Here is a 230,686-nt window from a genome sequence, read left to right on the forward strand (position 1 = left end):
GCGGGCGCCTCGGCAGCGGGCGCGGCCTCGGCCGGTGCGGCCTCAGCAGCCGGAGCGTCAGCAGCGGGCGCCTCGGCGGCCGGCGCGGCTTCGGCCTCAGCGGCCGGAGCGTCAGCGGCGGGCGCGGCCTCGGCGGTGGGCGCGGCTTCGGCCGCAGCGGCCTCGGCAGCCGGAGCCTCGGCGGCAGGAGCCTCAGCGGCAGGAGCCTCGACGGCCGGGGTCTCGATCGTGTCGGCCTCGGCGGCCGGCTCGCTCGTCGCGGCCTCGGTGGGCGCCTCGTCCGACGCGGCCGGGGCGGGGGCCTCGGAGGCGACCGGCTCGCTCGTCTCCTCGGCGGCGACGGCGGGCGTCTCCACGGTCTCGGCCTCGGGCGCCACGGCGTCGTCCAGCGCCGGAGCGTCGGCGGCGACCGCGGCCTCGGCGGTCGCGTCCTCCACGCTCACGGGCGGGGCCGAATCGCCGTTCCCTTCGGAGGCCGCCACCGGGGCTTCCGGTTCTGGCGTCGTGGCGGTCTCGTTCTTATCCTCGGGAGAGGGCGTCTCGGTCATGGTGTTGGACCTCTGGCTGCTGGCTTGGCGCGCCGCGAATCGCAGGAAGTTGGAAGGGCGCGCGAGGGCGGGGCGTCCGGGCGCGGCAAAGCACCGGGAAGCCGCGTCGCCAGCATAGCGGTCACAAACGCCTGACTCGGCACTCGTTCCCCGCCTGACGACTACTAACGTTCACACCATGCCGCCCGGCAACGGAGACTCCCCCCGCGAGCTGTTCCTGATCGACGGGAACTCGCTCGCATATCGCGCGTTTTTCGCGCTCCCGGAGTCGATCTCGACCTCCGACGGACGCCCCACGAACGCGATCTTCGGATTTGCGTCCATGCTCGTGAAGATCCTCACGGACTACGGGCAGGTGCCCACGGTCGTCGTGTGGGATGCGGGGATGTCGGGGCGCAAGGAGATCAGCCCCGACTACAAGGCCCAGCGCTCCACCCGCCCGGACCTGCTCAAGCTCCAGTGGCCGCACCTGCGCCCGCTCGTGGAGGCCTTCGGCTACAGCAACATCTCCGTCGAGGGCTTCGAGGCCGACGACGTGATCGCCGCCCTCACCGAGCAGGCCAAGGAGCGCGGCGTGCCCGTGATGGTCGTCACCGGCGACCGCGACGCCTACCAGCTCGTGGACGACGGCGTGCGGATCATGTCGACGTCCAGGGGCGTGACCGACACGAAGGTCTACGACCGCGAGGCGGTGATCGAGCGCTACGGCATCCCGCCCGAGCTCGTCCCGGACTTCATCGGCCTCAAGGGCGACTCCTCGGACAACATCCCGGGCGTCCCCGGCATCGGCGACAAGACCGCCGCGGACCTGCTGCAGAAGTTCGGCGACCTCGAGGGCGTGCTCTCGAACATCGACAACATCACGGGCGCCAAGCGCAAGCAGAACCTGACCGAGCACGCCGACAACGCGCGCATGTCCAAGCAGCTGGCGACGATGGTCCGCGACGTCCCGGTCGACATCGACCTCGAGGTCGAGTTCACGCGCGTCCCGGACCGCTCGAACCTGCGCACGGTCTTCCGCGACTGGGAGCTCCGCGACCCGCTGAGAAGACTCGAGGAGGCCCTCGAGGCCGCCGACCTCGAGTCGATCCCGCGCCCCGAGGACGTCGACCGGATCCAGGTCAAGACCGGGCTCGCCCGCCACCCGACCGACATCACGCGCATGAAGGGCGACGAGCTCGTCATCACCCTGCAGGCGCCGGAGGTCCCCGAGGGCGAGCTGATCCCGCGCGAGCCGGTCTGGCGCTTCGCGGCGTACGCGGGCGGCAACATCGCGCTCGCGGGGGAGACGGACGACCCGAGCCTGGTGATCCAGGCCGTGGGCGACCGCCCGGTGGTCACCCACGACGCCAAGCAGCTCGGCGACGTCCCGGCCAACCTCGTCTTCGACACCGCGGTCGCCGGCTACCTGCTCGACCCGGCCCGCCGCGGCTACCCGCTCGACGAGCTCGCCGAGGACCGCGGGATCGGCGCGGACGCGGGCGATGAGCTCGCCACCTACGCCGTGCTCATCCACGAGCTGGCGAAGCAGCAGCGGCCGCAGATCGAGGAACGCGGGCTGACCGAGCTGATGAACACGGTCGAGCTCCCGCTCGTCCACGTGCTGCGCGAGACCGAGAAGGCGGGCATCAAGCTCGACACCGCCGCGCTGGAGAAGGTCGCGACCCGGATCAAGGCCGAGGTCATCGATCTCGAGAAGCAGGTCTGGGAGCTGGCGGGCGAGGAGTTCGTGATCGGCTCGCCGCAGCAGCTCGGGCAGATCCTGTTCGAGAAGCTCAAGCTGTCGCGCAAGCGCCGCGGCAAGACCGGCTACAGCACCGACGCCCGCGTGCTGCAGGCGATCCGCGACGAGCACCCGATCATCCCCACGATCGAGCGCTACCGCGAGTTGTCCAAGCTCGCCCAGACCTACCTCGACGCGCTGCCGAACTGGCTCGGCGACGACGGCCGCCTGCACACGACGTTCGAGCAGACCACCGCCGCGACCGGGCGCCTGTCCAGCATCAACCCGAACCTGCAGAACATCCCGATCCGCACCGAGACCGGTCGCGAGATCCGCGCCTGCTTCATCCCCGAGCCCGGCAATGTCCTGCTCAGCGCCGACTACAGCCAGGTCGAGCTGCGGGTCCTCGCGCACATCGCGAACGAGCAGGTGCTCAAGGACATCTTCGCCCGCGGCGAGGACGTGCACACCGAGACCGCCTCGTTCGTCTTCGAGCTGCCGCCGGAGGAGCTCGACGTCGGCATGCGCTCCAAGGCCAAGATGGTCAACTACGGCATCGTCTACGGCCTCTCCGCGTTCGGCCTCGCCGACCGCCTGCAGATCCCGCAGGACGAGGCGCAGGCGTTCATCGACCGGTACCTGGAGCGCTTCCCGGCGGTCGCGCAGTACATGAAGGACGCGGTCGAGCAGGCCGAGCAGCACGGTTACGTGAGCACGCTCTTCGGCCGTCGCCGCCAGATCCCCGAGATCCGCGCCCGCGACTGGCAGATGCGCAGCTTCGGCCGCAGGCTCGCCGTCAACACGCCGATCCAGGGCACCGCGGCGGACATCATCAAGATCGCGATGGTCAACTGCCACAACGCGCTGGCCGAGGCCGGGCTCAAAACCAGAACGATCCTCCAGATCCACGACGAGCTGCTGTTCGAGGGCCCGCCGGAGGAGATGCTCCAGGCGGAGGAGATCGTGATCCGCGAGATGGTCGGCGCGGCCGACATCGACCCGCCGCTGGTGGTCGACGCCGGCGTCGGCGAGAACTGGCTCAAGGCCAAGTGACGCGCGACACAGCTGTCGTCGCCGCGCTCGCGATCGGCGCCGCGGTCGCCGCTCAGGCGCCCCTGAACTCGCAGCTCGGGCGCTACGTGGGCGGCCTGCCGGCGACGACGATCGCGCTCGGCACGAGCTTCCTCTGCCTGCTGGGCCTCACGGTGATCGCCGGTGAGCTCGCGGGCTTGAAGGACATCGGCAAGCCGCCGCTGCACGTCCTGATCGGCGGCGGGATCGTCGGTGCGCTCTACGTGGGCTCCATCGTCTGGACGGTCCGCGCGCTCGGCGTCACCGGCCTGAGCGTCGTCACGCTGGCCGGCCAGTTCGCGGCGGCGCTCGCGATCGATCACTTCGGCTGGCTCGGGGTAGACAAGTCCCCGATCACGCTCGCGAAGCTCGCGGGCGTCGCGTTGGTGGCCGCGGGGACGTGGCTGATCGTGGCCGACTAACCTCACGCACCTGAAACCGAGGAGGACCGCGAGATGAAGTTGGAGAACGAGTTCACCGTCCCCGCGTCGATCGACCAGGCGTGGGCCATCCTCCTCGACGTCCCCCGCGTCGCGCCCTGCCTGCCCGGAGCCACGGTCGAGCCCGACCGGGGCGAGGAGGGCGAGTACAAGGGCCAGATGAAGATCAAGATCGGCCCGATCACCGCCGCCTACAAGGGCACGGTCAGGATCCAGGAGGCCGACGAGGCCAATCACACGGTGGCCATGCGCGCGCAGGCGAAGGACGCGCGCGGCCAGGGCACCGCGGCGGCGACGATCACCTCGACGATGGAGGAAGTCGCCGACGGGACGAAGATCACCGTCGTCACCGACATGCGCGTGACCGGCCCGGCCGCCCAGTTCGGCCGCGGTGTGATGCAGGACGTCTCGGCCAAGCTGATGACCCGCTTCGCCGACTGCCTCGCCGCGCAGATGCAGGAAAGCCCGGACGTGGAGACGACGGACGCGGCCCCGCCCGCGGCCGAGACCGGCGAGACGCCCGGCGAGGCCTCGGCCACCGTCGAGGCCCCGGCGGCGGCTGCGACCGGCGACGCGCCGGCGCCCGCCGAGAGCACGGCGACCACGCCGGGCGCGTCGTCCGGCGTCTCGTCGGCCGCCGCCACGGAGCCGCCGTCCGCGTCCTCGGGCACCCCGACCACGGAGCCGCCGAAGCCGCGCCCGACCGACGACGTGCTCGATCTCGGCGAGGCGAGCCGCGACGCGGTCCTCAAGCGTCTCGCGCCGATCGCCGCCGGCGTCGTCGCGCTGCTGATCCTGATTCGCATCGTCAAGCGTTGAGCCTGGACGCCGAGCTCCAAGCGGTCCTCGACGGCTGGGCGGCGCTCGACGGCCCGCCCGCCCACGAGGTGCCGGTGGAGCAGGCGCGCGCGGCGCACCTGTCCGAGACCGAGCACCTCGCGGGGGAGGGGCCCGCGGTCGCGCACGTCGCCGACGACGAGGTGGCGGGGGTGAAGGTCCGCGTCTACACGCCCGACCAAGCCCGCGGCACGCTCGCCTACCTGCACGGCGGCGGCTGGGTCCTGGGCAACCTCGAGTCCGTCGACGCCGTCTGCCGGGCCCTGGCGAACGAGAGCCGCGCGCGGGTCGTGAACATCGACTACCGGCTCGCGCCCGAGCACCCGTTCCCCGCGGCGCTGGAAGACGCGATCAACGCCACGCGCGCGGTCGACGCCGACGTCGTCGCCGGCGACAGCGCCGGCGGCAACCTCGCCGCGGTCGTCGCGCGCCGCCTCAAAGCGCGCCTGAAGCTCCAACTGCTGATCTACCCAGTCACGGACGCGGGCCTGAACACGCCGAGCTACCGCGAGCTGGATGAGCGCTACGGGCTGACGGCGGCCGCGATGCGGCGCTTCTGGAACCTCTATCTCGACGGCGCCGACGGCCTCGACCCCGATGCGTCCCCACTGCGCGCGACGGACCTCGGGGGACTCCCGCCCGCGTACATCCTCACGGCGAGCCACGACGTCCTGCGCGACGAGGGCGAGGCGTACGCCCACGCCCTGCGGGAAGCGGGCGTGCCGGTGACCGTCAACCGTGTCGAGGGCGCGATCCACGGCTTCTGGCGCTGGCAGACCAAGGCGATCTCCCGCGCGGCCGTGCGCGAGGCGGGCGCGGCGGTCCGCTCCGCGCTAGGTTGACGCGCCATGGCCTTCTGGCATCCCTTCGCCGACATGGGCGCGGTCTCGCGCGACGAGTTCATCATCGACCGCGGCGAGGGTCCGTGGGTCTTCGACGAGGCGGGCACCCGCTACCTCGACGGCACCGCTTCGCTCTGGTACGCCAACCTCGGCCACGGCCGGACCGAGATCGCGGACGCGGTCGCCGCCCAGATGAAGCGGATCGAGGCGTACCACACGTTCGCCGACGTCTCCAACCGCCAGGCCATCACCCTTTGTGAGCGGCTGGCCGGCCACGCGCCGTTCCCCAACGCCAAGGTCTTCCTGACGTCCGGCGGAGGCGACTCGATCGAGGTCGCCGCCAAGCTCGCGCGGCGCCACTTCGTCAACCAGGGCCAGCCCGAGCGCGTGCACCTGATCAGCCGCACGCAGGGCTACCACGGCACGCACGGCTTCGGGACCTCGCTCGGCGGCATCGAGGCCAACGTGACCAACTGGGGTCCGCTGGTCCCGCAGATCTCCAGCGTGCCGCACGACTCGCTGCCCGCGCTGGAGGAGGAGATCCGCCGCGTCGGCCCGGACAAGGTCGCCGCGTTCTTCTGCGAGCCGGTGATCGGCGCCGGCGGCGTCTTCCCGCCCGCCGACGGCTACATCCAGGGCGCGGCCGACCTCTGCGCCGAGCACGGGATCCTGTTCGTCATCGACGCCGTGATCTGCGGCTTCGGCCGCCTCGGCACGTGGTTCGGCGTCGAGCGCTGGCCCGACGTCAAGCCGGCGATGATCACCTTCGCCAAGGGCGTGACCAGCGGCTACCTGCCGCTCGGCGGGGTCGTGGTCGACGAGGAGATCTCGGCGCCGTACTTCGAGGCGCCCGGCGGCCCGATGTTCCGCCACGGCGCGACCTACGCGGGCCACCCGTCGGTCTGCGCGGCCGCCAACGCGACGCTCGACATCTACGAGAGCGAGGACATCATCCGCCGCGGGCAGGACCTCGAGACGCCGCTCTACGAGGCGCTGAAGCCGCTCGCCGACCATGAGGCGGCAAGCGAGGTCCGCGGCGGGATCGGCTTCCTGGCCGCGGTCGGCGTCAAGGAGCCGAGCGCCGTCGCGACGCTGGCCGCGGGCGCGCGCAAGGCCGGCGTCCTGGTCCGCCCGCTCCTGGGCGGCGTTGCCGTCTCCCCGCCGTTGATCTGCGAGCAGGAGCACATCGACCTCGTCGCCAAGGCGATCGAGGCCGGGTTGGACCATGTAGCGGCTCGGTAATCCCTACCGCAGCGGTCGTGATAAATTAGGCCCACCTAATGAGGGCCACCGAAGAACCGATGGACTTTCCACTGGCCGGTTTCCGCGCTCGTCGCTGGCTCCGGTTCGAACGCGACTTCTACGCGTGGTTGGACACGCCAGAAGGCCGCTTTGCCCGTTGGTGCGCCGCCGAACGGGGTAGCGTCGTGGCACATGCCGACCACACGACACGCTTCCGCGGGCATTCTCGCGGACCAGAACAGCGCCAAGCGTGAGGAGATCGTCGCGCTCCTGACACGCGCGTACTGGATGGAGATGGAGACCGTGATGTCCTATCTCGCCCAGTCCGCCCACCTCGACGGGATCCGTGCCGAGGAGATCGCCGAGGCGCTCGCCGCCGACGTGACCGAGGAGCTCGGCCACGCCAAGGCCTTCGCGAACCGCATCAAGGACCTCTACGGCACCCCGCCCGGCTCGATGGACTTCACCGCCGAGCAGAGCTACCTGCAGCCGCTCGAGGACCCGACCGACGTCGCGACCGTGATCAAGGGCGTGATCGAGGCCGAGGCCGGCGCGATCGAGCACTACACCCGGATCATCGAGGCCTGCGACGGCGTCGACTGGGGCACGCAGGACATGGTGATCGAGATCCTCCGCGACGAGGAGAACCACCTGCGCACGTTCGAGCGCTACCTCTCCGAGTTCGAGTAGTCCTCACGCCGCCTGCGCGCTCGCGGTCCGCGAGCGAGGCGCAAGCCGCTACGCGGCAGCCTCGCTCGACTCGAGGTCGAGCGGTGGCGAGCCCGCAGGGCGAGACAGGGGGACCGGGGGCGCGGGCACGGCGTACTGCGGCGGCGCGATCTCCAGGTAGTGCTGGAACGCCCAGGTGGAGATCTTGCGCCGCGCGAAGATCCGCGTGAGCGTGTCGAGCGGGCGGCCGTGGAGGTGCCTGATCGACTGCTGCGCGGCGTAGATCGCCTCGTACTTCCAGCGGTGCGAGCCGCTGAAGGCGCCGTAGCGCTTCAGCGCGGCGGCGCGATCCTGGCGACCCTCGACGACGGCGCGCAGCTCGCGCCCCAGGGCGATCCCGAAGTAGAACGCCGTGCGGATGCCCTCGGCCGTCAGTGGCAGGCAGTGGCCCGCGCTGTCGCCCGCGAAGAACACGCCGTCCTCGACCGCGGGGCGGATGCGGTGCGGGATCCAGTTGCCCTGGTAGCCGTCCGGCTCCTGCTGGACGTCCTCGACGAGCCGCAGCGTCGGCTGCTTGACGGGGTCGTGCGGGTCGAACGAGCCGACGCCGATCCGCAGCTCGTCGCGCGCGGGGAACGACCAGCCGTAGCCGGCGTCGACGTAGCGCGGGTCGATCCACAGCTCCAGGTCGGAGCCGACTCCGGCGGGGTGGACCTCCAGCCCGCGCGACAGCGGCCCGTCGGGGGGCTGGAAGTTGTCTCCTGGCCCGAGCACCCGCCGCCAGCCGAGTGCATCGACGATCAGCGGGGCGGTGACGGTGCCGCGATCCGTACGCACCTCCAGGCCCGTCCGGTCAATGACCTTCGCCGTCTCGAACTCCGCATCGCCCGCTTGCTCCCAGAGCAGATCGCACAGCTGGCGGTAATCAAAGGTCGAGAACGTAAAGGGGAGCGGCCAGCGGGCGCGCTCCACCTGCGGCGTGTGGACGAGCAGCGAGTCGAACGTCTGCCGGATCGAGGCCTCCAGACCCATGTTCCGGAGCCATTCCGTGGGGGCCGCGCAGGCCGACGTCTGCCGCTCGCCGATCTCGTAGCGATCCAGGACGAGCACGCGAGCGCCGGTCGAGCGCAGCTCGCGCGCGACCGTCAGACCGGCGAACGAGGCGCCGCAGATCAGGACATCCGCGTCGGCGCCGGTCGGAAAGGGTACGCGGGCGGCCCCGCGCTTCGTGGCTCGTACAGGCATTCTCGCTACAGTATCCGGCTGCTAATGGAAGCCACGCTCACTCCCCCTGCCATCCCTGAAGCCCGCGTCGTCGAGGGCTCGGACGGGATGCTCCTGGAAATCGACGGCCAGATCGTCCCGAACTACGACGCCACCATCGTCCCCTTCGAGGAGGGCGACGTCGTCACGGGCAAGGTTGTACGGATCGACAAGGACGAAGTCCTGGTCGACATCGGATACAAGAGCGAAGGGGTCATCCCCAACAACGAGCTCTCGATCCGCAAGTCGGTGGATCCGAATGAGGAGGTGGAGCTCGGCGAGGAGGTCGACGCTCTCGTCCTCACCAAGGAGGATCAGGACGGTCGCCTGATCCTGTCCAAGAAGCGCGCCCGCTTCGAGCGCGCATGGCGCAAGATCGAGGGTGCCGCCGAGTCCGGCGAGCCCGTCAACGGCGCGGTCATCGAGGTCGTCAAGGGCGGCCTGATCGTCGACCTGGGCGTGCGCGGCTTCCTGCCCGCCTCGCTCGTCGACATCCGCCGGGTGCCGAACCTGGACGAGTACCTTGGTCAGACAATCCAGACCAAAGTTATAGAGCTTAATCGGTCGCGCAACAACGTCGTCCTGTCGCGCCGCGCGGTCCTCGAGGAGGAGCGCAAGGAGCAGCGTCAGGCGATCCTGGAGCGCCTGCAGCCGGGCCTCATCATCGAGGGCCAGATCTCGAACATCGTCGACTTCGGCGCGTTCGTGGACCTTGATGGCATCGACGGCCTGATCCACATCTCCGAGCTCTCGTGGTCGCACGTCAACCACCCGAGCGAGGTCCTGTCGATCGGCCAGACCGTCGAGGTCAAGGTCCTGGACATCGACCGCGACCGCCAGCGCATCTCCCTCGGTCTCAAGCAGACCCAGGAGGATCCGTGGCAGCGGGTCGTCGACACCTACCACGTGGGTGACGAGCTCGAGGGCGCGGTGACCAAGGTCGTGGCGTTCGGCGCGTTCGTCGAGATCCTCGAGGGCGTGGAAGGGCTCGTGCACATCTCCGAGCTCGCCCAGCAGCACGTCGAGAACCCGCGCGAGATCGTCCAGCCGGGCGACGAGGTCAAGGTCAAGATCCTCGAGATCGACTCCGAGCGCCGCCGGCTCTCGCTGTCGATCAAGCGGGTCGAGGGCCAGGTCCTCCCGCGCCGCACCGAGGGCCTGACCGGCGACGCCGGCGACCTCGAGGACATGCCGGAGCTCGGCCTGTCCGAGGACGTCTTCGCCGAGGCGCCGGCCGCCGTCGAGGGCGAATCGCCCGCAGCGGACGCCGCCGAGCCGGTCTACGAGTCCGTGGACCCGGACTTCGAGGGCGAGCCGACGTCGATCACGGTCGAGGACACGCCGGTCGAGGCCGCCGAGGTCCCGGAGGCCGTCGAGGAGGCCCTGGAGGCGGAAGCCGCCTCCGAGCCCGAGGCTCCCGCGGCCGAGGACGAGGCTCCCGCCGCCGAAGAAGAGTGACTGCGCCGCCGTTCGTCGGCCTGACGGGCGGCATCGGCGCAGGGAAGTCCGAGGCGCTTGCGGCACTGGAGCGCCTCGGGGCGTCGGTGATCTCCACCGACAAGGTCGTCCACGAGCTCTACGCCGATCCTGACGTGATCGCCGCCGTGGTCGAGCGCTGGGGCGAGCAGGTCGCGCCCGGCGGTGTCGTCGATCGCGCCGCGATCGCCCGCAGCGCGTTCGTCGATGACGACGAGCGCCACTTCCTCGAGCAGCTGCTCTGGCCGCGCGTGGGGGCGCGGGTGGCCGAGTGGCGCGAGCGCGAAGGTGCCAAGACGCCGCGGGCGCTGGTGGTCGAGACCCCGCTGCTGTTCGAGGCCGGCCTGGACGGGATGTACGACGCCACGATCGCGATCGTGGCGCCGGAGGCGATCCGCGCCGAGCGCGCCGGGGCGCGTGGTCATGCCGCGCTCGACGAGCGCACCGCGCGCCAGCTGCCGCAAGCGGAGAAAGCGGCACGTGCCACGTACGCTGTAGAGAACTCCGGCACTTTGCGCGAATTGGAGCAGGAGCTGTCGGGGGTTCTTGCGAAGCTGTCTTCTTGAAGGTCATGAGCGCTCCTGGGGCAACCGCACGCCGGACCGCGGCCCGTTCTCGGGGCAAGTCCCGTGCGCGCCGCATGCAGGTCCTGCGCCGGCGTCTCGCGCTGGGCGCGGGTCTCGCGCTCGTGATCGTCGCGGTGCTGAGCCTCGTCCGCCCGGCCGACCACGCCTTCAAGGAGACCTTCCAGCTCCCGCTGCGCCATGAGGACATCATCCGCCAGCAGGCGGCCCAGAAGGACGTCGACGCGTCGCTGATCGCGGGCGTCATCTACACGGAGTCGCGCTTCCGCGACCAGACGTCGCACGCCGGCGCCAAGGGCCTGATGCAGCTGATGCCCGAGACCGCCGATTACATCGCCCGCAAGTCCGGCGGCACGCGCTTCACCCGCGCCGACCTGGCGACGCCGCAGATCAACATCAGCTACGGCACCTGGTACCTGCGCTACCTGCTCAACAAGTACAAGGGCAACACGATCCTGACGCTCGCGGCCTACAACGCGGGCGAGGGCAAGGTCGACCAGTGGCGGGCGATCGCCGCGGCCAAGGGCGAGAAGTTCCGGGTCGCCAGCCACATCCCCTTCAAGGAGACCCGCGACTACGTGCACCGGGTCCTCAACGCGCGCGCCGGTTACCGCAAGCATTACGCGGCCGAGCTCGGCTTGAAGTAGCACCAGGGGGACATCCCCGCCGCCGCACCCCGATCATCCGACCTGGGCACGGACCTCGGCCGCGGAATAAGCCCACCGGCGGGTGCGTCGTGGGGGGTATCAACACCTCAGCCCCCACATTCGCGCCCGGCTCCACCTTCGCCGGTTACCGCATCGAGGCGGAAGCCGGCCGTGGCGGCATGGGCATTGTCTATAGAGCGACCCAGGTCGCCCTCGGGCGCCCTGTGGCGCTCAAGCTGATCGCCGCCAACTTCGCGGGCGACCGCTCCTTCCGGGAGCGGTTCAAGCGCGAATGGGAGACCGCGGCCTCCATCGATCACCCCAACGTGATCCCGGTCTATGAGGCCGGCGAGGCCGAGGAGCACCTCTTCATCGCCATGCGCTACGTCGAGGGCCTCGACCTGGCCAACCTGCTCGCCCGCGAGCCGGAGCTGGACCCCGACCGTGCCGTGCGGATCATCGCCCAGGTCGCGTCCGCGCTCGACGCGGCCCACCAGCGCGGCCTCGTGCACCGCGACGTCAAGCCCGCCAACGTCCTGATCGGTGCCGAGGAGCACGTCTACCTCACCGACTTCGGCCTGACCAAGCACGCCTCCCAGGACGCGCTGACCAAGACCGGCCTGTTCGTGGGAAGCGTCGACTACGCCGCTCCCGAGCAGATCCGCGGCGAGGCGATGGACGCCCGCACCGACGTCTACTCGCTCGGCTGCGTGCTCTACCAGACGCTCACCAAGCGGATCCCGTACGACAAGCCCGCGGACGTGGCGAAGATGTACGCGCACGTCTCCGAGCCGCCCCCGCTCGTCTCCGAGGCCCGCCTCGACGGCCTGACGGCCTTCGACGGCGTCATCGCCAAGGCGATGGCCAAGGAGCCCGACGACCGCTACCAGACGGCCGGGGAACTCGGCCGCGCCGCCCAAGCCGCGCTCACCGGGGGGTCAGACCCCTCAACAAAGTCGAAGGGCAAAAAGCCCCGCTCAGCGCGAAATCGGATTGTTAAGGGGTCTGACCCCTCTCCGGCGACCGGGAACGCGGAGGTGTCGCGCAAGACGAAGGTCGCGATCGGCATCGCGCTGCCGGCGGTGCTCGTCGCCGGCCTCGCCGCGGCCGGGCTGGCGGCGACCGGTGTGATCGGCGGGGGCGACGACACGCCCGTCGCGAAGGCCATCGCGACCCCGACCGCGACCGCGACGGCCGCGGCGACCACGCCGCCGCCCGAGGCCACCGCGGCCCCGACCGGCCAGCCGAAGGCGGTCGCGACGATCAAGGTGGGCAAGGGCCCGGACGGCGTCGCGGTCAGCGGCGGCCGCGTGTTCGTGGCCAACCAGGAGGCCGGGACGCTCTCGGTCATCGACCCCGGGACCGACAAGGTCATCGGCGACCCGATCGACGCCGGCGCCCGTCCCGACGGCGTCGTGGCCGGCAAGGGCGTCGTCTGGCTCGCAGGAGCGGGCACGGACTCGGTGCGCCGCTTCCAGGCCGCGGGCGAGATCGTCCCCACGGCCAAGGTCCCGGTCGGCGACCGGCCGGAGGCGATCAGCCTCGGCAAGCAGCTCGTCTGGGTGGCCAACGTCAACGACGACACGGTCAACCGGATCGACCGCGCGACCCCGTCGGTGGTCGGCAGCCCGATCGGCGTCGGCTCCAAGCCCTCGGGCATCTTCGTCGGCCGCCGCTCCGTGTGGGTCGCCAACAACGGCGACGACACCGTCACCCGCATCGACCCGTCCACGGCCGAGGTCGTCGGTACCCCGATCGCGGTCGGCAAGGACCCGCGTGGCGTGATCGAGACCGAGAACTTCGCCTGGGTGGCGAACTCCGGCGACGACACCGTCACCCGCCTGGACCGCAAGACCGGGCAGGTCGTCGGCACCACCAAGGTGGGCAAGAACCCGCGCCAGCTGGCCTTCGGCAACGGCTTCGTGTGGGTGACCAACAACGGCGACAACACCGTCACCCGCCTGGACCCGAACACCGGCCGCGTCGTCGGCTCACAGATCGCGGTCGGACAGAAGCCGCTGGGCATCGCGAGCGGCGCCGGCGCCGTCTGGGTGGCCAACCACGGCGACCACACGATCACCCGGATCGGCTTCTGACGATGGACACGACCGGCTTCTTCCAATACCCCGGCGACGCGCTGGTGGCGAGCGAGGACCCGCCCGGGTTCCTCGAGGACCGCAACGACGAGGACTGGAACCTGTTGCTCGAGCACACCGAGACGCGGCTGTTCCGCGCCGGCCAGGCGGTGCTGACCGCGGGGGAGCGCGACCGCGCGCTCTACCTGCTGGTCGACGGCCGCCTGCAGGCGCCGAGCGGGCCGGTCGCCCCCGTGAGCACGTTCGGCGAGGTCGCGTTCCTCGACGGCCGCCCGCGCGCGGTGACGGTCACCGCCACGAGCGACGCCGAGGTGCTGCGCCTCGGCCACGAGGCGTTCCTCGCGCTTTCGGCGAGAAGGCCGGACCTCGGCCGCGCGGTGCTCTCCGACGTGAGCGCGATCCTCGCCGCCCGGTTCCGCAACGCCTCGGACCAGATCGCGGGGTGGACGGGCTGATGGCCGCGATCACCTTTCCCAACTACACGCAGATCCCCTCGCGCCTGAGCCTGACGGCGTGGCGGGCGATCCGCGCGGTCGTGTGGATCGGCGCCCTGATCATCGCGGGACTGCTGATCGCGGTCCCGGACACCGGCCTGCAGGTCTTCTGGAAGGCCGTGATCCCGACGCTGCCGGTGCTCTTCATGGTCGCGCCCGGCGTCTGGCGCAACATCTGCCCGCTCGCGACCTCCAACCAGACGCCGCGGCTGCTCGGCATCACCAAGGGCCTGAACCCGCCCGCCTGGCTGAAGGAGTACGGCTACGTGATCGCCGTCGGCGGGTTCATCGGCTTCGTGATGCTGCGCAAGGTCGGCCTCGACGACTCCGGTCCGCTGACCGCGCTGCTGCTGCTCGGCGCGATGGCCGGCGCCTTCGCGGGCGGCATGGTCCTCAAGGGCAAGAGCGGCTGGTGCTCGACCGTCTGCCCGCTCCTGCCGGTGCAGCGCATCTACGGCCAGACGCCGTTCGCGCTGGTCGGCAACAACCACTGCCAGCCCTGCGTCGGCTGCGCCAAGTCCTGCTACGACTTCAATCCGCGCGCCGCCTACCTGGCCGACCTGAACGACGCCGACGGCTACTGGAGCGGCTACCGCAAGTTCTTCGTCGGCGCGTTCCCAGGCCTGATCCTCGGCTTCTTCGAGACCGCCGAGGGCGACATCCCGGGGATGCTGCTCTACATGGCGGTCAGCACCGCGCTGTTCGCCCTCGCGATCACCTTCGTCAAGGTCTCCACCCACACGATCACCTCCACGTTCGGGGCGATCGCGTTCTCCATCTTCTACTTCGAGGGCGCCGCGTCCTACGAGCCGGCGACCTGGGGCATCCGCGCCGTCGCGCTCGCGCTCGCCGCGGTCTGGCTGGTGCGCACGTGGCGCAAGGAGAAGCCGTTCCTGGCCCAGGCCGCGGCACCGGTCGTCGCGGTCAACAACGCCGCCAGCCGCTCGATCGCCAACAATCGCGCGCTGAAGTCCGGCGCGCCCGAGGTCCACTTCGTCGACGACGACAAGACCGTGCTCGCCAAGGAGGGCCTGAGCCTGCTGGAGATCGCCGAGTCCAACGGGCTGACGATCGAGTCCGGCTGCCGGATGGGCATCTGCGGCGCCGACCCGGTGGCGGTCAAGGACGGCATGGACTGCCTGAGCGGGATCTCCGACGACGAGCGGGCGACGCTCGAGCGGCTCGGCTACGCGCCGAACACCCGCATGGCCTGCTGCGCCCGCGTGCAAGGACCGGTCAGCGTCGCGCTCAAGCCCGACAAGGCCGCGACCCCGAGCATCAGCAAGGTCGCCGGGTTCAGTTACGACAAGAGCGTCGCCAACGTCGTCGTGATCGGCAACGGCATCGCGGGCGTGACCGCGGTGGACCACATCCGCCGCCGCCACCCGGTGACCCAGATCGACCTGATCGCCGAGGAGCCGCACCACCTCTACAACCGCATGGGCATCGCCCGCCTCGTCTACGGCAAGTCCGCGATGCAGGGGCTCTACCTGAACCCGGACGCGTGGTACGGCGAGCGTGAGATCGAGGTCTGGCTCAACACCCGCGCACTCCAGATCGACCGCGCCAACCGCCAGGTGCACCTGGGAACGGGGGAGAAGCTCCCGTACGACAAGCTGATCCTGGCGATGGGCTCGCGCGCGTTCGTCCCGCCGATCGAGGGCTACGGCCTCGCCGGCACCGGCGTCCTGCGCAAGGCCGACGACGCGATCCGCGTGCGCACCTTCGCCCAGCGCCACGCGGCCAAGCGGGCCACGGTCGCGGGCGGCGGCCTGCTCGGCCTCGAGGCCGCCTACGCCCTGCACCAGCTCGGCGTGCGGGCGACCGTGCTCGAGCGCTCCGACCGCCTGCTCAAGCGCCAGCTCGACGCGCGGGCCGCGGAGCTGCTCCAGCGCTACCTGGAGGGCCTCGGGCTGGAGATCATCACCAGCGCCGAGACCAGGGCGGTGTTCGGCCAGGGCCGGCTGGACTCGCTCGAGCTCGTCGACGGCCGCCGCCTGGACACCGAGATCCTGCTCGTCGCCGCGGGCATCCAGCCCAACGCAGAGCTCGCCCGGGCCGCCGGGCTGGCGACCAATCGCGGCGTGCTCGTCAACGCCCGGATGCAGACCGGCGACCCGCACATCCTCGCGGCCGGCGACGTCGCCGAGTTCGAGGGGCAGGTCCCCGGCCTGTGGCCGGTGTCGGTCGCGCAGGCCGAGGTGGCGGCGGACGTCGCCGTCGGTGGCTCAAAGCTCTATGACCCGGTCGTCCCCGTGACGATCCTCAAAGTCGTGGGCATCGAACTCACGTCGATCGGCCGCTTCGAGGCGGCCGGATCGCACGAGGAGGAGATCGCCCTCGAAGACGCCTCCGGGCGTTACCGCAAGCTCGTGGTGGCGGACGGCCGCATCGTGGGCGCGATCCTCCTTGGGTTCTCCAAGGAGGTCGCGGCCGTCCGCACCGCGATCACCCGCGGCTTCGATGTCACTCACGTGCTTCCCACCCTCAGGCAGGGCCGATGGGACGTACTTACGGGCATGAGCGGAGAAATGCCGCTCGCGCCCGCCGTGCCCGCATAAGATCGGCGGATGCCGGGCTTCTTCGACTACCCCACGGAGGAGCCCGAGCCCGAGCACGGTCTGCCCGGCTTCCTCAACGATCGCGGCGAGGAGGACTGGGCGATGCTGCTCGACCACGCCGAGACGTTGCTGTTCCGGCCCGGGGACTCCGTGCTGCGGGCCGGGGAGCGCGACCGCGCGCTGTACCTCTTGGTTGACGGCTGGCTGCGGGCGCCGAGCGGCGTGATCCACCCGATCACGACGCTCGGCGAGGGCGCGTTCCTCGACGGCGGGCCGCGCGCGGTCAGTGTGGAGGCGATGAGCGACGGCGAGGTGATGCGGCTCAGCTACGAATCGTTCGAAGCGCTGTCGGCGCGCAATCCCGCCCTCGCCCGCCACATCCTGCTCGACCTGGGGCGCATCCTGTCCGCCCGCCTGCGGGCGGGTGACGACCACACGCCCGGATGGACGGGCTGAGCTTCCCGAACGCGACGCAGATCCCGTCGCGGCTGCCGCTGCGCTGGTGGCAGCTGATCCGGTTCGGGAGCATCGTCGTCGCGCTCGTCGTGGCGGCGCTGCTGATCTTCGTGCCCGACACCGGCCTCGTGGTGATGTGGAAGGTCGTCATCCCGCTGCTGCCGCTGCTGTTCCTCGTCGCGCCCGGCGTGTGGCGCAACCTGTGCCCGCTGGCGGCGTCCAATCAGACGCCGCGGGCGCTCGGCATCACGCGGGCGAAGACCGCGCCGGGCTGGCTGAAGGAGTACGGCTACGTGATCGCCTTCAGCCTGTTCATCGGCTTCGTGGTCGCGCGCAAGCTCGGCCTCTCCAACAACGGGCCGTTGAGCGCCCTGCTGCTGCTCGGGGCGATGGCGGGCGCATTCACCGGCGGGATGCTCCTGAAGGGCAAGAGCGGCTGGTGCTCGACCGTCTGCCCGCTGCTGCCGGTGCAGCGCATCTACGGGCAGACGCCGCTGCTGATGGTCGCCAACGCGCACTGCCAGCCGTGCGTCGGCTGCGTCAAGAACTGCTACGACTTCAACCCCCGCGCCGCCTACCTCGCCGACCTGCACGAGGGCGACAGCTACTGGAGCGGCTACCGCAAGTACTTCGTCGGCGCGTTCCCGGGGCTGATCGTCGGGTTCTTCGCGACGCCGAACGTCGGCTGGATGGCGGTGGCGGTCGCGATCAGCATCGCGTCCTTCGCGACGCTCGTGACCTTCTGGAAGACCTCCGCGCATCGCCTCACGTCTCTGTACGGCGCGGTCGCGTTCAGCCTCTTCTACTGGTACGCGAGCGAGATCCTGCCCGAGCCGCTCACCTGGCTCGCGCGCGGCTGCGCGATCGCGCTCGCCGGGACCTGGTTCGTCCGCACGCTGCGGATGGAGAAGCCGTTCCTGGAGCGCGCGAGCGGGCCGGTCGCCCCGCCCGCCGGGACGATCGAGGGCGTCGGGGTCCGCACGATCGCCCGCCGCGCGGCCAACGCGCCCGAGGTCACCTTCGTCCCGGACAACAAGCGCGTCGCGCCCAAGCCCGGGCAGACCCTGCTCGAGGTCGCCGAGGCCGCGGGGATGACGATCGAGGCCGGCTGCCGGATGGGCGTCTGCGGCGCCGACCCGGTCGCGATCCGCTCCGGCCTGGAGTGCACGTCGCGGGTCACGGACGACGAGCTGGCGACGCTGAACCGGCTCGGTTACGCGCCCAACACGCGGATGGCGTGCTGCGTGCGCGTGTCCGGCCCGGTCGAGGTCTCGCTGACGCCGGACAAGGCCGAGGCACCGGCGCTCTCCCGCGTCGACGTCAAGTACGACAAGAGCCTGACCAAGGTGGTGGTCATCGGGAACGGCATCGCCGGTGTCACCGCCGCCGAGCAGCTGCGCCGGCGCCACCCAGAGGTCGAGATCGACCTGATCGCCGACGAGCCGCATCACCTCTACAACCGCATGGGCATCTCGCGCCTGGTCTACGGCCGCAGCGCGATGCAGGGGCTCTACCTGAACCCGGACTCGTGGTACGAGGACCGAAACATCACCGCGTGGCTGAACACCCGCGCGCTCGTGATCGACCGCGACGCGCACACCGTCGCGCTGGGCACGGGGGAGACGCTCCCGTACGACCGCGTGATCCTCGCCACCGGTTCGAGCAGCCACGTGCCGTCGATCGAGGGCTTCGGCGTACCGGGGACGGGCGTCCTGCGCTCGGCCGAGGACGCGATCGGGCTGCGCGCGTTCGCCCAGCGCCCGGCGACGCGGGTGGCGGCGATCGCGGGCGGCGGCCTGCTCGGCCTCGAGGCCGCCTACGCGCTGCACAAGATCGGGCTGCGGACCGTCGTGCTCGAGCGCTCCAACCGCCTGCTCAAGCGCCAGCTCGACGCACGCGCGGCGAGGATCCTGCGCGACTACCTCGAAGGGCTCGGGCTGTCGTTCCAGATGGAGGCCGAGACGGAGTCCGTCGAGGCCAACGGTCGCCTGCGGGCGGTGAACCTGAGCGACGGCAGGCGTCTGGAGGCGCACATCCTGCTCGTCGCCGCGGGGATCCGGCCCAACGTGGACCTGGCGCGCGAAGCCGGGCTCGCGATCAAACGCGGCGTGCTGGTCGACGAGCGCATGCGCACCGACGACCCGCAGATCCTCGCCGCGGGCGACGTCGCGGAGTACGCCGGTCAGCTCCCAGGGCTGTGGCCGACGGCCGTGGCGATGGCGGAGGTCGCCGCCGACACCGTCGCGGGCGGCGAGAAGACCTACGCCGGGATCGTCCCGGTGACGATCCTCAAGGTCGTCGGCATCGAGCTGACATCGATCGGGACGTTCGAGCCGACATCGCCCGACGACGTCGTGATCGCGCTCGAGGACGAGTCGGGCACGAAGTACCGCAAGCTGGTGATCTCGGACGGCCGGATCATCGGCGCGATCCTGCTGGGCTTCCAGGCCGAGGTGGCGCCGGTACGCTCGGCCATCACCGCGGGAACCGACGTCAGCACGCACCTCGAGGACCTGCGCAGGGGGCGATGGGGGGTGCTGGCGGGGGAATAGCGCGCTCCGGCCGGGCGTCTTCGGTGGCATGAAGCCGAAGATCCGACTCGTGACTCCGTTCGCGATCGCCGCCGGGGTCGCGGCGTTCGCTCTTCCCGGCACCGCCAGCGCCGCGGTGACGTCCACGTTCGCCAACAACACGCTGACCGTGACCTCCGACGACGCGGGCGACAACATCACCATCGGCGTCGCCGGCGCCAACATCACCGCCCCGGGTACGGCCGGCATCCCGAACGACGGCACGGTCAGCCTCGTCGTCAACGCCGGCGGCGGCAACGACAACATCAACATCTCGGCCCCGAACTTCGCCGGCTCGCCGGTCGTCAACGGCGGCGACGGTGATGACACGATCGTCGGCTCCGCCCGCACGGACACGATCGACGGCGGCAACGGCAACGACCGCATCACCGCCGGCAAGAACACGGTCGCCACCGACCCGGAGACGATCCACGGCGGCGCCGGCAACGACGTCATCATCTGGAACAACGGCGACGGCGATGACATCAACGAGGGCGACGCCGGCGTCGACGAGACGCAGATCCTCGAGGCGGGCACGGCCGACGACGGCAACACGATCACCCAGGAGGGCACGACGACGCGCTTCGAGCGCACGTCGGGCGCGGGTGGCTTCAAGGTCTTCTCCACCAACACGATGGAGAAGCTCTCGCTGCAGTCCTTCTCGGGCAACGACACGGTCGCGACCGGCCCGGGCGTGCCGATCGCGATGAGCATCGACTCCGGCCCCGGCAATGACACCATCTCCACCGGCGACGGCCCGGACCGCATCGTCGGCGACCGCGGCGATGACACCATCAACGCCGGCGGCGGCGAGGACACGATGGTGTGGACCAACGGCGATGGCAATGACATCATGAACGGCGACGCTGGCACCGACATCGTCGAGAACGACCTCGGCAACGCCGACGACGTCTCGACCCTCAAGATGGAGAACGGCCGCGTCCGCTACGACCGCGTCAACGCCCCGTTCAGCCTCAGCATCGGCACGAGCGAGGTCATGCTCCTCAACACGTTCGGCGGCAACGACACGCTGACGACCGCGCCGGACGTCGGGATCTGGCTCGACGTCAACGCCGGAGCCGGGAACGACATCATCCAGGGCGCCGCGGGCAGCGACCGCATCGACGGCGGCGACGGCAACGACGCCATCAACGTCCGCGACGCGCAGGCCGACCTGGTCACGGGCGGACCGGGCACCGACTCGGCGACCGTCGACGCCGGCGACGCCGTCGGGGCGGACGTCGAGAACGTCGACCGTGCGGCCGCTCCGCAGCCCCTTCCGGCCCCGGCCGCCGGCGCGCTCACGCTGCCCAAGACCGCCAAGGTCAGCAAGGGCGTCGCTCAGATCAAGGTCTCGTGCCCGGCCGGCACCGCGGGCTGCGCGGGCTCGATCGCGCTCTTCTCGGCCAAGACGATCAAGGTCGGCGCGCTGCGCGCCAAGCTCGAGCTCGGCCGCGCCTCGTTCAACGTCGCGGCGGGTCAGAGCAAGACCGTCAAGATCAAGCTCGCCCCGGGCACCGCGAAGCTCGCCAAGAAGAAGAAGCTGGCCGTGACGGCGCGCGTCGGTGAGAAGACGTCGAAGCTGACGCTCTCTTTCTGAGTGCCACCATGTAGCGGATGAAGGACCTCGACCGACGTGGCCTGGCGTTTCTCGCGTCAGGCCACGCGGTCGCGGATCTCTGCCAGGGCGCCGTGCCCGCGCTGATCCCGTTCCTGATCTCGGAACGCGGATATTCCTACAGCGCGGTCGGCGCCCTTCTGCTGTTCGTGACCGTCGGCTCGTCGGTCATCCAGCCCGCGTTCGGCGCGTTGAGCGACCGGTTGTCGATGGCGTGGCTGATGCCGGTGGGCGTCGCGCTGGCGGCCATCGGGGTCGGGCTCGCGGGCGTGGCGCCGAGCTTCGCGCTCACGGCGTTGTCGGTCGGCGTCGGCGGCCTCGGCGTCGCCGCGTTCCACCCGGAGGGCGCGCGCTACGCAAACTACGCGAGCGGCTCCCGCCGCGGGACGGGGATGAGCTTCTTCAGCGTCGGCGGCAACGCGGGCTTCGCGCTCGGGCCGATCCTCATCACCCCCGCGGTGCTGGCCTTCGGGCTGTCCGGGACGCTGCTGGTGGCGGTGCTGCCGCTGGCGATCGCCATCGCGTTGGCGCTGGAACTGCCCAAGCTCAAGGCGCGCACCGCGGAGGCCGCCGCGGAGAGCGCGGCCCGGATCAAGAGCGGCGACCGCAGCGAGGACGACGTCGGCGCCTTCGGGATGCTGACGGCGGTGATCTCGGTCCGCTCGGCGATCTACTTCGGGTTGCAGTCCTTCGCGCCGATCTGGTTCATCCACGAGTACGGCATCTCGGAGGCGAGCGCGAACGCGTTCCTCGCGGCGATGCTGGTGTGCGGCGCCTTGGGGACGCTGGTCGGCGGCCAGCTCGTCGATCGGATCGGGCGTCGGCGCGTGCTCGTCGGCTCGATCGTGGCGCAGGTGCCGCTGCTGCTCGGGTTCATCCTCGCGCCGAGCGAGGCCGCGGCCGGCGTGCTGCTGTCCGCGATCGGGTTCGTGACCGTGATGTCGTTCAGCGTCTCGGTCGTGATGGGGCAGGAGTACCTGCCGAGCCGGCTCGGGATCGCGTCGGGCATCACGCTCGGGCTGGCGATCGGCATGGGCGGCATCGCCGCGGCGCTGCTCGGCGTCCTCGCCGACGCCACGAGCCTGGAGACGGTGATGTGGACGATCGTCGCGTTGCCGTGGCTCGGCCTGGTGCTCGCCAAGACGTTGCCGCTGACGCCCGTGGAGGCGCGGACGCTCAGCCGCCCAGTACGCGCTGCGACAGCCAGAACAGACCCATAGCCGCCGCGGCCGACCCCGCGGCGGCGTGGGCGAAGCCGGACCACTCGAAGCGCCGCACCGCCAGCAGCAGCGGGAAGACGACGGCGATGATCATCGCCTGCCCGAGCTCGATGCCCAGGTTGAAACCGATCAGCGCGCTGACGATCGGCGTGCCGTTGGGGAACGTCACCGCGCCCGCGAACCCGAGGCCGTGGAGCAGCCCGAATCCGAAGACCACGAGCAGCCGCCGTCTGGACTCGACGCCGAGCACGTTCTCGACCGCGACGTAGACGATCGAGGCCGCGATCAGCGGCTCGACGATCGCGCCAGGCACGTCGACGATGCCGAGGATCGCCAGCCCCAGCGTGACGCTGTGCGCGACGGTGAAGGCCGTCGCCAGCTCGGCGACCTGGCGCAGCGAGCGCGCCCCGAGGAGCAGGATCACCAGGAACAGCACGTGGTCCCAGCCGAACACGATGTGCTCCACGCCCTTCTCGACGAAGCGCGGGAAGCCCGGGCTGTCCGCGGTCATCGTCGTGTGGTCGGGGTCGAACAGGAACGTGCCCTCCGAGCCGCCGAGCTTGTAGTCGACGACGTTCTCCATCGGCAGGTCGTAGTCGACGCGGAACTGCCCCTGCGCCTTCGGGCACTCCATGTCCAGCCACACGCGCGTGTAGGGCGCCTCGCGATGTGGCAGCGGCTCGGCGCTGCGCATGCTCGACGTGCACGACTCGCCGTCGACCGTGAGCCGCACGGCGCCGGTCATGTACGCCTCGATCTCCGCCTTGCTCTCGCCGGCGACCGCCACCAGCTCCTCGGTCTCCAGGCCCAGCACGTAGTTGACATGGGTCCCGTGCTGGCGCACCTCGGCGAAGCCGGGCTTTGTGACATGGGCCTGCGCGGGCGCGGCGAGCAGGAGGAAGAGGAGGATGACCAGTCGCTTCATGGCGCGGCCACTGAACCAGCTGGCCTCGCCTATGAAGTGAACGAGTCGTTACGTCCTCATCCGATGCTCATGCGAGCGTGAAGCGGCGGACGAGCGCGTCGAGCTCCTCAGCCGTGCGGCTCAGCGCCTGCGCGGAGGCCGCGATCTCCTGCGCCGAGGCGGAGCTCTGCTGCGTCGAGGCTGAGACCTCCTCGGCGTTGGCCGACGACTGCTCGCTGACCGAGGCGACGTCCACGATCTGCTCCTGCATGCGCTCGGCGTCGGAGGCGATGCCGACGGCCGCGTCGCGGATCTCGACCACGCGGGCGTCGAGCGCGTCGACCGTGCCGACGATGTCGTCGAACGCGCGGCGCGTGTCGACGACGCGCTCCGAGCCTTCCCGCGACCGTTCGCGGGCCTGCTCGACGGCGTCGACCGCTGAGCGGGTCCCGGCCTGGATCTGGCGCACCAGCTCCGTGATGTCGCCGGCGGCGGTCTGCGAGCCTTCGGCGAGCTTGCGGACCTCGTCGGCGACGACCGCGAAGCCCTTGCCCTGCTCGCCGGCACGCGCCGCCTCGATCGCGGCGTTGAGCGCCAGGAGGTTCGTCTGCTCCGCGATGTCCGAGATCGTCTTGACGATCGTGTCGATCTCGTCGCTCTTGGCGGCCAGGTCGCCGATCGCGGTGGTGACGGTCGCGGAGGAGTGCTCCACGGCCTCCATCGCTTCGGTCGCGGCGGCGGCGGTGTCGGCGCCGCCGGCGGCGGCCAAGCGTGCGTGGCCGACGGCCTCGGACGCCTCGCGCGCCCGCTCCGCGCTGGCGGTCGCGGCGGCCGCGGTGTGCTCCGCGGCCGACCGGATCGCGTCGACCTGGCGCACCTGGCGCTCGGCGCCGGTGGCGACCTCGGTGATCGCGGCGGCGATCTCGCCGACGGCGCGCCCGGTGTCATCGGAGGTCGCGGCCATCTGCTGCGAGGCGGCGCTCAGCGTGCCGGCGGTTCCCGTGACGTCGCCGAGGATCGAGCGCAGCTCCTGCACCAGGCGCGCGAAGCTGTGGCCGAGCACGTCGGCGTCGGACTTGGGCGTCACCTCGACGGTCAGGTCGCCGGCGGCGACGCGCTCGGCAGTGTCGGCGAGGTCGCGCTGGTAGGCGACGATCGCCTCGAACGACGCCGCCATCCGGCCGACCTCGTCCTTGGAGCGCACGTCGAGCGCGATGTCGGTGTCGCCGAGCGCGAGGCGGTCGGCCGCGGCGGCGACGTCGCGCACCGGCTTGGAGATGCGCTGGGCGATCAGGACGATCGCGGCGACGGTCAGCGCCAGCATAAGCAGCGCGACGAGCAGGAGCTTGGTGCGCAGCGCGTTGGCATCGGCCAGTACCTCGGACATGGGGGCGACCGTCAGGTAGGCCCACTTGCCGGTGGCGACGGGCGCCGTGCTGATCAGGACCTGACGGCCGGTGAACGGGTCGGTGGTCTCGACGTGGGCGCTGCGGCCGGCGCGGACGGCGGCGGCGATCGTGCTCAGGCCGCGGTCGTCGTGCTTCTTCGCCAGGTCCTGCAGGGTCTTGGTGCCGAGGATCTTCTTGTCCGGCCCGGCGACGACGATGCCGGCGTTGGAGACGAGCATCGAGTAGCCGCTGTCGAGGACCTTGCGCTTGGCCACGACCGCGTTCTGCTGGTTGAGCGTGGAGTCGACGGTGGCGGAGCCGAGGAAGCGGCCGGCGTGGTACATCGGGATCGCGTAGCTGGTCCAGATCGTGCCGTCGTAGACGTACGGCTCGACCACGATCGGCTTGCCGGCCCGCTTCGGCCCGTCGTAGTAGGCGTCGTGCTCTGGGTCGGCGACCAGCGGCGAGAAGGACAGCACGCCCTTGTCGTCGCGGGTGAAATACGGGGTGAAGCGGCCGTCCTTCATCGAGCTCAGCTCCTTCGCGCCGCGAAAGCGGGCGTCGGCCCCGTCGAACGCATCGCGAGCGAACGTCGCGCCGAACGAGAGCAGGGACGGGTCGCCCTCGCCGATCTGGCGCAGCGTCGCCAGCACGTCGTCGCGTGAAGAGCCGGGGGTCGTCTCGAGCACCGACGCCAGCGTGCGCGCGGCAGCCATCTTGTGGGCGACCTGCGCGTCGTAGTCGTTCGCGTAGGCAGCGGACGCCTGCGCAAGCTGCTCGTACGCGCCCTTGCGGGCCTGGTCCGTGGCGCTGCGAACGGCGAGCAGAGCCAGCCCGCCCATCGCGAGCACGACGATCGGGGCCAGCAGGAACAGCATCCGGGATTTCAACGAGGTGTTCAGAAGGTGCGGCATTCCCTCTGTGGTCGGCGGTGACCGTGCGGGCTTGACCGCTGTTAACAGCTCGTGACGTCACAAGCCGGTAACGGGCTCATGTCTCTCTCATCAAATACTCGCGGCGGTCATCTAAAACTCTCATCAAGGAGTTCCAACGTTGAACGCAGCAAGGTGGCGCCGCACGCCCGCGGCGCACCGTGCGATGCTGGTCGGCGCCCTCACGACGGCGATGTTCGCCGGCGCGTGGAATGTCGCCCAGAGCCAGAACGAACCGACGCCGGCGTACCCGCAGGCGGACAAGCACAAGCCGTCGACGCTCGCTGACCGCGTCGTCTTGACCTATGAGGGCGACCCCGCGGCCTCGCAGTCGGTCACGTGGCGCACGGATGCGACGGTCAAGACGGCCCAGGCCCAGATCGCCCTCTCGGGCGAGGGTCCCTCGTTCAAGAACGCGTCGAGCACGGTGCTCGCGACGCGCAACGTCAGCCACACGACGAACCTCGGGTACGACTCCGTCTACCACACGGTTCGCTTCACGGGCCTGGCGCCGAAGACGAAGTACCTCTACCGCCTCGGCGATGGAACCAACTGGAGCGAGTGGTACGAGTTCCAGACGGCGTCGGCCAACGCGGAGCCGTTCTCGTTCGTCTACTACGGCGACGCGCAGAACGACATCCAGGAGCACTGGTCACGCGTCGTGCGCCAGTCGTTCAAGGACGCTCCGGACACGAAGCTGTTCGTGCACGCGGGCGACCTGATCGACTCCTCCACGTCGGACTCGCAGTGGGGCGAGTGGTTCAACGCCGGCCGCTGGGTCAACGGCATGGTCCCGTCCTTCGGCACCACCGGCAATCACGAGTACTCGGGCTCGGCGCTCTCGCCGCAGTGGAATCGCGCGTTCGCGTGGCCGGAGAACGGCCCGCAGGGCACCGGCGCGGTCTACGACGCGCTCAAGGGCACCGCGTTCTACACGGACTTCCAAGGCGTCCGGTTCATCTCGATGAACTCCAACACGGCGGCTGTGGCATCGGCGCAGCGCGCGCAGTTCCTCGACGTCCAGACCGCGTGGCTCGAGGACCTGCTCAAGAACAACCCGAACAAGTGGACCGTCGTCACGTTCCACCACCCGATGTTCTCCAACGAGCCGGCGCGCAACAACCCCGAGCAGCGCAACCGCTGGCTGCCGATCCTCGAGAAGTACGGCGTCGACCTCGTGCTCCAGGGCCACGACCACTCCTACGGGCGCGGCAACGTGATCCAGGGCACGACGACGCAGGGCGGCAACGGCACGATGTACGTCGTCTCGGTCTCCGGCCCGAAGATGTACGGCGCCGATGACTCCAACTGGGTCGAGAACGGCGCCCGCGTCGTGCGCCAGTTGACCAACACGCAGCTCTACCAGGTGATCTCGGTCGACGGCAGCCGCCTGACCTACAAGGCCAAGACCGCGACGGGCCGCCTGCACGACCAGTTCACGATCGACAAGCCGGACGGCCAGGCGAAGATCGTCACGGACGACCTCGCCAACGTGCAGCCGGCGGGTGTCGGCGGCTCGGTGGCGGGCACGCTCTCGCTCGACCTGGCGGCCGCTCCGTCGCTCGGCGCGTTCACGCCGGGCGTCGCGAAGGACTACGAGGCGGGCGTCGCGGCGACGGTCACGAGCACGGCGGGCGACGCCACGCTCTCGATCGCCGACACCGCGACGACCGCGCCGGGCAAGCTCGTCAACGGCGCGTTCGCGCTCGCGTCGCCGATCCAGGCGGCCGTGAGTGGGGCGTTCGGCCCGGTCAGCGGCACGCCGCTGGCGCTGCACAGCTACAGCGGCCCGGTCTCCAAGGACCCGCTGACGATCCGCTTCAAGCAGTCGATCGCCGTCCAGGAGCCGCTGCGCACGGGCGCCTACAGCAAGGCGCTCACGCTGACGCTGTCGACGACGGCGCCGTAGTACGCTGGGTTGCGTGACGCAACCCAGCACGGAAGTCGAGCGGGTCCGCACCTTCACCTGGTCGGACCCGCTCGAGACCGCCACGGCCGCGGCCTCGCTGCCCGGCCTCGAGGCGATCCGCAAGATCGCGGCGGGCGAGCTCCCGCCGCCGCCGATCGCCGAACTGCTCGACTTCGAGATCTCGCACGTCGAGGAAGGGCGAGTGATCTTCGCGTTCACGCCCGCGGAGTGGATGTACAACCCGATCGGGTCCGTCCATGGCGGGGTGGCGGCGACGCTGCTCGACTCGTCGCTGGGCTGCGCGATCCACACGACGCTGGCCGCGGGGCAGCGCTACACGACCTCGGACCTGCAGGTCCGCTACGTGCGGGCGCTGAGCGCGGACTCCGGGCGGGTCCTGGCCGACAGCCACGTCGTCCACGCGGGGCGCAAGCTGGCGACCGCCGAGGGTCGTCTATACGCCGAGGACGGCGGCAAGTTGTTCGCACACGCGACGACTTCCTGCTTGATTCTCTAGCGCCTCCGCGAACCGGTTGTGGTCGTGCTGGCAATCAGTGCCAGTGCTTGACCAACAACTGTCCACAGATGCTGCGTGGATCACGGCCTCGCTGACGGACCCGTCGGCGTTCGCCGCCGTGTTCGACCGCCACTGGCCGGCGATCCATCGCTGGTGCGTGAGCCGTGCCGGCCCGGCGGGGGAGGACCTCGCCGCCGAGACCTTCCGGATCGCCTTCGACGAGCGGGCCCGCTTCGACCCCCGCTACGACGACGCCCGGCCGTGGCTCTACGGCATCGCCACCAACCAGTTGCGGCGCCACTTCCGCGAGGCGGGACGGAGCGGTGGGTGGCCGGACGCCTCCGACGCCGACTTCACCGACGACGCGCTCGGCCGCGTCGAGGCCCGCGCGCTCGGCCCCGCGCTCGCAGCCGCCCTGCGCGAGGTTCCGGGCATCGACCGCGATGCCCTGCTCCTGCACGCCTGGGCCGACCTGACCTACACCGAGATCGCGCACGCCACCGGCATCCCGGTCGGCACGGTCCGATCCCGCATCCACCGCGCCCGCACCCGCCTGCGCGCCCACCTTGAACAGGAACCGCCACGATGAACGAGCTCGACTGGCTCAATGACGCCCGGCCTGAGGTCCCTGCGCCGGATGAAGAGACGACGGCGTGGGCGCGAGCCGCGCTGCTCGCCTACGCCGCGGGCGAGACGCGCGACAGCGCGCGGGCCTGGGTCGCGGGCGAAGGCGACGCGCGGGCCGGCGGCGCGACGGATGCTGACGAGGCTTCGCCGGCGGGGCCGGCCCGCTCGCGGGTCACCGCCGCGGCGGGGCCGGCCCGCTCGCGGGTGACCGCCGCGGCCGGGCCGGCCCGCGAGAAGCGGCGCGGCCGCCGCGGGCCTCGCAAGGCGCCCCTCTATGCGCTCGCGGTCGTGGTGTTCGGGATCGCGATCGTCGTCGGCGCCGGAGCGCTGCCGTCCGGGGACGACGGCGCCTCGCCGCGGATCGGCCGGATCGTCGGCGGCCCGGCGCCGGCCGAGGCCGCGTTGGTGAAGTTCGCCCGGCGCATCCAGCAGCAGCCCGCGCCGACCGGGGACGCGACGCTCGTCCAGCGCTCGCACCACTTCCCGGACGGGTCGAAGGACTTCACCGGCGCCGACCTCTACCTCGACGACGGCCGGTACTTCTACGGGATGACGATGGCCGAGCTCAAGGCGGCCAAGGACGACATCGGTGAGGGCGTGCCGAAGCTCGAGCGCGAGGCGGCGAAGGCCGCGATCGGCGTTCCGGTCGCCCAGGCGCGGCGCAAGATGATCGACGCGACGTTCGGACCGAAGGGCGAGCCCGCCCCGGGGACCGGCGTCGACCAGGCCGCCGAGCAGGCGGCACGGCGCAAGAAGCTCGCGGCGAAGCTGACCGGCCCGACGCCGACGCCCGCGCCCAAGAGCATCATCGACAACAACCGCGTCTGGATCGGCAGCATGGACGCGCTGATCGCGGGCGCGGGGAACATCGAGGTGCGGGCCGGGGTGATGCAGCTGATCAGCACGATCGGCGGCGTCAAGGTGACCGACCACGGCGCGACGCTCGACATCCGCAACACCGAGTTCCCCGACGGCTACGCCGAGACGCTGACCGTCGACGCGAAGACCGGCGTCATCCAGAAGATGACCGGCGGCGTGCCCGGCAAGACGCCGGAAGTCGTGGTCGACTACGAGATCACGCGCGTCGACGCCGAGGACGTGCTGCCGGCGCTCAGGTAGGCCGCCGCGGCGGGCGGGGGCGCGAGCGACGCGCGGCCTCGCCCGCATGCGGGTCCGGCGGTGGGGGAGGCTTGGGCTGCGACGCCTCGCGCTCCCTGTCCTCCGACTGCCCGATCGCCAGGAACACCAGCGACACCGCGATCACGCACGCGACCCCGAAGACCGCGAACGCGGTCGCCTTCAGCGCCATCGAGTCGCCCGCGAACACGAGGAACGCGGCGGCGGCGAAGAACAGGACGGAGGTGCCGAGGGCGGCCACGCGCATCGCCTCCACATTACGTGACAATCCCGGCCATGTCTGAGCCGGCCTGGTGGCAGCGGGGTGCCATCTACCAGATCTATCCACGGTCCTTCGCGGACTCCGACGGCGACGGGGTGGGCGATCTCGCGGGGATCACCGCGCGGTTGGACCACCTCGCGTCGCTGCGGGTGGCAGCGATCTGGCTGAGCCCGATCTTCACCTCGCCGATGGCCGACTTCGGCTACGACGTCGCCGACTACTGCGACGTCGACCCGGTCTTCGGCACCCTCCAGGATCTCGACGAGTTGGTGGCGGAGGCGCACGCGCGGGACATCCGGCTGATCCTCGACTGGGTCCCGAACCACAGCTCGGATCAGCACCCCTGGTTCGTCGAGTCGCGCTCGAGCCGGGAGAACGCCAAGCGCGACTGGTACACGTGGCGCGACGCCCCCAACGACTGGGAGTCGGTCTTCAAGGCGTGCGGCCCCGCGTGGACGCTCGACGAGACCACCGGCCAGTACTACCTGCACAGCTTCATGCCGGAGCAGCCCGATCTGAACTGGGAGAACCCGGAGGTCGTGGCCGCGATGCACGACACGATCCGCTTCTGGTTCGCCCGCGGCGTCGACGGCCTGCGTCTGGACGCGATCGCCAAGATCGCCAAGGACCCGCTCCTGCGTGACCAGACAGGGGCGCCGAAGCGCCACGACGAGGACTGGGAGTCGATCCACGGCTTCCTGCGCGGCATCCGCGCCGTCGTCGACGAGTTCGACGACCGGATGATCGTGGGGGAGGTGGCGCTGCAGAACCTCCACCGCGTCGTCGGGTACCTCGAGTCCGGCGACCAACTGCATATGGCGCACAACTTCGTCTTCATCGACCAGGACTGGGGCGCGGAGGCCTACGGCGACTGCATTCAGGACTTCGAGCGGCTGGCGGAGGAGACGGCCTGGCCGGCGTGGTTCCTCGCCAACCACGACAAGTCCCGACCGCGCACCCGCTTCGACCACGACGGCCTCGGCGCCCAGCGCGCCCGCGCGATCCTCGTGATGCTCTACACGCTGCGCGGCACCCCGTTCATCTACCAGGGGGAGGAGCTCGGGCTGCCCGACGCGCGGATCCCGCCCGACCGCGTCGTCGACGTCGACGGCCGCGACCCCGAACGCGCGCCGATCCCCTGGACGCGCGGCGACGGGCACGGCTTCACCACGGGCTCGCCCTGGCTGCCGTTCGTGGACGACGCCGACGAGCTCAGCGCCCAGGCGCAGGGCGAGGACCCGGATTCGACGCTGAGCCTCACCCGAGCGCTCGCCCGCCTGCGCGACGAGACGCCCGCGCTCGTCCTCGGCGACCAGGCGCCGGTCGACGCCGGCGAGGGCGTGCTGGCGTGGACGCGCGGGGGCGAGCTGTTCGTCGCGGTGAACTTCACGGCGGAGCCGAAACCGCTGGACCCCCGCGGCGAGCTCGTCCTCTCGAGCGACCCGGCACGCAAGAGCGCCTCGCCCGAGCTGGGCCCGAGCGAGGCGATCGTCTTGCGGCTGTCCTAGCGGGTGAAGCGCACACGGCGCGTGGCCGTCGCGCGCTGCCCGGACGCGGTCGTCGCCGTCACCGTCAGCGTCGTCCGGGCGCGCGGCAGCCGCGCCACCCGCCGCGCGGCGGCCTTGGTCAGCCGGAGGGTCACCGTCGTCGTCGCGTCGACCGCGGCGTGCCGCCCGCCGGCGATGCGCGTCGCCGTGCGCCCGAGCCCGAGCCGGCGCGCGGTGGCCGCGTCGACCGTGAGGGTGGCCGTCAGCGAGCAGCGCGCCGTGCACTCGGCGCCGACGCGCAGCCCGCGACGCGCCACGCTCGACGCCCGCACGCTCCCCGCCACGCGGGACAGACGCAGCCCGAACGAGCCACTCGCCGGCTGCTCGCCCGTGGGCGGCGCGCCCGGACCGGGCGGCGCGGCGGCGGGCGGCGCCGCGGGGCCCCAGTCGGGGTCGCTGCCGCCCGCGACGACGAGCGGGCGCGCCGCGGCGGCGCACCCCGTGAGATCGGGGAGGTGCGCGACGTGGATGCCGTCGGCCTCCTCCCAGGCCAGGGCGTCGCCGGCCGGAGACCAGGTCGGGTCGCTCACGTCGCCGTTGAAGCCGGTCATGACGCACTGCAGCACGGGCTCCGGCCCTGCCGCGTAGAACCGCAGGTCGTTGTGCTCGCCGACGGCCACGAGCCGGTCGCCGGCCTGGGTGAGCTCGCCATCCGTGAGCAGCGTCTCGACCGCGGGGTCGCCGAACCAGTCGCTGTAGCTGCCGCGCGGCGTGTGGATCCCGACCTGGCTCGTCCGCTGCGCGGCGAAGAAGACGAGCACGCGGCCGTCCGCGGTCCACGAAGGCGTGAGATAGCTGCCGAGCGAGTCGGCGAACACGCCGGGCTCGGAGCCGGTGTCCAGGCCGGAGAACGCCACGACCGGCCGGGTCCGGTCGCTCAACGGGCCGGTGTAGAAGTACTGGTAGGCGACCATCGTGCCGTCCGGCGAGATCTTGGGCGCGAGCGGCCCGATGTAGTACGAGTTGTCGACGCGCACGGTCTCGATCGGCGCGCCGATCCTCGACCCGTCGCGCCCGAAGCGATGCAGCCGGCGTGGCGTGCGGCCGTTCTCCTGCGTCTGGCGAACGGCCAGGATCGTGCCGTCGTCGGCCTGACTCGGCCACGCGTACCCGCCGTCGGCGGTGACGCGCGCCTCGCCGGACCCGTCGGGCGCCGCGAGGTACACGTCCCCGCCCTTGGCGTAGACGAGCGAGCCGCCGGCGGCGGGCGCCGCTGCGCGGGCGGGCGCCGCCGCGGCCTGCGCTCGCGCGCCGCCGCGCCGCGGCGCCCGGAGCGTGAACGCCGCGCGCTCGTCGCCCACCGCCACGACCAGCCGCACCCGCCGGGCCGGCTTTCGCAGCCGCAACGTCACCCGCCGCGCCGCCCCGCCCTTCACCGCGTAGCTCCGGGCCGCGCCGCCCGCGCGCACGGTCGCCGAGCATGCGGCCGGGCACCAGACCGTGGCCTCCGCGGTCTTGCCGTCAGCGGTCAGGCGGGCGCCGGTGACCTCCGGCGTGAGGCGCTCGAGCGTCACCGTTCCCTCCCACCCGAACGGGCAGGCGACGGTGTGGCCGGGGTCCTCGCGCGGACAACGCTCGAAGGCCCGCTGCGCGGGCGAGGCGCTGACGGGGACGGAGATCCGGCGGTCGCCGAACCGTCCCGGAGGGACCGCGAACGCGATGTCGACCGGCGCCTGCCCGAGCGGTGGCACCTCCCGCAGCCCGGCGACCTGCAGCAGGTCGACGGCGATGCTCCAGCGCGTGTACGGGTCCGAGCACTCCATCGTCAGGACCGCGTCGCTCGACGGCCGGAGCACCAGTCCGGAGCCGAGCGAGGCGATCGTGCCGCCGCCGGACGCGTCCGCGCGCTGCGGGGCGCAGCGGCCCGAGGTTCCGTAGAAGTCGGTGTACGTGCTCTCGACCTCCTGTGTCAACGTCGTCTGCGCGACCTGCTCGACGGGTGCCGCGACGCGGCCGTCGCGCAACGACACGTCCGGCATCGCGGCGCGCAGCGCGAAGCGCACGGAGGAGTCGCGCGCGGCGACGTTCTCGGTGCCGTCGTGGTCGGCGTCGTCGGGGTCGAGGTCGGCGCGGACCGTCTCGGCCCACGTGCCGGCGATGTCGCCGGTGACGCGATAGCGGATCGTCTCGGCGGCGCCGGCCGGCGCCGCGGCGGTCAGTGCGGCCAGCATCAAGCCGACCGCGAGGGTCTTCGTGTACATGTGGAGCTCCGGGTCGGAGGGTCTAGAGGCGGTCGCGGCTGAACGCGGCGAGCGCGAGCAGCCCGGCGGCGGTGGCGGCGAGCCACCAGCCGGCGGAGACATCTGTGCGAAGGAGCGGCGGGCCGAGCAGGCCGCGCGCGGCGGCGAACGCCAGCGCGACCCCGGCCACGACGGCGACCGGATCGCCGCCGCGCGCGGCCAACCCGAGTGCCAGCGAGGTCACGGCCGCCAGCTGCAACGTCAGGACGCGCGCGTCGACCCAGGCGGTCGCCGTGAGCGCGAGCAGAGCCAGCCAGAGCGCCGCCAGCGGCACGAGCGCCGCTCCCAGCAGCAGCACTCGGCGCCGGGCGAGCGTCGTCGGCAGCGCGTCGAGCGCCGGTTCCTGCAGCAACGTGACGGCGACGCCGGCCAAGGGGATCGTCGCCGCCTGGAGTGCCAGCGACTCGGCGGGAGCCGACCACAGCGCCGACACCACGCCGACGCCCGCGACCGCAGATCCGGCCAACGCCGCCACCGGCCCACGCGGCACCGCCCGCACGAGCGCGCCGAGCACGACGAGCCGCCGCGGCCCCGCGCCGGGCGCCTCGACGAACCGCACCTGGACGTCGCCACCGGTTGGCCGCGCGGGCGCGCTCACGCCGCCACCAACGTGGTCGTCGCGACGACGGCCAGCGCGGTCGCCGCCAGGCCGGCCCGCGCGGCCCGGCCTCGCGCGAGTGCCGCACCCGCGGCCGTCAGCGCGACCACGGCCAGGGCGAGGAGGTGCCACGCCATCGCGGCCGTGTCGAACCGCGCGATCTCGCCGCACAGGTACCCGCTGCCCGGCTCGCAGGGGACCCAGGTGTTCGGCACCGCGACGATGTCGTTGACGAGCGGGACCGCCCAGCGCAGTGACGTCTCGGGCGCCCATGCCGCCAACGGCACCTCGGCGAACACGATCACGACGACCAGCAGCGCCGCCAGCTGCGCGAACGGGAGCACCCGCCCGAGCAGCACGCCGAACGCGCCCAGCGCCAGCACCAGCAGCGGCCCCTGGGCCAGCTCGACGAACGCCGGCACCCGCCGCGTGCCGTGCTGGCTGACGATCAGCCCGTCGCTCGCCTCGAACAGCAGGTAGGCGAGCGCGACCAACCCCACTGCGAGCGGCACGACCGCGAACAAGGCCAGAAGCTGCGCGCCGGTGCGGACCCGCACGTCCTGGGGGAGCGTGTCGAGCAGCTCATCGGCACCCGCACGCGTGCTGCGCAGCGCCGCCAGGTTCGCGGCCACGAGCGTGCCGAGCGCCAGCGGCAGCACCGCGACGCCCATCAGCAGGAAGCTCTGCGCCTGCCGTCACGCTGCGCGCCCGCGGCGATCGCGAGCACGCTCAGCACGACGCCGGCCAGCACCAGCGGGTGCAGCGCCAGCCGTCGCGCCTCGACGCCGGCCAGCGCGATCAGGCTGCGGCGCGCCACGCGTCCCCCTCCTCGAGCAGCAGCAGATACGCGTCCTCGAGCGTCGGCTCGACCAGCGAGGCGCCCGCCGGCGGCCGGCCGACCTGACGCAGCCGCCCGTCGGCCGTGCGCCACGCCACCACGGCGCCCGGCGAGCGCTCCGCGCCCACCCACACGCGCCCGCGGGCCGGGTCCACCAGTTCCGCCGGCGAGCCGCTTGCCAGCACCGCGCCTTCGGCCAGCACGACGACATGCGGGCACAACGCGGCCACGTCCTCGGTCTGATGCGTCGACACCACGATCGTGCGCGAGCCGCCCAACTCCGAGATCAGCTCGCGGAACCGCAGCCGCTGCTCGGGATCGAGCCCCGCGGTCGGCTCGTCCAACACGAGCAGCTCCGGGTCCCCGAGCAGGGCCTGGGCGAGCGCGAGCCGCCGCCGCATCCCGCCCGACAACGCGCGCGTGCGCCGCTGCGCCACCGACTCCAGCCCGACGAGCGCCAGGACCCGCCGGACCTCGTCGTGCCGCGGCCGCCGGTCCACGTGCTCCTTCAGGATCGCGACGTAGTCGAGGAACTCGAACGCCGTGAAGCGCGGATGGAAGCCCGGCTCCTGCGGCATGTAGCCGAGCCGGCGGCGGATCTCGGCGCGCTCGTCCGCCCGCCCCGGGTCGAGATCGAGCAGCCGCAGCGTCCCCGTGTCGGGCGCCAGCACCGTCGCCAGCACGCGCAGCATCGTCGTCTTGCCCGCGCCGTTCGGGCCCAACAGCCCCGTGATGCCGGCGTCGAGTCGCAGGTCCACGCCGCGCAGCGCGTGGGTGGACCCGAGCCGCTTGGTGATCTGTCTCGCCGTGACCATCACGCGCTCCATCCGTCCAGGCGCGAGCCGCGCCGCACCAACACCACCGTCGCCACCGCCAGCAGCGCCGCGAACGCCAGTTGCGAGCCACCGTCGAAGACCGCCAGCGCGTCGCCCGGACGGGCGGCACCGGCGATCGTCCCGGCCACCCACAGGCCCGCGACTGTCCCGAACGCCGTCAGATGCGACACGTACGTCGCCAGCGCGAGGCTGGACAGCGTCAGGGCGAGCGAGGGCACCAGCCACGCGGACGCCGTCCAGGCCAGGCCCGGCAAGGCCAGTGCGGCGACGGCTGTCACGACGACCGTCGTCGTCACCACGGCCACGGTGCGCAGGAGCAGCACCCGCACGCTCGACGTCGGCGCGGCCAGGCTCAACTCGTGCGTCGGGTCGATCCCGCGCGCGAAGGTCGCCGCGACCCCCGCCACCGGCGCCAACGCGGCCACGCACAGGAACACCACCAGCCCGCGTTCGCCCTGGTAGGAGCCGACCACGGCGACCGCCAGCGCGATCGCCACCGCCCCGAACCACGAGAGCGTGAACGCCGGCGTCACCGCGATCAGCCGCGCGACGTCCGCCCGGACCCCGAGGCGCTCCAACAACGTCTCGGCCAGTCGCGGCCGCGGCGCGTCGAGGCGGTCGACGATCTCGTTCCACGCGGCATCGAGGCGAAGCGGCGACACGAGCGTCCCGACCGTCGCCTGACAGCTCTCGCAGCCGACGACGTGCGCCTCGACCGAGTAGGCGTCGGCGGTGTCGACGTCCCCGCGCGCGTAGGCCGCCAGCAACGCCGGCTCGACATGCCAGCTCATATCGCCAGCTCCTCTCGCAATTGGATGCGCGCACGCAGCATGCGCGTCTTGACCGTCCCGGCCGGGATGCCGAGCAGGCGTCCCGCCTCGCGCGTCGTCAAGCCGTCGAGCACCGTCGCCTGCACGACCGCGCGCAGCTCGGGGGAAAGCCGATCCAGCGCGCGGCCGAGGTCGCCGTGCTGGACGTCGAGCAGGACCTGCTCCTCGGCCGACGGCTCGTCGGCGGGCCGCTCGAAGGACACGAACTCGCGCGCCGGCCGGCGGCGGATCAGGTCGATCAGGCGACGGACGCCGATGCCCCAGATCCAGGCGCCGACCTCGCCGTGGCCGTCGTAGCGGCGCGCCGAGCGCCACACGGCGACGAAGGTGTCCTGGACGGCCTCGTCGACGATGTCGGGGTCACCGCAGCGGCGTGTCAGCCGCAGCGTCAGCCAGGGCGCGTGTCGCTCGTAGAGCGCGCGAAGCGCGGCGCGATCGCCCTCGGCGATCGCGGCCAACAGCGCTTCGTCATGCGCGGCCGTGGGGGTCTTCGTCTTCCTCACATCCGTCCTGTCGCGCCGACCGCGCAGAACGGTTCATATAGCGAAGAGGAAGTTCGAGCGCCCCGCCCGGTGCGGGGCGCTCGGGTTGGGGCTTACTTGGCCGAGAGCGCCCGGCCGGAGTCGGCGTCGAAGAAGTGCAGCTTCGTCGAGTCGATCCAGACCTCGGTCTGCTCGCCGGTCTTGGCGCGGCTCTCCGCGTCGAGGCGGGCGACGACGACGGCCTCGCCCTCGTCACCGCTCTCGGAGATGCCGCCCTGGTCCTCCATCAGCGCGTCCATGTGCGAGCTGCCCGTCATCTGGTCGGCCTTGACGCCGAAGTGGACGTAGAACTCCGCGCCCATCGCCTCGACGAGGTCGAACTTCGCCTGGAACGTCGTCCCGCGAGCGCGAGTCTCGGCCGGCACGCGCGTCGCGTCCTCGAAGTCCTCGGGCCGGATGCCGGCGATCAGCTTCTTGCCCGGCTCCACGCGCCCGATCCGCTCGCGGATCTCCTGCGGCAGCTGCACCGAGACCATCGGCAGCTTCGCCGAGTCGCCGTCGATCGTCGCCGGGAGGAAGTTCATGCCCGGTGAGCCGATGAAGCCGGCCACGAACAGGTTCCTCGGGTTGTTGTAGAGCTCCATCGGCGACGCGACCTGCTGGAGCTCGCCGCTGAGCATGATCGCGACGCGGTCGCCCAGCGTCATGGCCTCGGTCTGATCGTGGGTCACGTAGACCGTGGTGACGTCCAGGCGGTGCTGGATCCGCGCCACCTCCGCGCGCATCTGCACGCGCAGCTTCGCGTCGAGGTTCGACAGCGGCTCGTCCATCAGGAACGCCTTCGGCGAGCGCACGATCGCGCGGCCCATCGCGACGCGCTGGCGCTGGCCGCCGGACAGGTTCGCCGGTTTGCGCTCGAGGTGGTTCTGCAGGTCGAGGATCTCGGCCGCGTCGTTGACCTTGCGGTCGATCTCCTCCTTCGGCGTCTTCGCCAGCTTCAGCGCGAACGCGATGTTGTCTCGCACGGTCATGTGCGGGTACAGCGCGTAGCTCTGGAAGACCATCGCGATGTCGCGGTCGCGAGGGGCCTTCTTGTTGACGACCTCGCCGCCGATCCGCAGCTCGCCGGCGGTGATGTCCTCGAGGCCGGCGATCATGTTCAGCGCGGTCGACTTCCCGCAGCCCGACGGGCCGACGAGGATCATGAACTCGCCGTCGGCGATCTCCAGGTTGAGGTCCTTGACGGCCGTGTAGCCGTCGGAGTACGTCTTGTAGACGCCGTCCAGAACGATGTCTGCCATATCTACCCCTTGACCGCGCCTGACGTGAGGCCGGAGACGATGCGGCGCTGGAAGATCAGCACCATGATGAGGATCGGGATCGTCACGACCACCGCGCCTGCCGCGATGGCCCCGCTCGGATCGGTGAACTGCGACGCGCCGCGGAAGAACGACAGCGCGACCGGTGCCGTACGGGACGCGTCGGTCGCCGTCAGCACGTTGGCGAACAGGAAGTCGTTCCACGCCGAGATGAACACGAGGATGCCCGCGGTGAACACGCCCGGCATCGCCAGCGGCAGGATCACCCGCCGGAACGCCTGCGCACCCGACGCGCCGTCCATCTGCGCCGCCTTCTCGAGGTCCCACGGGATCTCGCGGAAGAACGCGGACAGGATGTAGATCGACAGCGGCAGCGAGAACGACAGGTACGGCAGGATCAGGCCCAGCCACGTGTCATACAGGCCGATGTTGCGCCAGACGTTGAACAGGCCGCCCACGATCGAGATCGCGGGGAACATCGAGATCGCGAGCGCGCCGGCGAGGATCGCCGTCTTGCCCGGGAACTGCAGGCGGGTGATGGCGTAGGCCGCCATCGACGCGAACGTGAGCGCGACGACGGTCGTGATCATCGCGATGCCGATCGAGTTGACGAGCGCGTGGTTGAAGCCCAGGCCGCCCTGGAAGACGGCGCTGTAGTTGTCGGTCGTCCACTTGGTCGGGAAGAACTTCTGATCGCCGATCGTCGTCGGGTCCTTCAGCGACAGCGACACGATCCAGAGCACCGGGATCAGCGCGTAGGCGAGGACCACGACGGTCCCGATCGCCCAGAGGCCCTTCTGCTTGCCAGAGGTTTCCATGATCCGTTACCTCCGTTCAGGGCTCGCGCCCAGGAAGCGGAAGAAGATGAACGCGATCAGCATCACGCAGAAGAAGATGAGGATCGCGACCGTTGAGCCGAGGCCGAGGTTGAGGCGGTTGACGAGCTGGTTGTAGCCCAGGATCGACACCGTCTCGGTGTTGTTCGCGCCGCGGGTGATGATGAAGGCGGCGTCGTAGATCCGGAACGCGTCGAGCGTGCGGAACAGGATCGCGACCATCAGCACCGGCTTGATCAGCGGCAGCGTGATCTTGGTGAACCGCTGCCAGGAGCTCGCGCCGTCCATCTTGGCCGCCTTGTAGAGGTCGTCCGGCACAAGGGCCAGACCTCCCAACAAGAGCAGGGCTATGAAGGGCGTGGTCTTCCAGACCTCCGCGAAGATGATCACGAAGAACGAGCCACCCCGTGTGGTCAACGGCGGCGGGTCGAGGTTGAACAGCGCGACCGCGAAGCCCGTCGCCGGGTCGAACGCGAGCCGCCAGGCGAACGCGGCGACCACCGTGACGGCGCCGTAGGGCACCAGGACGGAGGCGCGGATCGCCGTGCGGGCGAAGATCGCGCGATACATCGCCTGCGCGATCAGCATGCCGAGCACGACCTCGAGCGCGACCGAGATCACGGTGATGAACAGCGTGTTGCCGACGTCGGTCCACCAGGTGCTCGAGGTGAGCACGGTCGAGTAGTTGGAGAGCCCGACGAACTCACCGGCGTCCGGGAAGCGCAGGTCTGCGCGGCGCAGCGAGAGCCAGAACGCGTAGAGGATCGGGAAGCCCGCGACGAGCAGCATCACGGCCACGGCCGGCGCGCACAGCATCCAGGCGAGCTTGCGCTCCTGCTTGGCGCGGTCGGTGAGGCCGCTGTGCGCGGCGGGCGCGGCAGGCGTCGTGGCCTGCGTAGCGGCGACGGCCATCAGTACATCCCTCCGTCGGCGAGGATGTTCAGCCGGTCACGCAACGTGTTGATCGACTTCTGCGGGTTGATGCTCGCCGGCGGGTGCAGCGAGGACTGGATCGCCAGCGTCACGTCCGAGTACGACGGCGTCGCGGGGCGGACCACCGAGTCCTTGAGCTGCTCGCGGAGCAGGTCGGCGAACGGGTACACCTTGCGGACCGCGGGATCGTCATACGTCGCGTTCGTGACCGGCGGGAGACCCTCGTTGATGGCCTCCTGGGCCTGCCACTTGGCGCTGGTCATGCACAGCGCGGCCTTGGTCGCGAGCGCCGGGTTCTTGCCGGTCTTCGGGATGCCGAGGTTGGCACCGCCGATCGAGACGCGGCTCGGCTCGCCCTTGTTGACGCCCGGCCAACGCGCGTAGCCCATGTTCTCGAAGACCTTCTTGGTCTCGGGATTGGACTCGGCGTCGGTGCGCGCCGCAGCGTACACGTACGGCCAGTTCAACAGGAAGGCGCCGTGGCCGGCCTCGAAGGCCAGGCGGGACGGATCCTCCTGCGCGGTCGACAGCGACGGATCGGACCGGCCGGAGGTCGCGACGTCATGAATGATCTGCGCGGCCTTCACCGCGGGCGCACCCAGCGTCGGACGTCCCTCGGCGTTCACGATCGTTCCGCCGGCCGAGGCCACGAGGTTGTTGAACCACACGACGTAGCCTTCGTACTTCTGGCCCTGCTCGAGGATGTTGCCCTGGCCCGCCGGAAGCTTCTTCGCCATCGCGATCATCTCGTCCCACGTCTCGGGCGGGGTGGGGACGAGGTCCTTGCGGTACCAGAGCAGCTGCACGTTGGTGTTCAGCGGCACCGCGTACGTCTTGTTCTTCCACTGCACGGACGCCTTCGGGCCGTCCAGGACGTCCTGGAGCGCGTCCTGCTCCTCAGACCCCGTCAACTGGCGCAGCCATCCGGCCTCCGCGAACTCGGGAGTCCAGATCGTGTCCATGTTGACGATGTCGATGTTCTTGTCGCCGGCCGCGAGGCGGCGGACGATCAACTCACGCGACGCATCGGCGGAGTTGGCGACGGGCGTCTGCTTGATGACGTACGCGCCGTTCGACTGGTCGCTGCACTCCTTAGCGGCCTTCGTGTTCGTCCCCCCGGGATCCAGGGGGCCGAGCAGGTTGAGGGTGACGGGGCCGCCACTCGACCCTCCGCACCCAGCCGCGACTATGGCGCAGGTCGCCGCTAGAGAAGCGGCTCCCACGCCGATGCCCCTACGCCTCATTCTGCTCCTCTCCTCACGACGTCCGGATCTCCCCCTGACGTCTGATCCGACGAGGTTCCGGGACGCATGAGCGACACCACATCGCGGCGCCCGGCCCCTCAAGCGAGCCGAGTATGTCCTGCCGTTGTGTGACTTCTGCAACAAGCATGTCACACCCGTCCGCGTTACTGATCCGCGAACTCGCGGTACCCGCAAGTCGGGCTGGTGAAGCGGTGTGCCACGTGAGAGTGGCGGGTTCGCGTCCCACGAGCCTCCTCGAACTCGACCGCGCGATGAAACCGGTTACATCACGATTGCAACACGGTTCTATGGAGAATGTCAAGCCTTTCGTGCGCGTGCGCTGGTCAACCGGATTAGGCTTGTTGACCGCATGCGCGGACCGACGATCCGGGACGTTGCCCGACATGCGGGCGTGAGTGCCGCGACCGTGTCGCGGGTGCTCAACGACAGCCCGCTGGTGCTCGAGCCGACGCGCGAGCGGGTTCAGGCCGCCGTCGACGAGCTCGGCTACCGGCTCAACTCGACCGCGCGCAACCTCTCGATCGGCCGGGCGATGGCGATCGGCGTCGTCGTGCCCTTCTTCACCGCGCCGTCGGTGATCGAGCGCCTGCGCGGCGTGGTGGAGCGCCTCGGCCGCGGCGAGCGGCGCGAGTACGACCTGATGCTGTTCGACGTCGAGGCGCCGGAGCAGCGCCCGCTCGAGCATCTCGTGGCGCGCGACCGCGTCGCCGGCCTGCTGATCATCTCGCTGTCGGTCTCGGACGCGGAGGTCGCGGCGCTGGCCCGCGACGAGCTGCCGACGGTGCTGGTCGACGCGGCGCATCCGAAGCTCTCGCGCGTCGTGATCGACAACCTCCGCGGGGGCGAGCTCGCGGCCGAGCACCTGCTCGCTCGCGGGCACAGCCGGATCGGGTTCGTCGGAGACCATCCCACGAACGCGTACGGCTTCACGTCGAGCGAGGATCGCCGGCGCGGATTCCGGGGTGCGCTGCTCCGCGCCGGGGTGCCGCCGGACCACCGGCTGGAGCGTGTCGGGCCGCACGGCCGCGTGCACGCCGAGGCGATGGCCGAGGAGCTGTTGTCGCTGCCCGAGCCGCCGACGGCGATCTTCGCGCCGTCCGATCTACAGGCGATCGGTGTGTTGAAGGCCGCCGAGCGGATGGGCATGCGGGTCCCCGAGGAGTTGGCCGTGATCGGGTTCGACGACGTCGACCTGGCGGAGATCGTCGGGCTGACGACGATCCGTCAGCCGTTGCGGGAGGGTGGCGCGCTCGCGGCCGATCTGCTGCTCGCGGCGATCGAGGGCGGCGCTCGCGCGCCGGTCGAGACCCGTCAGACGCTGACCGTGGTCGAGCGCCGGACCACGTGATCGAGGCCGTCCTCTCGGCCGAGGGGTGGCCCTACGCGTCGGCGCCGCCGGTCGAGCCGGGCGACCCCGGCCGCTTCCACGCCCTGTTCGGCCGCGACTCGCTGATCACGTCGTTGCAGCTCCTGCCGGCGCGTCCGGACATCGCCCGGGCAACCCTCAAAGCTCTCGCCGTACGTCAAGGAACACGGTTCGACAGCGAAACGGGCGAGGAGCCCGGCAAGATCGGGCACGAGTTCCGCGACGCGCCGCCGGAGTCGTTCGTGGCTGCCGGATGGCCTTCCGAGGGTCCCTTCGCCTACTACGGGACGGCCGACGCGACCGCGTGGTTCATCCTCGTGGCTGCGGCGCTCGGTGAGACGAATGCTCCCGCTCTGGAGTGGCTCGCCGGGGCGCTGGACGCCGGCGGCGGACTCGTCCGGCACGTTCCCACGGCGGCGCTGGTGCAGCAGGGCTGGCGGGACACGATCGACGCGGCCGGGGACGCGGACGGCGGCGGCTACGTGCGGGCCGACGGCACGAACCCGTCGCCGCCGCTGGCCGACGCCGACACCCAGGCGGTCGTCTACGCCGCGCTTCGCGCCTCCGCGGTCGTCGATCCGGCCTGGGGGCGACGGGCGGACGTGCTGCGGGGGTTGCTCTCCGAACGGTTCGGTCCTTCGGTGATGGCACTGGAGGCGGGGGACGTGGTCGTGCCGGGCGCGGGCTCGCAGCTCGGCTGGCTGCTGTGGGCGGACGCGCTCGAGCCCTCGGTCGCGGCCGCGTGCGCGGAGCGGCTGTGCGAGCCGGACATCCTCACCGACCACGGGCTGCGGACGCTCGCCGCCACCGATCCGAACTTCGGTGCCTCGAGCTATCACCGCGGCGCGGTGTGGCCGTTCGACTCCTGGATCGGCTGGGGCGGGCTTCGCGCGCACGAGCGGGTAGATGAGGCCGAGCGGGTGCGGGCCGGCGTGCCGGCCGCGCTGGACGCGCTCGGTCGCGCCCCGGAGCTCTACGCCGTCGAGCCCTTGGCGCCGATCCCGCTCGCGAATCGGGTACAGGCATGGACGATCGGTGCTCGCTGGGCGCTCGAACACCACTGGGACGGTCGATTGAGGACAGAACCCGACCGCTAAGCCCTCTATCGTTTCTGCTCTATGCCGCCATTCAAGCTTGACGCCGTCTACTCGCCGACCGCCGATCAGCCGAACGCGATCGCGACGCTGGCGCGCGGCATCGAGCGCGGCGACACCGGCCTGACGCTGCTGGGCGCGACGGGCACCGGCAAGACGATGACCATGGCGGCGACGATCGAGGCCGTGCAGCGCCCGGCGCTGATCATGGCCCACAACAAGACGCTGGCGGCGCAGCTCTGCAACGAGTTCCGGACGTACTTCCCGCACAACTCGGTCGAGTACTTCGTCAGCTACTACGACTACTACCAGCCCGAGGCCTACGTCCCGTCCAGGGACCTCTACATCGAGAAGGACTCGGCGATCAACCAGGAGATCGACCGGCTGCGCCACGCCGCGACGGCGTCGCTGTTCGCGCGCCGGGACGTGATCATCGTCGCCTCGGTCTCGTGCATCTTCGGCCTCGGCTCGCCGGAGACCTACAACGCGAACTGCCAGGTCATCGTCAAGAACACCGACATCGACCGCGACGAGCTGCTGCGCAAGCTCGTGTCGCTGCAGTACAACCGCAACGACACGGCGCTCGGGCGCGGCACGTTCCGCGTGCGCGGGGAGACGCTGGAGGTCTTCCCGGCCTACGAGGAGACGGCGTTCCGGGTCCTGCTGTTCGGCGACGAGGTCGAGCGCCTGCAGCACTTCGACCCGCTCACGGGCGAGATCATCCGCGACGACCTGGAGCACGTCGCGATCTGGCCGGCGACGCACTACAACGTCAAGGAAGGCACGATGGAGCGCGCCGTGCTGGAGATCGGCCAGGAGCTCAACGAGCGCACCGCCGAGCTCGAGGCCGAGGGCAAGCTGCTCGAGGCGCACCGCCTGCGCCAGCGCACGCAGTACGACATGGAGATGCTCAAGGAGGTCGGGTTCTGCTCGGGCATCGAGAACTACTCGCGCATCCTCGACGGCCGTGAGCCGGGCTCGCGCCCGTACTGCCTGCTCGACTACTTCCCGAAGGACTTCGTCTGCTTCATCGACGAGTCGCACCAGACCGTCCCGCAGGTCGGCGGCATGTACGAGGGCGACCGTTCGCGCAAGAAGACGCTGGTCGAGTACGGCTTCCGCCTGCCGAGCGCGATGGACAACCGCCCGCAGACGTTCGACGAATGGCTCTCGATCACGCCGCAGATGGTGTTCGTGTCGGCCACGCCCGGCCTGTACGAGAAGGAGCACTCGCAGACGCTCGTCGAGCAGATCGTGCGTCCCACCGGCATCGTGGACCCGGAGATCGACGTCCGCGAGACCAAGAACCAGATCGACGACCTGATGTCCGAGGTCCGGACGGTGGTGGACCGGGGCGAGCGCGTGCTCGTCACCACGTTGACCAAGAAGATGTCCGAGGACCTGACGGACTACCTGCTCGAGATGGGCTTCCGGGTGCGCTACCTGCACTCGGAGATCGACACGCTGGAGCGGATCCAGATCATCCGCCAGCTGCGGCTCGGCGAGTACGACGTGCTGGTCGGCGTGAACCTGCTGCGCGAGGGCCTGGACATCCCCGAGGTGTCGCTGGTCGCGATCCTGGATGCCGACAAGGAGGGCTTCCTCCGCGGCGAGACGTCGCTGATCCAGACGATCGGGCGCGCGGCGCGCAACGTCGGCGGCAAGGTGCTGATGTACGCCGACAAGGAGACCGACGCGATGCGCAAGGCGATCTCCGAGACCGACCGCCGCCGCGCGATCCAGATCGCCTACAACGAGAAGCACGGCATCACGCCGGAGACGATCGTCAAGGGCATCTCCGACATCACGGAGTTCCTGCAGTCGGACTCCAAGGTCCCCACCAAGGGCCGGCGCCGGCGCGAGAAGAAGGTCGACATGACCCCCAACGAGATCGAGCAGACGATGCGCGAGCTCGAGGAGGAGATGCTGGCCGCCGCCGAGGAGCTGCGCTTCGAGTACGCGGCGAAGCTCCGCGACGAGATCCGCGACCTGCGCCGCGAGCTGGACTCGGCGACCGCGCCCGCCGCCGAATAGTCTTTCGCGGGTGTTCCTGACCTCCTTCCGGGTCGCCGACGACGTCGAGAAGGAGGCGCTCCTCGACAAGCTCCTGCCGCTCTTGCCCGCAGGTGTCCACGAGGATGGCTTCGTGCTGTCGATCTTCACCGGCGTCCCTCTGGAGCGGTCGGTGATGGAGGCGGCGTGCGGGGTGGCGCTCACGGGGTGGACCGTCGAGGAGGTGCCGGCCGACTGGCGTGCGCGGCGTGCGCGGCTCGGCTCCGGCGGGGTGATCGTGGGTGGGCGCGTCTCGATCCGCTCGCCGTGGGACCCCTCGCCGCCGGAGGGTGTCATCGACGTCGTGGTCGAGCGGCGCGGCAGCGCGTTCGGCTCAGGCTCGCATCCGACGACGCAGATGTGCGTCGCGCTGCTGCTGGAGCTGGACGCGTGCGGCGGCGCGGCCGATCTCGGCTGTGGCGTCGGGACGCTGGCGATCGCGGCGGCGAAGCTCGGCTGGGGGCCGGTCGTGGGGGTGGACCGGGTGCCCGTGGCGATCGACGTCGCGCGCGAGAACGTCGCGCGCAACGGCGTCGCGGTGGACTGCTGGGTGGCCGATCTGGCTCAGGACGCGGTCCCGCTCGCCCCGCTGCTGCTCGTCAACGCACCGCCTCCGGTGCACGCGCGCGTGGCGGAGTCGATCACGGGCGAGGTCCGGCACGTGATCGTGTCCGGGATCGTCGCCGAGGAGGTCGAGGCGGTGCTCGCGGGCTACCACGCGGCCGGCTTCGAGGCGGCGAACGCGCTCGGGACGGAGGACGAGTGGATCGCACTGCGCTTGAGCTGCTGAACCCGGACCGCGCGGCCGTCGAGGGCGCGGCGCTGGGCCAGCTGGCGTGCGAGCTGCCGGGCGGTGGGCTGCTGATCACCGCGTCGCGGCTGGTCGAGTTCGGCGCGCGGGCGGCGATCCTGTACGCCCCGGGCCTCTTCCGCCTGGACTTCACGCCACGCGAGGAGACGCTCGGGCTCTACCCGAAGGCGTTCGTCGAGGACGCCGAGTGGCGCGCGAACGAGCAGACCTGGGACGGCTACCGCGATCCCGCGGGCCCGGCCCCGATCGAGCTGATGGGGATCTTCGGCTCGATCGGGCTCCAGGCGTGGATCCACGTGCTCTCATTCACGGAACGGGACGCCTTGGCCACGCACTTCGTGGCCAAGGCGGAGATCCGTTCTACGGCGCCGTAGTGCTCAGTGTGAAGGTGAGCGTCTTGGCGTAGCTGCCGGTGCGTAGCGCCTCGTTGGCACCGATGCTCTGCGTGGCGGCGAGCGTCAGCGGGTCGTTGCTGATCGGGGCGGCCCAGCTCTTGAGCGGGGTCGGGTTGCTCGCGCCGCTCACCGGCTTGCCCTCGATCTGCAGCGGCTGCGCGAGGGCGAAGCTGCCGTTGACGAGGCGACCCGTGGCGGTGGCGCTCGGGTCGTGGACCGTGAGTGTGGCATCGCCGGCGGTACTCGTGACGACGCCGGTGAGCGTTGCCGCGTAGTCCTTGGCGAGCCCGGGGGTGAAGGCGCCGAAGCTCGCCGGGTTCAGGCTCAGCGCGAGCGTCGCCGGGACGTTGCCGCTGACCGGCGTGTCCACGCTCGTGGCATCGACCGTCGCCGCCAGGAAGCGATACGAGCCGCTGCCGACCTCGTAGACCGCGTCGCCGTTCGTCGTGCCCTTGTAGGTCACGCCGGGCTGGGTGTTGGCGGGCTTGCCGGACTCGAGTGCCTGCTGTCCGTCGGCGAGCGGGACGTGGACCTCGGCGCGCGTGTTGACCGGCAGGTCGACGTCGATGCTCAGGCGGCCGGCGGCGTCACGGCTCCAGCTCGTCTTCGCCTCGCCGTAGCTGGTCTTGACGGCGCTTCCGGCGCTCCTCAATTCCCCGACGGCGGGGTCGACCAACTGCGTCTTGTAGCCCGGGTCCTTGGGAGCGAGGCCGCCGACGTCGTCGTAGAGCCAGTCGCCGATCGAGCCGAGCCCGTAGTGGTTGAACGAGTTCATCCCGGCGTCCTGGAGCGAGCCGTCCGGGCGGATGCCGTCCCAGCGCTCCCAGATCGTCGTCCCGCCACGGCTGAGCATGTAGCCCCAGCTCGGGTAGGAGTCCTGGGTGAGGATCTTGTAGGCGAGGTCGCCGCGGCCTCCGTCCTGCAGGACATTGAGCAGGAACGGGGTGCCGAGGAAGCCGGTGCTCAGGTGGTTCCCGCGGCCGCTGACATCGAGCGCCAGGCGGTCGAAGGCCTGCTGCTCGAGGTTGTCCGGGACGAGGCCGAACTTGAGCGCGAGCACGTAGCTGGTCTGGCTGCCGGAGCCGACGGTGCCGTCGGCACGCACCCAGCGGTTCACGAACGCGCTCTTGATCTGGCTGTAGAGCGATGCATACGTGGCGGCGTCCTCGTCCTTGCCGAGCGCTTGCGCGGTCTGGCGGACGATGTCGGTGCTGTAGGCGAAGAACGCGGTGCCGATGAAGTCCAGCGGCGTCGAGCCGTCCGGCGCCAGCCAGTCGCCGTAGCCCTGGTTGGGGCGGATGAGGTTGGAGCTGTTGGCCTTCAGGTACGCGATCCACTTCGTCATCGCGTCGTAGTTGGCGGTCAGGATGCGCGGGTCGCCGTAGCGGCGGTAGAGCGCCCACGGCAGCACGGTGCCGGCATCGCCCCAGCCCGCCGTGCCCTCGCCGCAGCAGGTGACGGGGGCGACGTCCGGGAAGGCGCCGTTGGTGTTCTGGGAGTCGCGGAGCGTCTGCAGCCATTGCCCGAGGTAGTTCGAGGCGTCCTCGTTGAACGCTCCGGTCGAGGCGAACGCCTGGATGTCACCCGTCCAGCCGAGGCGCTCGTCGCGCTGGCTGGCATCGCTCGGGACGCCGAGGAAGTTCGAGTGCTGGCCCCAGCGGATCGCGGACTGGATGCTGTTGACCAGGGCGTTGGAGGACGTGAACGTGCCGTAGTCCGGCAAGTCGGAGCTGACGACGCGGCCCTCGAGGCTGTCGACGGTCCCGCCGGTCACCTCCACGTAGCGGAAGCCGTGGTAGGTGAAGCGCGGTTCGTAGGTCTCGGTGCCGCTTCCTCGGAGCGTGTAGGTGTCGGTCTGCTGCGCGGAGCGGAGGTTGGTCGTGTAGAGCGTGCCGTCGCCGTTGAGGAGCTCGCCGAAGCGCAGCCGGAGCTTCGTCCCGGCGGCGCCGTGGGTCGTGATCTTCGCCCAGCCGGCGAAGTTCTGGCCGAGGTCATAGATCGTCGTGCCGGCGTTCGGGTGGGTGACGGCCTTGAGCTGGAGCGTGTCGATCACGCGGATCGGCGGCGCCTGGCTGGGCTCGACCGCCATCGTCTCGTTGCGCTCGACGGCGCTGGGCCATTGCGCATTGAACCCCGGCTGGTCCCAGCCGGGCTTGTCCGCGCGGGCGTCGTAGGTCTCGCCGTCGTAGATGCCGGTGGTCTGCAGGCCGCCGCGGCCGACCTGCCACGTGCCGTCGGTGGCGATGCGGGTGGAGGTGCCGTCCGCGTACGTGATCTTCAGTTGCGCGAGCAGCGCGGGGTTCGTGCCCCACTTCTTCCCGCCCTGCAGGCGGGTGCTGTACCAGCCGTCGCCGAGGATCGCGCCGATCGCGTTGTCGCCCTGCTTGACCAGGCTCGTGACGTCGTAGGTCTGTGACGGCACGCGCTTGGAGTACTCCGTCCAGCCCGGTGCCAGGACGGCGTCGCCGACCTTGGTGCCGTTGATGTGGACCTCGTACATGCCGAGCGCGGAGACGTACAGGCGGGCACTCGCGATCTGCTTCGCGGCGCTGAAGTCCTTGCGCAGGTACGGGCTGGGCTGGGGCGGGAGGGAAACGTTCGAGCCCCACGGGCCGCTGCCGTACGTGGCGAGCTCGCGCGCGGGCGTCCACGCGTTGTCATCGAACGCGGGCTGCTCCCAGCCGGCGGGTCCGGTGGTGCTCGTCTTCCAGGAGTTGTTCGTGTCGAAGGTCGCGCTGTCGGTCTTCAGGCGGGCGATGAAGCCGCCCGGCGTCTGCGCGCCGTTCTGATTGAGGCGGTTCTTGACCTGGACCGCGATCGTGTTCGCGCCCGGCTTGAGCAGGCTCGTGACATCGAGCTGGATCGCCTTCTGCCAGGCGTTCTCGTCGGCGTCGCGGGTGGCCTTGGTGTCGATCACCTGGGTGCCATTGACGAAGATCGCGGCTTCGTCGTCGACCGTGAACAGCAGGCGGGCGTCCTGCGGCGCGTTCGCGAGGGTGAAGGTGGAGCGCAGGTAGCGCGTCAGCGCCGGCATGTTGTTGACGGCGTCGTCGTTCGTGTACCAGATCCACTTGTCGCCGCTGAAGTTCAGCGTGTCGGCGGGTGCGGCGATCCACTTCGCGGTCCAGTCCGCGCGCTGCAGCAGGCCGGTCTCGACGGTCGCGGGCGCGCTATAGGCGGAAGGCTGGCCCGTCTCGTCCCACGCGCGGACCTTCCACGTGTACGCGGTGCCGGAGTCCAGTGCGGGCCCGCCGTAGGGCACGTTCGCCGAGGCGGTCGAGTGCACCTCGCCGCTGTCCCAGATGTCACTCCCGTCCTTGGAGACCACGACCTGGTAGGCGGACTGCTCGCGGCCGCGGCCGTCGCCGTGGAGCGTCCAGGCGAACGAGGGCCGCGCGTCTCCCAGGCCCAGGGGGTTGGTTTCACGGTCCGCGGTGAGACCGGTGACGGTCAGCGGAGCGGCCGCGGCCGTGGACGGCACGACGAGCGCAGCGACCAGCGCCGCGCCGACGAGTGCGCGTGAGAACAATTTCTCTCCTCCCTGCGTGAACTAAACGCTTGGAGCGTACAAAACGACCACAAACGAACGCAAACGACAACCGTCGCCGATGTACCGTCTCTGACATGGACGTGGGGGCGCTTCTCGATTGGTACGCGGGCGTGCGGCGGCCGCTGCCGTGGCGGTTCACGCGCGATCCCTACGCGCTGCTCGTGTCGGAGGTGATGCTCCAGCAGACCCAGGCGCTGCGGGTCGTGCCGTACTACGAGCGCTGGCTCTCGCGGTTCCCGGACGTGGATGCGTTGGCCTGCGCCCCGGTCCGCGACGTGCTCGCGCTGTGGAGTGGGCTCGGCTACAACCGCCGCGCGCTCGCCTTGCAGCGGGCGGCGGGGGTCGTTGCCGAGTCGGGCTGGCCTCCGGATCTGACGACGCTGCCGGGCGTCGGGCCGTACACGGCCGCGGCGGTGTCGTCGTTCGCGTGGGACGTACAGGTCGCCGCGGTGGACACCAACGTGCGGCGCGTGCTCTCGCGCCGCGACGGGGTGGTGCATTCTGATCGCGAGTCGGCGGCGCGCGCCGCTTCGCTGCTGCCGGCCGGGCGGGCGGCGGAGTTCAACCAGGCGATGATGGAGCTCGGCGCGACGGTCTGCCGCCCGCGGACGCCCGTGTGCTCTGACTGTCCCGTCGCGGCCGGGTGCCACGGGCCGCTGCCGGATGCGCCGCGCCGGCGGGCGTCCGTCCGCTTCGAGGACACCGACCGCTGGGCGCGCGGGCGCGTGCTCGCGGCGCTCTTGGAGGGGTCTGAGCCGCCGGTCTCGGGCGCGCGTCTGGAGCGCGCTCTCGTGGGCCTGGAGCGCGACGGTCTCATCGTCCGCTCCCCCGACGGCTCCGCCCAGCTTCCGTGAGCGCCGACGCTCCCTATCCTGAGCGATCGTGGACCGGGACCGCATCGAACGCCGCGACTTCCCCACCGGCCGCCGCGGCTACGACCCGGCGGCGGTGGACGAGCACCTCCGCCGCGTCGCCGACGAGTTCGAGGCGCACGTCCAGGCGCCCGCCCCGTCCCTCGCCGCGAGCACGTCCGAACAGGTCCGCCTGATCCTCGAGGCGGCCGAACGCGGCGCCGCCGACATGCGTGCCGCCGCCGGCGCCGAGGCCTCCGGCCACGTCACCCGCGTGCAGGACGCCGCCGACGGCATGCTCGCAAAGCTCAACGCGCTCGAGGCCGAGCTCAACCGCCTCGTCGGCGCGCTGCGCGAGTCGGGCGAGCGCCTCGTCGCCGGCCTCAACGACCTCCAGGAGCAGGCCACCTCGCTCCCCACCGCCGCCGACACTCCCGCGACGCCCGCACCCGCCGCCGACACGCCGGCCGCGCCCGCCGACGTCGCGCCGCCGCCCGCCGACGTCGCGCCACCGCCCGCCGACGTCGCGCCACCGCCCGCCGACGTCGCGCCGCCGCCCGCCGACGTCGCGCCGGCGCGCGCCACGCCTGCGGCCGACACTCCCGCCGCGCCCGCCGGCGACTCGCCGCCGCCGGCCGACGACCCGCCCGCGCCCGCCGGCGACGCGTCTCTCCACGACTCGCCGCCCCTCTCCGCGCCCGACGCGCCCGACTGGCCCGTCCCGGCGGCCGACACGCTGTTTCCCGAGGAGCCGCAGCCCGAGCCCGAAGACGCGGGCGCGCGCCTCATCGCCCTCAACATGGCCCTCGCCGGCAGTCCACGCAAGGACACGCGCGCGTACCTCGCCGAGCACTTCGACCTCCCCGATCTCGAGGCGCTCCTCGACGACGTCTATGCGCGGGCCGGCGGATGAAGGAGCTCGAGGAGCTCCGCAGGCGCGCGGGTGAGATCGCCGACCTGTCCGGGATCGGCGGCCTGCTCCTGTGGGATCAGAACACGATGATGCCCCCGGGCGGCGCCGACGCGCGGGCGGACCAGTTCGAGGCGCTCGAGCGGATCGTCCACGACCGGATCACCGACCCACGGCTGGGCAAGCTCCTCGACGCCCTGGAGCCGTACGAGGCCGAGGCGGACCCCGAGTCCGACGACGCCGCGCTGATCCGCAACCTCCGGCGCGACCACCGCAAGGCGGTCAACGTCTCAACGGACCTCGCGGCCGAGATCGCGACCGCCAACGCGCACGCGCAGCAGGCCTGGATGGCCGCCCGCGAGAAGGGCGACTTCGCGCTCTTCCAGCCGGCGCTCGAGAAGGTCCTCGAGCTCAGCCACTCCTACATCGCCTGCTTCGACAACGCGGGCTTCGCCCACCCGTACGACGTCCTGCTCGACGACTACGAGCCGAGCCTCACCACCGCGGAACTGCAAACCCTCTTCAGCACGATCCAGCAGGAACTCGTCCCGCTGGTCTCGGCCGCCGCGGCGGCGGGGGAGGACGGGAGGGTCTTCCCGGGCCACTTCGCGCAGAACGACCAGAAGGCGCTGGCGACGGAGCTGCTCGCCGCCGTCGGGTTCGACTCCGAGCACTGGCGGCTGGACCCCTCCGTCCACCCGTTCGCGCGCAGCATGGCCCACACCGACGTCCGCCTCACCACCCGCTGGGAGGAGGACGACCTCGCGATGGCGCTCTACAGCTGCCTGCACGAGTTCGGCCACGGCCTCTACGAGGCGCAGATGGACCCCGCGCACTACCGGACGACGCTCAACGAGGCGACCGGTCTCGGCGTCCACGAGTCGCAGTCGCGCCTCTGGGAGAACCTCGTCGGTCGCTCCCAGCCCTTCTGCGAGTACGCGCTCCCGCTGCTGCGCAAGCATCTCGCCGGCCCGTTCAACGCCATCGAGGTCCCCGAGCTGTACCGCAACGTCAACCAGGTCCGGCTCTCCCTGGTGCGGATCGAGGCGGACGAGACGACGTACAACCTCCACATCGCGCTGCGGTTCGAGCTCGAGCTCGCGCTGATCGAAGGGCGGCTGGCCGTCAAGGACCTGCCCGACGCGTGGAACGAGGCGACCCACCGGCTCCTCGGCCTCGAGACGTCGACCCTCAAGGAGGGCGTCCTGCAGGACATCCACTGGGGCACGGGGATGATCGGCTACTTCCCGACCTACACGATCGGGAACCTGATGGCGGCCCAGCTGTGGCGCGCCCTTGAGACCGACCTCCCGGACATCGACGCGACCATCGCCGCCGGCGACTTCGCCCCGCTCCGCGAGTGGCTGCGCGAGAACATCCACCGCCACGGCCGCAAGTTCACGTCGCGCGAGCTGCTCCAGCGCGTCACGGGGGAGGAGCTCCAGGTGGAGCCCTTTCTGTCGTATCTCGAGACGAAGTTGCTGGACGCCGGGCTGCTTTCTGCGCCCGTACGAGTTCCTCGCTCGTAAGTCATAGGACCGTTCCACCGATAGCTCGCGCACTTCTGTGAAGGCGGGCTACACGAAGCACTCATTCACCCGACGTTTGCCGTAGACTTTCGTCGTGCTGGCTGACATAAGTCGGTTACACGAGGAGAGGAACACATGCGGGGAGACCGGAGGGTGCGTGTGGCGATCGCCGCTGCGCTGTCGGCGGGCGCGCTACTCGCGACCGCGGGCGCTGCGCAGGCACAGCGCCCGGCGAACCTGGGCGAAGGTGCGCCCGTAGGCCAGAGCGGCGTTCAGCTCTACAACTTCAGGGATTACCTGAGCGGAGGAACCGGAGAGATCCTCTGTCCGGCGTCACCGACGCCGCCGACGCCGTACTGCGTACCGACGCTGCCGGCCAACAACGTCAACGCCCGCCTGGAGCGGCTGTTCGCGTTCCTGCAGGCGCAGGGCATCAAGAACGTCGAGCTCTACGGCTATCCGGGCAACCCGTTCCCGAGCGGCTCGAGCCCGCAGGGCAACCGGCAGGGCCTGCTGGACCTGCGCGCGCTCGGCGACAAGTACGGCCTCCGCTTCCCCGCCCGTCACGGCAGCCTCAGCGAGAGCACCTGGGACGGGGAGATCGCGGCCGCGAAGATCCTCGGTCAGGAGATGGTCGGCGAGGGCGGCACCGGTGGTGCCGGCAGCCTCGGCAACCTCTCACAGACGCTGGCGACCGCGGCCCAGCTGAACAAGCTCGGCAAGCGCTCGGTCGAGGCCGGCGTCGGCCCCGCGTACTTCCACAACCACAACAGCGAGTTCTCCACCCGCTTCAACGACTCCAACGGCCAGCTCAAGAGCGCGTGGGAGATCGTGATGGACAACACGGACCCGCGCTACGTCGTGGGGCAGATCGACATCGGCTGGGCCGTGTGCGGTGCCTCGGGTCACGCGACGCCGTCGGATCCGGCGGTCGGCGCGACCTACGTGAACCAGATGATCCAGAAGTTCGGTCGCCGGGTCATCTCGTTCCACGTCAAGGACATGGCCGCGGGCGGCATCAAGCCCGACTGCGGCGACGGCGATCAGCGCACGATCGGCAAGGGCGTCATCAACTTCGCCCCGCTCTTCACGTCCGCCAAGGGCAAGACGAAGTACTACTTCGGCGAGCGCGACCCCGTCGGGCTCGGCGGGGCGACGAACTTCAACCCGTTCACGAACGCCGCCGAGGGCGCGGCGGCGATGAAGGCCGACCCGGCTCCGTCGCTGAAGGCCTTCCCGCAGCTGTTCTCCTCGGTGCCGAAGGGCACGCCCGCGTCGGCGAACCAGCAGCCGGTCAAGATCACGAATGACGGCGACGCGCCGCTCGTGATCGCAGGCGGCGCCAACGCGATCCAGATCGAGGCCGACGCCGCGGACGGCGGGGCCGCCACGGCCGCGGACTTCGCCGTCGTGAGCGAGAACTGCCGCGGCAAGTCGCTCGCCCCCAACGCGAGCTGCACGATCAACGTCGGCTTCAAGCCGACCCGCACCAACTACACGTCCGTGGCCCGGCTCGTCATCGACTCCAACAGCGACGACGCCGTCGAGCGGGTCCTGCTCACCGGCACTCAGACGCCGCCGAAGGTGCTCGTGTTCAGCGGTCCGTCGGACGCGACGATCGACGCCGGCGTCAACGCGATCAAGGACCTCGGCACCGCCAACGACTTCGCGGTCGACACCGGCTCCGACGCATCCGTCTTCACCGCGGCCAACCTCGCGAACTATCGCGCCGTCGTGTTCCTCAACAACGCGGGCGACCGCCTGAACGCGGCGCAGGAGACCGCCCTGCAGGGCTACATCCAGGGCGGCGGCGGGTTCGTCGGCATCGGCTCGGCGGCCGAGGCCGAACCGAGCAACAGCTTCATCACCGGCCTGATCGGCGCCCGCCCGGACGCGGCGAGCCCGACCACCGCCTCCGACCAGGTCGTCGTGTTCGGCGACCGCGTCCATCCCGCCACCAAGGGCCTGCCGCTCGAGTGGACGCGCAACGACATCTACTACCGCTGGACCACCCGCCCCACGGGCACGGTCCACACGCTCGCCCGCCACCGCGCCGTCGGCGCGGCGGCCGGTGACGGCACCACGACGGGCGGCACCGACTGGCCGATCTCCTGGTGCCGCGACTACCAGGGCGGCCGTTCCTTCTACACCGGGATGGGCCGCACCGCGGCCGGCTACGGCCAGGCCGACCTCAAGAAGCACCTGCTGGGCGCGATCCAGTGGGCCGGCGGCCTCGTTCGCGGCGGCTGCAAGGCCACGATCATGTCCAACTACTCGACCGAACGCCTCGTCAGCGCCGCGTCCGGTGACCTGACCGCCAGCGGTGAGTCGCACGGCGTGTCGCTGGCCAACAACGGCTGGGCGATCTACATCGGCCGTGCCGACTGCCGCACGAACGCCGAGCGGGGGAAGATGGTCGGGCTCGCGTCGCAGGCGCAGATCCTGGACTTCGCCAACCGCAACGTCGGCGTCGGCTGCGGCACGATCCACATCCTCGATCCGAAGGCCGTCAACGGCACCGTCAACTCCGGGGTGACGCAGGCGGCGGTGCTGCCCGTCTACGGCGATCGCGGCGGCGGAAACGAGGTCAACGGCAAGATCGAGACGGGCCTGCTCGGCGTCGCCGCGGCGCCGGACTTCGCCACGACGGGGCACATCTACCTGCAGTACGTCCCGACGTTCAACCCGGACAACCCGGTGCATCCCGGCATGGCCGACGGCGACCAGCGCCGGATCACGAAGATGGCCCAGGCGCGCATCTCACGCTTCACGGTCAATCTCAACACCAAGAAGATCGACCTCGACTCCGAGGTCACGATCTTCAACTACGACCTGCAGATCTGGAGCTGCTGCCATCAGGGCGGCGGCATGGCCTTCGACTCCGAGGGCAACCTCTATGTGACGGTCGGCGACGACAACTCGTCGCAGTCGACCAACGGCTACTCGGGCAACTACCAGCCGCAGCGCTGCCCGACGGGCGACCCGACGCAGGCGACCAACACGCACTGCGGAGCCAACAACGTCGCGTTCAACGACGCGCGCAGAACCGCCGGCAACACCAACGATTACAACGGCAAGATGCTGCGCTTCAACCCGATCGACAACCTGGCGGACGGGTCGAAGCCGGCGGTCGGCGTGGGCACCACCTACACGCTGCCGACCGCGAGCTCGCCGAACGGTCCGAACCTGTTCGACGGCACCGAGGGCGGCGGCGGCAAGGCCAAGCCCGAGATCTACGCGATGGGTCTGCGCAATCCGTCGCGGATGACGATCGATCCGGTCACCGACGTGCCGTATGCCGCGTGGGTGGGCCCGGATGCCGGCTCGCCGTCGGCGACGCAGGGTCCGTCGACGTATGAGACCGCCACGCAGCTGCCGACGGCCGGCAACTATGGCTGGCCGTACTGCATGGGCAACAAGCAGGCCTACCGCGATCGCATCGCGGACGGCTCGCTGCGCACGACCAACACCACCGGCTATGTGACCGGCGGTCCGGCGAGCGCGCCCACGAACGGTTGGTATGACTGCAACAACCTCGTCAACGACTCGACCAACAACACCGGTCTGGTCACGCTGCCGCACGTCACGGGCACCGGCAAGGACGCGGGCACGGCGCATTCCAACAACGTCTGGTACAGCCGCGGCAACCCGAACAACAGCAACGGCTGCCCGCAGTTCCCGCGCGAGCAGGGCGCCAACAACGCTCCCAACTACGGCTCGACGTCGCCGACGCAGCTGTGTCCGTACCTGACCGCCTCCGGCGCGACGGTGTTCACGGGCCCGGTCTACCGGTACAAGGAGGGCGCGGACAACTCCGCGCGCTGGCCGAAGTACTGGGACGGCCGCTGGTTCCTGAACGACTTCGGCAACAACAGCGCCAAGCACGCGCTGCTGCTCGATCCGGCGTCCGACCAGGACGGCTCCCAGCCGATCTACGCGGACTCCTTCCGCGGTTCGCTCCCCTGGGGCGCGAACTACATGGACTCCAAGTTCGGTCCGGACGGCGCCCTCTACGTGCAGGTCTACGAGGGCTTCTTCACGACCGGCTCGGGCGCCGGCCTGTACCGCTTCAAGTACACCGGCGGCCCGGACACTCCCGGCCCGGACCTGCAGTGGACCTCGACGGCCACGGCGCGGACGGTCCAGTTCTCGGCCGGCGCCTCAGGCGGCGTCGCCTACGAGTGGGACTTCGGGGACGGTGAGACGGCCGCGGGGACCAACCCGCTGCACGCCTACGCCGCGCCCGGCGCCTACACGGCGAAGCTGACGGTGGTCTATGCCGACGGTGAGCGCGCGACGCAGACGTTGAGCGTCCCGGTCTCCGACGACACGGCCGCCCCGACCACGACGGTCCAGCTCAACGACGCCACGCCGGCCGCCACCTACACGGCCGCCGTGAAGGTCGGCCTGCGGGCCAACGACGGCACCGGCGGCGCCGGCGTCGAGTGGACGGAGTACCGGATCGACGGCGGGTCCTGGACGCGCAAGGACAACACGGCCAACGCCTCCCCGTTCGTGACCGAGTTCACGGTCGGCGACGAGGGCTACCACACGGTCGAGTTCCGCTCCCGCGACAAGGCGGGCAACGTCGAGTCGCCGATCGGGACGGTCACGTTCGCCATCGACCTCCCGGGCGGTGGCAACGGCGGCTGCTCGGCGCAGTCGGATCAGTTCAACGGCTCGGCCCTGGACCCGAAGTGGCAGATCGTCAACCCGCTCGCCGGCAACCCGCCGACCGTGGGCAGCGGGCGTCTGACGATGCCGATGGTGCAGGGCGACCTGTACACGAACACGGGCAACGCGCAGGCGCTGATGCAGGCCGTGCCGAGTGGCTCGTGGGTCGCGACCGCCAAGGTCGCCCACGCGACGATCAACGCCGACGGCCGGGCGGCCGGCCTGGCGCTGATCAACACGCTCAACCCGAACTACCTGCTCAAGACGACGGTCCAGTACAAGACCGACACCGATCCGAACACGGCCGGCAACCAGCCGGGCAAGTGGACGGAGCGCGTGCTGACGGCCAACAACGCGTCGGTCGTCATCCCGCCGGCCACGGTCCCGTGGCCCAACTCCGGGGCGCTCAACACGAGCGGTGAGTTCATCTGGGTGCGCTTCGTCTACGACGACGCGGCCAAGACGATCACGACCTGGTCCTCGACCAACGGCACGACGTTCAACTCGTTCGGCGCGCCGATCTCGGTCACGCAGTACCTGTCCCAGCCGGGCGGTCTGCGGGTCGGCGTGTTCACCAAGCACGACGCGGGCGGCACCGACGACATCGCGCAGTTCGACGCGTTCAACGTGGTCTCGTCCTCGGATCCGCAGATCCCGGGCGACGACTGCGGCGGCGACGGCTCGTGCCCGCAGACGGACGAGTTCACCGGCTCCACGATCGACCCGAAGTGGTCGCTGGTGAACCCGATCACGGGCGCGAACCCGACGGTGGCCAACGGCCGCCTGGTCGTCCCGCTCCGCCAGGCCGACCTGTACGCGGCGACGGGCAACGCCCAGCTGCTGCTGCAGCAGGCCCCCGCGACGGGCTCGTGGACCGCGACCGCGAAGGTCGTGCACTCGGGTCTGACCGCGGATGGCGAGGCGCTCGGGCTCGGGCTGATCAACAGCTTCAGCCCGAACTACTTCGTCAAGGCGACGGTGCAGTACAAGAACGACACCGATCCGAACACCTCCGGCAACCAGCCGGGCAAGTGGGCGGAGCGGGTGCTGACCGCCAACGGGTCGGCGATCACGCTGCCCCCGGCGACCGTGCCGTACCCGAACTCCGGTGCGCTCAGCACCTCCGGGGACTACATCTGGGTTCGGCTCGCCTACGACGACGTGGCCAAGACCCTGAACACGGCGACGTCGACGGACGGGGTCACGTTCACGACGTTCGGCGCGCCGATCTCGACGACGCAGTACCTCAACCAGCCGGGCGGCTATCGCATCGGCGTGTTCGGCAAGCGCGACGGCAACTCGGCGAACAAGAACGTCGAGCTCGAGTCGTTCACGCTCGAGACGGCGGACTGCGGCGGCACCGGCGGTGACACGACGGCGCCGAGCACGACGAACGTGCTCGACCCGACGACGCCCAACGGTGACTCCGGCTGGTACAAGGGCGACGTCAAGGTCACGCTCAACGCGACCGACAACAACGGCGGCTCGGGGGTCGACAAGACCGAGTACCGCACCGCCGGCGCCTCGACCTGGACGGCCTACACGGCCCCGTTCACGGTCAGCACGGCCGGGACGACCACGATCGAGTACCGCTCGACGGACAAGAAGGGCAACGTCGAGTCGACGCGGACGGTGACGTTCAAGATCGACAAGACGGGCCCGGCGACCTCGGCCAAGCTCAACGGCTCCGATCCGAAGGCGACCTACACCGGCGACGTCGCGGTCGACCTCGACGCGACGGACGCGACCTCGGGCGTGAAGGCGACCGAGATCCGCGTCGACGGCGGCGACTGGAAGCCGTACGTGGAGGAGGAGACGATCCTCAACACGGAGGCCGATCTCGCCAAGTGGGCGCAGGCCGGTCCGGGCAAGCTCACCTGGAACGCCGCTGACGGCGGCTTCTTCCGCCCGTCCGGCGGGCTGGGGATGCCGTGGTATCCGGTCAAGGACTACGGCGACTTCGTGATGAAGTTCCAGTGGCGTGACTCGGCCACGGGTACGAACGGGAACGGTGGCGCGTTCGTGCGCTTCCCGAACCCGGCCGAGGCCGTGACGCGGACCGCCGCGAACCGGTTCCCGTGCCAGGTCGGTTCGGCCCAGACCGATCAGGCCTGGGTCGCGATCTACTGCGGTCACGAGATCCAGATCAACGACTACCAGTCCGACGCGCAGAAGACGGGCTCGATCTACAACTTCTCGCCGCTCAACGCCACGCAGGCGAAGGTCCAGCCGCGCGGTACCTGGGTGGATTACGAGATCAAGGTCGTCGGTCAGACCTACACGATCAGCCGCAACGGGGAGGTCCTGCAGACCTTCCAGAACACGCCGGGCAAGACGTCCTCCCGGTCCGGTGACCCGTCGACGACGGATCGCCAGTTCACGCGCGGCTACATCGGCCTCCAGAACCACTCGGATGCCGACGTCATCGACTACAAGAACGTCCGCGTGCTCTCGCTCGACGCCGGCTCGGTCCAGGGCCCGGTGAAGGTGACGGGCAACGGCGCGCACACGGTCGAGTACCGCTCGACGGACGTGGCGGGCAACGTGGAGGCGACCAAGAAGGTCGACTTCACCATCGGCACCGCGGACACCGTCGCGCCGGTGACGACCAGCGCGCTCACCCCGGCCTCGCCGGGTGCGGGCGGGACCTACAACGGTCCGGTCAGCGTCCAGCTGTCGGCCACCGATCCGGCGCAGGCCGGCGGGGGCGGGGGCGCGCCGAAGACGGTCGACGCCAACGCGTTCGCCGACCACTGGGAGCCGAACGCGCTGACCGCGACGGTCGGCGACACCGTGCGCTGGAACTTCCCGACGGCGACGGCGGGCACGGTCCACGACGTGTGGATCATCAAGCCCGGCGAGTCGGCGACCAGCGACGGCACGCGCCTGAGCAACAACGACACGGGCAACATCGTCATCCCGGGCGGCCCGCCGGTGACCTCGGTCGTCGACGCGGCCGGGACGTACACGTTCATGTGCAAGATCCACTCGCACAAGGGCACGGACGGCTGGGAGGGCATGGTCGGCAAGGTCACCGTCACCGCGGGTGGCGGCTCGACCCCGGGCTCGGGCGTGGACTACACCGAGTACCGCGTCAACACGGGCGGGGCGACCGGCGAGTGGGTCCGCAAGGACAACACGAGCTCGGCGAGCCCGTTCGTGACGACCGTCGGCGTGTCCGCGGTCGGTTCGCACGTGGTCGAGTACCGCTCCAAGGACAAGGCCGGCAACACCGAGGCCACCAAGTCGGTGGCGTTCTCGATCCAGGCGCCGGGGGCGGGTGACTCCGAGGACGCCGACGTCAACGCGGACGTGCCGCTGGTGATGTCGCTCGAGTTCACCGGGGCGGCGACCGTCGGCCCGCTGGTCCCGGGCGTCGCGAAGGACTACACCGCGTCGCTGGCGGCGAAGGTGACGTCCAGCTCGCCCACCACGGCGTTGAGCGCGGTGGATCAGAGCACGAACGCTCCGGGCCGCCTGGTCAACGGCACCACGGCGCTCCCGCAGCCGCTGCAGGCCGCCGCCGGTGGGGCGTTCGCGCCGATCGGCGGCACGCCCACTGTCCTGAAGTCCTGGACCGGGCCGCTGGCCAACGACCCCGTGACGGTCGAGTTCAAGCAGCCTGTCGCTGCCACCGACAAGCTGGTCGCGGGTCACTACAGCAAGCGGATCACGTTCACGCTGTCGGCGACCACGCCGTAGCTCGCTGACGCAATTCCCGGTCCCTGCGGGTTTCGCCGCGGGGACCGGGCGTGCGTCTTCGGACGCACGAACACGCGTTCGACTGTTCCGTCCGCGCTGGTCATAGACTGAGAGGCAGACTTATGTCCTCTCGTCAGAACTCCATCGTCGTCTCGGGCGCCCGGGAGCACAACCTCAAGGACGTCACCGTCGAGCTGCCGCGTGACTCGCTCGTCGTCATCACCGGGCTGTCCGGCTCCGGCAAGTCCTCGCTCGCGTTCGACACGATCTACGCCGAGGGTCAGCGCCGCTACGTCGAGTCGCTGAGCGCGTACGCGCGCCAATTCCTGGGGCAGATGGACAAGCCGGATGTGGACTCCATCGAGGGTCTGTCGCCGGCGATCTCGATCGATCAGAAGACGACGTCGCGCAACCCGCGGTCGACGGTCGGCACGGTCACGGAGATCTACGACTACCTGCGTCTGCTGTGGGCGCGGATCGGCAAGCCGCACTGCTTCAACTGCGGGCGGCCGATCGCGGCGCAGTCGGCGGAGCAGATCATCGACCAGATCATGGGCCTGGAGGAAGGCACGCGGTTCATGGTCATGGCGCCGATCGTGCGCGGCCGCAAGGGCGAGTACGGCAAGCAGCTGGCCGAGCTGCGCGGCGAGGGCTTCACGCGCGTCAAGGTGGACGGCGAGCTGCGCCAGCTCGAGGAGGAGATCGTCCTCGACAAGCGCTACAAGCACGACATCTCGGTGGTCGTGGACCGTCTGGTGATGCGGCCGGAGCTGCGCAAGCGCCTGGCGGATTCCGTGGAGACCGCGGTCGCGCTGGCCGACGGCATCCTCGAGGTGGAGACCGTTCCTCGCGACGGTGAGCCGGAGATCTTCACGTACTCCGAGCGCTTCGCCTGCCTGCATTGCGGGATCTCCATGCCCGAGCTCGAGCCGCGCTCGTTCTCGTTCAACGCGCCGCATGGCGCCTGCCCGCGCTGCACCGGGCTGGGCTCGATGATGGAGATCGACCCCGAGCTCGTGGTGCCGGACCCGTCGCTCTCGATCAACGAAGGCGCGATCTTGCCGTGGTCCTCAGGGGCGACGGGCTACTACGAGCAGATCGCGCAGGCGATCGCCGAGCGCTACGAGGTCGACGTCGACTCGGCGTGGGAGGACCTCCCGGCCGAGGTCCAGAACCTCTTCCTGTACGGCACCAACGGCGACAAGCTGTACGTGACGTACCGCAACCGGATGGGTCGCAAGCGGTCGTACATGACGACCTTCGAGGGCATCGTCCCGAACCTCGAGCGCCGCTACAAGGAGACCGACTCCGACTGGTCGCGGGAGAAGATCGAGGAGTACATGTCGATGCGGCCGTGCCCGGAGTGCAACGGCGCGCGCCTGCGGCCGGAGTCGCGGGCGGTCAAGGTGGGCGGCATCCCGATCCACGAGTTCACGGCGTTGAGCGCCAAGCGGGCGATCGAGTGGATGGACGGGCTCGAGCTCTCCAACCAGGACCGCGCGATCGCGCGGCTGATCCTGCGCGAGATCGACGAGCGCCTGCGGTTCCTGGACAACGTGGGCGTCGGGTACCTGTCGATGGAGCGGGCGTCGGCGACGTTGAGCGGCGGCGAGGCGCAGCGGATCCGGCTGGCGACGCAGATCGGGTCGTCGCTGGTGGGCGTGCTCTACATCCTCGACGAGCCGTCGATCGGCCTGCACCATCGCGACAACGAGCGGCTGATCAAGACGCTGGAGCGGCTGCGCGACCTCGGCAACACGGTGTTGGTCGTCGAGCACGACGAGGACACGATGCGCGCCGCCGACTACGTGGTCGACATGGGTCCCGGCGCCGGTGAGCACGGCGGGCATGTCGTCGCGCGGGGCACGGCGGAGGAGATCATGGCCGTCGAGCAGTCGCTGACCGGGCAGTTCCTGGCGGGAACGCGGCGGATCGAGCCGCCCGCGGTGCGGCGCAAGCCCTCGGCGTACGTCGAGATCATCGGGGCGTCGCAGCACAACCTCAAGAACGTCGACGTCAAGATCCCGCTCGGCGTGTTCTGCGCGGTGACGGGCGTGTCGGGCTCGGGCAAGTCGACCCTGGTCAACGAGATCCTCTACAAGGCCGTCGCGAACAAGCTGCACCGCTCGCGGATGCGGCCGGGCGCGCACAAGCGCCTCAAGGGCCTCGAGCACCTGGACAAGATCATCTCGGTCGACCAGTCGCCGATCGGCCGCACGCCGCGGTCGAACCCGGCGACGTACATCGGGCTCTTCGACATCATCCGCGACCTGTACTCCAAGACGCAGGAGGCGCGGGCGCGCGGGTACAAGCCGGGCCGGTTCTCGTTCAACGTCAAGGGCGGTCGCTGCGAGGTCTGCCGCGGCGACGGCCAGATCAAGATCGAGATGCACTTCCTGCCGGACATCTACGTCCCGTGCGAGCAGTGCCACGGCAAGCGGTACAACAAGGAAACGCTGGACATCCGGTTCAAGGGCAAGACGATCGCCGACGTCCTCGACATGCCCGTCGAGGAGGCGCTCGAGTTCTTCGCCCACGTCCCGAAGATCGCCCGCCGCCTCCAGACCCTGCAGGACGTCGGCCTGAACTACATGCGGCTCGGCCAGCCGGCGACGACGCTGTCGGGCGGCGAGGCGCAGCGCATCAAGCTGGCGAGCGAGCTCGCGAAGGTCGCGACCGGCCGCACCCTCTACATCCTCGACGAGCCCACCACGGGCCTGCACTTCGCCGACATCCAGAAGCTGCTGGAGGTCCTCCAGCGCCTGGTCGACCAGGGCAACTCCGTCGTCGTCATCGAGCACAACCTCGACGTGATCAAGACCGCGGACCGCATCATCGACATGGGCCCGGAAGGCGGCGAGGAGGGCGGCACCCTCATGGCCGCCGGCACCCCCGAGGACATCGCGAAGGTCGAAGCGTCCTACACGGGCCGCTACATGAAGGACCTCACGAAGCCCTCGGCCAAGCCAAAGCCGCCGGCCCGCAAACGCGCGCCCCGCAAGGTCGCCGCGGCGGCCTGACCCGGCGCGGCGCCACGCCGCGCCGCGGTCAGTTCGTCGCGACGGCGGGTTCGGCGGCGACGGCGGTCCGGCGGCTCGGGCGCAGGATGACCACGGCGAGCACCAGCGCGGCCAGCACGAGCGCGGAGGCGACCTCGAACGCGACGCCGTAGCCGTCGACGAGGGCGGCGGCGCTGGTCGCGGAGCCGGTGCGGTTCTCGGCGACGGTGGCGAGGATCGCCAGGCCGAGCGCGCCGCCGACCTGCTGGGTCGTGTTCACGAGGCCCGACGCGAGGCCGGAGTCCTCGGGTGCGGCGGAGGACATCGCCAGCGTCATCAGCGCCGGGAAGGTCAGGCCGCCGCCGATGCCGAGCAGCACCATCGCCGGCAGCAGATCGGTGACGTACTGGCCGTCGACCGGCACGCGCGAGAGCAGGAACAGGCCCGCCACGATCGAGGCGAGCGCGGGGATCAGCACGTTGCGCGCCCCGAAGCGTGCGTTCAGCCGCGCCGAGAAGCCCAGCGACAGCACGCCGATCGACAGCGAGATCGGCAGGAAGGCGGCGCCGGTGCGGACGGCGTCGTAGCCGAGCACCCGCTGCAGGTACAGCACGGCGAGGAAGAACACGCCGAGCATCCCCGCGATCATCAGCATCTGCACCAGGTTCGCGCCCGCGACGTTGCGGGAGCGCAGGACGCGGAGCGGGAGCAGCGGGCGGGCGGCGGTCGCCTGGCGCCAGACGAACGCGGCCAGCAGCGCGACGGCGACGACCGCCAGAACCAGCGAGCGTGCGTCGACGATCGTGTAGACGCCGAGCATCAGCGCGCCCGTCACCAACACGGCGCCCGGGACGTCGGCGCCGGCGCGCAGGCCGAGACCCCGCTCCGGAGCGATCCAGCGCGCGCCGAGCACGAACGCCAGCACGCCGATCGGCACGTTGACGAAGAAGATCCAGTGCCACGTGAGGGCCTGCGTCAGGACGCCGCCCGCGAGCAGACCGATCGACGCGCCCGCCGAGGCGACGAACGAGAAGACGCCGATCGCGCGGCCCTGCTCGCCCGGCTCGGGGAACATCGTCACGATCATGCCGAGGATCACGGCGGAGCTCAGCGCGCCGCCGACGCCCTGGATGAACCGCGCGGCGATCAGCATCTCGGGCGAGCCGGAGAGCCCGCACAGCAGAGAAGCGAGGGTGAAGACGGCGAGGCCGGCGAGGAAGATCGTGCGGCGGCCGATCAGGTCGCCGAGCCGGCCGGCGAGCAGCAGCAGACCGCCGAAGGCGATCAGGTAGGCGTTGATGACCCACGCCAGACCTGACGCGGAGAAGCCGAGGTCCGACTGGATCGTCGGCAGGGCCACGTTCACGATCGTCTGGTCGAGGATCACCATCAGCATCCCCGCGCACAGGACGACGAGGGCCAGCCAGCGCGAGTCGCGAGTTGAAACGGTCATACGAGGGACCGTAGCAGATGATCTAGAACTAGACGATCTACTTTCAACCTAAAGGGGTCAGGCCCCTTTAGGTTGCCCGCGGGCGCCTCACGGGCTGCACGCACTGCGGCGGGTGGGCGAGCCGCTCGTCGACGAGGCGCCGGAGCGCCGAGGCGAAGACGTCGCGCTCGGCCTCGGGCAACGAGGCGAGGACGTCGGCGAAGATGCCCTGGACGAGATCGTCGCCGTCGTTCGCGAGCTCGCGCCCGGCGTCGGTCACGGCGATGATCCGCGCGCGCCGGTCGTTCGGGGCGGGGCGCCGCTCGACGAGCCCGCGCTTCTCGAGCTTGTCGACCGTGACGACCATCGTCGTCTTGTCGAGCTGGCAGAGCTCGGCGAGCTGGATCTGCGTGCGATCGGCTTCGAGCGCCTTGATCAGCACGCACTGCTCGCGAGGGGAGAGTCCGAGGTGCTCGAGCCGGGCGGTCAGCTCCGTCTGGAGCGAGTGCGCGGCGGACGAGAAGAGGAACGCGAGATCCGGTGTCCGCTCAACTATCGCCATGACACCGAGCGTAGCAGCGATTGGTCCGCGACGAGATCATCCCGCCGCGGACCAATCGGAGGCGCAACTATCCGCCGAAGCGGCCGCGCAGCGCCTGGACGTTCGCGACGTACTTGGCGGTGTCTTCGAACACGCCGCGCGAGCGCAACGCGCCGAGGCCCTGGTAATAGGCGGCGATCGCCTGCGACTCGTTCCCGCCAGTCTGGTTGAGCAGCGACTTCAGGTACAGGACGCCGGCGGTCACGTTGTCGGTGGCCGAGTACGGGTTGAGCTGGCGGCCGGCGAGGTTCTTCTGCACGTAGTCCCACGTGCCGGGCATGACCTGCATGACGCCGCGGGCGTTGGCCGAGGAGACCATCGCGTTGTTGAAGCCGCTCTCCTGCCAGGCGATCGCGGTCGCCAACGAGGGGGAGACGCCGTGGGCGGCGGCGACGGACTGGACGTCGGACGCGCCGACGCGTGACGCGGTGGGCTCAGGCGCCGCGACCGGGACGACGGTCGCGGTCGGTGCGGGCTGCGAGGCGCGCGCGGGGGCGGGCGCGCCGGTCGGCAGCTTGATCACGGTGCCGGCGATGAGCAGGCCGGCGGGATCGAGGCCGTTCATGGCGGCGATCGCGCCCACGGACACGCGCGCACCCGCGGCGAGGCCCGACAGCGTGTCGCCCACGCGGACCGTGTAGCCGCCCATCGGGGCTGGGGCGGACGAAGCAGGAGCGGCGGCCGGCGCGGCAGAGGTGGCGGGCGCGGCGGCCGATGCGGAGGTGACGAGGCCGGCCTTCTGGAGCGCGGCGTAGCCCTCGACGGTGCTCGGGACCTGGATGGTGCTGCCGAGCACGACCTGCGAGCTCTCGGAAAGGCCGTTGAACGCGGCGACGGTGCGGGTGGTGAGGTTGTTGGCGGACGCGATCGACCACAGCGTCTCGCCTGGCTGCACGACGTGCGGCACGGCGGCGCTTGCAGGAGCGACCAACAGCATGGCGAATGAAACTGCGAGTAGCGGAGTACGACGAAACACGTAGCCTCCCAGCGAAGTGTCTGACTGACCCGCAGGCTGCCCCGACCGCGGCGCGATTGCTAGCGCTGCGCGCGCGGTTACGTGAACGTGCATGGAATCTTCCCTTCGCGACGACCTCAAGCTCTGGGCGCAGAAATGGCGCTGGTATGAGCGCAATTCGCTCCCGCACAACCGGGCCCGGATCCACTACGAATTCGCTCGGCGCCGTGCTTTCGCGCGCTGGCCGCTCCACGGCAACGTCCTCGAGATGTTCGCCGAGGGAAGATTGGAACTCGGCGAACACGTGCTGCTCGAGCCCAATGTGTGGCTGACCGCCGCCGCGCCAGGAAGGATTCGCATCGGCGGCGGCACCTTCCTGAATCTGGGCGTTCAGGTCGCCGCGATGGACCTCGTGGAGATCGGCGAGCACTGCATGTTCGCCAACGGCTCCTTCGTCACGGACGCCAACCACCGCTTCGACGACCTCACGCAGCCGATCACCTGGCAGGGCTTCACGACGAAGGGCCCGACCCGGATCGGCGACAACGTCTGGTGCGGCGCGAACGTCGTCGTCACGAGCGGCGTGACGATCGGCGAGCGCTGCGTGATCGGCGCCAACAGCGTCGTCACCACCGACATCCCGCCGTTCAGCATCGCGGCGGGCGCACCCGCCCGCGTGATCAAGGCGATCAGGCCTTCGTCAGCATGATCTTCAGGGCCAGCACCACGGCGGCCGCGAACACCAGCAGGAAGAACGCCGACAGCGCGCCGTAGGCCACGCACGCCCCGGAGGCGCCTGAGCGCCGCGCCTGCGCCGAGCGGCTCGCGCCCAGCACCACGAACGAGTACGACGCGGTGATCCCCACGCCCGCGACGAGCGACACGGCGATCACCTCGAGGATGTCGCCGATCATGCGGTCACCGGCTCGGGGGCATGGCGCATCCGCCACGCCGCGAACGCGCCCAGCCCGACCAGCAACAGCGCGGCGACCACGATCGGCCCGGCAGAGCCTTCGCCGAACATCCGCACGATCGCGTACGTCAGGGCGCCCACAGCGGCCGAGCAGGGCAGCGTCAGCACCCACGCCACCACGATGTTCCCGGCCACGCCCCAGCGCACCGCCGAGAGCCGCTTCGCCGCGCCCGCGCCCATGATCGCGCCGCTCATCACCTGCGTCGTCGACAGCGGGAACCCGACGTGCGACGCCGAGAGGACCACCGCCGCACCCGCTCCCTGCGCCGCGAACCCCTGCGCCGAATCCATCTTGATGATCTTCGAGCCCATCGTGCGCACGATCCGCCACCCGCCCACATACGTCCCGAGCGCGATCGCGGACGCCGACGAGACGACGACCCAGGTCGGGATGTCCGCGTCGGGGCTCATGTTCCCGTTGGTCACGAGCGCCAGGAAGATGATCCCCATCGTCTTCTGCGCGTCGTTGGTGCCGTGCGACAGCGAGAACAGCGCGGTGGTCGCCAACTGCCCGAGCCGGAATCCGCGCGAGACGACCCCCGGCGACTGGCGGCCGACGATCCGGTAGGCGATCAGGATCGCCGCGCCGGCGGCGACCAGCGCCAGCACGGGAGCGACCAGAGCGGGGATCGCGACCTTCTCCACGAGCCCGTTCCAGTTCACCGCCGAGGCGCCCGCGGAGGCGAGCGTCGCACCCACCATCCCGCCGATCAGCGCGTGCGAGGACGATGACGGCAGCCCGAACCACCACGTGGTCAGGTTCCAGGCGATCGCGCCGATCAGGCCGGCGAAGACCGTCAAGAGCGTCACCGAGGTCGAATCGACGATCCCCTTGGCGATCGTGGCCGCGACGGCGAGCGACAGGAACGCGCCGACGAAGTTCAGGCTCGCCGACATCGCCACGGCGAAGCGGGGGGAGAGCGCGCGCGTGGACACCGCCGTCGCGATCGCGTTGGCGGTGTCGTGGAATCCGTTGGTGAAGTCGAACGCGAGGGCGGTCCCGACGACGATCAGGAGAACGAGGTCGGAATGCACTAGCGGTTCTTGATGATGATGTCCGACACCGTGTTCATCGCCGCCTCGGTGGCGTCGATGGCGTCCTCGAGACGCTCGTAGATGTCCTTCCAGCGGATCACCATCATCGGGTCGATCCCGTGGTTGAACAGCGACGCGACGGCCTCGCGCAGGATGCGGTCGCCCTCGCTCTCGAGCCGGTTGACCTCGACCTGGATCGCGCGGATGTCCTCCAGACGGCGCAGCGCCGGGATCGCGCTGTTGACCTTCTTGACGGCGTCATGGAGGACGTGCGCCATCCGCTGCGACTGATCCGTCGGCGCCTCGATCTGGAACAACCCGAGGAAGTCGGCGATCTCCTCGATGAAGTCGACGATGTCGTCCACCGCGGAGGCGAAGGCGATGATGTCCTCGCGGTCGAACGGCGTGACGAACGTCTGATTGAGCCGCTGGATGATGTCGTGCGTGATGCGGTCGCCCTCTTGCTCGCAGACGACCACATCGCGCAATGCCTCACCGTGGTCGGGCCAGTGCTCGAGCATGTGCTCGAGCAGCCCGGCCGCGCGGACGGCGTTGTTCCCCGCCTCCTCGAAGAGGTCGAAGAATTCCCGTTCCTTGGGCGCGAAGAGATGCGAGAGCCGACTCATCGCGCGCCAGTGTATGTGAAGAAGTTGTTATCGCCTGGCGTGCTGCTCCACCGCCGCGACGCTCCCCACGAAGCGCTCCAGTTCCTCAGGCGCGATTCCGTAGGTGTGCTCGGGCGCCGGGAACTTGCGCGTGCGGACCTCCTCGGCGTAGGCCTCGACGCCGCGCAGCATCTCTTCCTTGACCGCCGCGAAGCGCTTCGCGAACTTCGGCTGGAAGTCGTCGTGGATCGCGAGCAGGTCGTGCAGGACGAGCACCTGTCCGTCCGTGCTCGGCCCGGCGCCGATCCCGATGATCGGGATCTCGAGGTGAGGCATCATCACGTCGGTGACCGCGGCGGGGATCGCCTCGAAGACGATGCTGAAGCAGCCCGCCTCCTGCAGTGCCAGCGCGTCGTCGAAGACCTGCTTCGCGCGCGCCGCGGTGCGGCCCTGCGCGCGGTAGCCGCCGAGCATCGTCGCGGTCTGCGGCGTCAACCCGATGTGACCCATGACCGGCACGCCCGCCCGCACGATCGCCCGCGCGCGGTCCGCTGACGCCCCGCCGCCCTCGAGCTTGACGGCGTCGCACCCGGCCTCCTTGACGAAGCGGTGCGCCGTCTCGATCGCCTGCGAGTCGCTCGCCTCATAGGAGCCGAACGGGAGGTCACCGACGAGCATCGGCGCCTTCAGGCCGCGCCGTACGGCGCGGGTGAGCATCAGCAGTTCCTCGACCGTCACCGGCACGGTGTCCGGGTAGCCGAGCACGTTGTTGGCGGCGCTGTCGCCCACGAGGACGACGTCGACGCCCGCCTGCTCGACGACGAGCGCGCTCGGGTGGTCGTAGGCGGTGATCATCACGATCGGCTCGCCCAAGGCCCGCATCTCCGCGAGCTTGGTGAGGGTCACGCGCTTGCGCTGCTGATCCTTCGGGGGGCTGGACATCTCGCTCCTTTGGATGGTTGACGCCGGCTCAGCCGGTCGCCACCGGGACGGGTTCGAGGACGATGTTGTCGATCAGGCGGACGGGCCCGACCTGCGCGGCGATCGCGACCAGCGTGCGGGCGGAGACCGTGCGCAGAGGGGCGAAGGTGAGGGGGTCGACGATCGCGAGGTATTCGGGCTGAAGGTCGCCGACCTCGGCGAGGGCGGCGTCCCGGATCGCGTCGGTGTCGCGTTCGCCTGCGGCCACGACGGCCGCCGCGGCGTTCAACGCCTTCGACAGCCCGAGTGCCCGGGCGCGATCTTCGGGCGAGAGGCGGACGTTGCGGCTCGAGAGCGCCAGGCCGTCCGGCTCGCGGACGGTGGGGAGGACCTCGATGCGCGCCGGCATGTCGAGATCGCGCACCATCCGCTTGACCACGGCGACCTGCTGCGCGTCCTTCTGGCCGAAGTAGGCGACGTCCGGCCCGACGATGTTGAGCAGCTTGTTGACCACCGTGCAGACCCCGGCGAAGTGCCCAGGCCCTCGCTCGGCGCCTTCATAGACCTCGCTCAGCCCGTTCACCTGCACGGTCGTGGCGAAGCCATCGGGGTAGATCTCGCTCACGGGTGGGGCGAAGAGGACGTCGACGCCCAGGTCAGCCGCCTCGGCGGCATCGTTGGCCTCGGTGCGCGGGTAGGCGGCGAGATCGTGGGTGTCGTTGAACTGCGCCGGGTTGACGAACAGCGAGACGACGACCGAGTCCTGCTCCTCGCGCGCCGCGCGCATCAGCGAGTGATGACCGGCGTGGAAGGCGCCCATCGTCGGCACGAGGCCGACGGAGCGTCCCTCGGCGCGCACGTTGCCGAGCCAGGCGCGCATCTCTGCGACGGTGCGGATCGTCCTCATACCCAGGTCCTTCTACCCGCCACGGCGCGGGTGACCTCGACCAACTCGGTCCAGACCGGGAGGAGCTCCGGGGTCCGCTCGGTGATCGCGGCGCGATGGCGCTCGATCGTGCCCTCGTCGCCACGGGCGATCGGGCCCGTCAGCGCCGCCTCCGGCCCCAGCTCGGCCCATTGGTGGGCGGTCGCGAGCACCAGCGGGGCGAGCTGCCTTCGGCTGATGCCCGCCGTGGCGGCCAGCCGTTCCGCACAGGCCTCGAGGGCGACGAGGAAGTTCGAGGCGATCGCGCCCGCCGCGTGGTAGGCGGCGCGGTCCTCGGCCGCGACGTGGGTGGCGATCATGCCCAGGTGCCCGGCGAGGGCGTTGGCCGTGTTCAGCGCGCGCTCCGTGGTCCCGTCGACCGCCGCGCCCGCGCCGCGCAGCACGTCGGGCGTGCTCCCGGTCGGGACGGACATCAGCGGGTGCAGGGAGAACCCTTCGCGCTCGAACACGTCGAGGCCGGTGGCGCCGCTGCAGTGCCCGACCAGCGGGCCGGCGGGGACGTTGCGGGCGGCCTCGGCGATCGCGCCGTCCGGGACCGTGAGCAGCACGACCTCCGCGGTCGCGGGGATCGGCTCGCCGCGCTTGAGCGCAGGGCCGTCCGAGAGCGCCGCGGCGAGCACCGTGCCGAGACGCCCAGCGCCGACGACGGTGCAGGCAGGCAGGGTGTGGGGGCTCTTCGGGTCCAGTTCTCGCATCGAGATACCGGCTCGCCGATCATCGTATCCCGCAGATTGCGAGAACAGGGGAAGGATCCGCCGTCACCGGCGGTAGTTTGACCACATGTCCAGCGCTTCGGAACGGCGCGAGGAGCTCAAGGCCGTCTGGGAGCAGGCGCGCGGCTGCCAGCGCTGCCCGCAGCTCGCGAGCACGCGCAACACGGTCGTCTTCGGCTCGGGCAACGCCGACGCCGACCTGATGTTCGTGGGCGAGGCGCCGGGAGCGAACGAGGACCGCCAGGGCCTGCCGTTCGTCGGCCAGGCGGGGCGGCTGCTCGACCAGCTGCTCTCCGAGATCGGCCTGACGCGCAAGGACGTGTTCGTCGCGAACGTCCTGAAGTGCCGCCCGCCGGGAAATCGCGACCCGCTGCCGCAGGAGATCGACTCCTGCCAGGACTACCTGTTCCGCCAGCTCGAGCTGATCGAGCCGAAGGTCGTCTGCACGCTCGGGAACTTCGCGACCAAGCTGCTGCGCGAGGACATGACCGGGATCACGCGTCTGCACGGGCGTGACGAGCTGCGCCTCGTCGGCCCACGGGTCGTGCGGCTGTACCCGCTCTTCCATCCCGCCGCCGCGCTCTACACGCCGGCGATGCTGGCGACGCTGCGCGGCGACTTCCAGCGCATCCCGGAGCTGCTCGCCAAGCCCGCGCCCGAGCAGCCGGAGCCCGAGCCGCCCATCATCGAAGCGCCTGAGCCCGAGCCCGAGCTGGTGCTCGTCCCGCCGGACGATCCGGACGTCGAGCAGCTCGGTCTGTTCTAGGTTCTAGCCCTCCATGAAGCCAGAGACCTGGGCCATCGTGGGTGGCCGGCCGGACCGCGTGCCCGGCGCACCCTTGAACACTCCGCTCGTTCCCGCATCGAACTTCGTGCTGGGAACGGAGCGCCTCTACAGCCGCACGGAGGCGACCGACACCTGGGAGGCCTTCGAGGACGTCCTCGGCGGCCTCGAGGGCGGCCACGCCGTGTCGTTCTCCTCCGGCATGGCGGCGTGCAACGCGGTCCTCTCGCAGTTGCCGACCGGCGCGCACCTCGTGATCCCCGACGACTGCTACCAGGGCGTCGCGGGCATCGCCGAGGCGGGCGCCCGCGACCATCAGTGGAAGGTCGAGCGGGTCCCCGCGCCCGACACCGACACGTGGAAGGCGAAGCTGCTCGAGGCCGACATGGTCTGGCTCGAGTCGCCGACGAACCCGCTGCTCGACGTCGCCGACGTGGAGGCGATCTGCGCCGCTCCGCGCCGCGACGGCACGCGGGTGGTCGTGGACAACACGTTCGCCACGCCGCTCCTGCAGCAGCCGCTGAGGCTCGGCGCCGACGTCGTCATCCACGCGGCGACGAAGTTCCTCGGCGGGCACTCCGACCTGCTGATGGGCGCCGCCGTCGCCAAGGACGAGGCGCAGCGCGAGCTCCTGATCACCGCACGCAAGCTCTACGGCGCGACGCCGGGCGTGCTCGAGGCCTTCCTCGCCACCCGCGGCGTCCGCACGCTGCCCGTGCGCCTGAAGACCGCGGTCGCGACGGCGATCGAGCTCGTGCAGCGGCTCGAGGACCACCCGGCCGTCCAGCGCGTCCGCTACCCGGGGTTCGGCGCGGTCGTCAGCTTCGAGCTCGCCGACGCCGAGACCGTCGACCGCACCTGCGCGGCGATCAAGGTCATCTGGAACGCGACGAGCCTCGGCGGCGTCGAGACGACGATGGAGCGCCGCAGCGTCCACCCGGGCCAGGAGCACATCCCGGACGGCCTGATCCGCATGAGCGTGGGCTGCGAGGACGTCGAGGATCTCTGGGCCGACCTCGAGCAGGCCCTGGCCGCCTAAGCCGCTTCGCTCTGCGCGGCGCGGGCCGCGGCGTGCTCGTCGACCGTGATCGCGTAGCGCTCGTGGTCGCGCCACTGGCCGCCGATCAGCAGGTAGCGCGGGGAGAAGCCCTCGAGGCGGAACCCCGCGCCCCGGGCGAGCGCGATCGAGGGGGCGTTTCCGGGCTGGATGTTGGCCTCGATGCGGTGCAGGCCGAGGGCGCCGAAGGCGTGGTCGAGCACCTGGTCGAGCGCCTCGCGCATCAGCCCCTGGCCCGCGAAGCGCTCGTGGGCGTAGTAGCCCAGGTACGCGGACTGGAACGCGCCGCGGACGATCTGGGAGATCGTGAAGATGCCCGCGATCGCGCCAGTCTCGATGTGGATCGCGAGCAGACAGAGGAAGTCCTCGCGGCGCGACCGGCCGTAGAGCTCGTCGAACTGGTCCGCCCGCTCGGGCGGGTAGGTCCAGGGACGGTGCAGGCGGCGGCTCTCGCGCGCCAACGCCAGGAACTCCTGGCGATCGTCGCGGGTGAGGACGCGAAGAGCGATCCGCGCGCCGGGCGGCGGGTCGGGCGGAACCATGTCAGAGGGGCGGACGGCTTCGTCCGGGCGGCGACGGAGGACGGGGCGCTTCATGGCGTGAAGGAGAAATCAAAGCAGCGGATACCCTCGCGCGCCATGACCAGGGCCGTGATCGACGGACGGGCGGCCGTGCGGCCGGAGCTGGGCGGGGTGGAGCGCTGGGCGCGGGAGCTGTGCGCGCGGCTGCCCTACCGGACGCTCGCGCCGCCGCCGGCGCTCTCGCACCGTGCCGGTCACGCCTGGGAGCAGTTCGTGCTGCCGGTCCGCAGCGCGCGGGCGGACGCGCTGCTGTGCCCCGCGAACCTGGCGCCCGTCGCCGCCCGCAACGCGGTCGTCATCCTCCACGACGCCGCGCCGCTGCGTCATCCCGGCTGGTACAGCGGCCTCTACGCGGCCTGGCAGCGCCGGCTGCTCCCGTTGATCGCTCGCCGTGCCAGGACCGTGATCACGGTGTCGCCGTTCTCGCGGAACGAGCTCAAGGAATTGTTGAACGTCGAGGCCGAGGTGGTGTACGGCGGGGTCGACCCGCGGTTCACGCCGGAGGCCGCGACGCAGCGGGCGCGCCCGTATGTGCTGTGCGTCGCCTCGCACACGGCGCGCAAGAACCTGCGCGCGCTCGTGCCGGCGGCTCACGCGCTGCGCCGCGACGGGATCGACCTCGTCATCGCCGGCGGTCACCGCCCGCAGTTCACCGCCGAATCCGGCCTCGACGGCCTGACGCTCCTCGGCCACGTCACCGAGCAGGAGCTCCCGGGCCTCTACGCGGGCGCCGAGGCGTTCGTGCTCCCGTCGCTCTACGAAGGGTTCGGCCTGCCGGTGCTCGAGGCGATGGCGAGCGGCACCCCGGTCATCGCCGCGAACACGACCGCGCTCCCGGACACCGCGGGCGGCGCCGCGCGGCTCTCGGAGCCCGACCCGGGAGCGCTCCGCGAAGCGCTCCTGGACGTCCTGGGCGACTCGGCGCAGCGAGAACGGCTCCGTACCGCGGGCCTGCGGCGCGCCCGCGAGTTCACGTGGGAGCGGACCGCCCGCGAGGTCGACGCGATCGTCAGGAGGTAGCCATCACGCGCCGCAGCGGCGCGGGAAGGTGCAGCGTGTGCAGGCGGGGCTCCGGAGCCGGCTCGGTCTCCGACACCCGCTCCTCCGCCACGACGGCGTGCGCCGCCTGTACTACGCGCGGGTCGAACCGCGTGCCGGCGGCGTTCTCGAGCTCGATCAGCGCCTCGGCGTGCGAGAGCGCCGGGCCGCCCTTGGCGGTCAGGGCGCTCCATGTGTCCGCCACCGCGACGATCCGCGACGTGACGGGCGTGACCGGCCCACGCAGGCCCGCGGGACCGCCGCCGCCGTTCCACCACTCGCCCACGTGCCCGGCCTCCCACGACGCGCGGGAGGGATCGCGGATCGTCTGGCGGGCGTAGGCGATCGGGTCGCCGGCGTCCGCGCGGCGCTCGAACGCGAGCTGCGCGACCCGCGCGAGATGGCGCCGCTCGCTCCGGTCCAGCCCGAGGTGCAGCGCGAGCGCGTGCGAGTAGCGGCGCGTCGCGGTCAGCGGGTCGAGGCGAGCGACCGGCCGCGTGCGCGCGGCATAGGTCAGCAGCGACTGCGGGAGTACCGCGATCACTGCGAACACGGCGAGGGCGGCGACGCCGATCGGGCCGACCAGCAGCACGGTGAACGCGGCCAGGAAGACCATCACCATCGCCGTCGGCATCGTGTCGAAGAACATCCGCGGCAGCTGCGCGACCGGCAGGCCGTGGTGCAGCGGGAGGAACAGGCCCGGGCCGATCGAGAAGTTCACGAAGCACATGACCACCCCGGCGAGCACGAGCCAGGGCAGCGCGTCAGCGTCGAGACCAGCGACGCCTGCGGCGGCGAGCAGCGAGGAGGCGGCGACGGCCTCCCAGCCGTAGCCGGCGACGTTCGCCATGTTGCCCGCGCGGAGGATCTTCTCGCCGCGCACGATCCCCGCGACCGCGATCGGCACGACGTCCACCAGCAGCGCCGGGACCGGGCCGAGCACGGCAAGCGTGATCAGCGCCAGCGGCAAACCGGCATCGAACCTCGCTCCACCGGGCAAAGGAACTTCATTGAAGTCCGCGATCACGGCCAGTGCGATCAGCACGAGCAGCAGCCCAGGGCGGCTCCAGTCCGAGGACGGTGCCAGCCAGACCAGGGCGGGCACGAGCGCAGCCAGGGCGAACCCATGGATCGCCAGGGCGTAGCTACGTCGTGAACAGAGCTTCGACACGGTTCGTGAGCAAGCGTATACACAGCAGAGGCGGGACGCCCATGCCGATGGATGAGTTCAGCGCAGAGTTGTCTGCGGCGCGACACATGGCGCTCACACCTTCCAGTGGCTCATGACACCCCCCTCTGTCGCGATCCCCTGATGCTCGGTAAAACGTCTTGGCGCAAGGTACTCAACGGAGTCCCGTGACTGGTCCGCGCCTGAGTACGCGTGCGGACAACACGGCCGCCACAGCGGCCGGGACCACCCCGCCGAGGGCGCAGGCGGCGCCGAACCACAGCCCGGCCGCGGCCCCGGACTCCTCCGACAGCGCCCCGGCGACCGCCGCTCCGAAGGCGAGACCGCCGTTGTTGGCCGTCACCAGCCATGCGAACGTCCGCGTCCCCGACCCCGCCGGCGTGAGCTGGTTCGCCAGCAGGTAGGCGGTGGCGAACAGCGCGCCCAGCAGCGCGCCCGGCACGAGCAGCGACGCGGCGAGCAGCGCGAGCGAGCCGGTGGCGGTCGCCGTCAGCGCCACGCCGCCCGCCAGCAGCGCCATCAGCACCACGACCCGCCGGGCGGGCGGTCCGCGCCACGCGCGCCGGCCGGCGAGCAGGCTGCCCGCGACGGTCGCGACCGCCATGCCCGCGAGCAGCACGCCCGCCGCGCTGAAGTGGCCGAGCGCGCGGGTCGCCGCCGGCAGCGAGATGTCGATCGCGCCCAGCGCCGCGGCCGTCAGGGCGAGCGCGACGTAGAGCAGCCAGAGCGCCGCCGGCAGCGCGACCCGGCCCGCGGCCCCGGACTCCGTCGCCACATGGTCGGGCACCCACGTCGCCGCGGCGACCGTGCCCACCAGCAGCACCGCCGCCGCGATCGCGAGCCCGGCCTCGGGGGAGAGCAGCCCGGCGCACAGCGCCACGAGCAGCGGGGCGAAGATCACCGCCGCCTCCTCGCCCGCCGAGTCCAGCGCGAACGTCCGCTGCAGCAGATCCCCGCGCCCGTGGAGCGAGCGACCGTAGGCGGCGCGGGTGAACGGGCCCAGCGGCGGGGCGAGGAGCCCGACGAGCCCGCTCAGCGCCGCGAGGACCGCCGCCGGAGCCCTGGCAGCGCTCGCCACCACGAGCGCCCACGACGCGCCCGCGCACGCGAGCGCGAAGACGGTCAGCGCCTTCGGGCCGATGCGGTCCACGATCCGCCCGCGTGCGGGCGCCAGCGCGCTGGCGACCGAGAACGCCGCGATCAGCGCTCCCGCCTTCCCCGCCGAGCCGGCGAGGAAGATCAGCCCGAGCGGGAGCATCAAGAACCCCACGCGCCCCGCGAGCGACGCCGCGAGCAGTCGCCGGAGCGTTCGTTCCGCTAAGACAGCGCGATACCCGTCTCGCCCCCGCACGAGGGCTGCAGCGTATTCGTGTCAGCGGCAGCGTCGTGCGTCGCCTGACTGCTTCGCGCAGCCCTGCAAGCGACGTGCCAAACGCGTGAACGTGCCGAGCGATGGCGCGCTGACGAGGGAATCGCCACGCAGGCGCCGCAGGCCCGAGAAGTCGAAGGCGCTGTCGGTGATTCCCTCGTGGGAGAGCCACGTGTACCAGTACACCCGCCCGATGCGCAGCGACTTGCGCTCGTCGGCGAGCATCGGCAGCCCTTTGTCGAGCCGCGACGCCTGGCCCTGGTCGGTCGTCTCGAAGTCGTGGTGCTGGACGGTCTTGCCCTGCGCGGCGGGCCACGAGAGCTCGGTGACCCAGATCGGCAGCTTGCCGTCCTTGCGGCGCTCCATCAGGCGACGGACGATCTTGACGATCCGGACGACGTTCTTCGGCTGGCCCGTATAGGGATGCAGCGTGACGACGTCGAACGAGCGCCGCGCGCCCGCGTCGTACATGGCGGCCAGCGCCTTCCAGCTCTCGTTGGGCAAGCCCGCGAGGACCGTCTGCGAGCCCGGGTCGGCGGCTTTGAGCGCCTTGTGCGCGCGCTTGAGCATCGCGACGTAGGACGGCGCCCAAGGCGCGACGTTCCAATAGCGCGTCAGGTTCGGCTCGTTCCAGATCTGCCACGAGCGCACAGGTTGGGGAGTGACCTCGGGATGAGTGACCCATAACGACCCATTCGGTCCATATCGCGAGACCAGCGCGTTCAGGAAACGGGCGAAGTCTTCATTGTCGCGCGGCGGAGACCCTGGGTCATAGGGGTTTTTGGCCGCCCAAAGGGGCGTACCTTGCACAACCGGTAGCACGTCGAGACCACGCTGTGCGGCCATCAGGAAGATCTGGTCGGTCGCCGTGAAGTTCAGATCCCCGGGACCCGTAGGTTGCACCTGGTACCAGTACACGGCCGCGCGCACCGACTCCGCGCCGCTGCCGGCCAGCAGATCCCACTCGCTGGGGGCCTGGGCGAACGAGGGGTCGGTCATCGGGCCGTCGACGACGACGCCGAGCCAGCCGCGGGGCACCTCACGGCGCGCGGCATCGGCCGTCGTGGGCAGGACGAGGGCGCAGACCAGCGCGATCAGCACAAGGCGGTGCATTGGTACGTAGGATGCCGCGCCGATGCCCCGCGTTGCGTTGATCCACGATTTTCTGCTCGATCTGCGAGGGGCAGAGCGCGTCTTTGCGGCGATCTGCGACGCGTATCCCGACGCCGACGTGTTCACCGCGGTCTATGACCCGGTCGGCACCGAGGGGCGGTTCGCGGCGCGCGATCCGCAGGCGTCCTTCCTGCAGAAGCTGCGACCGACGTCGCGGACGTTCCGCCCGCTGCTGCCGATGTACCCGCACGCGATCGAGTCGCTGGACCTGCGCGGCTACGACGTCGTCATCTCCTCCTCGTCGGCCTGGGCGCACGGTGTGCTCGTCGATCCGGGCGCGACGCACGTCTGTTACTGCCACAACCCGTTCCGCTACGCGTGGAGCGAGCGCGAGGCGACGCTCGCGGCGCGCAACTTCGTGACCCGCCCGCCGCTGCGGGCGCTGCTGTCGCGCTGGCGCCAGTGGGACTGGATCGCGGCGCAGCGAGTCGATGCCTACATCGCCAACTCGGCGGTCACCCAGGCGCGGATCCGGCGCTACTTCGGGCGCGAGTCGACGATCCTGCATCCCCCGGTGGAGCTCTCGCGGTTCTCTATAGGCCCGGTCGGCGCGCACTACCTGGTGCTGGCGGAGCTGATGGCGCACAAGCGGATCGATGTCGCGATCCGGGCGTTCAACGCGCTCGGGCTGCCGCTGGTGGTCGTGGGGGATGGGCCGGAGTGGCGTTCGTTGCGGCGGCTCGCGGGGCCGACGGTCCGTCTGACCGGCCGGCTGTCCGACAGCGATGTCGCCGACCTGCTGCGTTCTTCGCGCGCATTGATCGTCACCGCCGAGGAGGAGTTCGGGATCGCGGCGGTCGAGTCGCTCGCGTCCGGCCGGCCGGTGATCGGGCTGCGCGCGGGCGGCGTGCTCGAGACCGTGACCGCCGGCCGGACGGGGTGGTTCTACGACGACGCGGACGATCCGGAGTCGCTCGCTTCGGCGGTGCGGGCCTTCGACATCGAGGCAATCCGCGCAAGCGATTGCGTCAGCGACGCGAGACGCTTCGGAGTCGAACCCTTCCAAGAGCAGCTACGCGCCATCGTTGCGGCGGCCAGCGGGCGTTCGCCTCGCGCTACAGAGCGTCCGTTGGGCGGTCTATTACCGCGCAGAACGTCACGCAGGGGCGCCGAATCCATGAAGCTTCGTTAAATCTCGCGCGTCACGGGAACAATTTCCGTAACCCCGTGACATGATTCGGGTTGTCTGTTGTGCGCGGGCCACGCCTGCGCGCGCTCAGTTCGTCGCTTGGGTCACAAGCTTAGCGGCGGCCTGAGGTCTCTCTGGGGGACATCCGGTGAATCGATACGGGTGTCCAACCTTGCAGGACCGCCGCCGGGTACCGGCGAAATCGTCAGGGCCCTCGGCGGGGTGGTTGCAAGATCAACGAGTTATGCCTATAATACCTACTGGATCAGTAGGACTTGAGACTTCGAGCGAAGGACCCCAAAACGAGCACTATCACCGACACCCCACGCCGCCGCACCGAGACCGAGCACGAGGTCGACCCGACTCTCGACTCGCTCCAGCTGCTCCTGCGTGAGGCTGGCCGGTACCCCCTGCTCAAGCCGAGTGAGGAGATCGAACTCGCCAAGCGGATCGAGCGTGGGGACCTGGCAGCCAAGGAACGAATGATCAACTCCAACCTCCGCCTGGTGGTCGCGAACGCGCGCCGCTATCAGGGCCAGGGCCTCGCCCTCGGCGACCTGATCCAGGAGGGGATGCTGGGGCTGATCCGCGCGGTCGAGAAGTTCGACTGGCGCAAGGGCTTCCGCTTCTCCACGTACGCGACCCTCTGGATCCGTCAGGCGATCCAGCGCGGGCTGGAGAACACGAGCCGCACCATCCGCCTTCCCGTGCATGTTGCGCAGCGCTCCCGCAAGGTCGGGCGCATCGAGCGCGAGCTCACGACGAAGCTCGGCCACGAGCCTTCCGACGAGGAGATCGCCTCGGCTGCCGACCTGCCGCTGGAGGACGTCATCGAGATCCGCAAGGCCGACCGCGCTGTGGTCAGCCTCGACAAGCCCGTGGGCGACGACGGCGACACCGCCTTCGGCGACCTGCTGGCGATCGAGACGCCCGCCGTGGACGAGGAAGTCCACGAGGCGCTGAAGTCCGAGACCCTTCTCACCGCCATCGCCGAGCTCCCCGAGCCCGAGCGTGACGTGATCGAGATGCGTTTCGGCGCCGGCGACCGCGAGCCGCAGACCCTGTCGCAGGCTGGTCGCAAGCTCGGTGTCAGCACCGAGCGGGCGCGCCAGATCGAGGAGCGCGCCCTGAAGCGCCTCTCGCAGCGCCCGGAGCTCATCGCTCTGCGCGAAGCCGCCTAGGCCTCAGCCGGATAGCAACACCTTCGAGAGCGCGCCCAATTGGGCGCGCTCTCGGTCGTTGTGGGGGGCTTTCGCCAGTGTCCTGGTCGCGAACGTGAGCAGCTGGGCCGCGTCGTCGCGTCGTCTCGCACCGGTTCCGAGCTGGTTGCCGATCACGTCTCGCCGCTGCCGCGCCAGCAGCTCGAACGGCTCGGTCTGGAGGCTGTGCCGGCCCGTGTGGGTGAGCTCGATGTCGGGGTGGAAGATCGTCTTGATCCCTTGTGCCCGCGCCCTGAGGCAGAGGTCCATGTCCTCGGCGAACAGGTGAATGCTCGGGTCGAAGGGGCCGAGGTGCCTGAGCGTCTGCGTGGGTGCCGCCAGCGCCGCGGCGATCGCCCAGCCGACCGTGCGCGGCGTCGTCGCGGTGTGCGGTGTCGCCCGCGCGGGCGCTCGCGGCGAGATCGCCGGCACGAACGCACCCCATGTGCCCGGCAGTGCATGGACGCTCCGCTGCATGGTTCCGTCCTCGTTGTTGAGGCGAGGGGCGTGCAGCCCGGGCTGCTGCGCTCGTTGGGCGAGGGCGTGTGGCGAGCCGATGATGTCGGGGTTGAGCAGGACGGTGACGGGCTGCGTGACGTGCGTGAGCGCCTCGTTGTTGGCTGCGCCGAACCCGGGGTTGTCGCGCCGCTCGATCACCCGCGCGCCGTGCCGTTGGGCGATTTGCGCCCCGCCGTCGTCGGGCCCGGTGTCGACGACGATCAGCTGGTCGGGCGCGATCGTCGGCAGCAGCCGCTCGAGGTGCGCACGGCTGCGGTGCAGGACTACGACGACGGCATAGCCCGGCATATCGCCTCCTCGAGCCTGCGGGTCGAGGTGCGCACGTCGAAGTGCTCCTCCGCGCGGCGGCGGGCCCGCGCGCCCGCCTGCGGGTCGGCAAGCGCGCGCTCGATCCCGTCGGCTGCCGCGGCCGCGTCGCCGGGCGGGTACAGGCCCTCGGCCAGGATCTCCCTCGGGCCGCCGGCGTTCGGCGCGACGACCGGGCGGCCGGCCGCGAGCGCCTCGACCAGCACCATCCCGTAGGGCTCCTCGTCAGCGCAGTGCAGCAGCACGTGGTGCTCGGCGAGCGCCTGCGGGACGTCGTCGATCGGGCCGGCGATCGTCACGTTCGGGCCGGCTTCGGCCCTCAGTCTCCGCTCCAGCCCACCATCGTCGCCGGGCAGGGTCGTCCCGGCGATCGTCACGTGGGCCTCCGGAAGTCGCTTCGCGATCTCCAGCGCGAGCTCGGGACGCTTCCACGCGACCAGCGCGCCGAGCACGAGCACCTTCGGCGGCCCGTCCGGACGCGGTCGCGGGGTGAAGCGGTCCAGGTCGACGCCCGGATGCAGGACGGTGACGCGCTTCCCGATCTGTCTCGCGATCGCCTGCGAGGCTGCCGCGACCCCGTTCGCGTCCTTCGACGCCGCCTTCACCACCGCGCGGATCGCCCGGCCGGGCAGCAGATCGTGGTGCACGGCGAGCCACGGCCGGCTCTCCAACCGCGCCGCGAGCACCGCTCGCGCACCCCACGCGACCACGAACTCGGGCTTCAGCCGGCGGATGTCCCTCGCCAATGCGGCCACGCCGGCCATGTGCGCAAGACCGACCTTGAGCGGCCGCTCGGCGACGCCCGCATGCGCGATGCCCGCCTCTCGCAGCGCGTCCGCGAGCGGCCCGTCCGGACACGCGACGACGAGCGGCCGCTCGATTCGCGTCACCGCGTCGAGCAACACCCGCTCAGCGCCCCCGAGCAGTCCGGAATACGAGACGAACAACAGGTCCGGGCCGGCCATCGGCGCTCAGGATGGCGATCGCCGAGAAGAAACGCGGTCAGACCCCACCCGCGCATGAAACTCGTGTTTGTGCGGTTTTCTGCCGTTTTCCGCGTGTTTGAACTCGCGCGAGGGGTGCGCGCACGCGCCGTAGCCACGCCGCCCGCCCGGCCGCGCCGCCTGCCCGGCCGCGCCGCCCGCCCGGCCGCGCCGCCCGCCCGGCCGCGCCGCCCGCCCGGCCGCGCCGTCCGCCCGGGCCGCGCCGCGTCCGCCCGGGTCGCACGGTGCCCGCCCGGCCGCACGGCGCCCGCCCGGGCCGCGCCGCGCCCGCCCGGCCGCGCCGCGCCCGTCCGGCGGCGTCGCGCCCGTCCGGCGGCGTCGCGCCCGTCCGGCGGCGTCGCGCCCGTCCGGCGGCGTCGCGCCCGCCCGCACCGCGCCCGCCTCGGCCACACGCCCCGCGCCGCCCCGCGCGGCCCCGCGCCGCCCCGCGCCGCCCCGCGCCGCGCCGGCCTCCGCGCGGCCCGCCCCGGCGTCGTCGTCTCCGGCCCGGACTAGCATCGCGGCCCATGGCTCCCCGCGGCACTCCCGGCCTGCGCGTCAGGACCGCGCGCGGCGGCGCGGTCAACGCGGCGTTCCTGTCCGGGGCGGAGCTGCTGGTCCTCGGGCAGAACCTGCTCGCGACGGCGCTGCTGGGGCCGGGGCTGATCGGTCTGTACGGGATCGTGACCACGACGGCGATGACGATCGTCGCGCTGCGGCGGGTGGGGATCGACGAGGCCTTCGTCCAGACGGAAGCCGACGACGAGGAGGCCGAGTTCCAGCGGGCGCTGACGGTCGAGCTCGCGCTCGGGCTCGCGGGGGCGCTCGCGGTCGCGGCGCTCGCCCCGGTGCTCGCGGCGGCGTATGACGACGACCGGCTGCTCGGCCTCACGCTGGCGGTGACCTACCTGCCGGTGGCGTTCGCGCTCCAGGCGCCGCAGTGGGTCTTCTTCAAGCGCATGGAGTACGTGCGGCTGCGGACGCTGCAGGTGATCGTGCCGCTCGGGACCGTGATCGTCACCGTCCCGCTCCTGCTCGCCGGGGTCGAGGTGTGGGCGCTCGTGATCGGGCCGTTCTGCGGGAACATGGCGGCGATCGCCGCCGCCTGGCGGGCTTCGCCGTACCGCTTCCGGCTGCGCGTGGACCGCGAGGCCGCCCGTCGCTACCTGCGGTTCAGCTGGCCCGTGTTCGTCACCGCCGCGGTCGGGCTGCTGGTCGCGCAGGCGCAGATCGCCGTGTTCGGGCTCGACGACGGCCTGGCGGCCGCGGGTTGGATCACGCTCGCCGCGACCCTGACCCGCTACGCCGACCGCGCCGACCAGATCCTCGCCACCACGATCTACCCCGCGATCGTCCGCGTCCGCGAGCGCGGCGAGGTGCTCGAGGAGCTGTTCGCCAAGGCCAACCGCCTGACGCTGATGTGGGCGTTCCCCTTCGGCGCGGGGCTCGCGCTGTTCGGGGCGGACCTGATCGTGTTCGTCCTCGGCGACGACTGGCGCGGCGCGATCGTCCTGCTCGGCGGGATGGCGATCGCGGTGGCGCTGCAGCAGGTCGGCTACAGCTGGTTCGCGTTCTACCGGGCCCGGGGTGAGTCGTGGCCGCAGGCGGTCGAGTCCGCCGTCTTCGGCATCTCGTTCGCCGTGTTCGCCGTGCCGGGCGCGCTGCTCGGCGGGTCGTGGGGCTTCGTCGCGGGCCGCGTCGGCTGCACCGCGTGCGTGCTCGCCGTGCGCCACGTGTACGTCCGCCGCCTCCTGCCCGGCGTCCGGCTCTGGGCGCTCGCGCTGCGCGCCGCGGTGCCCGTGCTGCTGGCGTCGGCGCCTGTGCTCGCGGTGCGCTTCGCGCTCTGGGGCGGGGAGCGGAGCCTCGCGCAGGCGTTGGGGGAGCTCGCGCTCTGGCTCGGCGGCCTCGCCTTGGCCACGCACCGGCTGGAGAGCGGTCTGCTCGCCGAGCTGCGTGGCTACCTGCGGGCAGGCGCGGCGGCGTGATCTCGACCGCGCCGGCCGAGACGTCGCGCGCCTCGCGGCTGAGCCTCCCGCTCGTCCTCTGGCTCGCGGCCGCGGCGATCTCCGGCTTCACCGCACGCCGCTTCCTGGGCCCACTCGACGAGGGCATCTTGATGCAGGCGGCGACCCGCATGGCCGACGGCCAATGGCCGTGGCGCGACTTCGGCTGGTCCTACGGCCCCGGCGAGCCGCTCGTGGTGATGGCGCTCGGCAAGCTCTTCGGCCCGTCGCTGCTGTGGTGGCGCCTCCTGCGGGTGATCGCCGACGCCACGGCCGCACTGCTCGTCTTCCTGCTCGTCCGCGACCGGCAGGAACGCTGGGCGCTGCCCGCCTGGGCCGCGGCCGCCGTCACCGCTGCCCAGCCGACCAGCGCGAACCCCACGGCGCCCGCGCTGGTCTTCGCCCTCGGCGCCCTGCTCGCCGCCACGCGCGGCCGTCCTGGTTGGGCGGGCGCGTTGGCGGCCGCCGCGGCCTTCTGGCGCCCCGATGTGGGCGCGATCGCGGCCCTGGCCGCGGCGGCGACGCTCTTCGTCGACGGGAGGAGCGACCGAGCGCGGCGCGGCGCGTGGGTGTCGCGCCCGGGCGGGCTCGCATCGCGACGCGCGGCCTCCCGGAGCGCCGCCATCACGCTCGCCGTCGCCGAGCTCGTCCTCCTCGTTCTCTACGCGCCGTTCCTCGGTGTCGCCGGCCCGCACCGCGTGTGGGACGCGCTCGTCGTGCAGGCGACCCGCGACGGCGAGTGGTGGCGGCTGCCGTTCGGGTTCCAGGGCGGCGACGTCAAGGACTTCGTCACGTGGCTGTTGCCGTTCGCGGCCGTGGCCACCATCGCGCTGGCGGCCAAGCGCGCGGTGGGGCTCGCTGTCCTCGGCGCCGGGGCGGTGGTCTACTTCGCCAGCCGCGCGGACCTCGAGCACGCGCAGGGACTGCTGATCGTCGCCGCGGCGGCCGCTCCCTTCGCGAGGCCGCGCGCGGTCGGCGTCGCGATGCTCGCGCTGCTGCTCGCGGTGGGCGTCGCCAACCGCGCCTCCGCGCTGCTGCGGTCGCCGGACCTCGAGGCGTTCCGCGGCGTGTCCGTGCCGCCGCGCGAGGCGGAGTCGCTCCCACGCCTGATCGCCGACGTGCGGCGCCGCGTTGCGCCCGGCGACCCGATCTACGTCGCGCCGCTGCGGTCGGACCTCGTCTCGTTCTCCAACCCGCTCCTGTACTACCTCGTTGGCCGTCCCAACGTGTTGCGTCGCGACGTGCTGCTGCAGGCCAAGCCGGACGAGCAGGCCGCGATCGTCCGCAGGCTGCAGGCGACGCGGCCGAGGGTGATCGTGCGCTGGGTCGCGCCGGAGTCGGCCAAGCCGGAGCCCAACCGCCGCGGGCGGCCGAGCGGCTCGCGAGCGCTCGACCAGTACATCGACGCCACGTACCGCGAGGCCGCGCGCTACGGCGACTACGTCGTGCTGGTGCCGCGATAATGCGCGGCGTGCGCATCGTCCTGATCGTCGCGGCGCTGCTCGCCGGCGCCTGGCTCGTCACGCAGACCCGCGCCGCGCGCGCGGAGAACGACTTGACGAAGATCGCGTTCGAGAACGGGCGCGGGGACAGCGCGGCGCTGCTGTCCGCCGACCGCTGGCTGAACCCCGACCGCCGCGCCGACCTGTTCGAGGGCGTGATCCTCGGCCGGGCGGGCGACTACCGCGGCGCGGTCGCCGCGATCCAGCGGGTCACGACCGCGGAGCCGGAGAACATCGAGGCATGGGGCCTGCTCGCCTCGGCGGCCAAGCGCACCGACCCGCGGCTCGCCGCGCAGGCCGCGGCGACCGCGCGCCGCCTCGCGCCGCCGGTCCGCTAACGCTCGACGGGCTCGCGCGCCGGCTCGACGACCCGGTCGACCAGGTACAGCGGCCGCCGCAGCGTCTGCTCGTGCACGCGGGCCAGATAGCGGCCGAGGATGCCGACCGAGATCAGCTGGACACCCCCGAGGAACAGCAGCGTGATCAGCGTCCAGACGCCGAGGCTCGCCGTGACCCAGCCGAAGATCGTGCACAACAGCAGCACGAACGCGGCAGCGCCGGCGATCGCCGCCGTGCCCATGCCGATGATGGAGGCGACCGCCAGGGGGACGTCGCTGAACGCCGCCATCGCCTCGGCGGCGAGCCGGAAGAGCGAGCGATATGAGGCGCCACGGCCGTTCAAGCGACCCGCGCGCCGGTACTCGACCGGCACCTGCTCGAACCCGACCCACGCGACCATGCCGCGCAGGAAGCGGCGGCGCTCCGGCATTGTGCGCACGACGTCGACGACGCGGCGCGACATCAACCGGAAGTCGCCCGCCTGGCCCTGGTAGGGGACGCGGGCGAGCCGTTCCATCAGCTTGTAGAACGCGGTCGCGAGCAGGCGCTTGTGCCACGGCTCGTCGCGGCCGATCCGCCGGGCGTAGACGACGTCTGCGCCGTCGCGCGCGATGCGCAACATGTCCGGCAGCAGTTCCGGCGGATCCTGGAGGTCCGCGTGGACGAGTGCGACGTAATCGCCACGGGCGTGGTCGATTCCGGCCGACATCGCCACTTCCATGCCGAAATTGCGCGAGAGTTTGACCAGCACGGCGGTGCCGGTCTCCTCGCCGAGGCGCTCGATGATCGATACGGAGTCGTCCGTAGAGCCGTCGTCGACATATACGACCTCATACGTCGTATCGCGTAGCGCGGCGCCGATGCGCCGATGCAGCTCCTTCAGGCCCTCCTGCTCGTTGAGCACGGGCACGACAACTGAGACGTCCACCGGACCGGATCGTATGCTCCGCGGCCCGTGTCAGCCACCGCCACGCTTCGCCGGCGGCCGTCGCTTGCCGCCGCGGCGCTCTACGCGGTGCTCGCACTGCTGTTCGTCGCACCCTCGCTCGTCCCCGGCCGGACGCTCGCGTCAACCGACGTGCTGTGGTCGATCACGCCCTGGACCGCGGACCGCCCGGACGGCGTGCGCGACCTCGGGGCGAACTGGGAGATGGCCGACGCGGTCGCGCAGTTCCAGCCGTTTCTCGCCTACACCCGCGAGCGGCTGCCCGACATCCCGCTCTGGAACCCGTACATCGAAGGCGGGCGGCCGTTCAACGCCAACATGCAGTCGGCGATCTTCTCGCCGTTCTCGTGGCCGGCGTACCTGCTGCCGTTCTGGTGGTCGCTGGGACTGATCGGGGCGCTGAAGCTGTGGGTGCCGGCGTTCGGGACGTTCCTGCTGGCGCGGCGGCTGGGGCAATCGGTCGGCGGCGCGCTGCTGGCAGGCGTCGTCGCCGGGTTCGGGCTCTTTCATGTCGTGTGGCTCGCGTGGCCGCTGTCGAGCGTGTGGGCGTGGCTGCCGTGGGTGCTCCTGTGCACCGACCACGTGGTGCGCGGGCCGACGCGCCGCAACGTCGCCGCGCTGGCGCTCGTCGTCGCGCTCCAGTACTTCGGCGGGCATCCCGAGACGAGCTTCCATGTGCTCGCCGCGGCGTTCCTGTTCGCGCTGCTGCGCGGACCGCGGCGGGTGCTCTGGTTCCTCGGCGGCGTCGCGGCGGGGACGGCGCTGGCGGCGATCGTGCTGGTTCCGTTCATCGAGCGGCTCGCGCACTCGTCCGATCTGGCGAATCGCGCCGGGCGGGAGCACGCGCATACGCCGCTGCGGTTCGGGCTCGCGCTGGCGCTGCCGGACTACTGGGGGCGGCCGACGCAGCTCGAGTCGCAGCCCTTCATCGTCACCCGCGCCTTCTATGCCGGGGCGTTGCCGCTGATGCTGGCGGGGGTCGCGCTGCTGCGTCCGACGCGCGAGCGCGTATGGATCGCGGTCGCGGGCGCGGTCGCGCTGGCGGTCGTCCTCGGCGTCCAGCCGTTCTTCTTCGTGGCCAACCACGTGCCCGGGTTCGCGCAGGCGCACAACACGCGGCTGGCGATCGTCACCCTGCTCTGCATCGCGCTGCTGGCGGGGTGGGGGCTCGACACGACCGCGCCGCGTTTGCGCGCGCTCGTCGTCGCGGTGGCGGTGCTGCCGGTCGTCGCCGGGCTCATACGCGCCGGTGCGTATCCCGCGTATGAGGCGCTGAAGGTCGCGTGGGGCTTCGCCACACCACGCGATATCGACGTCCTTCCGCTCGCTTCAGTGCTCATCTGGATCCCATTTGCCGCACTCGGCGTTGCACTTCTGTGGCAAAGACCGCGCTGGCTCGTGCCGGCCGTGATCGCGGTGACCGCGCTCGACCTGGCGCGGGCGGGGATGGGGCAGAACCCGGCGATCCCCGTATCGCACGCGGTCACGCCGCGCACCGGGGCGATGGCGGCGATCGGCGACGAGCGCTTCGTCGCGGTCGGCGGCTCGAACGCCGGGATCACCCCGCTCACGGCGAACGTGGGGATGCGCTACGGGCTGCGCGACGCACGCGGCTACGACTACCCGACCGACAAGCGCTACGACGACCTGTGGCGGCGCGCGGTCACGAAGCCCGACCCGCTCGGGTTCACCTTGCCGAGCACGATCGCGAACGCGTCGCCCACTGCCTTGCGTGCGCTGGGTTTGCTGGCAGTGTCCCGGGTGATGAGCGATCGCCCGCTGCCGCTCCCCGAGGTCTATTCGGGCCAGGATGCGCGTGTCTACGCGAATCCGGACGCCGCGCCGCGGGCGTTCGTGGTCGGCGAGGAGGCCGTCGGCGATCAACTCGCGACCGTGACCGCGCCGGGCTTCGATCCCCGCCGGACCGCGGCGGTCTCGGCGCCGCTGGGCGTGCGCGGGACCGGCAGCGCGCGGATCGTGCGCGACGAGGACGAGCGCGTCGTCATCCGGGCGAACGCGGACGATCGCGCCCTGCTCGTGCTCGCCGACACCTGGTTCCCGGGGTGGAAGGCGTCGGTCGACGGCCGCGAGGCGCCGGTCGTACGCACGGATCAGCTGCTGCGCGGCGTCGTCATCGGCGCGGGCGCCCACACGGTCGAGTTCAAGTACGCGCCCGCGAGCTGGCGGGTGGGGTGGATCGTGTCGCTCGTGACGGCGCTCGCGTTGCTCGGATTGGCGTGGCGTCGATGACGAACTTCCGCGCGTGCCTGGCGTTCCTGGCGCTGGCGCTGCTGTTCGTCTCGCCCGCGCTCGTGCCGGGCAAGGTGCTCTCGAACTCGGACATGCTCTGGTTCCAGGCGCCGTGGGCGGCGTCGAAGCCGGCGGGGCTCGAGCGCGCGGCGAATCCGGAGCTCGGCGACGCCCCGCAGCAGATGCAGCCGTTCCTGCGCGAGGTCAAGCGCAACCTGCCGGACATCCCGCTCTGGAACCCGTGGATCACGACGGGGCGCCCGCTCCACGCCGATGCGCAGTCCGCGATCTTCTCGCCCTTCAACTGGATCGCGTACGTGATGGACGAGTGGCGGGCGTTGGCGCTGATCGCGGCGCTGAAGCTGTGGGTGGCGGCGTTCGGGATGTTCCTGTTGGCGCGGGCGCTGTCGATGCGCTGGCCGGGAGCGGGCGTCGCGGGCGTGGTCTACGGCTTCTCGCTGTGGATGGTCACGTGGATCTCGTATCCGCACGCGAGCGTCTGGGCGTTCGTGCCGTGGGCGCTGCTGGCGGCCGAGGGCGTGCTGCGGCGACCCGACCCGCGGCGAACGGCGCTGCTCGCCCTGGTCATCGGGTTGCAGTTCCTGTGCGGGCATCCGGAGTCGAGCTTCCACCTGATCGTGGCGGTGCTCGTCTGGTGCGCGCTGCGGCTGCGGGGGAGCCCGTCGTGGCGGCGCGCCGCGCTCGGCGTCCTGGGTGGCCTGGTGTGGGGCGCGGCGCTCGCGGCGCTGGTGTTGTTCCCGGTCGCCGAGCTGGTCCTGCGCTCCGCGGATCTCTCGCAGCGCGCCGGCGAGGCGAAGGGGATCAAGACGCCGCTGAAGTTCGCCCTCGGCGTGATGGTCCCGTTCTACTGGGGCAAGCCGACCCAGACGCCGATCGACTTCTTCCTACTGGCACGCGCGTTCTACGGCGGCGCGCTGCCGCTGATGCTGGCGATCGTCGCCCTCCGCACTCCGACGCGCGAACGCGTGGCGACGGCCGTCGTCGGCGCCGTCTCCATGTGCGTCGTCCTGGGGATTCCGCCGGTGTTCTGGGTCGTTTCGCGCCTGCCCGTGTTCTCCAGCGGCCACAACACGCGCCTTGCGGTGCTGTATCTGCTGTGTCTGGCGCTGTTGGCGGGGTGGGGGCTGGACGATCTCGTGCGTCGCGGCGTGAATCGACGCGTGTTGGCGATCGCGGGCGCCGTAGCGGTCGCACCGGTCCTCTACACGGTCGTGCGTAGCCGCTCGTCGTGGGACCTCGTCGGAGATTCGCTGGCGGTCGTCTTCGGGTTCGATCGCGCGCCGGGGCTCGCCGATCCGACGGTGGGCGGGATCGTGCGCGGCGCCGCGACGCTCCAGTGGGTCGTGGTCGCGGGGGTGTCGGTCGCCGTGCTGGCGTTCCTGCGTGGGCGTGCGTTGGCGATCGGCGCGCTGGTGCTCGTCGCCGCCGACCTCGCGTGGGTCGGCGTCGGCTACAACCCGGCGATCGATCGCGCGGTCGCCGTCCAGCCCGCGACGGGAGCGATCCGCGAGTTGCAGCGCGCCGCTCCGGAGCGCTTCGTGACCGTCGGGGATCTGGCGCAGAACGCGATCCCGATGGACTACAAGATCCCTGAGGCCCGCGGCTACGACCTGCCGGTCGAGGAGCGCTTCGACAAGCTCTGGAGGGCGAAACTCTCCCCGGAGTTCCCGTCTCAGGTGGGTCCGCTGCCGGCGTTCATCCCGCTCACGCTGCCGAAGCTCGACGAGGAGCGGCTGCGGATCCTGTCGTTCCTGGGCGTCAGCCGGGTCCTGCAGTCGCCCACGGAGCCGAAGCTGGACGTCGAGGGCCTGCGGCTCGTGTACGACCGCCCGGATGCGCGGATCTACGCCAACGACGCCGCGCTGCCGCGAGCGTTCGTCGTGGGCGCGCAGCGGCGTGTCGACGATGCCTACCGCGAGGTCACGTCCGAGGCGTTCGACGCGGGCTCGGCCGCCCTGGTCGAATCCGGCCGGTCGGAGGGGAGCCCAGGCCTCGCCGGCCCCGCGCAGATCCTGCACACGGCGAACGACCGCCAGGTCGTCGAGATCCGCACCACCCGCCCGGGCATCCTCGTGGTCACCGACTCCTGGGCGCCGGGCTGGCACGCGGTCATGGGCGGGGAGGAGCTGAAGGTCGATCGCGTCGACTACCTCTACCGCGGCGTCCGGGTCCCCGCGGGCACCCACATCGTCGAGTTCACCTACCGGCCGCTGAGCTGGCGGATCGGCTGGATCGTCTCGCTCGCGGCGTTCGCCGCGCTGCTCGTCGTCCTGCTCCTGTGGCGGCCGGTCGAGGAGCGCGAGGAGTGACGCGGCGGGGCGGCGCCGCGCGGGGCGGGGCGGGCGTGGAGGCCGGCGGCGCGGCGGGCGCGATGGGCGGCGGCGGTGCGGCGGGCGCGATGGGCGGCGGCGGTGCGGCGGGCGCGATGGGCGGCGGCGGTGCGGTGGGCGCGGCCGGCGAAGACGCCGCCCGCGGCGCGGCCGGCGGCGGCGTGGAGGCCGGGCGACGGCGCGAGCTCGACGGCGTGCGCGCGATCGCGGCGCTGCTCGTGCTCGTCTTTCACGCCGTCGGGTTCTGGGCACGGGGGTCGGGGGAGGACGCGTGGGCGCGGCCGTGGGTGGGGCGGCTCGACGTCGGCGTCGCGGTCTTCTTCCTGCTGTCCGGCTACCTGCTCTACGGGGTGTTCCTGCGCGGGCGGATACGCGTCGGTGCGTATGCGATACGCAGATTCGCGCGGATCGTGCCGGCGTATTGGGTCGCGCTGACGGTCGCGGCGATCGTGCTGCCGCTGCACGAGGTGTGGCGGGATCTCCCGCTCTTCTACGGGTTTGCGCAGGTCTACGGGAAGTCGACGGCGGGTGAGGGGCTCGGCCAGGCGTGGACGCTGTGCGTCGAGGTGCTGTTCTACGCGTTCCTTCCGCTGTGGGCGCTGGTGCTCGTCAAATCGCGCGCGTTGTGGCCGTTGGTGGCTCTTTTTTGCGCGAGCATTGCGTACAAAGTGCTGATTCTCAGCACTTTCGACGGGCCTGTGGGTCCGCTCGAGCCGGCGCTGATCGCGCTGCCGGCGTTCCTGGACTGGTTCGCGCTCGGCATGGGGGTGGCGCTGCTCGAGGCACGCGGCGTGCGGTTCTCCAAGCCGTGGGCGTGGGCGCTCGCCGCGACCACGCTCTACGTCATCTCGTGTATCTCGCTCTGGAACGAGCGACTCGACGCGTATTCGCACTCACAGTGGCTGATCCGTCACGGCTCGTACGCGGCGATCGCGCTCTGCGTGCTGGCCGCGGGCGTGGCGGGCGCGCCCGCCCTGCGGTGGCGGCCGCTGGTGTGGCTCGGCGAGATCTCCTACGGCCTCTACCTCTACCACCTGCTCGTGCTCGCGCTGCTCTCGCGGTGGGGGCTGATCGCGTGGGAGCGCTACGTCCACCCATACGTCCTCTGGACCGCGTTCGCCCTCGCCGGGTCGGTGCTGTGCGCCGCGCTCAGCTGGCGTCTGGTCGAGCGTCCGGCGTGGCGAGCCGCGCGGCGAGTGTCAGCGCCACGAGCGTCAGCGCCGGCATCTCCCAGTCCCAGTCCAGCCCTGCGTGAATCGCGAACACCGCCAGCGCCCCGATAGCCCCGGCCGCCTCCGGTGACCGCCGCGCCATCGACACGATCCCGGCGATGAACGCGACGAGCGCGAGCAGTCCCACGAGCCCGAGCTCGGCGGCGGTCTCGATGTAGAGCGAGTGGGCGTCGCGAACGGTCTCGTCGATCGTCCGCTCGCGCAGCCACACCGTCCGGAACGACCCCGACCCGCCGCCCTGCAGCGGCGAGTCCGCGAACTCGTTCACGGCGACCCGCCAGTACTCGTACCGATTGGACTGCGCCGACACGAGCCGCGACGGATCGGCCCCCTGCGCCGGCCCCGACCCGGTCCGTTCGACCCGCGTGACCGCGATCCCGGTCACGGCGAGCGCGAGCACGAGCGCGCCGACCGCCGCCCGGCGCAGTGGGGGGAGAAGGGGAGCGGCGTCGGCCGGCGAGGGGGCGGGAGGCGTGGGCGCGGCGTCGGCCGGCGAGGGGGCGCGAGGCGTGGGCGCGGCGTCGGCCGGCGAGGGGGCGCGAGGCGTGGGCGCGGCGTCGGCCGGCGAGGGGGCGGGAGGCGTGGGCGCGGCGTCGGCCGGCGAGGGGGCGCGAGGCGTGGGCGCGGCGTCGGCCGGCGAGGGGGCGGGAGGTGTGGGCGCGGCGTCGGCCGGCGAGGGGGCGGGAGGTGTGGGCGCGGCCTCGCCCGGCGAGGGGGCGGGACCAGTGGGCGCGGCGTCGCGCGACGGTCCCGGGGTGGCAGGCGGCGCGAGCCACCACGCCGCCGCGGCCAGCACCGCCAGCGCGGCGATCATCACCGCGCCCTGCGTCGCGCTCCCGCCCGGCGCCTCGACGGCTGAGAGCGGGATGGTCGCGAGGGCGGCGAGGATCGCCGCGCCTCCCGCGACCGCCGCGCGGCGGAGTTGCCCGACCGTCGGCGTGAGGGCCACCAGCACGGCGAGGCCGGCGGCCGTCGCGCCGAGCGCACCGCGCGAGAACGTCAGGTAGCACGCGAGGCCGAGGATCGGTGAGGTGGCGAGTGCGGCGCGGGACGGGACCCACGCGGCGAGCACGAGGCCCATGCCCGTCAGTGCGCCCATCGCGTTCCAGTACGTCAGCGGCCAGGCGAGGCGGTCGTCGGCGGACGGGAGCGCGTCGAGCGAGAAGACGCCCGGAAGCAGCCGCTCGGACAGGCCGTAGAGCGCGGCGGCGACGATTCCCGCGAGCAGGACCGGCTCGACGAGCCGGCGCACCTCGGGCGGCTGCAAGACCGCCACGGCGGCGATGAACGCGAACAGGTAGAGCAGCAGGCGCTGGAAGTCGTCCGACGCGCCGCCGGCGATCGGGGCCCAGAGGATCGACAGGCCCGTCCAGGCGGTCAACGCGGCGAGCCCGCCGGCCGCGAGCCATGCCGACCGCGGGACCGGCCGTTCGTCACGCACGGCGACGACGACCACGAGCGCGCACGCGACGACCCCCGCCACCAGCCGCGGGACGTCGAAGTACCCGCCCTTGGCGAACGCGAGGACGGCCGGGCCGAGCAGCACCGGCGCCGCGAGAACGAGGTCGAACCGGCGCATGAAGTCCGCCACCGTACCCGGCCGGGTGGGCGGACCGACGCCGCCGAGCGCGAGGAGAGTCGGTTTCGTCTCGGAATCCGCAACGCAGCCGACACCTGAGGTGCTGGGCGCCGCTCGGCCGTATCCTCGCCGCCTTGCCGTCGCGCGCCAGAGATCGAGCACTGCCCGCGGCGCTGGGCGTGCTCGCGTTCGTCATCGCGCTCGCGCAGCGGCCCGGGTGGGCGTCGTCGGACACGAAGATCGACCTGCACGTCGATCCCGCGGGGTTCTTGGCGGACGTGGCGAGCGCGTGGTCGTCGACCGGGGACCTCGGGCACGTGCAGGGCGGGCAGTACGGGGGCTACCTGTTCCCGATGGGGCCGTTCTTCGCCGCGCTGCACGGGCTCGGGGTGAGCGCGTGGTTGACGCAGCGGCTGTGGCTCGGGGCGATCCTCGCGCTCGCCGCGTGGGGGGCCGTGCGCCTGATGGACGAGCTCACCGGCCGGCCGCGCGGCATCGCGCACGCGACTGCGGGCTTCCTCATCCTGCTCAACCCGTACGTGGTCGTGTTCAGCGCCCGCACGACGGTCACGCTGCTCGGGTACGCGGCGCTGCCGTGGCTCCTCGTCGCGGTCAAGCGCGGGATCAGAGCCAACCCGACCTGGTGGGCGGCCGCGTTCGCGCTGATCGTGACCGCGTCAGGCGGCGGGGTGAACGCGGCGGTGACGGCGTGGATGCTCGTCGGACCGCTGCTGTTGGCCCTCTACGAGCGCTGGATCGGCGCGACGACCACGAACGCGATCGTGAGGTTCGCGTGGCGCACGGCGCTGCTCACCGCGCTGGTCTCGGCGTGGTGGGTGGTGCCGCTGCTCGTCCAGTCCCGATTCGGGGTGGACTTCCTGCGCTTCACCGAGCAGCCGGGGACGATCTGGAGCACGACGAGCCTGCCGGAGTCGCTGCGGCTGATGGGCTACTGGATCTCGTACCTGGGCGTGGGGTACGGCGGGACGCTGCGGCCGTACTTCGGCGACGGCGGGGTGATGCTGTTCTCGCTGCCGGTCGTCATCGCCGGGCTGCTCGTCCCGGCGCTCGCGCTGACCGGCTTCGCATGGACGCGCAAGCACCCGTACGCGCCGTTCGCCCTCTTGCTCGTGCTGACAGGGCTGCTGATCATGGCGGCCGGTTTCCCGGAGGGGACGCCGCTGCGCAAGGCGTCGAACTTCACGTACAACCACTTCGTTCCGGTGCAGTTCCTGCGCACGACGTACAAGGCAGGACCGCTGGTGGTGATGGGCGTCGCCGTCCTCGGCGGCCTAGCGGCGCAACGCATCCCGAGGCGCGCGCTGCTCGCCGCGGCGCTCGTCCTGCCCCTCGTCGCGAGTTGGCCGCTGATCCGCGGCCGGGGCGTCGACGACCAGCTCCTGTGGAAGGAGATCCCCGCGGCCTGGCGCGACGCCGTGGCGCAGCTCGACGCCGACGGCGGCGGACGCGCCGTCGTCCTGCCCGGCCAGCTCTACGCCTACTACGACTGGGGCGGCACGATCGACCCGATCCTCCCGGTCCTGACCGACGAGCCGGTCGCGACCCGCAACGCGGTCGGGTACGCCGACCTGCGGGCGACGGACCTGCTGTGGACCGTCGACGCGCTCGTCCAGCAGCGGCGGGCGCTGCCGGGGCAACTCGACCCGCTGCTCGACCTGCTCGGCGCCCGCACCGTCCTGCAGGGCGCCGACGAGGACCGGACCCGCAGCGGCGCGACCCCGCCCGCGGAGGCCGCGGACGTCCTCACGCAGCTCGGCGCGCCGACAAAGACGTATGGTGCCGACGAACCGCGGCCGCGCGCCGCGGGCACGCTCGGCGACCCCGTCGACCTTCCCGAGGTCCGCGCCTGGGAACGACCCACCGCTCCCGGCCTGGTCCGGGTCGAGGCTCCCGAGCCTTCGACGGTCATCGACGGCTCGGCCGAAGGGCTCGCCAACGCCGACACCCCGCTGCAGGACGTCGCCTACGCCGCGGACCTCACCGCGCAGCAGCTCCGCGGAGCCGGCCAGGTCGTGATCACCGACTCGAATCGTCGCCGCGTGCTCGTCCCGTCCCGGCTGGTCCAGAACGCAGGCCGGGTGCTCGCGGCGGACGAGGAGCCGTCCGTCGACGCCGCCGTGCTCGACCCGTTCGGCATCGGCCCCGACGCGCAGACCGTCGCCGTCTACGGCGGCGGGATCAGAGGCGTCAGCGCGCCGTCCTCCCCCGGCTATCCGCAGTTCCCGGAGAACCGGCCGTTCGCGGCGCTCGACGGCGACCCCGCCACGCACTGGCAGGCGGACCGCGCACTGACGCCCGACCGCCACGTCCTCACGGTCACCTTCGATCACCCCCGCGACGTCCCGTACGTCGACCTCGAGCCCTACGACGACTCGCGGGTGCGGGTCACGGCGGTGGAGATCGCGGGCCGGCGATACGCGGTGCGCGAGGGGGAGAACCGACTGCGCGTCGATCTCCACGACGTCGGCGCCTTGAGTGTCCGGATCGTGGTCGAGCAGGACCCCGGCCCGACCATCACGGCCGGCATCCGCGAGCTGCGCATCCCGGGCATCCACGCGACCGAGGCGCTGCGCCCGCCGGTCATCGCCGAACGCGCGCTGCGCGGTACGGACATCCCGCTCAGCTACGTCTTCCAGCGCACCACGGGCGACGACCCGTTCCGCAGGGATCCCTGGCACGGCGCGTCGAGCAGCGCCCTCGTGCGCGACCGCGCCGACGGCGAACGCGGGCTCGAGCGGGTCTTCTCGCCCCCGACCGCGCGCACCTGGAGGCTCGACGGCTGGGCGACCGTCGCGCCCGACGCGCCCGACTCCGCGATCGACGCGCTGGTCGGCTTGGACGAGCGGTTCGAGTCCTCCGCGCGGTTCCAGGGCCGCCCGGAGTTCCGCGCCTCGAGCGCGTTCGACGGCACGCCCCGCCCGTGGATCGGGTCCTGGCAGGACGGCCGGAGCGTGTGGATCGAGTGGGAGCAGTCGAAGCCGGCGAGCGAGTTCAGGCTCGACGCTGTGCCGGGCGTCCGGCGGCCGACGCGGGTGCGGGTGGGCGAGGCGACGGTCGACGTCGCCGACGGCGCCGTGCGGCTGCCGGCGCCGGTCTCCGGCCGCGTCCGGCTCGAGATCCTCCGCTCCGCGTTCCCGCCGGGGACACCAGGACAACAGCGGCAGCGTCGCGCGGTCGGGATCGCCGAGATCCACGGCGGCCCGACCGTCAGCGTGCCGCGCGCCGGGACGTTGCCCCACGGCTGCGAGCTCACGGTCACGATCGGTGGCCGGAGGGTCGGCTTGCGGGTGGAGGGCAGCGTCGAGGACCTCGACGCGGGCCGCCCGCTGCGGGCCACGGGCTGCGGCGCGGTCGATCTGCCGGCGGGGGAGACACGGCTGTCCGCGCGGGCCGGGACGTTCACGCCGTACGTGCTGCGGTTGCGCTCGGGAACCGCCACACCGGCGGCCGCGCCCGGCCGGGTCGTGTCCGCCGGAACCGCGACCCGCGGCGGCCGCAAGGACGTCCGCCTCGCCCTGGCCGGTCCGGCCCGGCTCGTCCTCGCGGAGAGCTTCACGCGTGGCCGCCGCGCGAGCTGCGACGGCCACGACCTCGGCGAGCCCGAGGTGGGCGACGCGTTCGGCACCGCCTGGCGCGTCCCTGCGACGTGCCGGAACGTGACGATCACGTTCGCGCCGAACCGGCTGGTGACCGTGGGCTACGGGGTGTCCGCGCTGGTGGCGGCGTTCCTGCTCGTGGTGCTCCTGGCCGGGCGGCGCCGAGTGACGCGGGCCGGCGACGGCGCGGCGGCGCGACCGAACGAGGTGAGCCGGTTTCGTCAGGGCACGCCAGACGAAACCGGCTCACCCGGAATGTCGGTGCGCAGGGCGGCGCTGGTGTCCGTGGTCGTGGGGCTCGGGTTGGGGTTCGTGTTCGCGGCGCGGGCCGTCCCGCTGTTCGCGCTCGGCACGTTCTTCGTCCTGTATCGCGGCGTCACCGCGGAGCAGCTCGCGCTCGCCGGCGGGGCGGTGCTGGCGGTCGCCGTTCCCGTCCTCACGCTGATCATCCGGCCCGAGGATCGGGGCGGCTACAACCCGGAGTACGCGATCGACCGGATCGCGGTCCACTGGGTGACGGTGGCGGGGATCGCGCTGTTCGTGCTCGCGCTCAGTAGGGCCACGGGGCGTCCGGCGCGAGGCCGAGCCGCTCCGCCCACCGACGACGCCCCGCCACGACCAGCACCTTGATCGCCACGTTGCGCGCGAACCACGGCAGCTCGCGCACGTGCGCCATGAGCTGGTGGCGCGCGGGCTCGCGCCGGTACTCGGCCAAGCTGCCGGTCCGCCCGACGTAGCGCCACTCGCCCGACAGGCACACGGCGAACAGGGCGAGCGTCACGCCGATCGAGGAGAACGCGTCATGGACGAGCATCGTCCCGCCCGGCACGACCCGCCCGCCCCACTGCACGAGGTCCGCGCGCGCAGGGCCGAAGCGGTGCGCCCCGTCGACGTACAGCAACGAGATCGGGCCGACCACATCCTCCAGCGCGTCCGCGGAGAACTTGCGCACGTGCCGCACGCGATCCTCGACGCCCGCGGCGCGGAGGTTCGCGTGGAACGCGTCGAAGTCGGCGTCGCCCCGCGCGGCGTCGGCGGCGATCTCCTGCGGCCCGCGGTCGGACCCGGCGTGCGGGTCGATGGCGGTCACGGGCGTCTCGGACGCGAGCACCACCGTCGACTTCCCGCGAAACGACCCGATCTCCACGGCCGTGCCGGACGACCGCGCGGCGGCGGACCGCAGGCGCGCCGCCTGCGCGTCCGTGAGCCACCCCTCGATCAAGGCGCGGGGACCGGCCGGCGGCCCGGCTTGAGCCCGATCGCCAGCACCGACAGCGCCGCCGCGGCCTGCAGCGCCAACACGCAGGCGGCGAACACGACCAGCGACTTCGAGCCGATCGTGCTCAACAGCGCGAGCTCCGCCACCGCGACGACCGCCAGCGCCGGCAGGAAGGCGACCCGTCCCAGAGCGAGCATGTACTGGACGCCCAGATACCCCACCGCGAGCAGCGTCATCGCGCACCCGAGCACGAACAGCGCATCCGACGCGACCACGGCCTCCGAGCCGAACGCCAGCCGCAGCACGGTCGACGGGAAGAGCCCGTAGACGATCAGCATCGGGACGGCGACGGCGGCCACGACGCCCAGCGCACGCGCCAGCACCGGCCGCGGGTCCTGCCCGTGGCGTGCCGCGCGCGTCGCTTCCGGCAGCAGGTACAGGCCGATGCCGATCGCCACCCACACGACCGCCTTGGCGGCGACGGCGGCCGCCGCGTACGCGCCCGCGGCGTCGCCGCCGATCTGGCGCTTGACCAGGATCACGTCGACGTTCTGCAGCAGTGCGACCAGGAACAGCCCGACGACGGCGGGCCAGGCGCCGCCGACGAGGTCCCGCAACCGGCGGGCGGCCGCGCCCGGGGCGGGCGTACCGAGCCGCGCGCGCGAGATCCACCACAGACCGAACGCGGTGGCCGCGAGCGACAGGGGCGTCCCGAAGTACGCGCCGGTCACGCCCATGCCGACTCCGACGAGCAGCAGCCCGAACGCGAGCCGCCCCGCAGCCTCGAGCACGATCGACCACGCCACGGGCTTGTACGTGTGCGCGCCCTGCAGCGCGCCGCGTTCGAGCGACAGGAGCAGCCACAGCACGGCCGTGGGCGCCGCCGCGGCCGCGGCCCACTGCTCGGGCACCGAGATCAGATCCGCGATCGGCTCGCGCAGCAGCACGGCGCACGCCGTCACCGCCACACCCACGAGCAACAGCCGTTTTCGCCAGGTCGCCAGGGTCGCCGCGAGGCGTGGACCCTCGCCGAGCCGGCCCAGAGCGATCTCGCGCGCCACCGCGACCTGCACGGCCGAGCCCGGCACGGACAGGATCACGAACGTCGAGACCAGCGCGGCGAGCGAGCCGTAGTCGGTCGCGCCCAGGAGCCGGGCGAACAGCACCGTGAAGACGAGTGCGAGCGCATTGTTGGCCATCGTCGCCGAGGCCATGCCCGCGGCCTTCAAGGTCTCCGACCGGCCGAGCACCTCGCGCACGCGCACGGGGGTGCGCGCCGACGCCTCGGTCAAGAGGTCCGCGGACTCCCGCGCCGTGCGCTCCCAGGTGAACGAGGCCGCACGCGACCGCGCCGCCTCTCCCATGCGCGAGCGCAGATCGTCATCGGCCACGAGCCGCTGCACGGCTGCGGTCAGCCCGGGCCCGTCGTCGGCGAGGAGCCCGGTCGACCCGTCGACGATCGACTCGGGCAGGCCGCCGATCCGGATCGCCGCGCTCGGGGTCCCGCACGTGGCGGCCTCCATCACGGTCAGGCACCAGCCCTCGGCCGAGGAAGCGGTGAGGTTCACCCACGCCTGCGTATACAGCTCGGCCTTGCGGGCCTCGCTCACGTGCCCGTGCAGCACGACCCGATCAGACAGCCCGCGCGCTTCGATCTCCGCCTCCAGCGCGGGCCGGTGGTCGCCCTCGCCCGCGATGTCCAGGACCGCGCCGGGAATCCCCTCGAGCACGTCGAGCAGCAGCTCGATGCGCTTGTAGCGCTTCAGGCGGCCCAGATACAGGAGCCGCGGGGTCGAGGACCGCGAGACGGACACGGGCGGGAACGGGACCACACCGAGATAACCCACGTGGACGTCTTCCGGTGCGACCCCGAGCGCGGTGATGTCGCTCTTGGCGGACTCGGAGATCGTCAGGAACGGCGCGCCGCCGTACAGGAGCTTGAGCGGGAGCGTCTCGGCCAGCACCGCCGCGACGGCGCCCTTGCGGCCGAGCTCGGTCACGTAGTGGTCGCGGTGGATGTGGTGCACGAGCGTCACCCGCGGCTTGCGGCACCACAGCGGCGTCAGGAACGTGATCCCGTTGACGACCTCGAGGACGACGTCGGCATCGTGCGCGAGCCCACGCCGCACCGCCCACGCGGCGCGAGGGAAGACCGTCACGCGCGAGCCCATGTGGTGCAGCTCGAGGCCTGGAGCGGGACGCGAGACCGGCTCGGCGCCCTCGTACGTGCCCGCCACGACCGTCACGCGATAGCCCCAGTCGAGCCAGAACGCGACCTGCCCGAACAGGTTCGCGCCGGTCCCGCCGCCTTGCGGGTGGGTCCAGTCGCGGTCGGTCAACAGCAGGATGTGCCGCATTGCCGCTGGGACCCTAGCCGAGCCCGCGGTCTACACTGCCCCGCTGATGCCGCTCGGACCGCGACTGCGGCGAGGCCTTGTCGCAGGCGTAGCCGCCCTCGCCCTTGTTCCCTCCTCCGCCGCAGCGCAAGGCGCGGGCGACGATCAGTACTCGGATCCGTTCGGGTCCGACCAGGAGGCAGCGACGCCGACGCCGACCCCGCGCGCTCCCGCCGCCACGGCCACGCCCGCGCCCGCGCAGGCGGCCGCAACACCCGCTCCGAGCCAGCCCGGCCCCGCCGCGACGCCCGCACCCCCGGGTCCGAGCCTGCCGTACACGGGGCTCGAGGACTGGCTGCCCGCCGCCGGCGGCGCGCTGCTGTTGGGCGCCGGCCTCACGCTTCGTGCCCGGCTTCGTGCTGACGAGCGGTCCTGAAGCCACCGAAGCCGCCGGGGCGGAGCTCGCCGCCCGTCTGAAGCCCGGCGACGTCGTGCTGGTCTCCGGCGATCTGGGGGCGGGAAAGACGACGTTCGTGCGCGGCGCGCTCCGAAGTCTGGGCGTGACCGGTCCCATCACTTCGCCCACTTTCGTGGTTGGTCACCTGCACACAGGGCTTACGGGTCCCCTCGCGCACCTCGACCTGTATAGGCTCGCCGGAATGGGAAGTGAGGATCCGGGGCTGCTCGACGAGTTCTTCCGCGAGGACACGATCGCGTTCGTGGAGTGGCCCGAAAACGCTCTCGACGCCTTCCCGGCGGCTCGCGTGGCGGCGCGGGTCCATCTCGCGCACGCAGGCGGGGACGACCGGAGGATCAGCATCGAATGAATCGCGGCGTCATCGTCGGCATCGACACGGCCACCTCCGCCACCTCCGTCGCGGTGCTGGTCCCGGGCGGGCGTGAGGTCGAGCGGCGCGACGATCCGGCGCGCGAGGAACGTCCTCGCCACGCCGAGATGCTGCAGTCGCTGCTCGAGCAGGCGCTGGCGCAGGCCGAAGTGTCCTGGGACGACGTCGCGCGCATCTGCGTCGGCACCGGCCCGGGCGGGTTCACCGGCCTGCGGCTCGGGATCTCGACCGCCCGCGCGCTCTCGCAGGGCCACGATCTCCCCGTCGTCGGCGTCTCCAGCCTGGAGGCGCTCGCGCGGGGGATCGAGCTCGTCAGCGCGAAGGAGCTGGACCTCCCGGGGCATCCCGACCTGCACGGCCCGGTGCTGGCGATGATCGACGCCCGCCGCGGGGAGGTCTTCGCCGCCAGCTATCGCCATCACCGCGAGACGATGGAGGCGATGGCGATCGCGCCGGCGGAGCTCGCCGAGCGCCTGGCCGCGCGCCGCGAGTGGGGGCGCAGCCCGATGCTGGCCATCGGGGACGGGGCGATACGCTTTCGAGCGGAGCTCGAGCATGCCGGAGTGGCGGTACCGAGCGACGGTTCCCGCGCCCACCGCGTCAGCGCGCTGATGGTCTGCCGGCTGGGGCGGGCGAGGGAGCCCGTCGACCGTGACGCCCTGCTCCCGGACTACCGCCGCGAGCCGGACGCCACGCCGCCCTAAGATCGACCGGGGGGCTGCCGCCCCCCGAGACCCCCCGCTCAGTGACCGCCCCGCCCGCCGCCGCCATAGAAGTCCGTCGCCTCACGTACGCGGACCTGCCCGACGTCGTCGCGATCGAGCGACGCGCCTTCACGAGCGCGTGGTCGCTGGCGATGTTCGTGCTCGAGCTGTCCAAGCCGTCGGGGATCTGCCTCGCGGCGGTGGTCGACGGTGAGCTCGCGGGCTATCTGATCTGCTCGCGCTACGACACGGTCTGGCACGTCATGAACGTCGCCGTGGACCCGACCAAGCGCCGGAAGGGGATCGCCACGGCGCTCCTGAACCGGGTGCTGGAGCGGGTCCACGACGACGCGCAGCTGACCCTCGAGGTCCGGCGCTCCAACGCGGGCGCGATCACTTTGTATGAGAGCTTCGGCTTCCGCAGCGCGGGCGTCCGGCGGCGCTACTACGCCGACAACGGGGAGGACGCGCTGATCATGTGGCGCACCCCAGGAACGCTCCGCGGCACCCTCGACGACGTTCCAGGCACATGATCCTCGCGATCGAGACCTCCTGCGACGACACGTGCGCCGCCGTCATCACGCGTGCGGGCGAGATCCGTTCCAACGTGGTCAGCTCGCAGGCCGTGCACGGGCGCTTCGGCGGTGTCGTGCCGGAATGGGCGTCACGTCATCACCTCGAGAACGTCAATGCGATCGTGGACCTGGCGTTGAACGAGGCGGGCGCGTCGCTGGACGACGCGGAGCTGATCGCCGTGACCCAAGGCCCCGGGCTCGTGGGCGCGCTGCTGATCGGGGTCGCGACGGCGAAGGGCCTGGCCGCGTCGAGACGGCTCCCGCTGGCCGCCGTCGATCACCTGCAGGGCCACGTGGCGGCGAACTTCCTCGAAGGCGGCTTCGAACCACCGTTCATCTGCCTCTTGGCCAGCGGTGGCCATACGTTGTTGACACGTGTAACTGACCACGCGGGCTATGAGGTCCTCGGGCAGACGCTCGACGACGCGGCCGGCGAGGCGTTCGACAAGGGCGCGCGGCTGCTCGGCCTCGGGTATCCAGGCGGGCCGGCGCTGTCGAAGCTCGCGCTGGAGGGAGACCCGAAGGCGTTCGCGTTTCCCACCGGCGCTCGCGTCGCGGGGCTGGACTTCTCGTTCGCGGGCTTGAAGACCGCACTGCTCTACAAGGTCCGCGACCTCGGACCGGAGGAGACCTCGCGGCGCGCCGCCGACCTGGCGGCATCGTACGAGCACGCGATCGTCGAGGCGCTGATCGCGCGGACGACCCGCGCGCTGGAGGCCGAGGACGAGCCGCGCCTGGCGATCGGCGGCGGCGTCGCCGCCAACCGCCTGCTGCGCGAACGCGCGCAAGCGATCGGCGTCCCGGTCCACGTCCCACCGCACGCGCTCTGCACCGACAACGCCGCGATGATCGCCTCCGCCGCCCGCTGGGTCGAGCCGCAGCCCTTCCCGGACTACCTCGCGCTCGACGCGTACGCGACCCGCCGCGCCGCCTGACGTGTCCGCGGAGGACGAGGGCGGCGAGGCCGCGCCGCGCGACCCGCGCGCGGGCGAGGGCGAGACGCGGGCGGGCGAGGAAGCGGCGGCGGCCGGCGCCGCGGACGCGGGCGGCGAGGCGCGGCCGAGCGCGGACGCGGCGCCGGGCGGTGAGGCGCCGGCGGGCGGTGCACCTCCGGCGGGCGACGCGTCGCCGGCGGGTGGCGAGGCCACCGCGCCGGGCGATGGGGCCGCGCGGCCGGGCCTCTGGCGGCGCCTCCCAACGTGGGCCAAGGGCGCGGCCGGGCTCGTGGTCGTCGCCGTCGTCGCGCTCCTGGTGGTGGTCTTCACGACCGGCGGCGCCGGGCCGATTCCCGGTGTGCAGCCGCCGCCGGGGAGCCTCGCGGACCCCGTTCCCTACGACGGGCGCAGTCCGATCCTCGTCGCGGAGACCGAGCAGCGGGTCCTGATCCAGTTGCAGCGGCCGCCGCTCGGGGAGCTCGCGAACGCGCGGGCGATGGGGGCGGACGCGCAGATCCGGGAGATCAAGTCGCTCAAGCGCGAGCAGATCGCGCTCCGCGGGGCGTTGGAGGCACGCGGCGTGCGGCTCGGCGACGTCGTCTCCTTCTACCGGGTGTGGAACGGGTTCGCCGCGACCGTGAAGACGAGTGACATCCCGCAGCTGTCCTATCCGGGCTCGCAGGTGCGCTCGGTCCGGCGTCTCTTTCCCGCCTCGAGCGAGCCGGTGAGCGTGCCCGGCGCGAGCCCGGTCAAGCCCGCCGGCCTCGAGCGCACACCGCCGATCGCCGTCCTCGACACCGGCGTCGACGCCAAGCAGCTGAACGAGCACGCGGACCCCGGCTACGACGCCGTCGACCGCGACCGCGACCCCAAGCCCGGCAGCCTCAACGGCCGCACGGAGACCTCGGGGACAGCGCTCGCGGGCGTCGTCGCGGCGCTCGGGCAACGCGTGCTGCCGATCCGGATCGCCTCCTACCGCGCGGTCGGCGGCCAGGTCGAGGCGCAATCGACCACCGACGAGCTGCTGGCCGGGATCGAGCACGCCGTCGACCCCAACGGCGACGGCGACACCTCAGACCACGTCCCGATCGTCCTCGTCGGCGTCAACTCGCCCTACGCCGGTTTCACCACCTCTCCCGAGGCCGAGGCGGTCAAGGGCGCCGAAGGCCTCGGCACGCTGATCGTCGCCCCCACGGGCAACGAAGGCGCGGCGGCGCCGGGAAGCGGGACCATCGGCTCGCCCGCCTCGGCCCGCGACAGCCTCGCCGTCGGCGCGCTGAGCGGGGACGAGCCGCAGCCCCGCACGAAGCTCACCCTCGACGGCGAGCACATCGCGGACGCCGCCGTGCTCGCTGGCGACCCGCCGCCGAACGGTCAGACCGCCGGCCCCGTCAGCGCGACCGACACGGCGGCGCTCGGCGAGTCCCTCACCCGCATCCGCGGCAAGGTCGTGATCGTCGAGGCCGGCGCGAACCCCGCCGCGCAAGCGGCGGCCGCGGCGGCCGTCGGCGCCAAGGCCGTCGTGATCGCCAGACCGCAGGACACGCCGCTGCCCGCGCTCAGCGCCGGCCGCGCCGCGGCGCCGGTGATCGGCGTCACCGGCGAGCCGGCGAAGCAGCTCCTCGAAGCGAAGCCGGACACGAGCATCGCGTTCGGCGACACCGAGCGCGGGCCCACATCCGACGCGCCGCAACAGCCCCGGATCTCCCCGAACACCTCGCAGGGCCCGACCGCGGGCGGCCTTCCGAAGCCCGATCTCGCGGCCAAGGGCAGCGCGCTGAGCGTCGGCACCGACGGCAAGACCGTCGTCGTCGGCGGCACCGCCGTCGCCGCGGCCAAGGTCGCGGTCAAGGCGGCCGAGCTCGTCGACAAGCGGCCCGACCTCACACCCGCCCAGCTGCGCGAGCAGCTGATCGCCGCCGGCAAGCCACAGGATCTCCCGCCGGACCGCACCGGCGCGGGGGAGGCGTCGAGCGACTTCGGCCCGATCACCGCCGATCCGCCGAGCGCCGTCTCGGGCCCGCTCGACCCGGTCGAGGTCAACCTCGCCACCACGGTGAGCGGCCAGGTGACGTTCAAGACGGCCAAGGCGACCGTGCAGCCGCCGACGGCCTCGCTTGTCGCCGGCACCCCGACGACGGTCAACGTCCGCCTCACCGAGCCCGGCACGGTCTTCGGGCGGCTGGAGGTCCACCAAGGCAACGCGATCACGGCCTCGGTCCCCTGGCTGGTGCGCCCTGACGAGGTCGACCCGGTGACCGTCGGCGCGCTCAAGGTCACCGGCGGGCGTCGGGTGCGGTTCACGCTCGGCTCGTTCAAGCGCGGCGAGCAGACCGAGATCCAGGTCGCGGAGAAGCTGGTCCTGGACCTGGTCGACGCCGACGACAGGATCCTCCGCACCCTGACGGTCAAGGGCGGCGCCCACGACCTCATGCCCGCCGAGTACGCGTACGCGATCCCCCGCGCGCAACTCCCCGCCCGCGACTACGCGTTCCGGGTGCGGGCGTGGGCGCCGCGGCAAACCGATCCGACCGTCCAGAAGAGCGACCTGATCCGCCGGTGACGACGGTCACGCTGTACTCGCGACCCGGCTGCCACCTCTGCGAGGAGGCGCGCGCGGTCCTCGACCGGCTGCGGGCGAACACGCCCTTCGATGTCGAGGAGATCGACATCGAAGGCGATGACGTCCTACACGCCCGCTATCTGACTCGGATCCCCGTCGTCGCGATCGACGGCGAGGAGTTGTTCGACTACACCATCGACGAGGAGGCCCTGATCCGGCGCATTCTCTATCGTGAGGGCAGATGAGTTTCGGCGACGTCGCCACCAAGACCGGCGGCGGCAGCCAGCAGGGCGATGGCGGGCTGGGTCCGCTTTCCGACCGCCTTTCGCTCGGCGTGGCCGCCCGCCTCTCGCGCTACCTCCAGGTCCTCACCCAAGCCCGCAAGATGGGTAAGGAGACGATCTCCTCGCAGGAGCTGTCGGAGTACACGCACGTCAACTCGACACAGATCCGGCGGGATCTGAGCGGCTTCGGCAAGTTCGGCAAGCGCGGGGTCGGCTACAACGTCGACAGCCTCGTCAGCCAGATCCGCAAGATCCTGCGCACCAGCGGGCAGCACAACATCGCGCTGTTCGGCGCCGGTCACCTGGGCAAGGCGATCGCGTCCAGCGACATCTTCGCCGACCACGGCTTCCGCGTGGTCGCGATCTTCGACCCCGACCCGGCAAAGCTGGGGGAGAAGGTCGGCCCCGCCTCGGTCCGGCATCCGGACGACCTGAAGACGATCGTCGAGGAGGAGGACATCGTCGTGGGTGTGCTCGCGGTCCCGACCGCCGCCGCCCAGGCGCTCGCCGACAAGCTGGTCGACGCCGGCGTGAAGATCATCTTCAATTACTCCGAAGCGCTGCTGCAGGTGCCGCCTGAGGTCACGGTCCACACGTCCAGCCCGGCGGTGGACCTGCTGTACGCGCTCTACTTCTACCTGACCTGAGGCCCATGGATCTGGACGCTGCCCGCGAGGTCTTCGAGACCTCCCAGGACCTGACGGTCGGAATCGAGGAGGAGTGGGGCCTCGTCGATCCGCAGTCGCTCGAGCTCATCCCGAAGTTCGAGGACATGAAGGCGGACGGGCTCTCCGACGACGTCCTGCGCGACGCGATCGCGGGCGAGCTGATCTCCTCCGAGATCGAGATCCGCTCCGGGCGCGGGGAGGACGTCCAGCACGCGCTCAAGCTCCAGCGCGAGGCGCGCCGGCGCCTCTTCGCGCTGGCCGACAAGCACGGCGTCGCGCTGGCCTCGACCGGCACCCACCCGCTGTCGGACTACCGCAATCAGCACATCATCGACACCGAGCACTACCGCCGGGTCCAGGACGGCCTGCAGTACGTCGCGCGGCGCAACAACACGTTCGCGCTGCAGGTGCACGTCGGCATCCAGGGCGGCGACCGCGCGATCAAGGTCTGCGACCGGCTGCGCCCCGTGCTGCCGACGCTGCTCGCGATCAGCGCGAACTCGCCCTACGTCGACGGCCAGGACTCCGGCCTGCACTCGGCCCGCACGCAGACGTTCACGAAGTCCTTCCCCCGCTGCGGCATCCCGGACGTCTACGGGAGCTGGCAGAACTGGCAGGACTACGTGCAACTGCTCCTGGATACGAACTCGATCGTGGAGTTCACCCAGCTGTGGTGGTCGGTGCGCGCGCACCACTCGTTCGGGACGATCGAGGTCCGGATCTGCGACGCGCAGACGACCGGGACCGAGGCCGACGGGCTGGTCGAGCTGATCGTGGCGTGCGTCGCCCAGGCGTTGCGCGAGGTGGACGCGGGTGAGACGCCCCGCGACCTTCCCGGCCACGTGATCGAGGAGAACATGTGGCGCGCGCTGCGCTACGGGCAGGACGGCAAGCTGCTCGACCTCGAAGGGCCGAAGATCGAGGAGTTCCCCGCGGCCGAAGCGCTCGACCGGCTGCGCGCCTGGACCGGCGCGGACATCGCGCTCCCCGAGCTCAACGGCGCCCAGCGTCAGCGCCGGATGATCGACGCCGGTCACACTCCCTACGAGGTCTTCAAGCAGTGCGTCGAGGAGACGCGCGCGACGTATACGGAGAAGGTTCAATGACCCAGCCGCCTCAGCGAGAGTTCACCGAAGAGGAGATCCGGCAGATCGAGGCCGAGATGGAGCGCCTCCAGGTCGACGATGTCCTCCTGCAGACGCTCGTGACGCTCATCAACCTGGGCGCCCGCAAGGCCGGTCTGGCCACGCCTCCGGGCGAGGACGGTCCGAAGGCCGACCTTGAGCAGACCAAGCAGGCGATCGAGGGCGCCCGAGCGCTCATCCCGCTGCTCGAGCCGCGCCACGGACAGGACCTCGGACAGGTCAAGGCCGCGCTCTCGCAGCTCCAGATGGCCTATGTCCGCCTTTCCGGCGCAACGCCGCCGGCGGCCGCGCCAGAGCAGGAAAAGCCCGAAGGACCGGGTCCGGCGCAATCGTCCGGACGCCTTTGGGTCCCCGGTCAGTAGACGCGCGGTAGACTCCCGCCCCTCCGACGACGGCCGCCCTTGGCCGTCGTTTCGCGTTGTCAGAGTCCAGAGAGGTCTTCTTGTCCAGTTTCCTGTCCGACCACGGCGCATTGCTCGCCGTCGTCTGCGCGTTGCTCGCCGTGGCGTACGGCGTGGTGACGACGCGATCGTTGCTGGCGCTGTCGCCGGGCAACGAGACCATGCAGCGTCTGTCCGCGGCCGTGCAGGAGGGCGCGCAGGCGTACCTGCGGCGCCAGTACACGACGATCGGCATCGTCGGCGTCGTCCTGTTCATCGCGCTGATCCCGCTCCAGAACATCGAGGTCGCGATCGGGTTCGCGATCGGCGGCCTGGCCTCCGCGGCCGCCGGCTTCATCGGCATGAACGTGTCGGTGCGCGCCAACGCCCGCGTCGCCGAGGCGGCCCGTGGCGGCATCGGCCCGGCGCTCGACGTCGCCTTCCGCGGCGGCGCCGTCACCGGCCTGCTCGTGGTGGGTCTCGCCCTGCTGGGCGTCGCCGGCTACTACGGGATCCTCACCTGGATCTTCGACGTCGAGACCAAGGAGGCCGTGGACGCGCTCATCGGCCTCGGCTTCGGCGGTTCGCTGATCTCCGTCTTCGCCCGTCTGGGCGGCGGCATCTTCACCAAGGGCGCCGACGTCGGCGCCGACATCGTGGGCAAGATCGAAGCCGGCATCCCGGAGGACGATCCCCGCAACCCGGCCGTGATCGCCGACAACGTGGGCGACAACGTCGGCGACTGCGCCGGCATGGCGGCCGACCTCTTCGAGACCTACGCCGTGACCGCGGTCGCCGTGATGCTCCTCGGCGTCCTGACGTTCCCGAACGACATCGCGGTCGTGCTCTTCCCGCTGGTCGTCGGCGCCGTCGCGATCATCGCGTCGATCATCGGCACCTTCGCCGTCAAGGGCTCCAACGTCGAGCGCGCGCTCTACCAGGGCGTGATCCTCGCCGGCATCATCGCCGCGATCCTCTTCATCCCGGTGACCAACTGGATGATGGACGACCTGCCCGGCGCGGACGCCCCGGCCTGGACCGACATCTACTTCTGCTCGCTGATCGGCCTCGCGGTCACCGGCGCGCTGTTCGTCATCACCGACTACTACACGTCGACGCGCTTCGCGCCGGTGAAGTCGACGGCCCGCGCCTCCGAGACCGGCCACGCGACCAACATCATCCAGGGCCTCGCGATGGGCCTGCAGGCCACGGCCGCCCCGGCGATCGTGATCGTGCTCGCGATCTGGGGCGCGGATGAGCTCGCCGGCATCTACGGCATCGCCGTCGCCGTGATGGCGCAGCTCTCGCTCTGCGGCCTGATCGTCGCGCTCGACGCGTTCGGCCCGATCACCGACAACGCCGGCGGCATCGCCGAGATGGCGAACATGCCCGAGGAGGTCCGCAACGTCACGGACCCGCTCGACGCCGTCGGCAACACCACCAAGGCCGTCACCAAGGGCTACGCGATCGGCTCGGCCGCACTCGCCGCCCTCGTGCTCTTCGCCGCGTTCAAGATCGAGCTGCAGGCGGAGCTCGGCAAGCCGGTCGCGTTCCTGCTCGACGACCCGCACGTCCTCATGGGCCTGCTGATCGGCGGCATGATGGTCTGCCTGTTCGCGTCGCTGTCGATGTCCGCCGTCGGCCGCGCCGGTGGCGCGGTCGTGGAGGAGGTCCGCCGCCAGTTCCGCGAGCACCCGGGGATCATGGACGGCACCGAGCAGCCCGAGTACGGCCAGTGCGTCGACATCGTCACCAAGGCCGCCCAGCGCGAGATGATCATCCCGTCGCTGATCCCGATCGTGATCACGCTGGTCGTCGGCATCCTGAGCGACACCATGCTCGGCGGCCTGCTGATCGGCGTCATCGTCGTCGGTCTGTTCTTCGCCGTGCTGATGACGTCCGGCGGCGGCGCGTGGGACAACGCGAAGAAGCTCATCGAGGACGGCGCCCACGGCGGCAAGGGCTCTGAGGCCCACGCCGCGTCGGTCACCGGCGACACCGTCGGCGACCCGTTCAAGGACACCGCCGGCCCGGCCATCAACCCGATGATCAAGGTGGCGAACATCGTCGCCCTGCTGATCATCCCGCTGATCGCGTAAAGGCCGTCAGCGCGTAGTCCGTGTCCATGTATTCGCGGACGGTCGTGATCCGGCCGTCCGCGAGCGTGAACAGGGCCGCGCAGCGGTTCTCATAGGGCTCGCCGTCGGTGAGGCGGGCCCGCGAGGTCCATTCCAGGGCGACGCGGTCGCCCTCAGCGGTCAGGCTGGTCACCTCGACGCGCGGCTCATCGAGCAGGCTCCGGGCGCGCCCGAAGAAGTCGTTCATGATCGCGTCCCGGCCCTCCCAGGTCCCGGAGAGCGGGAGCCGGCCGGCGAGCGTCCAGGTCGCGTGTGCGGCGAAGAATCCGGCGATGTCGTCGCCGCGCTGGAGGGCCTCGACGTAGCGTTCGATCGTCTCGCGGTTGGTCATGCCCTCGACCGTACGGCGGGTCGTCGCGGGGCGGAAAGACCGGTTCGGTCTGACTTCAGAGCCAGCCGAGGTCTCTGGCGATCTCGCCTGCCGCGTCGATGAAGCGCTGGGTCGCCGGCGTGCGGTTCAGCGGGCGGGCGAGGAGGTGGACGTCGAGCGTCGTTCCGATAGGACGCCAGATGAGACCGGGCGCCGAGGCCGACTCGCCGACGATCGCGACCGCCTCACCCGCCGCCACCGGCGTGAACCTCAGGTCCACCGCGACGGTGCGCTCGACCAGACGCGGCGGCGTGGGGAACAGCGCGAGAAGCGCGTCGTAGTGGCCAGGGTTCTGCGAGCGCGGGTGCACGAGCACGGGGTCCGCGATGTCGTCCAGCCGCACCTCGACGCGGGTGGCCAGCGGATGGTCGCGGGCCAGCAGGACGCCCTGCGGCTCACGGCGCAGCAGGATGCCATCGGCCGCGCAGCGGACGATCCCGGCGTCGAGCGTGCCGTTCTCGATGCGGCCGACGATCTCCGCCACGGGGAGCACCTCCGTGCGCACGTCGAGGTCCGGGAGGCGCTTGGCGAGCTCGGCGAGGAGCCGCGGCGCGGTCTCGTAGGCGGCGCTCGATCCGTACGCGAGCGTGAGCCTCCCGCGTTCCCCGCTCGCGAGGCGCTGGACGTCGCGCCAGAGCTCGTCGGCGGCGGCGAGCAGCGCCGGCGCCCGTTCGAGCAGCAACTCGCCCGCCTCGGTCAGCTCGACGTCATGGGTGGTGCGGTGCAGCAGCGGTGTCCCGAGCTCGTTCTCGAGCAGCCGGATCTGGCGGCTCAGCGCGGGTTGGGCCACGTGCAGCGTGGCCGCGGCGCGCGTGAAGTTGCGTTCCCGCGCGACCGCGACGAAGTAGCTGAGACGCCGGAGGTCAGGCGTCTTTGAGGACCTCGGCGGTGGCGACGACCGTGGCGAACTCGCCGTCGAGGTTCACCGCGGTGGTGTGGAAGATCTGGTCCGCGGTGAGGTCGCCGCGGTCGAACGTGTGCGTCGCGTCGATGACGAACCTGACGTCGTAGCCGAGGTTCCCGCCCATCCGCGCCGTGGTCTCGCAGCAGTGGTTCGTGGTGATCCCGCACAGCACGAGCTTCGTGATCCTGCGCGCCTGCAACCATTCGTGCAGATCCGGGTCGCCGTAGAAGCACGAGTTCGTGTGCTTGGAGATCAGCACGTCCGGCTCGCCCGTGACCACGTCCTTGAACGCGTTCCCGGGATTGTCCGGCCGCAGCGGCGACTGGTCCTCGTCGGAGTCATGGCGCACGAACACGACCGGCCGGTCGGTCTCCCGCCAGCGCGCCAGCAGCGCGGCGATGTTGGCCTCGCAGTCCGGGTTGTTGCGCGGACCCCAGTACTCCAGGTCGTCGAACCCCTTCTGCACGTCGATCACGAGCAGAGCAGCCTTGGCGTCATCGGTCACCGCCCCATCATGACGCGGCGTCCTAGAATCGCGCCCAGCACATGGCACGACGCCGGCTGGAAGGACTAGAACGGGTCCTGGGGGTCAACGCCCTCTTCTCGACCGCCTACGGCAACGTCGGCTCCTCGATCTATTACGCGCTCGGCCTCGTGGCGAGCTACGCGCTGGGCCTGACGCCGCTGGTCTTCATCATCACCGGCTTCTTCTTCCTGTGCACGGCGGCGAGCTACGCCGAGGCCACGACGATGTACCCGGAGGCGGGCGGCTCGAGCTCCTTCGCGCGTCGCGCCTTCAACGAGTTCTGGTCGTTCTTCGCGGCGTGGGCGCAGATGCTCACCTACGTGGCGACGATCGCGACGAGCGCGTTCTTCGTCCCGCACTACCTCGGCGGCCTGTTCTGGGACCAGCTCAAGCACTCGCCTGGCGACGTCATCTTCACGTGCATCACGATCGCGATCCTCGGCGTGATCAACATCGTCGGCGTCAAGGAGTCGACGGGCGTCAACGTGCTGCTGGCGGTCGTGGACTTCCTGACGCAGGTGCTGCTCGTCCTGCTCGGGTTCTTCCTGGTCTTCAACCCGCAGATCCTGATCGACAACGTCCACTGGGGCGTCGCGCCGACGTGGACGAACTTCGTGCTCGCGATCCCGATCGGCATGCTCGCCTACACGGGCATCGAGACGGTCTCGAACATGTCCGAGGAGGCCAAGGACGAGGCGACGACGATCCCGAAGGCGATCGCCCGCGTCCGCCTCGCCGTCTTCGCGATCTACTTCACCCTGCCCGCGGTCGCGCTGAGCGCGTTGCCCGTCAAATACGTCGACGGCCAGTACGTGACGCTGCTCGGCCTGCCCGAGGAGCAGGGCGGCTCGGCGGGCGACCCGGTGCTGGGCGTGGTGCGCGCGATGGACCTCGGCGCCCTGCAGCAGCCGATCGAGCTGTACGTCGGCCTGCTGGCGGCGACGATCCTGTTCCTGGCCACGAACGCCGGCCTGATCGGCATCAGCCGCCTCGTGTACTCGATGGGCATCCACCGCCAGCTGCCCGACGCGCTCAGGCGGCTGCACCCGAAGTACCGCACGCCGTGGATCGGGATCATCGTCTTCAGCGGCTTCGCGATCCTCGTCACGTTGCCCGGCCAGGCGAAGTTCCTCGGCAGCGTGTACTCCTTCGGCGCGCTGTTGAGCTTCACGATGGCCCATCTCGCGGTGATCCGGCTGCGGATGACCAAGCCGGACTTCCCGCGCCCGTACAAGGGCCCGGGCAACAAGGAGTGGCGCGGGGTGGACTGGCCGTTGTTCGCGCTCGCGGGCGGCTTCTTCACCGCGATCGCGTTCGTGGTGATCGTCGTGCTCAACCCGACCGTCGCCGCGTTCGGCGTTGGCTGGCTGGTCGTCGGCATGGTCGTCTACCTGCTGTTCCGCCGCCGCCAGGGGCTGGACCTGACGTCGACGCACAAGGTCGCGATCCCGCAGCCGGTCGTCGACCACGAGGCCGAATACGACTCCGTGCTCGTGCCGATGGAGGAGTTCGACGAGGCGGTGCTGGCGACTGCGGCCAAGCTCGCGGCGCGCCGCCGGCGGGGGATCCACGTGATCGCGATGGTGACCGTGCCGAGCGCGCTGCCGATCGACGCGCCGATGCCGGACGCCGAGGCCGCCGCGCAGTCGCTGATCGAGCAGGCGCGGGTGATGGCCGGCGCGCGCGTCTCCGGGCACGTCGAGCGCGTGCGCCGCGGCCAGGCCGGGCGCCGGATCATCGAGGAGGCGACCGACATGCGCGCGGCGGCGATCGTGATGCCGCTCCCGCAGCGGGTCAACGGCGCGTCGCTGTTCGGCAAGACGCTCGAGACCGTGCTCGCCGAGCGCCCGTGCCGCGTGATCATCGAGTCCTCGCCCGCGCCGGAGAAGGCGAAGGCGCGCGCTCTCGACCGGGCGAGCTTCGTATGAGAGGCACGCTGCTCCCGGTCCTGATGGTGATCGTCGGCGTCGCGCTGATCGTGCGGATGGCGATCCTCGGCACCGTCATCGGCGTCGTGCTCGGGGCGCTCTTCATCGCCGCCGGCGCGGGCCGGCTCTACCTCGAGAGGCGAGCATGAAATCGCAGCTCAAGCGGCAGCTGGGCTCGCCCGCGCTGTTCGGGATCGTCCAGGGCTTCATCGCCGCCTCGATCTACTTCTCGACCGGCCTGGTCGCGGAGCGGGCGCTCGGCCTGACCTGGGCGGTCTTCCTGGCCGGCGGCGTCCTGTTCGCCGTGATCGTGCCGTCCTACGTCGAGGGCGCCTCGCTGCACCAGGAGCGCGGCGGGGCGACCGTGATCGCCCGCTACGCGTTCAACGAGCTCGTCAGCTTCATCGCCGGGTGGGCGATCTGCCTCGACTACCTGATCCTCGTCGCGCTCTGCGCGTTCGCCTCGACCGACTACCTCGGCCTGTTCTGGGACGGCTTCAACGACGGGCTCGTCGAGTTCCTGACCGCGAGCGCGATCGTCCTCTACGTCGCGCTGATGGCGATCCGCGGGGCCGGCGCGCTGCACTTCGAGCGCGCGGCGTTCATCGTGCTCGGCGACCTGATCCTGCAGCTGCTGCTGGTCGCGTTCGGCATGGCGCTGATCTTCCAGCCCGAGGTGCTGACCGACCCGACGTCGATCGCCGGCGCGCCGTCGCTGGAGGACATGATCTTCGCGTTCCCGCTGGTCCTGGTGGCCTTCAGCGGCATCGACGCCTCCTCGGGCCTCGCCGGCCAGGTCGCGATCGGCCGCGCCGGCCTGCGCCGCCTGATCGGCGTCCGGCTCGTCGCGGCGATGGTGCCGTACCTGGGTATCGCGCTCGTCGCGAGCGCCGCGCTGCCCCCGACCGACGGGAAGTGGGTCGAGGCGCCGCTGATCGGCGTCGCCGACGCGTTCGATCAGGCGTGGCTGCGCGAGCCCGCGAAGTACCTCGTGGCGATCTCGGCGCTGCTGATCCTCGTCAGCGCCTCCCAGGCGGCCATGCTCGGCCTCTCACGGCTCGGCTACGCGCTCGCGGTCAACCGACAGATCCCGTCGAAGATGGGGTCGCTCTCGCGGTCGCGGGCGACGCCGGTCGGGATCATCGGGTTCGGCGCCGTTTGCGCGATCGGCCTGCTGATCCCAGCCGACCTCGAGTTCCTCGCCGCGATCTGCGCGTTCGGGGCGACGATCGCCTTCACCATCGTGGGCGCCTCGGTCGTGCGGCTGCGCTACAAGGAGCCGACCCGCGACCGTCCGTACCGGATGCCGCTCAACGTGCCGTTCCGCGGCGGGTCGCTGCCGGTCCCGGCGGCGCTGTGCGTCGTGATGTCGGTCATCGCCTTCGTCGCGTTGCTCGTCGAGCACGGCAGCGCGCGCTGGGTCGGCGTGATCTGGATGCTCGCGGGCGTCTCGCTCTACCTCGGCTACCGGCTGTCGCAGGGCAAGTCCGTCCTGAAGCGCGTGACGGTGCCGGAGGCGGCGCTGACGCGGCGCGCCGCCGAGGCCGAGTTCGGCTCGATGCTCGTCCCGGTCCTCGGCACCCCGCTCGACGACGACATCATGCAGACCGCGGGCCGGCTGGCGATGGAGGAGAACGAGGACGAGGGCGAGGGCGGCGCGGTCATCGAGGCGCTGTGGATCTTCGAGGTGCCGATGTCGCTCCCGCTCGACACGCGCGTGCCCGACTCCGAGCTCAAGCGTGCCCGGGCCGCGTTGAACCGCGCCAAGGCGGTGGGGGAGGAGTACCAGGGGGTCGAGGTCGCCACGGCGGTCGTGCGCGCCCGCAAGGCCGGGCAGGCGATCGTGCGTGAGGCCAAGCGCCGCGGCGTCGAGGCGATCGTGCTGGCCGCGGAGGAACCGACCCGCGTCGGCGGCGGCCTGCGGCTGGGCGGCAAGCCGGGGCTGCACGACACCAGCGTGGGGGAGACGACCCGCTACGTGGTCAACAAGGCACATTGCCGCGTGATCCTGACCGCGCCGCCCTCCACCCGCGTGCTGGACCCGACCGGGCCGGTGCCCGCGGACGCGCCGCTTCCGCTCGGCCATTCCGTCGGCGTGTCCGATTCCAACGGCTCTCGCTAGGCTCTCGCACGTGTTCGTACTCGTGGTCGGGGCGGGGCGCGTCGGAGCGGCGCTTGCCACTTCAGCGTTGGGCAATGGTCACATCGTGTCGGTCCTCGACGAGGACCCGCTCTCGCACGAGCGGTTGGACGTCGAGCTCGGGCGCTCCTGGGAGGAAGCGGGCGGCCGCTTCACGATCGGGACGGCGCTGGAGGTCGACGCGCTGATCGAGGCCGGGGTCGAGGAGGCCGACGTCTTCATCGCCTCCACCAACGGCGACAACACGAACCTGGTCGTCGCGCAGATCGCGCAGCGCCGGTTCGAGGTCGACCGGGTGATCGCCCGCGTGCTCGACCCACGCCGCGCGGCGTGGTACTCCGAGCAGGGCCTGCAGACGATCTGCCCGACGCAGATCGCGATCGAGCAGCTTCAACAGGCGGCGTTCAGCGAATAATGGACTCAGGGCTCTACGTCATCATCGCCGGCGCGGGCAAGGTCGGCTGGAACCTCGCGCGCGAGCTCCTCGAGAAGGGGCATGAGGTCACCTGCATCGAGCAGGACCGGCGCCGCTACCTGACCGTCGAGCAGGAGCTCGAGCACGCCGTCCAGTACGGTGACGCGACCGAGCTGTGGGTGCTCGAGCGCGCCGGCATCCAGCGCGCGGACCTCGTGGTCGCGGTCACCGGCGACGACGAGGACAACCTCCTGATCTGCCAGGTCGCCAAGGAGAAGTACCTCTGCGAGCGGATCATCGCTCGCGTCAACAACCCGCGGAACCTGGACCACTTCAAGCTGCTCGGCATCCAGCCGGCGGTCAGCGCCACGGATCTGATCCTGCGCCTGATCGAGCACGAGGTGCCGCGCTACGGCCTCGTCCACCTGCTCGACCTGCCGGAGGAGCGGCTCGAGATCATCGAGCTGGTCGTGTCCGACGACGCCCCCGCGGCGGGGCAGGCGATCGCGCAGATGGGGCTGCCGGACGGCGCCCTGGTGATCTCCGTGCTGCGCGGCGGCTCCGGGTTCGTGCCCAAGGCCGACACCGTCGTCGAGGCCGGAGATGAGGTTCTCGTGGTCCTCGATCCGGGAATCGAGGACGACATCACCGCGAAATTCGTCGGTGAGAACGGTCGCGGATAGCGGCTAAGGCTCCGTTCCCGTACCATTCGCCACTAAGAGAGATCTCGCCGCCGCCGGAGCGGTTACCCCCCGCTCCGCCTGCGAACAAGGGCACCCCTCCGCCCTGGGCCCAGTGGGCATTGGCGGCGCGAGCGGCAGGCCGTCCGTCCCTTCCCCGGGACGGGCGGCCCTCCGCCGCACCCCGGATCAGACAACAGCTCGTGAAGGTCGGATGATCGGGGTGGGGCGGTGGGGATGTCTGCCGTTACTACGCTGTGTGCCGCTCGAACGCGATGCTTGAGCGGTCTTCAACCGGGCGCTGGCGCGGCTCAGGCGGTTCGCCGAGCAGGAGCCAGCCGCCGTCGGGACGGCGCTCGACCTCGCCACGCGCGATCAGCTGACCGAGCGCGGTGGTGACCGAGGGGCGACGCGCGCCGACCATGCCGGCGAGCGTGCGGTGCGGGAGCCGTAGTGAGACGACCACGCCGTTGGACGAGACCCGCCCCCAGCGCTCCGCCAGACACCACAGGAGTGCAAGAAGCCTGTCATCCACGCGGGTCAAATGGGCGATCGCTTGCATCACGACCAGCCGTTCGGCACGACGGGCCGCGCGCTCGACGAGCGACGCGAAGATCTCAGGCCACTGCGCGGCTCGCACCGCGAGCGCCTGATCGATCACAGCGAGCCGCACGGTGGAGAGCGCGCTCCACTCGACGGTGCGGGGCAGCAGGACCTCGGCGTCCCGATCCTCCCAGGCTCTGAGGAGGTCGCCCGGGCCGAGCAGCTCGGCGCACGGGTGGTCGCCGACGATGGCCTCTCTGACGAGAAGGCCGTCGAGGACGAGCAGTCCGATCGGATTCGTCCCTCCGGCAAGCGCGCGTGCGGGCGACCACGGGCCGCGCGGCACGTCGATCGCGCGGGCGAAGAGACGTTGACTGACCTCGCGAACACGTCGCGGATCGAGCCCGCGGGCGAGCTCGGGGTCTGCTTCGAGAAGCTGTACGGAGCCGTTACCGGCGTCTGGCATTACGAGCGAACCCTCGTCGTTCGAAGGGAGCGGGCATCCCCACTGGGCCGACCTGCAATGTAGCGCTGAGAATACCCGTGTGGAAGGACATCGGACGGGGCAGTCCGCTGACGTCGTCCTATACTGCAGCGCCGACCCGTTGCCGGGTGGTGTAATTGGCAGCACGCCAGATTCTGGCTCTGGTAGTTGGGGTTCGAGTCCCTGCCCGGCAGCTTTGACCGGTTCGGTCACCATCGCGGAGCGTTTCAACGGTCCGCCGGGGACCGGCAACGGTGGCTACGTCTGCGGGCTCGTCGCGAGTGAGATCGGGACGAGCGCGCAGGTGAGCCTCTTTCTGCCGCCGCCGCTCGGCGTGCCGCTGACCCTGCAACGCACCGTTCCGGGCATCGTGCGGCTGTTGAACGGCGACGCGGTCGTGGCCGAGGGCCGCGACGGCACGCCCACCGTCTCGCTGCCCACGCCGCCGTCGGTCGAGGAGGCCCGCGACGCCTCGTCGCACTTCCAGGGCTTCGAAGAGCACGCGTTTCCCACCTGTTACGTCTGCGGACCGGAGCGCCCGGACGGCCTGCGGGTCTTCCCGGGGCCGCACGACGGCGGGCTCGCCTGCACCTGGACGCCCACGTCGCCCGACCCGGCGTTCGTCTGGGCGGCGCTCGACTGCCCGTCCGGCTTCGCGTGCATGCCGCATGGGTCGGCGAGCGTCCTGGCGTCGATGACGGCGCTCGTGCCCGCGCCGGTCGACGTCGGCCGCGAGTACGTGATCAGCGCGTGGAAGATCTCCTCCGAGGGCCGCAAGCATCGCGGGGCGTCGGCGCTGTTCGACGACTCCGGCGCCGTCGTGGCCTATGCGGAGGCGCTCTGGATCACTTTGCGGACTCGAACCGCGTAGCGGCTCCAGCGCTAGGGTGGCGCGGCGGTGCTGCTCACCCTCACCACCACCCACCGGCCGGCGACCGACCTCGGCTTCCTCCTGCACAAGCACCCGGAGCGCGTGCAGCGGTTCTCGTTGCCGTTCGGGGCCGCGCACGTCTTCTATCCGGAGGCGTCGGAGGAACGCTGCTCGTGCGCGCTGCTGATGGAGGTCGACCCGGTCGGGCTCGTGCGGCGCGGGGCGTCCTCCTTCGCCCTGGCCGAGTACGTCAACGACCGGCCGTACGTGGCGTCCTCCTTCCTGTCGGTGGCGATCGTGACCGTGTTCAAGACCGCGATGCAGGCGCCCGACCACGAGCCGTGGCCGTTCGTCGCGTCCGTTCCCGCCGTGCGCGGCTCCGAAGAGCTGGTGCGGCGGCTGTTCGAGCCGCTCGGCTACGCGGTCTCGGTCTCGGGGTTCGGCCGCTACGTCGCGTTGGAGTTGACCGCGACGGTCCGACTTTCGGCGTTGCTCACCCATCTGTACGTGCTGCTGCCGGTGCTCGACGACGAGAAGCACTATTGGGTCGACGACGCCGAGGTGGAGAAGCTGCGCCGGCGCGGCGAGGGGTGGCTCGACACGCACCCGGAGCGCGAGCTGATCGCTCGCCGCTATCTGAAGCACGAGCGACGGCTGTTCGCGGAGTTCGTCTCGCCGCGCGAGGAGTCGCTCGAGGAGCGCGTCTCGCTGCGCGACCACCGGCTCGGGGCCGTGCAGGCGGCGCTGAAGGCCTCCGGCGCTCGTCGCGTCCTCGATCTCGGGTGCGGGCCGGGCGCGCTGCTGGAGCGGCTCGTGCGCGACGGCTACGAGGTCGTCACGGGCGTCGACGTCTCGCCGCGGGCGCTGGAGATCGCCGCGCGCCGCGTGCGCGGTGACGTGACCCTGCTGCAGAGCCCGCTGACGTATCGCGACAAGCGGCTGCGCGGGTACGACGCGGCCGCCCTGGTCGAGGTCATCGAGCACCTCGACCCGCCGCGGCTCGCGGCGCTCGAGGCGAACGTCTTCGGGTCGGCGCAGCCGTCGTGCGTGGTCGTGACGACGCCGAACGCCGAGTACAACCGGATGTGGGAGACGCTGCCGGCGGGGACCTTCCGGCACCCGGACCACCGGTTCGAGTTCACGCGGGCGCAGTTCGCCGCCTGGGCGGCCTCGGTCGCTGAGACGCACGGCTACGAGGTTCGGTTCCTGCCGGTCGGGCCGGAGGACGCTGCCGTGGGCGCGCCGACGCAGATGGCGGTGTTCTCACGATGAGGATCGAGCTGCCGGAGCCCTGCCTGGTCGTGCTGATCGGCGCCACGGGGTCGGGGAAGTCGACGTTCGCGGCCACGCACTTCCTCGCCTCCGAGGTGGTGTCGTCGGACTTCTGCCGGGCGCTGGTCTCCGACGACCCCAACGACCAGAGCGCGACCGACGACGCGTTCGCGGTGCTGCACGAGATCGCCGCGCGCCGGCTGCGACGCGGCAAGCTGACGGTCGTCGACGCCACCAACGTCCAGAAGGAGTCGCGGGCGGCGTTGCTCCGGGTCGCGCGCGAGCACGACCTGTTCGCGGTGGCGATCGTGCTCGACACGCCGGACGACGTGTGCGCGAAGCGCAACGCCTCGCGGCCGGACCGCGACTTCGGCTCGCACGTCATCCACCGCCAGCGGCGTGATCTGAAACGCTCGTTGAAGTTCCTCCAGCGCGAGGGGTTCCGGCGGGTGTCGATCGTGCGGCCGGACGACGAGGTGACGATCGCGCGGGCGCCGATGTGGACGGACCGGCGGGCCGAGACCGGCCCGTTCGACATCATCGGCGACGTCCACGGCTGCTTCGACGAGCTGGTCTCGCTGTTGGCCTCGCTCGGCTACGTGGACGGAGTGCACCCGCAGGGGCGCCGGTTGGTGTTCGTCGGCGACCTCGTGGATCGTGGGCCGGGCGTCGTCGACGTGCTGCGGCTCGTGATGGGACTCGACGACGCCATCGTCGTCCCGGGCAACCACGACGCCAAGCTCGTGCGCAAGCTCTCGGGGCGAGACGTGCAGATCACGCACGGCCTGGCCGAGTCGTTGGAGCAGCTCGGCGGCGAACCGCCGGAGTTCGTCGACGCCGTGCGCGAGTACCTGCATGGGCTCGTGTCGCACGCGGTGCTGGACGGCGGGCGGCTGTGCGTCGCGCACGCGGGGATGCCCGAGCGCTACCAGGGCCGCGGCTCGCGGCGGGTGCGCGAGTTCGCGCTGTACGGCGAGACCACGGGGGAGACCGACGAGTTCGGCCTGCCGGTCCGTGGCGCGTGGGCGTCCGACTACCGCGGCTCGGCCGTCGTCGTCTACGGGCACACGCCCGTGGAGACCCCCGAGTGGGTCAACGACACGATCAACATCGACACCGGCTGCGTCTTCGGCGGCGCGTTGACCGCGCTGCGCTGGCCGGAGCGTGAGCTGGTCTCCGTGCCCGCGGCGCGTGAGTACTACGCGCCGGCGCGGCCGTTCCGTGCGGTCGAGTCGCGTCCGGAGCACCAACTCGACGTGGATGACGTCGCCGGCAAGCGGATCGTGCAGACGCGGCTGATGCGCTCGGTGACGGTGCGCGAGGAGAACGCCGCGGGGGCGCTCGAGGTGATGTCGCGGTTCGCGATCGACCCGCGCTGGTTGGTCTACCTGCCGCCGACGATGGCGCCGACGGCGACGTCCTCGCTCCCTGAGCTGCTCGAGCACCCGGCGGAGGCGTTCGCGGAGTTCCGCGCCGAGGGGATCGCGCGGGTCGTGTGCGAGGAGAAGCACATGGGCTCGCGGGCGATCGCCGTGGTCTCCCGGGACCCTTCGCGGTTCGGGCAGGCTTCCGGCGCGGGCGCGATCTACACGCGCACCGGCCGCGCGTTCTTCGACGACGGCGAGTCGGTCCTCGATCGGTTGCGGTTGGCCTGCGAGCGCGCCGGCCTGTTCGAGACCCTGCAGTCGGAGTGGGTCGTGTTGGACTGCGAGATCCTCCCGTGGTCGGCCAAGGCGCAGGAGCTCATCGACCGCCAGTACGCGCCGGTGGGTGCCGCGGGCTCGGCGGGTCTGTCGGCGTCCGTCACGGCTCTCGAGGCGGCAGCCGCGCGGGGCCTGGACGTGGGCGAGCTGCTCTCCGAGTCGCGCGATCGCCTCTCGCGTGTGTTGCGGTATCGCGACGCCTATTCGCGCTACGTCTGGCCGGTCGCGGACGTCGCCGACCTGCGCGTCGCCCCGTTCCATGTGTTGGCGGCCGAGTCCGGCGTGTTCGTCGGGCGCGACCACGGCTGGCACCTCGAGCTCTGCGACGCGCTGGTCGACGCCGACCCATCGTGGGTCCGCCGGACCGACCGCCGCGTGGTCTCACTCACCGAGCCGTCGTCGGAGGCCGACGCGATCGAGTGGTGGACGGCTTTGACGGCGGACGGTGGCGAGGGCATGGTCGTCAAACCGTGGGACTTCACGGTCCGCGGCCGCCGCGGCCTCGTCCAGCCCGGCATCAAGGTCCGCGGCCACGACTACCTGCGGATCATCTACGGCCCCGAGTACGACGCGCCCACCCAGCTCCCACGCCTGCGCTCCCGCGGCCTCGGCCGCAAGCGGTCGCTGGCAGCGCGGGAGTTCGCGCTGGGCGTCGAGGCGCTCGAACGCTTCGTTCGTCGTGAGCCGTTGTATCGGGTGCACGAGTGTGTGTTCGCCGTCCTGGCCCTCGAATCGGAGCCGGTCGACCCGCGCCTCTGAACCTAAAGGGGCCTGACCCCTTTAGGTTCAGAGCGGTTTCGGCGTGGGTGTCCAGCCGAGGGACTCGGCATGCGGCTTGAGGACGCCGTTCACGAAGCGCCCTTTGGACGGGGCGACGAGGAACTCCTCGTAGAGCATCTCCGAGCAGGGGAACGTGTAGTACTCGTGGCTGTCGGCGAAGACGATCTCCAGCGCGTCCGCGCGGTAGCGATAGCGGTCGATCGCGGCGGAGGAACTGGGCTGCCAGTCCACGCGACGAACAGTAGCCCGCTATGCGGCGGCTTGTTCGCGCCAGTCCTCGTGGAGGCGCCAGTAGGCGCCGCGCAATGCCAGGAGCTCGTCGTGGGAGCCCTGCTCGACGATGCGACCGTGTTCGAGGACGACGATCTGGCCGGCGCGTTCGATCGTGGAGAGGCGGTGGGCGATGACGATCGCGGTGCGACCGGCGAGCAGACGGCGCAGGCCGGCCTCGATCCTGGACTCGGTGTGGACGTCGACGTTGGAGGTCGCCTCGTCGAGCACGAGGATGCGGGGGTCGGCGACCAGCGCGCGGGCGAAGGCGACGAGCTGGCGCTGGCCGGCCGAGAGCTGGATGCCGCGCTCGCCGACGGGGGTGTCGTAGCCCTGCTCGAGCCGGCCGATGAACTCGTCGGCGCCGACGGCGTGCGCCGCGGCGCGGACCTCGTCGTCACTGGCCTCCGGCCGGCCGAACGCGATGTTCTCGCCGATCGTGCCGCTGAACAGGAACGCCTCCTGGGGGACGATGCCCATCTGCGAGCGCAGGGAGTGGGCGGTGACCTCGCGCAGGTCGTGGCCGTCGACACGGACCGCGCCGGCGGTGGGGTCGTAGAAGCGGGCGACGAGCTTGGCCAGCGTCGACTTGCCGGCGCCGGTCGTGCCGACGAGCGCGACCGTCTGGCCCGGCGGGACGTGCAAGGTCACGTCGTCCAGCGCGGGCGCGCCCTCGCCGTAGGCGAAGGTCACGCCGTCGAGCACGATCTCGCCGCGCAGCCGCGGCAGGTCGATCGCGCCAGGCGCGTCGACGAGCTCCGGCTCCTCGTCGAGCAGCTCGAAGATCTTGTCCAGCGCCGCCATGCCCGACTGGTAGGTCGTGTAGAGCTGCGAGAGCTGCTGGATCGGGTCGAAGAAGTTGTTCAACGCGGCGAGGAAGGCGACGAGGACACCGATCGTGATCTCGCCGTTGATCGCCTGGATGCCGCCGTAGAGCAGGATGCCCGCGCTGGCGATCGCCGACAGCAGCTCGACGCCGGGGAAGTACGCCGCGTTCAGGTGAACGGTCTTCATGTTCGCCTGGCGGTTCTCCTCGTTGAGCGCCTTGAACTGCTCGAGGTGGCGCGGCTCCTGCGCGAACGAGCGCACGACCCGGATGCCCGACAGGGTCTCCTGCAGGTAGGCGGTGATCGCGGCGACCTTCTCGCGCGTCGCGCGGTAGGCGTCGGCGCTGACGATCCGGAACACGAACGACGCGATCCCGAGGATCGGGAACACCGTGTAGGTGATCAGGGCCAAGCGGGCGTCGAGGGTGAAGAGGATCACCGCGGTGCCGATCAGCGTCAGCGACGAGCCGAAGAGCGTCACGATGCCGTCGCTGACGAGCGTGTCGAGCGCCTCGACGTCGTTGGAGAGCCGCGAGATCAGCACACCCGCCCGCCGGCGCGAGTAGAACCCGACCGACATCGTCTGCAGGTGCGCGAACAGCTGGATCCGCAGGTCCTGCAGCGCCCGCTGCCCCACCCAGCCGGTCATGTACGTCTGCACGTACGTCGCGCCCCAGTACACGACCGCGGTGCCGAGGAACGCGACGACGATCCACGCCAGCGCGGCCATGTCGCCGGGCACGATGCCGTTGTCGATCGCCAGCTTGGCCAACGGCGGCGGCGCCAGCGCGGCCGCGGTGGCGAAGAGCAGCGCGACGAACATCACCGCGACGCGGGCGCGATACGGCCGCAGCAGCACCGCGAGCCCCCGCACCTTGCGCCCGCGCCCCGACGTGGCGCGCCAGCGCCGGACGAGGTCGTCGCGCCGCGAGAGCGGCGCCGCGGTGTCGCCGCGCGCCGCCGCGTCTCGCCGCGCCCGCTTGTCGTCGCGCGGGCTCACAGGCCCGCCACCTTCTCGATCGGATCGCGGTTGAGGAAGACCTGGTCCGGCAACCCCTTGGTCGCGATCTCGGCGTACAGGTCGGACTCCTCGAGCAGCTCGTCGTGGGTGCCGCGGGCGACGATGCGGCCCTGCTCGAGCACGACGATGTCGTCGGCGAGCGCGATCGTCGAGAGCCGGTGGGCGATCACGAAGGTGGTCCGGCCCTCCATGACCTCGCGCAGCGCGGTCTTGATCTCGCGCTCGGTCGTCGCGTCCACGGACGACGTGGCGTCGTCGAGGATCAGCACGCGCGGGTCGGCGAGGAACGCGCGGGCGATCGCGATCCGCTGGCGCTGCCCGCCGCTCAGGGTCAGGCCGCGCTCGCCGACGCGGGTCTCGTATCCGTCGGGCAGCTCGTCGATGAACCCGGCGGCTTGCGCGCGCCGCGCCGCGAGCTCGATCTCCTCGCGGGACGCATCCGGCCGGGCGTACGCGATGTTGCCCGCGACGGTGTCCGAGAACAGGAACGGGTCGTCGTCGACGACGGCGATCGCGCCGCGCAGGTCGACGATGTCGACGTCGCGGACGTCGGCGCCGTCGATGAGCACCTCGCCGGAGCGGGGGTCGAAGAGGCGCGGAAGCAGCTGGACGAGGGTCGATTTGCCCGAGCCGGTCGCGCCCACGAGCGCCACCGTCGACCCCGCCTCCACCGTCAGGTCGATGTGATGCAGGGAATGCGGCCCGTCGCCGTAGCCGAAGGTGACGTCGCGCAGCTCGACGCGCCCGCGCCCGGCCGGCAGCGGCGACGTGCCGGACATGATCCGCGGCTCGCGGTCGAGGATCTCGAGCAGGCGGGCGCCCGATGCGGTCGCGCGCTGGGCCATCCCGAGCGCGACGCCGAACATCCGCATCGGCCCGATCAGCATCAGCAGGTACGTGTAGAACGCGGTGAAGTCACCGAGCGTCAGCGACCCGTTGATCACCTGGTGCCCGCCGACGAGCAGGATCACGGCCAGCCCGAGGTTCGGCAGGAACGCGAGGAACGGGTTGAAGAAGGCCTGGAGGCGCGTGGCGCGCATCGCCTGGTCGAACACGCGCCCGACTTTGAAGCGGAAGCGGTCGAGCTGGCGCGGCTCGGCGGCGAAGGCCTTGACCACGCGCACGCCGGAGATGTTCTCCTCGACCTCCGCGGTGACCTCGCCGATGCGCTGCTGGACCTCCTGCAGCGCGGGGCGGGAGCGGTGGCCGTAGATCGTCGCCACCAGGACGACGAACGGCACCGGGATCAACGCGAGGGCGGCGAGCCCCGGGGAGAGGAAGAACATCGCGACCGCCGCGAGCAGGATCGTCAGCCCGGACTGGAGGATGAACACGAGCCCGTAGCCGAGGAAGAAGCGCACAGAAGAGAGGTCGACGGTCGCCCGCGACATCAGCTGGCCGGTCTGCTGGTCCGCGAAGAACCCGAGCTCGAGCTTCTGCAGGTGCTCGTAGAGCAGCGTCCGCAGGTCGAACTCGATCGCCAGCGACACCTGGCCCGCGATCAGGCGGCGCATGACCGAGAGCCCCAGTCTCACCAGCGCGACACCGACGACCCCGATCGCCAGCGTCCGCAGGCCGGCGGTGTCGTGGTTGGAGATCTGATCGACCGCCCGCCCGGTCAGCCACGGGATGGCGACGGTGCAGACCATCGCCAGCGCCGCGAGGAGCAGCGACCAGAAGACACCCCGCTTGTAGGGGCGTAGGAAACCGAGCAGTCGACCAAAGGTGTGCAAGCAACTAACACGTTAGACGGCGGGCGTCCCGGCCCGGCTCCGCTTTTAGACCTAGGACCGGGGTACACTCGCGCCTCGCATGACCGACCCGATCGTTCTCCGCAACCGTTTCGCCATGGTCAAAGGGGCCTGGGACGAGCAGCTGCGCGGCGTCCCGTTCCCCTCGCTGGGCGAGGGCACGGCCGAACAGAAGATCGAGCGCCTGGAGCTCGCGCTGGTCGACGAGATGCGCCGTCGCGCCACGCCCGAGACCGCCGAGCAGGTCGCCGACGCCATGTGGGGCATCGTCCACGCCCGCCCCGACGATGACCCGGTCAAGCTTCGCGTGACCCGCCATCACGAGGAGCTGGCGAAGCTGGGCCACCGCCGGATCTAGGCTCGAACCCGTCGCACCGCGCGACGGGAAGCCGCGGATACTTGGCGTACCCGGGCTCACCCGCGAGCCCGCGCTCGCACATCGAGAAGACCGACCCGCGGGTGTTCGAGATGACGCGCTGGTGCGCGCATCCCCAACACAACCCTTGAGGGACGCTGCCTGGAGGTCGGATGATGGGTCAGCGGTCGAGCAGGATGCCCGAGGAGCCTTCGCTGATCTTGAACACGTTCGAGTTCGTGAGCGTCTCGACCGTGTCCGACTCGGCGCCGGAGAACGAGTCGGTGTTCGGCGCCTTGGCCCCGAGCGTCTGGCCCAGCGGGACCTGCAGCTGCGGCTTCAGGTCGCCCGGCCGGTAGAACACCGCGTTGATCGGCGTCGACGAGGAGGACGAGGAGCCGGTCGCGGCGGCGAGCGCGGCCGCGGTGGCGTCCTGCGTGGTGGGCGGGGGCGGCGGCAGCACCGCGATCACCGACTCGGCGTCGGGCAGGTAGCGGAAGGTGTACAGCGCGAGCTCGAGCGCCTCGCGATGGATGACCCGCAGGCGCGACTCGGACGGCTTGCCACCCAGGATCGAGTTGTTCTCCCCGAGCCCGTTGAGCGTGTAGAGGACGGTGTTGCCTTCGATGTCGACGATCGGGCCGCTGGACGGCCGCAGCGTGATCGGGACCGTCGACGGGATCGGCGTCCCCTTGACCTGGACGAGCTGCTTGCCGTCCGGGTGTGTGTACTCGGCGCCGACCTTCTGCGCGATCTCCGCGGCGCCGCCCTCGAGCGTGGTGTCCGACGGCTGCCAGCGCGACCAGTTCGCCGCCAGGCCCTCCTGGCTCGAGCGCGTGCCGCCGCCGTCGGCGATCAGGATCACCACGACGAGCGCCACCGCGATGAAGACGCCCGCGAGCGCGCCGAGCAGGAAGCCGAAGCGGTTGCGGAACTGCGACGGTCCGGGCGGCGGCGACTTCTCCGCCGGCTCCTGGACGCTCAGCGGCGTGGGCTCCGGCGGCAGCTCGACGAGGTTCGGCGTTCCGTCCGGCGACTGCGGACGGCCGGCCGGCGAGGGAGGCGGGATCAGATCACGGGCCATGCGGAGTCATCCAGGACGTCGATTTCGGGCTTTTGCAGACGCTGCTCGTCGAGCAGGTTGGTGACGTCGTCGCCGTACATCTCGCCCTCGGCGATCAGGCGCTCGGCGATGCGCTCGGTGGCATCTTTGTTGAGCTTGATCGTCTCATAGGCGATCACGAACGCCTGGCCGAGCAGGCCGGCGGCGAGCCTGCGCTTGCCGGGATCGCCGAGCGCGACCCCCGCGAAGGTGCCTTCGCCCATCGATGCGCGGCTGAGGATCTTGGTGCCGAGCGCCTCGAAGCGCTCCATGACCTCTTTCTCGGCCTTCTTGCACGCGTCCGGGTCGGCGATCCGGTCGGAGAGGTCGATCGGCGTCGGCGCCATGCCGGACGCGCCGACCATGTAGGCGGCCTGGTTGGTCGCCATGCCGAGGTCGCCGCCGACGCCGTTGGTGTTCTGGCCGTAGAAGACGATCTCGGCCGACATCGCGCCGAGCACCCACATCAGCTCGCCGAACTCCTCGGAGCGCCAGGAGCCGAAGCGGTCCTCGATCGCCATCGCCTGGTGGTGGCCGCCGCTGCGGCCGCGCTTGCGGATCGAGAGGCGGGTGGAGAGCAGGTTCTCCATGTAGACGTGGCTGCAGACCGCGTGCCCGGCCTCGTGGATCGCGGTCGCGCGCTCCTCGTGCTTCGGGTAGGGCTGGCCGATGGCGACGCCGGACTCGACCGTGGTCATCGCCTCGAGCAGGTCGATGCGGCTGAAGGCGACGCGGCCGTTGGAGTGCGCGTACGTGAGCGCCAGCGAGCACGCCTGGTCGATCATCGCGGGCGAGTAGCCGCTCGTGATGCGGGCCAGCTCGTCACGCGCCCGCGGCGTGTCGAGGTCGTCCTCGTGGTCGACCTTGTGCAGGTACAGGTCGAAGATGTCGCGCCGGTCCTCCCACGTGGGCGTGCGGAAGTAGATGTGGCGGCCCATCCGGCCCGGGCGGGTGAGCGCCGGGTCCAGCGCCTCCAGCGGCACGTTGCACGCGCCGATGAAGTAGACCTCTTCCTTGCGCGGCTTCGGCTTCGGCAGGCGGATCTTGCGACCCAGGACACGCTGCGGAACGATGTACATCGCGTCCAGGAAGGTGTTGAACTTGCGCGTGAAAACGCGCTTCATGAACGGCGGATCGTCGATGCCGTCCATGACGACGAGCAGCTGGTTGAGCGCCAGCCCGCCGCCCATGCCCATCATGCCGCCCGGCATGATGTTCGCGAGCGCGTTGTTGAGCTTCTCGTAGATCCGCGGGTAGTGCTGGCGCGGCGGTTCGGCGCGGGCGGTGAACAGCTTGTCGCGCCAGGCCTTGGTCTCGAGCACCAGGTCGCCGGTCGAGGTCAGCGCGCCCATCGAGCCGAAGAAGTTCGTGTCGTGCAGCGTGCCGGTCTCGAGCGGCTGGAAGCCCGTCCCCAGCGAGGAGCGGCGCAGGCCGACGGCGTCGATCTCGTCGATGAAGACGATGCACTGGCCGCCCCACTTGGCGGCCATCTTCTTGGCCTTGCGGGCGAGGAAGCGCACGATCACCGCGTCCATGCCGATGAACGTCTGCGCGAAGCCCGAGCCGGGGATCGTGACGAACGGGCAGTTGAAGGACGTCGCGATGGCCTTGGAGAGCATCGTCTTGCCGGTGCCGGGCGGCCCCATGAACAGCACGCCGCGCTCACGCTTGCCGCCCGCCTTCTCGAACTCCTCACCCGACTGCCAGAGCGAGACCACGCGGGTGATCTCCTCCTTGGCCTCGACCTGGCCGCGGACGTCGTCGAGCTTGACGCCCCAGTCCGCGTCGCCCGGCTCGTACGTCTTGATCTGGAAGATGCCCATGATCACGAGCGGGCCGAACAGGATCAGGAAGTTGAAGAGCATGAAGATGACGAGCGTCCCGCCGAGCTGGATCGCCGTCACGACCGCCTTGGGCGCCGAGGTCACGATCGTGCCGATCGCGTCGATCATCGACTCGTGGTTGGACCGCGAGACGAAGTAGGTGACGATGATCAGGACCAGTCCGACCCAGAACCACACCTTGAACTTGTGGCGCCAGTACCAGAGCCGGCGCCGCGAGACGACGTCCTGCTCCTTCAGCGCCGCCTCGGCGCCGTACAGCGCGGGCGACGGGATCAGCTTGTGGGCGATCACGTCGACGCCGCCGCGGAAGATCACGACGCCGGCGAACGCGCCGAGCAGCGCCCAGTACCACGCCCAGTCGTACGTGCTGTAGAAGAGGAAGAACAGCGCTGGCGACGTGAGCAGCGCTACGGTCGTCGCGACCCGGCCGAGCATGCGCCATTCGCGCGCAAGCGAGATTGCCTGGTCATTGACGCGCCGCTGCAGACGCGGGGGCTCTTCCCTCATATCGCTGAGTGTACGCGCAAGGTTTTGGCCCGGATGTCCTTGTTTAAACGCCTCTTAGGAGAGGACGGATGTCCTAGCCGAGGGTGCGTTGGAGCGCCAGAACACGTGATGCCGACGCCATTACCAGAGCCCGGAACGACTTCGATGAGCGCGCCTCTTTGAGCAGCGCCCGGTAGGCCCGGATCCACGATCCCTGACCGGTCGTGAGCACGATGTCGTTGCCCGCGCGGATCGAGCGGACGGCGACCTCCTCGGTCGGCCCTGTAGCGCGCACGGCCGCGGCCTCGGCGCTGTCGGTCATGACCACGCCGCCGAACTGCAACTGGTCGCGCAGGAGGGTTTTGAGGATCGTGGGCGACTGCGACGCAATGTGGCGCGGATCCAGTCGCGGGTAGACCGCGTGCGAGCTCATGACGATCGGCACCTTGGCGGCGATCGCGGCCTTGAACGGCCCGAGGTCGGCCTCCGTGGGCGCGCCACCGCGGATCGTCGCCGAGCCCTGGTCGGTGTTGACCGTCGCGCCGCCCAACCCCGGGAAGTGCTTGACCGTCGGCTTGACCCCGCCGGCGAGCCACCCGCCGATCGCGGCGCGTGTCGCGGTCGCCACGCGGGCCGGATCGCGCGAGAACTCGCGTCCGCCCATCGCGGCGTCGTCGACCGAGGGGACGTCGGCAACGGGCGCGAGCGAGACGTTGATGCCCGCCTTGCGCAGGGCGATCGCGGCCGCCTTGGCGTCGCGCCCCGGGACCTGCGCGCTCTGCGGCGGGGTGGGTGGGGCCCAACTCACGTTGCGTATGACCCCACCTTCCTGGTCGGTGCAGACGATCGGCGTCGCGCCACCCGCCTTGCCCGACTTGCGCAGCGCCGCCGTCAACTTCGCGAGCTGTTCCGGCGACGAGACGTTGTCCTTGAACAGGATCGCGCCCGACGCCCAGCCGTTGTGCAGCACCTTGCGCACGTAGCTCGGAACGGTGGTGCCGTTGAAACGCAGCACCACGAGCCGCCCGACCTGCTGTTCGAGCGAGAGCTTCCCGACCGGATCGGCGCCGGGGGTGGGGGACGCGGTGGGCGCCGTGGTGGCGTCCCCCGGGATCTGCGCCGCCTCCGTGACCACCTGGGGCTCCTCGTGCCCGCCCGCCGCGCCGAACGTCACGCCCATGGCGAACGCGGCGCCGGCGGCGGCGAACACGGCCGCGCGGCGGCGGCGGACTGCGGCGGCGGTCGGCACGGCCTCACATGATGGTGGGGCGCACCGACTGACCCGTGCGCTTCCATTCCGCGTACTTCTCGCGCAGGCACGCGCCGCAGGGCCGGTAGCCCGCCGCGATCGCCACCGACTCGTCCTTGAAGAACACGCGGTGGCGCGGCTTGAAGCCGCGCCGCAGCAGGCTCAGCGCGACCGGGCAGTCCATGCGCCCGTACACGCGCGTGCGCGAGTGGCCGCCGAGCAGGCCCTTCTCGGTGCTCTGGTACCGCTCGCCGGCGGCGTTCGTGAGCGTGTAGGTCTTCAGGCGTCCTGAGGCGTCTTGAACTCGCCGCCGTCGATCAGCTCGATCCGGTAGCCGTCCGGGTCCTGGACGAAGCAGATCCGCCCGACCTCAGGACGTCCGCCCGGAGCGAACGGCGGCTTCTCGGGCTCGACGCCGATCTTCGACAGCTCGGCCAGGAGCGCGTCGAGGTCGTCGACGGTGAGCGCGATGTGGTTGTAGCCGTCGCCGAGGTCGTACGGCTCGGTGCGGCCCATGTTGACCGTCAGCTCGAGCGTGTCGGTGTCGCCCGGCAGGCCCATGTAGACGTTGTACGCCGTCTCGAACTGCAGCTTCCCGCGACGCTCGTAGCCGAGCGCCTCGTAGAACGCGACGGACTTCTCCTCGTCGATCACACGCACGCAGGTGTGGACGTAGCGCTTCGCCATCGGCCGAACGGTAGCCGACGGGTTTGAGCTGCGCGTTTCGGGGGATGTGTCATTTCCGAGACATCCTCCAAGGAGAGAGGAACGGGAACAGTGCAGGGCTTCGGCCTCATCATCGAGGAGCTCGATGCGGGCGCGGTGCGGATCGCGCTGCGCGGCGAGCTGGACCTCGCTCACGCGTACACGTTCGACGAGGAGTTGCGCCGTGTCGAGGAGGCGCGGCCGACCTGCGTCGTCCTCGACCTGCGCGAGCTCAGCTTCCTGGACTCGTGCGGGCTCGCCCGTCTTCTGGCCGCCCGCCGTCGGGCACGCAAGGCCGGGCACCGGCTGCTGCTGGTACGCGGCCCGGCAGCGATTCAGCGGCTGTTCGCCCTTTCGGCGGTCGACGAGGCGTTCGAGATGGTGTCGGACATCCCGATCGCGCTCATGGCAGCCAGCGATCCCCCGCCGGTGTCACCACCAGTTCGTGCGTGAACGCCCGCGGGCTCTGACCAGCAAGGTATTCCACGGCGCGCGCGATCTCGGCTTGGTCAGCTGATTCGTTCTCGGGCCTTCCGGCGATGAAGGCCGCGGTCTTGGGCGAGTCGATCGTGGCGTCGACGATCAGCAGCGCGACGTGGATGCCGTCGGCGCGCAGTTCTTGGGCCGCGGCGTGGACGAGCGCCCGCGTCGCGGCCGCGCCGGCGGCCCACAGGCCGCGCCCGGCCATCGCCCGCCGCGCGCTTCCGCCGGTCACCTGGATCAGCGTGCCCGCGCCGGCGCGCACGCCCTCTGACAGGAAGACGAAGGCCTGCTCGGCGACCGCCCCGGTCCAGCCGCGGAAGTCCTCGAGCTCGGCTTCCTTGAGCGAGCCCCCGCCGAACGGGCCTTCCCGGGTCGGGCGCGCGGCGGAGACGGCGTTGACGATCACATCGATGCGGCCCAGCTCGCGCTTGGCCTGCTCGAGCGCGCCGCGCAGCTCCTCGGGGTCGGACGCGTCGGCCGAAAGCGGAAGCCCGCCCGCGCCGCGGACGGTCTCGAGCGTCTCCGGCGAGCGGGCGATCGCCGCCCCGCGCCAGCCGTTGTTGAGGTGGTGACCGAGGATCGCGCCGCCGAGGTTGCGGGCGCCGAGGACGACTATCGAAGGCATCAGCTCGGCACCTTACGCCTGATCGGGAACTGGGCCACCGCGATCCCCGCGACCACGAGCAGCGCGCCGCCGACGGCCAGCGCGGTCACCTGTTCGTCGCGCACCAGCGCGCCGAGCGCCAGCGCGCCGAACGGGATGATCATCGAGATGAACGAGACCGTGACCGCGGGCAGCTCGCGCAGCAGCACGGTCAGCGTGACGAACGTGAACCCGGTGCCGAGCGCGGCGAGGTAGACGATCGAGCCGATCGACTGCGGCGACCAGACCGTCGCGCCCCAGTCCTCGGTGCCGGCGCTGACGGCCAGCAGGACGAGACCGCCGATCACCATCGCCCACCCGTTCATCACCAGCGGGTCGGTCGCCGCGCCGCGCTTCTTGATCGCGACGTTGCCGATCGCGGAGGCGATCGGGCAGAGGATCACCGCCAGGGTCGCCAGCGCGGTGTGCTCGCCCTCGCCCAGGTCCAGCGACTCGCTGAACGCGACGACGAGGCCGCCGAGCGCGATCCCGACGCCCACCAGCAGCCGTGGACGCAGCGGCTCCTCGGGCAGCGTGGCGGCCGCGATCAGCGCGACGTAGAGCGGCAGGACGCCGAACAGGACCGACGTCAGCCCGGAGGTCACGTACTGCTCGGCCCAATAGATCAGTCCGTAGGTGGTGGCGAACGGGAGCAGGCCGACGGTCGTCGAGAGGACGACGTCGGTGCGCAGCGAGCGGCCCGTCGCGGCGGCGACCACGAGCAGGCCGACGCCGGCGAGCGAGAAGCGGATCCCGGCGCCGAAGAACGGGGCGATGTCCTCCAGGCCGACGGCGATCACGACCCATGTGCTCGACCAGACGAGGACGCAGGCGGCATAGAGAGTCCAGACGAGCGGGCGCGACACGGCGCGAAGAGGGTATGACTCCCGTTCGTGAGGACCGCTCTGATGATCGAGGGCCAGGAGGACGTGACCTGGGAGGACTGGGTCGCGCTGGCCGAAGCCTGCGAGCGCTCGGGGATCGAAGCGCTCTTCCGTTCGGACCACTTCGTGTCCGTCTTCGGGGCGAACGAGCACGGCTCGCTCGACGCCTGGGGGACGATCAACGCGCTGGCCGCCCGGACGACGAAGCTGCGGTTCGGGACCATGGTCTCGCCGTCGAGCTTCCGCCACCCGTCGGTGCTGGCCAAGCTCGCGGTGACCGCCGACCACGTGAGCGGCGGGCGGATCTCGCTCGGGCTCGGCACCGGTTGGTCGGAGGTGGAGCACACCGCCTACGGCTTCCCGTTCCTGTCGATGAAGGAGCGCATGGACGTCCTCGAGGAGCAGCTCGAGATCATCCATGACGGCCACTTCGCTCCGGGTCCCTTCAGCTTCAAAGGGAGGTATTACGAACTGAACGACCTGCAGGCGCGGCCTCAGCCGCTGGGGCACCTCCCGCTGATCATGGGCGGCGCGGCCGGCCCGCGCGCGGCGCGCCTCGCCGCCCGCTATGCCGACGAGTACAACACCGTGATGCCGACGCTCGAGCAGGTCGCCGAGCGCAAGGGAGCGATCGACGCGGCCTGCGAGAAGGCCAGCCGCGAGCCGATTCCGTTCACGGTGATGACGACGTGCGTGATCGGCGAAGACCAGCCCGACTTCGCGCGCCGGCTGGCGGCGTTCCGCGAGCAGACGGGCTCGGATCCGGACGCGACGACCGCCGTGATCGGCACGCTGCACGAGGCGCGGGAGCGGCTGGCCGAGCTCGAGGCCGCCGGCGTCTCCGGCATCTACCTGCAGCACCTCCTGCACCGGGACATCGAGATGGTCGAGCTGATCGGCGAGCTGTGAGCGACGACGACGACTGGACCGGCACGCCGCCCGAGGGCCGCCACACCCGCGACCAGGCCGACCCCGGCTACTGGGCGCGCCAGTGGAAGGGCTCGGCGATCACGGGCGGCGTGATCCTGATCCTGATCATCATCGTCCTGATCCTGGTCCTCACCTAGAGGAACCGCGCCGCGTCGGCCTCGTCCACCTGGCCGTAGTACTCGGCCCGCGCGGACCGGATCGCGGCGGCGATCTGCGGCCGCCAGCGCTTGCCGAGCCAGGCGAACCAGGGCGCCTTGAGCGCCCACGGCACGGGGCCGGAGATGCTCAAGAGGCGCTCGATGCGGCGGTCGGGCGCGCCCGCGATCAGCGCTTCCCACGCGTCGGTGACCGTCGTCTGGTCCTCGAAGAAGTCGACCCAGAGGGAGTACGAGACGGTCTCGGCGAGGCGCTCGTCGTCGCCGTCGAGCGCGTCCGCGTACCCCTCGTACAGCCGCTCGCGATCGGCCGGGGCGAGGTCGTCGACGTGCCACTTGAACGGCATCGTGCCCGCGTAGCAGGGCATCTCGCGGAGGATCCGCAGCGCCAGCTCGAGCCGCTCGCCGAGCGGGGCGTCGTGGTCGTCCCAGACTCCTGCAGATCGTGCGGGACCATCTCCAGTTCCTTGGGCCACACGTTGCGCCGGGCCGCGTCGCACGCGGCCGCGTAGCGCTCCGAGCCGACGAGGGCGACTGCGTCCTCGTACGTCAAGCGTGCGCGGGCGCCGGCGTGGCCCGGGCGGCGTTGGCGGCGATCGCGTCGATGATCAGCGGCCACGCGCCGCGCGGCAGGCCGTGGCCCATGCCCTTGATCTCGACGAGGCGGGCGCCGGGGATCGCCCGCGCGGTGGCGCGCCCGCCGCTCGGGCGCACGAGCTTGTCCTCCGCGCCGTGGATCGCGGTGGCGGGGATCGTCAGCTTGCGCAGGTCCGCCGAGCGGTCGCGGTCGGCGACGATCGCCGCCAGCTGGCGCTGCGAGCCCTGCGCGTCGTGGCCGCGGTCGTAGCTGAGCGTGGCGATCTCGCGCAGGTCCTCGACGTCAGGGCCATAGCCGGAGCCGCCGATCTTCGTGAACATCTCGACCGCGTGGTCGATGAAGCGCTCGCGCTCGCGCGGGGACGGCTTGAGCAGCACGGCGTACATCGCCAGCGCCGGCTGGCCGTTCCAGAACCCGCCGGTGTTGGACATGATCGATACGAGGCTGAGGGTGCGCTCGGGGTGCCGGATCGCGACCGTCTGGGCGATCATCCCGCCCATCGAGGTGCCGACGATGTGCGCCTTCTCGATGCCCAGCGCGTCGAGCACACCGACGCTGTCGGCCGCCATGTCGGTCAGGGTGTAGGCGCAGGCGCGGTCGCGCTTGGCCAACTGGACCAGGCTCGGGACCGGCGCGCCGTCGAGGTGGGTGGAGCGGCCGATGTCGCGGTTGTCGTGACGGATCACGAAGAACCCGTTCCCGGCCAGCTGCGCGCAGAAGTCGTCGTGGTAGGCGACCATCTGCGTGCCGAGGCCCATGATCAGCAGCATCGCGGGGTCCCGCGAGTCGCCGAAGGTCTCGTAACAGATGTCGATCTCGCCGACGTGGGCGAACGCCTCAGCCATCGTCAAAGCCTAGTGACGATCCCGTGAATCCGCCTCCGGATTCGGTCGGTGTGAGACCGGGATGGCGCGCCGATGAGGCTCATCTCGACGACGGTCGCCCTCGCGCTCGCGCACGGCGCGGACATGATCGAGCTCGACGTGCAGCGCACCCCCGGGACGGTCGCGCTGAAGGCGTGGACCGCCCCGGTCGTCGCCGAGGCGGTGCCGCTGAGCTTCCGCCAGTCGATCGGCGCCGATGAGCCGCTGCGCACCGGCGCCTACACCTCGACGCTGACCTTCACGGTGTCCACCACCGCGCCGTAACCTGCCTCGCCATGCGCGAGGTCACGGTCGAAGGCCCTGGCGGGCGCACGCTCGCCGTCATCGATGCCGGCGCCCCCGACGGGGCGCCGGTGGTGGTCCACCATGGGACGCCCGGTTCAGCCAAGCTGCGCCCGGGGTGGAACGAAGCGGCCAGCGAGCGCGGGCTGCGGCTGATCAGCTACGACCGCGCGGGTTACGGGCGCTCGACGCGCGACCCCGGCCGCAGCGTCGCCGACGTCGCGCGGGACATGGAGGCGATCGCCGACGCGCTGCGGATCGGCCGCTTCGTCACCTGGGGCGGCTCCGGCGGCGGCCCGCACGCGCTGGCCACCGCCGCGCTGCTCGGCGACCGGGTGGCGGCCGCGGCGACGGTCGCCGGCGCGGCGCCCGCGGACGCGGGCGACCTCGACTTCCTCGCGGGCATGGGGGAGGAGAACGTCCAGGAGTTCAGCGCCGCGATGTCGGGCGAGGCGGTGCTGCGGCCGCTGCTCGAGGCGTGGCGGCCCGCGATGCTCGAAGGGACCACCGAGGCGCTGCTCGCGTCGATGAAGACGCTGCTGAGCCCGCCGGACGTCGCCGTGATCACCGCGGGCCTCGCGGAGCACCTGATCGCCTCGACGGCGCGCGGCCTCGCCGACGGCGTCGACGGCTGGCTCGACGACGATCTCGCGTTCGTCAAGCCGTGGGGGTTCGACCCGGCGGCGATCACGGTGCCGGTGCAGGTCTGGCAGGGTGAGCAGGACCTGATGGTCCCGCCCGCGCACGGGCGGTGGCTCGCGAGCCACCTGACCGGCGCGGACGCGCACATCTCGCCGACCGACGGGCACCTCACGCTGACGGAGGTGCACCTCGGCGAGATCCACGAGTGGCTAGTTGCTCGTCTGTAGCCCGATCGGGCAGCTCACGCCGGTGCCGCCGAGGCCGCAATAGCCGTTCGGCACCTTCGCGAGGTACTGCTGGTGGTAGTCCTCGGCGTAGTAGAACTCGCCCAGGGGCGCGACCTCGGTCGAGATCTCGCCGTAGCCCTTCTCCTTCAGGCGCTCGCCGAACGCGGCCTTGGTGGCCTCGACCGCGGCGACCTGCTCGGGGCTGGTCGTGTAGACGGCCGAGCGGTACTGGGTGCCCACGTCGTTGCCCTGGCGCATGCCCTGGGTCGGGTCGTGGTTCTCCCAGAAGGCCTTGAGGATCTCCTCGTAGGTGATCTTCTCCGGGTCGAACACCACGAGCACGGCCTCGGTGTGCCCGGTCTTGCCGGAACAGACCTCCTCGTAGCTCGGGTTCGGCGTGTAGCCGCCGGCGTAGCCGACGGCGGTCGAGTAGACGCCTTCGAGCTGCCAGAACACGCGCTCGGCGCCCCAGAAGCAGCCCATGCCGACGACGGCGGTCTGCAGGCCCTCCGGGAACGGGGGCTTCAGCGGGGTGCCGAGGACGAAGTGGCGCTCGGGGACGGCGATGGAGTCAGGCCGCCCGGGAAGCGCGTTCTCGGGGGCGGTCATGCGGGTCTTCGAACCAAACAGGAACATGCCTTATGGTCCTGCGCAAACCCGATTTGTTACTCGAGCCGAGGTCGGATGATCGGGGTGGGGCGGAGGGGCTGCGTTGCCTCGGTTACTCCTCGTCGTCTTCCCCGGAGATGGCGTCGAGCAGCTCCAGCGCGGCGGCCTGGGCGGGGGTGACGAGGACCTCGCCGCCGAGGTCCTCGAGCTGCGGGAAGAAGCTCGCGTGCACCGTCACCTCGTCGCCGCCGGCGTCCTCGAGCACGATGATCGCGCGACCGGGTCCGTTGCCGTTGGCGTCGCCGTCCTCCTCGCCGCCGAGCGCGGCACCGGCGGCGGAGAGCACCGTCACCGCCAGGTCATGCCAGTGCGACAGGGCGTCGTTGCGCTCCGCCTCCGTCATCTGGTCGAGGTGGTGCCGATTGCGCTCGGCAAGGGCGGTGACCGCGGCTGCGATGGGAGCGTCGGCCAGGAGGTCGTCGGGAGAAGGCACGTATCCAGTATGGCGCTGCTTTCAGCACGCTCCGGTCGGTTGGACCCCGAAGTCGTCCCGCTCGGCCGCGGCGAGCGTCGCGGCGGGCACGGTGAACGGCGCCTCGGAGCGGTAGGAGGAGAGCTTCACGCTCGGGCCCCCCTCGAGGTCCGACGTGCGCGTGCAGCGCAGCCACGGGAGCGTGATCCGCGCGCTGCGAACGGTCACGTCCTGCAGCGTCGGCACGTGCGCCCACCACTCCGCGTTGGAGCTCGTCAGCAGCACCCCGACGCGATGGCCCGCGCCGAGCTCCCAGTCATCGCCGTACAGGTCGATCGTCGCGAGCTCGTTGCCGTCGAGCAGCGTCGCGCCGCGGGAGATCAGCGTCGCGCTGCCGGCACCGTCGATGTCGTAGACGTCGACGACGAGGTTGGCGCGTGCGGCAGCCTTGGCCACGTCGACGGTGAGCTTCGGGACGCCGGCGAAGTGCGCGTCCTGGGCGAGCGGCGGCGAGACGGTCCAGATGCCGGTGCCGGCGCCGCCGCCGGTCCCGTTGTTCTGGGCGTCGTCGGTGTAGGTGCCGCCGTTCAAGGCAGTGCTGAGCGGGGTCGAGTCCGCCGGCGGCCAGCTCGCCTCGCTGCGCCACGTCCCGTCACTGGTCTGGACGGCGTTGGGCGGGTCACTCGCGACGGTCTCGCCCTTGACGTGGGCGTCGAAGAAGCGCATCACCTCGTCGAACCAGCCCGCGCGGCCCATCAGCAGCCGGCCGTCCGCGTCGGTGTCGTTGCCGCGCACGTGGTCCCACATGCCGAACCACGCGCGCTTGGGCCCGGTCAGGCCGTTGTAGAGGTCCCAGGTGCCATCCGGCTTGGTGTTGTTCTCGATGAACCCCTGGGTGAGGAACAGCGGCGTCGCCTTCCCGCGCGTGGCGGAGATCAGGTCGCGGGCGCGCCAGAACGCGCTGCCGTGGTCCTCGGACTGCTGCCCCAGCCAGTTCAGCGCCAGGCAGGTGGGGGAGTTCAGGCTCTGCGCGTTGTAGGCGAGCGTGTCGCCGGTCGTCCCCGGCGTGGCCGCGATCGCGTCGTAGAGCGCCGGCGTCAGCAGGCTGTTCGTGAAGCGGACGCGGTTCGTGTACAGGTAGCGGTAGAAGTCGTACACGGGCTCCTGCGAGACGACCGCCGCGAGCCCGTCCGGCTGCTGCGCGATGCCGACCAGCCCGGTGACGCCGTCGTAGGACTTGCCGTACATGCCGACCTTGCCGGTCGACCACGGCTGCCGCGCCGCCCACTCGACCGCGGCCTTGACGTCGGCCTGCTCGCCGGGACCGCCCCAGTCCAGGCAGCCGGACGAGCCGCCGAACCCGCGCAGGTCGACCTGCACCCACGTGTAGCCGCGTTCCATCAGCCGCGCGCCGTTGATGAAGTCGTAGAAGCGCGCGGACGGACCCGCCTCGCCGGTGGGCGTGTAGGGCGTGTCCTCGATCGGGCCCGCCGGGCCGGTCTGACCGCTGTGATTGAAGTACGGGCCGATCGAGAGGATCACGGGCGTCTTCGCGTCCGCGGGCAGCTGGGCCGGGCGCAGGACGTCGGCGTGCAGCTTGGTGCCGTCGGCCTCCTTGATCGTGGCCTGGGTCCAGTTCGCGCCGGGCGGCGGCGCGTCGGCGTGGGCCGTGGCGGGGACGAGCAGGGCCGCGGCGGCGAGGGCGAGCATGGTCCGCATGGGAACTCCCAACGCGCTGCGACTCGATAGCTTGCGGTCAATGGGAGCGCGACTGGGACTCGGGCTGGCGGCGCTGGGGCGTCCCGGCTATCTGAACGTCGGCCACGGCGCCGAGCTCGGCGACGACCGCTCGGTCGACGCGTTGCGCGCACGCACGTTCGAGGTGCTCGACCACGCCTACGAGGCGGGTGTGCGGGACTTCGACGTCGCCCGCTCCTACGGGCGCGGCGAGGAGTTCCTCGGCGAGTGGTTGCGCGCCCACAACCCGGCGGGCGTGCACGTCTCCTCCAAGTGGGGCTACGTGTACACGGCGGGCTGGGAGATCGCGCACGACCCGCCCGAGGTCAAGCACCACGACGTCGAGACGTTCCGCCGCCAGCTCAACGAGACGCGCGAGAACCTCGGCGAGTGGCTGCAGCTCTACCAGATCCACTCGGCGACGCCGGAGAGCGGCGTGCTGCGCGACGACGACGTGCTGAGGGCGATGCAGGAGACGGATCTGCCGCTGGGCGTGTCGGTGTCCGGTGTGTCGCAGGCGGAGACGATCGACGTCGCGCTGACGACCGGGTTGTTCGACGCGGTCCAGGCCACGTGGAACCTGTACGAGCGCTCGGCAGAGGGTGCTCTGGCGCGCGCGCACGCCGCGGGCCTGCGCGTGTACGTCAAGGAGGCGCTCGCCAACGGCCGGCTCGCCGACCGCGACGCGCAGGCGCTCGCGGCCGCGCTGGCGCAGCCGTGGGCGACGGTCGTGCTCAGCGGCGCCGCGTCGGTCGAGGTGCTGCGGTCGAATCTGCGCGCCCGCGAGGCCGCAGCCGCGGATCTGGGCGAGCCGGAGGACAGCGCGGCCTACTGGTCGACGCGCGCTCAGCTCGCCTGGAACTGAACCGTCACGCGGGCGCCGCCCTCGGGTGCGTTGGCCGCGTCGACGTCGCCGCCGTGGGCGCGGGCGAGGCGGCGGGCGATCGCCAGGCCGAGGCCCGCGCCGCCACCGCCGCGCGCCTTGTCGCCGCGGTACAGCGGCTCGAACACGTGGGGGAGGTCCTCCTGCGCGAAGCCCGGGCCGTCGTCGGTGACGTCCACGCGCGGGCCGTCGACGCGGAGCTCGACGCGCGTGTGCGCGTGGCGGAGCGCGTTGTCGAGCAGGTTCGTCAGCACCCGCTGCAGCGCGACCGGGTCGCCCTCCAGCCGCACCGGGCCGTTGGTGAAGACGTCGAGTCGGAGCGAGCCGGGGTCGACGGTCTCGGCCGCGCGGCGGGCGATCGCGGCCAGGTCGACGGGCTCGATCGAGTGCGCCTCGAAGCGGTACTCCGCGCGCGAGAACGCGAACAGGTCGCCGACGAGGCGGTCGAGGTGGGCGGCCTTGTCCTGCGCGCGGGTCAGCGATTGCTCGTCGCCGATCCCGCGCTCGATCGCCTCCAGCGACCCGCGCAGCGTGAACAGCGGCGTGCGGAGGTCGTGGGCGATCGCGGTCAGCAGGAAGCGCCGCTCCTGCTCGGCCGCGGTGGTGGTGCCGAGCGCGGTCTCGAGCGCCGCCGCCATCCCGCCCATCGCCTCGCCCACCTGCGCGACCTCGCGGGCGCGCGTGGAGACCGGAGCGATCGCCAGCTCCCCGCCGGCGATCCGCTCGGCGCCGTCGGCGAGCTGCGCGAGCGGGCGCAGCACCCAGCGTTGGAGCAGGCTGACCGCGAGGACGAGCACCAGCGCCAGCGCGATGCCGGCCGCGAGCAGCGCGACCGCCCAGGCCACCGCGGCGCTTTCACGCGGGACGAACACCGTGCCGTCGATCCCTGCGCCTGAGACGTTGTACATCCGGTAGGCCTTGGCGATCTTGGTCTTGAACTCCGGGCTCTGCTGCAACGCCAAGAGGCCGGGGGTGGCGAGCGGCTGCCCGGCCTGCTTGAAGGCTTTGAGTTCGTCGAGGCTCGCCCCGACCGGCTTGACGTCGGTCACCTCGGCCTCGACGCCGATCCGCGTGAGCTTCTGGCTCACGGTCTCCCAGTCCTTGAGGCTGACGCTGGTCATCGCGTCGACCGCCTGCTGCAGCCGGTCGTTCTGGCGCCCGCTCTGCCAGTCGCCCGCGAGCACCCACGCGCCCAGACCCGCGGCGGCCGGGATGACGATCGCCGCCGCGAGCCCGACCGCGAGCCACGTCCGCAGCGACCTCATGGCGGATCGAAGCGGTAGCCGACGCCCCACACCGTGGTGATGAGCTCGGGCGCGAGCTTCTCGCGCAGCCGCCGGACATAGACCGGGACGGCCGACCGGTCGCCCCACGAGCCCCACACCCGCTCGTAGATCTGCTCGCGGGAGAGCACCTGGCGCGGGTGCTCGACGAACAGCATCAGCAGCTCGAACTCGCGTGCCGTGAGCGGCACCGGGCGGCCGTCGGCGGTCACCTCATGCGCTTCCCGGTCGATCGCGAAGCGCCCATAGACGCGTCGCCGGGATGGCGTCGCCCGGCGCAGGACGGCCTTCACCCGCGCGACGACCTCGGCGGGCGTCGCGGACTTGACGATGTAGTCGTCGGCGCCGAGCGCGAGCCCGCGCAGCTTGTCCTCGTCCTCGCCGCGTGCGCTGAGGAAGAGCACGGGGACGTCGGAGTGCTCGCGGATCTTTCTGCAGACGTCGAAGCCCGAGCCGTCCGGGAGCATCACGTCGAGCAGCACGCAGGCGATCGGATGGGTGCCGAGCGCGTCGATCGCCCCGCCCGCGTCGGGCGCCGAGACGACGCCGAAGTCCTCGACGGCGAGGAAGTCGCCGAGCAGCGCGACGATCTCCGGGTCGTCCTCGACCAGCAGCACGGTGGACACGCCGTCAGTCTCGCGCTCTTGCGTACTCACCGGACGCGTTTTCCACGGATGTTCATCTTTGGTCTCTCGGCTGGTCAACGGCGCACGGTGGACTCGTCGGCATGAAGCGATTCCTCACCATCGTCGCCGCCACCGCCGTCGCGGCGGCCATCACGATCCCCGCCGTCGCGGACAGCGGATCGCCGTCGGACGAGCTGGCCACGTTCGCGACCTGCATGCGCGCGCACGGGGTGGCGATCCCGGCCGACCTCGAGGGCGTCGCGATCAAGCAGTGGATCGGCGACCACCAGGACGCCGCCGGGATGCAGGATGCCTTCAAGGCCTGCGATCCGAACCCGCGCCAGGGCGACAAGGCCGACAACGCCTCGCCCGAGGAGCTCGTCGCGTGCCTGCGCGCCAAGGGCCTGCAGCCACCGGCGAACGTGAACGACCTCAAGCCGTGGGTCCTGCAGCAGTTCGAGACCGACGCCGGCAAGACCGCGCTGAACGCGTGCGGGCTGGCCGCGCCGGGGGAGAAGCCGGCCGAGGACGGTCCGTGTGGCGGTCCCGACAAGGCGAAGGCGTCGCGGGCCGGCCGGGCGAAGTCGTCGCGGACGCACACATTGACCACGACCGTTCCGGCCGCTTAGGGCGGCCCCTCCGAGAGGATCCGCTCGCGCAGCGCGTCGCCCCGGCCGGCCGACACCGCCCGGGCGGCGCGCTCCTCGCTCAGCTCGACGCCGCGCGCCGCCGCCAGCTCGACCAGCGCCTGCTTCTCGTCGCTCTGCTGGGCCGCGCGCAGGAACAGCCAGCAGAACAGCAGGATCGTGACGATCGAGCCCTCGACCATCATGATCGCGCCCGCGGCGCTCTGGTCGTTGGCGGGCGTGATGCCCCAGTACGCCTCGCCCGCCGCGTAGCGGGGATAGAGGACGCCTGACGACCACAGCAGCGCGTTGGCGAGCACGCTCTGGATCAGGCGGACGGCGACGATGTAGCCGATCTTCGCCGCGTTGCCGAACCACGCGGGCTTGGGAAGCGGGCCGAGCAGCGCCATCCACATCCCGATCCCGAACGCGACGAACAGCAGGTGCTGGAGCGCGTGCACCGCGCTGTGCTCGACGGCGCCCTGGTAGAGCACCGGGAGATGCCAGATGTAGAAGTTCGCGGTCCAGAGGCCGAGCGCGATGACCGGGTGCGCGAGGAACCGCAGCCAGTGCAGGCCGGGTGCGCCCAGCACGGGCTGGAGGACCGGGCCGGTCAGGCCGAGCACCAAGAGCAGCGCGCCGAGGTCGGCCAGCAGCAGGTGCTCGATCATGTGCGCGAAGAAGAGCTCCTCGCTCAGGTGCGCGATCGGTGAGACCAGCGTCGCGACCATCAACGCGAGGCCGCCGTACCAGCACCACTGGCGCCAGCCCGGCACCGGCGTGCCACGGCGGCGCAGCGTGCGCGAGCGCAGGTGGTACATGACGCCCACCGTCACGGCCGGTGCCAACTGCAGCGGCGCGACCTCGAAGGTCACGTGGGCGACGACGGACAAATTCAGGACTCAGCGGGTAGCGTGCCGGACATGTCCGATCGTACGACTCCGCCCTTCCGAGCCGACCACGTCGGCAGCCTTCTCCGCCCACAGGCGCTCCTTGCCGCCCGGGCCGAGTTCGCCGAGGGCCGGATCGACGCCGACGCCCTGCGCGAGATCGAGGACGAGGCGATCCGCGACGTCGTGCAGCTCCAGCGCGACGCCGGGCTGCGTTCGGCGACCGACGGCGAGTTCCGGCGCGCGTCCTGGCACATGGACTTCATCTACCAGCTCGGCGGGATCTCGAAGTCGCCCGGCAACCTCAGCGTCAAGTTCCACAACGCCAACGGCGACATCGAGTTCACGCCCGCGGCGATGCTGATCGACGAGAAGATCCACCTCGATCACCCGATCTTCGCCCGCGACTTCGAGTACCTGAAGGGGCTGACCGCCGACGGCGTCACGCCCAAGCTGACGGTCCCGAGCCCGAGCATGGTCCACTACCGCGGGGGGCGCGCCGCGATCGAGCGGTCGGCCTATTCGGACATGGACGCGTTCTGGAGCGACGTGACCACCGCCTACGCCGATCAGGTCGTCGCGATGGGTTCGCTCGGCTGCACGTATCTGCAGTTCGACGACACCAGCCTCGCCTATCTGAACGACCCCAACCAGCGCGCCGAGATGGCCGCCAAGGGCGACGACGCCGAGCACCTCCACGAGGGCTACATCCGCCACATCAACGAGGCCTTGTCGCGCCGCCCCGACGGCATGGCGATCACCACCCACATGTGCCGCGGCAACTTCCGCTCCTCCTGGGTCGCCGAGGGCGGCTACGACTTCGTCGCCGAGGCGCTGTTCAACGAGCTCGCCGTCGACGGCTTCTTCATGGAGTGGGACGACGCCCGCTCCGGGGGCTTCGAGCCGCTGCGCTTCGTCCCCAAGGGCAAGGTCGTCGTGCTCGGCCTCGTGACGACCAAGACCGGCGAGCTCGAGACGAAGAGCTTCCTCAAGCGCCGGCTCGAGGAGGCGTCGCAGTACGTCGACATCGACCAGCTCTGTCTCTCGCCGCAGTGCGGCTTCTCCTCGACGGTCGAGGGGAACGCGCTGTCGATCGAGCAGCAGGCGGCGAAGCTGCGGTTGGTCGTCGAGGTGGCCGAGGAGGTCTGGGGCTAGTCTCCCCGCGTGCTGCAACGCCGTCCGCCACTGGTCGTCGGGATCGCGGCGGCCGCGGTCGGCGTCGCGCTGACGACCCTGCTCGTCTTCGCGCTCAAGGACGTCGCCCCGGTCCTGTCGCTGGGCGTCGTCTACCTGCTGGTCGTGCTGGGCGTCGCGACCGTGTGGGGCGTCTGGCTGGCGTTGGCCACCGCGGTCGCGAGCGCGCTGGCGTTCAACTTCTTCCACATCCCGCCGACCGGGCGGTTCACGATCGCCTCGGGGGAGAACTGGGTCGCGCTCGTGGTGTTCTTCGTCGCCTCGGTGGGTGCGAGCTCGCTGGCGGAGCTCGCGCGCAAGCGGGCGCTGGAGGCCGACGAGCGCCGCCAGGAGGCCGACCTCTCCGCCGAGATGGCCCGGCTGCTGCTGCGCGGCGGGCGGTTGGACGAGACGCTGCCGAGCGTCGGCGCGCGGCTCGCGCAGGCGCTGGGCCTGTCGAGCGCGGCGATCGAGCTCGCCGCGGTCGACGCGGGCGAGCGCAGCGTCGTCTTCGCGCTGCGTGAGGGGACGCGCCAGATCGGCACGCTCGTGCTGCCAGCGGGCGCGCCGGAGCCGGTGCTGCGGCGCGTGCAGGTGCGGATCGCGCCGGCGCTCGAGGCGCTGCTCGCCGCGGCGCTCGAACGCGACGCGCTCCAGGCCGAGGTGGTCGAGACGGCGGCGCTGCGCCGCAGCGACGTCATCAAGACCGCGCTGCTGCGGTCGGTCTCGCACGACCTGCGCTCGCCGCTGACCGCGATCCTCACCAGCGCTGAGGCGCTCCACTCGCCGTCGCTGAGCGGCGAGGAACGCGACGAGCTCGCCACCTCGGTGTCGGAGGAGGCGCGGCGGCTGTCGCGGCTGATCGACGACCTGCTCGACCTGTCGCGGCTGGAGGCCGACGCCGCCGACCCGCACCCCTCGTGGTGCTCGGTCGAGGAGGTCGTGCGGGCCGCGATCGACGAGCTCGGCCTCGCGCCCGACACGTTCAAGGTGGCGATCGACGCCGACCTCCCCCCGGTGCGTGCCGACGCCGCCCAGCTGCAGCGGGCGTTCGCGAACCTGCTCGAGAACGCCCACCGCCACTCGGGCGGCCATCCGGTGTCGGTGCGGGCGCGGGACGTCGGCGGACGGATCCTGCTGCGGGTCGTCGACCGCGGCCCCGGCATCCCGCAGGCGCAGCGCGAGCGGATCTTCGAGCCCTTCTACCGCTCCGGGACGAGCGCCACCGGGCACCGCGGGTCCGGGCTCGGGCTGGCGATCGTCCGCGGGTTCGTCGAGGCCAACGGCGGCAAGGTCTGGGTCGAGTCGCTCCCGGATCAGGCGACGTCGTTCGTGGTCGAGCTGCCGCTCGAGCCTCAGCCGCAGTAGGCGGTCCTGACCACGCGGTAGTAGGCCGACGCCTGCCGTGGGGTGAGCGAGTCCTCACCGAGGTTCGTCATCACGACCACTTGCTTGCGCGCGTCGGCGCTGTGCAGCGTGAAGGTGCGGTAGCCGGGCGTCCCGCCGTCGTGGCCCCAGACCTCGCCGCAGGGCAGCTGCATGCGGAAGACGCCGGTCGTGTAGCCGGTCATGACGCCGGGGCCGAAGGGGAGCTGGAGCGCCGCCGGCGGCGTCAGGAGCTCGCGCTTCTGTGCGGGCGCGAGCAGCTTGCCGCCGAGCAGCGCGCGGTAGAAGCGGGCGACGTCGTCGACGGTCGAGACGATCGCCCCGGCCGTCCAGGACCAGGTCTGGTTGAGCGCGGTGACGTCGGCCGGGCCGTTCTCGTAGCCGTGGGCGTGGCGGCCGGCGATCCGCGACCCGCTCTCGAACGTCGTGTGGCGCAGGTGGGCGGGGGTGAAGATCCGTTCGCGCATCTGGGTCGCGATCGGGCGGCCGTCGACGCGCTCGGCGATCATCCCGAGCAGCACGTAGCACGTGTTGCAGTAGCGCCACTCGGCGCCGGGGGCGGAGTGGACGGGGTGGGCGGTCGCGAAGCCCACCAGCTCCTGCGGCGTGAAGCGCCGGTCGGTTCCCGCGCTGTTGGCGACGGTGTCGTCGTCGCCGAGGTAGTCCGCGAGCCCGCTCGTCATGTTCAGCAGCTGGCGGATCGTGATCTGCGACCCGTTCGGCACCACGCCCGGGAGGTGCTGCTCGACCGTGTCGTCGAGCCCGAGCCGCTGCTCGCCCGCGAGTTGCAGCACGATCGTCGCCGTGAAGGCCTTCGTGACGCTGCCGACACGGAAGCGGTCACTGGCCTCGAGCCTGGCGTGTGTCTTGAGGTCGCCGACGCCGACGGCCAGCCGCGTGGTGTGGGCGCTGTCGCGCGAGAGCACGATCGTGCCCGGGACACCACTGTCCACGAGGCGGTTGACATCGGTCTTCAGCGACGCCGACGCGGGCGCGGTCAGCGCGAGCGTGGCGACGAGGGCGAGCAGGAGCGTTTTCATTGCCGAGGAAGGTCCCAGGCGCCGCCCACGGCCGAAATGCGGGCCGCACCCATCCCGCGGTTCCGATTTGCGCACCCCGATGCAGGTTCCGCCGGATCGCCGCGGAACATGGTCTCGTGGCCTCCACGACCCCCACACCCACGGACCATCAGTTCACGCTGCCCACGGTCACGCCGCGGCCCAAGCCGCCGGCGAAGCCCGCGGTCGGCTGGTAGAACCCGCCGCCGATGGAGATCGGCATCTACACGTTCGGCGAGCTCACCTCGGGCTCCGCCGGCCAACGCATGCGGGACCTGCTGGAGGAGATCGAGCTGGCCGACGAGGTCGGGCTCGACGTCTTCGGCGTGGGGGAGCACCACCGGCCGGACTTCGTCGTCTCGGCGCCCGCGATCGTGCTCGCCGCGGCGGCGCGGACCACCAAGCGCATCCGCCTCACCAGCGCGGTCAGCGTCATCTCGAGCGACGATCCGGTCCGCGTGTTCCAGGACTTCGCGACCGTCGACCTGATCAGCGGGGGGCGGGCGGAGATCATGGCCGGCCGGGGGAGCTTCATCGAGAGCTTCGGGCTGTTCGGCTACGACCTCGACGACTACGACAAGCTCTTCGCGACCAAGCTGCTGAAGCTGCTGGAGGTCCGGCAGCGGACGGACATGGGCGTGTTCCCGCGCCCGGAGCAGGACCCGCTGCCGGTCTGGATCGCGGTCGGCGGCAACCCGGAGTCGGCGGCGCGCGCCGGGATGCTCGGGCTGCCGATGGCGCTGGCGATCATCGGCGGCTACCCGGAGCGCTTCGCGCCGTTCGCGGAACTGCATCGCCGGGCGACGGTCGAGGGCGGGCACGACTACCGGCCGCTGTCCATCAACTCGCACGGGTTCATCGCCGAGACGAGCCAGGAGGCCGTCCGCGTCAGCTTCCCGGCGTTCAAGGCGATGATGGACCGGATCGGCCGCGAGCGCGGGTGGCCACCGCTGACCCGCGAGCAGTACCTCGCCTCACACGAGCTGCGCGGAGCGAACTTCGTCGGCAGCCCGGACCAGATCGTCGAGAAGATCCTGTTCCAGCACGAGATCTTCAAGCACGACCGGTTCCTTCTCCAGATGAGCGTCGGCACACTGCCGCACAAGGACGTCATGCGGGCGATCGAGCTTCTCGGCACCGAGGTGGCACCGAGGGTCCGAGTGGAGCTTCAGGCGGCGAAGCGGTAGCCGACGCCCGGGTCGGTCCGGATGTACGCCGGGGCGCCGAGCTTGCGGCGCAGGTTGGCGAGGTGGACGCGCAGGACCTGCACGTCCTCCGCGTACTCCGGGCCCCAGACGTCGACGAGCAGCGCGCGGTGGGTCATCAGCCGGCCGCGGTTGACCGCCAGCGCGCGCAGCAGCTTGAACTCGATGGGGGTGAGGTGGACCTCCTCGCCGTCCACCCGCACGACGTGGGCGGCGAGGTCGAGCTCGAGGTTCTCGGCGCGCAGCACGGGCTCCGACACGCCCGGATCGGCGCGCCGCAGCGCCGCCTGGAGCCGCGCCACCAGCTCGCGCGGGCCGAACGGCTTGGTCACGTAGTCATCCGCGCCCGCCTCCAGCGCGCGCACCTTCTCGTCCTCCTCGCCGACCGCGCTGAGGACGAGGATCGGCATCTTCGACCACTCGCGCAGCGACCGCGTGACCTCGATACCGTCGCCGTCGGGCAGCACGAGGTCGACGATCGCGGCGTCGGGCGGGCGCAGCGCGGCGGCGTCCAGCGCCTCCTCGACGCTCGCCGCCTGCAGCACCTCGAAGCCGGCGTCGCGCAGGATGATCTTCAGGGCCCGCAGGATCTGCGGCTCGTCATCGACCACCAGGACACGCATACGCTGAGGAGCCTACGATGCCCGGCCGCTACCGCATCTTCCTGGGGATGGCCGCCGGCGTCGGCAAGACCTACCGGATGCTGGCCGAGGCGCAGGCGGAGGCCGAGGCGGGGCGGGACGTCGTGATCGGCCTGGTCGAGACCCACGGGCGCGAAGCCACGATCGCGCAGACGACCGGGCTCGAGCAGGTGCCGCGGCGGCGCGTCGCCTACCGCGGCGTCCGGCTGGAGGAGATGGATCTCCCCGGCATCCTCGCGCGACGACCCGAGCTGTGTCTGATCGACGAGCTCGCCCACACCAACGCGCCCGGCCTCGAGCATCCCAAGCGCTACGAGGACATCCAGGACGTCCTCGCCGCCGGCATCGACGTCTTCTCCACCGTCAACGTCCAGCACCTCGAGTCGCTCAACGACCAGGTCGCCGAGCTGACCGGGGTCAAGGTGCGCGAGACCGTCCCGGACGAGGAGCTGGGCAAGGCCGACGAGATCGTGCTGGTCGACCTCCCACCGGAGGACCTGATCGCCCGCCTGCAGGCCGGCAAGGTGTACCCGCAGGCGCGGATCGCGCCCGCGCTGAACGGCTTCTTCCGGGTGGAGAACCTGCGGTCGCTGCGCGAGGTCGCCTTGCGCCAGCTCGCGGAGACCGTCGAGGACCGGCGGGTCGACGAGCCGCCGATCGCCGAGCGGCTGCTGGCGTTCGTCTCGCTGGACGAGCGCGACGAGCGGGTGGTCCGCCGCGCGTGGCGGTCCGCCCAGCGCCTGGGCGGCGAGCTCGACGTGCTCGTCGTCTCCAACCAGGCCGGCGCCGTGCAGCGCCAACGGCTCGAGTCCCTTCGGCGGCTCACCGCGATGCTCGGCGCCCACCTGCTGGTCGAGGACGGCGACGAGCTCGAGATCCTCACCCGCGTCGCCCGCGAGAAGGGGACCACGTACATCCTCCTCGGGCCGCCGCCGCGACGCCGGTTCGGGGAGCCGCTGCTGCTGAAGATCCTGCGCGAGCTGCCGGACGTCGACGTCCGCGTCGTCGCTCAGCGGTAGAGCGCGACCCCGTTCTCGTACAGCGCCCGCTCGCCCGCCGCCTCGGCCACGAGGTCGAGATCCTCGTCGAGGAACGGGCGCCGCGCGCGGGTTCCGGGCAGGTCCGATCCGAACACCACCGCCTCCGGATTCAGCGCGGCGACCGCCTTCAGCGCCGAATACGGGTCGACGTCGATCCGCCCGAAACCGCTGGCCTTGACGTACGCACCGTCCTTTACGAGGTCCAGGAGCGCCGGCAGGCCCGCCTGCGACATCCCGACGTGGTCGATCACGAGCCGTGGCGCGATGGAGAGCGCTGACCGCACAGCCGGGAGGTCGCGGGCGTCGAGGTAGACCTCCAGGTGCCAGCCCACAAGGTCGTGGAACCGCGGTGCCAGCGCGACCTGCTCGAGGTCCCCGCCGCGGAAGAGGTTGACCCGGTACGCGCGCACGCCGGCCTCGGCGAGCGCGACCACCTCCGCGTCGGCGATGTCCGACGGGACGTTGGCGACACCGACGAACCCGGGCCCGAGCTGCTGGAGCGCGTCGACGAGATACGTCTGGTCGTAGGCCTGGAACGAGCCGCTGACGACGGCGCCCCCGGTCACGTCGAGCCCGGCGACCCGCTCGCGGTAGTCGCCGACGGTGAACGGCTCGGGGAGGAAGCCCTGGTTGGGGACCAGCGGGAACCGCGGATCGATGACGTGGAAGTGCGCGTCGAAGATCGGCACTCAAGGCAGCGTGACAGTTCGCCGAAGCAGATCAGACGTATGACTGCCGTCGCGCACATCACGATCGCCCGCCGCCGGCTCTCCACGCGGCTGCCCGCGATCCTGCAGACGGCGGTCGCCGCGCTCGTGGCGTGGTACCTCTGCGTCCTGCTGCTGCCGGACCCGCAGCCGCTCTTCGCCTGCATCGCGACCGTGGTCTCCATCGGCGCCACCCACGGCGCCCATCGCCAGCGCGCGACCCAGCTCGTCGCGGGCGTCGTGTGCGGCCTCGCGGTCGCGGACGCGATCATCCACGTCATCGGGACGGGCGCGCCGCAGCTCGCGGTCATGGTCGTGCTGGCGATGTCGGTCGCGGTGCTGCTCAACGGCTCCGAGCTCGTGATCTCCGAGGCCGCGGTGTCGGCGATGCTGCTCGTGATGACCTCGAGCGGCGGGGCGTTCTCGCCCAACCGGATCCTCGAGGCGATGATCGGCGGCGTCGTCGCGCTGGCCGTCGCGCTGCTCTTCTCGCCCGACCCGATCCTGCCCGTCAGCCGCGCCGCGCAGGCCGTGTTCGGGCGTCTCGGCCGGGCGCTGGAGCGCACCGCGTCGGCCCTGGACGAGGGCGATGCCGGCCGCGCCGAGCAGGCGCTCGAGCAGGCGCGGTCGATCGACTCCCTGCTGCGCGAGTTCGACGACGCGCTGGCGACGAGCCGCGAGACCGTCCGCACCGCGCCGACCCGCTTCGGCGACCGCGAGCCGATCGATCGCTATGACCGCTCGCTCGAGCAGGTCGACCTCGCGGTGCGCAACACGCGCGTCCTCGCCCGCCATTCGCTGCGCGCGATCCGCGCGGGGGAGAACCCGGGCGAGCTACGCGACGCGGTCAACTCGCTCGCCGGCTCCGTGTGGGCGCTGGCGGCGGCCTACGACGAGCCCGAGCGGGCGGAGGAGGCGCGGGTTCTCGCCTCGTCCGCAGCGGTCGACGCGACCGCGCTCGCCGCGACCGGCGGGCTCGCGTTGGCGGAGGTCGCCGCACCGGTGCGCTCCGCCGCGGTCGACCTGATGCGCGCCGCCGAACTCGTCGCGGGCATGCCCGAGGAGCTGCCGACCGAGGAGCTGCTGCTCCTGCCGGCGCCGGTCGAGGAGACGCCGTGGGTGTGCACGTTCAGCGAACCGGAGGAGTCCTCCGGTAAGCTTTAGCCCCATGGGGGTTATTGCGTGATTGGTACCGCGCGCCGCAGGCGCGACGGTGAAGCGAAAGTCCTCGGTCGGACCCGCTACGTGGGTGACATGCCGGTCGTCGGGCTGCTCCACGCGCGCCCGGTGCTGGCGGCCGAGGCGCACGCGAAGTTGATCGGCGTGGACGGCAGCGCGGCGCTCGAGATTCCCGGCGTCGTCGCCGTGTTGACGGCCAAGGACCTGCCGCTGAAGGGCGGCTCGGGCCGCGTGGCCGAGCCGCTGGCGCGCGAGGAAGTCGTCTGGTCGGGCCAGCCGGTCGCGCTCGTGATCGCGGAGTCCGACGCCGCGGCGGAGGACGGCGCGGCGGCCGTCTGGGTCGAGGAGGAGCCGCTGCCCGCGGTCCTCGACCTCGAGGCGGCGATGGCCGAGGACGCCGACCCGGCGCGCGTGACCGCGGTCGCGGGCGGTGGCGACGGCGGCGCGGGCGCGCACGGCGCGGGCGGCGGCGAGGAGAGCGGCGAGGAGCTGCCGGTCAACGTCGCGGTCCGGATGCGGATCGACAACGGCGACGTCGACGCGGGCCTCGCGCGCGCCGACGCGGTCGTCTCGGGGCGCTTCCGCACCAACTGGATCCACCAGTCCTACATCGAGCCGCAGTCGACGCTGGCCTGGGTCGACCCGGACGGCACGCTCGTCGTGCACTCGAGCACGCAGGGCGCGTTCATGGCCCGCCAAGGGCTCTGCGACCTGCTCGGCCTGCCGGCGGACAAGGTGCGCGTGCAGGCCGCGCCGCTCGGCGGCGCGTTCGGCGGCAAGCTGATGATCTCCGAGCCGCTCGCCGCCGCCGCGGCGCTGGCGCTCGGCCGCCCGGTCCGGCTCGTCTTCCGGCGCGGGGAGGACTTCGCCGCCGGCAACCCGGCGCCGGGGCAGCTGATCGACCTCGAGCTGGGCGTCACCCGCGACGGCGAGCTGACCGCGATCCGCGGCCGCATCGTGGGCGACCGCGGCGCGCTGGGGGAGATGGGCGTCGAGACGATCTCGATGATGCTCTCCGCCGGGCCGTACCGGTGGGCGGCGCACGATCTCACCGCGATCGGCGTGGGCACCAACCGCGTCAGCGCCGGCGCCTACCGCGCGCCGGGCGCCCCGCCCGCCGCGTTCGCGGTGGAGACGCTGCTGGACCGCGCCGCCGCCGAGCTCGGTCTCGACCCGGTCGGGCTCCGCCTGCAGAACGTCCTGCGCGCCGGTGACCGCGGGCTCGACGGGCAGGAGATCAAGGTCTTCGGCGCCGCCGAGTGCCTCGAGCGCGTGCAGGAGCACCCGCTGTGGCAGGGGCGCGACGCGCTGCCGGAGGACGAGGGCGTCGGGCTCGCGCTGGGCTTCTGGCCCGGCGGTCTCGAGCCCGCCGCGGCGATCTGCAAGCTCGACTCCGACGGCAAGCTCACCGTCGTCTCGGCCGCCGCCGACATGAGCGGCATCGAGAACGCGTTCATCGCGATCGCCGCCGAGACCTTCGGCCTCGCCGAGGACGACGTGCGCGTGGTCACCGGCGACACCTCGAGCACGCCGTACGGCGGCGTCGCGGGTGGGTCGAAGATCACCTACACGTACGGCGTCGCGATCGAGCGCGCGGCCGCCGCGGCGCGCGAGCGGCTGCTCAACGTCGCCGCCTCCGAGCTCGAGATCGACCCGTCGGACCTCGAGCTCGTCGACGGCGAGGTCCGCCCGCTGGGCTCTCCGGCCCGTGGCATCGCGGTCGCCGACCTGGCGGCCAAGACGTACACGTTCGGCAGCCCGCACGAGCCGATCGAGGGCTACGGCGGCTCCGCCCAGGTCAGCCGCGCGCCCGGCGCAGCGGCGCACCTCTCGCACGTCCGCGTGGACCGCGAGACCGGTGCCGTGACCGTGCTCGCCCACGTGATCGCCCAGGACGTCGGCAAGGCGCTGAACCCGGCGCTGGTCGAGGGCCAGATGCACGGCGGCACCGCCCAGGGCATCGGCTGGGCGCTGCTCGAGGAGCTCAACCACGACGAGAACGGCCAGCTCAAGGGCGGCTCCTTCGCCGAGTACGCGCTCCCCTCCACCGACCAGGTCCCGCCGATCGAGACCCTGATCGTCGAGGTCCCGGCCCCGGACGGCCCGTTCGGCGCCAAGGGCATCGGCGAGCCGCCGGTCTGCGGCGTCCCGGGCGCGATCGCCAACGCGATCGCCGCCGCCACCGGCGCCCGTCTGCAGGAGCTCCCGATGTCACCGCTGCGCGTCTGGACGGCGCTCAACAACGGACACTGAACGCCGCGAGGAGCTTGCGCGAACCCATGCGGATCGGGTGTGATCTGCCCTGTGGATTCTGAGCGCGAGCTCCTCGCCAAAGCCCCGGAATCCGCTCCACCGGAGCCGGCGACCAGCGAGTCGCCGCTCCCCCAGCGCGTCGATCCCCGCTCGCTGAGCCCCGGCCGGCTCCTCGCCCTCCAGCGCACGCTCGGAAACCAGGCCGTCGCCCGGCTGATCGAAGACGAACGCCGCAACGCCGCATCCGCGGGCGCCCCCGCCGGCGGGACAGGGACGGTGGCGCCCCCGGCGAGCGGCGGGGCGGCTGCGGGTCCGGCCGGCGAGTCGGTGGCGGCCCCGGCGAGCGGCGGCGCGGCCCCTGCGGCGCCCGTCGGCGAGCCCGTGGCGGCGCCGGCCGGCCCATCGGTGGCCGCTCCCGGCGGCGAGGCAGTGGCGGCCCCGGCGAGCGGCGGCGCGGCGGCGCCTGCGGCTCCGGCCGGCGAGGCGGTGGCGGCTCCAGCGAGCGGCGGTGCGGCCCCTGCGTCGCCCGTCGGCGAGCCCGTGGCGGCGCCGGCCGGCCCATCGGTGGCCGCTCCCGGCGGCGAGGCAGTGGCGGCCCCGGCGAGCGGCGGCGCGGCGGCGCCTGCGGCTCCGGCCGGCGAGGCGGTGGCGGCTCCAGCGAGCGGCGGTGCGGCCCCTGCGTCGCCCGTCGGCGAGCCCGTGGCGGCGCCGGCCGGCCCATCGGTGGCCGCTCCCGGCGGCGAGGCGGTGGCGGCCCCGGCGAGCGGTGGCGCGGCGGCGCCCGCGGCTCCGGCCGGCGAGGCGGTAGCGGCTCCAGCGAGCGGCGGTGCGGCCCCCGCGGCCTCGGCCGCCCCATCGGTGGCGGCTCCGGCCGGCGGCGGCGCGGTGGCGGCTCCGGCCGGCGGCGGCGCGGTGGCAGCTCCGGCCGGCGGAGCGGCGGCGTCTTCGGCGGGCGGCGGCGGTGCGCCCGCGGGTCCGGGCGGCCAGTCCGCGGCCGCGTCGGCCGGCGGTGGCGGGGGGCCGGCGGGTCCGGCCGGCAAGGCGGTCGCGGCTCCCGGTGGCGGCACCGCCAACGGGGCGGCGGTCGCGGCTCCCGGCGGTGGCGGCGCCGCGAACGGGGCGGCGTTCGCGGCTCCGGGCGGTGGCGGTGCTCGGTCGGCGAGCGCATCGGTGGCGAACGCCGCAGGGCCGATCGGAGGCGGGCCCGCGGCGGACTCCTCCGGCGGGGGTCCGGGTGCGGACATCGCCGCGCCCGCGCAACTGTTGGCGCACATCAAGGAGCAGCGCGCTCATGTTGTCGCCGCGGGCGACCAGGCCAAGGCGCAGTTGCAGGAGGCCGCGAACCGCGAGTCGCAGAGCGTGAAGTCCGCCGCGAGCAACGAGGCCGATCGCATCAACCGGGAGACCGGCGATTCGATCAAGTCGGTCGAGGCCGCGGCGACGGACGCGGAGTCGCGGCTCGAGACCACCCGCTCGCAGGAGACCGGCGCGGTCAACAAGGGCGCGCAGGACGCTCTGCAGGCGCTCGACGAGGCGGTGCGCTCGCGGCAGACCGAGGTCAAGGCGGCGGCCAACCGGCACGCGACCGCGGCGCGCAAGGTCGGCGAGGACCAGGCCAATCGCGCGCTCGGCGGAGCGCGGCTGAAGGCGGTCGCGGCGATCCAGGTCGGACAGACCAAGGCGGCGGCGCTGCAGCCCACCAATCGCGGCGGCGAGAAGGCGCGCGCGGCGCACGAGCTGGCGAGTGGCACCGCCGATGAGATCACCAAGGCGGGCCAGGAGGTCGCGAGCACGGTCCGGTCGGACATGGGCAAGCTCGCCGACAAGTTCACCAAGGAAGGCGACGACGCCGCCAACCAGATGGCGACCGCCGACCTCAAGGCGGCCAAGGATCGCATCGAGAAGCGGCGCGCCTCAGCGGTCCAGAAGATCGACGACGCCGCGAAGACGACGCTGCAGGGGATCACGAAGGACAAGGACGACCTGCTCGCGCAGCTCCGCGGCCAGCAGGATCAGGCCAAGGCGATCGTCGAGCTCGGCAACAGCGCCGCGAACTCCATCGAGCAGACCCGCAAGACGGCCGAGGAGAAGATCGACCAGGGCGTCCAGCAGACGACCCAGCAGCTCGACGAGGCGGCGGCCCACGTGGAGGGCCTGCAGGGCATGGCGACCGCGGACCTGAGCAGCACGGAGGCCGACCTCGACGCCGCCGTCGCCGGCTTCGACACCGAGCTCAAGCGCCTCACCGACACCGCCACGAAGGGCATGACCGACGCCTCCACCAAGGCCACGGACGCGATCAAGCAGGCGGGGCAGAAGGCGTCGGACCCGAGCAACAAGGCGGCGGCCGACTTCGCGACCCGCAGCAAGCAGGCCGTCGACGGCGCGCTGCCGGGCATGAAGAAGGAGTCCGCCGACGCGGGCGACGAGTTCTCGAAGATCCAGACCGGCGTCGAGGAGCAGCTGGCCAAGGTCGTCACCGACTCCGACCACGGCTGGGCCAAGCAGCTCGCGGACGCCACCGCGCAGGTCACCAAGAAGGTGGACGACGGCCTCGCCGCGCAGCAGAAGATGGTCGACGACCTCGGCGGGCAGATCGACGCCAAGGCCAAGGACATCGAGGACGAGAGCTGGCTCTCGCGCGCCGCGAACTTCGTCGGCGGGATGATCGTCGGCTTCCTCGGCGCCGCCTGGGACATGATCAAGATCCTGGCCGTCGTCGTGCTCGTGGTGCTCGCGGTGATCGTGATCGCGCTCATCATCGGCGCGCTCGTCGGCGGCCTCGCGGGCGTGATCGCGGTGCTCGGCGCGATCGTCGCCGTGGCCGAGTTCCTGGCCTCGATCGGGACGATCCTGCTGGTGATCGCGATCGTGATCGTCGCGGTCATGGTCGCGATCAAGCTGTACATCGCGTTCACCAACGACCAGCTGTCGGACTACGAACGCGGCAAGCTCGTCGGCGAGGTCGCGTTCGACATCGTCTCGCTCGTCTTCGGCGCCAAGATCGCGGGCTGGCTCGGCCGGCTGCTCGGGCTCGGCGCCGCGGGCGAGGCCACCGCCGACGCCGCCCGGCTCGCCCGCCTGCGCGCGATCATCAGCGACGAGGCCCAGCTGGAGCGCCTGCTCGGCATCCTCGGCAAGGACGGCGAGGCGCTCGAGCAGCTCCTCACCAAGGCCGGCAACGATCCCGGCCGGCTCGAGCGCCTGCTCGTGCTCATGGACAACGACGGCGGCAAGCTCGGCGCGCTGCTCACGCGCCTGGGCAAGGACGCCGGCGCGGCCGAGGAGCTGTTGAAAGCGTGCGGCGGCGACGCCGCCCGCCTCGAGCGCCTCCTCACCGCCACCGGCAACGACGTCAAGACGCTCGAGCGCATGCTCGCCGCCGCCGGCAACGACGGCGCCAAGCTCGAGCAAGCCATCAAGGACGCCGGCGGCGACCTCGGGAAGGCCGAAGAGGCGCTCACCAAGGGCAAGCCCACCGGCACGAACCCCGCCGAGGAGCTGCTGGGCGACGACGCGCTCTCCAACCGGCTGCGCAGCCTCGTGCCCGACGCCGAGCAGCTCAACCGACTGCTCGCCAAGGCCGGTTCGAAGGAGCGGCTGGCGCGCTGGCTGAGCCAGCACGGCTCGCCCGACGAGCTCGAGGCCGCGCTCAACAAGATCTGGGAGCGCGTGCCCGACGCCGCCCAGCGCGAGCGGCTGATGAACACCGTCGAACGGCCCGGCTCACTCGCCAAGTACCTCGATCGCGAGCCCGACCCGACCAAGCTCGAGCAGGCGATCGCCGACGCGCGGGCCAGGGGCGTCCCGGCCGGCCTGCTCGAGGAGGAGTGGGCGCAGGTCGGCCAGCGGGTCCGCGCGCAGGCCGCGCAGTACGGCTCCGACATCCGCGCCCAGGGCAGCCGCGCCGCCGGCATCCCGGGCGAGAAGAGCGACCTGGACCTGGCGATCCTGGTGGACGAGGGCCGCTTCGACGAGATCCTCAGTCAGCGCATGAAGATCACGCCCGAGCGGATCAAGGAGCTGCGGGCGCTCGGCCCTGACATCGCCGAGGACGCGCTCAAGGCGGCGACCAAGAACGCGACCGAGCGCACGGCCTGGTACTCGATCCACTACGGCAAGATCGCCCGCGGCGAGCTCGGCCTGAGCGGCCTGGCGCAGGCCATCGCCCGGGAGTTCAACCTGCCCAAGGTCGATCTCTCCGTGATCCGCTCCGGGAGCCCGCTCGACGTCGGTCCCTACATTTCCATGCCGTAATGGACGATGGCTGGTGCCGGATTCACGTGGACGGACCCGCGAGCACGGATGAGCTCCGTGCGGCGGTCGCCGCCGCGGTCGGCGGGACCGTCGACGACTACGGGGTGCAGGCGCCCGGCTTCGACTTCCCGGTGGACGAGCACGACGACTACTCCCCGGACGCCCGCCGCACCTTCCCCGGCGGCTTCCTGCACTTCCAGTACGCGGTCGAGGTCCTTCCGGAGCGGGACGAGCCCCCGCTGACGACCGTCGGCGGCCTGCTCGAGGCGCTGTGGGCGCGCGGTTGGGCCGCGGTCGCCGTCTGCGACTACGAGGACCAGCTTCCGCACCGCGGCGGCTACAACGATCCGTCGCTGCCGTGGCCGGCGTAGACGTCTACATCTCGGTCGACGTCGAGGCCGACGGCCCGATCCCGCTCGTCCACTCGCTGTCGTCGCTCGGCGCGGCGGTCGCCGGCACGTTCGACGGGACGACCTTCACCCGGCTCGACCCGACCGCGACGACGTTCTACGCCGAGCTGCAGCCGGTCGGCGACGAGTTCGACGTGCAGGCGGCGGCGGTCGCCGGCCTCGACCGCGAGCGGCTGGCGCGCGAGGGGGAGACCCCGGCTGACGGCATGACGCGCTTCGCCGCCTGGGTGCGCGAGGCCGCCGGCGACGGACGGCCCGTGTTCGTCGCCTACCCCGCGGCGTTCGACTGGACCTGGGTGTCGATCTACCTCGCCCGGTTCGCCCCGGAGAACCCGTTCGGCTTCAGCGGCGTGTTCGACATGAAGTCGCTCTACATGACCAAGGCGCGCGTGCGGATCGGCAAGGCGGCCAAGCGGGCGATGCCGGCGCACCTGCTCTCGACGCGCGCGCACACCCACAACGCGCTCGACGACGCGATCGAGCAGGCCGACCTGTTCGCGAACCTGTTCGAGTGGTCTCCTTGACCAACCGATCGTTTGATCGAGTAGCCTGCGGGGCATGCTCGCACTCTCGCTCGTCCGGACGTCCGCGACCGACCCGCTGAGCGCGGTGGAGGTCGCCGAGCGCGAGGCGCCGGCGGCCCCTGACGGCTGGACGACGGTCGACCTCCGGGCGGCGTCGCTCAACCACCACGACGTGTGGAACATGCGCGGCGTGGGCGTGCAGGACGGCTGGTTGCCGTGCGTGCTCGGGTCCGACGGGGCGGGGGTCGACGCCGACGGCAACGAGGTGATCGTCTACCCGCTGATCGCCGACCCGGACGCGGGTGGGGGAGACGAGACGCTGGACCCGCGGCGGCGGATGCTCTCCGACGGCATCGACGGGACGTTCGCCCAGCGGATCGCGGTGCCGCGGCGCAACCTGGTGGCCAAGCCGCCCGAGCTCGGTTGGGACGCCGCGGCGTGCCTCGGCACCGCGTGGCTGACGGCGTACCGGATGCTGTTCGGTCGCGGCGATCTGCCCGCGGGGTCGACGATCCTCGTCCAGGGCGCGGGCGGCGGGCTCTCCACCGCGCTCGTGGCGCTGGGCAAGGCGGGCGGGCTGCGGGTGTGGGTGACGAGCCGCAGCGAGGCCAAGCGCGCCAAGGCGGTCGAGACGCTCGGCGCCGACGCCGCGTTCGCCGACGGCGAGCGCCTGCCCGAGCGCGTCGACGCCGTGATGGACAGCGTCGGGCAGGCGACGTTCAAGCACTCGCTGCGCGCGCTCAAGCCAGGCGGGCTGCTGGTCACCGTCGGCGCGACGAGCGGGACCGCGGTCGATCCCGAGCTCGCGCGCGTCTTCCTCAATCAGATCCGCATCCAGGGCGTGGCGATGGGCACTCGCGACGAGCTGCGCCGCCTCGCGCAGCTCTGTGCGAGCTCGGGCATCGAGCCGGTCGTCGACTCGACGTTCGCGCTCGCCGATGCCGGCGAGGGCATCCGCCGAATGGTGGACGGCGAGCTGTTCGGCAAGGTCGTGTTCCACACGGCCGCCTGAGCGCCGCCGGCCGTACCCCGCCCGGGGAGCCAGCGGCCACGAGAACTAGCGCTGCCCGGGTGTTCTGCAGAGGTCGCGGACGGGAGACTGATCTCAGTCGGACAGGCCGAACGAAACGCCGCCCGACTCCTCCCCGTTCCCCCTATTGGAGGACTCATGTCCCCGATCCAAACGCTCGACGTCTCGGCGGCGATTGCCGACGAGGCGCTCAGCGGGCAACGCGACCTCTTGGTCGTCAGCCCGCTCATCTCCGGCACGGACGTGCTCGCCGTGCAGGAGCGGCTGGCCACGCTCGGCTACTCACCCGGACCGCTCGACGGACGCTATGGCGTCGCCACGGCATATGCGGTCCAGGAGTTCCAGCGCGACCACGATCTCGACGGCGCCGGCGTCCTCGAGCCGGCCACCCGGGCGGCGCTCGCCGGCGACCTCGACTCGCCGCGGAGCGACCGGCTGGCGGCGAGCCGGACCGGCAAGCGGGCGCTGATCGAGGCGCGCAAGCACCTCGGCACGCGTGAGCAGCCGGCGGGCTCCAACCGGACGTCCTTCGGTCGCTGGTACGGCAGCGACGGCGTGCCGTGGTGCGCGATCTTCGTCTCCTACTGCTTCCACGAAGGTGCCGGCGTCACCCTCTGCAAAGGGTTCAAGGGCGCCGGGGTGAACCGGCTCGGCTGCGCGTACGTGCCGACGGTCTCGGCGTGGCTGCGCGCCACCGGTCGCTGGAAGGGCCGGAGCGCTCCGGTCCCGGGCGACATCGCGATCTTCAACTGGGACGGCGGCGTGCCGGACCACATCGGGATCGTCGAGTCGTTCCTCGCCGACGGCACGTTCACCTGCATCGAGGGCAACACCTCGGTCGGCAACGACTCCAACGGCGGCCAGGTCATGCGCCGCAAGCGTCATCTCAACCAGGTCGACGGCTTCGGGCACATCGCCTGAGCCGCCACTCCCTCACGAAAGGAACCCCTCCCATGTCCGCCACCTATCCGGACGGCGTCCTGCTGCGCTCCGGCGACGAGACCTACCTCGTGGTCGCCGGCGAGCGCCAGCTCATCCAGGACGAGACCCTGCTCAACGAGATCAACGCCGCTCCGCGCGAAGGCTCCGGCGCGGTGCCGGTGCTCAACGTCGACGCGGGCGAGCTCGACTCGATCCCGGTCGGCCCCGAGTTCGAGGCCCGCGGCCTGATCGAGGCCTCGCGCCAGGACGAGGTCCACAGCGACATGCCGCGCCGCTACATGAGCTCGACCGTCCGCCTGTCCCAAGAGGCCGGGCGTCTCGACGGCGACACCCGCACATGGACGACCCAGCCGTGGATCGGCTTCACCGGCGGCGTGTGCGTGCTCTTGGCCGGCGCCAACGGCGAGATCCTGCACTGCTCGGACGTCGTCCAGTTCGGCGTCGACGGCTTCCGGATCCCGTTCAAGCGCTCCGACCGCACCGACCACTGGGTCCAGGCCGTTCCGGCCGATGTGGCCCAGCGCACCACTCGGATCGAGATCCTCCACACCCACGCTCCGAAGGTCCGCATCCTGCAGATCATCCAGGAGATCGGGCAGACCGTGAACGCGGTCGACGAGGCTCTCCGGATTCTGCGGCTGCTCTGACCCGATCCGACCTCGGCGGGCCGCTCAGCGGCCCGCCGACCAACCTCGCAAGGAGAACCCCGTGCCCGAGAAGACGGCCGTCTGCATCGGTCTGAACCACTACGCGCCCGAAAGCGACGTGCCCCCGCTGCGCGGGTGCGTCGATGACGCACTGCTGATCGGCGAGCTGCTCGTCCGCGCCGGCTTCAGCGTGCAGCAGTTGCATGACTCGGCGGCGACCTACAGCGCGATCCTCGAGACCATCGGGGAGCACGTTGAGCGCCTTCGCGCCGGTGACGAGCTGGTGGTCTGGAACGCCTCGCACGGCTTCCAGGTCCCGGACCTGGATGGTGACGAGGACGCCGACGTGCTCGACGAGGCCATCTGCACCTACGACAACGACGTGGGACGGCCGCTATCGGACGACCGGCTCGCGGCCGTGCTCGCCCGCGCCCGCTCCGGTACTCGGGTGTTCGTCGGGTCGGACTCCTGCCACAGCGGGACGCTGGCACGCGAGGCCCCGCCGCTCCACGCGATCCCGCGCCTGTGGGATCCCCCGCAGGCGACCCGGGGCGCCGTCGCGCCGCGAGGCCACGTGGCGCGGTTCGGCGGCGTCGCGGGCTCGCCCGCCGAACATCTCCTGCTCGCCGGCTGCGAGGCCGGGCAGGTCAGCTGGGACGCGAAGTTCACCGAGGGCTACCACGGGGCGATGACGTACCACTTCGCGCGCGCGGTCCTCGCCGCGTGGGACGCAGGCCAGGCGATCACGTACGCCGCCGCCCACCAGATGGCGACGGCCGGCATCCACGCGACCGGGCTCGTCCAGAACCCGCAGCTGGAGGGAATGCCGACCCTCAAAGCCGCGCCCGTTTTCGGCTACGTACCGCGCTGACCGCGTGCCGGCCCTGCGAATACGTAGGGCCGGCACACGCGAATACGTCGTTCTCTCGATGTGGGCCCGCGACCGCGGGCGTACCTTCATCGCACTGCTCGAACGGCGGGGCCGCACCACCCCACACCGTCCCGTCGCCGAGCTCGCCGCGATCACCTCAGAGAGGACCCGATGACCAGTGCTTGCGCGCACCGGCCGACGCCCGGTGCCATCCGAATCGTCCTGGGCCATTCCCAGGCGCTGTACCGCGAGGGCCTGCGACGGCTGCTGCTCCGTGCGGACTTCGACCTGCTCGCTGTCGCCGGAGCCGCCGCCGAGCTTGCGGCGGCAGCCGCGACGCACCGGCCCGACGTCGTCATCGCGGACCCCGCCTGCGGTGCCGGCCTTCGCCGCCACCTCCCCGACGTCCGAGTCCTGCTCATCGCGAACCGACTGGACGTCGAGACCGCGACCGAGCTCGCCTCCCGCGGCACCGCCGGGATCGGCTACCTCCTCGAGGGGCATGTCGCCGACGTGGAGCACTTCACGGGGGCGATCCGCTGTGTCGCGGCCGGCGGGACAATGCTCGACCCGCCGGTCGTAGCGGTGCTGCTCGGCCACGCGCCCGACCCTCTCGGTGAGCTCACCGAGAGGGAACGTGACGTCCTGGCCCAGGTCGCGGCCGGACGGTCGAACCTGGGCGTCGCGAAGGAGCTCGACGTCTCCGAGCACGCCGTCGAGAAGCACGTGAGCCGGGTCCTGGCCAAGCTGCGCATCCCGGAAGGCCGCGCCAACAACCGGCGTGTCCTCGCCGCGCTCGCGCTGCACCACGACGCTGTCTAGAGCACGGCGCGCAACGCGGGATCGAGCGTGTCGGGCGGTTGCCAGCCCTCCGAGAGGTACCAGCGGACCGTGCGCGGCCGGCTCGCGAGCGCGCCGGCGACGGTGCGGGCTGCATCGCCGCTGAGCCGGAGCAGCCAGCCGCGCGTCTCCATCCGTTCCCCGAGGCGCCGGCGCCTCGGCGCGAGGTCGAACAGCACGCCGACGGCGTGTTCCAGAAGCGGAGTTCGCTCATGCCGCGCCGCGGAGCGCACGACGTATCCGAGCCAACGGAGCCCGCCATCGAGTTGAGGGCTTTGTCCCGTGAAGCTCGGTTGCGCGAGGTCGACGATCTTGCCGAGATCGTCCTCGCGATCGCCCGCGAAGGCGTCGACCGCCTCCGGGCCGACCGCTGACAGGTAGTCGAGGAAACCAGCGGAGCGCTCCGCATGCCCGCTGCCGAGCCAGTCGAGGATGCGATAGCCGATCACGGGCCGAGGGCTGGTGGCCGCGTGACGGAGGAACTGGTCCGTATAGGTCGCGACGTCGCGCTCGTCCACCTTGTCGTCCGACATCTGCCTCTGCGCTTCGAGCATGAGCACGGCGGTCTCGAGCAGGTCCGCGTTGCCGTGCAGCACGTCCCGCCGCGTGAGGGCGTGCGAGTTCGCGAAGACGCCGAGGTGCTCGAGCGGATTCCCCAGATGTGCCCCGACGCGCGACGTCTGACGCACCGCCACGGTGAACGAGGCTTCCAGAGGAAGCGCCGTGAAACTCGGCCGGCCGCCGTCCTGAAGGAATGCCCGCAGGGTCTCGTACCCCCAGACGTTGGCGCCGCCGGCGCCCGTGGCCGGGGCCGTGCCGACGATGAACCCGATGTCGTGATCCTCGAACCCCGCGGCGAAGATGTCCGTCGCGCTGTAGGCGAGCGCGTCGACCAGCAGGACGATCGGACCTCGATAGACCCGCTTGACGTCGTTGTAGACCGACCGGTCCGCGAGGTAAGTCGCGGGTGAGTACTGGATCCCGGCCGCCTCCTGCCACGTCATCGCGTCGAAGAGCTCCGGCGCGAACGGGAGGTTGTCGGCGACCCGCGCCATCATCCCCGTGTTGCGGAACCGCAACGGCTCGGGCTCGATCGTGCGGCCGGTGAACAGTTGCAGGAGCCGCTCGGCGGCGACGATGCTGCCGCCCCCGTTGCCGCGCACGTCGAGGATCAAACCGCCACGCGGCAACCTGGCGACGACGCGGCTGACCTCGTCCACGAACGCGGTCGGGTCATCCACGTTGAAGCTGAAGATGCGCAGGTACCCGGATCCCGGGTCTCCGGGCATGGCGGCGGAGCGCAGCACGTCGGAGAACGCGGGGCTCACGAGCGGGTCCGGCGCTGCCTCGGTGGCGTAGAGCACCCGCTTGACCTGCCGGATCCATTCGGCTTCCTCATCGAGCCCGAGGCCGAGCGCCGCCTCAGGGGCCATGTCGCTCGTCGGACCGTCCTCCGGCCGATGCGCTACGTACCACGGGGACGTGATCCGGCGCACGCGGCCGCGGCTTGAGCACGTGAGCGTGACCTCGTCCTCGTCGGGTCGACCGCTCTTGCCCATCCACCGGAACGTCAAGCCGTCGACGCCGCGCGCCCACTCCGCCCACTCGTTGCTGCCCGCCCGCTTGGCCGCGAGCAGGCGCACGGCACGCTCGATCGGCACGCCGTTCCAGTGGGTCACGGTCGTACCGGCCCGCAGGTCACGGGCAAGCGGCTCGTAGACCTTGGAAACCACGAAGGCGCGCCGGCCATCAGCGCGGAAGTACTCCTCGATCATCCACGGCAGGAAGGCGATCTGCCGCCGGTACGGCCGCGGGAGGACGTACATCGTGTGGAGGTCGCGCAGGGAGTTGAAGATCGCCGTCATCGCGTCGTGGAACTCCGGCTCGGCCAGCCGGTTGGAGCGCACGCGTCCGAGCAGCTGTCGCAGCTCGAACTCGGGATCCACGCCGTGCACCGCCCGCTTGAGCGGAAGGTGCACGTAGCACTCCCGTAGGAGGATCTCGGCCTGCTCGGCGATCGTCGCCATCTCCTTCGCCGAGAGCTCGCGCCGTCCGAGCTTGAACTCGCTGAGGGGTGCGACCGCTCCAAGGAGATCTTCCGCCAGACCTGCGCGTCCCATCGCGCGATGCTCGCAAACCCGGCGGGCAGCGGGAGACGCGAAGATGGATCGGTGACGCGCCGGATCTCGAGTTCGTCGATCGTGGGCCGGGAGGACGAGCTCGCGCTCCTCGACGAAGCGCTCGCGGCCGCCGAGCGCGGCAGGCCTTCCCTGACCCTGGTCACCGGTGACGCGGGCGTCGGCAAGACGCGGCTGCTGCGCGAGCTCGGACGCAGGGCCGACAATCGCGGATTTCTCGCGCTGCGCGGGGAATGCGTACCGTTGGGCGAGAGCGAGCTGCCGTTCGCGCCGATCGTCGCGGTCCTGCGCATGGCGCTGCGCGGACCCGCGGCCGAGCTGCTCGAAGAGGCTCCTGAACCGGTCCGCGTCGAGCTCGCCCGGCTCGCTCCCGAGCTCGCCCGGCCGGGTGATGAGCCGCCGGCCCCGAGCGCGACTTCGCGGTCTCGTCTCTTCGAGCAGCTGTTGGCCGTGGTCCGGCTCCTGACGACCGCGCGGTTGACACTGATCGTCTTGGAGGATCTCCACTGGTCCGATGCGGCGACCCGTGACCTGCTCGCCTTCCTGGTGCGCAGCCTCCACGACGAGCGGATCGCGACTGTGGTGAGTTACCGGCGCGAGGACGTCGACCGCTCGCATCCCCTCCGTGCCACGCTCACGGAGCTGGCGCGGCGCGACGGTGTGCGCCGACTCGAGCTCGCCCCGCTCGGGCGCCGCGACGTGGAACGCCAACTCGAGGACATCCTCGGCCGGCCGGCGCCGTTGGCGATGCTCGACACGATCCATCGGCGGGCCGAGGGCAACCCGTTCTTCGTGGAGGAGTTGCTCGCGGCCGAGGATCGTGGCGGCGCCTTGCCGGTCACCATCGCCGACGCGTTGCTCGCCCGCGTCGACACGCTCTCTGCTTCCGCGCTGCGGATCGTCCAGCTACTCGCCGTCGCCGGGCGGCCCCTCCCCGGCGGGCGGCTCGCCGCCGCCGGGATCTCGGAAGGGGAGGCGCAGGCGGCGATCCGCGAAGCGCTCGCGGCCAACGTGGTGACCGTCGCCGACGGCTACGACCTGCGGCACGCACTCCTGAGGGAGGCGGTCTACGCGGAGCTCCTACCCGGCGAACGCCGCGTCCTCCACGACGCCGTGGGACGCGCGCTCGAGGGCGCGGGGGCCGATGCCTCCGAGCTCGCCTATCACTGGCATGCGGCGGGCGACGTGCCTCGCGCGCTGGCGGCCTCGATCGACGCCGGGCGTTCGGCCAAGCGTGTGTTCGCCTTCACGCAGGCGCTCGACCACTTCGAGCGAGCCCTCGAGCTGTGGGACGAGCCAGGTCTGGGAATGCTCGACCGGATCGACGTGCTGATGGAAGCCGCCGAGGCCGCCAGGCTCACCGGCGACTACGATCGCGCCGCGGCTCTGTGCCGGAACGGGCTCGAGGCGGTCGACCCGCGCGGCCAGCCCGACCGCGCCGCCGCGCTCTACGAGCGCCTCGGCGATTCGCAGTTCATGGACGATGAAGCTGCACTGGACTCGTACCGGCGGGCATTGACGCTTCTCCCAAACGCTGGTGCCGCACGCTCACGCCTGCTCGGCGCCGAAGCCAGGACGCTGACCCATCTGCTTCGCTGGGACGAGGCCCGTGCGCGCGCCGATGAGGCCTTGCGCCTCGCGCTGGAGGCGGATACGGAGGCGGAAGAGGTCCGGGCGCGGATGACGCTCGGCATCACGCTCGCCTTCCTCGGCGCGCTCGACGAGGGAGAGCGCCAACTGCGCGAAGCCAAGCGCGTGTCCGCGATCGCCGGCCGGCCGGACGACCTCGCGCGCACGGAGCTGTACCTCGCCGAGGTCCTGCGCCTGCGCGGCCGTTTCGGGGATGCCCTGACTGTGATGGACGCCGGCGCGGAGCGCTCGTCCCGGCTCGGGCTGGACGGATCGTTTGGCGTGTTCATGCGCGTCAACGCTGCTGAGGACCTGTTCCGGTTGGGGCGCTGGGACGAGGCCGACGCGCGGCTGCGCGAGTGCGCCCGTCGCCCCGTCAAGCTGGTCGCCGAGGTGATGCACCATGCCGTCGCGGCACAACTCGCCGTCGCCCGCGGGGACGTGGATCGTGCGACCGATCACCTCGACCTCGCTCGCGCCGCGTGCGAGGGTGGGATCGCTGCCGAGTTCCTCCCAGGCGTCTATGCCGCGGCGGCGGAGCTGGCGCTGTGGCAGCAGCGTCCGCTGGAGGCTGGAGCCGAGGTCCGCCGTGGGCTGGCGCTGATCGGCGACCAGGCCGAGCCGCTCTACACGCCGGCGCTCTACCTCCTCGGCCTGCGGGCCGAGGCCGACGTCGGACCCCCGTCCCGCGAATCGGCGGACGCTCTCCTCGCGGACCTGCAGGCCCTGGCGGAGCCGGCCCCGCCCATCACCGTCGCGCACGTCACCGCCGCCCGTGCCGAGCACCTCCGGCTCGTCGGCGGACCCGCGAGCCAGGCGTGGGCGGCGGCCGCGGCGGCCTGGGAGGGCGTCGAACATCTCTACCCTGCCGCCTACGCCCGTTGGCGGCAGGCCGAGGCGATCCTCTCCGACGGTGGGTCGCGTCATGACGCCGCCGAGCCGCTGCGACGCGCGTCGGTCGTGTCCGCCGCCCTCGGGGCCACGCCGTTGCGGAATGAGATCGACGCGCTGGCGCGCGCCGCCCGCATCCCGCTCAGCGTCCCGGAGCCGATTCAGACGCCCGGCACCATCGCGGGCGGACTCTCCCCCCGAGAACACGAGGTGCTCGAGCTGCTCGCCGAGGGGATGACGAACCGGCAGATCGCCGAGCGCCTGTTCATCAGCGAACGGACCGTCGGTGTGCACGTGTCGAGAATCCTGGGCAAGCTGGACGCACGCAATCGCGTCATGGCCGCGCGCATCGGACGCCAGCTCGGTCTCGTCAAGAGCTGACTCGAAAGGGGAGAGCATGCCTTCGTATCTATTTCTCTGCGCTGCCGCTGAGGGCGAGGAGCCGGCCGTGGCACAGACGCTCAAGGCCGCGATCGAGCACGAGGGGGCGCTGAGAAGCATGTGGGCCGCGGTCGGCGACTTCCGGGTCGTCGCTCTGGGGCTGCTCGACGGTCCCACGGCGCTGACCAAGGTCACCGACGCCGTCAAGACCGAACACGGCACCACCGGGTGCTGGCTGCAGGTGAACAGCGTCCCCGCGGGGGAGGACATCGACGACGGCCACTGGAAGGGCGGCCTCGAGAGCGGATCGATCTGAGCTTCGGGCCGATCAGGCCGACAGGCCGTCGATCCAGGACGTCGCGTACTGCTCGCCGATCTCGGCCGCGGTGAAGCGCCCGCCGGGCCGGTACCACTGGTGCATCCAGTTGATCATCCCGAGGATGCCGTAGGCGGCCATCTTGGGGTCCACGTCGTCGCGCAGCACGCCTTCGGCGATGCCCTGCTCGATCAGCGCGATCCACGACTGCTCGTACTCGCGTCGGGCTTCGGGGTCGGCGCGCTGGAGGATCGGGAAGAAGTCGCGCAGGTAGATCACGAGCTCCTCGTAGTTCTCGTCGAAGGCGCTCGTGCCGCGGACGATCGCGCGGCGGAGCTTCTCGCGCGCGGGGGCGTCGGACGCGACGATCTCGGCCATGTCGGCGCGGGCGTGCTCGAAGACCGGCGCGACGAGTTCGAGGAAGAGCTCCTGCTTGCCCTTGATGTGGGCATAGAGGCTGGAGATCGAGACGTCGGCGCGCTCGGCGATCGCGCGCACGGAGGTGCGCTCGTAGCCGTTCTCGCGGAAGACCGCCAGCGCGGCTTCGAGGATGGCGTCGCGGGCGGGCGGCACGGGCGGGGATCCTAGTCGCGGTTGCGCGCGGTCACGTGGCGTGGCAGTCTGCAGCCAAACCAACCAACCGGATGGTCGTGAACTACATCGAAGCCACCACGCTGGGCCACCTCGTCGACCGCCAGGCCGCGGCGACGCCGGAGCGCGAGGCGCTCGTGTTCCCGGACGCCCGCCTCACCTACGCGCAGCTCGCCGAGCGCAGCGACGCGTTCGCCCGCGCGCTGCTCGGACTCGGCGTCGAGGCCGGCGACAAAGTCGGCATCCTGCTCGCCAACCGGGTCGAGTTCGTGCTCGCGCTGTTCGGCGCGGCGAAGCTCGGCGCCGTCGTCGTCCCGGTCAACGCGCGCTTCAAGGTGTCCGAGCTCAGCCACGTCATCGGCCACTCCGACGCGCGGGTGCTGATCACCGCGGCGGCGCCCGACGGGACCGACTACCCCGAGCTGCTCACCCAGGTCTTCCCCGAGCTGCCCGAGCAGGACGCCCGCGCGCTGCGCCTCGCCGGCGCGCCCGCCTTGCGGCAGATCGTCGACCTCGACGCGGAGCGCCCGGGCCTGCTCGCCCGCGAGCAGTTCGAGGCGGGCGGGCAGGACCTCGGAGCGCGCGGCGTGCAGGTGCGGATACGCGACGTGGCGATGCTCATGTACACGAGCGGGACGAGCGCGCGGCCGAAGGGCTGCCTGCTCACCCACGAAGCGCTCGTCCGCCACGGCGCCAACGTCGCCCGCGCCCGCTTCGACCTCACCGACCAGGACACCTTCTGGGACCCGCTGCCGCTCTTCCACATCGGCGGCATCGTGCCGATGCTCGGCACGTTCAGCGTCGGCGCGAAGTTCGTCCACGCCGGTCACTTCGAGCCCACGACCGCGCTGCGGATGCTCGAGGAAGAGCGCGCGACCGTGATCTACCCGGCGTTCGAGACGATCTGGCTGCAGGTGCTCGACCACGACGCGTTCGACCGCCACGACCTCAGCGCGATCCGGATCATCCAGTCGATCTGCGTGCCGGAGCGGCTGATGCAGCTCGAGGCGCGGATGCCCTACGCCGCGCAGGTCTCCTCCTATGGCGCCACCGAGTGCTCGAGCAATCTCACGCTCACCCGCCCCGACGACGGGTACGACGCGCGCATGAACACGCTCGGCCGCCCGCTCGAGGGGATGCAGGTCAAGATCGCCCACCCGGAGACCGGCGAGCGCCTGGAGCCGAACACCGTCGGCGAGCTGTGCTTCAAGGGCTACGCGCTGTTCGAGGGCTATTACAAGGATCCCGAGCTGACCGCCGCCGCGTTCGACGCCGAGGGCTACTTCCACTCGCAGGACCTCGCGAAGCTCGACGACGCCGGGCGCCTGACCTACGCGGGCCGCCTGAAGGACATGCTCAAGGTCGGCGGCGAGAACGTCTCCGCGCTCGAGGTCGAGGGCCATCTCGTCGGCCACCCGGCGGTGAGCATCGCCCAGGTCGTGGCGGCGCCGGATGCCAAGTACGGCGAGGTCGTCGCCGCGTTCGTCCAGCTCAAGCGCAATGCCACCGCGACGGAGGACGAGATCGTCGCCTACTGCCAGGGCCAGATCGCGAGCTACAAGGTCCCGCGGCACGTGCGGTTCGTCGACGAGTGGCCGATGTCAGGCACGAAGATCCAGAAGTTCGTCCTGCGCGAAGCGATCGCGGCGGAGCTCGGTGCGCCCGTTCCGGGTTGACATCGACCTCGAGCCGCTGCGCGCGCGGCTCCGGACGACCCGCTGGGCGGACGACTTCGGCAACGCGGACTGGACCTACGGCGTCGAGCGCGAGTGGCTGCGGGGGATGGTCGAGCATTGGTCGCGCTGGGACTGGCCCGAGGCGATCAACGCGGACCCGCAGTTCGTCACCGAGATCGACGGCATCCCGATCCACTTCGTCCACGTCCCCGGCGACGGTCCGCCGCTGCTGCTGACCCACGGCTGGCCGTGGACGTACTGGGACTACGCGCAGGTGATCGACGAGCTGCGCGGCGAGTTCGAGCTGATCGTGCCGTCATTGCCCGGCTACGCCTTCTCCACGCCGCTGCGGACCACGGGCGTGCACCCGGAGCGGGTCGCGGAGCTGTGGGTCGAGCTGATGCACCGGCTCGGCCACGAGCGGTTCGCCGCCGCCGGGGGCGACTGGGGCGCGATCGTCACCGCCGAGCTCGGCGCCCACCACGCCGACCACCTGACCGGCGTGTTCCTGACGATGCCGGTCTTCCCCGGCATCGACATGCGCGAGCTGCGCACCATGGAGTTCGCGCCGGACGAGGCATGGATGCCGGCGCGGCTCAAGGAGGCCAGCCGGATCACGCGCAGCCACTCGACGGTGCACAGCATCGACCCGCAGACGCTCGCCTATGCGCTCGTGGACTCGCCGGTCGGCACCGCGGCCTGGCTGTGGGAGCGCCGGGCGGCGTGGAGCGACGGTGGCATCGAGGTCTTCGACCGCGACTTCCTCTGCACGACCGCCTCGCTCTACTGGCTGACCGGGGCGATCGGCAGCTCGCTGCGCATCTACCACGAGCACTTCAACCGCCGCTGGGGTCTCGCGCGCATCGAGGCGCCGACCGGCGTCGCGGTGTTTCCCAAGGAGCTGATCCTGCTCCCGCGTGCCGTCGCCGAGGAGCGGATGAACCTCAAGCGCTGGACCGTGATGGAGCGCGGCGGCCACTTCGCCGCCGCCGAGCAGCCGGCCGCCGTCGCGGCCGAGCTGCGGGCGTTCTTCCTGCAACGCACTTGACGCCATCCGCTACGATGGAAAAATCAAACGAGTGTTTGTTCTAGGAGAGCGATGGACTTCGAGCTGAGCGAGGAGCTGCGCCTGTTCCGGCGACAGGTCCGCAAGTGGGTGGACAAGGAGACACCCAAGGACTACGCGCGGGAGCTCGAGCGCAAGGAGCATGAGTATCCGTTCGAGTTGTGGGACAAGTTCACGAAGGCCGGCTACCACGGGCTGAGCGTCCCCGAGGAGTACGGCGGCGAGGGCGGCGACGTCATGACCCAGATGGTCCTGGCCCGCGAGCTGTGCCGCTCGCTCGGCGGCCTCAGCTGGGTCTGGGGGATCACGTCGTTCGCCGGGTCGAAGTCGGTCGGCCTGTACGGCTCAGGCGAGCAGAAGGAGCGCATCCTGCCGCGGATCGCCGAGGGCAAGCTGCGCTTCTCGATCGGCTTCACGGAGCCCGACGGCGGCACCGACGTGCTCGGCGCGATGAAGACCCGCGCCGACAAGGTCGACGGCGGGTGGAGGATCAACGGCACGAAGATCTGGTGCTCGAGCGCCCACGTCGCGGACTACATCCTGCTGCTGGCGCGCACGGACGACTCCGTGGTCAAGCGCCACCAGGGCGTCACGCTGTTCCTGCTGGACACGAAGGCCGCGGGCGTGAACATCACCGAGCTCGGAAAGCTCGGCATGCGCGCGATCGGCTCCTGCCAGGTCAACCTGCGCGACGTCTTCGTGCCGGACGCGGACGTCCTCGGCGAGCCCGGCCAGGCGTGGTACATGCTGCTGCCGACGCTCAACAACGAGCGGATGATGGTCGGCGCGTTCTGCTGCGGGATCCTCGACGGGGTGCTCGAGGACGCGCTCGACTACGTCAAGCAGCGCTCCGCCTTCGGCAAGAAGATCGGCGAGTTCCAGACGATCCAGAACTACGTCGCGGAGATCGCGATGATGCGCGACCAGGCCGAGCTGATGGTCTACCGCGCGGCGAACCTGCTCAACCAGGACAAGCCCTGCCATCTGGAGGCGAGCATGGCCAAGGTGGTGGCCTCTGAATACGCGGTCAAAGCCGCCGACCTGGGGATCTCGATCCTGGGCGGCATGGGCTACTCGGCCGACACCGACATGCAGCGCTACTGGCGCGACGCGCGGCTGTGGAAGATCGGCCCGATCACCAACGAGATGGCCCGCAACGCGATCGCCGAGAACCTCGGCCTCCCGAGGTCGTTCTGATGAAGATCGTGGTGGCGGTCAAGCAGGTGGCGACCCCGGACGAGGACTTCGAGCTCGACGGGCTCGCGGTCGACGAGGACGCGCTGGAGTGGGACCTCAACGAGTGGGACACGTTCGCGATGGAGGCCGCGCTCGAGCTGCGCGGCGACGGTGAGGTCATCGCCGTCACCGTCGGCAACGACGAGGCGCGCGACGGCCTGTTGACGGTGCTGGCGATGGGGGCCGACCGCGCCGTGCACCTGCGCACCGACGAGGTGCTCGACCCGCTCGCGATCGCGCGGCTGCTCGCGCCGGTCGTGCGCGAGGAGGCGCCGGACCTGGTGCTGTGCGGCGTGCAGTCCTCGGACGCCGTCAACGGCGCGACGGGTGTGGCGCTGGCGGGTCTGCTCCAGCTTCCCCGCGTCGCCGTGGTCAAGAAGATCGAGGTCGCCGACGGCGCCGCGACGGTCGAGCGCGAGCTCGAGGGCGGGTTGATCGAGCGGTTGCGGGTGCCCCTTCCGGCGCTGCTGACCGTGCAGACCGGCATCAACGAGCCGCGCTACGCGACGTTGCGCGGCATCCGCCAGGCGAGCGCGAAGCCGATGGACGTGCGCGAGGTCGACGCGATCGAGCCGGGCGCGCGGCTGGTGTCACTGGCGCCGCCGGCGAAGGGCGAAGGGGCCGACATGCTCGAAGGCGGCGCCGACGACATCGCGGCGCGGATCGCATCGATCATCAAGAGCAAGGTGGCGTAGATGAGGAGCCCGATGACAGGGTCGCCGAGGGACCAAGCGAAGGTTTCGGGCATCTCGTGGGTGCCGTGGTGAGTGGGGTCCTGGTGATCGCCGAGGCGCGGCGCGGCGAGCTGCGCGACGTCAGCCTCGAGCTGCTGACGGCGGCGGCGACGATCGGCGGGCCCGTCGACGTCCTGCTCGTCGGAGACGCGCCGACCGAGGCGCTCAGCGGCGCCGACACGGTGCTGGTGGGGCGGCGCGAGCACTACGAGCCGCACGTCGCCGCCGCGGCGGCCAAGGCCGCGATCGAGCGCTTCGCGCCCGACGTGATCCTCGCGCCGCACAGCGTCGACGCGATGGGCTACGCGCCCGCGGTCGCGGCCGAGCTGGGCCTGGGGTTCGCGTCCGATGTCACCGGCGTGAACCCGGTCACGCGTGGCGCCTACGGCGACCGGCTCGTGGCGACGCTCGAGTTCGACGGGCCCGCGCTGCTGATGGTCCGCCCGGGTGCGTTCGAGGGCACGACCGCCACCGGCACCGCCACGGTCGAGGAACTCGCGGTCGACGAGTCGGTCGCGGTCGTCGAGCACCTCGGCTACGTCGAGGCCGAGGCGGGCGACGTGGACATCACGACGTCGGGCTTCCTGCTCTCGATCGGGCGCGGCGTCGAGGACGCCGACGGCGTGGCGGAGTTCGAGGAGATCGCGGAGAGGATCAGCGCGACGCTGGCGGTCTCGCGGCCGCTGGTCGACGCCGGGTTCGTCCCGGCGGCGCGGCAGGTCGGCCAGTCGGGGAAGACGGTCAAGCCCAAGGTCTATCTCGCGCTCGGCATCTCGGGCGCGATCCAGCACCTCGCCGGGATGCGCAAGGCGGACACGATCATCGCCGTCAACACCGATCCGGAGGCGCCGATCTTCCAGGTCGCCCACTACGGCGCCGTCGCCGACCTCTACGACGTGGCACGGGCGCTGCCGCCGCACTTCGAGTGACCCGCGAGGTCTTCTGGCACTTCCCGGGCTGGCTCGAGGCCCTCTGGTACGTCCTCGCGGTGGCATCGGTCGGCGTGTTCGCCTACGGGCTGTACGCGCCGCTGCGCCACTACAAGGACCTGCCGCGGCCGCTGCGCTACCGGGAGGCGCTGAAGACCGTCCTCAGCCACCGCACGATCCGCCGGCGCGACACGAAGGCCGGCATCGCCCACGCCGCGATGTTCTACGGCTTCGCGACGCTGTTCATCGGCACGGTCGTGCTGGCGATCAACACCGATGTGACCGAGCGCTTCTTCGGCTGGCGCTTCTTCAAGGGCGACTTCTACCGCTGGTACTCGCTGATCCTCGACGTGATGGGGATCGTGCTGCTCGCGGGCGTGCTCTACATGATGGTCCGCCGGGCGCTGGCGAGGCCGGCGAAGCTGACGTACCGCTGGGGGGACTGGGCGCTGGTGACCGGGCTGCTGTACCTGTTGGTCACGGGCTTCGTGCTCGAGGGCGTGCGGATCGCGATGGACGACCCACAGGACCTCGACTACAGCCCCGCGGGCTGGCTCGTGAGCCGCGCGTTCACGGGCATCGGCGACCTCGACGCGCTGCGGATGGGCCTGTGGTGGGCGCACGGGCTGGTGGCGCTCACGCTCGTGGCGGCGATCCCGTACACGAAGGCCACGCACATGCTCCAAGGGTTCCTCTCACTCGCTGCGCGCGACCCCAAGGCGGGGAAGCGCCTGCGGCCGGCGCCCGCGGACCAGCCCGCCGGGTACGCGACGCTCGAGGACTTCCTGCCGGTCCACCTGCTGCAGATCGACGCCTGCACCCGCTGTGGCAAGTGCCACGAGGCGTGCCCGGCGCTGGCCACCGGCAAGCCGCTGTCACCACGCGACGTCGTGCTCGACCTGCGCGACGTCCTCCGCTCCGGTGGTGGTCCTTCGCCGATCGCCCCCGAGACGATCTGGTCGTGCATGCAGTGCAACGCGTGTGTGGAGGTCTGCCCGGTCGGCATCGAGCAGGCGCCGATCATCAACCAGCTGCGCCGACGCGCGGTCGAGGAGGGCGAGCTGCCCGCGGAGCTGCAGTCGACGCTCCGGGTGGTGCAGAAGTCCGGCAACTCGTTCGGGGAGAACAAGCGCCGTCGCGGCAAGTGGACCAGCGAGCTGGACTTCGAGGTCCCGGACGCGCGCAGGCAGCCCGTCGACGTGCTCTGGTTCGTCGGCGACTATGCGTCCTTCGACCCGCGCTCCCAGGCGGTGTCGCGGTCGCTCGCGCGGCTGTACCGCGCGGCCGGCGTGGACTTCGGGATCCTCTACGACGGCGAGCGCACCGCCGGCAACGACGTGCGCCGGGTGGGGGAGGAAGGGCTCTGGGAGGCACTGGCGGAAGAGAACATCGGCACGCTCTCCGGCGCCGAGTTCAACCGCATCGTCACCTCGGACCCGCACTCGCTCAACACGCTGCGCAACGAGTACCCCGACCTCGGCGGCAGCTGGCCCGTGTCACACCACACGACGTTCCTGCTCGAGCTGATCGAGGCCGGAAGGCTCGACGTCGGCGGGCGGCTGCGCTACCGCGTGACCTACCACGATCCGTGCTATCTCGGCCGCCACAACGACGAGTACGAGGCGCCTCGCCGCATCCTGGAGCGGCTCGGGTGCACGCTCGTCGAGATGCCGCGCAACCGCGACAACTCCTTCTGCTGCGGCGCCGGCGGCGGCCGCATCTGGATCAAGGACGAGCTCGGCGCCGAGCGCCCGTCGGAGAACCGGATCCGCGAGGCCGCCGGCCTCGGCGAGCTCGACTACTTCGTCGTCGCCTGCCCGAAGGACGTGACGATGTTCGAGGACGCGATCAAGACCTCCGGCCACGAGGACCGGCTCGCCCTGCGCGAGCTCACCGAGCTGCTCGAGGAGGCGCTGCCGGGCTAGAGCGCCTTCGGCCCGAGCCGGAGCGCGATCGACGGCACGAGGAAGATCCGGATCAGGAAGGTGTCCACGAGCAGGCCGAGCGCCACGGTGAACCCGACCTGGTAGAGGCTCTGGAGCTCGGTCGCCAGCAGCGTGCAGAACGTGCCGGCGAGGATCAGGCCGGCGCTGGTGATGACACCGCCGGTCAGCTCGAGGCCCTTGATCACCGCATCCTCGTGGGAGAGGTTGCGTCTCGCCTCCTTGATACGGGTGAGCAGGAAGACGTTGTAGTCGACCCCGAGCGCGACCAGGAACAGGAACGTGAACAACGGCTCGGCGGGGTCGGACTTGCCGAAGACGATGCTCGAGACGCCGAGCGCGAACGCGTAGCTGAGGACGACCGTGAGGATCACGTAGATCGGGGCGATCAGGCTCCGCAGCAGCGCGGCGATGATCACGAAGACGAGGATGAGCGCGAGCGGGACGATGAGCCGCGCGTCGCGGCGCAGCGCGGCCTCGGCGTCCATCACCTCCGCGGTCGCGCCGCCGACCATCGCCGTGGGTGAGATCGCCTTCGCGTTCTCGCGCAGCTTCGTGACCGCCTCGGTGGCCCGCTCGGTGAAGGGGTCCCCGTCGAGCGTGACCCGCACGAGCGCCCGCTTGGCGTCCTTCGAGTACCCGACGAGGTCCACGCTGTAGGCGACGTCGGACCCCAGCTGCGGCAGCTTCGTCGAGAGCACGCCCTGGTCGATCACGATGTCGACCGGCCCTGACTGGCCGGGCGGGAACTTCGCCTGCATCACCCGCAGGCCGGCGACCGACTCCGGCTGGCTGCGGAACTGCTCGGCGAAGTCCAGCGGCTCGCGGTCCTTGAGGTTGCCGAGCGCGCCCGCGACGAGCACGGCCAGCACCGCGGCGATCAGCATCCCGGGCCGCTCGCGGACGAGCGCGCCGATGCGCGGCCACATCCCGGAGCTCTTGCCCGCGCGGAACGCGGTCTTGGGCAGCACAGACAGGATCGCGGGGAGCAACGTGATCCCGGCGAGGACGGTCACGGCGATGCCGATCGCCAGCACCGGGCCCATCCAGCGCGTCGCGTTGTAGTCGGCGACCGTGAGCACCAGCATCACGCCGGCCACGATCCCGCCCGCCGAGACGATCGTCGGCATCGTGCGCCGCACCGCCGTGCCCATCGGGTCGGGCGACCCGGCCGCGAGCTCCTCGCGGTAGCGGGCCAGCAGCAGCAGGCAGTAGTCGGTGCCCGCGCCGAACATCAGCACGATCAGGATCGCCGTGGCCTGGCCGGTCGGCCGGTAGAGCCCCGCCTTCGCGCCCGCGTAGACCACGCCCGCGGCGACCACGTAGGCGATGCCGACCACGATCAGCGGGACGACGGCGATGAACGGGTTGCGGTAGATCGCCAGCAGCAGGAACAGGACCAGCGCCAACGTGACGATCAGCAGCGTCTGGTCGATCCCCTCCAGGGCCTTGGACTGATCGGCCGCGAACGCGGCCTCGCCGGTGACGTACGCCTTCACCCCCGGCGGCGGCTTGATCGCGGCGCGGATGGCGGCGACGTCGCGGACCACCGTCTCGGTCGCGTCGTCGGACGTCCAGATCGTCGAGATCTGGCTCGTCTGGTCATCCGAGAACGGCTTGATCGTGCTCGACGGCTGGTAGGTGATCTGCGGGAGCTCGCCGCACGAGAGGTTCTGCCGCGTGATCACCCGCACGACGTCGGGGATCCGGCCCTTCTCGCACAGCGCCGCCCCGTCACGGGTGACCTGGTCGAAGTCCTCGGGCTGCAGCTGGCCGTTCTTCGTGTACAGCACGAGCGCCGTCGTCTCGCCGCCGCCGGCGAACGCCCGCTCGATCGTGTCGTTGACCTTGACCGACTCCGCCTTGCTGTCCTGGAACGCGTCGCTCTCGTCGGACGCCAGCGCCTGCAGCTTGGACTGGAACGGGAACGCGACGACCGCGGCCACCAGCCACAGCGCGATCACGACCCATTTTGCCCGTCTCCCTCCCAAAGCGGCGATCAGTATGGCTCAAGGCGAAGGCATAGAGTCCAGCGTGATGGAGATCCGCGCATCCGACGCCGAGCGCGACGCCACCGTCGACCGCCTCCGCGAGGCCGCGGCCGAGGGGCGGTTGACGCTCGAGGAGCTGTCGGACCGCGTCGAGACGGCGGCGGGCGCGGTGATGCGTTCCGAGCTCGACGCGCTCACGCGGGACCTGCCCGCCCGGTCGCTCGCACCCGTGCAGGCGCAGGCCCCGGACGTGCGGGCGCTCGGCGACATCAAGCGCTCCGGCAGCTGGTTGATCCCAGCCGAGAACCACTTCCGGACGTTCTTCGGGACGATCAAGCTCGACCTGCGCCAGGCGCAGATCTCGGCCAACGAGACCCGGATCCACGCCTGGACGCTGTTCGGGAACGTCGACCTGCTGGTGCCGGAGGGCGTCGAGGTCGAGATCCAGACCAAGACCCCGATCGGCCGGCTCCGCCACGAGGCGGCGCCCCCGGTTGCGGGAGCGCCGCGGATCGTGCTCACGGGCGGGACGTTCTTCGGCGACGTGCGGATCCGCCACCGGCGGCTGTGGGAGAAGCTGGTCGGGCGCTAACAGCCCATGTGGCGGATCGGGTCGCAGACGCCGCCGTCGCGCATGATGATCCCCTGCGAGGTGTTGATGGGCGCCGTCGTCGGGACGGTCGAGAGCGGGCTGAGCGACGGGGTCGCGGCGATCGCCGGAGCCGCGCTCAGCGCGGACGCAGCAAGGGTGGCGGCGAGCAGGAGGCGAGCGGTACGCATGGGGCGGTGGTCCTTTCGTGACGTGATGGTCGGAGGTCTAGACCCACGCGTTTGTCGAAAGGTTGGCCGGTTGTTGGAACGTTTCACGCGCGCTGCGTAAGGACCACGCCGCCGAGCACGACCGCGCCGCCCACGACGGTCACGCTGGTCAGTGCCGTGCCGAGCAGGAGCACCGACCACGTGGTCGCGAAGACCGGCACCAGGTACATGAACGACGCGGTGCGCGACACGTCCAGGCGCTTGAGGCTCGCCGACCAGAGCAGGTACGGCGCGAGCGTCCCGCCGAGGACCATGTAGAGCATCCAGAACCACGCGCGCCCGGCGCACGGGTCAGTACCGCACGCTGTCGGAGAAGAAGTCCAGGCGCCGGCCGAGGACCGCCTCGGCGGTCGTCAGCCCGGAGCGCGCCGCCTTGTCGACGCCGATGCCACGCGCACGGGTCGTGTCACCCGTCAGCCACAGCCCGTCGACGCCGCGCACCATCGCGTCCGGCCGCGTCGCGCCGACCATGCCCGGCTTGCAGATCACGCCGTAGGTCGTGACGAGGTGCGGCTTCTTCCACAGCGCGCCGCGCGCGGCGGGCAGCATGTCCTCGATGTCGAGCCAGAGGTCGTGGAACTGCTGGTCGAGCCACGCCTTGTCGCCGTAGCGTCGTGTGGCGTCGAACGCCGCGCCGAAGCAGGTCAGGTACTCGCCCTTGGGCGACACCCCGGGGTCGTAGCCGGTGAAGTTCAAGGTGAACCCGGGCAGGCCGGTCCGGGGCGTGGCGAAGAACGACGCCATCTCCAGCTCGCTCGAGGCGATCACCGGCTCCTCGGCGGCGATCCAGTAGCCGATCCAGCACGCCTTGTTCTTGTTGTTGGCCAGCAGCTTCACCCGCTGCAGCCAGTCCCACGGCAGCGCGCCGTCGTCGAACAGTGCGGGGATGTCCCACACCGGCGCGTTGACGACGACCTCGTCGGCCTCCAGCGGCTCGTCCCAACCGCGAAGTTCCACGCCGCGAACCGCCCCGTCGCGCACGATCACCCGCTCGACCTTCTCGGGCATGTGGAGCGTCCCGCCGAGCGCCTCGAAGGCGGCGGCCACCCGCTTCCACAGCGACTCCCACCCGCCCATCGGCCAGAACGAGTAGCCGGCGGTGCGCTTGCGCTCGTAGTGCAGCTTGCGCGCGAACAGGTTCTCCGACGCCGAGTGCTCCCACCAGTTGAAGGTGATCTGCTCGAGCACCGAGATCGCCTCCCACACCTGGTAGACGCCCTCGTCGCTCGAATGGCGCGCCATCCACTCGCGCAGCGACAGGTGATCGAGCGTGTCGAGCTCGGCGAAGCTCGTCTCGGTCAGCGCCTCGATGCAGCGCTTGAGCCCCTTCTTGGCCTCGCCGCCGTAGTACTCCTGGATCGGCTTCCAGCCCGTCTTGTCCCAGAACGGCATCGAGTCGCTGCGCTCGGAGTGGACCAGGTCGACCCCGATGTACTCGCAGGCGCGGGTCAGGCTGTCGCCCGGATCCTCGACCAGGTGCGAGCCCAGCCCGATCTGGTGGCCGCGGAAGCGATGCTCCATCGCGCGCCCGCCCAGGTATCGGTGCTTCTCGACGATCGCGACGCGCTTGCCCTGCTTCGCGAGCAGCGAACCGGCGACCAATCCGGCGGTCCCGGCGCCGACCACGATCACGTCGTATTTCATGTCGGCCAATCTGTCATAGTTGCGGGAACCAATCAAGCGGTTGGTAGAAAGGGCGAGGAGAGAATGGCGAAAGTCGACGTCGTGGTGATCGGCGCCGGGGCGGCCGGTCTGACGGCGGGTGCGCTGCTCGCCAAAGAAGGCCGCTCGGTCAAGGTCGTCGAGGCCTCGCGCCACCTCGGCGGGCGCGGCATGGCGGTGCCCGAAGAGGGCTTCAAGCTCAACCTCGGCGGCCATCTGCTCGAGGACTCGGGCTCCGGGATCACGAAGGTCTTCGAGCACGTCGGCAAGCGGCTCGGGCACGGCGCGGTCTCGTCCGACATGCCGGTGTGGGATCACGAGAAGAACGTCTGGGGCTCGATCCGCGACCGCTACAGCGGCGACAAGTCAGAGCTCAAGAAGGTCATCAAGGCGCTGATGGACACGCCATACGAGGAGCTCGACCGCTGGGACGACCGGCCGCTGCGCGAGTGGATGCGCCGGCACACGTCCGACCAGGGCGTGATCGACCTCTGGGAGTTCCTCTCGGTGCTCGAGTGCATGACCGACAACTGGTACGACCACAGCGCCTCCGACAACCTGTACGTCCGCAAGATGCACTACTCCGAGGCGCGCGTCGCCGGGTACTCGTTCTGGCCTGAACAGGGCTGGGACGGGCTCTTTCAGGACCTGCATGACGCCGTGGGCGAGCATGGCGGCGAAGTGATGCTCGGGGTGCCCGTCGAGACCGTGCTGATCGAGGACGGCGTCGTGCAGGGGGTCGTGCTCGGCCGCGACAAGGTGATGCCCAACGAGTACCTCGAGGGCGAGGTGCTCGAGGCCGACTGCGTGATCTCGACGCTGCCGGTCTGGAATGTGCTGCGGGTCGTGCCGGAGAGCGCACTGCCGGACTGGTACGTCGACCAGATCCGCTTCGTGGCCCGCGACGCCCTGCGGATCTCGTGGGTCGGGCTCTACATGGCGACCCGCGAGGAGACCTTCGCGCTGAACCCGCGCGAGATCTCGACCTGGCTGCACGCACCGACCTCCCGCCTGTCCGGCTTCGCGTTCAACCAGTCGGCGATGGACCCCACGACCGCGCCCGACGGCGTCAACCTGATGGTCTCCGGCGCCATCATCGATGGGGCCAAGGCACGCGACGCCGCGTACCTGAAGACGATGTTCGAGCGCTTCGAAGCCGACATGAAGACGATGTTCCCGGGGCTGAAGAACGCCTACTGGCGGCGCCGGCACCTCGTGCACGACCCGTCGTTCGGCGTCATCCAGAAGCCCGGACTCGTCGGCATGTTCCGCCCGCACTGGCGCGCGCCGAACGTCGACGGGCTGTACTTCGCCTCTGAGACCTTCCGCAGCCGCGGGATCGGCGTCGACCGCGCCGCGCGCGCCGGGCTCACGGCGGTGGAGGACTACCTGGGACGGCGACTGGAGGGATTCGGATGGCGCTACTGAAGCCCTGGACCGAGGCGATCACGATGGGCGACGCACTGCTGCGCTCCGCTGACGCGCGCCCGGATCACGTCGCGGTGGCGCTGCCCGATCGCTCGCACACCTACGGCGAGCTCGCGGACCGCGCGCTGCGGATCGCCCGCAACCTGATCGGCCTCGGTGTCGAGCCTGGCGAGCATGTGGGCGTGTTGATGCCCAACGGCTTCGACATCCTCGCCACCTACTTCGGCGTCTCGCTGGCGGGCTGCACGATCGTCCCGATCAACGCCCGCTTCCGCACCCGCGAGCTCGGTTTCATCGTCGAGAACGCGGACCTCGCGTGCGTGATCACCAACGACGCCAACGACGCCTACGTCAACTATCACGACCTCCTGCGCGACAGCATCGACGCGCGCGGGGGAGCGCCGCTGCTGCGCCACACCGTCGTCCTGGGCAAGGGTGACGCGGACTTCGACGCGCGCGGGGAGGACGTGGGGGAGGCCGCGGTGCACACCCGCCGCCACGGCGTCAGCGTCGCCGACCCGGCGATGATCCTCTACACCTCCGGCACGACCGCCGAGCCGCGCGGCGCGATCATCTCCCACGAGTCGATCGTGCGGGTCTGGGGCGGCGCCGTCTCGCACGCGATGCGGCTCGGGCCCGACGACCGCATGTGGAACCCGTGCCCGATGTTCCACATCGCCGCGATGGGCGTCAGCGTGGCCTGCGTCACCCACGGCATGACGATCGTCACGGCGCCGTTCTTCGAGCCCGACAGCGCCGTCGAGCTGCTGATCCGTGAGAAGCCGACCGCGCTCTATCCCGCCTACGCGAACATCCTCCTCGGCGTCCTCACGCATCCGCGGTACGCGGAGGTCGAGCTGGTCGCGTCCAGCGCGCTCGTCGTCGGCGCCCCGACGACGCTGCGCTCGCTGCAGGAGCAGCTGCCGGGCTGCACGGTCGTGACGACCTTCGGCATGACCGAGAGCTGCGGCTGCGCGACCTACACCGACATCGACGCGTCGCTGGAGCTGCGCAGCGAGACGGTCGGTCCGCCGATCGCCGGATTGGAGCTGCGGATCGCCGACCCGCTGACCGACGCGCCGCTCGGTCCGGACGAGCGCGGCGAGATCCAGCTGCGCGGCCCGATCCTCTTCGACGGCTACTACAAGGACGCCGAGAAGACCGCGGCGACGTTCCTCGAGGGCGGCTGGATGCGCACCGGCGACCTCGGCTCGCTCACCGCCGACGGCGCCGCTCGCTACCACGGCCGGATCAAGGACATCATCCGCGTCGGGGGCGAGAACCTGTCGCCGGCCGAGATCGAGGCGCACCTGATGACCCACCCCGCGGTGCTGATCGCGCAGGCGGTCGGCATCCCGGACGAGCGGCTGGACGAGGTGCCGGTGGCGTTCGTCGAGCTGCGGGAAGGCGCCGAGGCGAGCGAGGAGGAGCTGATCGGCTACTGCCAGGGCGCGATCGCCCGCTTCAAGGTGCCGCGCCACGTACGCTTCGTCGACGAGTGGCCGATGTCAGCGACCAAGGTCCAGAAGTTCCGCCTGCGCGAGCAGATCATCGAGGAGCTGCAGATCAAGGCGTAGTCGCCTGGCTGCTCGACTCCGACCCCGCGATCCGCTGGCAGGTCATGCGCGACCTGCTGGGCGCGGAGTGGCGCGCCGAGCGGGCCAAGGTCGAGACCGAGGGCTGGGGCGCCCGGCTGCTCGGTTTGCAGGACGACGACGGCCAGTGGGCGGGCGGCTCGTTCGTCCCCCGCGGCTTCACGCCGAGCGACTGGGAGCGCGAGGGCCAGCCGTGGACGGCGACGGCGTACGCGCTCGCGCAGCTGCGCGAGTTCGGCCTGGACCCGGCGACCGACCGCGCCCGCCGGACCGTCGAGCTGGTCGGCGCGAACTCGCGCTGGGACCACGACGGCCAGCCCTACTGGGAAGGCGAGGTCGAGGAGTGCATCAACGGCCGCACGGTCGCCGACGGCGCCTACTTCGGGGTCGATGTCAGCCCGATCGTCGAGCGGCTGGTAGGCGAGCGTCAGCCCGACGGGGGCTGGAACTGCCGGCGCGAGTTCGGCTCAGTCCGCTCCTCCTTCGACAGCACGATCAACGTGCTCGAAGGCCTGCTCGAGTTCGAGCGCGCGACCGGCGGGACCGACGCGTCGCTGCAGGCGCGGCGGGCGGGCGAGGAGTACCTGCTCGAGCGCCACCTGTTCCGCCGGCTGAGCACGGGCGAGCCCGCCGACGAGCGCTTCCTCGCCTTCCTGCACCCGAACCGCTGGCGCTACGACGTCCTGCGCGGACTGGACTACTTCCGCGCCGTGGGCGGTCCGCCCGATCCGCGGCTGGCCGAGGCCCTTACGCATCTGCGGTCCAAACGCCGTCCCGACGGGACCTGGGCCTTGGATTGGCGCGTGCCGGGCCGGGTCTGGTTCGAGCTCGACGACGGGCCAGGCGAGCCCTCGCGGTGGATCACGCTGCGCGCGCTGCGAGTGCTCTCCTGGGCTGACGCTTAGGCCCCGATGTGGTTCAGGAGCCGCTGGACCGGCGACGGGTTCCAGGGCCAGCGGAAGTTGCGGTCCGTCCCCTCGTCGACGTTGCGGACCATCTGATCGTCGGCGCCGGGAACGGCGCCGGAGTACGACGTCCGCAGCGGCAAACCGTGCTCGCCGCGCAGCGCGTTCTCGGTCGGCGGAGCTGTGGGGAGTCGCTGCTGCCACAGCGCCGGGGGCGTCGGCGTCAGCCCGACGGTCTCGAACTCCTCGCGCATCTGTGCTCGGTGTTCGAGCACCTGCGAGACGATCGGCGCGGTCGGCGGATGGAGGATCGGGTCGTCGCCCTGTGGACTGACCGCGACCGGGCTCACGCCGAGGCCGTGGGCGGCGCGATGGGCGTGGATGAGTTCGTGCCCGAGGCCGATGAACCTGGCCGCGCGGGGCTCGTTCTCGTTGTAGCGGACGACGCTTCCCGTCCCCGCGCCGGCCTGACCGTCATAGCGGTACGCGGGACGGACGGACCGGACATCACCGCCGCGCAGTCGTGGGCTCTGCGCGTGACCCGCGCCGCGCGCCGAGGAGATGTTGACCGCCGCGGCCGCGCGGGCGTGCTCGGCGGGGGTGTTGTCCGCTCGTGCGTCGGGCGGGAGCACCCCCGCGCGCTGTTGGATGCCGGCGAGCAGCGCCTGGCCCGCGGGCCGTTGGCGCAGCCGGCTGATCGACGCGCGCGTGTCGGCCACGAGGTCCGTGTATGCGCCTGCGTCGTCAAGGCCGCGCTGGACGGTGATCCCCGGCGCTGCCGGCAGCGAGTCGACGCGCCGCAGCCGGGCCTGCTGCTGGGTCAGCATCGCCGGGGTGATCGGGTGCCGCAGCAGGCTCGAGTCGGTGTTCAAGGCCGTGCGGCGCCGGAGCATGTCCGGCGCCCGCGCGGCCGGCGCCGGCGCCCCGCCGACGGATGCCGATCTTGGCCGCTGCGGACGGAGCTCCACGCTCGCAAGCCTAACCCTCCGCAGCGGCGGGTTCTCATGGGGTGGTGGTCGAGAGGGTGAAGGTCAGCGTCTTCGAGTAGTTGCCCGTTCGCAGGGCCTCGTTGGCGCCGATGTGCTGCTTGAACGAGATGTTCACCGGGTCGTTGGAGACCGGAGCGGTCCAGGTGGACTTCGAGAACGCGACCTGGAGCGGGCTCGCGAGCGAGAACGCGCCATTGGTGAGCGTGCCCGGATCGGAGACGCTGAGCGTGGCGTCGCCGGCGGTGGACACCACGTTGGCGGTGGTGGACGCCGTGTAGTCGTGGTCGATGCCCGGCGTGAAGGCGCCGAAGCTCGCCGGCGCGCCGAGGGTCAGCGCGAGCGTTGCTCCGACGGAGCCGCCGACGCCGCCGTCCGCGGTCGTGGCCTGGTAGTCGCCGATCGCGTCATGCAGCGCGCCGGTGGCGTTCTTGACGGCGTTGACGTCGTCGATCGAGTAGATGCGCACGTCGACGAGCGCCTGCGCGGCGTCGCGGGCGGCGAGCACCTTCTGCCACGCGTCGGCCGCGTAGGTCTGCGGCACCAGCGTGTCCACGCGCGCGATCTCGTTGCGCATCGCCTCGCGCGCCGGAGCGCCGAGGAAGGCGAAGAACGAGTACTTCTCCGGGTTGCCCGTCAGCCCCGACCACAGGTGGGCGCCGTCGGTGCTGTTGAACGTGCTCGAGTCCGACGTGCCGTCCATGTCGAAGTACTTGACCTTGTCCTTGTAGGAGATCAAGAGGTCCATCCAGTCGGCCTCGAAGTCCGCCTGCTTCTTCATGATGTCCGGGCTGTTGGCCAGCGCGTCGTTGCGGCCTGTTCCCCAGGCGGGGATCCGGCGGACGGGGGAGTTGCAGACGTCGAACGTGTTGCCGTTGGCCGCGGAGCGGTTCGCCCACGAGCACGAGCCGTAGGTCGGCCACTGATGCGCCGGGTCGTTGCCGTCGGCGGCGGTCACCGGGCGCGAGGGCTGGGTCGGGTCGTAGTCGGGGTTGGGCTCGAAGTCTGAGCGCGTGTCGGCCTCGGAGATCGAGATCTCGTCGGCGACGGTGAGGCCGGCCTGGATCTGCGCCTTCAGTTGCGCGATCGACGGATACGCGTACGCCAGACGGCCCTGCATGCCGTAGCCGTCGATGTTGCCGGCGTCGTGGATCGGCTTGAGCATCTTGATGGTCTGGCTCATCTTCGGCTCGTACGGCTTGTCGGAGTCCTGGTAGTCGTTGTAGTAGAGCTTCCAGTGCACGCCGTCCGCGTTCTCCCACTTGCGCGCGGACTCGAACGCCTGCCGGACCCACGCGGACTCGGCGGCCAGCCGCGCGTCGGGGTTGCCGTCGAGGTCGGGGCGGCGGAAGATCCGGCCCCACTGGCTGACCTGCGGGGTGTCCGCGTTGCGGATCTGGCCGCTGTAGTCGTCCACGGCCTCGTTGACGACGTCCCAGGACACGATGATGTCGGAGTACTTGGCGTACTTGTCCGTCATCGCGTGGATGTAGTTGTCGAGCCGCTTGAGCATCGTCGCGGGGCTCGCCCAGTCCGGGTTGGCGGCGTCATAGGTGAAGCCGTTGCAGAAGAACCAGTTCGGCTGCTGGCCGCCGTGCCACGCGAACACGTGCCCGCGGACGACCTTCTTGGTCGCATCCGTCAGGTGGTTGGCCGCGTTGTAGGCCTCGATCTGCTGCAGGACCTGCTCGGCCTGGCCGTTGCCCGTCGTCGGCTGCAGGACGATCTGCTCGTTGGCGACCTCGATCGCGTCCGCCTTCTGCTGATCGGTCAGCGTCGTGTCGGCGTTGATCTGGGCGACCTTCGCGACGTACTGCTGCCGCGAGAGGCTGTTGGTGGCGCTCGTGCCGATCTGGCTGTCGAGCTTGAGCGCGTTCGGCAGGGCGTTGGAGCGGTAGTGGTACAGCGCTTGCTGGCTGTTCCAGTTGCCGAACGTGCCGATGGTGAAGTCGTTCTGGTAGGCCTGCCACAAGGACGGCAGCGAGTAATCGACGGCTGAAGCGCTGCCGACGCCGACCAACGGCGTCAGCGCAAGCGCGAGGACACTCGCCGCGCCGGCGAACCCGAGGCGCGGAGATTTCATGCGCCGCAACGTATGTCACGAATTGACGTAAGTCAATCGACGATTGCCGTCAAATCGACGCTGTTTTGTGAATTCTGTTCCAATTACCCGTTATGGATGAGTTGGTGGGCGCGAGTTAATGAGTTGCTTAGCGAAATCTCACCTGCCCGCAACCTTCGGGGTCCGGTCCGGTTAGGCAAATCAGAATGGTTCACAGAATCGCGTGTTCGGTCGCCCTTCTCTCGGGCGTCCTGGGGATCACCGCGGTCCTCGGGCTACAGCACCGCCTACGTCGCGAACCGCTTGAACGGCCCCGAGGCCGGGCGCGGTCGCCTGGTGGGCGCCGGCCAAGCGCAACCCGACGGGCCACATCGCCTACGTCGAGCGCGTCGTGGGCGACAAGGTGTTCATCACCGAGGCCGACCTGTACGCCTGGAACAAGGTCACATCGCGCACGCTGCCCGCCGACGGGCCGCAGCCGACGCTCTACATCCTCGGCGACTTCCCGCCGCCGGCCCCGATCCCGCCGACCTGGACGGGCGCCGCCACCCCGGCGGTCGTGCAGCGCCCCGACGGCGAGACCGTCGTCGTCGCGATCGCCCCCGACGGTTCGCTGAGCACCTACTCGAACACCGCCGGCACGCGTACGTGGATGGGCACGATCCTCGCCGGGGCCGGCAACGCGGGCTACGCCCCGTCCGCCGCGCTGCTCCCCGGTGGCGAACTGCGGATCGCGACGACCGGGTTCACCGGTTCCGTGCTGGTGCGGAGCCAGGCCGGCCCCGCGGCCGGTTGGACGGAGTCGCCGGTGACCGGGAAGAACGCGGGCCGGCATCGCGGGCCGGTGCTCGTCACGCGGGACTCCGGGAAGTCCGATGCGGCCGGACGGCGAGATCGACGTGGTTGCGATCGGCCCCGACGCGAAGCTGACGATGTACGCCGACACCGCCGACACCACGATCTGGGACGTGCTGCCGATCAAGCCGTGAAATCGGCCAAACGCTTGGTAGGAATCGAACGATGAGAGTCGACCTGCACCTCGTCTAGACTCCGACGACCATGCCGCGAACCAGCAAAGCCGCCGCAGCGCCGGCGAAGGCGCCGAAAAAGCGCGATCGCGAGGTGTTGGATGCGGCGGCGCGGGTGTTCTACGAGCGCGGGTACTCGGACGCCTCGGTGCAGGACGTCGCCGATGAGTTGGGGATCCTCAAGGGGAGCCTCTACCACTACATCGACACCAAGGAAGACCTGCTCTTCCGCCTGCTGCAGGAGACCCACGACGAGATCTATCTGATCCTCGAGGAGGTCGCGGCGCTCGAGGGACTGAACCCGATCGAGCGGCTGGAGATCTACATCCGCAAGCAGGTCGAGTACAACATCGACAACCTGCTGCGGGTCTCGGTCTACTACCACGACCTCGAGCGGTTGACCGAGGAGCGCCGGAAGGCGATCGTCGGCCGCCGGCGCGAGCACGAGACCTGGGTGATCGGGCTGATCGGAGAGGCGCAGGCCGCGGGCCTCGCCGACCCCGGGCTGGACCCCAAGATCGCCGCGCGCTGCATCTTCGCCACGATCATCTGGACCTACCGCTGGTTCCGCAAGGGACGCGACGGCCGCGAGAAGGTGGCGTCCACGTGCGCCGCGTTCGCATTGCGCGGCGTGATCGGCAACGCTAATCTACCAATCGACCGGTAGAAAATTTGCGCCGCAGCGGGCGCATGGCGAGGACGAGCGCCCGTGACTCGGACAACTGACAAGACAGCTCGACGCGCCGCACCCGCGGCGTCACGCGCGCGCCGCAAGCGCGACGAGGAAGTCGTCGCCGCCGCGGCGAAGGTGTTCTACGAGCGCGGCTACTCCGCCGCCACCGTGCAGGACATCGCCGACGAGCTCGGGATCCTCAAGGGCAGCCTCTACCACTACATCAAGACCAAGGAAGACCTGCTCTTCCGGATCTTCGAGGAGGTCCACAAGGAGGTCGAGGCGATCCTCGAGGACGTGCTCGCGGTGGAGGGCCTGAGCCCGCTGGAGCGGATCGAGCTCTACGTGCGCCGGATCGTCGTGCACAACCTCAACGACCTGATCCGGATCTCGATCTACTACCACGAGCTCGACCGGTTGAGCGAGGAGCGCCGGCGGGCCGTGGTCGCGTGGCGCAAGCGTCACGACCGCTTCATGCGCGACCTGATCCGCGACGCGCAGGAGGCCGGCCTGGCCGACGCGTCGGTCGATTCCGGGATGCTCGCCAACTGCGTGTTCGCCACCGTCATCTGGCCGTACCGCTGGTTCCACGCGGGCTCCAAGGACACGCCCGAGAGCATCGCCGACACCTGCACGGCGTTCGTCAGCCGCGGTGTCAAGGGCGGCTTCGCGCTCACGTAGTCAGCAGGTAGATCGCGGCGAGCGTGCGCCACGGGCGGAACTGCTCGCCGAGCGCGTCCGTCTCGCGCAGCGTCGGCGGGGGGACGAGCGCCCAGACCTTGCCCACCGCGCGGCGCAACGCCAGGTCCGCGGCGGGCCAGACGTCCTGCCTGCGGAGCGTCAGCAGCAGCACGCCGTCGGCCGTGAACCGGCCCACGCCTTTGATCTGCGTGAGCTCGGCGCGGGCGGCGTCGTCGTCGAGCGCCCGCAGCCGCTCGAGGTCGAGGCGGCCGTCGGCGAGGCGGGCGGCGAGGTCGCGCAGGTAGACGATCTTGGCGCGCGAGAGTCCGACCGCGCGCAGCGTGTCGTCGTCCAGCGTCAGCAGTTGTGCCGGAGTGGGGAGGAGGCCGTCGTGCAGCGCCTCGAGCCGGCCGCGGATCGCGCCCGCGGCCGCGAGCGAGATCTGCTGGCCGATGACCTGGGTCACGAGCGCGCTCCACAGATCCGACGACGACCAGCCATCGAAGAACGCGTCGGGATCGAGCTCCGGGCGGGCGTCCACCAGCGCCGCCATGCGCGGGTCCGCGGCCCGCAGCGCCGCCCTTCCGGGCATCCATCTGTCCATCCGTGATTGATACACGTTGGCGTGACTAACAAACGCTTGGTAGATTTCTCGGCGTGACCACTCTTCCCGCCGGGTCGTTCACGATCACGGCCGCCGACCAGGAGCAGCTCGTCGCGGCGCTCGGCACCGGTGCGTGGCCGGAGCCGCATCCGATCTGGGCGTACATCGCGACCCAGCGCGGGATCGGGATCAGCGTCGCCGAGCTGTGCGCGCTGGCCGACTTCGACGTGAACGAAGGGCCGATGCTGGGGTCGGTCGAGCTGGCGTTCTCGGCTCCGCTGGAGCTCGACGTCTCGTACACGGTGACCGGCGAGGTCGTCGGCCTCGAGCGCAAGCACGGCCGCAAGGCCGGCACGTTCGACGTGCTGACGTTCCGCGAGCGGCTGGTCGCGCCGAACGGTGCCGAGGTCGCCTCGACCACGAACACCTTCATCCTGCCGAGGCGGGACGCATGAACCTCGGCCCGCTGGTCATCGAGTCCGTCAGTGCCGAGCGGATGAAGACGCTCGCGGTCGTGCTCGACGACCCGAACCCGATCCACCTCGAAGGGCCGCGTCCCGTCAACCAGGGCCCGGCGAACCTGGCGTGGGTGCTCGACATGCTGCGCGAGGCGCTGCCCGGCGCGCAGGTGCTCCGCGTCGACGTCCGCTTCCTCGCCAACGTCCTCGCCCGCGACCGCGTGATCGCCGCCGGCCGCGTGGAGTCCGTCCAGGACGGCCGGGCGACCTGCTCCATCTGGCTCGACGTCGACGGCGGCACGCGTGTCGTCGACGGCACCGCCACGCTGATCCTTCCCCCCGACCGAGGAGAGACCTGAGATGCCTTCCGGACCCTTCGCCCACGTCTGCCTGCTGGTCAAGGACCTCGATCAGGCGATCGACGACTGGACCAAGATCCTCCGCGCCCTCGACCCGGGCCAGCTGGAGAAGCGGATCGTCCGCTACGACGACTTCGAGGGCGGCGACGACCAGATGCGCTGGGCGACGTTCGTCTCCGACCACGGCGCCGAGATCCAGCTGATGCAGCCCGCGCCGGACACGCCGTTGGGGCGCCGGCTGGAGAAGCGCGGCGAGCACGTGCACCACCTCTGCTTCACCACCGACGACCCGGGCGCGGTCGCCCGCCGCCTGGCCGAGGAGGGCTTGAAGACGCTGCCCGAGGAGAACCAGGACCCCAGCATGCCCTGGCAGAAGTGGACCTGGGTCATGCCCGAGAGCACCCACGGGACGCTGGTCGAGGTCGCGCGGCCATACAAGGCCGTCGACGGCACCTGGCAGAACGGCTCAGACGACTAGCGCGGCGCCGATCGCCTTCAGCCAGGCGCGGTCGCCGATCAGCTCGCGGCACGTCGATCCCGCCGCCCACTGCTCCGTGCGCAACAGCGTGCGGTGGAACGGCAGCAGGGTCGCCAGGCCCTCGATCTCGTACTCGTCGAGGGCGCGCAGCATCCGTGCCGTCGCCGACGCGCGGTCGACGTCCCAGACGATCAGCTTGGCCAGCATCGGGTCGTAGTAGGGGGAGACGACGGTGCCGGCCTCCACGCCGGAGTCGACGCGCACGAACGGGCCGCCCGGCTCGCGGTACGCGCCGATCGTGCCCGGGCCGGGCGCGAAGTTCTTGGCCGCGTTCTCGGCGTTGATGCGGCACTCGATCGCGTGGCCGCGCAGGACGACCTCGTGTTGCGCGACCGAGAGCGGAAGGCCGGCGGCGACGCGGATCTGCTCGCGCACGATGTCGATCCCCGTGACCGCCTCCGTGACGCAGTGCTCGACCTGCACGCGGGTGTTCATCTCGAGGAAGAAGTACTCGCCGCTGTCGGAGAGGAGGCCTTCGATCGTGCCGGCGCCGCGGTAGCCGACCGCCCGCGCGGCGTCGGTGGCGATGGTGCCGATCCGCTCGCGCAGCTCGGGGTCGACGGCGGGCGCGGGCGATTCCTCGATCAGCTTCTGGTGGCGGCGCTGGATCGAGCAGTCGCGCTCGCCGAGATGGATGACGTTGTTCTCGCCGTCGGCGAGGATCTGGACCTCGACGTGGCGCGGGTCCGGCAGGTAGCGCTCGAGGTAGACGGTGGCGTCGCCGAAGAACCGCTCGCCCTCGCCCGCCGCGCCCGTGAACGCCTTCTCGAGCTGCTCCGGCGACTGTGCGACGCGAAAGCCCTTGCCGCCCCCGCCGCCCGCGGCCTTGACCGCGATCGGGTAGCCGATCTCGAGCGCCGCTCGTTCGGCGGCTTCGAGCGTCGGGACGGGCTCCGTCGTCCCAGGGACGATGGGCACGCCGGCGGTGCGCATCAGCTCCCGGGCGCGGGTCTTGGACCCCATCGCCTCGATCGCCGACGCCGGCGGCCCGACGAAGACCAGGCCGGCGTCCGCGCAGGCCTGCGCGAAGGTCGCGGACTCGGCGAGGAAGCCGTAGCCGGGGTGGATCGCCTCCGCGCCGCTCTCCAGCGCGATCTCGATGATCCGGTCGCCGCGCAGGTAGCTCTCGGCCGCGGGCGCGGGGCCGAGCAGGTGCGCCTCTGACGCGCGGCGGACGTGCAGCGCGTCCGCGTCGGCCTCGGAGTAGACGGCGACGCCCGCGATCCCCAGCTCGTCCAGCGTGCGCAGCACCCGGATCGCGATCTCGCCGCGATTGGCGACCAGGACCTTCTCAAACATGCACGGCCTCCGTGAGTCGCCGTTGCGCCCGCACGTCCAGCAGCCCATCGGGCGTCAGGCAGATGCCGGGCAGCGCGGGCAGGGTCAGGAACATCGATCTGTACGTAAAGGGCGGCGGCATGGCGGGAAGACCGGCCACGCGCTCGAAGTCGTCGAGCGCGTGGGCGAGCTCAGGCACCGGCCGCGGCGAGAGGTGCCCGAAGGTCGGCAGGGCGACCTCCGCGCCCGGGCAGACGAGCCCGCCACCGAGCGCGACGACCCGCCGGTAGGCCACGGCGAGCGCCTCGGGGTCGCGTCCGATGAGCAGCACGTCCATCGTCGCGGTGACGGACGTGGCGACGGCCCGCACGTCGAGGTCGCGCGTGGTCGTGCCGGTGAGGCGCGTGCCGTCGCGCGCGACGAGGGCGACGTAGGTCGGCGCGACGCCGCTCGCGCCGGCCGCGTCGCCCGCGCGGCCCGCGCCGGCCGCGTCGCCCGCGCCGCTCGCGCCGCCCGCGCCGCTCGCGCCGCCCGCGCGGCTCGCCCCGGCTGCGTCGCCAGCGCCGCTCGCGCCGGCCGCGCCGCTCGCGCCGGCCACGCCGCTCGCGCCGGCCGCGCCGCCGGCCCCGGCAGCGCCGGCCGCGCCGCCTTCGAGGCGCGCGATCACGCCGCCCATGCGCAGCGGTGGCGCGCCCTCGCAGACTCGGACGAGCGTCTCGGCGTCGAGCGGCGCCTCGGCGAACGGGACCGTCATCGCGGCCCAGTCGATCGGGTCCTCGCGCGACTCGCCGACCCAGGCGCCGTCGCACATCACGCGCGTCGGCGCGAACGCCTCGAGCGAGTCCACCACCAGCAGATCCGCGCAGCGGCCCGGCGCGATCGAGCCAACATGCGCGTCCAGGCCGAGGTAGGTGGCCGCGTGCAGCGTCGCCATCCGCACCGCGTCGACCGGCGGGACGCCGCCTTCGATCACCTTGCGGACGACGGTGTCGACGTGGCCGCCCACCAGCGTCTGCGGCGTGGCGCCGTCGGCGGTCAGCATCAGCCGGTCGACCGGGAGGCCGCGTGCGACGATCGCGCGGCCGAGCTCGGGCCCGTCGGCGCGCAGCGAGGAGTGGCGGACCATCGCCCAGATCCCCGCCTCGACCCGCGCCGCGAGCTCGTCGCCGTCGATCGCCTCGTGGTCGGAGGTGACGCCCAGGGCGGCGACGCGGGCGAGCGTCCGCGGTGACGCGCCCGGGAGGTGACCGTCGACGCCGAGACCCAGGTCCGCGGCCTCGCTGACGAACGTCGCCACCCGCGGGTCCGTGCCTTCGAGCAACGCCCGCCACGCGGTCGTCTCGCCCGTGCTCGCCACGCCCGGCCGCTCTAGCAACCGTCGCAACCGTGAAAGCGGCAGCCGCGAGTCGTCGGACGCGCCCCCGCTGTCGCGCGTCGGCCGCAGCCCCCAGAGGACCTTCATCGGCAGCGCCTCGAGCGCGTCCATCACCCGCGCCAGCGCGTCGTCGTCGAGGAACGCGGCGAGTAGATAGGCGTCCAGCACGACGGTCGTCGTCCCGTGGCGCACCGCCTCGTGGGCGAACTGGATCGGCGTGCAGGTGATGTCGCCGTGCGCGTGCGGGTCGATCAGACCGGGGACGATGATCGCCCCGCCGAGGTCGTAGGACGCCAGCGCCTCGCCCTCGCCCACCCACGCGATCCGCCCGCCGGCGATCCCCACGTCCGCCGGCACGAGCCGGCGTGTGAAGACGTTCAGCACGCGACCATTCACGAGCGCCAGGTCGGCCGGCCCGGTCCCGGCGAGCCGCCGCCGCTGGTCAGGTGAAAGACGGAGGCGAGCCGGGAGCCGCACGCCGCGAGCCTACCAAACAGTTGATTGGTGGCGTATGATCCGGGGCATGGGAGAGCTGCTTCGAGGAAAGGGTCCGGACCTCGGTCGCTTCGGCGCTCGCTTCGAGCAGCCGGAGCGCACGATGCTGCACGTCCTGCGGGCGCAGGCGCAGGAGCGCCCCGACAAGCCGTGGCTGGTCTTCGACGACGCTGAGCCGCTGACGTTCGGCGCCGCCCAGCGAATCGTCAACCGGGTCGCCCACGCGGTCGAGGCCGACGTCGGGCGCGGCGCGCACGTCGGTCTGTTCCTGCGCAACCAGGTCGAGTTCTTCCCGGCGTTCTATGGCGCCCAGACGGCCGGCGGCGTCGCCGTGCCGCTCAACGCCGACGCCCGCGGCGTGCTGCTCGAGCGGGTGATCGTCAAGTCCGAGGTCCGCGCGCTCGTCGCCCGCGCCGACCTCATCCCGCAGTTGGAGGCGCTGGACTCCCTCGGCGCCGTCGAGTTGCTCGTCGTCGCCGGCGAAGGTGACGCGCCGCCTTCGCTGCATGGCGCACGTGTGGTGCGCTGGGACGACTGGCTCCAGGGTCGCTCCGAACAGGACGCCGAGCGTCTCCCCGACAGCAGCCAGATGGCGCTGATCCAGTTCACCAGCGGCACCACGGGCAACGCCAAGGGCGTCGTCTACCCGCACCACTTCCTCTACCTCTACAGCGCGCTCGTCACCGACGGCCAGGACCACACGCCCGACGACGTCCTCACGACGCCGCTGCCGCTCTTCCACGTCGCCGCGCTGCACATCGTCTCCAACTCCGCGCTGCACGCCGGCTGCACGGCCGTCCTGCGCCCGAAGTTCTCCGCGACGACGTTCTGGCAGGAGATCGCCGACTGCGGCGCGACGTTCGCGATCCTGCTCGGCCCGCTCGCCGCGATCCTGATGAAGAACCCGGCCGAGCCGCCCGAGCACAAGCTCGAGAAGCTGTTCTGCCTCCCGTTCCCGCCCGACGGCAAGGAGTTCGAGCGCCGCTTCAAGGTCCGGATCCTCTGGCAGGGCTACGGGATGACCGAGGTCTACCCGCACCCGATGCAGAGCGAGATGATCCCGGACGTCGGGTACGACACCGTCGGCCACGCGGTCGCGTGGATGGAGTACGGCGCCGTCGACGAGCTCGACCGGCTCCTCCCGCCCGGCCAGCTCGGCCAACTCGTCTACCGCCCGCGGATGACCGACGCGATGGCCCGCGGCTACTTCAAGGAGCCCGAGGCGACCGTCGAGGCGTTCCGCAACTTCATGTTCCACACCGGCGACGTCGGATTCGTGGACGAGGAAGGCCACGTGCACTTCGCGGGGCGCCTGCAGGACCGGATCCGGCGCCGCGGGGAGAACATCTCCGCCGCCGAGCTGGAGTCGATCGCCATGGGACACCCCGAGGTCGCCGAGGCGGCGGCCGTCGGCGTGCCGGGGGAGTTCGGCGAGCACGAGGTCAAGCTCGACGTCGCGCCCACGACCGAAGACTTCGACGTTCCCGCCTACCACGCGTGGCTGGCCGAGCGGCTGCCGCGCTTCATGGTCCCGATGTACATCGAACTGCACGAGGAGCTGCCGAAGAGCTCGAGCGCGAAGATCCAGAAGCACAAGCTCGCCGAGGGCGGCGCCGACCGCCCGGGCGTGCACGTCTTCGACCCGCGCGCGGTCAGCGCCGGTCCACGAACGCCTTGACGCGGGCGCGGGTGTCGGGGTCGGCCTGCAGGAACGCGGTCGCCTCGATCGACTCGGCGATCGCCGACGGCGCGGCCCGGTTGATGAAGCGCTTGGCGATCCGCAGGCCCATGGGCGGGTGCGCGGCGATCCGTGCCGCCAGCGCCAGCGCGTCCTCGAGCAAGGTGTCGGCCGGCGAGACATGCTGAACCAGCCCGATCTCCAGCGCCTTGGCCGCGTCGACCTCGTCACCCGAGAGCGCCAGCCAGTGGGTCCACGCGCGCCCCATCACCTCCGGCCCGCGCACGAGCCCGTAGCCCGGCATCAGCCCGAGCGTGATCTCCTTGAACGCGAACCGCGCCCGCTCGGACGCGAAGGCGATGTCGCACGCCAGGGTGATCTCCGTCCCGCCGCCGAACGCGAGCCCGTTGACCGCGGCGATCGCGACGGTCTCCGCCCGCTCGATCGCCAGGAACCCCTCGAGCGCCATCTTGACCTGGCGGCGGTAGTCGAGCATGCCGTTCAGCGCATGGAAGTCGGTGATGTCGCCGCCCGCCGAGAACGCCTTGCCCGCGCCGGTGAGGACCATCGCGCGCACGTCCGGGTCCTCGTCGAGCTCCCGCATCACCTCCGGCAGCTCACGGAAGAACGCGTGGTTCATCGCGTTGAGCTTGTCCGGCCGGTTGATGGTCACGAGCGCCGTGCCGTCGCCGCGCCGCGCGATCTCGAATGTGTCCATGAATCCTATTTTGCCAACCAACCGGTTGGCTGGTAAGTTTGAACCCATGAGGGCTGTCCTCGATGCCTACTTCGCCGGCATCAACAGCGAACGCTACGCCGATGTCGCCGCGCTGTTCGCCCCGGAGGGCGTGCTCGTCGCGCCCGGGGTCAAGCCCCGCACCGGGCCGGCGCAGATCGCCGCCTACTTCGACATGGTCCTGGCCCGCTACCCGGTCCACCACGACCGGCCGACGCGCACGATGATCGACGGCGCGACCGCCACGGTCGAGATCGACTTCACCGGCGAGCTCGCCACCGGCGCCCCGTTGACCTTCGAGGCCGTCGACGTCTTCGACCTCGACCCCGACGGCAAGATCACCAAGCTCGTCACCTGGTACGACTCGCACCTCGTCCGCGCCCGCCTCACCGACGCCGAGGCGCAGACCGACGGCAGCGCGCGGACCCGCGCCGCCCTGCGCGAGGTGCGCAGGGGCGATGCCGTCGAGCTGAGCGGGATCTGGAAACGCGCCCCGGCCGGCCCGCTCGCCGCACGCGCGACCACCGAGGACCCGAAGCCCGGAGACGTGCTGCTCGTCCACGGCGATGCGGATCTGTCCGAGCTCGACGGCCTCGCCGCCGTCGTCGCCACCGGCACGCTGACCGGCACCGCCGACTTCCCGCACGGGGACGGCTGGGACCTCGCCGGAGCGACCCGCGGCCTGTTCGTCTCGATCGGCGCCGGCGCGGCGCTCTGGTCATGATCACCTCGGAGATCCGCGACGGCGTCGCCTGGCTGAAGCTCGACCGGCCGGAGAAGCTGAACGCGATGCCGCGCAGCTTCTACAACGAGCTGCGCGCGACGGCCGCCGAGCTCGAGGCCGACGAGAGCGTGAGGGTCGTCGTCATCCACGGCGCGGGGAAGTGCTTCAGCGTCGGCGGGGACATCGAGGACTTCGGCAACATCCCGGAGGGCGTCGCCGCGCGCCGCGCGTACATGCGCGAGGCGCTGAACGGCTTCCGGGCCTGGGATGAGCTCCCCAAGCCGGTGATCGCTGCGGTGCATGGCCATGCCCTCGGCGGCGGGTGCGAGTTGACGATGGTGTGCGACATCGTCGTCGCCGACGAGACGGCGCGCTTCGGTACGCCGGAGGCGGGCGTCGGCCTCGTACCCGGGCCGGGCATGGTGCGCGGGCTGGCGCACGTGAACCTGCACTGGATGAAGTACATGGTGCTCACGGGCCTGCCGCTGAGCGCCGAGGAGGCCCGGCTCGCGGGGCTGGTCAACATCGTCGTCGGCGAGGGCGAGCATCTGGCCGAGGCCGAGCGCCTGGCGGGGATCATCGCGCTGCGGTCGCCGCTCGCGACCTCGGTCGGCAAGGGCATCCTCGGCAAAGGCGCATGGGAGACGCAGTCGCAGGTCGCCGAGTCGATCGCGCTGCTGCAGGTCGGCGAGGAATTCGCCGAGGGGATCGCCGCGTTCAAGGAGCGGCGGGCGCCCGAGTTCTGACCCGGAGGAGAGAGAACCACCCATGGCGACCGCGCCGATCGACAGCATCCAAATCGCCCAGGACGTGATGCCGCTCGGGCATCTGCTGCTGCGCTCAGCCCGCCGCGACCCGGATCACGAGGCGCTCGTCTTCCCGGACACGCGCCTGACGTACGGCGAGCTGGCGGAGCGCGCGTGGTCGGTCGCCTCCTCGCTCGTCGCGCTCGGCGTGCAGCCCGACGAGCACGTCGGGATCCTGATGACCAACCACCCGGACATCCTCGCGTCGATCTTCGGGATCTCCCTGTCCGGGGCGACCGTCGTCCCCGTCAACGCCCGCTACCGCACGGCCGAGCTGGGCTCGATCGTCGAGGACGCGGACATGGTCGCGCTGCTCACCCACGACGCGGCCGACGCCCACGTCGACTTCACCGCGCTGATCGACGAGGCGTTCGCCGAGCGACGGCCGCCACGCCTGCGCCACGTCGTGATGATGGGCGCGCGCGAGCCCGACGGCTTCATCTCGCGACGCGAGTTCGACGCGCTCGCCGACGACGAGGCGACCCGGCTCCGGGTCGAGGGTCAGCGCGTCCGCGACCCCGCGATCATCCTGTACACGTCTGGCACGACCAGCGCCCCGCGCGGCGCGATCCTCACCCACGAAGCGTTCGTGCGCGTGTGGATGTCGAGCGGGCGGATCTTCGCGACGACGCCGCGGGACAAGCAGTACAACCCGCTGCCGCTCTTCCACGTCGCCGCGATGGGCTCGATGACGTGGACGATCGGCCACGGCGCGACGTTCATCAGCGACTACGCCTGGGATGCCGGCCGGGCGCTGAAGGCCATGGCGGACGAGCGCGCAACCCAGTTCTTCCCGGCCTACCAGCCGATCATGGAGGACTTCATCGGCCACCCGGACTTCGCCTCGACCGACCTGAGCGCGCTCCGGGTGATCCTCAACACCTGCCCGCCCGAGGTGCTGCGCAAGTTCCAGGAGCGGATCCCGCAGGCGATCGAGCTGACGATGTACGGCGGGACCGAGGGCGGGCCCGTGACGGTCACCCGCCTCGACGACGCCTACGAGGACCGCATGAACACGTCCGGCCATCCGCATCCGGGCCTCGAGCTGCGCGTCGTCGGCGAGGACGGCCGCGTGCTCGCGCCAGGCGAGCCGGGGATCATCCAGTTCCGCGGCTACAACACGCTCGAGCGCTACTACAAGTCGCCCGAGAAGACCGCGGAGTCGATGCCGGGCGACGGGTGGGTGACGATGTCCGATCTCGGCGTCGTCGACGCCAAGGACCAGGTGCTGTTCCTGGGCCGCGCCAAGGAGACGCTGAAGGTCGGCGGCGAGAACGTCGCGCCGCAGGAGGTCGAGTCGCACCTGTGCACGCACCCCGCGGTCAAGCTCGCGCAGGTCGTCGGGATGGCGGACGAGCGGCTGGTCGAGGTGCCGGCGGCGTTCGTCGAGCTCCAACCCGGGGTGGACGTCACCGCCGAGGAGCTGATCGAGCACTGCCGCGGCCGGATCGCGAGCTTCAAGGTCCCGCGGCTGATCCGGTTCATCGAGGGCGACGAGTGGCCGATGTCGGCCACGAAGATCCAGCGGTTCGCGCTGCGCGACCGGCTCGCCGCCGAACTCGGCGACGCTCGCCTGGCGGCTCGCGTCGCTGCGAGTACTCGCCCGGGGGGCTCGCACTCGCGCGCTGCGGAGGTCCACTCGTGAGGGTTCCCACCGACCTCGTCCTGGCCGAGGACGTCATGCCGCTCGGCCACCTGCTGCTGCGCAGCGCGAAGCGTGACCCGGACCATGAGGCGCTCGTCTTCCCGGACTCGCGCTGGACCTACCGCGAGCTGACCGACCGCGCGTGGGGGATCGCGAAGTCGCTGCTCGCGCTCGGCGTCCAGCCGGGCGAGCACGTCGGCTTCCTGATGACCAATCACCCGGACCTGGTCGCGACCTACTTCGGGATCTCGCTCGCCGGCGCCGTGGTCGTCCCGATCAACGCCCGCTACCGCACGACCGAGCTGCGCACGATCGTCGAGGACGCCGACATGGTCGTCCTGCTCACCCACGATCACGCCGACGCGCACGTCGACTTCACGGCGCTGATCGAGGAGGCGGGCATGCCGCCGGCACTGCGCCACACGGTGATGATGGGCGAGCGCGAGCCCGAGGGGATGATCTCGCGGCGCGAGTTCGACCTGCTCGGCGAGCAGGTCGACGAGCGCGCGCTGATCACCCGCGTCGAGGGCCAGCGCGTGCGCGACCCCGCACTGATCCTCTACACGTCCGGCACGACCAGCGCGCCGCGCGGCGCGATCCTCTCGCACGAGGCCAACGTCCGGATCTGGACGACGACCGGGCGCGTGTGGGAGACGACGCGCGAGGACCGGCACTGGACGGCGCTGCCGCTCTACCACGTGACCGCGCTCGGCTGCCTGACGTGGGTGCTGGGCGTCGGCGCGACCTTCATCAGCGACTACAGCTGGGACGCCGGCCGCGCGTTGCGGGCGATGGAGACCGAGCAGGCGACCGAGTTCTATCCCGCCTACCAGCCGGTGATGGAGGACCTGATCAGCCACCCGGACTTCGCCGCCGCCGACCTCAGCCGCATCCGCACGTTCCTCAACGTCGCGCCGCCGGAGGTCCTGGCCAAGTTCCAGGATCGGATCCCGCACGCTATCCAGCTGACGACCTACGGCGGGACCGAAGGCGGGCCGGTGACGCTCGTCCGCCGCGACGACCCGCTCGAGACGCGCCTGAACACGTGCGGGCGCTGCCAGCCCGGGCTCGAGCTGAAGGTCGTGGGGGAGGACGGACAGGACGTGCCGCCCGGCACGCCGGGCACGATCCTCTTCCGCGGCTGGAACACGCTGACCGAGTACTACAAGTCGCCGCGCAAGAACGCCGAGTCGATGCTCGAAGGCGGCTGGGTGACGATGCAGGACCTCGGCGTCATGGACGAGCACGGTGCCGTGCTCTTCCTCGGCCGCGTCAAGGAGACGCTCAAGGTCGGCGGCGAGAACGTCGCGCCGCAGGAGGTCGAGGCGCAGCTGTGCACCCATCCGGCGGTCAAGCTCGCGCAGGTGGTCGGGATCCCCGACGAGCGGCTCGTCGAGGTGCCGGCGGCGTTCGTCGAGCTGCTGCCGGGCGTCGAGGTCACGCCGGAGGTGCTGATCGCGCACTGCCGGGGGAAGATCGCCTCTTTCAAGGTGCCGCGGCTGATCCGGTTCATCGACGGCGCCGAGTGGCCGATGTCGACCACGAAGATCCAGCGGTTCGCCTTGAAGGAGCGGTTGCTGGCTGAGTTGGGGGTGCACGCATGACGGCGATCGACGCGCCCCCGGGGCTGTCCTTCGACTTCACCCCGGAGCAGCGCATGCTGCGCAAGACCGTGCACGACTTCGTCGAGAAGCGGTTGCCGAAGGCGTTCTCGCGCGAGCTCGAGGGGCGCGAGGAGTACCCCACCGAGTTGGCCGAGCGGATCGCCAAGGCGGGGCTCAACGGGATCGGCATCCCGGAGGAGCTTGGCGGCGAGGGCGGCGACCTGATCGACCAGGTGATCGTGATGGAGGAGCTCTCGCGCTCGCTCGCGGGGCTCGCCTGGCTGTGGGGCATCAACGTCTGGTCGGGCGGCAAGGCGATCGTCCTGCACGGCTCGCCGCAGCAGCAGGCCGAGCTGTTGCCGCGTCTGGCGGAGGGCAAGCTGCAGTTCGCGTTCGCGATGACCGAGCCCGACGGCGGCACCGATGTCCTGCGCGCGATGAAGACCCGCGCGACCCGCACCGACGGCGGCTGGCTGATCAATGGGACCAAGATCTGGTCGACGCTCTCGCACGTCGCCGATCGCGTGATCGTGCTCGCCCGCACCTCCGACCACGACAAGCCTTCGCGCGGGCTGACGATGCTGATGGTCCGCAAGGGCACGGAGGGCTTCGACGCCAAGCCGATCCCGAAGCTCGGCATGCGCGCGCTCGGCTCCTGCCAGATCAGCCTGCGCGACGTCTTCGTGGCCGACGAGGACGTGCTGGGCGAGGTCGACCAGGGCTGGAAGTACGTCATGGCGTCGCTCAACAGCGAGCGGATCATGGTCGCCGCGATGTGCACCGGGATCCTCGCGGGCGTGCTCGAGGACGCGATCGCGTACGCGAATCAGCGCACCGCGTTCGGCAAGCCGATCGCGCAGATGCAAGCGATCCAGCACAAGATCGCCGACATCGCGATGAACCTGGAGACCTGCCGCCTGCACACCTACCGCGCGGCGTGGCTGGAGCGCGAAGGCCGGCCGTGCGGCGTCGAGGCGACGACGGCGAAGGCGCTGACGTCCCAGTACGCGGTCGCGGGCGCCGACGCCGGCATCCAGATCCTCGGCGGCAACGGCTACGCCATGGAATACGACATGCAGCGCTACTGGCGCGACGTCCGGCTGCTCGAGATCGGCCCGATCTCGAACGAGATGGCGCGCAACTACGTCGGCGAGAGCCTCGGCCTTCCCCGATCCTTCTAGCGAGAGAGAATCGACATGAACGAAGTCGTGATCATCGACGCGGTGCGCACCCCGATCGGGCGCGGACACGCCGAAAAGGGCTACTACAAGGACCTGCATCCGGCCGACCTGCTCGGGCTGACCTACACGGAGCTGCTGTCGCGCACCGGTCTCGACGCCGCCGAGGTCGAGTACGTGATCGCGGGCTGCGTGCAGCAGTTCGGCGAGCAGACGATGAACATCGCCCGCAACGCGTGGCTGCAGGAAGGGCTGCCGATCGAGGCGTCGGCGTCGACGATCGACCTGCAGTGCGGCTCGGGCCAGCAGGCGGTCAGCGTCGGCGCGGCGCTGATCGCGTCGGGCATCCACGACGTCGTGATCGGCTCGGGCGTCGAGCACATGGGCCACATCTCGTTCGCGGCGGGCGCGAAGGCGCAGCAGGAGTTCGGCTCGCCCTGGACCCAGAAGTTCTGGGACCACCACAACGTCCAGGGTCAGGGGATCGGTGCCGAGCTGATCGCCGAGGAGTACGAGATCCCGCGCTCCGAGCTCGACGAGCTCGCGGTCGAGTCGCACCGCAAGGCGGCACGCGCGACCGAGCAGGGCTGGTTCGAGCGCGAGATCGTGCCGGTGCAGATCGACGGGCACGCCGTGGCGACGGACCAGGGCATCCGGCCGGACACGAACCTCGAGGCGCTCTCGCAGCTCAAGCCCGCGTTCAAGCCCGACGGGCGGATCACGGCCGGCAACTCGTCGCAGATCTCCGACGGCGCGGCCGCGGTGCTGCTGATGTCGCGGGCGAAGGCCGACGCGCTGGGGCTGACGCCGCGGGCACGGATCGTCGACACGACCAGCGTCGGCTGTGACCCGGTGAAGATGCTCGAGGGTCCGATCCCGGCGACGCGCAAGCTCCTGCAGCGCAACTCGATGAGCATCGACGACATCGACTACGTCGAGATCAACGAAGCGTTCGCGCCCGTCGTGGCCGCCTGGCGGCGCGAGTACGACCCGGACATGGACCGCGTGAACCCGCGCGGGGGCGCGATGGCGCTCGGGCACCCGCTCGGCTCGACCGGCGCGCGGCTGTTGACGACGCTGCTGCACGAGCTCGAGGACTCAGACAAGGAAGTGGGTCTCGTGACGATGTGCTGTGGCGGCGGCCTGGGCACGGGCACGCTGATCCAGCGCGTCTGACATGCGACGGACGATCTTCGAGCCCGAGCACGAGGACTTCCGCGAGTCGGTCCGCGGCTTCCTGACCAAGGAGGCCGTGCCCAAGACCGAGGAATGGGAGGCGGACGGGGTCATCGACCGCGCGTTCTGGCGCAAGGCCGCCGCCCAGGGCTTCGTCGGCTTCTCCGCCCCGGAGGAGCACGGCGGGCTCGGTCTGCACGACTTCCGCTTCAACGCGATCATCGACGAGGAGGTCGCCTACACCGGCGCGGTCACGGACAACTTCGCGCTCGTCAACGACATCGTCGTGCCGTACCTGCAGGACCTCACCGACGAGCCGCAGCGGGCGCGGTGGCTTCCGGGGGTGACGACGGGCGACATCGTCCCGGCGATCGCGATGACCGAGCCGGGGACGGGGTCGGACCTGCGCGCGATCGCCTCGACCGCGAAGTGGGACGGCTCCGCGTATCGGTTGAGCGGCTCGAAGACCTTCGTGTCCTCGGGCATCCAGGCGGATCTGGTGATCGTCGCCGCGCGGACGGGCGAGGGGATGTCGCTGCTGGCGGTTCCCTCTGACGCGGAGGGGTTCACCCGCGGGCGCAAGCTCGACAAGGTCGGCCGCAAGGGACAGGACACGGCGGAGCTGTTCTTCGACGACGTCGTCGTGCCGCCGGAGGACGTGATCGGCGAGGTCGGGCGCGGGCTGTCGCTGCTGATGCGCAACCTGCCGCAGGAGCGGCTCTCGATCGCCGTGACGGCGGTGGCGTCCGCTGAGCGCGCTCTGGAGATCACGTTGGAGTACGTCAAGGGCCGCAACGCGTTCGGCAAGCCGGTCGGGTCCTTCCAGGCCAACCGCTTCTCGTTGGCCGAGGCCGCGACCGCGGTGCAGATCGCCCGCGTGTACGTCGATCGCTGCCTGGCGTTGCAGGTCGCCGGCGAGCTGACCCCGGAGGACGCGGCGGGCGCCAAGTACTGGACGACCGAGCTGCAGTTCAAGGTCATCGACCTCGGCCTGCAGATGCACGGCGGCTACGGCTACATGGAGGAGTACGAGATCGCGCGCATGTGGCGCGACGCCCGCGTGCAGCGCATCTACGGCGGCACGACGGAGATCATGAAAGAGATCGTCGGCCGCTCGCTCGGCCTCTAGGAGATCGCATGCAGCGAGTGGTCGTGGTGGGTGGCGGGATCATGGGCAACGGCATCGCCCAGGTCGTCGCCACGGCGGGGTTCGACGTGACCCTGGTCGACATCTCCTCGGAGGCGCTGGAGCGGGCGCAGGCGCGGATCTCCAAGTCGCTGGGACGGTCGGTCAAGGTCGAGCGGCTGTCCTCCGAAGCGGCTGACGCGGTGTTGGCGCGGCTGTCGTTCTCGACGGAGATCGACGCTGCTGCCGATCACGCGATCGAGACCGTGGTCGAGGACCTCGACGTCAAGCGGCGCGTGCTGGCGTCGTTGGACGAGGCGCTGCGCGACGACGTGATCATCGCCTCCAACACGTCGCAGTTCTCGATCTCGCTGCTGGCGGCGGCGACCAAGCGGCCGGACCGGGTGATCGGGTCGCACTGGTTCAACCCGCCGCCGGTCATGCAGCTGATCGAGATCATCCGCGGGGTCGAGACCTCCGACGAGACGCTCGCCTCCACCGTGGAGTTGGCGGCGCGCTACGGCAAGCAGACCGTGGTGTGCGACAAGGACACGCCCGGGTTCATCACCTCGCGGCTGATCATCGCCCTCGGGTTGGAGGCGATGCGGATCGTCGAAGAGGGGATCGCGTCGGTCGAGGACGTCAACACCGCCTGCCGGCTCGGGTTCGGGCACGCGATGGGGCCGCTGGACACGATGGACTTCTCCGGCCTGGACACCGCGCTCCACGTCGCCGACGCGATGCGGGGCTCGTATGGAGAGCGGTTCCTCGCGCCGCAGAACCTGCGCGTGCTGGTCAACGGCGGGCACCTCGGGCGCAAGACCGGCCGTGGGTTCACGGCCTACGACTCCGCGACGTGAGCTCGTTCGGCCTCGTCCTGCCGATCCAGGCTCGCGGGGTGTCGCTGGGCTCGTTGATCGGCGAGCTGGGGGAGGAGGTGCTCGCGGCCGAGGCCGCCGGCTTCGAGGCCGTGTACCTGCCCGAGTTCCACCAGGCGCACGGCGGCGCGTTGGTGTCGCCGCTGCTGCTGTTGGGGTGGCTGGGCGCCCGCACCTCGACGATCCGGCTGGGCACCCTGGTCGCGGCCGCGCCGTTGTACGACCCGGTGCGGCTCGCCGAGGACGCGCTGATGCTCGACCACGCCACGGGCGGCCGGCTGATCCTCGGTCTCGGGTCCGCGCACGTCGACTTCGAGCTCTTCGGGCGTGATCGTTCGCGGCGCCAAGCGCTCTTCGACGAGGTCCTGGACGTGCTCGACGCGGCGTTCAGCGGCGAGCCGTTCGAGGTCCACGGCCGCCGCGGCCAGGTCACGGCGGGCGGCCGCCGCCCGACGATCTGGATCGGCGCCCACGGCCCGCGCGGCCTGCGCCGCGCCGCGGAGCGCGCCGACGGCTGGGTCTGCGACCCGCAACGCGGCATCGACGCCGCCGCCCGCCTCGCCGCGCGGTACCGCGCGGCGCTTCCCGGCGCGGCCACGCCGCACGACTCCTCGCCGCGCGGCCACGTCGCCCTCTTCCGCGAGGCCTGGATCGGCGACCTCGACGAGTGGGCGCCGCACGCCATGAAGGTCCACCGTCTCTACTTCAACGTCGGGACCTACCTGCGCGAGTTCGAGCCGTGGGTCGACGAGATCCGCTCGCGCGAGGACTTCACGTTCGAGCGCGTCGCCCCGGACCGGTTCCTCGTCGGCGACGGCGAGGAGATCCGGGCGACCGTCGCCGACTGGGTCGCGCGCACCGGCGCCGACCACATCGCGATCCGCCTGCGCCAGCCGACCGGCCCGTCGCACGAGGCGACCCTGGCGGCGATCGAGCGCTTCGGGCGCGAGGTGATCAGCGGCGCCAGAACGCCAGGCGCTGCACCGACGCCTTGAGGATCGCGCTCCACGGGATCTGCGCCGCCTGACGGTCGCGGATCGCGTCGAACGGGCTGAAGCGCAGCACGCCGCCCGAACCGAGCGTGAAGCTGCCGTCGTCGGCGCGGTTGCCGTCGACGTAGATCCACCCGCGATCGATCCGCTCCACATGGCTCATGCCCCGAGCCTATCCCGCAGGACCTCGATCAGCGATGAATCGTCCTTGCGGCCGAGCCCCGCTTGGCGGCCGGCCAGGTAGAGCTGCTCGGCCGCCGCGGCCATCGGCGCCTTGTCGCCGGCCGCCGCGGTCACGAGGCCCATGTCCTTGACGAAGATGTCGAGCGCGCTCTTGGCCTCGTCGAAGGCGCCGGCGACCATCCGCTCGCCGCGGTCGTCGAGCATGAAGGACGCGGCCGCGCCCTCGCGCAGGATCTCCCACGTCGCGCGGGCGTCGAGGCCGAGCGACTCCGCGAACGCCAGGCCCTCCGCCGCGGCGGCGATGTGGACGCCGCACAGCAGCTGATTGACGAGCTTGACCTTCTGTCCGTCGCCGGGTTCCGGTCCGACGTGCGGTGCGCTGCGGGCGAGAGCGTCCAGCAGCGGCCGGGCCTTGGCCACCGCACGCTCGGCTCCCCCCGCCATGATCAGCAGATCGCCGTCCGCCGCCCGCGCGACGCCGCCCGAGACCGGCGCGTCGACGATGTCGTTGTCGAGCTTCTCGGCCCACGCGCGCAGCGGCGCCGGGCCGACCGTGGACATGATCACCACCGTGGTCGAAGCGCCGAGCGCGACCTCCTCGAGGACGCTGTCCAGCTGCTCCGGCGTCGCGACCATGACGACGAGCAGGTCGGCGTCGGCTGCCGCTTCGCTCGCGCTGCCCACCTGGGTGCGCGACGGGTCGGCGTCGAACGCGACCACCTCGTTGCCGGCGCGCGACGCGCACTCCGCCATCGGCGCTCCCATCGCGCCGAGGCCGATCCAACCGATCCGGGCCATTGGTCGGGGATACCCGGACGAGACCCGACCTGGACTTGACGCCGGCGACCGCGATCGCGGAGGATCGTGAGCGCGCCATGAGACTTCTGCTCGCTGCCGCACTCGCCGCCGTCGCCTTCGGTCCGCCGGAGCCGGTCGAGACGGGGCACGGGATCGCGGAGTTCCGCTATTACGGCGAGCAGGTCGGGGTCGACGCCGCCGGCAACGCGTTCGTCGGAGCGAAGCTCGACGTCGGCTCCGACGAGCAGGCGATGGTCATGCGGCGGTGCGGGTCGAGCTGGACGCAGTCCCACGTGGCGGGCTCGCCCCAGTACCTGACGCACGCGCACGATCTCGCGGTGGCGTCCGGCGGCGCGGCGGTGCTGGTCTGGACGGACGAGCAGTCGAGTGTCAAGCACCACCTGTTCGCGTCGTACCGCGCGAACGGCGGCGACTGGAGCGCGCCGGAGCCGATCGCGACCGGCGACATCAGCGAGTTCGACGTCGACATCTCCGACGCGGGCGCCGCGGCGGTCACCTGGGTGTCCGGGAGCAAGCGCGACGTCTTCGCCAGTTATCGGCCGGTCGGCGGCGCCTGGGAGAACGCGAAGCAGCTGACGGGTCTGTACACCGGCGTTCTGGCCGTGAGCGGTGCGGGTGAGGTCGCGGTGGTCGGCCAGAAGAACCTCGGCGCGGACGATCCGCTCGGGGCGTACATCCGCCCGCCGGGCCAGCCCTGGCCGGGCGCCAGCGAACCGGTTCCGCACCCGGCGGGTCCGGCGTTCAGCAAGACGGACGGGCCCGATGCGGTCGAGTACGACGGCGCCGGCCGGCTGATCGTCCTCGACCACGAGGGCTTCGACGTCGAGGCGACCGTCCGCTCGGGCGGGGTGTGGGGCGCGACGCAGCTCGTCCAGGACGATGCCCCCGGGGCGCCCGGGACCCTCGATCTCGCCCGCCATCCGAGCGGCGCGGTGGCGGCCTGGCGCGTCGGCGACGACCTCTACGTCGCCCGCTTCAACGGGGCCTGGGAGTCGCCGAAGCCCTACGCCGCGGGCGGGAACCAGTTCACCACCGCGACCGTCGCCGCCGACGCCGACGGGAACATCGTGGTGGCCGCGACCCGGATCATGCCCGCCGGCCACGAGGTGTGGGGGGCGACGACGACCGGCATCGGCGCGCCCTGGCCGAACGAGACGTCGCGGATGTCGCCGGCCGCCGCCGGTCCGCGCTACTACCGCGATCCCGCCGCGGGCGGCGGCAAGTACCTGGTCATCGCCTACTCGGCGTGGGATGGCGCGCAGAGGGCCAGCCACGCGGTCGCGACCGGCACCGGGCCCGACTGCTCGCCCCAGCCACCGCCACCTCCGCCGCCCGACCCGACGCCGACGCCGGTCCCCGCCCTGCCGACGCCCACACCCTCACCCACCCCGACCCCCGCCGCGCGCCCGAAACTCGCCGACTTCGTCAAGTTCGGCGCCTGCGCACGCAAGCGCACGCTCGCGGTCACCTTCAAGAGCGGCCAGGCCGTCACCCGCATCGAGCTGCGCGTCAACGGCAAGCGCGCCGCCCTGCGCAAGAGCCCGAAGATCGCCGGCAAGGTCACGCTGCGCAAGCTCCCCAAGCGCTTCCGCCTCCAAGCCACCGTGACCTTCAAGACCGGCTCCCCGCTCAAGGCCACCAAGACGATCAAGGCCTGCACAACCTAAAGAGGGTCTGACCCCGTTTAAGTTGTCGGGGTGGAGTTCTTTGCTTGCGAACCCGAGGTCGTGCCCTACGGGGCGGGAACGGCGACGCGGATCGGGCGCGACCTCGAGGCCGACATCCTCGTGCTGGAGGACGGCGCGGTCGTGGCCCGGCTCGAGGACAGGGAGTGGGTGGTCAATTCGTCGGTCGACCAGTACCGGCGGTCGCTTGCGGCGTACGGGCGGGACGTGCCCATCGCCGCACTGGAGGCCGAGCTCATCGCGAGCGATCCTGCCGCGTACGGGCATCCGTCGTCCTACTGGCAGCCGATCATCGAGTACGACCTGCTCCAGGCTGACTGATCTCGGGGGAATCCCGGAGGCGCGCTCGGGGGAAGTCCTGATGGTTTCTTGACATAACCGAGGCCACACTTGAGATGACCCGCGATGCCTCATCTCAGCTCCCACCCCTTCACCGCTCGGCCCGCCCCGCTCCACCGCGGTCCGACGCGCCCGCGCCGCCAGTTCCTGGCGACGCTCGGCGCCATCGTCGACTCGGCCTTCTCGCCCGGCGCCGCCGCCGCCCACGGCACGCCCGCGCTGCAGGCCCGCGAGGCCCAGGAACGGCTGGCCGCCCTCGGCTTCCTACCCGCCGACGCGCTCACCGGCCGCTACGACCGCGCGACGATGGACGCCGTCGCTCGCTTCCAGGCCTCCGAGGGCCTGCCGGTCGACGGCATCCCTGACGCCGCGACCGCCGACGCGCTCCTGCGGGAGTAGAGTCAGGCCGTGCGTGGCACGGCGAAGATCGCGCTCGCCGCGGTGGCGATGCTGGTCGCGACGACCGGCGCCTCGGACGCAGCGTTCACGGGTCGCAACGGACGGCTCGCCGCCGTGGTCGGTGACGGCCGTGTGCTGCTCGTCTCCCAGGACGGCATGCGCGTGCGGCAGGTGGCCGCGGGGGTGACGTCGGCGCACTGGTCGGCCGACGGCAATCGGGTGGTGCTCGGCCTCCCGTGCGTTCGCGAGGGCTGCAACGGCAACGAGGGTGCACCATCCGGCCCGGGGGTGCTCCGCGTCCTGAACGTCCGAAGCGGAACGTCGAAGCGCGTCCGCACCTCCTCGCCGAGGATGTTCCAAGGTCCGGAGGCGCCGTCATGGACGCCTGCAGGCCGACTGCTCTGGGTCCAACACGTCCCGGTCGAGGCCGGAAGCGCCGACGTGGTCGTCGCCGACCGCCATGGCCGGCATCAGCGGGTGGTCACGCCGGCGAGCGGAATGTTCAGCGGATTCGCGCGCGCGGCGCCCGTCGGGGGCTGGATCGCCGTCGCCGTGTGGTCTCCCGCGCGGCGGTTGGTGGTCATCCCGAGCCGTGGCGGACCAGAGCGGGTGCTGCTGGTCTGCGACGCACCACCGTGTGACGTGGGAACGCTCGACTGGTCGCCCGACGGCACCAAGCTCGCGGTCGCCGGTCCGGCGTCGATGGTCCGTGTGATCGACGTGGCCAGTGGTGCGGTGCAGGACGTCCGCCAGGGCAGCGCGCCATTCTGGTCGCCGGACGGCCGGTTGCTCGGGTCGGTGTCAGCGGACGGACGGATCGAGATCGGCCCGCCCACCGGTGGAGCGGTCACGACCCTGCCGCTGCGGAACGTCATCTCCGCCGACTGGCAGCCGCGCTAGCGCATGACGTCGGTGACGCCGCCGGCGACCTCGAGCACCTGGCCCGTGATGTAACCCGCGCGCGGCGAGCAGAAGAACGCCACGGCCTCCGCGACGTCCTCCGGCGTGCCCGCCCGACCGAGCGGGATGCGCGGCACGACGTCGTCGCGGAACGCGTCGGTCATGCGGGTGGCGATGATCCCCGGCGCGACGGCGTTGACGGTGACGCCGAACCGCGCCCACTCCTTCGCCGCGGTCCGCGTGAGGCCGACGACGCCCGCCTTGGCCGCGCTGTAGGCGATCGCGCCGACGCTGCCGTGCACGCCGGCGATCGAGGCGATGTTGACCACCCGCCGGTCGCCGCCGAGCTCCCGGAACCAGGGGGAGACCGCGCGCAGGCCGTTGACCGCGCCGCCCAGGTTGACGTCCTGGATCAGCTGCCAGTCCTCGTCGGTGAGCTTGTGCAGCATCGTGTTGCGGGTCATCCCGGCGTTGTTGACCAGGATCGACAGCCCGCCGAAGGCGTCCACGGCGGCGGACGCAGCCGCCTGGAGGTCGTCCACGCGACGGACGTCGACCGTCGCCGCGATGCCGCCGATCGAGTCAGCGACCGCCGCGGCGAGCTCCCCGTCGAGGTCGGCGACGCAGACGCGGACGCCGTCGGCGGCCAGACGCCGCGCGATCGCCTCTCCGATCCCCTGCGCCCCGCCCGTGACCAGCGCCGCCCTAGGCACGGACGAGCTCCGTCGCGGCGCGCTCGCGCAGCACGCCCTTCTGGATCTTCGACGCCGACATCGGCCACTCGCTGACGAAGCGCACGTACCGCGGCACCTTGAACGAGGCGATCCGCCCGCGGCAGTGGGCGATGATGTCGTCCTCGCTCGCCTCGAAGCCGGGCCGCAGCTCGACATAGGCGGCCGGCACCTCGTCCAGCCGCGCGTCAGGCACACCGACGACCTGGACGAGCTTCACCGCCGGATGGGTCGAGATGTGCGACTCGACCTCGACCTCGGCCACGTTCTCGCCGCCCACCTTCATCATCTCCTTCAGCCGGCCGAGGAACGTCACGCGGCCGTCGTCGTCCAGCGCCCCGCGGTCGCCCGTATGCAGCCAGCCGTCGGCGTCGAACGCCTCGGCGTTCTTGACCGGGTCGTCGTGGTAGCCGTCGCAGACCGAGATCCCGCGCACGAGGATCTCCTGCTCGGCCGAGATCCGCACCTCGGTGCCCGCCAGCGGCAGCCCGCACGTGGTCACCCGGGTGTCCAACGGATCGTCGAGCGAGGTCAAGGTGACCGCGCCGCCGGCCTCGGTCAGCGCGTAGATCGACACGAGCGTCGCCTGCGGGAACGCGCCCTGGATCTGGCGCAGGAGCTGCTCGGGCCCGACGTTGAGGATCACGCGGCAGCGGCCGAGGTCCGTCGAGGCGAACGACGGCTGCGTCAGCAGCCCCATCGTGATCGGCGGGTAGGCGGGGAAGAGCACCGCGGGCTGCTCGCGGCCGAGCATCGCCAGCGCCCGCGCCGGCTCGTAGTAGACGTCGGTGAGCAGCGCGCCGCCCATCGACGCCGCCATCACGATCGGGCCGATCGCGCCCAGGTGGAACATCGGCCCGGGCGCCCACACGTTCTCCCCGGGCTCCATCCGGAAGACGTTCCCGAACGCCGTCCAGTTGCGCACGAGCGACTCGTGGCTGAGGCGCGCCGCGCGCGGCTGCGCCGTCGTCCCGCTCGTGTACAACAGCAGCGCGGTCGAGCCGATCCGGACCGCGATCCGCCGCGCGTCCAACTCCGCCTCCGACACACCCTCGGCGAGCGCGTAGAACTCTGCCTCGCCTGACCCGAACTCGTAGATGGCCTGGTCGACCCGCGCCTCCTCGAGCAACCCGCGCAGGTCGACGTAGTCGCCGATCCGATCTGAAGTCAGCACCACCGACACGCCCGCGTTGTCGAGCACGAACGGCAGCTCGCTCGACCGGTAGCGGGTGTTGATGGGAACGATCACCCCGCCCGCGAGCGAGATCCCATAGAACGCGGCCACGGTCTCGGGGCTGTTGGCCATGTAGTAGGCGACGCGGTCGCCGGGCTGTACGCCGGCCCCGATCAGCGCCCGCGCGATCCGCCGCGCGCCGGCCGCCAACTCGCCGTACGACAGCCGCAGGTCTGGGAAGATGAGCGCGTCCCGCTCCGGCGCGGACGCCGCCGTTCGCAGCAGGAGGTCGCCGATCGTGGCGGCCTCGGCCCACTCGAGTCTCATGCGACGGAAACCTAACAATCGGTTGGTCAACTGTCTATGCTTGTGCGCATGCGCACGCTGCGAACCGACGTCCGCCCGTGGAGTGAGGCGGTCACGGTCGGCGACCTGCTGCTGAAGGCCGCCGCCGCGACGCCGGAGGCCGACGCGGTGGTCTTCCCCCAGGAGCGGCTGACCTACGCGCAGCTCGAACAGCGCGCCCGCGAGCTGGCCGGTGCGCTGATCGGCCTCGAGGTCGAGCCCGGTGACCGCGTCGGCGTGCTGATGGCGAACAGCCCGGACACGATCGCGTCGCTGTACGCCATCGCGCTCGCGGGAGCCGTGATCGTCCCGATCAACACCCGCTACCGCGCCGTGGAGCTGCCGTTCGTGGTCTCCGACGCCGGCGTGAAGGCGATCCTCACGAGCGACCGGATCGACGACTACGTCGACCTGCTCGCCCTGCTCCGGGAGGCGCTTCCCGGCATGGCCGACCCGCCGCACGTCGTGGCGCTCGGCGACGCGCGCCGCGAGGGCACCATCGCCGAGGTCGACTTCCTCGCGCGCCGGGCCCCGGACGAGGAGCTCGAGTTCCGCCGCTCCGGCGCCCGCGTGCGCGACACCGCGCTGCTGCTCTACACGAGCGGCACAACCTCGCTCCCGCGCGGCTGCCGCCTCACCCACGAGGCGATCGTGCGCAACTGGTCGACGGTCGCCCAGATCCTGCGGCTGGGGGAGGGCGACCGCATGTGGGCGCCGTGCCCGCTGTTCCACCTCGGCGCGATCGGCCCGCTCCTGGCGTGCGCATCCGCGCGCGCGGCGTTCCTGAGCGACACCTACTTCCAGCCGGCGCGAGCCCTCGCGCTGGCCGAGCAGGCCACACACCTGTATCCCGCCTACCCGCCGATCACCCAAGGGCTGATCGACCAGCCCGCGTTCGGGCAAGCCGACCTGAGCCGCGCCCGCGTGATGCTCAACGTCGGCCCGCCGGACCTGCTGCGCGCCATGCAGGCCGCGTTCCCGCGGACCGTCCAGCTCACGCTCTACGGCTCGACCGAGGGCGGCGGGGCGATCACGTACTCCCAGCTCGACGACGACCTCGACTCGCGCGTGACCACCACGGGCGTCCCGCTGCCGGGCTCAGAGGTCCGGATCGGCGACGACGGCGAGATCCTCGTCCGCGGCTTCGGGCTCTTCGACGGGTACCACAACGATCCGGACAAGACCGCGAACGCGTTCGACGAGGACGGCTGGTACCGCACGGGCGACCGCGGCGAGCTCGATGACGCCGGACGCCTGATCTTCCACGGCCGCCTGAAGGACATGCTCAAGGTCGGCGGCGAGAACGTCGCGGCGGCCGAGATCGAGTCGCTGCTCTCGACGCACCCCGCCGTCAAGCTCGTCCAGGCCGTCGGCATCCCCGATCCGCGCCTGGAGGAGGTCCCCGCGGTCTTCGTGGAGCTGCGCGCCGGCCGACAGGCGAGCGAAGCCGACCTGATCGGCTTCTGCGGCGAGCGGATCGCGCGCTTCAAGGTCCCGCGCCACGTGCGCTTCGTCAGCGAGTGGCCGATGTCGGCCACGAAGATCCAGAAGGGCCCGCTGCGCGAGCGGCTGATCGCGGAACTTGTAAACAACCAAACGACCGGTTGATTTCATGATAGGCTGGCGAGCGAGATGAACGAGGAAACGGACACGGTCGTCGTCAACCCCGTGGCGGAGCTCGAGCGTCGTCGCGCCGAGGCGCTCGCGATGGGTGGCGAGGAGCGCATCGCGCGTCACCACGCCAGCGGCCGCCTGACCGCGCGCGAGCGGATCGCGCTGCTGGTCGACGAGGGCTCCTGGCGTGAGATCGGCCTGCTCGCGCTGCCCGAGATCCGCCGCGAGGCCCCTTCGCCGGGCGACGCGATCGTCACCGGGTTCGGCCGGATCGGCGGCCGCAAGGTGTGCGTCGTGGCGATCGATGCCACCGTGCTCGCCGGCACGACCGCGCCCGTCAACATGCGCAAGCAGGGCCGTGTGGCCGAGTGGGCAGGCCGCAAGGGCCTGCCGCTGATCTTCCTCAGCGACAACGACGGCGGCCGCATCCCCGACCTGCTCGGCTGGCGCTTCTCGAGCGTCCCCTTCGACTTCACCTCGTTCCTGCAGTCGCCCGCCGGCTCGCCCGCCACGCCGCGGATGACCGCGGTGGTCGGCCCCAGCTTCGGCGACGCCGCGCTGCACGCCGCGATCGCGAACCTCGTGGTGATGAAGCGCGACGCGTCGCTCGCGCTCTCCGGCCCGCCCGTGATCAAGGGCGCGATCGGCGAGGACGTCTCCAACGACGAGCTCGGCGGCCCGAAGGTCGCGCACGAGACGTCCGGCTCCGCGCATGTCGTCGTCGACGGGGAGGAGGAGGCGATCGACACGATCAAGCGCTTCCTCACCTACATGCCCGACGCGGCCGACCTGCCGGCGCCGGTGGCACCGCCCGCCGGGCCCAAGCGCGACGCGGAGGAGCTGACCACGCTCGTCCCGAGCAATCCGCGCCGCGGCTACGACATGCGCAAGGTCCTGCAGGCGATCGTCGACGAGGACTCGCTGTTCATGTGGGGCGACCGCTTCGGCCGCAGCCTGATCACGGCCCTGGCGCGGATCGAGGGCCAGGCCGTCGGCGTCGTCGCCAGCCAGCCGATGCAGCGCGCCGGCGTGCTCGACGTCCCCGCGCTCACCAAGGAGCTGCGGTTCGTGGAGCTCTGTGACACCTTCAACCTGCCGCTCGTCTTCCTGCAGGACGTGCCGGGCCTGATGATCGGCACCGAGGCCGAGCGGGGCGGCATCCTCGCCTGCTACGAGAAGCTCGCGTCGATGCTCGCGCAGACGACCGTGCCGAAGATCGCGGTGATCGTGCGCAAGGCGTACGGCGGCGGCCACATCGCGATGGGCGGGCGCCCGGTCAACCCCGATCTGTTGGTCGCCTGGCCGAGTGCCGAGATGGGCTTCATGGCGCCCGACGTGGGCGTGCGGACGGTCTTCCGCCGGCGCCTGGAGGCGGTCGAGGCCGAGCACGGCATCGAGGCGCGCAACGCGCTCGCGGCCGAGATGGAGGCCGAGTGGGCGGCCGAGTCCCAACCCTGGGAGGCGGCGGCGAACATCATCCTCGACGACGTCATCGACCCGCGCGAGACGCGGCAGGTGATCGCCGAGGGGATCGACTTCGCCTGGGGCACCCGGCCGCGCGTCAGCGTGCGCGGGACCGCGTAGATGGCGACCGTCGACGCGCACATCACGGGGACGGTCTGGACGGTCGAGGTCGCCGTCGGCGACACGATCGAGGAGGGCGACGTGGTCGCCGTCCTGGAGTCGATGAAGATGGAGATGCCAGTCGAGTCCGAGGTCGACGGCACGGTCGCGGAAGTGCTCTGCGCCACGGGTGACGCGGTCACCGAGGGGCAGGCGCTGGTCCGCCTAGTTTGACGTTTGCCAAACCAAACGGTTGCTTGATTCCAACCGTTTGTTCGGTATAGACTTCGAGATACCGGGGGAGAGACCCGGTTCTCTACGAGGAGGAGAGCTTCACCATGCGCTTTGCACCCCGCTACGGGATTGCTTTGACCGTCGCGGCCCTCTCGATCGGCGTGGCCGCCTGCGGCTCCGACAGCGGATCGGACTCAGGCGGCGGATCGTCCGCGAAGTCCGGTAGCAACACCGCGACGCCGCGCGAGGGCGTCACCAAGGACGCGATCAAGTACGGGATGATCTACGACCAGACCGGGCCGCAGACCGTCTCGCAGACCCCGTGGGCGCACGGGTTCCTCACGCAGATCAACAAGGCCAACGACGCCGGCGGCATCAACGGCCGCAAGATCGAGATCCTCGACGAGGACGACAAGGGCGAGGTGCCGACGGGCATCGCCGCGTACAAGAAGCTCGTCAGCCAGACCCCGGTGCTCGGCATCTCCGGCATCAACGGCTCCTCCATCCAGGAGGCGGCGCTGAAGTCGATCGAGAAGGACAACATGCCGCTCGTCGGCCCGCAGTCGACCGTCAAGGGCGGCCTGGTGCCGCTGCACAAGTCGATCTTCTACATCGTGCCGCCGTACTCGGATCAGGCCGACGTGATCATGGACTACATGCAGAAGCGGACGGGCAAGGCGCAGCCGAAGGTCGCGATCTTCCGCCTCACCGCCTCCTCTGGCATCGAGGTCGGGCAGCTGATCACCGACCGCGTCAAGAAGGCCGGCGGCCAGATCGTCGCCGACCAGGAGATGGACGTCACGGCGACCTCCGCCGATGCCCAGGCGCAGAAGATCGTCTCGGCCAAGCCGGATTGGATCCTGGTGCACTCGGCGCCCACGCAGGCCGTCGCGCTGCTGAAGGCGATGCAGAAGCTCAACGCCAAGATCCCGCTGATCTCGACGTTCGCCGCCGGCGGCCCGCCCGTCTATCAGGCGATGCCGAAGGAGTACGGCGACCTCTACCAGTACACCGCGCCCACGACGCCCGCCGACGTCGACGTGCCGGGGACCAAGCAGCTCGTCGCCGACGCGACCAAGTACGGCTACACCGACGAGGCGGGCAACTCGTCCTTCGTGATCGGCTACCTCTCCGGCATGACCGTCGTCGACGCCCTCAAGAAGGCCGGCGGCGACCTCAACCGCGAGACGTTCATCAAGGCGCTGGACGGCATCAAGAACCTCGACACGGGTGGCATCTCGGAGCCGATCACCTACGGTGACACCGATCACGCCGGCCTCTCCGGCACGCGCCCGTACAAGTTCAACTACGACACCAAGAAGTTCGAGGCGGTCGGCGACTTCGCCGACTACGACGGCGCCATCACCAACGAGTACTCAAGCCACTGAGTGAATAGACCGAGCCATGGCCGAGTTCTTCCAATTCGTCATCGGCGGCCTCGCGATCGGCTCGGTCTACGGGCTCGTCGCCCTGGGCTTCGTGTTGATCTTCAAGTCCACGGACGTGTTCAACTTCGCCCAGGGCGACCTGCTGATGGTGGGCGGCTATCTGCTGTTCACGATGGTCGCCACGCTGCACCTGCCGATGATCCCCGCGATCCTCGCCGTGCTCGCCGCCGGTGCCGTGATCGGCGTCCTGCTGCAGGCGGTCGTCTTCCGCTCGATGATCGGGCGCCCGCTGCTGACGGTCGTGATGGTCACGATCGCGCTGTCGCTGGTGATCCGCTCGGTGATGCAGATCGTCTACGGCACGCAGGAGCGCACGCTCCCGCACACGATCCCGAACGACTCGTTCGCCTTCCTCGGCGTGCGGATCTCGACGCTCGACCTGATCGTCATGGGGATCACGCTGCTGTGCGTGGCGGCGTTCGCGCTGTTCTTCAAGCGCTCCAAGCTCGGCCTGCAGATGCGGGCCACGGCTGAGAGCGTCGAGGCCTCGGTGCTGAGTGGCATCGACGCCAACCGCGTGTTCCTGGTGGCGTTCGGGATCGGGACCGCGATCGCCGCGCTGGGCGGCGTGCTGATGGGCAACCTGCAGGTGGTCTCGCCACAGCTCTCGTCGCTCGGCCTGCTCGCGTTCCCCGCGGCGGTGATCGGCGGGCTGACGAGCATCCCGGGGGCGGTCGTCGGCGGGCTGATCATCGGCGTCACGCAGCAGCTGGCGACGGGGTACATCTCCGGCTCGGCGGCCAACGTCGTGGTGTACGGGCTCCTGATGCTGGTGCTGCTGACGCGGCCGTACGGCCTCTTCGGTCACCCGACGGTGGAGCGCGTGTGACATGGCCCGCATGCGCACCAGCTACAAGCAGGAGATGCGGCTGCTCTCCTCGCGCGGGCGGATCGTCTGGCTCGTGCTCGGCCTCGCCTTGGCGGCCTATCTCCCGTCCGTGCTCGAGAACCAGGCGTTCCTCGGCTACGGGCTGACCAACACGCAGCTGCTCGGCGTCGGCCTGCCGCAGGTCAACTACATGCTGATCGCGGTCATGGCGGCGATCGCCCTGAACCTGCTGGTCGGCTATACGGGGCTGCTGTCGCTCGGTCACGCGGCGTTCTTCTCGGTCGGCGCGATCGTCGCCGCCGTGCTCGACGTGCAGCACAGCGTGCCGTTCCCGCTGGTGATCCTCGCCGCCGGCGTCGTCGGGGCCGGGGTCGGCGCGTTCTGCGGGCTGCCGAGCCTGCGCGTCCGTGGCCTGTACCTGCTGCTATCGACGTTCGCGCTGCACTTCATCGCGCTCTACGTCTTCCGGGAGTACCAGAACCGCAACTTCGGGTTCTCGGGCATCTCGTACGACTCGCCGTCGCTGTTCGGCATCACGTTCGACTCCGAGACCAAGTGGTACTTCCTGCTGCTGGTCGCGGCGATCCTGACGCTGCTGACGAGCCGGAACCTGCTGCAGATGCGCGAGGGACGCTCGCTGGTGGCGATCCGCGACCACGACGTCGCGGCGGGCGCGCTCGGCGTGGCCGTCGGGCGCCAGCGCATCAAGTCCTTCGCGGTGACATCGTTCATCACCAGCGCGGTCGGTGCACTCTACGTCTACTACCTCGGGAACACGACGTATGAGGCGTACTCGCTGGAGTTCGTCATCAACTACTTCGCGATCATCATCATCGGCGGCATGGGCTCGCTGACCGGGTCCGTCCTGGGCGCGATCGTGTGGATCCTGCTGCCGCAGGTGCTGCAGACCCTCGCGCAGTCCGTCGACCCGGGCGCGCCGGTGATCGGCTCGCTGCTCAACGACTACCAGGGCCAGACCGTGGCGTTGCTGCTCGGCCTGTGCGTGATCCTGATCATGATCTTCAAGCCGGGCGGGTTGAACGAGTTCTGGCTGGACGTCAAGCGGGGGGTCGTCAAGTGGCCGTACAGCTCGTGATGGCGGAGGCCGACGTCGACGAGCGCCCGGACGCGGTCCTTCGAGTGTCAGGGCTCGAGGTCGCCTACGGCCCGTCCGCGCCGGCTCTGCGCGGGATCACCCTGGAGGTGCCGGAGGGCGCGGCGGTCGCGCTGCTGGGGCCCAACGGCGCGGGCAAGACGACGACGATCCGCGCGATCTCCGGGCTGCTGCGGTTGCACTCCGGCCGCCTGCTGCAGGGCTCGGTCGAGCTCGCGGGCGATGACATCTCCAAGCTGCGGGCGAACAAGATCGTCGGCCAAGGCGTCGCGCAGGTGCCCGAGGGGCGCATGGTGTTCGCCGAGCTGACGGTCGAGGAGAACCTGCGCATCGGGGCCACCGCGCGCAAGGGCGGCTACTCGCCCGAGGACATCGACCGCGTGTTCGAGCTGTTCCCGTCGATCGCCTCGCGCCGGGGCGACCAGGCCGGCTGGCTGTCGGGCGGCGAGCAGCAGATGGTGGCGATCGGCCGCGGCCTGATGGCCAACCCGCGGCTGCTGTTGCTCGACGAGGTCTCGCTCGGGCTGGCGCCGATCATCACCCGCGCGATCTTCGAGCGCCTGCGCGACGTGCGCGCGCAGTACGGGACCGCGATGCTCGTGGTCGAACAGAACGCGCGGCTCGCGCTGGAGTTCTGTGACTACGCGTACATCCTCGACACGGGCCGGATCGTGCTCGAAGGGCCCGCCGACCAGTTGCGGGCGGACCCGCAGGTGCAGGAGCTCTACCTGGGCGGCGAGATCGGCGAGGCCGAGCGCTCGTTCGCGGCCGCCAAGCGCTACCGCCGCCGGCGGAGGTGGCTGACATGACCACGCCCGCGCTGGAGATCGACCGCCTCACGATCCGCTTCGGCGGCGTCACCGCGCTCGACGACGTCTCCTTCTCGGTCGCGCCCGGGTCGCTGACGGCGCTGATCGGCCCCAACGGCGCCGGCAAGACGTCGCTGTTCAACTGCATCAGCGGGATCTACAAGCCGACCTCGGGGCGCGTGGTCCTGGGCGGCGAGGACATCACCGGGCTGCCGCAGCACAAGCGGGCGCGACGTGGCATGGCGCGCACGTTCCAGACGCCCGCGCTGTTCAAGGGCCTGACCGTGCTCGAGAACATGATGACCGGGCGCTACCGGCACGGGCGTGGCGGCATGGTCGCCGGCATGCTGCGGCTGCCGCACGTCGTGCGCGACGAGATCCGCCAGCGCGAGCGCGTCGAGGAGATCCTCGAGCTGCTCGAGATCTCCCATCTGCGCCACCACGGCGTCACCGACCTCTCGTACGGCTTCCAGAAGCGGGTCGAGCTCGGCCGCGCGCTGGCCCAGGACCCGTCGATCCTCTTCCTCGACGAGCCGATGGCCGGCATGACCGTCGACGAGAAGGAGGACATGTCCGCCTTCATCCTCGCCTCGCGTGACGCCCTGGACAACACCGTCGTGCTGATCGAGCACGACATGGGCGTGGTCATGGACCTGGCCGAGCACGTCGTGGTGCTCGACTTCGGCCGCAAGATCGGCGACGGCACGCCCGCCGAGGTCCGCCGCAACGAGGCGGTCATCACCGCGTACCTGGGCGCCGACTCCGCTCCCGCCGAAGCCCTGGAGGAGGCGCGATGAGGTGGTTGACCGCGGCCGATGACTCGTCGGTGGCGCTGCGCTCCAAGCGGCACGGGCTGTGGAAGACCGTCACGTACGGCGAGCTGCGGGCGCGCGTCGAGGCGTTCGCGGGCGGGCTGCGCGCGCTGGGCGTGGCGCCGGGCGACCCCGTCGCGCTCGTCGCCGAGAACTCGCCCGAGTGGGTCGTCGCCGACCTGGCCATCCAGTGGCTGGGCGCGACCTCCGTGGCCCTCGCCCCGCAGACCCCGCAGGACGCCGTCGTGCGCGTGCTCGCGCACTCAGGCGCCGCGGTCGTCGTCTGCGGCGACCAGGAACACGTCGACACCGTGTTGGACGCGGGCGACGCGCTCCCGGCGGTGACGTCGGTGCTCGTCCTGAACCGCACCGGTCTCGCCCGTTACGACGACGCGCGGCTGAAAGCGCTCCCGGAGGGGGCGGGCGAAGTGGGGCCGCACGAGGGCGGCGCGGCGCCGGCGCGCGAGGGCGCGGCGGCACCGGGCGGGTCCGGCGCGGGCGGCGCGGCGACGCCAGGCGCGGGCGCGGTCGTGTTCTTCAGCGCCGGCACCGGCGGTGACCCGCGGCCGGTGACGCACGATGCGGCGACGGTCGCCGAGGTGGCGGGCAACGTCGCGACCTGG

Annotated in this window: 201 protein-coding genes, 1 tRNA gene and 4 pseudogenes (1 of these 206 only partly in view); 128 read left to right on the forward strand and 78 right to left on the reverse strand. The window is 71.3% G+C overall.

Features of this window, described 5'->3' with window-relative positions; translation table 11 throughout:
* Window positions 1-443, reverse strand: a pseudogene (locus tag G569_RS64860) (hypothetical protein); the annotation flags it as partial.
* A 283-nt stretch (window positions 444-726) separates the two neighbouring features.
* Here G569_RS64860 and polA point away from each other — a divergent pair.
* From polA to G569_RS0131010, 6 genes are all read left to right on the forward strand, one after another.
* Window positions 727-3,324 (forward strand): DNA polymerase I, encoded by a 2,598-nt coding sequence (gene polA, locus G569_RS0130985; protein WP_037500359.1) that lies wholly within the window; start codon window positions 727-729, stop codon window positions 3,322-3,324.
* Window positions 3,321-3,764 carry a DMT family transporter gene (locus tag G569_RS0130990; RefSeq protein ID WP_037500362.1) on the forward strand — a complete coding sequence of 148 codons (444 nt, stop codon included), beginning with the start codon at window positions 3,321-3,323 and terminating at the stop codon, window positions 3,762-3,764. Before polA ends, G569_RS0130990 begins: the two co-directional genes overlap by 4 nt.
* Window positions 3,765-3,797: 33 nt before the next feature.
* Window positions 3,798-4,601, forward strand: coding sequence for an SRPBCC domain-containing protein (locus G569_RS0130995; protein ID WP_028066296.1), 804 nt, complete (start codon window positions 3,798-3,800; stop codon window positions 4,599-4,601).
* Window positions 4,598-5,461, forward strand: coding sequence for an alpha/beta hydrolase (locus tag G569_RS0131000; RefSeq protein ID WP_028066297.1), 864 nt, complete (start codon window positions 4,598-4,600; stop codon window positions 5,459-5,461). Before G569_RS0130995 ends, G569_RS0131000 begins: the two co-directional genes overlap by 4 nt.
* 6 nt (window positions 5,462-5,467) lie before the next feature.
* Window positions 5,468-6,703: an aminotransferase family protein gene (locus G569_RS0131005; RefSeq protein ID WP_028066298.1), complete on the forward strand. Its 1,236-nt coding sequence runs from the start codon at window positions 5,468-5,470 to the stop codon at window positions 6,701-6,703.
* Between the two features lie 192 nt (window positions 6,704-6,895).
* Complete coding sequence (locus G569_RS0131010) at window positions 6,896-7,393, forward strand: ferritin-like domain-containing protein (RefSeq protein WP_028066299.1); 498 nt, start codon at window positions 6,896-6,898, stop codon at window positions 7,391-7,393.
* A gap of 48 nt (window positions 7,394-7,441) precedes the next feature.
* Here the strand turns inward: G569_RS0131010 and G569_RS53035 are convergent, their stop codons facing one another.
* Window positions 7,442-8,617, reverse strand: a complete 1,176-nt coding sequence (locus tag G569_RS53035) for an NAD(P)/FAD-dependent oxidoreductase (RefSeq protein ID WP_053227224.1) — start codon at window positions 8,615-8,617, stop codon at window positions 7,442-7,444.
* A gap of 87 nt (window positions 8,618-8,704) precedes the next feature.
* Here G569_RS53035 and rpsA point away from each other — a divergent pair, with 87 nt between their 5' ends.
* The 10 genes from rpsA to G569_RS0131065 all read left to right on the forward strand — a co-directional run bounded on the left by rpsA (window position 8,705) and on the right by G569_RS0131065 (window position 22,357).
* Complete coding sequence (gene rpsA, locus G569_RS53040; protein WP_037500365.1) at window positions 8,705-10,093, forward strand: 30S ribosomal protein S1; 1,389 nt, start codon at window positions 8,705-8,707, stop codon at window positions 10,091-10,093.
* Window positions 10,090-10,677: a dephospho-CoA kinase gene (coaE, locus tag G569_RS0131025; RefSeq protein ID WP_028066300.1), complete on the forward strand. Its 588-nt coding sequence runs from the start codon at window positions 10,090-10,092 to the stop codon at window positions 10,675-10,677. The genes rpsA and coaE overlap by 4 nt, the downstream gene beginning before the upstream one ends.
* A gap of 74 nt (window positions 10,678-10,751) precedes the next feature.
* Window positions 10,752-11,342, forward strand: coding sequence for a lytic transglycosylase domain-containing protein (locus G569_RS0131030; RefSeq protein ID WP_064750490.1), 591 nt, complete (start codon window positions 10,752-10,754; stop codon window positions 11,340-11,342).
* 89 nt (window positions 11,343-11,431) lie between these two features.
* Entirely contained in the window at window positions 11,432-13,438 is a 2,007-nt protein-coding gene (locus tag G569_RS59365) for a serine/threonine-protein kinase (RefSeq protein ID WP_306765265.1), read from the forward strand.
* A 2-nt stretch (window positions 13,439-13,440) separates the two neighbouring features.
* Window positions 13,441-13,893: a Crp/Fnr family transcriptional regulator gene (locus G569_RS0131040; RefSeq protein WP_028066302.1), complete on the forward strand. Its 453-nt coding sequence runs from the start codon at window positions 13,441-13,443 to the stop codon at window positions 13,891-13,893.
* A complete protein-coding gene (locus G569_RS53050; RefSeq protein WP_157592438.1) occupies window positions 13,893-16,493 on the forward strand; it encodes an FAD-dependent oxidoreductase in 2,601 nt (866 codons plus the stop codon). The genes G569_RS0131040 and G569_RS53050 overlap by 1 nt, the downstream gene beginning before the upstream one ends.
* 9 nt (window positions 16,494-16,502) lie before the next feature.
* Complete coding sequence (locus tag G569_RS59370; RefSeq protein WP_053227228.1) at window positions 16,503-16,949, forward strand: Crp/Fnr family transcriptional regulator; 447 nt, start codon at window positions 16,503-16,505, stop codon at window positions 16,947-16,949.
* Window positions 16,937-19,501 (forward strand): FAD-dependent oxidoreductase, encoded by a 2,565-nt coding sequence (locus G569_RS53060; protein WP_053227229.1) that lies wholly within the window; start codon window positions 16,937-16,939, stop codon window positions 19,499-19,501. The genes G569_RS59370 and G569_RS53060 overlap by 13 nt, the downstream gene beginning before the upstream one ends.
* 49 nt (window positions 19,502-19,550) lie before the next feature.
* Window positions 19,551-21,119, forward strand: coding sequence for a calcium-binding protein (locus tag G569_RS0131060; protein ID WP_169542283.1), 1,569 nt, complete (start codon window positions 19,551-19,553; stop codon window positions 21,117-21,119).
* 17 nt (window positions 21,120-21,136) lie between these two features.
* Window positions 21,137-22,357: an MFS transporter gene (locus tag G569_RS0131065; RefSeq protein ID WP_028066304.1), complete on the forward strand. Its 1,221-nt coding sequence runs from the start codon at window positions 21,137-21,139 to the stop codon at window positions 22,355-22,357.
* Here G569_RS0131065 and G569_RS59375 read toward each other — a convergent pair.
* Both G569_RS59375 and G569_RS0131075 read right to left on the reverse strand, forming a co-directional pair.
* Window positions 22,314-23,282 (reverse strand): HupE/UreJ family protein, encoded by a 969-nt coding sequence (locus G569_RS59375; RefSeq protein ID WP_053227230.1) that lies wholly within the window; start codon window positions 23,280-23,282, stop codon window positions 22,314-22,316. The genes G569_RS0131065 and G569_RS59375 overlap by 44 nt on opposite strands.
* Before the next feature lie 67 nt (window positions 23,283-23,349).
* A complete protein-coding gene (locus G569_RS0131075; RefSeq protein WP_028066305.1) occupies window positions 23,350-25,527 on the reverse strand; it encodes a methyl-accepting chemotaxis protein in 2,178 nt (725 codons plus the stop codon).
* Window positions 25,528-25,702: 175 nt separating this feature from the next.
* Between G569_RS0131075 and G569_RS53070 the strand changes: the two genes are divergently transcribed.
* The 4 genes from G569_RS53070 to G569_RS0131095 are packed head-to-tail and all read left to right on the forward strand — an operon-like array spanning window position 25,703 to window position 29,753.
* Entirely contained in the window at window positions 25,703-27,490 is a 1,788-nt protein-coding gene (locus G569_RS53070; protein WP_157592439.1) for a purple acid phosphatase family protein, read from the forward strand.
* A gap of 13 nt (window positions 27,491-27,503) precedes the next feature.
* A complete protein-coding gene (locus G569_RS0131085; RefSeq protein WP_028066306.1) occupies window positions 27,504-28,007 on the forward strand; it encodes a PaaI family thioesterase in 504 nt (167 codons plus the stop codon).
* Window positions 28,008-28,050: 43 nt separating this feature from the next.
* A complete protein-coding gene (locus G569_RS0131090; protein WP_211233139.1) occupies window positions 28,051-28,596 on the forward strand; it encodes an RNA polymerase sigma factor in 546 nt (181 codons plus the stop codon).
* Window positions 28,593-29,753 (forward strand): hypothetical protein, encoded by a 1,161-nt coding sequence (locus G569_RS0131095; protein WP_028066308.1) that lies wholly within the window; start codon window positions 28,593-28,595, stop codon window positions 29,751-29,753. Before G569_RS0131090 ends, G569_RS0131095 begins: the two co-directional genes overlap by 4 nt.
* On the opposite strand, the gene G569_RS0131100 is transcribed toward G569_RS0131095, so the two are convergent.
* A complete protein-coding gene (locus G569_RS0131100; protein WP_157592440.1) occupies window positions 29,746-30,018 on the reverse strand; it encodes a hypothetical protein in 273 nt (90 codons plus the stop codon). The two genes, G569_RS0131095 and G569_RS0131100, sit on opposite strands and share 8 nt — an antisense overlap.
* Before the next feature lie 29 nt (window positions 30,019-30,047).
* Here G569_RS0131100 and G569_RS0131105 point away from each other — a divergent pair, with 29 nt between their 5' ends.
* On the forward strand, window positions 30,048-31,541 hold the full coding sequence (locus G569_RS0131105; RefSeq protein ID WP_028066310.1) for an alpha-amylase family glycosyl hydrolase: 1,494 nt from the start codon (window positions 30,048-30,050) through the stop codon (window positions 31,539-31,541).
* Here the strand turns inward: G569_RS0131105 and G569_RS0131110 are convergent.
* The 11 genes from G569_RS0131110 to G569_RS0131160 form a co-directional block, all read right to left on the reverse strand.
* Window positions 31,538-33,781, reverse strand: coding sequence for a TolB-like translocation protein (locus G569_RS0131110; protein ID WP_028066311.1), 2,244 nt, complete (start codon window positions 33,779-33,781; stop codon window positions 31,538-31,540). The two genes, G569_RS0131105 and G569_RS0131110, sit on opposite strands and share 4 nt — an antisense overlap.
* 22 nt (window positions 33,782-33,803) lie before the next feature.
* Window positions 33,804-34,418 carry a hypothetical protein gene (locus G569_RS0131115; RefSeq protein WP_028066312.1) on the reverse strand — a complete coding sequence of 205 codons (615 nt, stop codon included), beginning with the start codon at window positions 34,416-34,418 and terminating at the stop codon, window positions 33,804-33,806.
* A complete protein-coding gene (locus G569_RS63185; protein ID WP_028066313.1) occupies window positions 34,415-35,089 on the reverse strand; it encodes a hypothetical protein in 675 nt (224 codons plus the stop codon). Before G569_RS63185 ends, G569_RS0131115 begins: the two co-directional genes overlap by 4 nt.
* Window positions 35,089-35,235: a hypothetical protein gene (locus G569_RS63190; RefSeq protein ID WP_157592441.1), complete on the reverse strand. Its 147-nt coding sequence runs from the start codon at window positions 35,233-35,235 to the stop codon at window positions 35,089-35,091. The genes G569_RS63185 and G569_RS63190 overlap by 1 nt, the downstream gene beginning before the upstream one ends.
* A complete protein-coding gene (locus G569_RS0131130) occupies window positions 35,217-36,071 on the reverse strand; it encodes an ABC transporter ATP-binding protein (RefSeq protein ID WP_157592442.1) in 855 nt (284 codons plus the stop codon). Before G569_RS0131130 ends, G569_RS63190 begins: the two co-directional genes overlap by 19 nt.
* Complete coding sequence (locus tag G569_RS0131135) at window positions 36,071-36,883, reverse strand: zf-HC2 domain-containing protein (RefSeq protein ID WP_028066315.1); 813 nt, start codon at window positions 36,881-36,883, stop codon at window positions 36,071-36,073. Before G569_RS0131135 ends, G569_RS0131130 begins: the two co-directional genes overlap by 1 nt.
* Window positions 36,880-37,425, reverse strand: coding sequence for an RNA polymerase sigma factor (locus tag G569_RS0131140; RefSeq protein ID WP_028066316.1), 546 nt, complete (start codon window positions 37,423-37,425; stop codon window positions 36,880-36,882). The genes G569_RS0131135 and G569_RS0131140 overlap by 4 nt, the downstream gene beginning before the upstream one ends.
* 92 nt (window positions 37,426-37,517) lie before the next feature.
* Window positions 37,518-38,705, reverse strand: a complete 1,188-nt coding sequence (locus G569_RS0131145; RefSeq protein ID WP_028066317.1) for an ABC transporter ATP-binding protein — start codon at window positions 38,703-38,705, stop codon at window positions 37,518-37,520.
* Window positions 38,706-38,707: 2 nt separating this feature from the next.
* Window positions 38,708-39,541, reverse strand: coding sequence for a carbohydrate ABC transporter permease (locus tag G569_RS0131150; protein WP_028066318.1), 834 nt, complete (start codon window positions 39,539-39,541; stop codon window positions 38,708-38,710).
* Between the two features lie 6 nt (window positions 39,542-39,547).
* On the reverse strand, window positions 39,548-40,471 hold the full coding sequence (locus tag G569_RS53075) for a carbohydrate ABC transporter permease (protein WP_037500373.1): 924 nt from the start codon (window positions 40,469-40,471) through the stop codon (window positions 39,548-39,550).
* Complete coding sequence (locus tag G569_RS0131160; protein ID WP_028066319.1) at window positions 40,471-41,736, reverse strand: ABC transporter substrate-binding protein; 1,266 nt, start codon at window positions 41,734-41,736, stop codon at window positions 40,471-40,473. Before G569_RS0131160 ends, G569_RS53075 begins: the two co-directional genes overlap by 1 nt.
* Before the next feature lie 370 nt (window positions 41,737-42,106).
* On the opposite strand from G569_RS0131160, the gene G569_RS53080 reads away from it, so the two are divergent.
* Genes G569_RS53080 through G569_RS0131185 form a run of 5 tightly spaced genes read left to right on the forward strand, consistent with a single transcriptional unit; the run spans window position 42,107 to window position 47,454 of the window.
* The gene (locus G569_RS53080; protein ID WP_053227233.1) at window positions 42,107-43,105 is read left to right on the forward strand and encodes a LacI family DNA-binding transcriptional regulator; all 999 of its coding nucleotides are present in this window, start codon (window positions 42,107-42,109) and stop codon (window positions 43,103-43,105) included.
* Window positions 43,102-44,220 carry an amylo-alpha-1,6-glucosidase gene (locus G569_RS0131170; RefSeq protein ID WP_028066320.1) on the forward strand — a complete coding sequence of 373 codons (1,119 nt, stop codon included), beginning with the start codon at window positions 43,102-43,104 and terminating at the stop codon, window positions 44,218-44,220. The genes G569_RS53080 and G569_RS0131170 overlap by 4 nt, the downstream gene beginning before the upstream one ends.
* Window positions 44,221-44,241: 21 nt before the next feature.
* Window positions 44,242-46,251: an excinuclease ABC subunit UvrB gene (gene uvrB, locus G569_RS0131175; protein ID WP_028066321.1), complete on the forward strand. Its 2,010-nt coding sequence runs from the start codon at window positions 44,242-44,244 to the stop codon at window positions 46,249-46,251.
* Between the two features lie 10 nt (window positions 46,252-46,261).
* Window positions 46,262-47,059 carry a 50S ribosomal protein L11 methyltransferase gene (locus G569_RS59380; RefSeq protein WP_053227234.1) on the forward strand — a complete coding sequence of 266 codons (798 nt, stop codon included), beginning with the start codon at window positions 46,262-46,264 and terminating at the stop codon, window positions 47,057-47,059.
* On the forward strand, window positions 47,032-47,454 hold the full coding sequence (locus G569_RS0131185) for a hypothetical protein (protein ID WP_028066322.1): 423 nt from the start codon (window positions 47,032-47,034) through the stop codon (window positions 47,452-47,454). The genes G569_RS59380 and G569_RS0131185 overlap by 28 nt, the downstream gene beginning before the upstream one ends.
* Here G569_RS0131185 and G569_RS53090 read toward each other — a convergent pair.
* Window positions 47,441-51,004 (reverse strand): family 78 glycoside hydrolase catalytic domain, encoded by a 3,564-nt coding sequence (locus G569_RS53090; RefSeq protein WP_053227235.1) that lies wholly within the window; start codon window positions 51,002-51,004, stop codon window positions 47,441-47,443. The two genes, G569_RS0131185 and G569_RS53090, sit on opposite strands and share 14 nt — an antisense overlap.
* Window positions 51,005-51,099: 95 nt before the next feature.
* Here G569_RS53090 and G569_RS0131195 point away from each other — a divergent pair, with 95 nt between their 5' ends.
* The 5 genes from G569_RS0131195 to uvrA all read left to right on the forward strand — a co-directional run bounded on the left by G569_RS0131195 (window position 51,100) and on the right by uvrA (window position 65,711).
* Window positions 51,100-51,879, forward strand: a complete 780-nt coding sequence (locus G569_RS0131195) for an HhH-GPD family protein (RefSeq protein WP_028066323.1) — start codon at window positions 51,100-51,102, stop codon at window positions 51,877-51,879.
* A 28-nt stretch (window positions 51,880-51,907) separates the two neighbouring features.
* Window positions 51,908-52,789 (forward strand): DivIVA domain-containing protein, encoded by an 882-nt coding sequence (locus G569_RS0131200; RefSeq protein WP_028066324.1) that lies wholly within the window; start codon window positions 51,908-51,910, stop codon window positions 52,787-52,789.
* Window positions 52,786-54,315, forward strand: coding sequence for a carboxypeptidase M32 (locus tag G569_RS0131205; RefSeq protein ID WP_028066325.1), 1,530 nt, complete (start codon window positions 52,786-52,788; stop codon window positions 54,313-54,315). The genes G569_RS0131200 and G569_RS0131205 overlap by 4 nt, the downstream gene beginning before the upstream one ends.
* A 159-nt stretch (window positions 54,316-54,474) precedes the next feature.
* Entirely contained in the window at window positions 54,475-62,691 is an 8,217-nt protein-coding gene (locus G569_RS59385) for an OmpL47-type beta-barrel domain-containing protein (RefSeq protein ID WP_053227236.1), read from the forward strand.
* Window positions 62,692-62,813: 122 nt separating this feature from the next.
* On the forward strand, window positions 62,814-65,711 hold the full coding sequence (gene uvrA / locus G569_RS53100) for an excinuclease ABC subunit UvrA (RefSeq protein ID WP_037500376.1): 2,898 nt from the start codon (window positions 62,814-62,816) through the stop codon (window positions 65,709-65,711).
* A 28-nt stretch (window positions 65,712-65,739) separates the two neighbouring features.
* On the opposite strand, the gene G569_RS0131220 is transcribed toward uvrA, so the two are convergent.
* The 3 genes from G569_RS0131220 to G569_RS0131230 form a co-directional block, all read right to left on the reverse strand.
* A complete protein-coding gene (locus G569_RS0131220) occupies window positions 65,740-67,143 on the reverse strand; it encodes a DHA2 family efflux MFS transporter permease subunit (protein WP_028066326.1) in 1,404 nt (467 codons plus the stop codon).
* 67 nt (window positions 67,144-67,210) lie between these two features.
* Complete coding sequence (locus G569_RS0131225) at window positions 67,211-67,684, reverse strand: MarR family winged helix-turn-helix transcriptional regulator (RefSeq protein WP_028066327.1); 474 nt, start codon at window positions 67,682-67,684, stop codon at window positions 67,211-67,213.
* A gap of 67 nt (window positions 67,685-67,751) precedes the next feature.
* Window positions 67,752-68,660 (reverse strand): lytic transglycosylase, encoded by a 909-nt coding sequence (locus G569_RS0131230; RefSeq protein WP_169542285.1) that lies wholly within the window; start codon window positions 68,658-68,660, stop codon window positions 67,752-67,754.
* A 130-nt stretch (window positions 68,661-68,790) separates the two neighbouring features.
* On the opposite strand from G569_RS0131230, the gene G569_RS0131235 reads away from it, so the two are divergent.
* Window positions 68,791-69,387: an acyltransferase gene (locus tag G569_RS0131235; protein ID WP_028066329.1), complete on the forward strand. Its 597-nt coding sequence runs from the start codon at window positions 68,791-68,793 to the stop codon at window positions 69,385-69,387.
* Here G569_RS0131235 and G569_RS0131240 read toward each other — a convergent pair.
* Genes G569_RS0131240 through G569_RS0131265 form a run of 6 tightly spaced genes read right to left on the reverse strand, consistent with a single transcriptional unit; the run spans window position 69,368 to window position 73,853 of the window.
* Window positions 69,368-69,592 (reverse strand): hypothetical protein, encoded by a 225-nt coding sequence (locus tag G569_RS0131240; protein WP_028066330.1) that lies wholly within the window; start codon window positions 69,590-69,592, stop codon window positions 69,368-69,370. The genes G569_RS0131235 and G569_RS0131240 overlap by 20 nt on opposite strands.
* Complete coding sequence (locus G569_RS53105) at window positions 69,589-70,686, reverse strand: inorganic phosphate transporter (protein WP_053227237.1); 1,098 nt, start codon at window positions 70,684-70,686, stop codon at window positions 69,589-69,591. Before G569_RS53105 ends, G569_RS0131240 begins: the two co-directional genes overlap by 4 nt.
* A complete protein-coding gene (locus tag G569_RS0131250) occupies window positions 70,686-71,312 on the reverse strand; it encodes a DUF47 domain-containing protein (RefSeq protein ID WP_028066331.1) in 627 nt (208 codons plus the stop codon). Before G569_RS0131250 ends, G569_RS53105 begins: the two co-directional genes overlap by 1 nt.
* Window positions 71,313-71,339: 27 nt before the next feature.
* Window positions 71,340-72,233: a 3-methyl-2-oxobutanoate hydroxymethyltransferase gene (gene panB / locus G569_RS0131255; RefSeq protein WP_028066332.1), complete on the reverse strand. Its 894-nt coding sequence runs from the start codon at window positions 72,231-72,233 to the stop codon at window positions 71,340-71,342.
* Between the two features lie 28 nt (window positions 72,234-72,261).
* On the reverse strand, window positions 72,262-73,119 hold the full coding sequence (gene panC / locus G569_RS0131260; protein WP_028066333.1) for a pantoate--beta-alanine ligase: 858 nt from the start codon (window positions 73,117-73,119) through the stop codon (window positions 72,262-72,264).
* A complete protein-coding gene (locus G569_RS0131265) occupies window positions 73,116-73,853 on the reverse strand; it encodes a DUF2520 domain-containing protein (protein WP_053227238.1) in 738 nt (245 codons plus the stop codon). Before G569_RS0131265 ends, panC begins: the two co-directional genes overlap by 4 nt.
* Before the next feature lie 85 nt (window positions 73,854-73,938).
* Here G569_RS0131265 and G569_RS53110 point away from each other — a divergent pair, with 85 nt between their 5' ends.
* Complete coding sequence (locus G569_RS53110) at window positions 73,939-74,637, forward strand: uracil-DNA glycosylase (RefSeq protein ID WP_053227239.1); 699 nt, start codon at window positions 73,939-73,941, stop codon at window positions 74,635-74,637.
* Between the two features lie 13 nt (window positions 74,638-74,650).
* The gene (locus G569_RS0131275; RefSeq protein WP_028066335.1) at window positions 74,651-75,694 is read left to right on the forward strand and encodes a trans-sulfuration enzyme family protein; all 1,044 of its coding nucleotides are present in this window, start codon (window positions 74,651-74,653) and stop codon (window positions 75,692-75,694) included.
* Here the strand turns inward: G569_RS0131275 and G569_RS0131280 are convergent.
* On the reverse strand, window positions 75,691-76,308 hold the full coding sequence (locus tag G569_RS0131280; RefSeq protein ID WP_084285830.1) for a GNAT family N-acetyltransferase: 618 nt from the start codon (window positions 76,306-76,308) through the stop codon (window positions 75,691-75,693). The two genes, G569_RS0131275 and G569_RS0131280, sit on opposite strands and share 4 nt — an antisense overlap.
* Before the next feature lie 42 nt (window positions 76,309-76,350).
* On the opposite strand from G569_RS0131280, the gene G569_RS53115 reads away from it, so the two are divergent.
* Entirely contained in the window at window positions 76,351-77,313 is a 963-nt protein-coding gene (locus G569_RS53115; protein ID WP_053227240.1) for a glycosyltransferase family 4 protein, read from the forward strand.
* Here the strand turns inward: G569_RS53115 and G569_RS0131290 are convergent.
* From G569_RS0131290 to G569_RS0131300, 3 genes are all read right to left on the reverse strand, one after another.
* Window positions 77,303-78,502, reverse strand: a complete 1,200-nt coding sequence (locus G569_RS0131290; protein ID WP_157592443.1) for an HD domain-containing phosphohydrolase — start codon at window positions 78,500-78,502, stop codon at window positions 77,303-77,305. The two genes, G569_RS53115 and G569_RS0131290, sit on opposite strands and share 11 nt — an antisense overlap.
* Before the next feature lie 172 nt (window positions 78,503-78,674).
* Entirely contained in the window at window positions 78,675-79,778 is a 1,104-nt protein-coding gene (locus G569_RS0131295; protein ID WP_157592444.1) for an MFS transporter, read from the reverse strand.
* Window positions 79,779-79,892: 114 nt separating this feature from the next.
* Window positions 79,893-80,990 carry a cellulase family glycosylhydrolase gene (locus G569_RS0131300; protein WP_028066339.1) on the reverse strand — a complete coding sequence of 366 codons (1,098 nt, stop codon included), beginning with the start codon at window positions 80,988-80,990 and terminating at the stop codon, window positions 79,893-79,895.
* Window positions 80,991-81,024: 34 nt separating this feature from the next.
* Here G569_RS0131300 and G569_RS53120 point away from each other — a divergent pair, with 34 nt between their 5' ends.
* The gene (locus tag G569_RS53120) at window positions 81,025-82,194 is read left to right on the forward strand and encodes a glycosyltransferase (RefSeq protein ID WP_084285831.1); all 1,170 of its coding nucleotides are present in this window, start codon (window positions 81,025-81,027) and stop codon (window positions 82,192-82,194) included.
* A 272-nt stretch (window positions 82,195-82,466) separates the two neighbouring features.
* Window positions 82,467-83,372 carry a sigma-70 family RNA polymerase sigma factor gene (locus G569_RS53125; RefSeq protein ID WP_053227242.1) on the forward strand — a complete coding sequence of 302 codons (906 nt, stop codon included), beginning with the start codon at window positions 82,467-82,469 and terminating at the stop codon, window positions 83,370-83,372.
* Window positions 83,373-83,375: 3 nt separating this feature from the next.
* On the opposite strand, the gene G569_RS0131315 is transcribed toward G569_RS53125, so the two are convergent.
* Both G569_RS0131315 and G569_RS0131320 read right to left on the reverse strand, forming a co-directional pair.
* Window positions 83,376-84,197, reverse strand: coding sequence for a glycosyltransferase family 2 protein (locus tag G569_RS0131315; protein WP_028066340.1), 822 nt, complete (start codon window positions 84,195-84,197; stop codon window positions 83,376-83,378).
* The gene (locus tag G569_RS0131320) at window positions 84,173-85,180 is read right to left on the reverse strand and encodes a glycosyltransferase (protein WP_028066341.1); all 1,008 of its coding nucleotides are present in this window, start codon (window positions 85,178-85,180) and stop codon (window positions 84,173-84,175) included. Before G569_RS0131320 ends, G569_RS0131315 begins: the two co-directional genes overlap by 25 nt.
* A 93-nt stretch (window positions 85,181-85,273) precedes the next feature.
* Here G569_RS0131320 and G569_RS63195 point away from each other — a divergent pair, with 93 nt between their 5' ends.
* From G569_RS63195 to G569_RS0131335, 4 genes are read left to right on the forward strand one after another with little or no spacing between them, the layout of a single operon-like run.
* Window positions 85,274-85,714, forward strand: a complete 441-nt coding sequence (locus G569_RS63195) for a hypothetical protein (RefSeq protein ID WP_157592445.1) — start codon at window positions 85,274-85,276, stop codon at window positions 85,712-85,714.
* Between the two features lie 11 nt (window positions 85,715-85,725).
* Window positions 85,726-87,183: an oligosaccharide flippase family protein gene (locus G569_RS0131325; RefSeq protein ID WP_028066342.1), complete on the forward strand. Its 1,458-nt coding sequence runs from the start codon at window positions 85,726-85,728 to the stop codon at window positions 87,181-87,183.
* Complete coding sequence (locus tag G569_RS0131330; RefSeq protein WP_028066343.1) at window positions 87,180-88,664, forward strand: hypothetical protein; 1,485 nt, start codon at window positions 87,180-87,182, stop codon at window positions 88,662-88,664. Before G569_RS0131325 ends, G569_RS0131330 begins: the two co-directional genes overlap by 4 nt.
* A gap of 8 nt (window positions 88,665-88,672) precedes the next feature.
* Entirely contained in the window at window positions 88,673-89,041 is a 369-nt protein-coding gene (locus G569_RS0131335) for a hypothetical protein (RefSeq protein ID WP_157592446.1), read from the forward strand.
* Here the strand turns inward: G569_RS0131335 and G569_RS53130 are convergent.
* Window positions 89,038-89,970 (reverse strand): glycosyltransferase family 2 protein, encoded by a 933-nt coding sequence (locus tag G569_RS53130; RefSeq protein ID WP_053227243.1) that lies wholly within the window; start codon window positions 89,968-89,970, stop codon window positions 89,038-89,040. The two genes, G569_RS0131335 and G569_RS53130, sit on opposite strands and share 4 nt — an antisense overlap.
* A 27-nt stretch (window positions 89,971-89,997) precedes the next feature.
* Between G569_RS53130 and G569_RS0131345 the strand changes: the two genes are divergently transcribed.
* The 3 genes and pseudogenes from G569_RS0131345 to G569_RS65655 all read left to right on the forward strand — a co-directional run.
* A complete protein-coding gene (locus tag G569_RS0131345; protein WP_028066345.1) occupies window positions 89,998-92,238 on the forward strand; it encodes a YfhO family protein in 2,241 nt (746 codons plus the stop codon).
* Complete coding sequence (locus tag G569_RS0131350) at window positions 92,235-94,568, forward strand: glycosyltransferase family protein (RefSeq protein ID WP_157592447.1); 2,334 nt, start codon at window positions 92,235-92,237, stop codon at window positions 94,566-94,568. The genes G569_RS0131345 and G569_RS0131350 overlap by 4 nt, the downstream gene beginning before the upstream one ends.
* A gap of 116 nt (window positions 94,569-94,684) precedes the next feature.
* Window positions 94,685-95,683, forward strand: a pseudogene (locus G569_RS65655) (acyltransferase family protein); the annotation flags it as partial.
* 55 nt (window positions 95,684-95,738) lie between these two features.
* Here G569_RS65655 and G569_RS0131360 read toward each other — a convergent pair.
* On the reverse strand, window positions 95,739-97,400 hold the full coding sequence (locus tag G569_RS0131360) for an O-antigen ligase family protein (RefSeq protein ID WP_157592448.1): 1,662 nt from the start codon (window positions 97,398-97,400) through the stop codon (window positions 95,739-95,741).
* 134 nt (window positions 97,401-97,534) lie between these two features.
* Between G569_RS0131360 and G569_RS0131365 the strand changes: the two genes are divergently transcribed.
* Complete coding sequence (locus tag G569_RS0131365) at window positions 97,535-101,647, forward strand: alpha-(1->3)-arabinofuranosyltransferase domain-containing protein (protein WP_084285835.1); 4,113 nt, start codon at window positions 97,535-97,537, stop codon at window positions 101,645-101,647.
* On the opposite strand, the gene G569_RS64140 is transcribed toward G569_RS0131365, so the two are convergent.
* Both G569_RS64140 and G569_RS0131375 read right to left on the reverse strand, forming a co-directional pair.
* Window positions 101,568-102,239: a class I SAM-dependent methyltransferase gene (locus G569_RS64140; protein ID WP_053227244.1), complete on the reverse strand. Its 672-nt coding sequence runs from the start codon at window positions 102,237-102,239 to the stop codon at window positions 101,568-101,570. The genes G569_RS0131365 and G569_RS64140 overlap by 80 nt on opposite strands.
* Complete coding sequence (locus G569_RS0131375; RefSeq protein ID WP_028066350.1) at window positions 102,236-104,593, reverse strand: glycosyltransferase; 2,358 nt, start codon at window positions 104,591-104,593, stop codon at window positions 102,236-102,238. Before G569_RS0131375 ends, G569_RS64140 begins: the two co-directional genes overlap by 4 nt.
* A 46-nt stretch (window positions 104,594-104,639) precedes the next feature.
* Between G569_RS0131375 and G569_RS64865 the strand changes: the two genes are divergently transcribed.
* From G569_RS64865 to G569_RS0131425, 11 genes are all read left to right on the forward strand, one after another.
* Window positions 104,640-105,008, forward strand: a complete 369-nt coding sequence (locus tag G569_RS64865; protein WP_211233140.1) for a hypothetical protein — start codon at window positions 104,640-104,642, stop codon at window positions 105,006-105,008.
* Window positions 104,977-105,399 carry a tRNA (adenosine(37)-N6)-threonylcarbamoyltransferase complex ATPase subunit type 1 TsaE gene (tsaE, locus tag G569_RS53140; RefSeq protein ID WP_037500385.1) on the forward strand — a complete coding sequence of 141 codons (423 nt, stop codon included), beginning with the start codon at window positions 104,977-104,979 and terminating at the stop codon, window positions 105,397-105,399. The genes G569_RS64865 and tsaE overlap by 32 nt, the downstream gene beginning before the upstream one ends.
* Window positions 105,396-106,124, forward strand: a complete 729-nt coding sequence (gene tsaB, locus G569_RS53145; protein ID WP_053227245.1) for a tRNA (adenosine(37)-N6)-threonylcarbamoyltransferase complex dimerization subunit type 1 TsaB — start codon at window positions 105,396-105,398, stop codon at window positions 106,122-106,124. The genes tsaE and tsaB overlap by 4 nt, the downstream gene beginning before the upstream one ends.
* 41 nt (window positions 106,125-106,165) lie before the next feature.
* Window positions 106,166-106,657, forward strand: a complete 492-nt coding sequence (gene rimI, locus G569_RS53150; RefSeq protein WP_053227246.1) for a ribosomal protein S18-alanine N-acetyltransferase — start codon at window positions 106,166-106,168, stop codon at window positions 106,655-106,657.
* Complete coding sequence (gene tsaD, locus G569_RS0131395; protein ID WP_028066351.1) at window positions 106,654-107,634, forward strand: tRNA (adenosine(37)-N6)-threonylcarbamoyltransferase complex transferase subunit TsaD; 981 nt, start codon at window positions 106,654-106,656, stop codon at window positions 107,632-107,634. Before rimI ends, tsaD begins: the two co-directional genes overlap by 4 nt.
* 1 nt (window position 107,635) lies before the next feature.
* The gene (locus tag G569_RS0131400; protein WP_028066352.1) at window positions 107,636-110,197 is read left to right on the forward strand and encodes a S8 family serine peptidase; all 2,562 of its coding nucleotides are present in this window, start codon (window positions 107,636-107,638) and stop codon (window positions 110,195-110,197) included.
* Entirely contained in the window at window positions 110,194-110,442 is a 249-nt protein-coding gene (locus G569_RS0131405) for a glutaredoxin family protein (RefSeq protein WP_037500388.1), read from the forward strand. Before G569_RS0131400 ends, G569_RS0131405 begins: the two co-directional genes overlap by 4 nt.
* Window positions 110,439-111,128, forward strand: a complete 690-nt coding sequence (locus G569_RS0131410; protein WP_053227247.1) for a redox-sensing transcriptional repressor Rex — start codon at window positions 110,439-110,441, stop codon at window positions 111,126-111,128. Before G569_RS0131405 ends, G569_RS0131410 begins: the two co-directional genes overlap by 4 nt.
* A 5-nt stretch (window positions 111,129-111,133) precedes the next feature.
* A complete protein-coding gene (locus G569_RS0131415; RefSeq protein ID WP_037500391.1) occupies window positions 111,134-112,255 on the forward strand; it encodes a carboxylate-amine ligase in 1,122 nt (373 codons plus the stop codon).
* Window positions 112,252-112,656: a hypothetical protein gene (locus G569_RS0131420; RefSeq protein ID WP_028066356.1), complete on the forward strand. Its 405-nt coding sequence runs from the start codon at window positions 112,252-112,254 to the stop codon at window positions 112,654-112,656. The genes G569_RS0131415 and G569_RS0131420 overlap by 4 nt, the downstream gene beginning before the upstream one ends.
* An 80-nt stretch (window positions 112,657-112,736) precedes the next feature.
* Window positions 112,737-114,773, forward strand: a complete 2,037-nt coding sequence (locus G569_RS0131425; RefSeq protein ID WP_028066357.1) for a sodium-translocating pyrophosphatase — start codon at window positions 112,737-112,739, stop codon at window positions 114,771-114,773.
* Here G569_RS0131425 and G569_RS0131430 read toward each other — a convergent pair.
* From G569_RS0131430 to G569_RS0131440, 4 genes and pseudogenes are all read right to left on the reverse strand, one after another.
* Window positions 114,754-115,143, reverse strand: a complete 390-nt coding sequence (locus G569_RS0131430) for a nuclear transport factor 2 family protein (RefSeq protein WP_028066358.1) — start codon at window positions 115,141-115,143, stop codon at window positions 114,754-114,756. The genes G569_RS0131425 and G569_RS0131430 overlap by 20 nt on opposite strands.
* A gap of 55 nt (window positions 115,144-115,198) precedes the next feature.
* Entirely contained in the window at window positions 115,199-115,864 is a 666-nt protein-coding gene (locus G569_RS53155) for a LysR family substrate-binding domain-containing protein (RefSeq protein WP_245602629.1), read from the reverse strand.
* A 12-nt stretch (window positions 115,865-115,876) separates the two neighbouring features.
* Window positions 115,877-116,032 (reverse strand): annotated as a pseudogene (locus G569_RS66140) (helix-turn-helix domain-containing protein); the annotation flags it as partial.
* A gap of 13 nt (window positions 116,033-116,045) precedes the next feature.
* Window positions 116,046-116,591: a cysteine hydrolase family protein gene (locus G569_RS0131440; RefSeq protein WP_028066359.1), complete on the reverse strand. Its 546-nt coding sequence runs from the start codon at window positions 116,589-116,591 to the stop codon at window positions 116,046-116,048.
* A 41-nt stretch (window positions 116,592-116,632) separates the two neighbouring features.
* Between G569_RS0131440 and G569_RS53160 the strand changes: the two genes are divergently transcribed.
* From G569_RS53160 to G569_RS0131465, 5 genes are read left to right on the forward strand one after another with little or no spacing between them, the layout of a single operon-like run.
* Window positions 116,633-118,540, forward strand: coding sequence for an amino acid permease (locus tag G569_RS53160; protein WP_053227249.1), 1,908 nt, complete (start codon window positions 116,633-116,635; stop codon window positions 118,538-118,540).
* Window positions 118,537-118,689 carry a hypothetical protein gene (locus G569_RS63205; RefSeq protein ID WP_157592450.1) on the forward strand — a complete coding sequence of 51 codons (153 nt, stop codon included), beginning with the start codon at window positions 118,537-118,539 and terminating at the stop codon, window positions 118,687-118,689. Before G569_RS53160 ends, G569_RS63205 begins: the two co-directional genes overlap by 4 nt.
* Window positions 118,686-120,662: an amino acid permease gene (locus G569_RS0131455; RefSeq protein ID WP_028066360.1), complete on the forward strand. Its 1,977-nt coding sequence runs from the start codon at window positions 118,686-118,688 to the stop codon at window positions 120,660-120,662. The genes G569_RS63205 and G569_RS0131455 overlap by 4 nt, the downstream gene beginning before the upstream one ends.
* A gap of 10 nt (window positions 120,663-120,672) precedes the next feature.
* Window positions 120,673-121,095, forward strand: a complete 423-nt coding sequence (locus G569_RS53165) for a potassium channel family protein (RefSeq protein ID WP_037500395.1) — start codon at window positions 120,673-120,675, stop codon at window positions 121,093-121,095.
* On the forward strand, window positions 121,095-121,778 hold the full coding sequence (locus G569_RS0131465) for a potassium channel family protein (RefSeq protein ID WP_037500398.1): 684 nt from the start codon (window positions 121,095-121,097) through the stop codon (window positions 121,776-121,778). Before G569_RS53165 ends, G569_RS0131465 begins: the two co-directional genes overlap by 1 nt.
* A gap of 247 nt (window positions 121,779-122,025) precedes the next feature.
* Here G569_RS0131465 and G569_RS0131470 read toward each other — a convergent pair whose 3' ends face one another.
* Window positions 122,026-122,784, reverse strand: a complete 759-nt coding sequence (locus G569_RS0131470) for a helix-turn-helix domain-containing protein (protein WP_157592451.1) — start codon at window positions 122,782-122,784, stop codon at window positions 122,026-122,028.
* A 140-nt stretch (window positions 122,785-122,924) separates the two neighbouring features.
* Here G569_RS0131470 and G569_RS0131475 point away from each other — a divergent pair.
* From G569_RS0131475 to G569_RS0131490, 4 genes are all read left to right on the forward strand, one after another.
* Window positions 122,925-122,996: transfer RNA gene (locus G569_RS0131475), tRNA-Gln, on the forward strand.
* Window positions 122,997-123,106: 110 nt separating this feature from the next.
* The gene (locus G569_RS0131480) at window positions 123,107-123,673 is read left to right on the forward strand and encodes a hypothetical protein (RefSeq protein WP_211233141.1); all 567 of its coding nucleotides are present in this window, start codon (window positions 123,107-123,109) and stop codon (window positions 123,671-123,673) included.
* 27 nt (window positions 123,674-123,700) lie between these two features.
* The gene (locus tag G569_RS0131485; protein WP_028066364.1) at window positions 123,701-124,945 is read left to right on the forward strand and encodes a 3' terminal RNA ribose 2'-O-methyltransferase Hen1; all 1,245 of its coding nucleotides are present in this window, start codon (window positions 123,701-123,703) and stop codon (window positions 124,943-124,945) included.
* A complete protein-coding gene (locus G569_RS0131490; RefSeq protein WP_028066365.1) occupies window positions 124,942-127,407 on the forward strand; it encodes a polynucleotide kinase-phosphatase in 2,466 nt (821 codons plus the stop codon). The genes G569_RS0131485 and G569_RS0131490 overlap by 4 nt, the downstream gene beginning before the upstream one ends.
* 27 nt (window positions 127,408-127,434) lie before the next feature.
* On the opposite strand, the gene G569_RS0131495 is transcribed toward G569_RS0131490, so the two are convergent.
* Genes G569_RS0131495 through G569_RS0131505 form a run of 3 tightly spaced genes read right to left on the reverse strand, consistent with a single transcriptional unit; the run spans window position 127,435 to window position 131,279 of the window.
* Window positions 127,435-127,659 carry a KTSC domain-containing protein gene (locus G569_RS0131495; protein WP_028066366.1) on the reverse strand — a complete coding sequence of 75 codons (225 nt, stop codon included), beginning with the start codon at window positions 127,657-127,659 and terminating at the stop codon, window positions 127,435-127,437.
* An 18-nt stretch (window positions 127,660-127,677) separates the two neighbouring features.
* The gene (locus G569_RS53170) at window positions 127,678-129,525 is read right to left on the reverse strand and encodes an ABC transporter ATP-binding protein (protein WP_084285844.1); all 1,848 of its coding nucleotides are present in this window, start codon (window positions 129,523-129,525) and stop codon (window positions 127,678-127,680) included.
* Complete coding sequence (locus tag G569_RS0131505) at window positions 129,522-131,279, reverse strand: ABC transporter ATP-binding protein (protein WP_028066367.1); 1,758 nt, start codon at window positions 131,277-131,279, stop codon at window positions 129,522-129,524. Before G569_RS0131505 ends, G569_RS53170 begins: the two co-directional genes overlap by 4 nt.
* Before the next feature lie 79 nt (window positions 131,280-131,358).
* Here G569_RS0131505 and G569_RS0131510 point away from each other — a divergent pair, with 79 nt between their 5' ends.
* Window positions 131,359-131,655 carry a hypothetical protein gene (locus G569_RS0131510; protein ID WP_028066368.1) on the forward strand — a complete coding sequence of 99 codons (297 nt, stop codon included), beginning with the start codon at window positions 131,359-131,361 and terminating at the stop codon, window positions 131,653-131,655.
* A 178-nt stretch (window positions 131,656-131,833) separates the two neighbouring features.
* On the opposite strand, the gene G569_RS0131515 is transcribed toward G569_RS0131510, so the two are convergent.
* From G569_RS0131515 to G569_RS0131535, 5 genes are all read right to left on the reverse strand, one after another.
* Window positions 131,834-132,736, reverse strand: coding sequence for a hypothetical protein (locus G569_RS0131515; protein ID WP_028066369.1), 903 nt, complete (start codon window positions 132,734-132,736; stop codon window positions 131,834-131,836).
* Window positions 132,721-135,105: an AAA family ATPase gene (locus tag G569_RS0131520; protein ID WP_084285846.1), complete on the reverse strand. Its 2,385-nt coding sequence runs from the start codon at window positions 135,103-135,105 to the stop codon at window positions 132,721-132,723. The genes G569_RS0131515 and G569_RS0131520 overlap by 16 nt, the downstream gene beginning before the upstream one ends.
* A 73-nt stretch (window positions 135,106-135,178) precedes the next feature.
* Window positions 135,179-136,333 carry a glycoside hydrolase family 3 N-terminal domain-containing protein gene (locus tag G569_RS0131525; RefSeq protein WP_028066371.1) on the reverse strand — a complete coding sequence of 385 codons (1,155 nt, stop codon included), beginning with the start codon at window positions 136,331-136,333 and terminating at the stop codon, window positions 135,179-135,181.
* 4 nt (window positions 136,334-136,337) lie between these two features.
* Window positions 136,338-136,691, reverse strand: coding sequence for an Ada metal-binding domain-containing protein (locus G569_RS66145; RefSeq protein ID WP_211233155.1), 354 nt, complete (start codon window positions 136,689-136,691; stop codon window positions 136,338-136,340).
* On the reverse strand, window positions 136,613-137,020 hold the full coding sequence (locus G569_RS0131535; protein WP_028066373.1) for a VOC family protein: 408 nt from the start codon (window positions 137,018-137,020) through the stop codon (window positions 136,613-136,615). The genes G569_RS66145 and G569_RS0131535 overlap by 79 nt, the downstream gene beginning before the upstream one ends.
* A gap of 90 nt (window positions 137,021-137,110) precedes the next feature.
* Between G569_RS0131535 and G569_RS59390 the strand changes: the two genes are divergently transcribed.
* A complete protein-coding gene (locus G569_RS59390) occupies window positions 137,111-137,491 on the forward strand; it encodes an STAS domain-containing protein (protein ID WP_053227251.1) in 381 nt (126 codons plus the stop codon).
* Here the strand turns inward: G569_RS59390 and G569_RS0131545 are convergent.
* The gene (locus tag G569_RS0131545; RefSeq protein ID WP_028066374.1) at window positions 137,442-138,146 is read right to left on the reverse strand and encodes an SDR family oxidoreductase; all 705 of its coding nucleotides are present in this window, start codon (window positions 138,144-138,146) and stop codon (window positions 137,442-137,444) included. The genes G569_RS59390 and G569_RS0131545 overlap by 50 nt on opposite strands.
* Entirely contained in the window at window positions 138,146-139,030 is an 885-nt protein-coding gene (locus G569_RS0131550; RefSeq protein ID WP_028066375.1) for a DMT family transporter, read from the reverse strand. The genes G569_RS0131545 and G569_RS0131550 overlap by 1 nt, the downstream gene beginning before the upstream one ends.
* A 27-nt stretch (window positions 139,031-139,057) precedes the next feature.
* Here G569_RS0131550 and G569_RS53180 point away from each other — a divergent pair, with 27 nt between their 5' ends.
* A complete protein-coding gene (locus tag G569_RS53180) occupies window positions 139,058-139,957 on the forward strand; it encodes an LLM class flavin-dependent oxidoreductase (RefSeq protein ID WP_169542286.1) in 900 nt (299 codons plus the stop codon).
* A complete protein-coding gene (locus tag G569_RS63210) occupies window positions 139,954-140,115 on the forward strand; it encodes a hypothetical protein (RefSeq protein WP_157592452.1) in 162 nt (53 codons plus the stop codon). The genes G569_RS53180 and G569_RS63210 overlap by 4 nt, the downstream gene beginning before the upstream one ends.
* Here G569_RS63210 and G569_RS0131565 read toward each other — a convergent pair.
* Together G569_RS0131565 and G569_RS0131570 are read right to left on the reverse strand one after the other, a co-directional pair.
* Window positions 140,112-140,609: a hypothetical protein gene (locus tag G569_RS0131565; RefSeq protein ID WP_157592453.1), complete on the reverse strand. Its 498-nt coding sequence runs from the start codon at window positions 140,607-140,609 to the stop codon at window positions 140,112-140,114. The two genes, G569_RS63210 and G569_RS0131565, sit on opposite strands and share 4 nt — an antisense overlap.
* Before the next feature lie 73 nt (window positions 140,610-140,682).
* Window positions 140,683-141,576, reverse strand: a complete 894-nt coding sequence (locus G569_RS0131570; protein WP_028066377.1) for an alpha/beta fold hydrolase — start codon at window positions 141,574-141,576, stop codon at window positions 140,683-140,685.
* Between the two features lie 72 nt (window positions 141,577-141,648).
* Here G569_RS0131570 and G569_RS0131575 point away from each other — a divergent pair, with 72 nt between their 5' ends.
* Both G569_RS0131575 and G569_RS0131580 read left to right on the forward strand, forming a co-directional pair.
* Complete coding sequence (locus G569_RS0131575) at window positions 141,649-141,879, forward strand: hypothetical protein (RefSeq protein ID WP_028066378.1); 231 nt, start codon at window positions 141,649-141,651, stop codon at window positions 141,877-141,879.
* An 11-nt stretch (window positions 141,880-141,890) separates the two neighbouring features.
* Entirely contained in the window at window positions 141,891-142,766 is an 876-nt protein-coding gene (locus tag G569_RS0131580; RefSeq protein WP_028066379.1) for an alpha/beta fold hydrolase, read from the forward strand.
* Here G569_RS0131580 and msrA read toward each other — a convergent pair.
* From msrA to G569_RS53185, 3 genes are all read right to left on the reverse strand, one after another.
* On the reverse strand, window positions 142,749-143,402 hold the full coding sequence (gene msrA / locus G569_RS0131585) for a peptide-methionine (S)-S-oxide reductase MsrA (RefSeq protein WP_037500402.1): 654 nt from the start codon (window positions 143,400-143,402) through the stop codon (window positions 142,749-142,751). The two genes, G569_RS0131580 and msrA, sit on opposite strands and share 18 nt — an antisense overlap.
* A gap of 85 nt (window positions 143,403-143,487) precedes the next feature.
* On the reverse strand, window positions 143,488-143,868 hold the full coding sequence (locus G569_RS0131590) for a hypothetical protein (RefSeq protein WP_028066381.1): 381 nt from the start codon (window positions 143,866-143,868) through the stop codon (window positions 143,488-143,490).
* Between the two features lie 21 nt (window positions 143,869-143,889).
* The gene (locus G569_RS53185; protein ID WP_053227253.1) at window positions 143,890-145,557 is read right to left on the reverse strand and encodes a CocE/NonD family hydrolase; all 1,668 of its coding nucleotides are present in this window, start codon (window positions 145,555-145,557) and stop codon (window positions 143,890-143,892) included.
* A gap of 49 nt (window positions 145,558-145,606) precedes the next feature.
* On the opposite strand from G569_RS53185, the gene G569_RS0131600 reads away from it, so the two are divergent.
* Window positions 145,607-146,449 (forward strand): aldo/keto reductase, encoded by an 843-nt coding sequence (locus G569_RS0131600; protein ID WP_037500405.1) that lies wholly within the window; start codon window positions 145,607-145,609, stop codon window positions 146,447-146,449.
* On the opposite strand, the gene G569_RS0131605 is transcribed toward G569_RS0131600, so the two are convergent.
* Both G569_RS0131605 and G569_RS0131610 read right to left on the reverse strand, forming a co-directional pair.
* Entirely contained in the window at window positions 146,431-147,732 is a 1,302-nt protein-coding gene (locus tag G569_RS0131605; RefSeq protein WP_028066383.1) for a HAMP domain-containing sensor histidine kinase, read from the reverse strand. The genes G569_RS0131600 and G569_RS0131605 overlap by 19 nt on opposite strands.
* Window positions 147,729-148,376, reverse strand: a complete 648-nt coding sequence (locus tag G569_RS0131610; RefSeq protein ID WP_028066384.1) for a response regulator transcription factor — start codon at window positions 148,374-148,376, stop codon at window positions 147,729-147,731. The genes G569_RS0131605 and G569_RS0131610 overlap by 4 nt, the downstream gene beginning before the upstream one ends.
* 101 nt (window positions 148,377-148,477) lie before the next feature.
* Here G569_RS0131610 and G569_RS0131615 point away from each other — a divergent pair, with 101 nt between their 5' ends.
* Window positions 148,478-149,005: a hypothetical protein gene (locus G569_RS0131615; RefSeq protein ID WP_028066385.1), complete on the forward strand. Its 528-nt coding sequence runs from the start codon at window positions 148,478-148,480 to the stop codon at window positions 149,003-149,005.
* On the opposite strand, the gene G569_RS0131620 is transcribed toward G569_RS0131615, so the two are convergent.
* Window positions 149,002-149,895: a cytochrome c oxidase assembly protein gene (locus tag G569_RS0131620; RefSeq protein ID WP_028066386.1), complete on the reverse strand. Its 894-nt coding sequence runs from the start codon at window positions 149,893-149,895 to the stop codon at window positions 149,002-149,004. The genes G569_RS0131615 and G569_RS0131620 overlap by 4 nt on opposite strands.
* Before the next feature lie 30 nt (window positions 149,896-149,925).
* Between G569_RS0131620 and G569_RS0131625 the strand changes: the two genes are divergently transcribed.
* Together G569_RS0131625 and G569_RS0131630 are read left to right on the forward strand one after the other, a co-directional pair.
* The gene (locus tag G569_RS0131625) at window positions 149,926-151,047 is read left to right on the forward strand and encodes a 5-methyltetrahydropteroyltriglutamate--homocysteine S-methyltransferase (RefSeq protein WP_028066387.1); all 1,122 of its coding nucleotides are present in this window, start codon (window positions 149,926-149,928) and stop codon (window positions 151,045-151,047) included.
* Between the two features lie 9 nt (window positions 151,048-151,056).
* Window positions 151,057-152,433 (forward strand): sensor histidine kinase, encoded by a 1,377-nt coding sequence (locus G569_RS0131630; protein ID WP_028066388.1) that lies wholly within the window; start codon window positions 151,057-151,059, stop codon window positions 152,431-152,433.
* Here G569_RS0131630 and G569_RS53190 read toward each other — a convergent pair.
* Window positions 152,421-153,491: a serine hydrolase domain-containing protein gene (locus tag G569_RS53190; RefSeq protein ID WP_053227254.1), complete on the reverse strand. Its 1,071-nt coding sequence runs from the start codon at window positions 153,489-153,491 to the stop codon at window positions 152,421-152,423. The two genes, G569_RS0131630 and G569_RS53190, sit on opposite strands and share 13 nt — an antisense overlap.
* A 227-nt stretch (window positions 153,492-153,718) precedes the next feature.
* Between G569_RS53190 and G569_RS0131640 the strand changes: the two genes are divergently transcribed.
* Window positions 153,719-154,696, forward strand: a complete 978-nt coding sequence (locus G569_RS0131640; RefSeq protein ID WP_028066389.1) for an LLM class flavin-dependent oxidoreductase — start codon at window positions 153,719-153,721, stop codon at window positions 154,694-154,696.
* On the opposite strand, the gene G569_RS0131645 is transcribed toward G569_RS0131640, so the two are convergent.
* On the reverse strand, window positions 154,678-155,337 hold the full coding sequence (locus G569_RS0131645; RefSeq protein WP_028066390.1) for a response regulator transcription factor: 660 nt from the start codon (window positions 155,335-155,337) through the stop codon (window positions 154,678-154,680). The two genes, G569_RS0131640 and G569_RS0131645, sit on opposite strands and share 19 nt — an antisense overlap.
* Window positions 155,338-155,354: 17 nt before the next feature.
* On the opposite strand from G569_RS0131645, the gene G569_RS0131650 reads away from it, so the two are divergent.
* Window positions 155,355-156,374, forward strand: a complete 1,020-nt coding sequence (locus G569_RS0131650) for a histidine kinase (protein ID WP_028066391.1) — start codon at window positions 155,355-155,357, stop codon at window positions 156,372-156,374.
* Here G569_RS0131650 and G569_RS0131655 read toward each other — a convergent pair.
* Window positions 156,365-157,084: an amidohydrolase family protein gene (locus G569_RS0131655; protein ID WP_037500410.1), complete on the reverse strand. Its 720-nt coding sequence runs from the start codon at window positions 157,082-157,084 to the stop codon at window positions 156,365-156,367. The genes G569_RS0131650 and G569_RS0131655 overlap by 10 nt on opposite strands.
* Before the next feature lie 39 nt (window positions 157,085-157,123).
* Here G569_RS0131655 and G569_RS53195 point away from each other — a divergent pair, with 39 nt between their 5' ends.
* From G569_RS53195 to G569_RS0131705, 10 genes are all read left to right on the forward strand, one after another.
* Complete coding sequence (locus tag G569_RS53195; RefSeq protein ID WP_053227255.1) at window positions 157,124-158,266, forward strand: FUSC family protein; 1,143 nt, start codon at window positions 157,124-157,126, stop codon at window positions 158,264-158,266.
* An 18-nt stretch (window positions 158,267-158,284) separates the two neighbouring features.
* On the forward strand, window positions 158,285-160,534 hold the full coding sequence (locus tag G569_RS0131665; RefSeq protein ID WP_028066393.1) for a xanthine dehydrogenase family protein molybdopterin-binding subunit: 2,250 nt from the start codon (window positions 158,285-158,287) through the stop codon (window positions 160,532-160,534).
* A gap of 51 nt (window positions 160,535-160,585) precedes the next feature.
* Window positions 160,586-164,791, forward strand: a complete 4,206-nt coding sequence (locus G569_RS59395) for a hypothetical protein (RefSeq protein WP_053227257.1) — start codon at window positions 160,586-160,588, stop codon at window positions 164,789-164,791.
* Entirely contained in the window at window positions 164,791-165,162 is a 372-nt protein-coding gene (locus G569_RS59400) for a hypothetical protein (RefSeq protein ID WP_053227258.1), read from the forward strand. Before G569_RS59395 ends, G569_RS59400 begins: the two co-directional genes overlap by 1 nt.
* Window positions 165,150-165,725: a 3'-5' exonuclease gene (locus tag G569_RS0131680; RefSeq protein WP_028066394.1), complete on the forward strand. Its 576-nt coding sequence runs from the start codon at window positions 165,150-165,152 to the stop codon at window positions 165,723-165,725. The genes G569_RS59400 and G569_RS0131680 overlap by 13 nt, the downstream gene beginning before the upstream one ends.
* 34 nt (window positions 165,726-165,759) lie before the next feature.
* Window positions 165,760-166,737 carry a zinc-binding dehydrogenase gene (locus tag G569_RS0131685; RefSeq protein ID WP_028066395.1) on the forward strand — a complete coding sequence of 326 codons (978 nt, stop codon included), beginning with the start codon at window positions 165,760-165,762 and terminating at the stop codon, window positions 166,735-166,737.
* 156 nt (window positions 166,738-166,893) lie between these two features.
* Window positions 166,894-167,676, forward strand: a complete 783-nt coding sequence (locus G569_RS59405; protein ID WP_053227259.1) for a peptidoglycan-binding protein — start codon at window positions 166,894-166,896, stop codon at window positions 167,674-167,676.
* A gap of 32 nt (window positions 167,677-167,708) precedes the next feature.
* The gene (locus tag G569_RS59410) at window positions 167,709-168,344 is read left to right on the forward strand and encodes a hypothetical protein (RefSeq protein WP_053227260.1); all 636 of its coding nucleotides are present in this window, start codon (window positions 167,709-167,711) and stop codon (window positions 168,342-168,344) included.
* A 61-nt stretch (window positions 168,345-168,405) separates the two neighbouring features.
* Window positions 168,406-169,215 carry a caspase family protein gene (locus G569_RS0131700; protein WP_028066396.1) on the forward strand — a complete coding sequence of 270 codons (810 nt, stop codon included), beginning with the start codon at window positions 168,406-168,408 and terminating at the stop codon, window positions 169,213-169,215.
* Window positions 169,216-169,386: 171 nt separating this feature from the next.
* Window positions 169,387-170,037 (forward strand): response regulator transcription factor, encoded by a 651-nt coding sequence (locus tag G569_RS0131705; RefSeq protein WP_053227261.1) that lies wholly within the window; start codon window positions 169,387-169,389, stop codon window positions 170,035-170,037.
* Here the strand turns inward: G569_RS0131705 and G569_RS53220 are convergent.
* Window positions 170,034-172,175, reverse strand: coding sequence for a S41 family peptidase (locus tag G569_RS53220; protein WP_053227262.1), 2,142 nt, complete (start codon window positions 172,173-172,175; stop codon window positions 170,034-170,036). The two genes, G569_RS0131705 and G569_RS53220, sit on opposite strands and share 4 nt — an antisense overlap.
* 51 nt (window positions 172,176-172,226) lie before the next feature.
* Between G569_RS53220 and G569_RS66150 the strand changes: the two genes are divergently transcribed.
* Together G569_RS66150 and G569_RS0131720 are read left to right on the forward strand one after the other, a co-directional pair.
* A complete protein-coding gene (locus G569_RS66150; protein ID WP_028066398.1) occupies window positions 172,227-175,094 on the forward strand; it encodes a helix-turn-helix transcriptional regulator in 2,868 nt (955 codons plus the stop codon).
* A 67-nt stretch (window positions 175,095-175,161) separates the two neighbouring features.
* Window positions 175,162-175,410, forward strand: a complete 249-nt coding sequence (locus G569_RS0131720) for a hypothetical protein (protein ID WP_028066399.1) — start codon at window positions 175,162-175,164, stop codon at window positions 175,408-175,410.
* A 12-nt stretch (window positions 175,411-175,422) separates the two neighbouring features.
* Here G569_RS0131720 and G569_RS0131725 read toward each other — a convergent pair whose 3' ends face one another.
* Window positions 175,423-175,983 (reverse strand): TetR-type transcription factor C-terminal domain-containing protein, encoded by a 561-nt coding sequence (locus tag G569_RS0131725; protein WP_028066400.1) that lies wholly within the window; start codon window positions 175,981-175,983, stop codon window positions 175,423-175,425.
* A gap of 77 nt (window positions 175,984-176,060) precedes the next feature.
* On the opposite strand from G569_RS0131725, the gene G569_RS0131730 reads away from it, so the two are divergent.
* The 6 genes from G569_RS0131730 (at window position 176,061) to G569_RS0131755 (ending at window position 183,567) form a co-directional block, all read left to right on the forward strand.
* The gene (locus G569_RS0131730; protein WP_028066401.1) at window positions 176,061-177,677 is read left to right on the forward strand and encodes an AMP-binding protein; all 1,617 of its coding nucleotides are present in this window, start codon (window positions 176,061-176,063) and stop codon (window positions 177,675-177,677) included.
* Window positions 177,658-178,725 (forward strand): epoxide hydrolase family protein, encoded by a 1,068-nt coding sequence (locus G569_RS0131735; RefSeq protein ID WP_028066402.1) that lies wholly within the window; start codon window positions 177,658-177,660, stop codon window positions 178,723-178,725. Before G569_RS0131730 ends, G569_RS0131735 begins: the two co-directional genes overlap by 20 nt.
* A 51-nt stretch (window positions 178,726-178,776) precedes the next feature.
* Window positions 178,777-179,940: an acyl-CoA dehydrogenase family protein gene (locus tag G569_RS0131740; protein ID WP_028066403.1), complete on the forward strand. Its 1,164-nt coding sequence runs from the start codon at window positions 178,777-178,779 to the stop codon at window positions 179,938-179,940.
* The gene (locus tag G569_RS0131745) at window positions 179,940-180,674 is read left to right on the forward strand and encodes an electron transfer flavoprotein subunit beta/FixA family protein (RefSeq protein ID WP_028066404.1); all 735 of its coding nucleotides are present in this window, start codon (window positions 179,940-179,942) and stop codon (window positions 180,672-180,674) included. Before G569_RS0131740 ends, G569_RS0131745 begins: the two co-directional genes overlap by 1 nt.
* Window positions 180,675-180,742: 68 nt before the next feature.
* On the forward strand, window positions 180,743-181,642 hold the full coding sequence (locus G569_RS0131750; RefSeq protein WP_028066405.1) for an electron transfer flavoprotein subunit alpha/FixB family protein: 900 nt from the start codon (window positions 180,743-180,745) through the stop codon (window positions 181,640-181,642).
* Window positions 181,639-183,567 carry a heterodisulfide reductase-related iron-sulfur binding cluster gene (locus G569_RS0131755; protein WP_028066406.1) on the forward strand — a complete coding sequence of 643 codons (1,929 nt, stop codon included), beginning with the start codon at window positions 181,639-181,641 and terminating at the stop codon, window positions 183,565-183,567. The genes G569_RS0131750 and G569_RS0131755 overlap by 4 nt, the downstream gene beginning before the upstream one ends.
* Here the strand turns inward: G569_RS0131755 and G569_RS0131760 are convergent.
* The gene (locus G569_RS0131760; RefSeq protein WP_028066407.1) at window positions 183,564-185,549 is read right to left on the reverse strand and encodes an MMPL family transporter; all 1,986 of its coding nucleotides are present in this window, start codon (window positions 185,547-185,549) and stop codon (window positions 183,564-183,566) included. The two genes, G569_RS0131755 and G569_RS0131760, sit on opposite strands and share 4 nt — an antisense overlap.
* 73 nt (window positions 185,550-185,622) lie before the next feature.
* Here G569_RS0131760 and G569_RS53225 point away from each other — a divergent pair, with 73 nt between their 5' ends.
* Window positions 185,623-186,168: a DUF1707 SHOCT-like domain-containing protein gene (locus G569_RS53225; RefSeq protein ID WP_053227264.1), complete on the forward strand. Its 546-nt coding sequence runs from the start codon at window positions 185,623-185,625 to the stop codon at window positions 186,166-186,168.
* Here the strand turns inward: G569_RS53225 and G569_RS0131770 are convergent.
* The 3 genes and pseudogenes from G569_RS0131770 to G569_RS0131780 form a co-directional block, all read right to left on the reverse strand.
* On the reverse strand, window positions 186,165-186,356 hold the full coding sequence (locus G569_RS0131770; protein WP_028066408.1) for a hypothetical protein: 192 nt from the start codon (window positions 186,354-186,356) through the stop codon (window positions 186,165-186,167). The genes G569_RS53225 and G569_RS0131770 overlap by 4 nt on opposite strands.
* 83 nt (window positions 186,357-186,439) lie before the next feature.
* A pseudogene (locus G569_RS0131775) lies at window positions 186,440-186,661 on the reverse strand (EamA family transporter); the annotation flags it as partial.
* A 25-nt stretch (window positions 186,662-186,686) separates the two neighbouring features.
* Window positions 186,687-188,039: a phytoene desaturase family protein gene (locus G569_RS0131780; protein ID WP_028066410.1), complete on the reverse strand. Its 1,353-nt coding sequence runs from the start codon at window positions 188,037-188,039 to the stop codon at window positions 186,687-186,689.
* A 63-nt stretch (window positions 188,040-188,102) separates the two neighbouring features.
* Between G569_RS0131780 and G569_RS0131785 the strand changes: the two genes are divergently transcribed.
* Genes G569_RS0131785 through G569_RS0131795 form a run of 3 tightly spaced genes read left to right on the forward strand, consistent with a single transcriptional unit; the run spans window position 188,103 to window position 191,985 of the window.
* The gene (locus G569_RS0131785) at window positions 188,103-189,485 is read left to right on the forward strand and encodes a phytoene desaturase family protein (RefSeq protein ID WP_028066411.1); all 1,383 of its coding nucleotides are present in this window, start codon (window positions 188,103-188,105) and stop codon (window positions 189,483-189,485) included.
* Window positions 189,473-191,062, forward strand: coding sequence for a class I adenylate-forming enzyme family protein (locus tag G569_RS0131790; RefSeq protein WP_028066412.1), 1,590 nt, complete (start codon window positions 189,473-189,475; stop codon window positions 191,060-191,062). The genes G569_RS0131785 and G569_RS0131790 overlap by 13 nt, the downstream gene beginning before the upstream one ends.
* A 44-nt stretch (window positions 191,063-191,106) precedes the next feature.
* Complete coding sequence (locus G569_RS0131795) at window positions 191,107-191,985, forward strand: hypothetical protein (protein WP_211233142.1); 879 nt, start codon at window positions 191,107-191,109, stop codon at window positions 191,983-191,985.
* Here the strand turns inward: G569_RS0131795 and G569_RS59415 are convergent.
* Entirely contained in the window at window positions 191,982-192,953 is a 972-nt protein-coding gene (locus tag G569_RS59415; RefSeq protein WP_157592454.1) for a M91 family zinc metallopeptidase, read from the reverse strand. The genes G569_RS0131795 and G569_RS59415 overlap by 4 nt on opposite strands.
* A gap of 34 nt (window positions 192,954-192,987) precedes the next feature.
* The gene (locus tag G569_RS0131805) at window positions 192,988-195,054 is read right to left on the reverse strand and encodes an endo-1,4-beta-xylanase (RefSeq protein ID WP_028066415.1); all 2,067 of its coding nucleotides are present in this window, start codon (window positions 195,052-195,054) and stop codon (window positions 192,988-192,990) included.
* A gap of 370 nt (window positions 195,055-195,424) precedes the next feature.
* Between G569_RS0131805 and G569_RS0131810 the strand changes: the two genes are divergently transcribed.
* From G569_RS0131810 to G569_RS53235, 3 genes are read left to right on the forward strand one after another with little or no spacing between them, the layout of a single operon-like run.
* The gene (locus G569_RS0131810) at window positions 195,425-196,057 is read left to right on the forward strand and encodes a PLL family lectin (protein WP_028066416.1); all 633 of its coding nucleotides are present in this window, start codon (window positions 195,425-195,427) and stop codon (window positions 196,055-196,057) included.
* A 35-nt stretch (window positions 196,058-196,092) separates the two neighbouring features.
* On the forward strand, window positions 196,093-196,728 hold the full coding sequence (locus G569_RS0131815) for a TetR/AcrR family transcriptional regulator (protein WP_084285864.1): 636 nt from the start codon (window positions 196,093-196,095) through the stop codon (window positions 196,726-196,728).
* Window positions 196,729-196,770: 42 nt separating this feature from the next.
* Window positions 196,771-197,415 carry a TetR/AcrR family transcriptional regulator gene (locus G569_RS53235; protein WP_169542288.1) on the forward strand — a complete coding sequence of 215 codons (645 nt, stop codon included), beginning with the start codon at window positions 196,771-196,773 and terminating at the stop codon, window positions 197,413-197,415.
* Here G569_RS53235 and G569_RS0131825 read toward each other — a convergent pair.
* Window positions 197,408-198,019, reverse strand: a complete 612-nt coding sequence (locus G569_RS0131825; protein WP_028066418.1) for a DNA-3-methyladenine glycosylase family protein — start codon at window positions 198,017-198,019, stop codon at window positions 197,408-197,410. The genes G569_RS53235 and G569_RS0131825 overlap by 8 nt on opposite strands.
* Before the next feature lie 53 nt (window positions 198,020-198,072).
* On the opposite strand from G569_RS0131825, the gene G569_RS53240 reads away from it, so the two are divergent.
* From G569_RS53240 to G569_RS53245, 3 genes are read left to right on the forward strand one after another with little or no spacing between them, the layout of a single operon-like run.
* On the forward strand, window positions 198,073-198,474 hold the full coding sequence (locus G569_RS53240; protein WP_053227268.1) for a hypothetical protein: 402 nt from the start codon (window positions 198,073-198,075) through the stop codon (window positions 198,472-198,474).
* On the forward strand, window positions 198,471-198,836 hold the full coding sequence (locus G569_RS0131835; protein ID WP_028066419.1) for a MaoC family dehydratase: 366 nt from the start codon (window positions 198,471-198,473) through the stop codon (window positions 198,834-198,836). The genes G569_RS53240 and G569_RS0131835 overlap by 4 nt, the downstream gene beginning before the upstream one ends.
* 1 nt (window position 198,837) lies before the next feature.
* On the forward strand, window positions 198,838-199,314 hold the full coding sequence (locus tag G569_RS53245) for a VOC family protein (protein ID WP_053227269.1): 477 nt from the start codon (window positions 198,838-198,840) through the stop codon (window positions 199,312-199,314).
* Here G569_RS53245 and G569_RS53250 read toward each other — a convergent pair.
* Together G569_RS53250 and G569_RS59420 are read right to left on the reverse strand one after the other, a co-directional pair.
* Window positions 199,303-200,673: an acetyl-CoA carboxylase biotin carboxylase subunit gene (locus G569_RS53250; RefSeq protein WP_037500421.1), complete on the reverse strand. Its 1,371-nt coding sequence runs from the start codon at window positions 200,671-200,673 to the stop codon at window positions 199,303-199,305. The two genes, G569_RS53245 and G569_RS53250, sit on opposite strands and share 12 nt — an antisense overlap.
* On the reverse strand, window positions 200,666-202,504 hold the full coding sequence (locus G569_RS59420) for an amidohydrolase family protein (RefSeq protein ID WP_084285868.1): 1,839 nt from the start codon (window positions 202,502-202,504) through the stop codon (window positions 200,666-200,668). The genes G569_RS53250 and G569_RS59420 overlap by 8 nt, the downstream gene beginning before the upstream one ends.
* A 46-nt stretch (window positions 202,505-202,550) precedes the next feature.
* Here G569_RS59420 and G569_RS0131855 point away from each other — a divergent pair, with 46 nt between their 5' ends.
* Window positions 202,551-204,200 carry a class I adenylate-forming enzyme family protein gene (locus G569_RS0131855; RefSeq protein ID WP_028066421.1) on the forward strand — a complete coding sequence of 550 codons (1,650 nt, stop codon included), beginning with the start codon at window positions 202,551-202,553 and terminating at the stop codon, window positions 204,198-204,200.
* Here G569_RS0131855 and G569_RS0131860 read toward each other — a convergent pair.
* Window positions 204,175-204,918: an enoyl-CoA hydratase/isomerase family protein gene (locus G569_RS0131860; RefSeq protein ID WP_053227270.1), complete on the reverse strand. Its 744-nt coding sequence runs from the start codon at window positions 204,916-204,918 to the stop codon at window positions 204,175-204,177. The two genes, G569_RS0131855 and G569_RS0131860, sit on opposite strands and share 26 nt — an antisense overlap.
* A gap of 46 nt (window positions 204,919-204,964) precedes the next feature.
* Between G569_RS0131860 and G569_RS0131865 the strand changes: the two genes are divergently transcribed.
* Genes G569_RS0131865 through G569_RS59425 form a run of 9 tightly spaced genes read left to right on the forward strand, consistent with a single transcriptional unit; the run spans window position 204,965 to window position 215,068 of the window.
* Window positions 204,965-205,660 (forward strand): nuclear transport factor 2 family protein, encoded by a 696-nt coding sequence (locus G569_RS0131865; protein WP_028066423.1) that lies wholly within the window; start codon window positions 204,965-204,967, stop codon window positions 205,658-205,660.
* Window positions 205,657-206,406, forward strand: a complete 750-nt coding sequence (locus G569_RS53260) for an enoyl-CoA hydratase/isomerase family protein (RefSeq protein ID WP_053227271.1) — start codon at window positions 205,657-205,659, stop codon at window positions 206,404-206,406. The genes G569_RS0131865 and G569_RS53260 overlap by 4 nt, the downstream gene beginning before the upstream one ends.
* A 22-nt stretch (window positions 206,407-206,428) precedes the next feature.
* On the forward strand, window positions 206,429-208,111 hold the full coding sequence (locus G569_RS53265; protein ID WP_053227272.1) for a class I adenylate-forming enzyme family protein: 1,683 nt from the start codon (window positions 206,429-206,431) through the stop codon (window positions 208,109-208,111).
* On the forward strand, window positions 208,108-209,715 hold the full coding sequence (locus G569_RS0131880) for a class I adenylate-forming enzyme family protein (protein ID WP_053227273.1): 1,608 nt from the start codon (window positions 208,108-208,110) through the stop codon (window positions 209,713-209,715). The genes G569_RS53265 and G569_RS0131880 overlap by 4 nt, the downstream gene beginning before the upstream one ends.
* On the forward strand, window positions 209,712-210,896 hold the full coding sequence (locus G569_RS0131885) for an acyl-CoA dehydrogenase family protein (RefSeq protein ID WP_211233143.1): 1,185 nt from the start codon (window positions 209,712-209,714) through the stop codon (window positions 210,894-210,896). Before G569_RS0131880 ends, G569_RS0131885 begins: the two co-directional genes overlap by 4 nt.
* Before the next feature lie 15 nt (window positions 210,897-210,911).
* Complete coding sequence (locus G569_RS0131890) at window positions 210,912-212,069, forward strand: thiolase family protein (RefSeq protein ID WP_053227274.1); 1,158 nt, start codon at window positions 210,912-210,914, stop codon at window positions 212,067-212,069.
* Window position 212,070: 1 nt separating this feature from the next.
* Window positions 212,071-213,198: an acyl-CoA dehydrogenase family protein gene (locus G569_RS0131895; protein ID WP_028066427.1), complete on the forward strand. Its 1,128-nt coding sequence runs from the start codon at window positions 212,071-212,073 to the stop codon at window positions 213,196-213,198.
* Between the two features lie 8 nt (window positions 213,199-213,206).
* Window positions 213,207-214,055, forward strand: a complete 849-nt coding sequence (locus tag G569_RS0131900) for a 3-hydroxyacyl-CoA dehydrogenase family protein (protein ID WP_028066428.1) — start codon at window positions 213,207-213,209, stop codon at window positions 214,053-214,055.
* On the forward strand, window positions 214,052-215,068 hold the full coding sequence (locus tag G569_RS59425) for an LLM class flavin-dependent oxidoreductase (RefSeq protein WP_053227275.1): 1,017 nt from the start codon (window positions 214,052-214,054) through the stop codon (window positions 215,066-215,068). Before G569_RS0131900 ends, G569_RS59425 begins: the two co-directional genes overlap by 4 nt.
* On the opposite strand, the gene G569_RS0131910 is transcribed toward G569_RS59425, so the two are convergent.
* Window positions 215,028-215,228 (reverse strand): hypothetical protein, encoded by a 201-nt coding sequence (locus tag G569_RS0131910; protein ID WP_157592456.1) that lies wholly within the window; start codon window positions 215,226-215,228, stop codon window positions 215,028-215,030. The genes G569_RS59425 and G569_RS0131910 overlap by 41 nt on opposite strands.
* Window positions 215,225-216,046: an NAD(P)-dependent oxidoreductase gene (locus G569_RS0131915; RefSeq protein WP_028066430.1), complete on the reverse strand. Its 822-nt coding sequence runs from the start codon at window positions 216,044-216,046 to the stop codon at window positions 215,225-215,227. Before G569_RS0131915 ends, G569_RS0131910 begins: the two co-directional genes overlap by 4 nt.
* A 77-nt stretch (window positions 216,047-216,123) precedes the next feature.
* On the opposite strand from G569_RS0131915, the gene G569_RS63215 reads away from it, so the two are divergent.
* The 4 genes from G569_RS63215 to G569_RS0131935 all read left to right on the forward strand — a co-directional run bounded on the left by G569_RS63215 (window position 216,124) and on the right by G569_RS0131935 (window position 219,390).
* Window positions 216,124-217,734, forward strand: a complete 1,611-nt coding sequence (locus tag G569_RS63215; RefSeq protein ID WP_157592457.1) for a hypothetical protein — start codon at window positions 216,124-216,126, stop codon at window positions 217,732-217,734.
* Between the two features lie 30 nt (window positions 217,735-217,764).
* Window positions 217,765-218,073 carry an SUKH-4 family immunity protein gene (locus tag G569_RS0131925; protein ID WP_028066432.1) on the forward strand — a complete coding sequence of 103 codons (309 nt, stop codon included), beginning with the start codon at window positions 217,765-217,767 and terminating at the stop codon, window positions 218,071-218,073.
* An 84-nt stretch (window positions 218,074-218,157) separates the two neighbouring features.
* The gene (locus G569_RS0131930; protein ID WP_028066433.1) at window positions 218,158-218,490 is read left to right on the forward strand and encodes a peptidoglycan-binding domain-containing protein; all 333 of its coding nucleotides are present in this window, start codon (window positions 218,158-218,160) and stop codon (window positions 218,488-218,490) included.
* Window positions 218,491-218,499: 9 nt separating this feature from the next.
* On the forward strand, window positions 218,500-219,390 hold the full coding sequence (locus G569_RS0131935; RefSeq protein ID WP_028066434.1) for a WD40 repeat domain-containing protein: 891 nt from the start codon (window positions 218,500-218,502) through the stop codon (window positions 219,388-219,390).
* Here the strand turns inward: G569_RS0131935 and G569_RS0131940 are convergent.
* Both G569_RS0131940 and G569_RS0131945 read right to left on the reverse strand, forming a co-directional pair.
* A complete protein-coding gene (locus G569_RS0131940) occupies window positions 219,387-220,103 on the reverse strand; it encodes an SDR family oxidoreductase (protein WP_028066435.1) in 717 nt (238 codons plus the stop codon). The genes G569_RS0131935 and G569_RS0131940 overlap by 4 nt on opposite strands.
* Window positions 220,096-221,622, reverse strand: a complete 1,527-nt coding sequence (locus G569_RS0131945; protein WP_037500423.1) for a class I adenylate-forming enzyme family protein — start codon at window positions 221,620-221,622, stop codon at window positions 220,096-220,098. The genes G569_RS0131940 and G569_RS0131945 overlap by 8 nt, the downstream gene beginning before the upstream one ends.
* A 48-nt stretch (window positions 221,623-221,670) precedes the next feature.
* Between G569_RS0131945 and G569_RS0131950 the strand changes: the two genes are divergently transcribed.
* The 9 genes from G569_RS0131950 to G569_RS0131990 all read left to right on the forward strand — a co-directional run.
* A complete protein-coding gene (locus G569_RS0131950) occupies window positions 221,671-223,248 on the forward strand; it encodes a class I adenylate-forming enzyme family protein (RefSeq protein ID WP_053227276.1) in 1,578 nt (525 codons plus the stop codon).
* 24 nt (window positions 223,249-223,272) lie between these two features.
* On the forward strand, window positions 223,273-224,838 hold the full coding sequence (locus G569_RS53275; RefSeq protein ID WP_053227277.1) for an acyl-CoA carboxylase subunit beta: 1,566 nt from the start codon (window positions 223,273-223,275) through the stop codon (window positions 224,836-224,838).
* Entirely contained in the window at window positions 224,839-225,051 is a 213-nt protein-coding gene (locus G569_RS0131960) for an acyl-CoA carboxylase biotin carboxyl carrier protein subunit (RefSeq protein ID WP_028066438.1), read from the forward strand.
* A 104-nt stretch (window positions 225,052-225,155) separates the two neighbouring features.
* On the forward strand, window positions 225,156-226,439 hold the full coding sequence (locus G569_RS0131965) for an ABC transporter substrate-binding protein (protein WP_084285878.1): 1,284 nt from the start codon (window positions 225,156-225,158) through the stop codon (window positions 226,437-226,439).
* A gap of 16 nt (window positions 226,440-226,455) precedes the next feature.
* Window positions 226,456-227,328: a branched-chain amino acid ABC transporter permease gene (locus tag G569_RS0131970; RefSeq protein ID WP_028066440.1), complete on the forward strand. Its 873-nt coding sequence runs from the start codon at window positions 226,456-226,458 to the stop codon at window positions 227,326-227,328.
* Between the two features lie 10 nt (window positions 227,329-227,338).
* The gene (locus G569_RS0131975) at window positions 227,339-228,424 is read left to right on the forward strand and encodes a branched-chain amino acid ABC transporter permease (RefSeq protein ID WP_028066441.1); all 1,086 of its coding nucleotides are present in this window, start codon (window positions 227,339-227,341) and stop codon (window positions 228,422-228,424) included.
* Window positions 228,406-229,251: an ABC transporter ATP-binding protein gene (locus G569_RS0131980; RefSeq protein ID WP_211233144.1), complete on the forward strand. Its 846-nt coding sequence runs from the start codon at window positions 228,406-228,408 to the stop codon at window positions 229,249-229,251. Before G569_RS0131975 ends, G569_RS0131980 begins: the two co-directional genes overlap by 19 nt.
* A complete protein-coding gene (locus tag G569_RS0131985) occupies window positions 229,248-230,048 on the forward strand; it encodes an ABC transporter ATP-binding protein (protein WP_028066443.1) in 801 nt (266 codons plus the stop codon). Before G569_RS0131980 ends, G569_RS0131985 begins: the two co-directional genes overlap by 4 nt.
* A protein-coding gene (locus G569_RS0131990) for an AMP-binding protein (RefSeq protein WP_084285879.1) crosses the window boundary here: on the forward strand, window positions 230,045-230,686 show its start. The gene runs 1,083 nt beyond the window's last position; 642 of the gene's 1,725 nt are visible here — the first part of the coding sequence; its start codon is at window positions 230,045-230,047; the stop codon falls past the right edge of the window. The genes G569_RS0131985 and G569_RS0131990 overlap by 4 nt, the downstream gene beginning before the upstream one ends.

Source organism: Solirubrobacter soli DSM 22325, assembly GCF_000423665.1.
Lineage (GTDB): Bacteria > Actinomycetota > Thermoleophilia > Solirubrobacterales > Solirubrobacteraceae > Solirubrobacter > Solirubrobacter soli.

Excerpts from the sequence above, each read along its gene's own strand:
- polA (WP_037500359.1), top strand. The coding sequence starts at position 727 with ATGCCGCCCGGCAACGGAGACTCCCCCCGCGAGCTGTTCCTGATCGAC.
- G569_RS0130995 (WP_028066296.1), top strand. The coding sequence starts at position 3,798 with ATGAAGTTGGAGAACGAGTTCACCGTCCCCGCGTCGATCGACCAGGCG.
- G569_RS0131005 (WP_028066298.1), top strand. The coding sequence starts at position 5,468 with ATGGCCTTCTGGCATCCCTTCGCCGACATGGGCGCGGTCTCGCGCGAC.
- G569_RS0131010 (WP_028066299.1), top strand. The coding sequence starts at position 6,896 with ATGCCGACCACACGACACGCTTCCGCGGGCATTCTCGCGGACCAGAAC.
- G569_RS53035 (WP_053227224.1), bottom strand. The coding sequence starts at position 8,617 with ATGCCTGTACGAGCCACGAAGCGCGGGGCCGCCCGCGTACCCTTTCCG.
- rpsA (WP_037500365.1), top strand. The coding sequence starts at position 8,705 with ATGCTCCTGGAAATCGACGGCCAGATCGTCCCGAACTACGACGCCACC.
- G569_RS0131030 (WP_064750490.1), top strand. The coding sequence starts at position 10,752 with ATGCAGGTCCTGCGCCGGCGTCTCGCGCTGGGCGCGGGTCTCGCGCTC.
- G569_RS0131040 (WP_028066302.1), top strand. The coding sequence starts at position 13,441 with ATGGACACGACCGGCTTCTTCCAATACCCCGGCGACGCGCTGGTGGCG.
- G569_RS53050 (WP_157592438.1), top strand. The coding sequence starts at position 13,893 with ATGGCCGCGATCACCTTTCCCAACTACACGCAGATCCCCTCGCGCCTG.
- G569_RS59370 (WP_053227228.1), top strand. The coding sequence starts at position 16,503 with ATGCCGGGCTTCTTCGACTACCCCACGGAGGAGCCCGAGCCCGAGCAC.
- G569_RS53060 (WP_053227229.1), top strand. The coding sequence starts at position 16,937 with ATGGACGGGCTGAGCTTCCCGAACGCGACGCAGATCCCGTCGCGGCTG.
- G569_RS0131065 (WP_028066304.1), top strand. The coding sequence starts at position 21,137 with ATGAAGGACCTCGACCGACGTGGCCTGGCGTTTCTCGCGTCAGGCCAC.
- G569_RS59375 (WP_053227230.1), bottom strand. The coding sequence starts at position 23,282 with ATGAAGCGACTGGTCATCCTCCTCTTCCTCCTGCTCGCCGCGCCCGCG.
- G569_RS0131075 (WP_028066305.1), bottom strand. The coding sequence starts at position 25,527 with ATGCTGTTCCTGCTGGCCCCGATCGTCGTGCTCGCGATGGGCGGGCTG.
- G569_RS0131095 (WP_028066308.1), top strand. The coding sequence starts at position 28,593 with ATGAACGAGCTCGACTGGCTCAATGACGCCCGGCCTGAGGTCCCTGCG.
- G569_RS0131100 (WP_157592440.1), bottom strand. The coding sequence starts at position 30,018 with ATGCGCGTGGCCGCCCTCGGCACCTCCGTCCTGTTCTTCGCCGCCGCC.
- G569_RS0131105 (WP_028066310.1), top strand. The coding sequence starts at position 30,048 with ATGTCTGAGCCGGCCTGGTGGCAGCGGGGTGCCATCTACCAGATCTAT.
- G569_RS0131110 (WP_028066311.1), bottom strand. The coding sequence starts at position 33,781 with ATGTACACGAAGACCCTCGCGGTCGGCTTGATGCTGGCCGCACTGACC.
- G569_RS63185 (WP_028066313.1), bottom strand. The coding sequence starts at position 35,089 with ATGGGCGTCGCGGTGCTGCCGCTGGCGCTCGGCACGCTCGTGGCCGCG.
- G569_RS0131130 (WP_157592442.1), bottom strand. The coding sequence starts at position 36,071 with ATGGTCACGGCGAGACAGATCACCAAGCGGCTCGGGTCCACCCACGCG.
- G569_RS0131135 (WP_028066315.1), bottom strand. The coding sequence starts at position 36,883 with ATGAGCTGGCATGTCGAGCCGGCGTTGCTGGCGGCCTACGCGCGCGGG.
- G569_RS0131145 (WP_028066317.1), bottom strand. The coding sequence starts at position 38,705 with ATGGCAGACATCGTTCTGGACGGCGTCTACAAGACGTACTCCGACGGC.
- G569_RS0131150 (WP_028066318.1), bottom strand. The coding sequence starts at position 39,541 with ATGGAAACCTCTGGCAAGCAGAAGGGCCTCTGGGCGATCGGGACCGTC.
- G569_RS53075 (WP_037500373.1), bottom strand. The coding sequence starts at position 40,471 with ATGGCCGTCGCCGCTACGCAGGCCACGACGCCTGCCGCGCCCGCCGCG.
- G569_RS0131160 (WP_028066319.1), bottom strand. The coding sequence starts at position 41,736 with ATGAGGCGTAGGGGCATCGGCGTGGGAGCCGCTTCTCTAGCGGCGACC.
- G569_RS53080 (WP_053227233.1), top strand. The coding sequence starts at position 42,107 with ATGCGCGGACCGACGATCCGGGACGTTGCCCGACATGCGGGCGTGAGT.
- uvrB (WP_028066321.1), top strand. The coding sequence starts at position 44,242 with ATGCCGCCATTCAAGCTTGACGCCGTCTACTCGCCGACCGCCGATCAG.
- G569_RS0131195 (WP_028066323.1), top strand. The coding sequence starts at position 51,100 with ATGGACGTGGGGGCGCTTCTCGATTGGTACGCGGGCGTGCGGCGGCCG.
- G569_RS0131205 (WP_028066325.1), top strand. The coding sequence starts at position 52,786 with ATGAAGGAGCTCGAGGAGCTCCGCAGGCGCGCGGGTGAGATCGCCGAC.
- uvrA (WP_037500376.1), top strand. The coding sequence starts at position 62,814 with ATGTCCTCTCGTCAGAACTCCATCGTCGTCTCGGGCGCCCGGGAGCAC.
- G569_RS0131220 (WP_028066326.1), bottom strand. The coding sequence starts at position 67,143 with ATGACCGTTTCAACTCGCGACTCGCGCTGGCTGGCCCTCGTCGTCCTG.
- G569_RS0131225 (WP_028066327.1), bottom strand. The coding sequence starts at position 67,684 with ATGGCGATAGTTGAGCGGACACCGGATCTCGCGTTCCTCTTCTCGTCC.
- G569_RS0131230 (WP_169542285.1), bottom strand. The coding sequence starts at position 68,660 with ATGCTGTTGGTCGCTCCTGCAAGCGCCGCCGTGCCGCACGTCGTGCAG.
- G569_RS0131235 (WP_028066329.1), top strand. The coding sequence starts at position 68,791 with ATGGAATCTTCCCTTCGCGACGACCTCAAGCTCTGGGCGCAGAAATGG.
- G569_RS0131240 (WP_028066330.1), bottom strand. The coding sequence starts at position 69,592 with ATGATCGGCGACATCCTCGAGGTGATCGCCGTGTCGCTCGTCGCGGGC.
- G569_RS0131250 (WP_028066331.1), bottom strand. The coding sequence starts at position 71,312 with ATGAGTCGGCTCTCGCATCTCTTCGCGCCCAAGGAACGGGAATTCTTC.
- panB (WP_028066332.1), bottom strand. The coding sequence starts at position 72,233 with ATGTCCAGCCCCCCGAAGGATCAGCAGCGCAAGCGCGTGACCCTCACC.
- panC (WP_028066333.1), bottom strand. The coding sequence starts at position 73,119 with ATGAGGACGATCCGCACCGTCGCAGAGATGCGCGCCTGGCTCGGCAAC.
- G569_RS0131265 (WP_053227238.1), bottom strand. The coding sequence starts at position 73,853 with ATGCGAGAACTGGACCCGAAGAGCCCCCACACCCTGCCTGCCTGCACC.
- G569_RS53110 (WP_053227239.1), top strand. The coding sequence starts at position 73,939 with ATGTCCAGCGCTTCGGAACGGCGCGAGGAGCTCAAGGCCGTCTGGGAG.
- G569_RS0131275 (WP_028066335.1), top strand. The coding sequence starts at position 74,651 with ATGAAGCCAGAGACCTGGGCCATCGTGGGTGGCCGGCCGGACCGCGTG.
- G569_RS0131280 (WP_084285830.1), bottom strand. The coding sequence starts at position 76,308 with ATGAAGCGCCCCGTCCTCCGTCGCCGCCCGGACGAAGCCGTCCGCCCC.
- G569_RS53115 (WP_053227240.1), top strand. The coding sequence starts at position 76,351 with ATGACCAGGGCCGTGATCGACGGACGGGCGGCCGTGCGGCCGGAGCTG.
- G569_RS0131295 (WP_157592444.1), bottom strand. The coding sequence starts at position 79,778 with ATGCTCCCGCTCGGGCTGATCTTCCTCGCCGGCTCGGCGGGGAAGGCG.
- G569_RS53120 (WP_084285831.1), top strand. The coding sequence starts at position 81,025 with ATGCCCCGCGTTGCGTTGATCCACGATTTTCTGCTCGATCTGCGAGGG.
- G569_RS0131315 (WP_028066340.1), bottom strand. The coding sequence starts at position 84,197 with ATGCCGGGCTATGCCGTCGTCGTAGTCCTGCACCGCAGCCGTGCGCAC.
- G569_RS0131320 (WP_028066341.1), bottom strand. The coding sequence starts at position 85,180 with ATGGCCGGCCCGGACCTGTTGTTCGTCTCGTATTCCGGACTGCTCGGG.
- G569_RS0131325 (WP_028066342.1), top strand. The coding sequence starts at position 85,726 with ATGGCTCCCCGCGGCACTCCCGGCCTGCGCGTCAGGACCGCGCGCGGC.
- G569_RS0131350 (WP_157592447.1), top strand. The coding sequence starts at position 92,235 with ATGACGAACTTCCGCGCGTGCCTGGCGTTCCTGGCGCTGGCGCTGCTG.
- G569_RS0131360 (WP_157592448.1), bottom strand. The coding sequence starts at position 97,400 with ATGCGCCGGTTCGACCTCGTTCTCGCGGCGCCGGTGCTGCTCGGCCCG.
- G569_RS0131375 (WP_028066350.1), bottom strand. The coding sequence starts at position 104,593 with ATGCGGCACATCCTGCTGTTGACCGACCGCGACTGGACCCACCCGCAA.
- G569_RS64865 (WP_211233140.1), top strand. The coding sequence starts at position 104,640 with ATGCCGCTCGGACCGCGACTGCGGCGAGGCCTTGTCGCAGGCGTAGCC.
- tsaB (WP_053227245.1), top strand. The coding sequence starts at position 105,396 with ATGAATCGCGGCGTCATCGTCGGCATCGACACGGCCACCTCCGCCACC.
- tsaD (WP_028066351.1), top strand. The coding sequence starts at position 106,654 with ATGATCCTCGCGATCGAGACCTCCTGCGACGACACGTGCGCCGCCGTC.
- G569_RS0131410 (WP_053227247.1), top strand. The coding sequence starts at position 110,439 with ATGAGTTTCGGCGACGTCGCCACCAAGACCGGCGGCGGCAGCCAGCAG.
- G569_RS0131415 (WP_037500391.1), top strand. The coding sequence starts at position 111,134 with ATGGATCTGGACGCTGCCCGCGAGGTCTTCGAGACCTCCCAGGACCTG.
- G569_RS0131420 (WP_028066356.1), top strand. The coding sequence starts at position 112,252 with ATGACCCAGCCGCCTCAGCGAGAGTTCACCGAAGAGGAGATCCGGCAG.
- G569_RS0131430 (WP_028066358.1), bottom strand. The coding sequence starts at position 115,143 with ATGACCAACCGCGAGACGATCGAACGCTACGTCGAGGCCCTCCAGCGC.
- G569_RS53160 (WP_053227249.1), top strand. The coding sequence starts at position 116,633 with ATGGCACGACGCCGGCTGGAAGGACTAGAACGGGTCCTGGGGGTCAAC.
- G569_RS63205 (WP_157592450.1), top strand. The coding sequence starts at position 118,537 with ATGAGAGGCACGCTGCTCCCGGTCCTGATGGTGATCGTCGGCGTCGCG.
- G569_RS0131455 (WP_028066360.1), top strand. The coding sequence starts at position 118,686 with ATGAAATCGCAGCTCAAGCGGCAGCTGGGCTCGCCCGCGCTGTTCGGG.
- G569_RS0131465 (WP_037500398.1), top strand. The coding sequence starts at position 121,095 with ATGGACTCAGGGCTCTACGTCATCATCGCCGGCGCGGGCAAGGTCGGC.
- G569_RS0131470 (WP_157592451.1), bottom strand. The coding sequence starts at position 122,784 with ATGCCAGACGCCGGTAACGGCTCCGTACAGCTTCTCGAAGCAGACCCC.
- G569_RS0131490 (WP_028066365.1), top strand. The coding sequence starts at position 124,942 with ATGAGGATCGAGCTGCCGGAGCCCTGCCTGGTCGTGCTGATCGGCGCC.
- G569_RS0131510 (WP_028066368.1), top strand. The coding sequence starts at position 131,359 with ATGACCGACCCGATCGTTCTCCGCAACCGTTTCGCCATGGTCAAAGGG.
- G569_RS0131515 (WP_028066369.1), bottom strand. The coding sequence starts at position 132,736 with ATGGCCCGTGATCTGATCCCGCCTCCCTCGCCGGCCGGCCGTCCGCAG.
- G569_RS0131520 (WP_084285846.1), bottom strand. The coding sequence starts at position 135,105 with ATGAGGGAAGAGCCCCCGCGTCTGCAGCGGCGCGTCAATGACCAGGCA.
- G569_RS0131535 (WP_028066373.1), bottom strand. The coding sequence starts at position 137,020 with ATGGCGAAGCGCTACGTCCACACCTGCGTGCGTGTGATCGACGAGGAG.
- G569_RS0131545 (WP_028066374.1), bottom strand. The coding sequence starts at position 138,146 with ATGCCTTCGATAGTCGTCCTCGGCGCCCGCAACCTCGGCGGCGCGATC.
- G569_RS0131570 (WP_028066377.1), bottom strand. The coding sequence starts at position 141,576 with ATGGCTGAGGCGTTCGCCCACGTCGGCGAGATCGACATCTGTTACGAG.
- G569_RS0131575 (WP_028066378.1), top strand. The coding sequence starts at position 141,649 with ATGAGGCTCATCTCGACGACGGTCGCCCTCGCGCTCGCGCACGGCGCG.
- G569_RS0131580 (WP_028066379.1), top strand. The coding sequence starts at position 141,891 with ATGCGCGAGGTCACGGTCGAAGGCCCTGGCGGGCGCACGCTCGCCGTC.
- msrA (WP_037500402.1), bottom strand. The coding sequence starts at position 143,402 with ATGTTCCTGTTTGGTTCGAAGACCCGCATGACCGCCCCCGAGAACGCG.
- G569_RS53185 (WP_053227253.1), bottom strand. The coding sequence starts at position 145,557 with ATGCTCGCCCTCGCCGCCGCGGCCCTGCTCGTCCCCGCCACGGCCCAC.
- G569_RS0131600 (WP_037500405.1), top strand. The coding sequence starts at position 145,607 with ATGGGAGCGCGACTGGGACTCGGGCTGGCGGCGCTGGGGCGTCCCGGC.
- G569_RS0131605 (WP_028066383.1), bottom strand. The coding sequence starts at position 147,732 with ATGAGGTCGCTGCGGACGTGGCTCGCGGTCGGGCTCGCGGCGGCGATC.
- G569_RS0131615 (WP_028066385.1), top strand. The coding sequence starts at position 148,478 with ATGAAGCGATTCCTCACCATCGTCGCCGCCACCGCCGTCGCGGCGGCC.
- G569_RS0131625 (WP_028066387.1), top strand. The coding sequence starts at position 149,926 with ATGTCCGATCGTACGACTCCGCCCTTCCGAGCCGACCACGTCGGCAGC.
- G569_RS53190 (WP_053227254.1), bottom strand. The coding sequence starts at position 153,491 with ATGAAAACGCTCCTGCTCGCCCTCGTCGCCACGCTCGCGCTGACCGCG.
- G569_RS0131640 (WP_028066389.1), top strand. The coding sequence starts at position 153,719 with ATGGAGATCGGCATCTACACGTTCGGCGAGCTCACCTCGGGCTCCGCC.
- G569_RS0131645 (WP_028066390.1), bottom strand. The coding sequence starts at position 155,337 with ATGCGTGTCCTGGTGGTCGATGACGAGCCGCAGATCCTGCGGGCCCTG.
- G569_RS0131650 (WP_028066391.1), top strand. The coding sequence starts at position 155,355 with ATGCCCGGCCGCTACCGCATCTTCCTGGGGATGGCCGCCGGCGTCGGC.
- G569_RS53195 (WP_053227255.1), top strand. The coding sequence starts at position 157,124 with ATGACTGCCGTCGCGCACATCACGATCGCCCGCCGCCGGCTCTCCACG.
- G569_RS59400 (WP_053227258.1), top strand. The coding sequence starts at position 164,791 with ATGGACGATGGCTGGTGCCGGATTCACGTGGACGGACCCGCGAGCACG.
- G569_RS0131685 (WP_028066395.1), top strand. The coding sequence starts at position 165,760 with ATGCTCGCACTCTCGCTCGTCCGGACGTCCGCGACCGACCCGCTGAGC.
- G569_RS59405 (WP_053227259.1), top strand. The coding sequence starts at position 166,894 with ATGTCCCCGATCCAAACGCTCGACGTCTCGGCGGCGATTGCCGACGAG.
- G569_RS59410 (WP_053227260.1), top strand. The coding sequence starts at position 167,709 with ATGTCCGCCACCTATCCGGACGGCGTCCTGCTGCGCTCCGGCGACGAG.
- G569_RS0131705 (WP_053227261.1), top strand. The coding sequence starts at position 169,387 with ATGACCAGTGCTTGCGCGCACCGGCCGACGCCCGGTGCCATCCGAATC.
- G569_RS53220 (WP_053227262.1), bottom strand. The coding sequence starts at position 172,175 with ATGGGACGCGCAGGTCTGGCGGAAGATCTCCTTGGAGCGGTCGCACCC.
- G569_RS0131740 (WP_028066403.1), top strand. The coding sequence starts at position 178,777 with ATGGACTTCGAGCTGAGCGAGGAGCTGCGCCTGTTCCGGCGACAGGTC.
- G569_RS0131745 (WP_028066404.1), top strand. The coding sequence starts at position 179,940 with ATGAAGATCGTGGTGGCGGTCAAGCAGGTGGCGACCCCGGACGAGGAC.
- G569_RS53225 (WP_053227264.1), top strand. The coding sequence starts at position 185,623 with ATGGAGATCCGCGCATCCGACGCCGAGCGCGACGCCACCGTCGACCGC.
- G569_RS0131770 (WP_028066408.1), bottom strand. The coding sequence starts at position 186,356 with ATGCGTACCGCTCGCCTCCTGCTCGCCGCCACCCTTGCTGCGTCCGCG.
- G569_RS0131780 (WP_028066410.1), bottom strand. The coding sequence starts at position 188,039 with ATGAAATACGACGTGATCGTGGTCGGCGCCGGGACCGCCGGATTGGTC.
- G569_RS0131785 (WP_028066411.1), top strand. The coding sequence starts at position 188,103 with ATGGCGAAAGTCGACGTCGTGGTGATCGGCGCCGGGGCGGCCGGTCTG.
- G569_RS0131790 (WP_028066412.1), top strand. The coding sequence starts at position 189,473 with ATGGCGCTACTGAAGCCCTGGACCGAGGCGATCACGATGGGCGACGCA.
- G569_RS0131795 (WP_211233142.1), top strand. The coding sequence starts at position 191,107 with ATGCGCGACCTGCTGGGCGCGGAGTGGCGCGCCGAGCGGGCCAAGGTC.
- G569_RS0131805 (WP_028066415.1), bottom strand. The coding sequence starts at position 195,054 with ATGAAATCTCCGCGCCTCGGGTTCGCCGGCGCGGCGAGTGTCCTCGCG.
- G569_RS0131815 (WP_084285864.1), top strand. The coding sequence starts at position 196,093 with ATGCCGCGAACCAGCAAAGCCGCCGCAGCGCCGGCGAAGGCGCCGAAA.
- G569_RS0131825 (WP_028066418.1), bottom strand. The coding sequence starts at position 198,019 with ATGGACAGATGGATGCCCGGAAGGGCGGCGCTGCGGGCCGCGGACCCG.
- G569_RS0131835 (WP_028066419.1), top strand. The coding sequence starts at position 198,471 with ATGAACCTCGGCCCGCTGGTCATCGAGTCCGTCAGTGCCGAGCGGATG.
- G569_RS53245 (WP_053227269.1), top strand. The coding sequence starts at position 198,838 with ATGCCTTCCGGACCCTTCGCCCACGTCTGCCTGCTGGTCAAGGACCTC.
- G569_RS53250 (WP_037500421.1), bottom strand. The coding sequence starts at position 200,673 with ATGTTTGAGAAGGTCCTGGTCGCCAATCGCGGCGAGATCGCGATCCGG.
- G569_RS0131855 (WP_028066421.1), top strand. The coding sequence starts at position 202,551 with ATGGGAGAGCTGCTTCGAGGAAAGGGTCCGGACCTCGGTCGCTTCGGC.
- G569_RS0131860 (WP_053227270.1), bottom strand. The coding sequence starts at position 204,918 with ATGGACACATTCGAGATCGCGCGGCGCGGCGACGGCACGGCGCTCGTG.
- G569_RS0131865 (WP_028066423.1), top strand. The coding sequence starts at position 204,965 with ATGAGGGCTGTCCTCGATGCCTACTTCGCCGGCATCAACAGCGAACGC.
- G569_RS53260 (WP_053227271.1), top strand. The coding sequence starts at position 205,657 with ATGATCACCTCGGAGATCCGCGACGGCGTCGCCTGGCTGAAGCTCGAC.
- G569_RS53265 (WP_053227272.1), top strand. The coding sequence starts at position 206,429 with ATGGCGACCGCGCCGATCGACAGCATCCAAATCGCCCAGGACGTGATG.
- G569_RS0131885 (WP_211233143.1), top strand. The coding sequence starts at position 209,712 with ATGACGGCGATCGACGCGCCCCCGGGGCTGTCCTTCGACTTCACCCCG.
- G569_RS0131890 (WP_053227274.1), top strand. The coding sequence starts at position 210,912 with ATGAACGAAGTCGTGATCATCGACGCGGTGCGCACCCCGATCGGGCGC.
- G569_RS0131895 (WP_028066427.1), top strand. The coding sequence starts at position 212,071 with ATGCGACGGACGATCTTCGAGCCCGAGCACGAGGACTTCCGCGAGTCG.
- G569_RS0131900 (WP_028066428.1), top strand. The coding sequence starts at position 213,207 with ATGCAGCGAGTGGTCGTGGTGGGTGGCGGGATCATGGGCAACGGCATC.
- G569_RS0131910 (WP_157592456.1), bottom strand. The coding sequence starts at position 215,228 with ATGAGCCATGTGGAGCGGATCGATCGCGGGTGGATCTACGTCGACGGC.
- G569_RS0131915 (WP_028066430.1), bottom strand. The coding sequence starts at position 216,046 with ATGGCCCGGATCGGTTGGATCGGCCTCGGCGCGATGGGAGCGCCGATG.
- G569_RS63215 (WP_157592457.1), top strand. The coding sequence starts at position 216,124 with ATGAGACTTCTGCTCGCTGCCGCACTCGCCGCCGTCGCCTTCGGTCCG.
- G569_RS0131930 (WP_028066433.1), top strand. The coding sequence starts at position 218,158 with ATGCCTCATCTCAGCTCCCACCCCTTCACCGCTCGGCCCGCCCCGCTC.
- G569_RS0131945 (WP_037500423.1), bottom strand. The coding sequence starts at position 221,622 with ATGAGACTCGAGTGGGCCGAGGCCGCCACGATCGGCGACCTCCTGCTG.
- G569_RS0131950 (WP_053227276.1), top strand. The coding sequence starts at position 221,671 with ATGCGCACGCTGCGAACCGACGTCCGCCCGTGGAGTGAGGCGGTCACG.
- G569_RS53275 (WP_053227277.1), top strand. The coding sequence starts at position 223,273 with ATGAACGAGGAAACGGACACGGTCGTCGTCAACCCCGTGGCGGAGCTC.
- G569_RS0131960 (WP_028066438.1), top strand. The coding sequence starts at position 224,839 with ATGGCGACCGTCGACGCGCACATCACGGGGACGGTCTGGACGGTCGAG.
- G569_RS0131965 (WP_084285878.1), top strand. The coding sequence starts at position 225,156 with ATGCGCTTTGCACCCCGCTACGGGATTGCTTTGACCGTCGCGGCCCTC.
- G569_RS0131970 (WP_028066440.1), top strand. The coding sequence starts at position 226,456 with ATGGCCGAGTTCTTCCAATTCGTCATCGGCGGCCTCGCGATCGGCTCG.
- G569_RS0131975 (WP_028066441.1), top strand. The coding sequence starts at position 227,339 with ATGCGCACCAGCTACAAGCAGGAGATGCGGCTGCTCTCCTCGCGCGGG.
- G569_RS0131985 (WP_028066443.1), top strand. The coding sequence starts at position 229,248 with ATGACCACGCCCGCGCTGGAGATCGACCGCCTCACGATCCGCTTCGGC.